At 70.2% G+C, this 220,088-nt stretch carries 214 protein-coding genes and 1 pseudogene (1 of these 215 running past the window's edge); 116 read left to right on the top strand and 99 right to left on the bottom strand.

The features are described 5' to 3' along the window. On the top strand, window positions 1-777 hold the 3' portion of the coding sequence (locus JMJ56_RS15540) for an ATP-grasp fold amidoligase family protein (RefSeq protein ID WP_202832658.1). Its footprint begins 168 nt before the window's first position; the window shows 777 of its 945 coding nt (coding positions 169-945); its start codon lies beyond the left edge, outside the window; its stop codon occupies window positions 775-777. Window positions 778-1,156: 379 nt separating this feature from the next. On the opposite strand, the gene JMJ56_RS15535 is transcribed toward JMJ56_RS15540, so the two are convergent. Genes JMJ56_RS15535 through JMJ56_RS15515 form a run of 5 tightly spaced genes read right to left on the bottom strand, consistent with a single transcriptional unit; the run spans window position 1,157 to window position 3,570 of the window. Continuing rightward, complete coding sequence (locus tag JMJ56_RS15535) at window positions 1,157-2,062, bottom strand: MBL fold metallo-hydrolase (RefSeq protein WP_202832657.1); 906 nt, start codon at window positions 2,060-2,062, stop codon at window positions 1,157-1,159. 52 nt (window positions 2,063-2,114) lie between these two features. After that, a complete protein-coding gene (locus tag JMJ56_RS15530; protein ID WP_202832656.1) occupies window positions 2,115-2,477 on the bottom strand; it encodes a DUF2155 domain-containing protein in 363 nt (120 codons plus the stop codon). Further along, window positions 2,474-2,692: a hypothetical protein gene (locus tag JMJ56_RS15525; protein ID WP_202832655.1), complete on the bottom strand. Its 219-nt coding sequence runs from the start codon at window positions 2,690-2,692 to the stop codon at window positions 2,474-2,476. The genes JMJ56_RS15530 and JMJ56_RS15525 overlap by 4 nt, the downstream gene beginning before the upstream one ends. Beyond that, a complete protein-coding gene (gene mlaD, locus JMJ56_RS15520; RefSeq protein ID WP_202832654.1) occupies window positions 2,689-3,210 on the bottom strand; it encodes an outer membrane lipid asymmetry maintenance protein MlaD in 522 nt (173 codons plus the stop codon). Before mlaD ends, JMJ56_RS15525 begins: the two co-directional genes overlap by 4 nt. A 3-nt stretch (window positions 3,211-3,213) precedes the next feature. Further along, window positions 3,214-3,570: an NADH:ubiquinone oxidoreductase subunit NDUFA12 gene (locus JMJ56_RS15515; protein WP_202832653.1), complete on the bottom strand. Its 357-nt coding sequence runs from the start codon at window positions 3,568-3,570 to the stop codon at window positions 3,214-3,216. Between the two features lie 194 nt (window positions 3,571-3,764). Here JMJ56_RS15515 and JMJ56_RS15510 point away from each other — a divergent pair, with 194 nt between their 5' ends. From JMJ56_RS15510 to JMJ56_RS15495, 4 genes are read left to right on the top strand one after another with little or no spacing between them, the layout of a single operon-like run. Next, on the top strand, window positions 3,765-5,321 hold the full coding sequence (locus JMJ56_RS15510; protein ID WP_202832652.1) for a TSCPD domain-containing protein: 1,557 nt from the start codon (window positions 3,765-3,767) through the stop codon (window positions 5,319-5,321). A gap of 10 nt (window positions 5,322-5,331) precedes the next feature. Continuing rightward, window positions 5,332-5,796, top strand: coding sequence for a RidA family protein (locus JMJ56_RS15505; protein ID WP_202832651.1), 465 nt, complete (start codon window positions 5,332-5,334; stop codon window positions 5,794-5,796). A 49-nt stretch (window positions 5,797-5,845) separates the two neighbouring features. Further along, a complete protein-coding gene (locus tag JMJ56_RS15500) occupies window positions 5,846-6,778 on the top strand; it encodes a dihydrodipicolinate synthase family protein (protein ID WP_202832650.1) in 933 nt (310 codons plus the stop codon). 37 nt (window positions 6,779-6,815) lie between these two features. After that, on the top strand, window positions 6,816-7,988 hold the full coding sequence (locus tag JMJ56_RS15495; RefSeq protein WP_236037795.1) for a GNAT family N-acetyltransferase: 1,173 nt from the start codon (window positions 6,816-6,818) through the stop codon (window positions 7,986-7,988). Here JMJ56_RS15495 and JMJ56_RS15490 read toward each other — a convergent pair whose 3' ends face one another. Continuing rightward, the gene (locus tag JMJ56_RS15490; protein WP_202832649.1) at window positions 7,989-9,593 is read right to left on the bottom strand and encodes an ABC transporter substrate-binding protein; all 1,605 of its coding nucleotides are present in this window, start codon (window positions 9,591-9,593) and stop codon (window positions 7,989-7,991) included. Between the two features lie 119 nt (window positions 9,594-9,712). Between JMJ56_RS15490 and JMJ56_RS15485 the strand changes: the two genes are divergently transcribed. The 6 genes from JMJ56_RS15485 to JMJ56_RS33875 are packed head-to-tail and all read left to right on the top strand — an operon-like array spanning window position 9,713 to window position 14,796. Further along, window positions 9,713-10,588 (top strand): DMT family transporter, encoded by an 876-nt coding sequence (locus tag JMJ56_RS15485; protein WP_328702396.1) that lies wholly within the window; start codon window positions 9,713-9,715, stop codon window positions 10,586-10,588. Continuing rightward, window positions 10,585-12,636: a DNA/RNA helicase domain-containing protein gene (locus tag JMJ56_RS15480; protein ID WP_202832648.1), complete on the top strand. Its 2,052-nt coding sequence runs from the start codon at window positions 10,585-10,587 to the stop codon at window positions 12,634-12,636. The genes JMJ56_RS15485 and JMJ56_RS15480 overlap by 4 nt, the downstream gene beginning before the upstream one ends. Before the next feature lie 28 nt (window positions 12,637-12,664). Further along, window positions 12,665-13,621, top strand: a complete 957-nt coding sequence (locus JMJ56_RS15475; protein ID WP_202832647.1) for an SPFH domain-containing protein — start codon at window positions 12,665-12,667, stop codon at window positions 13,619-13,621. Continuing rightward, the gene (locus tag JMJ56_RS15470; protein ID WP_202832646.1) at window positions 13,606-14,037 is read left to right on the top strand and encodes an NfeD family protein; all 432 of its coding nucleotides are present in this window, start codon (window positions 13,606-13,608) and stop codon (window positions 14,035-14,037) included. Before JMJ56_RS15475 ends, JMJ56_RS15470 begins: the two co-directional genes overlap by 16 nt. Before the next feature lie 45 nt (window positions 14,038-14,082). After that, the gene (locus JMJ56_RS15465; RefSeq protein WP_202832645.1) at window positions 14,083-14,427 is read left to right on the top strand and encodes a hypothetical protein; all 345 of its coding nucleotides are present in this window, start codon (window positions 14,083-14,085) and stop codon (window positions 14,425-14,427) included. 21 nt (window positions 14,428-14,448) lie between these two features. Next, window positions 14,449-14,796 carry a hypothetical protein gene (locus tag JMJ56_RS33875; RefSeq protein ID WP_236037793.1) on the top strand — a complete coding sequence of 116 codons (348 nt, stop codon included), beginning with the start codon at window positions 14,449-14,451 and terminating at the stop codon, window positions 14,794-14,796. A 7-nt stretch (window positions 14,797-14,803) separates the two neighbouring features. Here the strand turns inward: JMJ56_RS33875 and JMJ56_RS15455 are convergent, their stop codons facing one another. From JMJ56_RS15455 to JMJ56_RS15420, 8 genes are all read right to left on the bottom strand, one after another. Beyond that, window positions 14,804-15,838: an LLM class flavin-dependent oxidoreductase gene (locus tag JMJ56_RS15455; protein WP_202832644.1), complete on the bottom strand. Its 1,035-nt coding sequence runs from the start codon at window positions 15,836-15,838 to the stop codon at window positions 14,804-14,806. A 138-nt stretch (window positions 15,839-15,976) separates the two neighbouring features. Further along, complete coding sequence (locus tag JMJ56_RS15450) at window positions 15,977-17,167, bottom strand: DUF445 domain-containing protein (protein WP_202832643.1); 1,191 nt, start codon at window positions 17,165-17,167, stop codon at window positions 15,977-15,979. Window positions 17,168-17,268: 101 nt separating this feature from the next. Next, complete coding sequence (locus tag JMJ56_RS15445; protein WP_202832642.1) at window positions 17,269-17,988, bottom strand: PIG-L deacetylase family protein; 720 nt, start codon at window positions 17,986-17,988, stop codon at window positions 17,269-17,271. Continuing rightward, window positions 17,985-18,518 (bottom strand): inorganic diphosphatase, encoded by a 534-nt coding sequence (gene ppa, locus JMJ56_RS15440; protein WP_202832641.1) that lies wholly within the window; start codon window positions 18,516-18,518, stop codon window positions 17,985-17,987. The genes JMJ56_RS15445 and ppa overlap by 4 nt, the downstream gene beginning before the upstream one ends. 114 nt (window positions 18,519-18,632) lie before the next feature. Continuing rightward, window positions 18,633-20,966, bottom strand: coding sequence for a xanthine dehydrogenase family protein molybdopterin-binding subunit (locus tag JMJ56_RS15435; protein WP_202832640.1), 2,334 nt, complete (start codon window positions 20,964-20,966; stop codon window positions 18,633-18,635). A gap of 78 nt (window positions 20,967-21,044) precedes the next feature. After that, window positions 21,045-22,292 (bottom strand): glycosyltransferase, encoded by a 1,248-nt coding sequence (locus JMJ56_RS15430; RefSeq protein WP_202832639.1) that lies wholly within the window; start codon window positions 22,290-22,292, stop codon window positions 21,045-21,047. Further along, complete coding sequence (locus JMJ56_RS15425; protein ID WP_202832638.1) at window positions 22,289-25,483, bottom strand: efflux RND transporter permease subunit; 3,195 nt, start codon at window positions 25,481-25,483, stop codon at window positions 22,289-22,291. Before JMJ56_RS15425 ends, JMJ56_RS15430 begins: the two co-directional genes overlap by 4 nt. A gap of 6 nt (window positions 25,484-25,489) precedes the next feature. Further along, window positions 25,490-26,677 (bottom strand): efflux RND transporter periplasmic adaptor subunit, encoded by a 1,188-nt coding sequence (locus JMJ56_RS15420; protein WP_202832637.1) that lies wholly within the window; start codon window positions 26,675-26,677, stop codon window positions 25,490-25,492. A gap of 310 nt (window positions 26,678-26,987) precedes the next feature. Between JMJ56_RS15420 and JMJ56_RS15415 the strand changes: the two genes are divergently transcribed. Further along, entirely contained in the window at window positions 26,988-27,194 is a 207-nt protein-coding gene (locus JMJ56_RS15415; RefSeq protein ID WP_202832636.1) for a hypothetical protein, read from the top strand. 2 nt (window positions 27,195-27,196) lie between these two features. On the opposite strand, the gene JMJ56_RS15410 is transcribed toward JMJ56_RS15415, so the two are convergent. From JMJ56_RS15410 to JMJ56_RS15400, 3 genes are read right to left on the bottom strand one after another with little or no spacing between them, the layout of a single operon-like run. After that, window positions 27,197-28,378: an MFS transporter gene (locus JMJ56_RS15410; protein ID WP_202832635.1), complete on the bottom strand. Its 1,182-nt coding sequence runs from the start codon at window positions 28,376-28,378 to the stop codon at window positions 27,197-27,199. Window positions 28,379-28,403: 25 nt separating this feature from the next. Next, window positions 28,404-29,798, bottom strand: coding sequence for an FAD-binding oxidoreductase (locus JMJ56_RS15405; RefSeq protein WP_328702392.1), 1,395 nt, complete (start codon window positions 29,796-29,798; stop codon window positions 28,404-28,406). Continuing rightward, window positions 29,795-30,652: a dimethylarginine dimethylaminohydrolase family protein gene (locus JMJ56_RS15400; protein ID WP_202832634.1), complete on the bottom strand. Its 858-nt coding sequence runs from the start codon at window positions 30,650-30,652 to the stop codon at window positions 29,795-29,797. The genes JMJ56_RS15405 and JMJ56_RS15400 overlap by 4 nt, the downstream gene beginning before the upstream one ends. Before the next feature lie 162 nt (window positions 30,653-30,814). Here JMJ56_RS15400 and JMJ56_RS15395 point away from each other — a divergent pair, with 162 nt between their 5' ends. The 3 genes from JMJ56_RS15395 (at window position 30,815) to JMJ56_RS15385 (ending at window position 33,421) form a co-directional block, all read left to right on the top strand. Beyond that, entirely contained in the window at window positions 30,815-31,579 is a 765-nt protein-coding gene (locus JMJ56_RS15395) for an HpcH/HpaI aldolase family protein (protein WP_202832633.1), read from the top strand. Between the two features lie 85 nt (window positions 31,580-31,664). Further along, the gene (locus JMJ56_RS15390) at window positions 31,665-32,603 is read left to right on the top strand and encodes an ABC transporter permease (protein WP_202832632.1); all 939 of its coding nucleotides are present in this window, start codon (window positions 31,665-31,667) and stop codon (window positions 32,601-32,603) included. Next, a complete protein-coding gene (locus tag JMJ56_RS15385; RefSeq protein WP_328702391.1) occupies window positions 32,603-33,421 on the top strand; it encodes an ABC transporter permease in 819 nt (272 codons plus the stop codon). Before JMJ56_RS15390 ends, JMJ56_RS15385 begins: the two co-directional genes overlap by 1 nt. Window positions 33,422-33,447: 26 nt before the next feature. Here JMJ56_RS15385 and JMJ56_RS15380 read toward each other — a convergent pair whose 3' ends face one another. Continuing rightward, window positions 33,448-34,476: an EamA family transporter gene (locus JMJ56_RS15380; RefSeq protein WP_202832631.1), complete on the bottom strand. Its 1,029-nt coding sequence runs from the start codon at window positions 34,474-34,476 to the stop codon at window positions 33,448-33,450. Between the two features lie 164 nt (window positions 34,477-34,640). Here JMJ56_RS15380 and JMJ56_RS15375 point away from each other — a divergent pair, with 164 nt between their 5' ends. Beyond that, window positions 34,641-35,051, top strand: coding sequence for a hypothetical protein (locus JMJ56_RS15375; protein ID WP_202832630.1), 411 nt, complete (start codon window positions 34,641-34,643; stop codon window positions 35,049-35,051). Window positions 35,052-35,271: 220 nt separating this feature from the next. On the opposite strand, the gene JMJ56_RS15370 is transcribed toward JMJ56_RS15375, so the two are convergent. The 4 genes from JMJ56_RS15370 to phaR all read right to left on the bottom strand — a co-directional run bounded on the left by JMJ56_RS15370 (window position 35,272) and on the right by phaR (window position 38,094). After that, window positions 35,272-35,982 carry a ribonuclease activity regulator RraA gene (locus tag JMJ56_RS15370; RefSeq protein ID WP_202832629.1) on the bottom strand — a complete coding sequence of 237 codons (711 nt, stop codon included), beginning with the start codon at window positions 35,980-35,982 and terminating at the stop codon, window positions 35,272-35,274. 52 nt (window positions 35,983-36,034) lie between these two features. Next, window positions 36,035-36,793, bottom strand: a complete 759-nt coding sequence (locus tag JMJ56_RS15365) for a hypothetical protein (RefSeq protein WP_202832628.1) — start codon at window positions 36,791-36,793, stop codon at window positions 36,035-36,037. Between the two features lie 93 nt (window positions 36,794-36,886). Then, the gene (locus tag JMJ56_RS15360; protein ID WP_407927917.1) at window positions 36,887-37,348 is read right to left on the bottom strand and encodes a helix-turn-helix domain-containing protein; all 462 of its coding nucleotides are present in this window, start codon (window positions 37,346-37,348) and stop codon (window positions 36,887-36,889) included. A 110-nt stretch (window positions 37,349-37,458) separates the two neighbouring features. Continuing rightward, on the bottom strand, window positions 37,459-38,094 hold the full coding sequence (gene phaR / locus JMJ56_RS15355; protein ID WP_202832627.1) for a polyhydroxyalkanoate synthesis repressor PhaR: 636 nt from the start codon (window positions 38,092-38,094) through the stop codon (window positions 37,459-37,461). 252 nt (window positions 38,095-38,346) lie between these two features. On the opposite strand from phaR, the gene JMJ56_RS15350 reads away from it, so the two are divergent. Both JMJ56_RS15350 and JMJ56_RS15345 read left to right on the top strand, forming a co-directional pair. Then, window positions 38,347-39,552 carry an alpha/beta fold hydrolase gene (locus JMJ56_RS15350; RefSeq protein WP_328702390.1) on the top strand — a complete coding sequence of 402 codons (1,206 nt, stop codon included), beginning with the start codon at window positions 38,347-38,349 and terminating at the stop codon, window positions 39,550-39,552. 61 nt (window positions 39,553-39,613) lie between these two features. Further along, complete coding sequence (locus tag JMJ56_RS15345; RefSeq protein WP_043364651.1) at window positions 39,614-40,789, top strand: acetyl-CoA C-acetyltransferase; 1,176 nt, start codon at window positions 39,614-39,616, stop codon at window positions 40,787-40,789. Window positions 40,790-40,859: 70 nt separating this feature from the next. Here JMJ56_RS15345 and JMJ56_RS15340 read toward each other — a convergent pair whose 3' ends face one another. The 3 genes from JMJ56_RS15340 to JMJ56_RS15330 all read right to left on the bottom strand — a co-directional run bounded on the left by JMJ56_RS15340 (window position 40,860) and on the right by JMJ56_RS15330 (window position 44,435). Continuing rightward, window positions 40,860-41,945 (bottom strand): SMP-30/gluconolactonase/LRE family protein, encoded by a 1,086-nt coding sequence (locus JMJ56_RS15340; RefSeq protein ID WP_202832626.1) that lies wholly within the window; start codon window positions 41,943-41,945, stop codon window positions 40,860-40,862. Between the two features lie 84 nt (window positions 41,946-42,029). Beyond that, window positions 42,030-43,640, bottom strand: a complete 1,611-nt coding sequence (locus JMJ56_RS15335; protein ID WP_202832625.1) for an ABC transporter substrate-binding protein — start codon at window positions 43,638-43,640, stop codon at window positions 42,030-42,032. A 69-nt stretch (window positions 43,641-43,709) separates the two neighbouring features. Then, a complete protein-coding gene (locus tag JMJ56_RS15330) occupies window positions 43,710-44,435 on the bottom strand; it encodes a class I SAM-dependent methyltransferase (RefSeq protein ID WP_202832624.1) in 726 nt (241 codons plus the stop codon). Between the two features lie 62 nt (window positions 44,436-44,497). On the opposite strand from JMJ56_RS15330, the gene gloB reads away from it, so the two are divergent. Together gloB and JMJ56_RS15320 are read left to right on the top strand one after the other, a co-directional pair. After that, a complete protein-coding gene (gene gloB / locus JMJ56_RS15325; RefSeq protein WP_202832623.1) occupies window positions 44,498-45,226 on the top strand; it encodes a hydroxyacylglutathione hydrolase in 729 nt (242 codons plus the stop codon). 32 nt (window positions 45,227-45,258) lie between these two features. Then, window positions 45,259-45,663, top strand: a complete 405-nt coding sequence (locus JMJ56_RS15320) for a cupin domain-containing protein (protein ID WP_328702389.1) — start codon at window positions 45,259-45,261, stop codon at window positions 45,661-45,663. A 61-nt stretch (window positions 45,664-45,724) separates the two neighbouring features. Here JMJ56_RS15320 and JMJ56_RS15315 read toward each other — a convergent pair whose 3' ends face one another. After that, window positions 45,725-46,720 carry an ATP-grasp fold amidoligase family protein gene (locus JMJ56_RS15315; protein ID WP_202832622.1) on the bottom strand — a complete coding sequence of 332 codons (996 nt, stop codon included), beginning with the start codon at window positions 46,718-46,720 and terminating at the stop codon, window positions 45,725-45,727. A gap of 176 nt (window positions 46,721-46,896) precedes the next feature. On the opposite strand from JMJ56_RS15315, the gene JMJ56_RS15310 reads away from it, so the two are divergent. Then, window positions 46,897-48,123 carry an MFS transporter gene (locus tag JMJ56_RS15310; protein ID WP_202832621.1) on the top strand — a complete coding sequence of 409 codons (1,227 nt, stop codon included), beginning with the start codon at window positions 46,897-46,899 and terminating at the stop codon, window positions 48,121-48,123. Further along, window positions 48,120-49,217, top strand: coding sequence for a mandelate racemase/muconate lactonizing enzyme family protein (locus tag JMJ56_RS15305; RefSeq protein ID WP_202832620.1), 1,098 nt, complete (start codon window positions 48,120-48,122; stop codon window positions 49,215-49,217). Before JMJ56_RS15310 ends, JMJ56_RS15305 begins: the two co-directional genes overlap by 4 nt. Before the next feature lie 38 nt (window positions 49,218-49,255). On the opposite strand, the gene JMJ56_RS15300 is transcribed toward JMJ56_RS15305, so the two are convergent. The 5 genes from JMJ56_RS15300 to rpsU form a co-directional block, all read right to left on the bottom strand. Then, window positions 49,256-50,449 carry a pyridoxal-phosphate-dependent aminotransferase family protein gene (locus JMJ56_RS15300; RefSeq protein WP_202832619.1) on the bottom strand — a complete coding sequence of 398 codons (1,194 nt, stop codon included), beginning with the start codon at window positions 50,447-50,449 and terminating at the stop codon, window positions 49,256-49,258. A gap of 90 nt (window positions 50,450-50,539) precedes the next feature. After that, window positions 50,540-51,088 (bottom strand): carboxymuconolactone decarboxylase family protein, encoded by a 549-nt coding sequence (locus JMJ56_RS15295; RefSeq protein WP_202832618.1) that lies wholly within the window; start codon window positions 51,086-51,088, stop codon window positions 50,540-50,542. A gap of 4 nt (window positions 51,089-51,092) precedes the next feature. Next, entirely contained in the window at window positions 51,093-51,965 is an 873-nt protein-coding gene (locus tag JMJ56_RS15290; RefSeq protein WP_202832617.1) for an MBL fold metallo-hydrolase, read from the bottom strand. Between the two features lie 14 nt (window positions 51,966-51,979). Further along, window positions 51,980-52,609 (bottom strand): glutathione S-transferase family protein, encoded by a 630-nt coding sequence (locus JMJ56_RS15285; RefSeq protein WP_202832616.1) that lies wholly within the window; start codon window positions 52,607-52,609, stop codon window positions 51,980-51,982. Between the two features lie 79 nt (window positions 52,610-52,688). Continuing rightward, entirely contained in the window at window positions 52,689-52,892 is a 204-nt protein-coding gene (rpsU, locus tag JMJ56_RS15280; protein WP_007006360.1) for a 30S ribosomal protein S21, read from the bottom strand. A gap of 213 nt (window positions 52,893-53,105) precedes the next feature. On the opposite strand from rpsU, the gene def reads away from it, so the two are divergent. The 13 genes from def to JMJ56_RS15215 all read left to right on the top strand — a co-directional run bounded on the left by def (window position 53,106) and on the right by JMJ56_RS15215 (window position 62,609). Further along, window positions 53,106-53,609 (top strand): peptide deformylase, encoded by a 504-nt coding sequence (gene def / locus JMJ56_RS15275; RefSeq protein WP_202832615.1) that lies wholly within the window; start codon window positions 53,106-53,108, stop codon window positions 53,607-53,609. Beyond that, complete coding sequence (locus JMJ56_RS15270) at window positions 53,606-54,187, top strand: COQ9 family protein (RefSeq protein ID WP_202832614.1); 582 nt, start codon at window positions 53,606-53,608, stop codon at window positions 54,185-54,187. The genes def and JMJ56_RS15270 overlap by 4 nt, the downstream gene beginning before the upstream one ends. Window positions 54,188-54,245: 58 nt before the next feature. After that, the gene (locus tag JMJ56_RS15265) at window positions 54,246-55,037 is read left to right on the top strand and encodes an HpcH/HpaI aldolase family protein (protein WP_236037792.1); all 792 of its coding nucleotides are present in this window, start codon (window positions 54,246-54,248) and stop codon (window positions 55,035-55,037) included. Window positions 55,038-55,160: 123 nt separating this feature from the next. Continuing rightward, window positions 55,161-56,198: an extracellular solute-binding protein gene (locus JMJ56_RS15260; RefSeq protein WP_202832613.1), complete on the top strand. Its 1,038-nt coding sequence runs from the start codon at window positions 55,161-55,163 to the stop codon at window positions 56,196-56,198. Window positions 56,199-56,211: 13 nt separating this feature from the next. Beyond that, on the top strand, window positions 56,212-56,400 hold the full coding sequence (locus tag JMJ56_RS15255) for a (2Fe-2S)-binding protein (protein WP_202832612.1): 189 nt from the start codon (window positions 56,212-56,214) through the stop codon (window positions 56,398-56,400). A gap of 86 nt (window positions 56,401-56,486) precedes the next feature. After that, window positions 56,487-56,981 carry a bacterioferritin gene (bfr, locus tag JMJ56_RS15250; protein WP_043364636.1) on the top strand — a complete coding sequence of 165 codons (495 nt, stop codon included), beginning with the start codon at window positions 56,487-56,489 and terminating at the stop codon, window positions 56,979-56,981. A gap of 16 nt (window positions 56,982-56,997) precedes the next feature. Next, window positions 56,998-58,851, top strand: coding sequence for a DNA primase (gene dnaG / locus JMJ56_RS15245; RefSeq protein ID WP_202832611.1), 1,854 nt, complete (start codon window positions 56,998-57,000; stop codon window positions 58,849-58,851). 62 nt (window positions 58,852-58,913) lie between these two features. Beyond that, window positions 58,914-60,839 (top strand): RNA polymerase sigma factor RpoD, encoded by a 1,926-nt coding sequence (rpoD, locus tag JMJ56_RS15240; RefSeq protein ID WP_202832610.1) that lies wholly within the window; start codon window positions 58,914-58,916, stop codon window positions 60,837-60,839. Between the two features lie 53 nt (window positions 60,840-60,892). Then, window positions 60,893-61,465, top strand: coding sequence for a GNAT family N-acetyltransferase (locus JMJ56_RS15235; RefSeq protein WP_202832609.1), 573 nt, complete (start codon window positions 60,893-60,895; stop codon window positions 61,463-61,465). 175 nt (window positions 61,466-61,640) lie between these two features. Further along, window positions 61,641-61,847: a cold-shock protein gene (locus JMJ56_RS15230; RefSeq protein WP_043337870.1), complete on the top strand. Its 207-nt coding sequence runs from the start codon at window positions 61,641-61,643 to the stop codon at window positions 61,845-61,847. Window positions 61,848-61,903: 56 nt separating this feature from the next. Then, window positions 61,904-62,116, top strand: a complete 213-nt coding sequence (locus JMJ56_RS15225) for a hypothetical protein (RefSeq protein WP_043364632.1) — start codon at window positions 61,904-61,906, stop codon at window positions 62,114-62,116. A 73-nt stretch (window positions 62,117-62,189) separates the two neighbouring features. Continuing rightward, window positions 62,190-62,360, top strand: coding sequence for a hypothetical protein (locus JMJ56_RS15220; RefSeq protein ID WP_201445576.1), 171 nt, complete (start codon window positions 62,190-62,192; stop codon window positions 62,358-62,360). Between the two features lie 30 nt (window positions 62,361-62,390). Continuing rightward, window positions 62,391-62,609, top strand: a complete 219-nt coding sequence (locus tag JMJ56_RS15215) for a hypothetical protein (protein ID WP_202832608.1) — start codon at window positions 62,391-62,393, stop codon at window positions 62,607-62,609. Between the two features lie 43 nt (window positions 62,610-62,652). Here JMJ56_RS15215 and JMJ56_RS15210 read toward each other — a convergent pair whose 3' ends face one another. After that, window positions 62,653-64,770, bottom strand: a complete 2,118-nt coding sequence (locus JMJ56_RS15210; RefSeq protein ID WP_202832607.1) for a sodium-translocating pyrophosphatase — start codon at window positions 64,768-64,770, stop codon at window positions 62,653-62,655. A gap of 191 nt (window positions 64,771-64,961) precedes the next feature. Here JMJ56_RS15210 and JMJ56_RS15205 point away from each other — a divergent pair, with 191 nt between their 5' ends. Together JMJ56_RS15205 and JMJ56_RS15200 are read left to right on the top strand one after the other, a co-directional pair. After that, window positions 64,962-66,131, top strand: coding sequence for an E22 family MetX-like putative esterase (locus JMJ56_RS15205; protein WP_202832606.1), 1,170 nt, complete (start codon window positions 64,962-64,964; stop codon window positions 66,129-66,131). 119 nt (window positions 66,132-66,250) lie between these two features. Next, on the top strand, window positions 66,251-68,434 hold the full coding sequence (locus JMJ56_RS15200; RefSeq protein ID WP_328702388.1) for a methyl-accepting chemotaxis protein: 2,184 nt from the start codon (window positions 66,251-66,253) through the stop codon (window positions 68,432-68,434). On the opposite strand, the gene JMJ56_RS15195 is transcribed toward JMJ56_RS15200, so the two are convergent. The 4 genes from JMJ56_RS15195 to JMJ56_RS15180 all read right to left on the bottom strand — a co-directional run bounded on the left by JMJ56_RS15195 (window position 68,431) and on the right by JMJ56_RS15180 (window position 71,442). Then, complete coding sequence (locus tag JMJ56_RS15195; protein WP_202832604.1) at window positions 68,431-69,213, bottom strand: ABC transporter permease; 783 nt, start codon at window positions 69,211-69,213, stop codon at window positions 68,431-68,433. The genes JMJ56_RS15200 and JMJ56_RS15195 overlap by 4 nt on opposite strands. After that, on the bottom strand, window positions 69,210-69,980 hold the full coding sequence (locus JMJ56_RS15190) for an ABC transporter ATP-binding protein (protein WP_236037791.1): 771 nt from the start codon (window positions 69,978-69,980) through the stop codon (window positions 69,210-69,212). Before JMJ56_RS15190 ends, JMJ56_RS15195 begins: the two co-directional genes overlap by 4 nt. 80 nt (window positions 69,981-70,060) lie before the next feature. Continuing rightward, complete coding sequence (locus tag JMJ56_RS15185) at window positions 70,061-70,300, bottom strand: hypothetical protein (protein ID WP_202832603.1); 240 nt, start codon at window positions 70,298-70,300, stop codon at window positions 70,061-70,063. Window positions 70,301-70,413: 113 nt separating this feature from the next. Further along, entirely contained in the window at window positions 70,414-71,442 is a 1,029-nt protein-coding gene (locus JMJ56_RS15180; protein WP_202832602.1) for an ABC transporter substrate-binding protein, read from the bottom strand. Window positions 71,443-71,547: 105 nt separating this feature from the next. Between JMJ56_RS15180 and JMJ56_RS15175 the strand changes: the two genes are divergently transcribed. Further along, on the top strand, window positions 71,548-73,086 hold the full coding sequence (locus JMJ56_RS15175; protein ID WP_202832601.1) for an acetolactate synthase large subunit: 1,539 nt from the start codon (window positions 71,548-71,550) through the stop codon (window positions 73,084-73,086). Here the strand turns inward: JMJ56_RS15175 and JMJ56_RS15170 are convergent. Beyond that, window positions 73,083-74,279, bottom strand: a complete 1,197-nt coding sequence (locus JMJ56_RS15170; protein ID WP_202832600.1) for a Zn-dependent hydrolase — start codon at window positions 74,277-74,279, stop codon at window positions 73,083-73,085. The genes JMJ56_RS15175 and JMJ56_RS15170 overlap by 4 nt on opposite strands. 265 nt (window positions 74,280-74,544) lie before the next feature. Here JMJ56_RS15170 and JMJ56_RS15165 point away from each other — a divergent pair, with 265 nt between their 5' ends. The 4 genes from JMJ56_RS15165 to JMJ56_RS15150 all read left to right on the top strand — a co-directional run bounded on the left by JMJ56_RS15165 (window position 74,545) and on the right by JMJ56_RS15150 (window position 81,484). Further along, on the top strand, window positions 74,545-75,930 hold the full coding sequence (locus JMJ56_RS15165) for an efflux RND transporter periplasmic adaptor subunit (protein ID WP_202832599.1): 1,386 nt from the start codon (window positions 74,545-74,547) through the stop codon (window positions 75,928-75,930). Window positions 75,931-76,009: 79 nt separating this feature from the next. Beyond that, the gene (locus JMJ56_RS15160; RefSeq protein WP_202832598.1) at window positions 76,010-79,156 is read left to right on the top strand and encodes an efflux RND transporter permease subunit; all 3,147 of its coding nucleotides are present in this window, start codon (window positions 76,010-76,012) and stop codon (window positions 79,154-79,156) included. Continuing rightward, window positions 79,153-80,682: a TolC family protein gene (locus tag JMJ56_RS15155; protein WP_202832597.1), complete on the top strand. Its 1,530-nt coding sequence runs from the start codon at window positions 79,153-79,155 to the stop codon at window positions 80,680-80,682. Before JMJ56_RS15160 ends, JMJ56_RS15155 begins: the two co-directional genes overlap by 4 nt. A 28-nt stretch (window positions 80,683-80,710) precedes the next feature. After that, window positions 80,711-81,484, top strand: coding sequence for an SDR family oxidoreductase (locus tag JMJ56_RS15150; RefSeq protein ID WP_202832596.1), 774 nt, complete (start codon window positions 80,711-80,713; stop codon window positions 81,482-81,484). On the opposite strand, the gene JMJ56_RS15145 is transcribed toward JMJ56_RS15150, so the two are convergent. Together JMJ56_RS15145 and JMJ56_RS15140 are read right to left on the bottom strand one after the other, a co-directional pair. Next, window positions 81,474-82,232, bottom strand: coding sequence for a VOC family protein (locus JMJ56_RS15145; protein ID WP_328702387.1), 759 nt, complete (start codon window positions 82,230-82,232; stop codon window positions 81,474-81,476). The two genes, JMJ56_RS15150 and JMJ56_RS15145, sit on opposite strands and share 11 nt — an antisense overlap. After that, window positions 82,229-82,717 carry a CinA family protein gene (locus tag JMJ56_RS15140; RefSeq protein WP_202832595.1) on the bottom strand — a complete coding sequence of 163 codons (489 nt, stop codon included), beginning with the start codon at window positions 82,715-82,717 and terminating at the stop codon, window positions 82,229-82,231. Before JMJ56_RS15140 ends, JMJ56_RS15145 begins: the two co-directional genes overlap by 4 nt. A 107-nt stretch (window positions 82,718-82,824) precedes the next feature. Between JMJ56_RS15140 and JMJ56_RS15135 the strand changes: the two genes are divergently transcribed. The 7 genes from JMJ56_RS15135 (at window position 82,825) to glgX (ending at window position 92,343) form a co-directional block, all read left to right on the top strand. Then, window positions 82,825-83,529 carry an ABC transporter permease gene (locus JMJ56_RS15135; protein ID WP_328702386.1) on the top strand — a complete coding sequence of 235 codons (705 nt, stop codon included), beginning with the start codon at window positions 82,825-82,827 and terminating at the stop codon, window positions 83,527-83,529. After that, on the top strand, window positions 83,529-84,218 hold the full coding sequence (locus JMJ56_RS15130; RefSeq protein ID WP_202832594.1) for an ATP-binding cassette domain-containing protein: 690 nt from the start codon (window positions 83,529-83,531) through the stop codon (window positions 84,216-84,218). The genes JMJ56_RS15135 and JMJ56_RS15130 overlap by 1 nt, the downstream gene beginning before the upstream one ends. Beyond that, window positions 84,215-85,033: a substrate-binding domain-containing protein gene (locus JMJ56_RS15125; protein WP_202832593.1), complete on the top strand. Its 819-nt coding sequence runs from the start codon at window positions 84,215-84,217 to the stop codon at window positions 85,031-85,033. The genes JMJ56_RS15130 and JMJ56_RS15125 overlap by 4 nt, the downstream gene beginning before the upstream one ends. A gap of 94 nt (window positions 85,034-85,127) precedes the next feature. Further along, window positions 85,128-87,596: a glycogen/starch/alpha-glucan phosphorylase gene (locus tag JMJ56_RS15120; protein ID WP_456318792.1), complete on the top strand. Its 2,469-nt coding sequence runs from the start codon at window positions 85,128-85,130 to the stop codon at window positions 87,594-87,596. A 115-nt stretch (window positions 87,597-87,711) separates the two neighbouring features. Beyond that, the gene (gene glgC / locus JMJ56_RS15115) at window positions 87,712-88,995 is read left to right on the top strand and encodes a glucose-1-phosphate adenylyltransferase (RefSeq protein ID WP_202832591.1); all 1,284 of its coding nucleotides are present in this window, start codon (window positions 87,712-87,714) and stop codon (window positions 88,993-88,995) included. 2 nt (window positions 88,996-88,997) lie between these two features. Next, window positions 88,998-90,401 (top strand): glycogen synthase GlgA, encoded by a 1,404-nt coding sequence (glgA, locus tag JMJ56_RS15110; RefSeq protein ID WP_202832709.1) that lies wholly within the window; start codon window positions 88,998-89,000, stop codon window positions 90,399-90,401. Further along, window positions 90,394-92,343: a glycogen debranching protein GlgX gene (gene glgX / locus JMJ56_RS15105; protein ID WP_202832590.1), complete on the top strand. Its 1,950-nt coding sequence runs from the start codon at window positions 90,394-90,396 to the stop codon at window positions 92,341-92,343. Before glgA ends, glgX begins: the two co-directional genes overlap by 8 nt. Window positions 92,344-92,346: 3 nt before the next feature. Here the strand turns inward: glgX and JMJ56_RS15100 are convergent, their stop codons facing one another. From JMJ56_RS15100 to JMJ56_RS15070, 7 genes are all read right to left on the bottom strand, one after another. Beyond that, window positions 92,347-93,324 (bottom strand): branched-chain amino acid ABC transporter permease, encoded by a 978-nt coding sequence (locus JMJ56_RS15100; RefSeq protein WP_202832589.1) that lies wholly within the window; start codon window positions 93,322-93,324, stop codon window positions 92,347-92,349. Then, complete coding sequence (locus JMJ56_RS15095) at window positions 93,321-94,175, bottom strand: branched-chain amino acid ABC transporter permease (RefSeq protein ID WP_202832588.1); 855 nt, start codon at window positions 94,173-94,175, stop codon at window positions 93,321-93,323. The genes JMJ56_RS15100 and JMJ56_RS15095 overlap by 4 nt, the downstream gene beginning before the upstream one ends. Before the next feature lie 3 nt (window positions 94,176-94,178). After that, a complete protein-coding gene (locus JMJ56_RS15090; protein ID WP_202832587.1) occupies window positions 94,179-94,895 on the bottom strand; it encodes an ABC transporter ATP-binding protein in 717 nt (238 codons plus the stop codon). Next, window positions 94,892-95,641, bottom strand: a complete 750-nt coding sequence (locus JMJ56_RS15085) for an ABC transporter ATP-binding protein (RefSeq protein WP_236037790.1) — start codon at window positions 95,639-95,641, stop codon at window positions 94,892-94,894. The genes JMJ56_RS15090 and JMJ56_RS15085 overlap by 4 nt, the downstream gene beginning before the upstream one ends. Then, window positions 95,638-96,957 (bottom strand): ABC transporter substrate-binding protein, encoded by a 1,320-nt coding sequence (locus JMJ56_RS15080; RefSeq protein ID WP_202832586.1) that lies wholly within the window; start codon window positions 96,955-96,957, stop codon window positions 95,638-95,640. Before JMJ56_RS15080 ends, JMJ56_RS15085 begins: the two co-directional genes overlap by 4 nt. Before the next feature lie 89 nt (window positions 96,958-97,046). Next, window positions 97,047-98,012 (bottom strand): Bug family tripartite tricarboxylate transporter substrate binding protein, encoded by a 966-nt coding sequence (locus JMJ56_RS15075; protein WP_202832585.1) that lies wholly within the window; start codon window positions 98,010-98,012, stop codon window positions 97,047-97,049. 73 nt (window positions 98,013-98,085) lie between these two features. Continuing rightward, on the bottom strand, window positions 98,086-98,547 hold the full coding sequence (locus JMJ56_RS15070; protein WP_202832584.1) for an AraC family ligand binding domain-containing protein: 462 nt from the start codon (window positions 98,545-98,547) through the stop codon (window positions 98,086-98,088). A gap of 257 nt (window positions 98,548-98,804) precedes the next feature. Between JMJ56_RS15070 and JMJ56_RS15065 the strand changes: the two genes are divergently transcribed. From JMJ56_RS15065 to JMJ56_RS15040, 6 genes are all read left to right on the top strand, one after another. Then, window positions 98,805-99,689, top strand: coding sequence for an NAD(P)-dependent oxidoreductase (locus JMJ56_RS15065; protein ID WP_202832583.1), 885 nt, complete (start codon window positions 98,805-98,807; stop codon window positions 99,687-99,689). A gap of 203 nt (window positions 99,690-99,892) precedes the next feature. Then, on the top strand, window positions 99,893-100,165 hold the full coding sequence (locus JMJ56_RS15060) for an exodeoxyribonuclease VII small subunit (RefSeq protein WP_202832582.1): 273 nt from the start codon (window positions 99,893-99,895) through the stop codon (window positions 100,163-100,165). A gap of 1 nt (window position 100,166) precedes the next feature. Then, window positions 100,167-101,078, top strand: a complete 912-nt coding sequence (locus JMJ56_RS15055) for a polyprenyl synthetase family protein (protein ID WP_407927915.1) — start codon at window positions 100,167-100,169, stop codon at window positions 101,076-101,078. Continuing rightward, window positions 101,078-103,000: a 1-deoxy-D-xylulose-5-phosphate synthase gene (dxs, locus tag JMJ56_RS15050; protein ID WP_202832581.1), complete on the top strand. Its 1,923-nt coding sequence runs from the start codon at window positions 101,078-101,080 to the stop codon at window positions 102,998-103,000. Before JMJ56_RS15055 ends, dxs begins: the two co-directional genes overlap by 1 nt. 7 nt (window positions 103,001-103,007) lie before the next feature. After that, window positions 103,008-103,754, top strand: a complete 747-nt coding sequence (locus tag JMJ56_RS15045; protein ID WP_202832706.1) for a TlyA family RNA methyltransferase — start codon at window positions 103,008-103,010, stop codon at window positions 103,752-103,754. Continuing rightward, on the top strand, window positions 103,751-104,173 hold the full coding sequence (locus JMJ56_RS15040; protein WP_202832580.1) for a PaaI family thioesterase: 423 nt from the start codon (window positions 103,751-103,753) through the stop codon (window positions 104,171-104,173). The genes JMJ56_RS15045 and JMJ56_RS15040 overlap by 4 nt, the downstream gene beginning before the upstream one ends. 62 nt (window positions 104,174-104,235) lie before the next feature. Here the strand turns inward: JMJ56_RS15040 and JMJ56_RS15035 are convergent, their stop codons facing one another. Continuing rightward, complete coding sequence (locus JMJ56_RS15035) at window positions 104,236-104,376, bottom strand: peptide chain release factor 1 (RefSeq protein ID WP_090560519.1); 141 nt, start codon at window positions 104,374-104,376, stop codon at window positions 104,236-104,238. A 117-nt stretch (window positions 104,377-104,493) separates the two neighbouring features. After that, window positions 104,494-105,747 (bottom strand): hypothetical protein, encoded by a 1,254-nt coding sequence (locus JMJ56_RS15030; RefSeq protein WP_202832579.1) that lies wholly within the window; start codon window positions 105,745-105,747, stop codon window positions 104,494-104,496. Window positions 105,748-105,889: 142 nt separating this feature from the next. On the opposite strand from JMJ56_RS15030, the gene JMJ56_RS15025 reads away from it, so the two are divergent. Beyond that, window positions 105,890-107,614 carry a M10 family metallopeptidase C-terminal domain-containing protein gene (locus tag JMJ56_RS15025; RefSeq protein ID WP_202832578.1) on the top strand — a complete coding sequence of 575 codons (1,725 nt, stop codon included), beginning with the start codon at window positions 105,890-105,892 and terminating at the stop codon, window positions 107,612-107,614. A 54-nt stretch (window positions 107,615-107,668) separates the two neighbouring features. Here JMJ56_RS15025 and JMJ56_RS15020 read toward each other — a convergent pair whose 3' ends face one another. Beyond that, complete coding sequence (locus tag JMJ56_RS15020) at window positions 107,669-108,055, bottom strand: hypothetical protein (protein ID WP_202832577.1); 387 nt, start codon at window positions 108,053-108,055, stop codon at window positions 107,669-107,671. A 143-nt stretch (window positions 108,056-108,198) separates the two neighbouring features. Between JMJ56_RS15020 and JMJ56_RS15015 the strand changes: the two genes are divergently transcribed. Continuing rightward, the gene (locus tag JMJ56_RS15015) at window positions 108,199-108,996 is read left to right on the top strand and encodes an MmyB family transcriptional regulator (protein WP_236037788.1); all 798 of its coding nucleotides are present in this window, start codon (window positions 108,199-108,201) and stop codon (window positions 108,994-108,996) included. Here JMJ56_RS15015 and aroC read toward each other — a convergent pair. Both aroC and fabI read right to left on the bottom strand, forming a co-directional pair. Then, window positions 108,993-110,096 (bottom strand): chorismate synthase, encoded by a 1,104-nt coding sequence (aroC, locus tag JMJ56_RS15010; RefSeq protein WP_202832576.1) that lies wholly within the window; start codon window positions 110,094-110,096, stop codon window positions 108,993-108,995. The genes JMJ56_RS15015 and aroC overlap by 4 nt on opposite strands. Before the next feature lie 12 nt (window positions 110,097-110,108). Then, complete coding sequence (gene fabI / locus JMJ56_RS15005) at window positions 110,109-110,942, bottom strand: enoyl-ACP reductase FabI (protein ID WP_202832575.1); 834 nt, start codon at window positions 110,940-110,942, stop codon at window positions 110,109-110,111. Window positions 110,943-111,053: 111 nt separating this feature from the next. Between fabI and pdxH the strand changes: the two genes are divergently transcribed. From pdxH to JMJ56_RS14975, 6 genes are all read left to right on the top strand, one after another. Continuing rightward, the gene (gene pdxH, locus JMJ56_RS15000; RefSeq protein ID WP_202832574.1) at window positions 111,054-111,641 is read left to right on the top strand and encodes a pyridoxamine 5'-phosphate oxidase; all 588 of its coding nucleotides are present in this window, start codon (window positions 111,054-111,056) and stop codon (window positions 111,639-111,641) included. Beyond that, window positions 111,638-113,104 (top strand): bifunctional aminoglycoside phosphotransferase/ATP-binding protein, encoded by a 1,467-nt coding sequence (locus JMJ56_RS14995; protein WP_202832573.1) that lies wholly within the window; start codon window positions 111,638-111,640, stop codon window positions 113,102-113,104. The genes pdxH and JMJ56_RS14995 overlap by 4 nt, the downstream gene beginning before the upstream one ends. 34 nt (window positions 113,105-113,138) lie before the next feature. Then, window positions 113,139-114,017: a universal stress protein gene (locus JMJ56_RS14990; RefSeq protein ID WP_202832572.1), complete on the top strand. Its 879-nt coding sequence runs from the start codon at window positions 113,139-113,141 to the stop codon at window positions 114,015-114,017. A gap of 217 nt (window positions 114,018-114,234) precedes the next feature. Beyond that, on the top strand, window positions 114,235-115,218 hold the full coding sequence (locus tag JMJ56_RS14985) for a TAXI family TRAP transporter solute-binding subunit (protein WP_202832571.1): 984 nt from the start codon (window positions 114,235-114,237) through the stop codon (window positions 115,216-115,218). Between the two features lie 41 nt (window positions 115,219-115,259). Continuing rightward, entirely contained in the window at window positions 115,260-117,173 is a 1,914-nt protein-coding gene (locus JMJ56_RS14980) for a TRAP transporter permease (RefSeq protein ID WP_236037787.1), read from the top strand. 17 nt (window positions 117,174-117,190) lie between these two features. Next, a complete protein-coding gene (locus JMJ56_RS14975) occupies window positions 117,191-118,219 on the top strand; it encodes an amino acid ABC transporter substrate-binding protein (RefSeq protein ID WP_202832569.1) in 1,029 nt (342 codons plus the stop codon). A gap of 5 nt (window positions 118,220-118,224) precedes the next feature. Here JMJ56_RS14975 and serA read toward each other — a convergent pair whose 3' ends face one another. The 6 genes from serA to aroQ form a co-directional block, all read right to left on the bottom strand. Continuing rightward, window positions 118,225-119,472: a phosphoglycerate dehydrogenase gene (gene serA, locus JMJ56_RS14970; RefSeq protein ID WP_202832568.1), complete on the bottom strand. Its 1,248-nt coding sequence runs from the start codon at window positions 119,470-119,472 to the stop codon at window positions 118,225-118,227. 40 nt (window positions 119,473-119,512) lie between these two features. Next, entirely contained in the window at window positions 119,513-120,286 is a 774-nt protein-coding gene (locus JMJ56_RS14965; protein WP_202832567.1) for a TRM11 family methyltransferase, read from the bottom strand. Then, window positions 120,279-120,950, bottom strand: coding sequence for a leucyl/phenylalanyl-tRNA--protein transferase (aat, locus tag JMJ56_RS14960; protein WP_202832566.1), 672 nt, complete (start codon window positions 120,948-120,950; stop codon window positions 120,279-120,281). The genes JMJ56_RS14965 and aat overlap by 8 nt, the downstream gene beginning before the upstream one ends. Before the next feature lie 150 nt (window positions 120,951-121,100). Continuing rightward, a complete protein-coding gene (accC, locus tag JMJ56_RS14955; protein ID WP_202832565.1) occupies window positions 121,101-122,453 on the bottom strand; it encodes an acetyl-CoA carboxylase biotin carboxylase subunit in 1,353 nt (450 codons plus the stop codon). Window positions 122,454-122,455: 2 nt separating this feature from the next. After that, complete coding sequence (gene accB, locus JMJ56_RS14950) at window positions 122,456-122,944, bottom strand: acetyl-CoA carboxylase biotin carboxyl carrier protein (protein WP_202832564.1); 489 nt, start codon at window positions 122,942-122,944, stop codon at window positions 122,456-122,458. An 8-nt stretch (window positions 122,945-122,952) separates the two neighbouring features. Next, complete coding sequence (gene aroQ / locus JMJ56_RS14945; RefSeq protein ID WP_202832563.1) at window positions 122,953-123,417, bottom strand: type II 3-dehydroquinate dehydratase; 465 nt, start codon at window positions 123,415-123,417, stop codon at window positions 122,953-122,955. A 144-nt stretch (window positions 123,418-123,561) separates the two neighbouring features. Between aroQ and thiS the strand changes: the two genes are divergently transcribed. The 4 genes from thiS to JMJ56_RS14930 all read left to right on the top strand — a co-directional run bounded on the left by thiS (window position 123,562) and on the right by JMJ56_RS14930 (window position 126,645). Further along, a complete protein-coding gene (gene thiS, locus JMJ56_RS33870; protein WP_328702385.1) occupies window positions 123,562-123,750 on the top strand; it encodes a sulfur carrier protein ThiS in 189 nt (62 codons plus the stop codon). A 3-nt stretch (window positions 123,751-123,753) separates the two neighbouring features. Then, entirely contained in the window at window positions 123,754-124,560 is an 807-nt protein-coding gene (locus JMJ56_RS14940; protein ID WP_043364586.1) for a thiazole synthase, read from the top strand. Window positions 124,561-125,005: 445 nt separating this feature from the next. Further along, complete coding sequence (locus JMJ56_RS14935; RefSeq protein ID WP_202832562.1) at window positions 125,006-126,136, top strand: type III PLP-dependent enzyme; 1,131 nt, start codon at window positions 125,006-125,008, stop codon at window positions 126,134-126,136. 44 nt (window positions 126,137-126,180) lie between these two features. Further along, window positions 126,181-126,645 carry an Lrp/AsnC family transcriptional regulator gene (locus JMJ56_RS14930; RefSeq protein ID WP_043338641.1) on the top strand — a complete coding sequence of 155 codons (465 nt, stop codon included), beginning with the start codon at window positions 126,181-126,183 and terminating at the stop codon, window positions 126,643-126,645. A gap of 6 nt (window positions 126,646-126,651) precedes the next feature. On the opposite strand, the gene JMJ56_RS14925 is transcribed toward JMJ56_RS14930, so the two are convergent. Beyond that, entirely contained in the window at window positions 126,652-127,491 is an 840-nt protein-coding gene (locus JMJ56_RS14925) for a hypothetical protein (protein ID WP_202832561.1), read from the bottom strand. 5 nt (window positions 127,492-127,496) lie between these two features. Further along, window positions 127,497-129,080: an ABC transporter substrate-binding protein gene (locus JMJ56_RS14920; RefSeq protein WP_202832560.1), complete on the bottom strand. Its 1,584-nt coding sequence runs from the start codon at window positions 129,078-129,080 to the stop codon at window positions 127,497-127,499. Between the two features lie 279 nt (window positions 129,081-129,359). On the opposite strand from JMJ56_RS14920, the gene JMJ56_RS14915 reads away from it, so the two are divergent. The 5 genes from JMJ56_RS14915 to JMJ56_RS14895 are packed head-to-tail and all read left to right on the top strand — an operon-like array spanning window position 129,360 to window position 134,842. Then, complete coding sequence (locus JMJ56_RS14915) at window positions 129,360-130,949, top strand: ABC transporter substrate-binding protein (RefSeq protein ID WP_202832559.1); 1,590 nt, start codon at window positions 129,360-129,362, stop codon at window positions 130,947-130,949. Beyond that, window positions 130,946-131,920 carry an ABC transporter permease gene (locus tag JMJ56_RS14910; RefSeq protein ID WP_043338646.1) on the top strand — a complete coding sequence of 325 codons (975 nt, stop codon included), beginning with the start codon at window positions 130,946-130,948 and terminating at the stop codon, window positions 131,918-131,920. The genes JMJ56_RS14915 and JMJ56_RS14910 overlap by 4 nt, the downstream gene beginning before the upstream one ends. Next, a complete protein-coding gene (locus tag JMJ56_RS14905) occupies window positions 131,917-132,831 on the top strand; it encodes an ABC transporter permease (RefSeq protein WP_202832558.1) in 915 nt (304 codons plus the stop codon). Before JMJ56_RS14910 ends, JMJ56_RS14905 begins: the two co-directional genes overlap by 4 nt. After that, on the top strand, window positions 132,828-133,808 hold the full coding sequence (locus tag JMJ56_RS14900; protein WP_202832557.1) for an ABC transporter ATP-binding protein: 981 nt from the start codon (window positions 132,828-132,830) through the stop codon (window positions 133,806-133,808). Before JMJ56_RS14905 ends, JMJ56_RS14900 begins: the two co-directional genes overlap by 4 nt. Further along, window positions 133,805-134,842 (top strand): ABC transporter ATP-binding protein, encoded by a 1,038-nt coding sequence (locus JMJ56_RS14895; protein ID WP_202832556.1) that lies wholly within the window; start codon window positions 133,805-133,807, stop codon window positions 134,840-134,842. Before JMJ56_RS14900 ends, JMJ56_RS14895 begins: the two co-directional genes overlap by 4 nt. A 112-nt stretch (window positions 134,843-134,954) precedes the next feature. Here JMJ56_RS14895 and JMJ56_RS14890 read toward each other — a convergent pair whose 3' ends face one another. The 6 genes from JMJ56_RS14890 to JMJ56_RS14865 all read right to left on the bottom strand — a co-directional run bounded on the left by JMJ56_RS14890 (window position 134,955) and on the right by JMJ56_RS14865 (window position 139,504). Next, a complete protein-coding gene (locus tag JMJ56_RS14890) occupies window positions 134,955-136,133 on the bottom strand; it encodes an MFS transporter (RefSeq protein WP_202832555.1) in 1,179 nt (392 codons plus the stop codon). Window positions 136,134-136,155: 22 nt separating this feature from the next. Then, on the bottom strand, window positions 136,156-136,935 hold the full coding sequence (locus JMJ56_RS14885; RefSeq protein WP_202832704.1) for an NAD kinase: 780 nt from the start codon (window positions 136,933-136,935) through the stop codon (window positions 136,156-136,158). Between the two features lie 38 nt (window positions 136,936-136,973). After that, on the bottom strand, window positions 136,974-137,849 hold the full coding sequence (locus JMJ56_RS14880) for a carbon-nitrogen hydrolase family protein (RefSeq protein WP_202832554.1): 876 nt from the start codon (window positions 137,847-137,849) through the stop codon (window positions 136,974-136,976). A gap of 61 nt (window positions 137,850-137,910) precedes the next feature. Beyond that, a complete protein-coding gene (locus JMJ56_RS14875; RefSeq protein ID WP_202832553.1) occupies window positions 137,911-138,252 on the bottom strand; it encodes a hypothetical protein in 342 nt (113 codons plus the stop codon). A 6-nt stretch (window positions 138,253-138,258) separates the two neighbouring features. Continuing rightward, window positions 138,259-139,251, bottom strand: coding sequence for a GTP 3',8-cyclase MoaA (moaA, locus tag JMJ56_RS14870; protein ID WP_202832552.1), 993 nt, complete (start codon window positions 139,249-139,251; stop codon window positions 138,259-138,261). Between the two features lie 97 nt (window positions 139,252-139,348). Then, window positions 139,349-139,504 (bottom strand): DUF3553 domain-containing protein, encoded by a 156-nt coding sequence (locus JMJ56_RS14865; RefSeq protein WP_236037801.1) that lies wholly within the window; start codon window positions 139,502-139,504, stop codon window positions 139,349-139,351. Window positions 139,505-139,612: 108 nt separating this feature from the next. Here JMJ56_RS14865 and JMJ56_RS14860 point away from each other — a divergent pair, with 108 nt between their 5' ends. The 6 genes from JMJ56_RS14860 (at window position 139,613) to JMJ56_RS14835 (ending at window position 145,713) form a co-directional block, all read left to right on the top strand. Continuing rightward, window positions 139,613-140,233, top strand: coding sequence for a histidine phosphotransferase family protein (locus JMJ56_RS14860; protein ID WP_202832550.1), 621 nt, complete (start codon window positions 139,613-139,615; stop codon window positions 140,231-140,233). 67 nt (window positions 140,234-140,300) lie between these two features. Next, complete coding sequence (locus JMJ56_RS14855) at window positions 140,301-142,871, top strand: hybrid sensor histidine kinase/response regulator (protein WP_202832549.1); 2,571 nt, start codon at window positions 140,301-140,303, stop codon at window positions 142,869-142,871. A gap of 12 nt (window positions 142,872-142,883) precedes the next feature. Beyond that, entirely contained in the window at window positions 142,884-143,378 is a 495-nt protein-coding gene (locus JMJ56_RS14850; RefSeq protein ID WP_202832548.1) for a chemotaxis protein CheW, read from the top strand. Between the two features lie 30 nt (window positions 143,379-143,408). Beyond that, complete coding sequence (locus JMJ56_RS14845; RefSeq protein ID WP_202832547.1) at window positions 143,409-143,801, top strand: response regulator; 393 nt, start codon at window positions 143,409-143,411, stop codon at window positions 143,799-143,801. Next, window positions 143,798-144,895 carry a protein-glutamate methylesterase/protein-glutamine glutaminase gene (locus JMJ56_RS14840; protein ID WP_456318791.1) on the top strand — a complete coding sequence of 366 codons (1,098 nt, stop codon included), beginning with the start codon at window positions 143,798-143,800 and terminating at the stop codon, window positions 144,893-144,895. The genes JMJ56_RS14845 and JMJ56_RS14840 overlap by 4 nt, the downstream gene beginning before the upstream one ends. Next, entirely contained in the window at window positions 144,892-145,713 is an 822-nt protein-coding gene (locus JMJ56_RS14835; RefSeq protein WP_202832546.1) for a CheR family methyltransferase, read from the top strand. The genes JMJ56_RS14840 and JMJ56_RS14835 overlap by 4 nt, the downstream gene beginning before the upstream one ends. A gap of 64 nt (window positions 145,714-145,777) precedes the next feature. Here JMJ56_RS14835 and ctrA read toward each other — a convergent pair. After that, window positions 145,778-146,517 (bottom strand): annotated as a pseudogene (ctrA, locus tag JMJ56_RS14830) (response regulator transcription factor CtrA). A gap of 116 nt (window positions 146,518-146,633) precedes the next feature. Between ctrA and JMJ56_RS14825 the strand changes: the two are divergent. Both JMJ56_RS14825 and JMJ56_RS14820 read left to right on the top strand, forming a co-directional pair. Next, the gene (locus tag JMJ56_RS14825; RefSeq protein ID WP_236037786.1) at window positions 146,634-147,998 is read left to right on the top strand and encodes a FliI/YscN family ATPase; all 1,365 of its coding nucleotides are present in this window, start codon (window positions 146,634-146,636) and stop codon (window positions 147,996-147,998) included. Beyond that, on the top strand, window positions 147,988-148,389 hold the full coding sequence (locus JMJ56_RS14820; protein ID WP_202832545.1) for a hypothetical protein: 402 nt from the start codon (window positions 147,988-147,990) through the stop codon (window positions 148,387-148,389). Before JMJ56_RS14825 ends, JMJ56_RS14820 begins: the two co-directional genes overlap by 11 nt. Before the next feature lie 351 nt (window positions 148,390-148,740). On the opposite strand, the gene hppD is transcribed toward JMJ56_RS14820, so the two are convergent. Both hppD and phhA read right to left on the bottom strand, forming a co-directional pair. Then, on the bottom strand, window positions 148,741-149,844 hold the full coding sequence (gene hppD, locus JMJ56_RS14815) for a 4-hydroxyphenylpyruvate dioxygenase (protein WP_202832544.1): 1,104 nt from the start codon (window positions 149,842-149,844) through the stop codon (window positions 148,741-148,743). 11 nt (window positions 149,845-149,855) lie between these two features. Continuing rightward, entirely contained in the window at window positions 149,856-150,689 is an 834-nt protein-coding gene (gene phhA, locus JMJ56_RS14810; RefSeq protein ID WP_202832543.1) for a phenylalanine 4-monooxygenase, read from the bottom strand. A gap of 113 nt (window positions 150,690-150,802) precedes the next feature. Here phhA and JMJ56_RS14805 point away from each other — a divergent pair, with 113 nt between their 5' ends. Next, complete coding sequence (locus JMJ56_RS14805) at window positions 150,803-151,276, top strand: Lrp/AsnC family transcriptional regulator (RefSeq protein WP_202832542.1); 474 nt, start codon at window positions 150,803-150,805, stop codon at window positions 151,274-151,276. Here the strand turns inward: JMJ56_RS14805 and JMJ56_RS14800 are convergent. Both JMJ56_RS14800 and JMJ56_RS14795 read right to left on the bottom strand, forming a co-directional pair. Continuing rightward, window positions 151,248-152,504 (bottom strand): flavin-dependent oxidoreductase, encoded by a 1,257-nt coding sequence (locus tag JMJ56_RS14800; RefSeq protein ID WP_202832541.1) that lies wholly within the window; start codon window positions 152,502-152,504, stop codon window positions 151,248-151,250. The genes JMJ56_RS14805 and JMJ56_RS14800 overlap by 29 nt on opposite strands. Before the next feature lie 80 nt (window positions 152,505-152,584). Next, window positions 152,585-153,325, bottom strand: a complete 741-nt coding sequence (locus JMJ56_RS14795; RefSeq protein WP_202832540.1) for a class I SAM-dependent methyltransferase — start codon at window positions 153,323-153,325, stop codon at window positions 152,585-152,587. A 110-nt stretch (window positions 153,326-153,435) separates the two neighbouring features. Between JMJ56_RS14795 and JMJ56_RS14790 the strand changes: the two genes are divergently transcribed. The 5 genes from JMJ56_RS14790 (at window position 153,436) to JMJ56_RS14770 (ending at window position 158,135) form a co-directional block, all read left to right on the top strand. Continuing rightward, entirely contained in the window at window positions 153,436-153,828 is a 393-nt protein-coding gene (locus tag JMJ56_RS14790) for a hypothetical protein (RefSeq protein ID WP_202832539.1), read from the top strand. A gap of 54 nt (window positions 153,829-153,882) precedes the next feature. Beyond that, window positions 153,883-154,149 carry a hypothetical protein gene (locus tag JMJ56_RS14785; RefSeq protein WP_202832538.1) on the top strand — a complete coding sequence of 89 codons (267 nt, stop codon included), beginning with the start codon at window positions 153,883-153,885 and terminating at the stop codon, window positions 154,147-154,149. After that, on the top strand, window positions 154,146-155,480 hold the full coding sequence (gene gltX / locus JMJ56_RS14780) for a glutamate--tRNA ligase (RefSeq protein WP_202832537.1): 1,335 nt from the start codon (window positions 154,146-154,148) through the stop codon (window positions 155,478-155,480). Before JMJ56_RS14785 ends, gltX begins: the two co-directional genes overlap by 4 nt. Before the next feature lie 130 nt (window positions 155,481-155,610). Beyond that, complete coding sequence (cysS, locus tag JMJ56_RS14775) at window positions 155,611-157,038, top strand: cysteine--tRNA ligase (RefSeq protein ID WP_202832536.1); 1,428 nt, start codon at window positions 155,611-155,613, stop codon at window positions 157,036-157,038. Between the two features lie 332 nt (window positions 157,039-157,370). Continuing rightward, window positions 157,371-158,135, top strand: coding sequence for an RNA methyltransferase (locus JMJ56_RS14770; protein ID WP_236037800.1), 765 nt, complete (start codon window positions 157,371-157,373; stop codon window positions 158,133-158,135). Here the strand turns inward: JMJ56_RS14770 and JMJ56_RS14765 are convergent. Together JMJ56_RS14765 and JMJ56_RS14760 are read right to left on the bottom strand one after the other, a co-directional pair. Then, the gene (locus JMJ56_RS14765; protein ID WP_202832535.1) at window positions 158,132-158,680 is read right to left on the bottom strand and encodes an ester cyclase; all 549 of its coding nucleotides are present in this window, start codon (window positions 158,678-158,680) and stop codon (window positions 158,132-158,134) included. The genes JMJ56_RS14770 and JMJ56_RS14765 overlap by 4 nt on opposite strands. A 21-nt stretch (window positions 158,681-158,701) precedes the next feature. Next, entirely contained in the window at window positions 158,702-158,914 is a 213-nt protein-coding gene (locus JMJ56_RS14760; protein WP_043364560.1) for a hypothetical protein, read from the bottom strand. A 206-nt stretch (window positions 158,915-159,120) separates the two neighbouring features. On the opposite strand from JMJ56_RS14760, the gene rpsD reads away from it, so the two are divergent. Continuing rightward, a complete protein-coding gene (gene rpsD / locus JMJ56_RS14755; RefSeq protein WP_043364559.1) occupies window positions 159,121-159,738 on the top strand; it encodes a 30S ribosomal protein S4 in 618 nt (205 codons plus the stop codon). A gap of 181 nt (window positions 159,739-159,919) precedes the next feature. On the opposite strand, the gene JMJ56_RS14750 is transcribed toward rpsD, so the two are convergent. Then, window positions 159,920-160,840 carry a LysR family transcriptional regulator gene (locus JMJ56_RS14750; protein ID WP_236037785.1) on the bottom strand — a complete coding sequence of 307 codons (921 nt, stop codon included), beginning with the start codon at window positions 160,838-160,840 and terminating at the stop codon, window positions 159,920-159,922. 284 nt (window positions 160,841-161,124) lie between these two features. Between JMJ56_RS14750 and JMJ56_RS14745 the strand changes: the two genes are divergently transcribed. Both JMJ56_RS14745 and JMJ56_RS14740 read left to right on the top strand, forming a co-directional pair. Continuing rightward, entirely contained in the window at window positions 161,125-161,922 is a 798-nt protein-coding gene (locus JMJ56_RS14745; protein ID WP_202832534.1) for an enoyl-CoA hydratase-related protein, read from the top strand. A gap of 14 nt (window positions 161,923-161,936) precedes the next feature. Next, on the top strand, window positions 161,937-162,947 hold the full coding sequence (locus JMJ56_RS14740) for an NAD(P)H-dependent flavin oxidoreductase (protein WP_202832533.1): 1,011 nt from the start codon (window positions 161,937-161,939) through the stop codon (window positions 162,945-162,947). A gap of 19 nt (window positions 162,948-162,966) precedes the next feature. Here JMJ56_RS14740 and JMJ56_RS14735 read toward each other — a convergent pair whose 3' ends face one another. Genes JMJ56_RS14735 through JMJ56_RS14715 form a run of 5 tightly spaced genes read right to left on the bottom strand, consistent with a single transcriptional unit; the run spans window position 162,967 to window position 171,849 of the window. Further along, on the bottom strand, window positions 162,967-164,496 hold the full coding sequence (locus JMJ56_RS14735) for a DHA2 family efflux MFS transporter permease subunit (protein ID WP_202832532.1): 1,530 nt from the start codon (window positions 164,494-164,496) through the stop codon (window positions 162,967-162,969). A gap of 58 nt (window positions 164,497-164,554) precedes the next feature. Then, complete coding sequence (locus JMJ56_RS14730; RefSeq protein ID WP_202832531.1) at window positions 164,555-165,643, bottom strand: HlyD family secretion protein; 1,089 nt, start codon at window positions 165,641-165,643, stop codon at window positions 164,555-164,557. Between the two features lie 10 nt (window positions 165,644-165,653). After that, window positions 165,654-166,145, bottom strand: a complete 492-nt coding sequence (locus JMJ56_RS14725; protein WP_202832530.1) for a MarR family winged helix-turn-helix transcriptional regulator — start codon at window positions 166,143-166,145, stop codon at window positions 165,654-165,656. 35 nt (window positions 166,146-166,180) lie between these two features. Continuing rightward, on the bottom strand, window positions 166,181-169,978 hold the full coding sequence (locus JMJ56_RS14720; RefSeq protein ID WP_202832529.1) for a translocation/assembly module TamB domain-containing protein: 3,798 nt from the start codon (window positions 169,976-169,978) through the stop codon (window positions 166,181-166,183). A 2-nt stretch (window positions 169,979-169,980) separates the two neighbouring features. Next, entirely contained in the window at window positions 169,981-171,849 is a 1,869-nt protein-coding gene (locus tag JMJ56_RS14715) for an autotransporter assembly complex protein TamA (protein WP_202832528.1), read from the bottom strand. A gap of 64 nt (window positions 171,850-171,913) precedes the next feature. Here JMJ56_RS14715 and JMJ56_RS14710 point away from each other — a divergent pair, with 64 nt between their 5' ends. The 3 genes from JMJ56_RS14710 to JMJ56_RS14700 are packed head-to-tail and all read left to right on the top strand — an operon-like array spanning window position 171,914 to window position 174,487. Beyond that, window positions 171,914-173,080, top strand: coding sequence for an amidohydrolase (locus JMJ56_RS14710; RefSeq protein WP_202832527.1), 1,167 nt, complete (start codon window positions 171,914-171,916; stop codon window positions 173,078-173,080). 23 nt (window positions 173,081-173,103) lie between these two features. Then, entirely contained in the window at window positions 173,104-173,973 is an 870-nt protein-coding gene (locus JMJ56_RS14705; RefSeq protein ID WP_202832526.1) for an N-acetylmuramidase domain-containing protein, read from the top strand. Between the two features lie 4 nt (window positions 173,974-173,977). Then, the gene (locus JMJ56_RS14700; protein WP_236037784.1) at window positions 173,978-174,487 is read left to right on the top strand and encodes a hypothetical protein; all 510 of its coding nucleotides are present in this window, start codon (window positions 173,978-173,980) and stop codon (window positions 174,485-174,487) included. Here the strand turns inward: JMJ56_RS14700 and JMJ56_RS14695 are convergent. After that, entirely contained in the window at window positions 174,462-175,478 is a 1,017-nt protein-coding gene (locus JMJ56_RS14695) for a P1 family peptidase (RefSeq protein ID WP_202832524.1), read from the bottom strand. The genes JMJ56_RS14700 and JMJ56_RS14695 overlap by 26 nt on opposite strands. Before the next feature lie 60 nt (window positions 175,479-175,538). Here JMJ56_RS14695 and JMJ56_RS14690 point away from each other — a divergent pair, with 60 nt between their 5' ends. Beyond that, entirely contained in the window at window positions 175,539-175,985 is a 447-nt protein-coding gene (locus tag JMJ56_RS14690; RefSeq protein ID WP_236037783.1) for a GNAT family N-acetyltransferase, read from the top strand. Here JMJ56_RS14690 and JMJ56_RS14685 read toward each other — a convergent pair. Together JMJ56_RS14685 and JMJ56_RS14680 are read right to left on the bottom strand one after the other, a co-directional pair. Beyond that, the gene (locus JMJ56_RS14685) at window positions 175,963-176,244 is read right to left on the bottom strand and encodes a hypothetical protein (RefSeq protein ID WP_202832523.1); all 282 of its coding nucleotides are present in this window, start codon (window positions 176,242-176,244) and stop codon (window positions 175,963-175,965) included. The two genes, JMJ56_RS14690 and JMJ56_RS14685, sit on opposite strands and share 23 nt — an antisense overlap. A gap of 125 nt (window positions 176,245-176,369) precedes the next feature. Continuing rightward, entirely contained in the window at window positions 176,370-177,323 is a 954-nt protein-coding gene (locus tag JMJ56_RS14680) for an alpha/beta hydrolase (protein ID WP_236037782.1), read from the bottom strand. 74 nt (window positions 177,324-177,397) lie between these two features. On the opposite strand from JMJ56_RS14680, the gene JMJ56_RS14675 reads away from it, so the two are divergent. After that, window positions 177,398-180,019 (top strand): bifunctional acetate--CoA ligase family protein/GNAT family N-acetyltransferase, encoded by a 2,622-nt coding sequence (locus JMJ56_RS14675; protein WP_236037781.1) that lies wholly within the window; start codon window positions 177,398-177,400, stop codon window positions 180,017-180,019. Here the strand turns inward: JMJ56_RS14675 and JMJ56_RS14670 are convergent, their stop codons facing one another. From JMJ56_RS14670 to otnI, 3 genes are all read right to left on the bottom strand, one after another. Further along, the gene (locus JMJ56_RS14670) at window positions 180,020-180,898 is read right to left on the bottom strand and encodes a helix-turn-helix domain-containing protein (RefSeq protein ID WP_202832521.1); all 879 of its coding nucleotides are present in this window, start codon (window positions 180,896-180,898) and stop codon (window positions 180,020-180,022) included. A 234-nt stretch (window positions 180,899-181,132) separates the two neighbouring features. Then, window positions 181,133-182,020, bottom strand: coding sequence for a 2-hydroxy-3-oxopropionate reductase (locus tag JMJ56_RS14665; RefSeq protein WP_202832520.1), 888 nt, complete (start codon window positions 182,018-182,020; stop codon window positions 181,133-181,135). Window positions 182,021-182,043: 23 nt separating this feature from the next. Further along, a complete protein-coding gene (otnI, locus tag JMJ56_RS14660) occupies window positions 182,044-182,826 on the bottom strand; it encodes a 2-oxo-tetronate isomerase (protein WP_202832519.1) in 783 nt (260 codons plus the stop codon). Window positions 182,827-183,036: 210 nt separating this feature from the next. Between otnI and JMJ56_RS14655 the strand changes: the two genes are divergently transcribed. The 5 genes from JMJ56_RS14655 (at window position 183,037) to JMJ56_RS14635 (ending at window position 188,122) form a co-directional block, all read left to right on the top strand. After that, on the top strand, window positions 183,037-184,119 hold the full coding sequence (locus tag JMJ56_RS14655; protein WP_202832518.1) for an AI-2E family transporter: 1,083 nt from the start codon (window positions 183,037-183,039) through the stop codon (window positions 184,117-184,119). A 64-nt stretch (window positions 184,120-184,183) separates the two neighbouring features. After that, the gene (locus tag JMJ56_RS14650) at window positions 184,184-185,167 is read left to right on the top strand and encodes an ABC transporter permease (protein WP_202832517.1); all 984 of its coding nucleotides are present in this window, start codon (window positions 184,184-184,186) and stop codon (window positions 185,165-185,167) included. A gap of 3 nt (window positions 185,168-185,170) precedes the next feature. Further along, window positions 185,171-186,082: an ABC transporter permease gene (locus JMJ56_RS14645; protein WP_202832516.1), complete on the top strand. Its 912-nt coding sequence runs from the start codon at window positions 185,171-185,173 to the stop codon at window positions 186,080-186,082. After that, window positions 186,082-187,083, top strand: coding sequence for an ABC transporter ATP-binding protein (locus JMJ56_RS14640; RefSeq protein ID WP_202832515.1), 1,002 nt, complete (start codon window positions 186,082-186,084; stop codon window positions 187,081-187,083). The genes JMJ56_RS14645 and JMJ56_RS14640 overlap by 1 nt, the downstream gene beginning before the upstream one ends. Beyond that, on the top strand, window positions 187,076-188,122 hold the full coding sequence (locus tag JMJ56_RS14635; RefSeq protein ID WP_236037780.1) for an ABC transporter ATP-binding protein: 1,047 nt from the start codon (window positions 187,076-187,078) through the stop codon (window positions 188,120-188,122). The genes JMJ56_RS14640 and JMJ56_RS14635 overlap by 8 nt, the downstream gene beginning before the upstream one ends. Here the strand turns inward: JMJ56_RS14635 and JMJ56_RS14630 are convergent. After that, window positions 188,089-188,556: a CreA family protein gene (locus tag JMJ56_RS14630; protein WP_202832513.1), complete on the bottom strand. Its 468-nt coding sequence runs from the start codon at window positions 188,554-188,556 to the stop codon at window positions 188,089-188,091. The two genes, JMJ56_RS14635 and JMJ56_RS14630, sit on opposite strands and share 34 nt — an antisense overlap. Window positions 188,557-188,739: 183 nt before the next feature. On the opposite strand from JMJ56_RS14630, the gene JMJ56_RS14625 reads away from it, so the two are divergent. After that, window positions 188,740-189,870 (top strand): UDP-galactopyranose mutase, encoded by a 1,131-nt coding sequence (locus JMJ56_RS14625; protein WP_202832512.1) that lies wholly within the window; start codon window positions 188,740-188,742, stop codon window positions 189,868-189,870. On the opposite strand, the gene ggt (JMJ56_RS14620) is transcribed toward JMJ56_RS14625, so the two are convergent. The 4 genes from ggt (JMJ56_RS14620) to JMJ56_RS14605 are packed head-to-tail and all read right to left on the bottom strand — an operon-like array spanning window position 189,871 to window position 195,143. Then, on the bottom strand, window positions 189,871-191,541 hold the full coding sequence (ggt, locus tag JMJ56_RS14620) for a gamma-glutamyltransferase (RefSeq protein WP_202832511.1): 1,671 nt from the start codon (window positions 191,539-191,541) through the stop codon (window positions 189,871-189,873). A gap of 30 nt (window positions 191,542-191,571) precedes the next feature. After that, the gene (locus JMJ56_RS14615) at window positions 191,572-193,104 is read right to left on the bottom strand and encodes a YifB family Mg chelatase-like AAA ATPase (protein ID WP_202832510.1); all 1,533 of its coding nucleotides are present in this window, start codon (window positions 193,102-193,104) and stop codon (window positions 191,572-191,574) included. A 33-nt stretch (window positions 193,105-193,137) separates the two neighbouring features. After that, complete coding sequence (locus JMJ56_RS14610; RefSeq protein WP_202832509.1) at window positions 193,138-194,118, bottom strand: dipeptidase; 981 nt, start codon at window positions 194,116-194,118, stop codon at window positions 193,138-193,140. Then, entirely contained in the window at window positions 194,118-195,143 is a 1,026-nt protein-coding gene (locus tag JMJ56_RS14605; protein WP_202832508.1) for a histone deacetylase family protein, read from the bottom strand. The genes JMJ56_RS14610 and JMJ56_RS14605 overlap by 1 nt, the downstream gene beginning before the upstream one ends. Window positions 195,144-195,226: 83 nt before the next feature. On the opposite strand from JMJ56_RS14605, the gene JMJ56_RS14600 reads away from it, so the two are divergent. Genes JMJ56_RS14600 through JMJ56_RS14570 form a run of 7 tightly spaced genes read left to right on the top strand, consistent with a single transcriptional unit; the run spans window position 195,227 to window position 204,301 of the window. Next, on the top strand, window positions 195,227-196,816 hold the full coding sequence (locus JMJ56_RS14600; protein WP_236037779.1) for an ABC transporter substrate-binding protein: 1,590 nt from the start codon (window positions 195,227-195,229) through the stop codon (window positions 196,814-196,816). Beyond that, on the top strand, window positions 196,816-197,802 hold the full coding sequence (locus JMJ56_RS14595; protein WP_202832507.1) for an ABC transporter permease: 987 nt from the start codon (window positions 196,816-196,818) through the stop codon (window positions 197,800-197,802). Before JMJ56_RS14600 ends, JMJ56_RS14595 begins: the two co-directional genes overlap by 1 nt. After that, on the top strand, window positions 197,799-198,644 hold the full coding sequence (locus JMJ56_RS14590) for an ABC transporter permease (protein WP_202832506.1): 846 nt from the start codon (window positions 197,799-197,801) through the stop codon (window positions 198,642-198,644). The genes JMJ56_RS14595 and JMJ56_RS14590 overlap by 4 nt, the downstream gene beginning before the upstream one ends. After that, complete coding sequence (locus JMJ56_RS14585; protein ID WP_202832505.1) at window positions 198,641-200,239, top strand: ABC transporter ATP-binding protein; 1,599 nt, start codon at window positions 198,641-198,643, stop codon at window positions 200,237-200,239. Before JMJ56_RS14590 ends, JMJ56_RS14585 begins: the two co-directional genes overlap by 4 nt. Window positions 200,240-200,248: 9 nt before the next feature. Next, window positions 200,249-201,541 (top strand): ArgE/DapE family deacylase, encoded by a 1,293-nt coding sequence (locus JMJ56_RS14580; protein ID WP_202832504.1) that lies wholly within the window; start codon window positions 200,249-200,251, stop codon window positions 201,539-201,541. Window positions 201,542-201,545: 4 nt separating this feature from the next. Beyond that, window positions 201,546-202,802, top strand: coding sequence for a Zn-dependent hydrolase (locus tag JMJ56_RS14575; RefSeq protein WP_202832503.1), 1,257 nt, complete (start codon window positions 201,546-201,548; stop codon window positions 202,800-202,802). Between the two features lie 5 nt (window positions 202,803-202,807). Continuing rightward, on the top strand, window positions 202,808-204,301 hold the full coding sequence (locus tag JMJ56_RS14570; RefSeq protein ID WP_202832502.1) for a M81 family metallopeptidase: 1,494 nt from the start codon (window positions 202,808-202,810) through the stop codon (window positions 204,299-204,301). Here JMJ56_RS14570 and JMJ56_RS14565 read toward each other — a convergent pair whose 3' ends face one another. The 5 genes from JMJ56_RS14565 to JMJ56_RS14545 form a co-directional block, all read right to left on the bottom strand. Beyond that, complete coding sequence (locus JMJ56_RS14565; protein WP_202832501.1) at window positions 204,302-204,703, bottom strand: hypothetical protein; 402 nt, start codon at window positions 204,701-204,703, stop codon at window positions 204,302-204,304. Window positions 204,704-204,744: 41 nt separating this feature from the next. Continuing rightward, entirely contained in the window at window positions 204,745-205,674 is a 930-nt protein-coding gene (locus JMJ56_RS14560) for a sugar kinase (protein ID WP_236037778.1), read from the bottom strand. Then, window positions 205,674-206,303, bottom strand: coding sequence for a bifunctional 4-hydroxy-2-oxoglutarate aldolase/2-dehydro-3-deoxy-phosphogluconate aldolase (locus tag JMJ56_RS14555; protein WP_202832500.1), 630 nt, complete (start codon window positions 206,301-206,303; stop codon window positions 205,674-205,676). The genes JMJ56_RS14560 and JMJ56_RS14555 overlap by 1 nt, the downstream gene beginning before the upstream one ends. A 171-nt stretch (window positions 206,304-206,474) precedes the next feature. Continuing rightward, window positions 206,475-206,759, bottom strand: coding sequence for a hypothetical protein (locus JMJ56_RS14550; RefSeq protein WP_202832499.1), 285 nt, complete (start codon window positions 206,757-206,759; stop codon window positions 206,475-206,477). A gap of 61 nt (window positions 206,760-206,820) precedes the next feature. Further along, on the bottom strand, window positions 206,821-207,264 hold the full coding sequence (locus JMJ56_RS14545) for a DUF3429 domain-containing protein (RefSeq protein ID WP_202832498.1): 444 nt from the start codon (window positions 207,262-207,264) through the stop codon (window positions 206,821-206,823). Window positions 207,265-207,352: 88 nt separating this feature from the next. Here JMJ56_RS14545 and JMJ56_RS14540 point away from each other — a divergent pair, with 88 nt between their 5' ends. Further along, complete coding sequence (locus JMJ56_RS14540; RefSeq protein WP_202832497.1) at window positions 207,353-208,699, top strand: hemolysin family protein; 1,347 nt, start codon at window positions 207,353-207,355, stop codon at window positions 208,697-208,699. On the opposite strand, the gene gpt is transcribed toward JMJ56_RS14540, so the two are convergent. Further along, the gene (gene gpt / locus JMJ56_RS14535; RefSeq protein ID WP_202832496.1) at window positions 208,665-209,141 is read right to left on the bottom strand and encodes a xanthine phosphoribosyltransferase; all 477 of its coding nucleotides are present in this window, start codon (window positions 209,139-209,141) and stop codon (window positions 208,665-208,667) included. The two genes, JMJ56_RS14540 and gpt, sit on opposite strands and share 35 nt — an antisense overlap. A gap of 1 nt (window position 209,142) precedes the next feature. Beyond that, the gene (locus JMJ56_RS14530; RefSeq protein WP_202832495.1) at window positions 209,143-209,484 is read right to left on the bottom strand and encodes a tRNA-binding protein; all 342 of its coding nucleotides are present in this window, start codon (window positions 209,482-209,484) and stop codon (window positions 209,143-209,145) included. A gap of 119 nt (window positions 209,485-209,603) precedes the next feature. Here JMJ56_RS14530 and ggt (JMJ56_RS14525) point away from each other — a divergent pair, with 119 nt between their 5' ends. Genes ggt (JMJ56_RS14525) through JMJ56_RS14515 form a run of 3 tightly spaced genes read left to right on the top strand, consistent with a single transcriptional unit; the run spans window position 209,604 to window position 213,210 of the window. After that, window positions 209,604-211,217: a gamma-glutamyltransferase gene (gene ggt / locus JMJ56_RS14525; RefSeq protein WP_202832494.1), complete on the top strand. Its 1,614-nt coding sequence runs from the start codon at window positions 209,604-209,606 to the stop codon at window positions 211,215-211,217. A gap of 5 nt (window positions 211,218-211,222) precedes the next feature. After that, window positions 211,223-211,717, top strand: coding sequence for an O-acetyl-ADP-ribose deacetylase (locus tag JMJ56_RS14520; protein ID WP_202832695.1), 495 nt, complete (start codon window positions 211,223-211,225; stop codon window positions 211,715-211,717). Then, entirely contained in the window at window positions 211,714-213,210 is a 1,497-nt protein-coding gene (locus JMJ56_RS14515; RefSeq protein ID WP_202832493.1) for an amidase, read from the top strand. Before JMJ56_RS14520 ends, JMJ56_RS14515 begins: the two co-directional genes overlap by 4 nt. A 3-nt stretch (window positions 213,211-213,213) precedes the next feature. On the opposite strand, the gene JMJ56_RS14510 is transcribed toward JMJ56_RS14515, so the two are convergent. Next, window positions 213,214-213,480 (bottom strand): hypothetical protein, encoded by a 267-nt coding sequence (locus JMJ56_RS14510; RefSeq protein ID WP_202832492.1) that lies wholly within the window; start codon window positions 213,478-213,480, stop codon window positions 213,214-213,216. Between the two features lie 58 nt (window positions 213,481-213,538). Then, the gene (locus JMJ56_RS14505; RefSeq protein WP_202832491.1) at window positions 213,539-213,793 is read right to left on the bottom strand and encodes an Lrp/AsnC ligand binding domain-containing protein; all 255 of its coding nucleotides are present in this window, start codon (window positions 213,791-213,793) and stop codon (window positions 213,539-213,541) included. A 276-nt stretch (window positions 213,794-214,069) separates the two neighbouring features. On the opposite strand from JMJ56_RS14505, the gene JMJ56_RS14500 reads away from it, so the two are divergent. From JMJ56_RS14500 to JMJ56_RS14490, 3 genes are all read left to right on the top strand, one after another. Beyond that, the gene (locus tag JMJ56_RS14500) at window positions 214,070-215,374 is read left to right on the top strand and encodes a UDP-glucose dehydrogenase family protein (RefSeq protein WP_202832694.1); all 1,305 of its coding nucleotides are present in this window, start codon (window positions 214,070-214,072) and stop codon (window positions 215,372-215,374) included. A 62-nt stretch (window positions 215,375-215,436) separates the two neighbouring features. Beyond that, entirely contained in the window at window positions 215,437-216,531 is a 1,095-nt protein-coding gene (locus tag JMJ56_RS14495) for an ABC transporter ATP-binding protein (RefSeq protein ID WP_328702384.1), read from the top strand. Then, entirely contained in the window at window positions 216,528-217,535 is a 1,008-nt protein-coding gene (locus JMJ56_RS14490) for an ABC transporter ATP-binding protein (protein WP_236037777.1), read from the top strand. Before JMJ56_RS14495 ends, JMJ56_RS14490 begins: the two co-directional genes overlap by 4 nt. A 3-nt stretch (window positions 217,536-217,538) precedes the next feature. On the opposite strand, the gene JMJ56_RS14485 is transcribed toward JMJ56_RS14490, so the two are convergent. After that, on the bottom strand, window positions 217,539-217,751 hold the full coding sequence (locus JMJ56_RS14485) for a DUF1127 domain-containing protein (RefSeq protein WP_202832490.1): 213 nt from the start codon (window positions 217,749-217,751) through the stop codon (window positions 217,539-217,541). A 97-nt stretch (window positions 217,752-217,848) separates the two neighbouring features. On the opposite strand from JMJ56_RS14485, the gene JMJ56_RS14480 reads away from it, so the two are divergent. Together JMJ56_RS14480 and JMJ56_RS14475 are read left to right on the top strand one after the other, a co-directional pair. Continuing rightward, on the top strand, window positions 217,849-218,736 hold the full coding sequence (locus tag JMJ56_RS14480) for a LysR substrate-binding domain-containing protein (protein ID WP_202832489.1): 888 nt from the start codon (window positions 217,849-217,851) through the stop codon (window positions 218,734-218,736). A gap of 57 nt (window positions 218,737-218,793) precedes the next feature. Then, window positions 218,794-219,762, top strand: coding sequence for a tripartite tricarboxylate transporter substrate binding protein (locus tag JMJ56_RS14475; protein ID WP_202832488.1), 969 nt, complete (start codon window positions 218,794-218,796; stop codon window positions 219,760-219,762). The last annotated feature ends 326 nt before the right edge of the window (window positions 219,763-220,088 follow it).

The raw sequence follows: 220,088 nt of genomic DNA, 5'->3' as shown, positions 1-220,088 counted from the left end.
ACTTTCAACGAAAAGCTTGGTTGGCGGATACTCCACGATAGGAATCCGCTGCTGGCGCTGACGACGGACAAGATCAATGCCCGCGGCTACGTCGCGGATCGCGTCGGAAATGACGTGCTCGTGCCACTGCTCGGCATCTGGAGCCGCGCAGAGGACATCGAGTGGGAGAAATTGCCCAACCGTTTCGTGCTCAAGGGCAGCCACGGCTGGAACATGAACCTGCTCGTCCATGACCGCACGGTGCTCGACATCCCCACCGCCGTCTCCCAAGCGAATGGCTGGCTGCGTCGCAATCATTATGAGACCGCCGGGGAATGGGCCTACCGTGATCTCACGCCGCGCCTCCTCGCTGAGGAGATGTTGCTGGACGCGGATGGCGGCATCCCAGCCGACCTGAAATTTTACGTCTTCCATGGGCGCGTCAGGCTGTTGCGTGTCCATATCGGGCGACATGGCCATCATCGGGCCAACAGCTATAACGAACGGCTCGAGCCGTGGTCGGTCCGGCAGGCGCACGAACCCGATCCCAGCTATGTACTCCCCCCGGAAACACAAGACGCCCTGCGTCTGGCGGAGCGGATCGGCGAGGAGTTCGACTTTGCGCGCGTCGATCTGTACTGCGTGGGTGGCCGGGTGTTTTTCGGCGAGATCACCCATTATGACGGCAACGCGTGTTCGCCCTTCAGCCCCGCCGGCTTAGACCGGGTGATAGGCGACTACTGGACCCTGCCATCCAGCCATCGCAGCGCCTCCTCAACGGCCATCGTCCCACGCTGAACTACGATCTGGCTGATAAACCTGGGCGGGTTCTTCCGACGGAAATCCCGCCCTCACGGGCGCCCGCGAGATACGGTCCCCAACCATCCCAAGCTTGCGCAGAGGTTCATCGCTGGCACCTGCCGAAGCGAGACACAGTTCGTCAAACCCCGCTACAACGGTAGAGGCGGCGAGCGGACGGCGGTCACCATGAACACCGATGCCCGCTTGGCCTTGGCGACGATCAATCAGGCCATCGCTGTCTTCGTCCTTGCCGCCGCTACCGTCCCGCGCCCGGCCGCCCAACGAAGCGAGTGCGCCCGCCGAAGTTGGGACCTGGCAGGGATGTCCAGCAGTCGAACCGGCCCACCAGCGCCTCCTCGTAGGGCAGGCGGAAAGGCTACGGGCGGACTTCGGGCAGGTCGAGGCTGCCGCCGAAGGGCAGGGTGCCGAACTCCTCCGCCGCCACCCCCGCCGCCGCGCGGGCCTCGGCGAGCCAGGCCTCCGGCCCTTCGATCGCCTCGTCGGTCAGCCCGGCGAAGGTGCCGAAATGCATCCCCAGGCTTCGCCGCGCCCTGAGCGCCCGATGCGCCCGCACCGCCTCGCCCGGGTCCATGTGCTGGGTGCGCATGAAAAAACGCGGCTCATAGGCCCCGATCGGGATGAGGGCGAGGTCGATGCGCGGGAAGCGTGCCGCGATCTCCGCGAAATGCGGGCACCACCCGCTATCCCCGGCGAAGTAGACGGTCGCCCCTTCGGCCTCGAGGATGAAGCCTCCCCACAGGCTGATATTGCGGTCGAACAGCGTGCGGGCGGAGAAATGCTGCGCCGGCACATAGGTGACGCGCAGCCCCGCCACCTCTGTAGACTGCCACCAGTCCAGCTCCGTCGCCCCGCGGATGCCGGCCTTCGCCAGGTGCCGCGCATTGGCGAGGCCGGTGACCGCCGGCGGCGCCCAATGTCGGCGCACCTGCCGCAGCGTCGGCAGGTCGAGATGGTCGTAGTGGTTATGGCTGACCAGCAGCAGGTCGCAGCCTGGCAGTGCCTCCAGCGCCTGCCCCGGCGCCCGCACGCGCTTCGGCCCGGCGAAGGCAAGGGGGCTCGACCGCTCCGACCAGACCGGGTCGACCAGCACGCAGCGCCCGCCGAGCTGGACGAGGAAGGAGGCATGGCCGATGAAGGTCGCGCCGATCCGCCCCTCCGGCAGCCGCGGCGGCGGGGGCTGCGGCGCATCCTCGATCCGACGAGGCCAGGGCACCGGTGTGCTCTCGCGCCGCCAGCGGAGGACGTCGCGGAAACTCTTCACGTCCGGTCATGGACGTTGTGGAAGCGCTGACCGTCCCAATGGTCGGACGGGGCTATTTGCAATCGAGGACCCGGAGGTCATAGACCGGGTGCTCCAGCATGCTGACGCCCGGCGCATTGGCGAACATCCAGCCGCGGAACACCTCCTGGAAGCCGGCCGCCCGGCGGCTGTCGCTCACCTCGAGGAAGGCGGCGGCATCCGGCACCTCGTCGGGCGGGCGGGCATTGCAGGCGGCGACCTTGACGGTGAGCGTCCCGAACTGCGTCGCCTGCCCCACCGGCGCGCGGAGGACGGAGACGCGGGCCGTTACCTTGTCGAGGAGCTGGAGTTCGGCCTGCCCCTTCGGCAGCCAGTCCTGCGACTGCGCCATGGCGGCCATGGGCAGCAACAGGGCGAGGGCGGCGAGCCGCATCATGGCTTCCGCTTCGGACTCGGGAGTGCCGCGACCATGTCGCTCAGCATCCGCCGCAGTGCCGCCTCGTCGACGCCCATCAGCACGGCATCCTCGAAGGCGTCGCGCATGACCTGGGCGAGTTCCTCATGGTTCTCGGCGAGGACCTTCAGCTTCTCCCGGCAGGAGATCGGGCTGCCATCGGCGCCCGGCCAGGTCTCTGGCGGGGCGAGGCTCACCGCGTGGGAGCGGTGGTCCCGCCCTGGGGCTGGCCGCCTTCCTGGCTCTGCTGGTTCTGGCTGTTCATCTGCGTCACCGAGAAAATGAAGCGCCCAAGCAGGGATTCCAGGCTGACCGAGCCCTGCGTCTCGGTGATGCGCGACCCATCGGCGAGCAGCTTGTCGCTGCCTCCCGGCACCAGCGAGACATACTTGCCGCCGAGCAGCCCCTCCGAAGTGATCTCGGCCGAGGTATCATCCGGCAGGCGGAGGCTGCGGTCCACGCGCATGGTCAGCACCGCGCTGAAGCTCTGCGGGTCGATCCGGCTGTCGGTCACGCTCCCCACCTTGACGCCGGCGATGCGGACATCGGCGCCGTTCGAGAGGCCATCGATCTTGTCGAAACGTGCAGTCAGCGACATGCCATCGGCACTGGCGCTGCCCCGGCCGCTATGCAGCACCGCATAGGCCAGGAAGACGGCGGCGATCAGGAGCACGATGCCGCCGGTGGCGACCTCGGCGAGGCTGCGTCCCTTCATGCCTTACGAACCCGGCGTCCAGGCTTCGTAGTCGCCGGTTGTGACCGGGCGCGCACCGCCGACATAGTCGTGCCCGGCAGGACGGTAGGAATGCGCCGTGCCGGTGAGGTTCGGCAGATGCTCCTTCTGCCAGGGGTAGCGCTTCGCTTCGGGCAGCGGGGCCTCGGTGGTGTGGTGCAGCCAGGCATGCCATTCCGGCGGCACCACGGTCGGGTCGCCGCCCTTGGCGAAGATCGCCCAACGCCGGGTGCGATTGTAGATGGGCTGCTTCGACTTGCTCTCGAAATACACATTGCCGAAGCGATCGGTCCCGACCTTGCGGCCGAAGAGAGCGGAATGGAGGCGCAGCAGGACAGGCATGGGGCCGGGAAAGCTCCTGGGGGATGGCCACCCAGCACATGGGGGCGGGATCGCGGGCGGACAATCGCACAAGCCCTGCTGCGGCGCAAAGGCAGGCGGGCAGGCGCAGCTATCCACAGGATGTTGCGTCACCGGGGCCCCTTCAGCACCAGATACGGCTTCCCGCCCGGCGCGAGGCGCCCTAGCATCACGCCATGGCACTGATCACCGGAACCCTGTGGGAAGAGGTCGCCCTGCGCCGGGCCCGCGCCGCGGCCGACCCCGATGCGCCGCCGCGCGCCGTCGCCCTGCCGCTCGGCTGGGATGCGGAAGCCGCCGCGGCGCTTGCCGCCCTTGCCCCAGGGCAGGGGCCGGTCGCCCTGCCGCGCCTCGCCGAAGGCTGGATCGCCCGCGTCACCCGCACCGGGCAGAAATCCGGCATCGTCGACGCCGCCGGCGCCGCCCGCCTCGCCGAGGAACTGCGCGGCCTCCTGCTGGCACGGCGCGGCGCGCCCGGCGCCGAGGTCTGGCGCGGCGAGGGGAGCAAGGCGGATCCGCGCTTCGTGCTCAACCTGCCGGCTTTCCTTGAGCCTGGAGGCGGCTTCGACCTCGAGGGCTATGCCGAGGCCTGCGCGCTCGGTGTCCGGGCGCTGGACGCGCTCGGCGGAGCGAAGGCCAGCCGGCTGCGACTCGGCTTCGCCGACCTCGCCGGGCTGCTGGCGGCGCTCGGCCTCGCCTATGACAGCAAGGAGGCCCGCGCTACCGCCGGCGCCATCGCGGCCCTCACCCGCGGCGCTGCGGAAGCCGAGTCGGGCCGCATTGCCGCCCGGCTCGGGGCGCGGGAGCCGGTCGCCCTGCTCTGGCCGGCGCCGCCTGCCGAGACTCCGGTGCCCGGCCTCGCCGCCGCGGCCCGCGCCGCGCTCGATGCTGCAGCCACCTCGCCTGGGCTCCGGCACCAGGGGCTGCTGGCGCTCGCCCTGCCCGATGCGGTGGAGGCGCTGCTCGGAGCCGAGACGGGCGGCATCGCTCCCGCCGCCGGCTCCACCCGCGCCGTGCTGACCGAAGGCGGCGAGTTGGCGGAGGTGCCGACCCGCGCCGCCCTCCTCATCGCCCGCGACCACGCCGCCCGCGCCGGCGCCCTGCTTGCCTCGGTGCCCGAGCGGGCCCGCGCGGCGATGCGGGAGGCGGTGGCGCCGTTCCTTCACGCCGTCCCGCCGGCCCCCGTCGCGCTGCCCGCCCCCGCCCAAGCGGTGCCGAAGCCGCAGCCCATGCTCCGCCGCCATGCCGGGACGACGCTGCATGTCACCGTCGGCGGCCACAGGGTGGCGCTGCGGACGGCGGAGGATGCCGCCGGCAAGCTGCTGGAGATTGCCTTCACCCTGTCCAAGGAGGGCGCAGCCTATCGCAGCCTGATGGACGGCTTCGCCCAGTCCGTCTCGCTCGGGCTGCAGAATGGCGTGCCGCTGGCCGACTATGTGGAGGCCTTCGCCTATACCCGTTTCGGCCCGGCCGGGCTCGTGGAGGGCGACCCGGCCATTCCGCGCGCGACCTCGGTGCTCGACTGGGCCTTCCGCCGGCTGGCACTCGACTATCTCGGCCGGCGCGACCTGCCGCAGCCCTCCGAGGAGGATTGCCTGCCGGACTCGCCCGGCACCGCCGCGCAGCAGGCGCCGCTGCTGCCGCTCGACCTGCCGCCGCAGCCGGCGCCGGGGCGTGAGGCCGCCGCTGCAAGCCCGCGGGGGCGGCGGCGCACGCTCAGGCTCGTTGGATAAGGAGACCATCATGGCCGGACGCATCGAGGCCCGCCTCGCCGAACTCGGCATCGCCCTGCCGACCCCGGCGGCGCCCATCGCCAATTACGTGCCCTTCAGCGTCAGCGGGAAGCTCGTCGTCGTCTCCGGCCAGATCCCGCTGAGGGAGGGCAAGATCGCCTTCACCGGCAAGGTCGGCACGGCCGTCTCGATGGAGGATGGCGTGGCCGCGGCCAAGCTCTGCTTCGTCAACCTGCTGGCGCAGCTGAAGGCGGCGGCGGGCGACCTCGACCGCGTCGCGCGGGTGCTCCGGCTCGGCGGCTTCATCGCCGCCGGTCCGGACTTCACCCAGCATGCGGTGGTGATGAACGGCGCCTCCGACCTTGCCGTCGAGGTCTTCGGCGATGCCGGACGGCATGCGCGCACGACCATCGGCGTGCCCTCCCTGCCGGGCGATGCCGCCGTCGAGGTCGAGGGGATTTTCGAGCTGGCTTGACGCGAGGACCCGTGCGTCGCCTCCTTCCCGGCAAAGGCAGGAGACGCGCATGAGCCAGACCACGCCGACGCCCCGCTACCGTGGCGTCTTCCCCGTCGTCCCGACCATCTTCGACGAGCGCGGCGCTCTCGACATCGAGGGGCAGAAGCGCTGCATCGACTTCATGATCGAGGCCGGATCCGAGGGCCTCGCCATCCTCGCCAATTTCTCCGAACAATTCCTCCTCGCTGATGAGGAGCGGGAGCGGCTGACGCCCCTCATGATCGAGCATATCGCCGGCCGCGTACCGGTGATCGTGACGACGACGCATACCTCGCCACGCATCTGCGCCGAGCGCTCCCGCCGCTCGCAGGAGGCGGGGGCGGCGATGGTGATGGTGATGCCGCCCTACCACGGCGCCAGCATCCGCTTCCCCGAGGCGGCGATCCACGCCTTCTACCAGACCGTCTCGGATGCGATCGGCATTCCGATCATGATCCAAGACGCGCCCGTCGCCGGCACGCCGCTCTCGGCGCCCTTCCTCGCCCGCATGGCGCGGGAGATCGAGCATGTCGCCTATTTCAAGATCGAGGTGCCCTTCGCCGCTGCCAAGCTGCGCGAGCTGATCGCCCTCGGCGGGGCGGCGATCGAGGGGCCGTGGGACGGCGAGGAGGCGATCACCCTGATGGCCGACCTGGAGGCGGGCGCGACCGGCTCCATGACCGGCGGCGGCTATCCGGACGGCATCCGCCAGGTCACCGATGCCTGGTTCGCCGGCAAACGGGAGGAGGCGGCGGCCGCCTACCAACGCTGGCTGCCGCTCATCAATTACGAGAACCGGCAATGCGGCCTGCTGGCCGCCAAGGCGCTGATGAAGGAGGGCGGCATCATTGCCTGCGACGCCCCCCGCGCGCCGCTGGCGCCGCTGCATCCGGCAACGCGGGCCGGGCTCGTCGAACTCGCCCGGCGCTGCGACGCGATGGCGCTGCGCTGGGGCAAGTAGTGGCCTGGGGCCTTGCCCTCGCGCTGCGGCGCAGCACATGCTCCCGGCAATGGCCCCCACCAACCTGACCCTCAGCCTCCACCGCGCCATCGCCGAAGTGCCGGCCGCGGACTGGGATGCCTGCGCCGGCGGGGGCAACCCCTTCGTCAGCCATGCCTTCCTCGCCGCGCTGGAGGAGAGCGGCAGCGCCACCGCCCGCACGGGCTGGCTGCCGCAGCATGCGGTGCTGCGCGACCCGGGCGGGCGCCTGCTGGCTTGCGCGCCCTGCTACGCGAAGAGCCACAGCCAGGGCGAATACGTCTTCGACTATGGCTGGGCGGATGCCTTCGAGCGGGCCGGGGGGCAGTACTACCCGAAGCTCCAGGTCTGCGCGCCCTTCAGCCCCGTGCCCGGCCCGCGGCTGCTCGCGCATCCTGAGGCCAGGCTCGGCCCCGCCGCCATGGCGCAGGGCCTGGCCCAGGCCTGCGAGGACCTCGGCCTCTCCTCCGCCCATGTCACCTTCTGCGAGGATGCGGAGTGGGAGGCACTCGGCGAGGCCGGCTGGCTGCAACGGCTGGGGACGCAATTCCATTGGCACAACAAGGGCTATGCCAGCTTCGAGGACTTCCTCGGCGCCCTGTCCTCGCGCAAGCGGAAGGCGATCCGGCGCGAGCGGCGCGACGCGGCGGCCTCCGGCTTCGTGCTGAAGACGCTGCGCGGTCATGAGATCACGCCGAAGCACTGGCGCGCCTTCCACCGTTTCTACCGCAGCACCACCGACAAGAAATGGGGCCGCAGCGCCTATCTCACCCAGCGCTTCTGGCCGCTGATGGGGGAGGCGCTCGGCGATGCCGTGGTGCTGATGGTGGCCGAGCAGGATGGCGAGCCGGTCGCCGGCGCGCTGAACCTGCTGGGGCGGGAGGCGCTCTATGGCCGCAACTGGGGCAGCCTAGTGGATGCGCCCTTCCTGCATTTCGAGCTCTGCTACTACCGGGCGATCGACTTCGCCATCGAGCACGGCCTGCCGCGCGTCGAGGCCGGCGCCCAGGGCGAGCACAAGATCCAGCGCGGCTACCTGCCGACGCCGACCTACAGCGCGCACTGGATCGCCCATGCCGGGCTTCGCCGCGCCATCGGCGACTTCCTTGAGCGCGAGCGCCCGGCCATGCTGCAGGAGATGGAGGCCCTCGCCACCCTTTCCCCCTTCAGGAAGGATGACGAGGAGGGCTGATCAGGCCCGCTTCACGCCCCAGAAGGAGATGATCTCCGAGATCGGCTCGGTGATCGTCTTCCGCCAGGCGGTCGAGGCGAAATACTGGCCGAGCGGGAGGTAGGGCGCCTCGTCGAGCACCACCTGCTGGATTTCGGCGGCGATCTTCTGCTGCGCGGCGAGGTCGGGCGCGTCGAACCAGGAGAGGCGCAGCGCCTCCAGCTTCGGCACGTCCGGCCAGCCGAACCAGGCACTCTGCCCGTTCGCCCGAAGATAGGTCATGACGCCGGGGTTGATGCCGTCGATGCCGTTCCAGGTGGTGTGGAACATGCTCCACCCGCCCTTCTCGGGCGGCTCCTTGCTGGAACGGCGCTGCACCAGCGTGCCCCAGTCGGAGACCCGGAAATCCACCTTCATGCCGAGGCGCTTCAGCAGGTCCTGCCCGACCTCGCCGAGCGCGGTCAGCGTCGGCTGGTCGCTCGGGCTCATCACCACCACCGTCTCGCCGTTGTAGCCGGCCTCGCGCAGCTCGCGGCGGGACCGCTCGATGTCGCGCGGCCCGGTGATCGCCTCCAGCGCCGCCTCGTTCGCCAGCGGCGTGCCGGGGGTGAAGACCCCGATGCCGGCCTTCCAAAGCGAGGGGTCGGCCCCCGCCGTCGCGGTCATGTAGTCGGCCTGCGACATGGCGCGGAGGATGGCGCGGCGCACCGCCGGCTTGTCGAAGGGCGGGTGCAGCGTGTTGAAGATGCCGGTGCCGAAGGTGCCGAGCGGGTTGCTCCTCTTCATCATCACGTCGCGGGAGCGGCGAAGCAACGGCAGCAGGTCGTTCGGCGGGTTCTCCCACCAATCCACCTCGCCGTTCTGCAGGGCGGCGGCCGCCGTCGCCGGGTCCGGCATCACCGCCCATTCGACGCGGTCGAAGAACACCTGCTTCGGCCCGGCGCCCCAGTCCGTCGTGCCGCCCTCACGCGGCTTGTAGTCCGGGTTGCGCTCATAGACGACGCGCGCGCCGACGATCCGCTCATCCGCCTTGAAGCGGAAGGGCCCGGAGCCGATGGTCTCGCGGATCTGCGTGTTGGCATCAACGCTTGCGATGCGCTCCGGCATGACGAAGAGGGCGGAGGGTCCGACCTTCGCCAGCGTCTCCAGCATCGGACCGAAGCGCTTGTTGAGGCGGATGGTGAAGACCCGGTCCTCCGGCGCCGCCATCTCGGCGACGCGCGCCATCAGCGCCTGGCCGAGCGCATCCCGCTGCGCCCAGCGCCTGATGGAGGCGATGCAGTCCCGCCCGCGCACCGGCTCGCCGTCATGGAAGCGCAGGCCCTCGCGCAGGGTGAAGCGCCAGGACAGCCCGTCCTGCTCCACCACATGGCCCTCGACCATCTGCGGCTGCGGCCGCAGCTTGCTGTCGAGGCCGTAGAGCTGGTCGTAGATCATCATCGCGTGGTAGCGCGTGATGTAGGCGGTGGTGAAAACCGGATCGAGCACGGTCAGGTCGGATTGCGGCACGAAGCGCAGCACGCGCGCGGCGCTGGGCTGCGCCAGCGCGGGGCCGGCCAGCGCGGGGCCGGCCAGCCCGGCGGCGGCGGTGGCGGCGGCCCCTGTGAGCAGGGTGCGTCTCAGCATAGGCGGTCTCTCCCGGCGGCAATGGAGGGGACCGGCGTCTCCGGCGCGGAGGCAAGCACCCCCCGATGCGGTGCGCAAGCACCATGCTATGAGCCGGAAGGGAAGGGGGATTGCCGCCGGTGCTGCTTGCCTATGCCCAACTGGCCGGCGCGATGGCGCTGGTCGGCGCCAATGTCGGCGTCGCCAAGCTGCTGGCCGCGGCGCTGCCCATCCCGATGATCGCCTGCCTGCGCTGTCTCCTCGCCTGCGCCGTGCTCTGGCCGCTGGCGAGGATCATGGAAGGGCGCGTCCGGCCCGGCGCGTCGGCGCTGCGAAACCTCGCCTTGCAGGCGCTCTTCGGCACCGCGCTCTACAATGCGGGGCTGCTGGCCGGCCTGCGGCTGACGACGGCGCTGGAGGGCGGACTGGTGTTGGCGACACTGCCGGCGGTGGTGGCGCTCGGCAGCGCGCTCTGGCTGCGGGAGCGGCTGTCGCCCCGGCAATGGGCCGCGGCGGGGCTGGCGGCGGGCGGCATGGCGGCGATCACCCTGGCCCGGCTCGGCGACGGGGCGGAGGGGCACTGGCTCGGCAACCTGCTGGTCTTCGGCGGGGTGCTGGGCGAGGCGGCCTATGTGCTGCTCGCCAAGCGCATCGCCGGCTCCGTTCCGGTGGTGACGGCGAGCCTCTGGATGCAGGCCTTCAGCGCCGCGATGCTGCTGCCGCTCTCCCTGCCGGGGATCGGCGCCCTGGCGGCGCTGGCCGATCCGCGCCTCGCCGGGCTGCTCGTCTTCCACAGCCTGACGGCGAGCGTGCTTTGCCTGCTGCTCTGGTATGCCGGGTTGAGGCGCGTGCCGGCCGGAGTGGCGGGTACCTTCACCGCCTTCCTGCCTGCCACCTCATTGCTGGTGGCGGTCGCGGTACTGGGCGAGGCGTTCACCGCGGTGCATGGGGTCGGATTCGTGCTGATGGCGGCGAGCCTGCTGCTGGCGACCTGGCCGAGACGGAGACAGTCATGAAGGCCTGGTTCGCCTGCACCGGCGCCGAACTCCTGGCGATGACGCCGGACCGGGTCGCCGCCGAACTCGCGGCGGCCCAGATGCGTCGGCGACTGTCGAGCGAGCCGACGCAACTCTCCGCGTGGCGCGAGCAGGCGGTGATCCTGGCCGATGCGGCCGATCGATGCGACGGGCAGGATTGGACGATCGCCTTTGAATACGATCTCCTGCGCCTCGAAAAGCGGATCGATGCCGTCCTGCTAACCGACCGGGCGATCCTGGTCCTGGAGTTCAAGACAGGCGCGACGTCCGTGAGTGCCGCCGACCGCGCCCAGGCCGAGGACTACGCCCAGGATCTCTTCGATTTTCACGCGGCCAGTCGCGGCCATCCCATTCTGCCTGTCATCGTCGCCACCCGAATGGCCAAGCCGGCGCCCTTTCAACCGCCCCTCCCGATCCCCGGCCTATCACCCGCAACCGAGGCGAGCGCCTCTAGCCTGTCTGGTCTGATTGCGGCATCGGCGTACAGCCTGCCCCAGCCGACCGCGCCGCTCAGCGGCCCAGCCTGGCTCGCGGCGCCGTATCGGCCGGTGCCGACGATCATCGAAGCGGCGGCGACCCTCTTCGCCCGCAACAGCGTCGCCGACATCGCCGCGGCGCGGGCCGATGCGCCCAATCTCGCCCGCACGACGCAGGCGATCCAGAAGGCGCTCGACATCGCCCGTGCCGCTGGGGAGCGCGTGGTGATCTTCGTGACGGGCATCCCTGGGGCCGGAAAGACCCTTTGCGGTCTCAACACCGTCTTCGGGGAGGTGCGGCGCGAGGGCTCCGCCTTTCTGACCGGCAATGCTCCGCTGGTCGCCGTGCTGCGCGAAGCCCTCGCCTGCAACCGCGCCGGCATCGACCTGGCACTCGGCCCGAGCAACGATCCGGAACGCCGGAAGCGGTCAGGGCGGCTGCGGCAAGCGCGGCACGAAGCCGCCGCCGCGCTGCAGAACGTGCATCGCTTCCTGGCGGACAACGCCCATCGGGATCACCCGCCCGCCGAGCGCGTCATCGTCTTCGACGAGGCGCAGCGCGCCTGGGACGCGCACCAGGCCGGCCGCGACACCCAGCGAAGGGTAAGCACCCTGACCATGAGCGAGCCCGCCCATGCCCTCGCTATCATGGGCCGCCACCAGGGATTTGCCGCGATCGTAGCCTTGATCGGGGGCGGCCAGGAAATCAACACCGGCGAAGCGGGGTTGCGGGAATGGGGTCGCGTGATCCGCTCCACGCCGGGCTGGCGCGCTGTCGCGGCCGGCACCGTCCTGACCGCGACCGAGGCCTCGCAGCGCCTGGCCGACGCCGAGGAGCCCTGGCTGCTGACCGATGCGGACCTGCATCTCGACATCTCGATGCGCAGCATCCGCGATGACGCCGCGGCCCGTTGGGTCGATGCCGTCCTGCGCGGAGAACGTGGCGAGGCGGCAGCCATCGCCCGCGCCTCGGCTTCGCTCCCGTTTCTCGTGACCCGGTCACTCGATGCCGCGCGTCAGGGCTTGCGTGCGGGCACGCCAGGATTGCGGCGGTGCGGCTTCGTCCGGTCCTCCGGCGCGAAGCGGCTACGGGCGGAGGGTTTCGATGCCCAGCTGATCGGGACGGATGAGCCGGTTGCCTGGTTCCTCGAGCGCTGGCCGGATGTCCGGGCCTCCGATGCGCTGGAAACCGCGGCAACCGAATACGCGTGCCAGGGATTGGAACTCGATACGGTCGGCCTGGCCTGGGGCGGGGACTTCCGGCGAGGCCATGCGGGCTGGGAGGCTTGGCGCTTCGCCGGAACCGCGTGGCAGCAGGTGCGAGGCGCGAGCGAGACCGAGTTCATCCGCAACACCTACCGCGTGCTCCTCACCCGCGCCCGCTATGAGACCGTCATCTGGGTCCCACCCGGCTCTCGCGCCAGCGACCCCTTCCACGACCGCACCCGTCCCGCCGTCGAGATGGACGCCATCGCCGACTACCTCCTGGCCTGCGGCGCCCGCCCGCTGCCGCCCCCGGCTCCGCCCCGGCCGGCGCCATCGCTGCTATGATGGCCGCGACCCCCTTCGGAGCCCCCGGATGACCGGCACCACGATCGTCCTCATTGCCCTCCTGCTGCTCGCCATCGTCACCGCCGCTCGCGGCATCCGCACCGTCCCCCAGGGCCAGGTCTGGACGGTCGAGCGCTTCGGCGCCTTCACCCGCCTGCTGCAGCCGGGGTTGAACTTCCTCATCCCCTTCATCGACGCCGTTGGCCACAAGCTGAACGTGCAGGAGGTGGTGCTCGACATCCCTGAGCAGTCGGTCATCACCAAGGACAATGCGACGGTGGTGGTGGACGGCATCGTCTATTACCGGGTGATGGACCCGGCCAAGGCGGCCTATCAGGTGCAGAACCTGCAGCAGGCGCTGAACGCGCTGGCGATGACCAACATCCGCGCCGTCATCGGTGAGATGGACCTCGACGCCACCCTCTCCTCGCGCGAGCGCATCAACTCCTCCCTGCTCGCCATCCTTGACGGTGCGACCGACCCCTGGGGCGTGAAGGTCAGCCGCGTCGAGCTGCGCAAGGTCGAGCCGCCGGAGAACCTCGTCCGCGCCATGAACCTGCAGATGACCGCCGAGCGCGAGCGCCGCGCCACGGTCATGAAGGCCGAGGGCGACCGGGCGGCGGCCATCCAGCGCGCCGAGGGCGAGAAGCAGGCCCTTGTCCTCCAGGCCGAGGGGCGGCAGCAGGCGGCGCTGCGGGATGCCGAGGCGCGGGAGCGGCTGGCGGAAGCCGAGGCCCGCGCGACCGAGATGGTCGCCGCGGCCGCCGCCGGGGCAGGCGGCGATGCGCTGCGCTACTTCATCGCCGACAAGTACGTGAAAGCCTTCGAGGCGCTGGCCGCCAACCCTGCCAGCAAGCTCGTCGTGGTGCCGATGGAGGCCTCCGCCATGGCCGGCGGCATCACCCAGGCGATGGAGTTGCTGCGGCAGGGCCCGCCGGCCGCCGGGCCGGCGCCGGTGGGGAGCGGCCCGTGGAACCGGGGCTGATCTGGATCCTCGCAGGGCTGCTGCTGCTTCTGGCGGAACTGGCGATCCCCGGCGTCTTCCTGGTCTGGATCGGCCTTGCCGCGCTCGGCACCGGCGCCTTGCAGCTGCTGGCCGTGCTCTCCTTCGGGATGGTGGTGACGGTCTTCCTGGTGCTGCTCGGGGCCGGCATCTGGCTCTCGCTACGGCTCCGCCGCGCCGCCCCGCCGGCGGCCTTGAACACGCCCGGCTCCGGCCTGGTCGGGCGGAGCGGCATGCTCCTGCCGCTTGGTGAGGCGGAAGGGCCGGGGCTTCGCGTCCGCATCGGCGATTCGGAATGGCAGGCGCGGCTGCCGCTTGAGATCCGCGCGCCGGAGCGGCCGCTGCGCGTCCGGGTCGAGGCGGTGGAGGGCACCACGTTGATCGTGCGGCCGGAATAGCGAGGCGGGCTTGAACCGGGCCGGGGTTGCGGCAACATCTCCCCCATGGACGCTTTTCGGCGCCCCGGCCCGCCTGGCCGGGACCCATCCCCGCCCGTGCTCGACATGACGCCCGAGGGAGAATTCCGGGACCCGCTCCCGCCGCGCCGAACTTGGCTGGACCGGGCGCTGGGCCGTGTCGGCGGGCTCGCCCTGCTGGTGACGCTCGCCACCGGCGGTTTGCTGCTGGTGGCGCTGGCCGTGGTCTTCGTCGGGCTGTTGCTGCCGGTGGTGATCGGCGCGGGGCTGGTCGCCTTCGTCTCGCTCTGGTGGCGGGTGCGACGCGCGCGCCGGGCCGGCGGGCCGGGGGGCGGATCGGGGCCCGTGCGCTTCGTCGTCATCCGGCGCTGAGCCACTTCCGTCTCCGCATCGATGGCGGACGAGCGGCTTCCCTTCCGCATCGACCCCGCACGCCTCTATGAGGTAGGGCGCGACGGCACCGCCCGCACCGATAGGGGCGAGGCGCCGGAATGGCTTGGCCCGCGGCACCGGCTGATCCTGGGTTGGGTGATGCTGACCGGCTTCGCCGTGGGCGGGCTGGCCGGGCTTTCGGCGCTTTGCTTCGTGCTCGGGGCGAGGCTCTGGGCGGCCGGCTTCGCCCTGGCCATGCTGGCGACGACACCGCTGCTGGCAATCGGGCCGGGGCTCGACTGGTGGCGCCACCGCCGGCCGCATCGCCGCCGGCACCGCAGCCGCAGCGCGGATTTCCCGCCCGGTTGAGCCGGGCCTATTCGGCGGCGAGCGGGGCCGCGGCGGGCTTAAGCCCGAAGGCCTCGGCAAGCAGCCGGTAGCTCCGCTGCCGCGCCGCTGGATCGTGGCACGGGCTGAGCACCGCCACCTCCTGCGCGCCATGCGCCGCAGCCAGCGCCTCCAGCTTCGCCTTCACCTGCTCCGGCGCCCCGACGATCGCCTTGGCGCGGATGCGGTCGAGATGCGCTCGCTCCGCCTCGCTGTACGGATAGGCCTCCGCCTCCTCGACGCTGGGCAGCGGCGGGAAGCGCCCGGTATCGCGGAACAGCCGCCAGAGCTCGCGCGACTTATAAAGCCGCCAGGCCTCCGCCTCGGTGTCGGCGGTCAGCGCGAAGACGCCGAGCGCGCAATGCGGTGCACCGAGCCGCTCCGGCTGCGGCCGGAAGCCCTCGCGGTAGAGCGCCGTCACCTGTTCCGACCCGCGATCCGAAATGAAATGCGCGAAGCAGTAGGGCAGCCCCAGATAGGCCGCGAGCTGCGCCCCATAGTCGCTGGAGCCAAGGATCCACACCTCGGGCCGCGTCGGCACCTGCGGGTTGGCCGCGACGGCGCGGAAGGGGTGACCCTCCGGCAGGCCATCGCCGAGCCAGCCGAGCAGGTCCACCACCTGGTTCGGGAAGCGGTCGGCGGCCTCGTTGGCATTCGGATTCAGGGCGAAGGCGGTGCGCCCGTCGCTGCCCGGTGCCCGGCCGAGGCCGAGATCGATCCGCCCTGGCGCGATCGCCTCCGCCACCTTGAACTGCTCGGCGACCTTCAGCGCCGAGTAGTGCGGCAGCATCACCCCCGCCGTGCCGACCCGGATGCGCTGCGTGGTGCCGGCGATGGCGGCGACCAGCATCTCCGGTGCTGAGCCGGCATGGGATGGGCTGTTGTGGTGCTCGGCCAGCCAGTAGCGGCCATAGCCCCAGTCATCGGCAAGCCGGGCGAGGGCCAGCGTCTCGCGGATCGCCGCATCGGCACCGCGGCCGGAGGCGATTGTCGATTGGTCGAGGATGCCGAGGCGAAGGGTCATGCGGGAAATCTGGCCCCCATTGCCCGCCGGCGGAAGGGGTTCAGACCGGCAGGCCGCAAGGCTCGGCGAGTGCGGCGACATCCCGGTCGCGGTGCAGCAGCGGCACCGCATGGCGATGCGCCGGCCGGCATGGGCGAATCAGAAGGTTATCCGACCGAATGCCGCCGTCAGCAGGGCGAAGAGCGCGCCACCGACCAGGAAGCCCACCAGCGTCCCGTTCATCCGCACATATTGCAGGTCGCGCCCGACCCGCAGCTCGATCTTCTCCGTCACCTGCGCCGTGTCCCAGCCAGCGACGACCTGGGCGATGAAGCCCGCGAGCTGCGTCCGAGCGGAAGGCAGGATGGTGGCGATCAGCCCTTCCGCCGCGCGGTTCAGCCGGTCGCGCGCCGCCGGGTCCTGCTCCAGCAGGCTGCCGGCATTGACGAAGGCCCCCTCCAGCAGCGCGACCGTCCGCCCCTGCGGATTGCCCGCATCGGCGATCAGCGCCGCCTTCAGCCGGTCCCAGATATCGCCGATCCAGGCGGCGACGGTCGGGTGGGCGACGGCCTGGCGCAGCGCCCGGCCGACGGCGGCCGCCCGCTCCGGGTCGCTCTCCAGCTTGTCGATCTCGCCGCGCAGCCAGACCTCGAAGGCGCCGCGCAAGTCGCTGTCGGAGGGCTCGACCCGCGCCAGCTCGGCATTGACGGTGGTGAGGATGCGCCGCGCGACGGCCGCCCCGGCCAGCCAGCCGACCAGCGCGCCCCCCTCGGCCCGCACCCGCTGCTCGATCGCGCCGCGCAGCTGGTCCTCCTTGCTGGCGAGGATGATGCGGAGCTGGCCGATGGCGAGGTCGAAGACCTCGTTGTGCCGCCCCCCGGCCATCAGCGTCCGCAGCGCCCGGGCGAGGATGCGCGCCCCGCCCGGCCCGCCTGCCATGCGCGGCAGCAGCCGCCCGAGCAGCCGGCGGGCGCGGCCATCCTCGATGCTGGCCAGCAGCTTCGGCAGGCTGGCGGCGATCGCCTCGGCAGTGGGGCGGGCAGCGGCCGGGTCTGCCATCACCCCGCGCAGGATGCCGGCTAGGTCGAGCCGGCCGATCACGCGGCGCACCTCGGCCTCGGTGAAGACATGGTTGGCGACGAAGCGCCCGAGCCCCTGGCCCAGCCTTTCCTTCTGACGGGGGATGATCGCCGTATGCGGAATCGGCAGGCCGAGCGGCCGGCGGAACAGCGCGGTGACGGCGAACCAGTCGGCGATGCCGCCGACGACGCCGGCCTTGGCCGAGGCCTGGAGCATGTCCGTCCAGTAGCCGGGCGGCAGCCAGTAGGCGAACACCAGCAGCCCGGCCATGCCGACCAGCAGGCCGGTGGCGATGGCGCGATGGCGGGCGAGCGCGCGGCGGAGCGGCGCCTCGGGGTCGGCGCCAGTCGGCGGGGAAGCAGGCGGCAGGGTCAGGCCAGGCTCTCCACCACATGCGGGAAGACGGACTGGTAGCCCTCCCCATAGGTCACGGCACGCTCGGAATTCCGCGCCGCCTGGGCGCCGCGCTGGAGCGCGACGCGAGTGTAGTAGTCCCAGAGATGCTCCTGCCCCGCCATGCAGCGGATGGCGGCGAGCTTCCGCTCCCAGACCGGCGTGATGTCGAGCAGCATGTCGGGCGCCCAGGCGCACTGCTCCGGCTGATGCGGCTCGAACAGGTAGACCGGCGGCGCGCCGATCACCGGCACGCCCGGCTCATGCCCATGTGCCTGGGCGATGATGCGGGCATGCTGGGCGAAGTCGGTCGTCGCCGGATGGTCGTGGTTGTAGGGGTCTGCCTTGCTGTGCGTCAGCACGAAACGGGGGCGGAGGGCCCGGTAGAGACCGGCGAGGCGAAAGAGGCTCTCCTGCGTGAGCGTCAGCGGATAGTCGCCGAGATCCCAGATTTGCAGGTCGTGCACGCCGAGTGCCGCGGCGGCGCGCTCCGCCTCGCCCCGGCGCTCCGCCTTGACGCGCTCCATCGTCATGTCGGGCTGGCGCCAGAGCTTGGCGCTCTCGCCCCGTTCGCCGAAGGAGAGGCAGACGACCGTCACCTGCCAGCCCCGTTCCGCATGGAGGGCGATGGCACCGCCCGCGCGCCAGACGAAATCCGCCGAATGGGCGCTGACGACGAGAGCGGTGCCGGCGCTCACTTCGCCGCCTTGGCGCGCTCGATGGCCTCCTGGATCAACTGCTTCGCCTCGGTGGCGTCACCCCAGCCGGTGATCTTGACCCACTTGCCGGGCTCGAGATCCTTGTAGTGCTCAAAGAAATGCTTGATCTGGTCGAGCGTGATCTGCGGCAGGTCGGCATAGCTGACGACCTTCTCGTAGCGCCGCGTCAGCTTGGTGGAGGGAACGGCGATGATCTTCTCGTCGACGCCGCCATCATCCTCCATCTTGAGGACGCCGACCGGACGCACGTTGATGACGGCGCCCGGCACGATCGGGCGGGTATTGGCGATCAGCACGTCGATCGGGTCGCCGTCGTCGCTCAGCGTATGCGGGACGAAGCCATAATTCCCCGGATACCGCATCGGCGTGTAGAGGAAGCGGTCCACGACCAGCGTGCCGGCCTCCTTGTCCATCTCGTATTTGATCGGCTCGCCGCCGATGGCGACCTCCACCACCACGTTGATGTCCTCGGGTGGGTTCTTGCCGATGGCGATGGCGTCGAGACGCATGGACCGTGATTCTCCAGAAAGGGGCCCCATACTAGGCCAGGCCCCTTTCCTTAGCATTGACGCCCCATGATGGGCGACTCCCCGGCGGAACCGTGCCCGCCGGGAAGGGGAAGCCTAGGCGGCTTTCGCCAGGTGGATCGCCTTCCACACGCTCTCCGGCGTCGCCGGCATGTCGACATGGGTGACGCCCATGGTCGAGAGCGCGTCGACCAGCGCATTCATCAACGCCGGCGGCGAGCCGACCGCCCCCGCCTCGCCGGCGCCCTTGACGCCGAGCGGGTTGGTCTCGCAAGGCACCGAGAGGAACTCCACCTCGATATCCGGCAGGTCCTCCGCCCGCGGCAGGGCGTAGTCCATGAAGGAGGCCGAGAGCAGCTGGCCGCTCTCCGGGTCGTAGGCCGTGCGCTCATGCACCGCCTGGCCGATGCCCTGCGCCACGCCGCCATGCACCTGGCCGCGCACGATCATCGGGTTGATGGCATGCCCGACATCGTCGACCACCACATAGCGCGGCACCTCGATCAGCCCCGTATCCGGATCGACCTCCACCTCGGCGATGTGGCAGCCATTGGGGAAGGTGTGAGACTTGATCTCGGCTACCTCCGCCGCGTCGAGCAGCGTCGCGGACTCGCCCCGCGCCGCCCGCTCCCGCTGGATGTTGGCAAGCGAGAGGATATCGACGCCGCGATCCGTGCCGACCACCGAGAAGCGGCCGCCGGTCGTGGTGAACTCGATATCCGCCACCGAGGCTTCCAGATGCTCGGAAGCCGCCTGCTTGCCCTTCTCGATCACCGTCGCGGCGGTGAGCAGGATGGCCTGGCCCTCGGAATAGAGGCTGCGCGCGCCGCCGGTGCCGCCACCCGTCGGGATCTCATCCGAATCGCCCTGGACGATGCGGATCTTCTCCATCGGGATGCCGAGTTCATGGCTCGTCAGCATGGCATAGGCCGTCTCGTGCCCCTGGCCGGTGCTCTGCGTGCCGACCAGCACATCCACCATGCCGTCGGCGGCAAAGCGCACCTCGGCCCGCTCCGTCGGCCCGCCGCCCGTCGCCTCAAGATAGTAGGCGACGCCGATGCCGCGCCGCCGGCCCTTCGCCTCGGAAGCCTTGCGGCGCGCGGCGAAGCCGGCCCAGTCGGCATTCCTCAGCGCCGCATCCAGCACCGCACCGAATTCGCCGCTGTCGTAGCGCTGGCCGACGGCCGTGACATAGGGCATGGCGCTCGCCGGCACCATGTTGCGCTTCCGCAACTCGATGCGGTCGATGCCCATCTCGCGCGCCGCGGCATCGATCAGCCGCTCGACGACGTAATTGCTCTCTGGCCGCCCGGCGCCGCGATAGGCATCGACCGGGACGGTGTTCGTCAGCACGCCGATGACATGGGCGTGGATCGCCTGGAAATTATAGACGCTGGCCAGCACCTTGGTGCCCGCGCCGGTCGGGATCATCGGCGCGAAGGTCGAGAGGTAGGCGCCCATCCCCGCGTAGTTGGTGGTGCGCAGCGCGAGGAACTTGCCGTCCTTGTCGAGCGCCAGCTCCGCCTCGGTGATGTTGTCGCGGCCCTGCGTGTCGGACTGGAAGGCCTCCGTCCGCTCGCTGGTCCACTTCACCGGCCGGCCGAGGCGGCGCGCCGCCATGCAGACCAGCGCATACTCGCCGTACAGGTAGAGCTTCATGCCGAAGCCGCCGCCGACATCGGGCGTCACCACGCGGAACTTCTCCGGCGGCAGGTGGAAGACGCTTTCGGCCAGCAGGTTCTTCACCAGCCAGCTGCCCTGGGTGCCGCAGAACAGGGTGAACTTCTCATTGGCCGCGTCGTATTCGGCGGTCGCGGCGCGGACCTCAAGGCTGTTGACGATGACGCGGTTGTTGACGACCGTCAGCTTCGTCACATGCGCCGCCTGCGCGACGAGCGCCTCGGCCTTCGCCTTGTCGCCCGTCTCCCAGTCGAAGACGGTGTTGTTCGGCACCTCGTCCCAAACCAGGGGGGCGCCGGGCTTGTAGGCGGAGGCGAGTTCGGTCGCGGCCGGCAGTAGGTCGTAGTCGACCATGATCGCCTCGGCCCCGTCCCGCGCCGCCTCATGCGTCTCGGCGACGACGAAGGCGACCGCATCGCCGACATGCCGCACCCGGTCCGTCGCCAGCGCCCCGCGCGGGGTGTTGAGGCGCTCGCTCCCGTCGCGGTTCTTCAGCGGGATGACGCAGGGAATCTCGCCGAGGCCCTCCTCCTCCCAGTCCTTGCCGGTGATGACGGCCAGCACGCCCGGCACGGCGAGCGCTGCGGAGGTGTCGATCGACAGGATCTTCGCCGCCGCATGCGGGCTGCGCAGCACCATGCCATGAGCGACGCCCGGCATGGCGATGTCGTCGGTATAGCGGCCGCCGCCGACCAGCAGGCGCGGATCCTCGATGCGTCGCACCGGCTGGCTCAGACCGAATTTGGCCATGGGGATACCCCTCCCGTTCGATTTCTCCCCCATCATCTGCGGAGGAAGGGGGGAACGGGAAGGGGGGTCGGCGTGAAATCACCGCGCGCGGAGCGCGGCCTCCACCCGGTCGCAGGCGGCACCGACCCCGTCCTCCGCCCGGACCGTCCGGCCGATGGACCCGGCGCGGGCCTCCACCTCCGGGTCCTCCAGCAGCGGGGAGAGCGCACGGGCCGCGCCGTCCGCCGTGTAGCGCCCGGCCGGCAGGCTGGCGGCAATGCCAAGCCGCGCCAGCCGCGCCGCATTGTCCGGCTGGTCATGGCTGAAGGGCACCACCAGCATCGGCCGCCCGGCCCGCATCGCCTGCGCCGCGGTGCCGATGCCGCCCTGGTGGATGATGGCCGAGGCCGCCGGGAAGAGCGCCGCATGCGGCAGGTAGTCCATTGCCAGCACCCCAGGGGGGAGGGGGCCGAGCGCCGCGCGATTCGCCTCCGTCCCGGTCAGCAGCACTGCCCGCTGGCCCAGGCGCCGCGCCGCCTCCAGGCTTTCGGCGAAGAAGCGGCCGGGCGTGTAGATCGCCGCCGAGCCGAGGGTGAAGACCAGCGGCGGCGGCCCGGCGGCCAGGAAGCGGGCCAGCTCCCGCGGCATCGCCGCCGGCTCGTCCCAGAAGGGAAAGCCGGTCGGCTCCGGCTCGGCCCGCATCAGCAGCGGCGAGAAAAGGGCGAGGGCGAGGGCCGGCGCCTGCGCCGCGTTGAGGATCGGGTCTGCCGCCCGTGCCAGTCCGAGCTCCGCTCGGAAGGCCGCGACCTCGCGCGACCAGCGCCGGACCGTCCATCGGGCAACGGCGCGGATCGCCGGCCCTGCCAGACGCCGCAGCCACTCCGCACGCCAGAGCCAGTCGTAGCCGCCCGGGATGCCGGGGTCGCTTGTGGAGAACAGGGTGAAAGGCTGCAGATAGGCCGGCGCCCAAGGAATGCCCCGCCGCTCCGCCACCATCGGCGCCGCAGCGGCGACCGGGCTGGCGAGGATGAGGTCCGCCCCCTCCGAAGCCGTCATCAGGTCGGCATAAGCCTCGCGGATCGGCTCGACGACGAGGCTCCGCCAGACGAATTCCGGCCCGGTCCGCGGGTCCATCGCCCGGGCGAAGGCCTCGAGGTCCGGCGCGCCCTCCGGCATGCTCGGGCGCATCGGAGCGAAGCCGAGGCCAGCCGCCTCGACCCGCCCGCGATACCCCTCGGCCGTGGCGAGGGTGACCTGATGGCCCCGCCGCTCCAGCCCCGCCGCCACCGCCAGATAGGGAAAGAGGTCCCCGAGCGAGCCGGTGGTGGCGAGGAGGATGCGGCTCAACGGCGGGTGCTGTCCGTCTTGTCCGGCGCCGGCTGCGGCGACTGGCCCGGCCCGACCGAGGCCGGCTCCACCGGGCGGACGCCCATCCAGCCCTTCACCCGCTCCCGCGTCGCCTGGAAGACGACATAGAGCATCGGGATCATGAAGATCCCGACGATGGAGGCCGCCAGCATTCCGCCGAAGACCGGCGTGCCGACCGCGCGGCGGGAGAGCATGGCCGCGCCCGAGGCCGTCACCAGCGGCACGAGGCCGAGGACGAAGGCGATCGAGGTCATCATCACCGCGCGGAACCGGAGGCGGGAGCCCTCGATCGCCGCATCGCGGATCGACATGCCGCGCTCCCGCGCATCCTTGGCGAATTCGATGATGAGGATGCCGTTCTTCGCCGCCAGCGCGATCAGCACGACGAGGCCGATCTGCGCATAGACGTCGAGGCTGAGCCCGGCAATCTGGATGGCGAGGAAGGAGCCGAGGCCGCCCACCGCGACCGACAGCAGCACCGGCACGGGGATGGTCCAACTCTCGTAGAGCGCGACGAGGAACAGATAGGCGAAGAGGATGGCCAGCGCGACCACGTAGATGGTCTGCCCCGCCGCCAGCCGCTCCTGATAGGCCGTGCCGGTCCATTCATAGCCGTAGCCCGCCGGCAGCACCCGCCGCGACAGCTCCTCCATCGCGTTCAGCGCATCGCCCGAGGAGATGCCGGGCTTCGGCGCGCCGTTCACCAGCACCGCGCGGTAGTTGTTGTAGCGGCTGATGGTCTGCGGCCCGACCACGATCCGCACATCGGCGAAGGCGCGCAGCGGCACCATGTCGCCGCGCGTGTTGCGCACCCGGATGCGCCAGATATCGTCGATGTCGTCGCGGTCCTGCGCCTCGGCCTGGATGTTCACCTGCCAGGTGCGGCCGAACAGGTTGAAGTCGTTGACGTAGAACCCGCCGAGCGAGGCCTGCAGTGCCGAGAAGATGTTGGAGATCGGGATGCCGAGCGCCTGCGCCTTGTCCCGGTCCACGTCGAGGAAGAGCGAGGGCGTGGCCGCCGAGAAGGTCGAGAAGACCTGTTGCAGCCGCGGGTCCTGGTTCGCCGCGATGACGAGGCCGAGCATGGCGCTGCCGAGCTCCGCCGGGTCGCGCCCCTGGAGGTCCTGCAGCTGGTACTCGAAGCCGCCGCCGGTGCCGAGGCCGATGATCGGCGGCAGGTTGAAGGCGACGACCGTCGCCGTCCGCACATTGGCCCCGGCGCCGAAGACGCGCCCGATGGAGGCGAAGACGGAGTCCGCCGGATCGGTCCGCTGGTCGAAGGGCTTCAGCCGCGCCACGATGAAGGCGGAGTTGGACTGTGCGCCCTGGTCGATCAGCGAGAAGCCGACGATCGCCAGCACGTTCTCGACCGCCGGGATGCCCTTCAGGATGCCCTCGACCTGCTCCACGGTGGCCCGGGTGCGGGAGAGGGATGCCGCCTGCGGCAGCGAGACCTGCACGAAGAAGGTCCCCTGGTCCTCCTGCGGCAGGAAGCCCTGCGGCGTCTTCGAGCCGATGGTGAAGATGCCGAAGGCGATGGCCGCCGTCAGCACCAGCGAGACGACCGAGAGCCGGACGATCCGCCTGACGATGGCGGCGTAGCCGTCGCGGACCTTGTCGATCCCCCGCAGCACATACTTGATCGGCCCTCGCTTCGGCCCGGTATGGCGCAGGAAGAGCACGCAGAGCGCCGGCGAGAGGGTGAGGGCATTGATCGCCGAGATCACCATCGCCGCCGAGATCGTCACCGCGAACTGCCGGAACAGCACGCCCGAGAGGCCGGGGATGAAGGCGATGGGCACGAAGACCGAAAGCAGCACCAGGGTGATGGCGATGATCGGCGCGGTGATCTCGGCCATGGCCTGCTTCACCGCCCGGTTGGGCGTCCAGTCCGGGTGCTCCTCCATCACCCGCTCGACGTTCTCGACGACGACGATCGCGTCGTCGACGACGATGCCGATGGCCAGCACCATGGCAAGCAGGGAGACGGTATTGGCGCTGTAGCCGATGGCGAGCAGGATGGCGAAGGCGCCGATCAGGCTCACCGGCACCGCGATGGTCGGGATGATCGTTGCCCGGAACGAGCCGAGGAAGAGGTAGACCACGATGACGACGAGGACGAAGGCCTCGATCAGTGTGTGGATCACCTCCTCGATCGTGTCCACGACGAAGGTGGAGCTGTCGTAGAGCACCTGCTGCCGCATCCCCTCGGGGAAGCGGGTCGACATCTCCTCCAGCGTGCGCTTCATGGCGTTGGAGACGGTCACGGCATTGGCGCCGGGCGAGAGGTAGACGCCGACGGTGACGGCGGGCTGGGCGTTCAGCCGGCTCACCGTGTCCATGCTCTGCGCGCCGAGTTCGACACGCGCCACGTCGCGGACCCGCAGCACCGAGCCGTCCGGATTGGCACGGATGATGATGTCGCTGAACTGCTCCGGCGTGATCAGCCGCCCGAGCGTCTGGATGTTCATCTGGAATTGCTGCGTGTCGGGGATCGGCTGGGCGCCGATACGGCCGACCGCGGCCTGGATGTTCTGGCTCTGGATCGCCGCGATCAGGTCCTGCGGCGTCAGGTTAAGGCTGGTCAGCCGGTCGATCTCGAACCAGACGCGCATGGAATAGTTCTGCGCACCGAAGATGTTCACCTGGCCGACGCCCGGCACGCGGGACATGCGGTCGACCATGTTGATGGTGAGGTAGTTCGAGAGGAAGAGCGGCGTGTGCTCCGGGTTGGCCGAGGTCAGCGCGACGAACTGCAGCACCGAGGAGGACTGCTTGCGCACGATGAGCCCGGCCCGCTGCACCTCCTGCGGCAATCGGGCGATGTTCGCCTGGATGCGGTTGTTGACGTTGACGGTGTTGATGTCCGGGTTGGACCCGAGCGCGAAGCTGACCGAAAGCTGGTAGGTGCCGTCATTGGCGCTGTTCGAGCGCATGTAGATCATGTTCTCGACGCCGTTGACGGCGCTTTCGACGATCTGCGCGACGGTCGACTCGATGACGGCGGCCGAGGCGCCCGGATAGGTCGCGTTCACCGAGACCTGGGGCGGGACGATGTCCGGGAACTGCGCCACGGGAATCCGCAGCAGGGCCAGCAGGCCGGCGAGGGTGATGACGATGGCGATGACGATCGCCAGCCGGGGGCGGTCGACGAAGACGCTGGAGATCATGACGCGTCAGCCCGGCCGGCCGCCAGCGGCAGGCGCACCGGGCGGCCGGGCCCCGGGTGGTGGCGCGCCCGCCGGGCCCGCATTCACCTCCTGGCCCGGCCGCACCCGCTGCAGCCCGTCGCTGATGACCTGCTCGCCGCCCTGGAGCCCGTCCTCGATCACCACCTGGTCGCGGATGGTGCGTCCGAGGCGGACCGGGCGGCGCTGCGCCTTCTTCTCGTTGTCGACGACGAGGACATAGTTGCCGCCCTGGTCCTGCAGCACGGCGGCGCGCGGCAGGACGATGGCCTGCACCGGCTCGACACCCTCGACCGCGACGGTGACGAACTGCCCGTCGATCAGCTCCCGGTCGCCGGGGCTGCCGGCCTGGACGCCGGCACGGCGGGGGTTCGGGATCAGTGCGCGGATCAGCAGGCTGTCCGTGTTGCGGTCGACCTGGGTATCGATGAACTCGATGCGCCCAGCCTGCGGATAGGGCCGCCCGTCGCTCAGCCGGACGCGGACCACGACGGCATTGACCCCGCCGCGGCTCTCGTAGCGCGCCTGGAGCTCGCCCGCCGTGCGGGAGCTCACGGTAAAGACCACGCGCATCGGGTCCTGGCTGACGACGACGGCCAGCGGGTCGGTCAGGGTCGGCGTGACGACGTTGCCGGGCGTCAGGCTGGCACGGCCGATCTTGCCGTCGATCGGCGAGAGGATGTCGGTATAGCCGAGGCTGATGTCGGCGACGCGCACCGCCGCCTGGGCGCCAAGCAACTGGGCATTCGCCGTCCGCTCCTGCGCCTGGGCATTGTCGAGCGCGACGCGGGTGCCGGCGCCGGTCTGCTGCAGCTCCCGCGCACGGGCCAGCGCCACGCGGGCATTCTCGAGCGTCGCCTGGGCCGAGGCGACATTGGCCCGCGCCTGCTCCAGCTGCGCCTCGAAGGGCGGCTTCTCGATGCGGAACAGCACTTCGCCGGCCTTCACCTCCTGGCCCTCGGTGAAGGCACGCTCTTGGAGGAAGCCGGTGACGCGGGCGCGGATCTCGACGCGGTTCACCGCCTCGATGCGGCCGGTGAACTCGGTGCTCTCAGTCACCGGCTGGCGGTTCGCCGGCATCACGCCGACGGCCGGCGGGCCCTGTGGCCCGAACTGGGCCGCAGCGGGCAGGGCGAGCATGGTGAGCAGGAGAGCGGCGGGGAGGCGACGCATCATGCAGGTCATCCGGATCGGAGCGGCTGGCGATACCAGGGCATCCCCCCCGGGACCAGATGGATTCCTCAAATAGCGGTCATCCGCGCGGGAGCAAGCTGTCCGAACTGTAACGGCAATCCGTCCCCCGATCCGGCAAGGCCGCCGCGCCTTTCGCCCTGGCCGGCATCATCGGTGGCGAGGCGAGCCGCTTGTGACGGAATGTGATGATCTGCAACCTGATGCGGAATCATCACGGATGCGGGAGGGGTGGCCTCCATGCTGCGCGAGCACGGGGCAGGGCGCCCCGCGCCAGCCGCCACCGGGTGGCGGAATGGTGCAGCCGGGTGCGCGGGCTGGCCGTCCCCGGGGCGTCGATGGCCAGCATCCGGGGCTGCAGCCGCGCTGCCTCGGCCAGGAGCGGCTCGGCTGGATGATGGCTGGCAAGGCCATGGCGGCGGTGCAAGCCGGCACCTTCGGCGGCAAGCGCCCCCGGCGTGTCGTCGAGGGCGAGGGAAGGCCCATGGGGATGGGGCCCTGAAACTAGGTTTTCCGGCGCAGCAGGAGGAAGCCGCTCGTGCAGAGGATCAGCGCGACGGCGAAGCTGGCCAGCGCCGCGCCCACCCCGGCCCAGGCGGCGGCGAGGCCGGAGACCGCCTGCATCACCGCCGCCCCGCCGAAGAAGGCGATGTTCACCGCCGAGAGCGCCCGCCCCGCCCGCTCCGGCGGCACCGCGGCGCGGACCTGCCCGAAGACCACCGACTGCACCGAGATCACCGCGCCGATCAGCGCGAAGATCGCCGCGTCCCAGGCCGTCGGCAGGCCGCGCCCGGCCAGCAGCGCGAGGATGAGCCCGGCCACGGCGTAGTGGCTGGCCGCCAGCATCAGCACCGGCCGGCCGATCCGCCGCTCCGCCCAACCGCAAATGGCCGGGGCGATGGTGAGGGCCAGGGCGAAGAGCGAGAGAACGTGCCCGGCCTCCACGCGGGTGAGGCCCTTCACCTCCATCAGCCAGGGCCCGCCCCAGAGGCCGCGCAGCCCGAGCACCACGGCCAGGCTGGCGAAAGCGAAGACCATCAACGGCCGGAGCACGGGCGAGGCGGCGATGGCGACGACCTCGCCGGCATCCTGCAGCAGCGAGCGGCGCCCGCCGCGCTCCGGGGGCGGGTGGTGCACGGTCAGTGCCACGGCGAGCATCGCCAGCGCCGCAAGCCCGGCCGTGGCGAGGAAGCCGGCCCGCCAGCCATGCGCATCCACCAGCCAGGCGAGCGGACTGCCGGAGAGCAGCATCCCCGTATTGCCGACGGTGAGGATGATGCCGGACCAGAGGGCGAAGCGCGCCGGCGGCACGCCGCGGGCGGCGAAGGTCATCGGCCCCATCAGCATCCCCGAGCAGCCGATGCCGAGGACGATCTGAGCGAAGAGCATCCCACCCGCCGTCGTCGCCATGGCGGCGAGCAGCGCCCCGGCGCCGGCGATCGCCAGCACGGTGAGCGCGGTGCGGCGGACGCCGAAGCGGTCGAGCCCCACCCCGACCGGCACCATGCACAGGGCAAAGGTCAGCGCGAAGGCTCCGGTGACGGCGGCGAGGCCGTCGGGCGAGAGGCCGAGGTCGCGTTGCAGCACGTCGGCGGCCAGCGCCGGCAGCGTGCGCACGGCGTTGGAGAAGACATGGCCGAGCGTCAGCGCCAGGATCGGCACTGCGGGGCCGCGGATTGGCGGCACGTTTCCTTCCCCTTGGATTCGAAGCCTAGTTCCGGAACATCTTGCCCGGGTTGAGGATGCCCTTGGGGTCGAAGCCCGTCTTGATGCCGCGCATCAGCGCCAGCGCCTCCGGCCCATGCTCCTGCTCGAGGAATTCGCGCTTGCCGAGGCCCACGCCATGCTCGCCGGAGCAGGTGCCGCCGAGCGCCAGGCCGCGCGCCACGATCCTGCGGTCGATCTCCCAGGCCTTCTCATGGCCCTGCGGGTCGTTCGGGTCGTAGAGGATGACCTGGTGGAAATTGCCGTCGCCGACATGGCCGACGATGCAGGTGGTGGCCCCCGCCGCCACCGCATCCGCCTTGGCGCCGAGGATCGCCTCGGCGAGGCGCGAGATGGGCACGCAGACATCGGTGGTGATGGCGCGGTAGCCGGGGATCAGCGCGACGGCCGCCCAATAGGCGTCGTGCCGCGCCTTCCACAGCCGGTTGCGCGCTTCGGCATCGGTCGCCCAGGCGAAGCCTTCGCCGCCCATCTCGGTGGCGATGGCCTCCACCGTCTCCGCCTGCTCCTGCACCGCCGCCGGGCTGCCGTGGAATTCGAGGAAGAGGGTCGGCGTGGCGCGGTAGCCCTCGAGCTTCGAATAGGCGATGCAGGCCTGCATCTGGTCGGCGTCGAGCAGCTCGATCCGGGCGACAGGGATGCCGGCCTGCATGGTGGCGATGGTCGTCTCGACCGCCGATTTCAGGTCGGGGAACTGGCAGACCGCGGCCGACATCGCCTCCGGGATGCCGTGCAGGCGAAGCCTGATCCTCGTGATGACGCCGAGCGTCCCTTCCGAGCCGATGAATAGCCGGGTCAGGTCGTAGCCGTTCGCCGCCTTGCGGGCGCGGCCGCCGGTCTGGATGACCCGGCCATCGGCCAGCACCACTTCGAGGCCGAGCACGTTCTCGCGGATGGTGCCGTAGCGCACGGCGGCGGTGCCGCTGGCCCGCGTCGCGCACATGCCGCCGATGGTGCAGTGGCTGCCCGGATCGACCGGGAAGAACATGCCCTGGTCGCGCAGGAAGTCGTTGAGCTGATGGCGGGTGACGCCGGGCTCGATCAGGCAATCCATGTCCTCGGCATTCACCTCGAGGATGTTGGTCATGCGTGACAGGTCGAGCGAGATGCCGCGCCGCACCGGGTTGACATGCCCCTCGAGGCTGGTGCCGGCGCCGAAGGCGACGAGCGGCACGCCATGCTGGTTGCAGAGCGCCAGGATGCGGCTGACCTCCTCCGTCGTCTCCACATAGGCGACGGCATCCGGCAGGGTCGGCGGCGTCTGGTCTTCGCCGCGGCTGTGCTGCTCGCGGATCGCCTGGGCGGTGGAGAGGCGGTCCCCGATCAGGGCGCGGATGCCGGCGATGACGGCATCCACGGGGCGGGAAGCGATGGTGTTCACTGGGTTTCCTCCTCCCGCGCGAGCGGGCAGGTCAAGCAATGCGGGCCGCCGCCCCCGGCAGTGAAGAGCGAGAGGGCGGGATCGAGAACGGTCAGCCCCTCCGCCCGGAGCGCGGCATTGAGGTCCTGGCTTTCGGCCGCGGATATCACGCGGCCCTCGCCGAGGGAAAGGATGTTGCAGCCGAGCCGCATCGCGGCGCGATAGGGGACGGGCAGGCAGGCGATGCCGTACTCCACCAGCCATGCAACGAAATCCTCCGGCAGCACGTCGAGGCAGGCGACGGCGAGGCCGGGTGCGGCCAGGCAGAACAGCACGTCGAGATGCAGGAAATGCTCGTCGAAGGGCTGGATGCGGACCTCACAGCCCTCGGCGCGAAGCCAGCCGGCAAGCTGTTCCGCCCCGTCGAGGTCGGTGCGGCCGCCGCTGGCGCCGATCAGGGCGAGGCCGGGGCGGAGGATGTGGACATCGCCCCCCTCCAGCGTCCCGGCCGAGGATTTCCGCCAGAAGCGCCCGCCATGCCAGTCGATCAGCCCGGCATACTCGCCGCGGCGCTGCGGCCGCTCCAGCTGGCAGAGGACGGGGCCGCGATGCGTCACCACCACGCTGTCGCGGGTGTAGGCCATGTAGGGCAGGTGCGGCTCGGGCGGCAGGTGATGGACGGTGGCGCCGCCCTGCTCCAGCGCCGCGACCAGTTCGCGGTGCTGGGATTGCAGGCCCTGGAGGTCGGCCTCGCCGCCGCCGGCCAGCGTCCGGCGGGCGATGCTGTTGGTCGGCAGCCAGCGATAGTAGTCCGGCGCGCAGACAAGCACATCGGTCAGGCGGCCGGTTTCGGAAGCGACGATCCATTCCTGCATGCGGCCCAGGGTGCAGCCGCGGGCGGACGGCGTCCAGGGCCGGGGTGCCAGCGGCAGGCCGTGCCTCCTCGGGGTGCATCCGGCGACGGCCTCGCGTTGACGGCCCCCGGCCCTGCGCCTAGCGTCGCCCTCCCGATTATGGACTCCCAAGGGGGAAAGCGAATGCCCAACAAGGTCAAGGCAGCATGGCAGGCCGGCAAGGCCGTGGTGAATGGCTGGCTCGCCATTCCCAACGCCTTCAGCGCCGAGATGTACAGCCAGGCCGGCTGGGACAGCGTGACCGTCGACATGCAGCACGGCGTGCAGGACTACCTCTCCTGCGTCGCCTGCTTCCAGGGAATGCAGCCCTCGGGCGTCACGCCGATGGTGCGGGTGCCGTGGAACGAGCCGGGCATCATCGGCAAGGTGCTGGATGCCGGCGCCTACGGCGTCATCTGCCCGATGGTGAACACCGAGGCCGAGGCGCGCCAGCTCGTCCAGTACTCCAAGTACCCGCCGAAGGGGACGCGCAGCAACGGCCCGATCCGCGCCGGCGTCTACGGCGAGGCGGGCGGCTACCAGAAGACCGCCAATGACGAGATCCTCGTCATCCCGATGATCGAGACGCAGACGGCGCTCGACAACCTCGAGGCCATCCTCGACGTGCCGGGGATCGACGCGATCTATGTCGGCCCCTCCGATCTCGGCCTGTCGCTCGGCATGCCGGCGATCCTCGACCGCGAGGAGCCGGAGATCCTGAAGATCTACGAGCGCCTCATCAAGGAGACCTCGAAGCGCGGCATCGCGGCGGGGCTGCACAATTCCTCGCCGAAATACGCGAAGAAGATGATCGACATGGGCTTCAAGCTCGTCACCGTCGGCGGCAACGAGGTCGGCCTGATGGTCAATGCGGCGAAGGCCGCGATCAAGGAAACCCGCGGCGGGTAATTCCCGGGAGCCGCCCCGCCTTCCGCGGCAAGGCCGCAGGAGGGCACGCGGCAGGGCCATTGCACCAGGCTGACAAGGGGTTGGCATGCTGCGCCTCATCGCCGGCAGGCTGGTGCAGATCGGGGTTGTGCTTGCCATCCTCTCGGCGCTGGTCTGGCTGGCGATGGGGCTGATGCCGGGCGACCCGCTCGACCTTGCCATGGCGGCCGACCCGCGCCTCACGGCCGCTGACGCGGCGCGGCTGCGCGCGCTGCACGGGCTCGACCGCCCGCTCGCCGAACGCTACCTCGCCTGGGCGGGCGCGGTGTTGCGGGGCGAGTTCGGCTTCTCCCGCCTCTATGCGCTGCCGGCGACGGCGGTCCTCTGGCCGGCGCTGCGCTCCACCCTGGTGCTGCTCGGCTGGGCGCTGCTGCTCTCGGCCGGGCTCGGCATCGGGCTCGGCGCGCTGGGTGCGGCACGGCCTGGCCTTGGCTGGCTGGCCGACGGGCTGGCGCTGCTGGCGCAATCCATCCCCGGCTTCTGGCTCGGCATCCTGCTCGTCATCCTCTTTGCGGTCGAACTCGGCTGGCTGCCGGCGGGGGGCATGGGGGAGGGCGGCAGCCTCGCCGAGGCGGCGCGCTTCCTCCTGCTGCCGGTGGCGACCCTCGCCTTCGTCAACATCGCCGCCTATGCGCGCCACAGCTTCGCGGCCATGCGGCAGGAGATGGCGCAGCCCTATATCCGCACGGCACGGATGAAGGGGCTGCCCGAGCGGCAGGTGGTCTGGGGCCATGCCTTCCCCAATGCCGCGATCCCGGTGGTGACGGTCGCCGCCCTCGATGCCGGCAGCCTCGTCTCCGGCGCGCTGGTGACGGAGACGATCTTCGCCCGCCCCGGCATGGGCAAGCTGATCTATGACAGCATCATGGGCAACGACTACAACCTGGCGCTGCTCGCCCTGCTGCTGGCGGCGCTGGTGACGATGCTCGCGACGCTCGCGGCCGACATCGTCCAGCGCCTCATCGACCCGCGGCTGGCCGGCTGATGCGGCTGGCGTTGGGGCTGGCGCTGCTCGTCCTGCTCGGGCTCGGGGCGGCGGGAGCGGGCTGGATGCAGTCCTGGCTCGGCGCCGATCCCTTCGCGCCCGACCTGCTCGCCCGCTACGGCGAGGCCTCCGCCGCGCATCCCCTCGGCACCGACGAGCTGGGCCGCGACCTGCTGCTTCGCCTGCTGCACGGCGCCCGCGTCTCGCTCAGCGTCGGCCTCGCGGTGGCGATCGGCGCGACGGGGCTCGGCACCGCCGTCGGGCTGCTCGCCGCTTGGTGCGGCGGCTGGGCCGATGCCGTGCTGATGCGGCTGGCGGACGGGCTGCTGGCCCTGCCGGCGCTGCCGCTGCTCGTCGTGCTGGCCGCCGTCGATACCGGGCGCTTCGGCCTGCCGCGAGGCGAGGCCACCTCCGACATCCTCCGCATCGTGCTGATCCTGGTCGCCTTCGGCTGGGTCGGCACGGCGCGGCTGGCGCGGGCGGCGGCCTTGACCCAGCTCTCGCTCGACTATGTGGCGGCCGCCCGCGTCTCGGGCGCCAGCGAGGCGCGGGTGCTGGTCCGCCACGTGCTGCCCAACATCGCCGGCCCCATCGGCGTCGCGGCCGCCCTGGCCGTCGCCGGGGCGATCCTCGCCGAGAGCACGCTGAGCTTCCTGGGCCTCGGCATCCAGCCGCCGGCGCCCTCCTGGGGCAACATGCTGTCCAACGCGCAGGAGATGGTCTTCTCGGCGCCGATGCAGGCGGTCTGGCCCGGCCTCTGCATCCTGCTCGCGGTGGCCGGCGCGACGCTGGTGGCGGACGGGCTGCGCCGGGGCTGAGCGCAGCGGCCACGGCCCGGCTTCGGTCATCCGCCTCGGCCGGTCGGGGCCGGCGCCTGGCCTTCCGCGGACGGAGGCGTGCTGACGATGAAGCGACGATGGCCATGGCCCGAAGTCATCGGGTGCCGCGTCGTCGTCTGCGTCTCCGATTTCGAGGAGACGATCAGGCAGACGCCGACGACGACGATGGCCGTGGCCAGCATCGCCTGCCAGGTAAGGGGTTCGGCGAAGAGCAGCCAGCCGAGCCCCAGGGCCACCACCGGGTTCACATAGGAGAAGGTCGTCGCCACCGAGGGCGTCACATTGGCGGCGAGAAAGCCGAAGGCCGTGAAGCCGACCACGGCGGTGAGGATCAGCCAGCCGAGGCCGAGCCAGGATTGCGTCGAGACGGCGTGCCAGTCGAGCCCGGTGACATCCCCCATCAGGCCGGCGGCCGCCAGAAGGACGGCGCCGCCACAGAGCAGCTCCATCCCGGCCGCCAGGCGCGGGTCGTCCGGTAGGCCGGCGCGCGGCGCCAGCACCGCGCCGAGCGCCCAGGCGCACTGGCTGGCGACCAGCAGCGAGACGCCGAAGAGATCGAGATCGGCCCCGGGCCGGAGCAGCAGCCCGAGGCCCGCGACGCCGATCACCAGGCCGATCAGGGCACGGCGGGCCGGGCGCTCGCGGAAGAGCAGGTAGCCGAGGCAGGCGGCGACGATCGGCAGCAGGGCGGACATCACCCCGGCAATGCCGGAGGGCACGGTCTTCTGGCCGAAGGTGCCGCCCCCGGCGCCGAAGGCAAGGATCAGCAGGCCAATCCCGAGCGCGGCCAGCCAGTGGCGGCGGGTGGCGCGGGGGGCGCCGGAGGCACGCGACCAGAGGAACAGCACCGCACCCGCCACAAACCCGCGAATGCCGACCAGGAGCAGCGGCGGCAGCGTGTCGAGCGCAGCCCGCGCCCCGGCCGGGCCGGAGCCGAAGCTCGCATAGGTGGCGGCGAGGGCGAGGGGGATGCGCCAGTCCATGGCGCGGGGGAGCAGGCGGGCGAGGGAGGCCGGGAAGCTCGCGCCGCTCAAGGCGTGCCGGCTCGGTCAGGGCCCCGCCGGGTTGGAGTGTGGAACCTACAGGCCATTGGTGCCTCCGGCAGTCAGCGCAGGCAAGGGCGAACACGGAAGGCTCGGGAAAGTTCGGGCCGTGGGCGCCACGAGGCGTCACCTGCAGGCCCGCCGGTTCATCGTCAATGTCAGATCGAAAAGAGATACTCGTCATCGCCGTGGCTGCCCAGGGTTCGAACTCCCGCGCCACCATTGGGCCAGCAGGCTGCGGCGCCTCCTTCGTGGCTGGGCCGGATGACCTGCCGGTGGTCGCAGGCGGCGGCGGCTACCTTGGCGGCGGTGGGGGTGGTGGTGGCTACGACGGCGGCGGTGGCTCGGCGGTCGATGATGTCGGCGGCAGCGGCGGTGCCGGCGGCTCCTTCGTCAGCAGCAACGCCCTGAGTTCCAGCTTCGATACCGCATCCGCCCGCGGCCGTGGTTCAGTGGTACTCACGCTCCTGGACAACGGGCTGGAAGGGCCTTCGGTCACCGACTGGAATGCCCTCGCCGCGCGGGTGACGGCGAATTTCGAAGCGACCGGCCAATGGTACCTGTAGCACCTCCGCACCATCCACTTGCCCACCCTGCATGACGTACCGGCCCGGCCAACTCCGGGCCGGCACGGTGCTTGGCCGGAGGCATCCGCCAGGTTCGGGGCCAAGGCCTTGCGGAGCACTGCGCGACAGGACCGGCCCATCGCGCGGCATCTTCAGCGGAGGGAGGAGCGAGGCTTTCCCGTCCACTGGAGATTGGGTGTCCGGTCAGGCCAGGACGGTTCTAACGCCCCCGCTTCTTCCGCCAGGCAGCGAAGAGCTCCCGGTTCTTCGGGTCGGTCATCGGGTAGAGGCCGCGGATGGTGTGGCCTGCGGCGACGCGCTCCTGCACGAAGTCCTCGCCGACCGTCTGCTCATGGGCCTCGTCGGCCACCTGGTCGGCCAGATGCGCGGGGATGCAGACCACGCCCTCGCCATCGCCCACCATGATGTCGCCGGGATAGACCGGCACCTCGCCGCAGGCGATCGGCAGGTTGAGGTCGACGGCGTGGTGGCGGATCAGGTTGGTCGGGGCGCTTGGCGCGGCGTGGTAGACCGGCCAGGGCATCTCCGCGATCTCCGGCGTGTCGCGGAAGCCGCCATCGGTGACGGCACCGGCGACGCCGCGCGTCATCAGCCGGGTGAGCAGGATGCCGCCGGCACTGGCCGCCCTCGGATCGCCGCGGCTGTCGATGACGAAGACGCTGCCGGGCGGGCATTCCTCGACACCCTTGCGCTGCGGGTGGCCGGGGTCGAGGAAGGCGTCGAGCGTGTCGAGATCCTCCCGTGCCGGGATGTAGCGCAGCGTGTAGGCGGGGCCGACGAGGCGCGGCGCCGCCGGATTCACCAGCCGCGGCCCTTGCAGGAACAGGTTCCGGAAGCCGTGCTTGAACAGCACGGTGGTGAGGGTCGCGGTGCTGACCTCGGTGAGCTTGCGGCGGGTGTCGGGGTTCATGGCTGTCCTGGCGCGATGGTCGGGGCGGCTCGGCGTCCGGCAGGATGGGCCGCTACCGGTCGGGTAGCCAGATCTCCAGCGTCCCGGTGCTCGGCGCCGGCTCGAAATTGCGGAAATCCTGGATCGCCCAGCCGCGCCCGAGGCGGCCGGCGAGGCGGGCGGCGGCCGGGGCATCCTCGCCATGGAAGTAGCGGACGACGCGCTGCGAGGGGGTGGCGGTGACGACGCGCGGCTCCCCGAGGTCGAAACCGGCCTCGCGGAGCTGCGGTGCCAGCTCGGACGCGGCACTGGCGGCGGCCACCGAGCCGGCGCGGAGATGGATATAGACGCGCGGCTGGCCGGGCGCGGCGGCCGCCGTCTCCGGCAGGCGGAGTGGCCGGGGTGGTGGGGCGAGCGGCTGGGGCGTGGGCGGCTGGTTGGCCGCCAGCTCGCGCCTGCCAGCGGCGAGGTCGCGGCGGAGCGTGGCAAGTTCCGCCTCGGCGGCGGTGCGGGCCTGACGCAGGGTCGCCAGCTCGGCCTCGGCCGATGCGCGACTCTGACGCAGCGTTGCCAGCTCCGCTTCGGCCGAGGCGCGGGCCTGGCGCAGGCTGTCGAGCCTGGCCTGCTCGGCGGCGACCCCGGCCCGGAGGGCGGCGGCATCGGCTGCCGAGGCAGGGGCTGGGGCTGGAGCCGCCGGGGCAGGGACTGGCTGGGGAGCCGGCGCGAGGCTCGCCACGGGTGCGGCGGGGTGCGGCGGCGCCCGCAGGCCGAGGCCAAGCGTGACGCCGCCCGCCAGCCCGGCCAGGGCCAGCACCAAGCCAGCCGGGGCCATCCAGGTATTGCGCTTCTGCGGACGCAGGAGCGGGGGGGCAGGCGGACGCCTCGACACGATCAGCAAGCTACCTCAAGCCGGAGAGAAGGCGCCTCAGTGGCGCTCCTCCGGCTCAACGGCCAACTCGCGCTCCGGGTTCTCGGCCAAACTCTGGGCAGCCAGGGCCCGGGCCATCTGGCTCAGCGCCTCCTGGTGCTTCTCATTGTCGATCAACGCGAAATTACGGGCCAATTCCAGGCACATGCGCTGACGCGGGGAGATCTCGCTCGGCTCGCTCTCATCGGCCAGCCCCTCGAAGAACCAGGAGACGGCAACGTTCAGCACCTGGGCGATCTCAAACAGGCGGCCGGCGGAGATGCGGTTCAGGCCGCGCTCATACTTGTGAGCTTGCTGGTAGGTAACCCCGATCATCCGGGCGAGTTGCTGCTGGGAGAGGCCCATCATCACCCGCCTCTCCCGGATCCGGGCGCCGACATGGCGATCCGCCGCATTGGCCCGCTGACCCATCTTGGCGGCGGCGGGGCGCGGCGTATCGGTCTCGGTGCTGGCTGGCATATTGTATCCCTCGGAGCCCGTGGTTGTCTCACCTTGGGCAATGCCGTGGGATGGTCCCCGTTCCACCGCAGCGCGTGACGAACGCGTGATGGAGGCAGAACGGTCCCGATTCACCCGGAGCGCGAGGAGTCCGTCTTGCCGCGTTGCAGTTCAGCCAGTTGATGGCGCAGGGATTCGATCTCGGCCGTCAAGGATTCAATGGTTTGACCGGCGGGAGCGTGCCCCGAGGGCTGGCCGGTGCCGTGCGGCGCATCGGTCGGGCGGAAGGGCGCGAAAAGGCTCATCGCCCGCTCCATCATCGCCATGTTCTGCTTGCTGACTTCCTCAATGCTGGGGAAGGGCATGAAGCCGCCCATCGCCTGCTCCATGGAGCGGCGCATCTGCGACTGCTGGCGGGCGAAGCCGTTCATCGCCACGTCGAGGTAGCGGGGCAGCACGGTCTGCAGGCTGTCGCCGTAAAAGCCGATCAGGTGACGGAGGAAGCCCTCGGGCAGCAGGTTCCGGCCCTTGGACTCCTCCTCGACGATGATCTGGGTAAGGACGGAGCGGGTGATCTCCTCGCCCGATTTGGCGTCGTAGACCACGAAGTCGCGGCCCTGACGGACCATTCCGGCGAGGTCTTCCAGGGTGACGTAGCTTGAGGACTCCGTGTTGTAGAGGCGGCGGTTGGCATATTTCTTCACCACTACCGGAGGGGCGGCGGGAAGCTCGGGCGCTGGTTCGGCGCGGGCGGTGCTGTCGGCCATGACGTTTCCGATGCGGCTCTTGCGTGAAAGGCCGGCCACCGTAGCACGGCGCAACGGCCCGCGCGGAAGCGGGTTTTTGCGTCGCACACAATCGCGCGTGGGGGTGCGGCATGGCGAAAGAGGGCGGGCTCGACCGGCTGGCGGAGGAGTGGATTGGACTTTGGCAGGAGGAGGTCACGGCGCTCGCCGCGGATGCCGACATGGTGGCGGCGTGGCGACTGATGCTGGGCGGATGGCCTGGGGGGGCAGCGCGTGAGACGGGGGCCGCGACCGCTGCCGCTGCATCTCGGCCTGCTCGGGATGCGGCGGTGGCTGGCGATGACGGCGCTGCCGCTGGCCTCCTTGCCCGGATCGCCGAGCTTGAAGCCAGGGTGGCCGCGCTCGAGGCCGGGGCTGGAGAGCCTCGCCGGCCGGCTCGCCGCCGGCGGCCACCCGCCTGAGGCCTTCGCCCGCGCCGTCTGGCAGGCCCTCGACCGCGAGGATGCGGCGTTGCTCGCCGGCATCCGCGCCTATCGCCGGCATCCATGGCGGCGGGAGGCGTCGGCGCTGCCGGTGCCCTGGGCCGAGGGTGGCAGCCGGCTGCTCGACTATGGCGGCGAGGGGCCGACGGTCCTCGTCGTGCCCTCGCTGGTGAACCGGGCGGATATCCTCGACCTCATGCCGGAGGCCTCCATGCTCCGCTTCCTGGCGGGACAGGGGCTCAGGGTGCTGCTGCTTGACTGGGGCGAGCCCGGCCCCATCGAGCGGCCCTTCGGCCTCACCGACTACGTCGCCGGGCGGCTGGAGCGGGCGCTGGCCTCGGCCGGGGGGCCGGTGGTGCTGATCGGCTACTGCATGGGCGGGCTGCTGGCGATGGCCGCAGCCCAGCGCCAGCCGGAGCGGGTGCGGGCGCTCGGCCTGCTGGCGACGCCGTGGGATTTCTGGGCGGAGGATGCGGGCCGGGCACGCTCGCTCGGCGCGCTGCTGCCAGGGCTGGAGCCATTGCTGGCGGCGACGGGCGCCCTGCCGGTCGATGCGCTCCAGGCGCTCTTCGCCGCGCTGGACCCCTTCGCCGTTGCCGGGAAGTACCGCGGCTTCGCGGCGCTCGACCCGGAGAGCCCGCGAGCCCGGCGTTTCGTCGCGCTGGAAGACTGGCTGAACGACGGCATCGCGCTGGCCGCGCCGGTGGCGCGGGAGGTGCTTGGCCAATGGTACGGCGCGAATGCGCCGGCGCGGGGCGAATGGCGCATCGCCGGCGAGGCGGTGGAGCCGCGACGGCTCGCCATGCCCAGCTTCCTCGCCATTCCGTCGCGCGACCGGATCGTGCCGCCGGCCTCGGCCATGGCGCTGGCCGGGGCGCTGCCGGGGGCCCTGGTGCATGGGGCGGCGGCCGGCCATATCGGCATGGTGGCCGGGCAGGGGGCCGAGGAGGCGCTGTGGCAGCCGCTGCGGCGCTGGCTCTCGGGGCTCGGCTTGTAGCCAGGGCCGGTGTGGGTTCAGACTGCGCCGGATTGCACAAAACGGGTTAGGGAAGCCAGATATGACCGATATCGTCATTGCCGCCGCGGCGCGCACGCCGGTCGGCAGTTTCTCCGGGGCCTTCGCCAGCCTGCCGGCGCATGCGCTTGGCACCATCGCCCTGAAGGCGGCGATGGAGCGGGCCGGCGTGCGGCCGGAGGAGGTGGACGAGGTCATCCTCGGCCAGATCCTGACCGCGGGCGCGGGCCAGAACCCGGCGCGGCAGGCCGCCGTCGCCGCCGGCATCCCGGTCGAGCGGACGGCCTTCGGCATCAACCAGCTCTGCGGCTCCGGCCTCCGTGCCGTGGCGCTCGCCGCCCAGCAGATCGCGACGGGCGATGCCAGCATCGTCGTCGCCGGCGGGCAGGAGAGCATGACCCAGGCGCCGCATGCCCAGCAGCTCCGCGCCGGGCAGAAGATGGGCGACCTGCAGCTCGTCGACACCATGATCAAGGACGGGCTGTGGGATGCCTTCCACGGTTACCACATGGGCACGACGGCCGAGAACGTCGCGCAGAAGTACCAGATCACCCGCGAGCAGCAGGACGAGTTCGCCGCCGCCTCGCAGCGCAAGGCGGGCGAGGCGATGAAGGCCGGGCGCTTCCGCGACGAGATCGCCCCGGTGACGGTGAAGACCCGCAAGGGCGAGGTGACGATCTCCGACGACGAGTACCCGAAGCCGGAGACCACGCTTGAGGTGCTGCAGAAGCTGCGCCCGGCCTTCAGCAAGGACGGCACGGTGACGGCGGGCAACGCCAGCGGCATCAACGACGGCGCCGCGGCGCTGGTGGTGATGTCGGCCGAGGAGGCCCGCAAGCGCGGGATCACGCCGCTGGCGCGCATCGCCTCCTGGGCGACGGCGGGCGTCGATCCCTCGATCATGGGCACCGGCCCGATCCCGTCGAGCCGCAAGGCGCTGCAGAAGGCGGGCTGGGACATCTCGACGCTCGACCTGATCGAGGCGAACGAGGCCTTCGCGGCGCAGGCCTGCGCGGTGAACAAGGATCTCGGCTGGGACACCTCGAAGGTGAACGTCAACGGCGGCGCCATCGCCCTCGGCCATCCGATCGGCGCATCGGGCGCGCGCGTGCTGAACACGCTGCTCTTCGAGATGCAGCGGCGCGAGGCGAAGCGCGGCCTGGCGACGCTCTGCATCGGCGGCGGCATGGGCGTTGCGATGTGCCTGGAGCGCGTCTGAACCAATGGCGGGGTCTGGGGGGAAAGCTTCCCCCCCGGCGGGGTGCAGGGGCAGGGCCCCTGCAAGCTTTTCAGCAGAAATGCGCCCCGCGCGTCTCGACCGGCACCATGTAGAGCGACTGGCTCGCCGTCATATACAGGTGGTTCCGGCGCGCGCCGCCGAAGCAGAGGTTGGCGCAGATCTCCGGCAGCCTGATCTGCCCGATCCGCTGGCCGTCGGGGGCGAAGACATGCACCCCGTCATAGCCGTCGCCGACCCAGCCGGCGCCGACCCAGACATTGCCCTGCTCGTCGCAGCGTAGGCCGTCGCCGAAGCCCGACTTGCCGTTCAATTCCATGTCGCAGAAGGTGCGCGGGTTGGTCAGGCGCGGCCCGTCCACGTCGAACATCCAGATGATGTTCTTCGCCGCCTCGTAATGCGACTGGCCGCTGTCGGCGACGTAGAGGCGGCGGTAGTCCGGCGAAAAGCAGAGGCCGTTCGGCTTGAAGGGCTGGTCGGCCACCTTCGCCACCTGGCCGGTCTGTGCATCGATGCGGTAGATGGCCTCCTTGATGAAGGGACGGGGGCTGTTGGCGGATTCGGGGACGCGCTGTCCCTCGTAGTTCATCAGCGCGCCATAGCCCGGGTCGGTGAACCAGATCGCGCCATCCTCCGGGTGGACCACGCCATCGTTCGGCGCGTTGAAGGCGCCATCCGGGCCGCGCGCCGCGAGCACCGTCGTCGAGCCGTCCGCCTCGTAGCGCAGCACGTCGCGGTGGAAGTGGCGGAAGGCGATCTGCCGCCCCTCGCGGTCGAAGGTGTTGCCGTTGGAGAAGCCCGACGGGCTGCGGAAGCGGCGATGGACGGAGTGGTCCTCCTCGACGAGGCGGAGGCATTCGTCGTTCGGGATGTCGGACCAGATGAGGAAGCGGCCGGTGGCGTGCCAGGCGGGGCCTTCGGCCCAGGAATAGCCGGTGCCCAGGCGGCGGATGGTGGTGTTGCCGAGCTTCGCCGTGAAGCGCTTCGGGTCGATGGCGACGATATCGGCATCAGGGTAGCGGGCGGGGGCGGCGCCGCGGTCATAGCCGCGCTGGGCCTGGGCCGGGATGGCGGCGCCGGCCGCGAGCGCGCCGGCGAGCGCGCCGAGCGAGCGACGCCCGATGATGGGATCTGCCATGCATTTCTCTCCCTCGCCGCTTCGGGTGCGGCGAGGGATCAGGCTGGCATGGCCGCTGCCGCTCCGGGCTTCGCGATGGCGTGGTTACGCCAGCGTGGTGAGGTCCTGGAACCAGTGCTGCGCCTGGGTGTAGCCACGCACCTTGTTCGAGGCGGCATGCGGGTTGGTGTCGTGCACGACGAAGACGAGCAGCGCCTCATCGACAGCCTTCTCATGGACCTTCGCCATCAGCCGGTCGACCTCGGCGGGGTCGAAGGTCTGCATCGCGGTGTCGATCAGGAGGTCCATCTCGGCATCGCGGTAATGGCTCCAGTTCACCCCCGTGGGGGCGATCTGCTTCGAGTGGAAGAAGCGGATCAGCGCATAGAGCGGGTCGCTCGTCACATAGGCGACGTTGTTGGCGGTGACGTTCCGCGCCAGCTCGCCGGCAGCGCCCTGGCGCCAGCAGGTGTAGAGCACCTCGAGCTCGACGGGCTCGAACTCCACCTCGATGCCGACCTCGCGCCAGCTCTGCTGGACGTATTCGTTCATCGGCATCGACAGCATCTGGCCGCTGCCGCCGGTCGCCACGATGAAGCGCGTCCTCAGCGGGTTGCGCGGCGAGAAGCCGGCCTCCGCCAGCAGCCGCCGCGCCTCGGCGGGATCGTGCCTGATCCTGAAGCCCGGGTTGCCGAACCAGGGCGAGCTTGGGTCCACCACCCCGACCGCGGGCTTGGCCAGCCCGTTCATCAACGCCACCACCCCGTCGCGGTCGATGGCGAGGTTGGCCGCCTTGCGGAGGCGGATGTCGCGCCAGGGCGAGTTCTCCAACAGGCTCAGATGGTAGTTCCAGACATGCGGCGTGACGTTCTCGATGATCCGCGCGCCGGACTGCCGGAGGCGCGGGACGAGGTCGGGCGCCGGCGTCTCGATGAAGTCCACCTGCCCGGTGAGGAGGGCGTTGCTGCGCGTCACCGCATCGGGCGCGCAGACGAGGATGATGCGGTCCGCCTTCGGGATGCGCTTCGGGTCCCAGTAACCCGTGTTGCGCACCAGCTCCGCGCTCGCCCGCGGCGTCAGCTTCGCCAGGCGGAAGGGGCCGGTGCCGGAGGGCTCGGAGGCGAACCGCTCCCAGCTCCGGCCAAGCTTCTCGTACTGCGCCGGCGAGGAGATGAGGAACCAGAGCATCTGGTAGGGGAAGATGCTGTCGACCGCCTTGGTGGTGACCTCGACCGTCATCGCGTCCAGCTTGCGCCAGGAGGCGACGGAGGGGAGCCGCGGCCTGACCTGCGCCGCCTGCCGGTTGTCGAAATGCGGCGCCTGGGGGTTCAGGACCTTCTCGAAATTCCAGACGACGGCATCGGCGTCGAAGGCCGAGCCGTCGTGGAACCGCACGCCCTCGCGCAGCCGGAAGACCCATTTCCTGCGGTCGGCCGGGTCGGCCTCCCATTTCGTGGCGAGGCCGGGCACCAGCTTCCCCGGCCGATCGGCAACGTCCATCTCCCAGGCGACCAGCGGGTCGTAGATGGTGTGCCCGGTGAACTGGTAGGCGCCGGCGCCGCGATCCGGCTGGCCAGTCGTTTGCGGGATGTCGGCCATGGAGATGCCGTAACGGATCACGCGCTCGGCCTGGGCGGCGGCCGGTGCGGCTGCCCAATCATTGGGCGCGAGGGCGAGGCCGGAAGCGCCGAGAAGGGCGCGGCGGGTGAGGGACATGCGGGAACCCCGGGCTTGCGTATCGCCCGGTCACTGCAAATCGCGTGCCGACCGGCCCGTGGCTGGCTGCTACGCCGTCTCCGCCACCACCACGCGCCGCCGCCGCGCCGCCGCCGGCACCGCCCCGGCCGGGATCAGCTCCGAGAAATCCTTGGTCGCTTCCATCAGCGTGACCCCGCCGAAGCCAGGGCAGAGCCTGCTGCCGAGCCGGTCCCAGGCACCCGCGCCGCGCAGCAGCAGGCGGGTGCGGAAGGGCGGGACGAAAAGCGCCGAATCGCGCCGCGTCACCGCGAAGAGCTGGCGGCGCAGCAGGCGCTCCAGCTGCCCCGTCGAATAGGGCTCGCCATGGCCGAAGGGCGTGCGCTCGAGATGCGCCCAGAGGCCAAGGCGGTTCGGTGCCACGATCAGCAGCCGGCCGTCATCCCTCAGCACACGCCAGGCCTCGCGCAGCAGACGGCGGGCATTCTCGGCATGTTCCAGCCCATGCACCAGCAGGATGCGGTCGAAGCACAGGTCGGGGAAGGGCAGGGCCTCGCCCTCGCCGATGGCGGTGCGGCTGCGGGCGCTGCGCGGCCAGCGCCATTCCGGCAGATGCGGCGGCAGCAGGCTGACGCAGCGCGCCCCGCCCCGGTGCCAGATCCGCAGGAAGGGGCTGGCATAGCCGAGGCCGAGCAGCGCCGCCCCACGCGGCAGCTCCGGCCAGGCCAGGCGCAGCCGCTCGCGCAGCAGGCGCGCGGCGACAAGCCCCGCCGGGGTGGCATAGAAATCCCGCAGGCCGTGGACCTCGTGGCGCATGGGGAGGATATAGGACGAATCGGCCCCGGAGTTCACGGGGCAGCGTGAAGGAGGTCCCCGCCATGCCGGTCTCGGCCACTGCGATTCCCTGCCTCTCCGACAATTACGCCTGGCTTCTCCGCGACGCGGCGACCGGGACCGTCGCCGTCTGCGACCCGGGCGAGGCAGGGCCGGCGATCGCCGCGCTGGAGGCGGCAGGGGGGCGCTGCGACCTCATCCTTCTGACCCACCATCATGGCGATCACATCGACGGCGTCGAGGAGGTCCGCGCCCGCTTCGGCGCCAAGGTCGTGGGCGCCGCCGCCGATGCCCACCGCCTGCCGCCCCTCGACCTCGCCCTCAAGCCCGGGGAGACGGTGGCGGTCGGCGCGACGAAGGGCGTGGTGATCGACACGCCCGGCCACACCGTCGGCCATATCGCCTTCCATTTCGCCGAGGGCGACGTGCTGCTCTGCGGCGACACGCTCTTCTCCCTCGGCTGCGGCCGGCTTCTGGAGGGGACGGCGGCGCAGATGTTCTACTCCCTCGAAGCCCTCGCCGCCCTGCCGGAGGCGACGCTCGTCTGCTGCGGCCATGAATACACCGAGAGCAACGCCCGCTTCGCCCTCACCGTCGAGCCCGACAACGCCGCCCTCCAGGCCCGCGCCGCCGAGGTGAAGGCCGAGCGTGCCGCCGGCCGCGCCACCGTGCCGACGACCATCGGCGAGGAGAAGGCCGCCAACCCCTTCCTCCGCGCCGGCGACGTGGCTCGCCTCGCCGCCATCCGCACCGGCAAGGATAATTTCCGCTGAACCTCCGCGACCCGGGGCTGGAGGCTGCGGCGGTGATCGCCGCGCTTGGCCTCCGCCCGCATCCCGAGGGCGGGCATTACCGCGAGACCTGGCGCGATGCGCCCGGGGATGGCGCGCGCGGTGCGGGAACCTCGATCCTCTACCTTCTCGCGGCCGGGGAGCGAAGCCACTGGCACCGGGTCGATGCCGCCGAGGGCTGGCACTGGCATGCCGGCGCGGCCCTGGCGCTCGGCCTCTCGACGGACGGCAGGACCATTGAGGAGATCGGCCTGGGGCCGGATCTCGGCGCCGGGGAGCGGCCCTTCGCCCTGGTGCCGGCAGGCTGGTGGCAAGCGGCGCGAAGCCTCGGCGCCTGGACGCTGGTCGGCTGCACCGTCAGCCCGGCCTTCCGCTTCGAGGGGTTCGAGATGGCGCCGCCCGGATGGGCGCCGGGCTGAACGGCCCGGCTGCCGGTGGCGGAGGCCCTCCAGGCCGCGCCCGGTATGATCCGGCCGAGCGTCAGCCCGGCGCGGGATACTCGGTGGGCGCGCGTAATCGGCCACCAGAGACGGCCCTGGTCCTGTCGCGCTGGCGCAGTCCCTCTTCCCACATCTCGCCTACCCTGAGGTCCTTCTCGTAGGAGCCCAGCGAGAGCGAGGCGGCGCCCGTATAGTGCGTCAGCTCCCCGAAATAGGGGCGCCCGTCGATCAGGTAGAAATCGACGCGGACGGCATCGAAGGGCGCGGCGAGCCGCGCGGCAAGGTCGCAGAGCCCGCGCGCTTCGGGCGGCGGAGGCGGGTCGTCGGGGAAATTGGCCGGATGGAAGGAGCCGAGGTCGAGCGGCTCCAGCGTCTGCGGGTCGTAGTAGAAATGCCGGTCGGCGGGGGTGAACCGGCCGTGGATCACCTTCAGCAGCCGCGGCTGGCCGCCGAAGCAGAAGAGCTTGTAATCCTCCGGCACGCCGCCGTCGCGGCCGCGCAGGAATTCCTCGACCAGGATGCGGCGCGGAATGTCGCGGTAGCCCCATTCCCGGGCGCGCTCATAGTAATTCTCGGCCATCCAGCCATCGAGGGTGCGGATCGCCTCGGCGCGGTCCTGCTTCGCCTTGTCGGGCACGATCAGGTTGTAGGCGCTGCCGTGGTTGGTCTTGGCAACGAAGCTGCCGGGCAGGTCGTCCCAGGGAATGTCCCGCGCCCGCTCCCAGATGCCGAGCAGCGGCACGAGGTAGTCGGCGTTGATCCGCTCCGCCACCCAGTCGCGCACCCTCACCTTGTCGAGGGTCAGCGGGATCAGCGGATTGCGGTCGTTCAGGATCTTGTGGGCGATGCGCTCGTTGAAGGTCCGTGGATGGCGGAAATCGGGTTCGTAGCCGAGCGAGGCCCGCAGCGTGTTGCGCAGGCGTCGCTCGACGCGCAGGCGATCGAGCCAGGGAATCCGGTCGGCGGCAAAATGAAGGGCGGGGCGCAAGGAATGCGCCAGCCAGCCATGAATGCGGCTGGGCTTGTCGACGTGCAAAGCTCTCTCCCAAATCAGGGTGCCCGGCCCCGCGCTCGCCGGGCCTGCGCCGCATCAACGGCCTGGGCTCCTCCCTGTTCCCTGACGGCCGGATTACGTCGTTGCAGCCATGGCGTCTGGCCAGCACGCCGCGGCCGCGCCACCATGCGGGAAAGCGCCGGGAGGAATCGATCCGCGTGACCGCATCCGCGGCAGGAGAGCCGCAGCTCTTCGCCATGCCGGACTTCCGGCGACTCTGGTTCGTCGGGCTCGTCATCTTCCTGGTTCGCTGGCTGGAGACGCTGGCCGTCGCGCTCTTCGCCTGGCAGGCCACCGGCTCCGCCTTCCTCGTCTCGATGCTCGGGATGTTGCGCGTCCTGCCGATGGGGCTCTTCGGCGCCGTGCTCGGCGCGGTGGCGGAACGGGTGGAGGCCTGGACGGCGCTGCTCGGCATCGTCCTCGTCAGCCTGGTGACCTCGCTGGTCCTCGCCCTGCTGGCCCTGGCCGGGATGCTGGAGGTCTGGCACCTCGCCGTGGCCAGCTTCATCAACGGCCTCTCCTGGGCCGCCGACAACCCGGTACGGCGCGTGATGGTCGGCGAGGTGGCGGGCGCCGCGCGGATGGGTGCCGCCATGTCGGCCGATGTCGGCAGCAACAACGCCAGCCGCATGCTGGGGCCTACGCTCTCCGGGCTGATCTTCGCCGCGGTCGGCATCAGCGGGACCTTCATCGTCTCGGTCGGGCTGTATGGGCTGGCGGTGGTGGCGATGCTGCGGCTCCGCTACCGCAGCGGCGTCCGGGCCGCGGACGGCACCGGCGTCGGCGCCCGCATCCGCGAGGGGCTGGCGGCGGTGCGGGCCGACCCGCGGCTGTCCGGCACGCTGCTCGTCACCATCATCTTCAACATCTTCGGCTGGCCCTTCACCAGCCTGATCCCGGTGGTGGCGGCCGATCGCCTGCAACTCGGGCCGGAGGCGGTCGGCGTGCTCGCCAGCATGGACGGCGTCGGCGCCTTCCTCGGCGCGCTCGCCGTCGCCGCCTGGGTGCGGCCGCCGGTCTACGGGCGCTGCTATCTCGGCGGCATCACGATGTTCTTCCTGATGCAGATGCTCTTCGCGCTGGCGCCGCACCCCTGGGCGGCGGGGGCGGCGCTGCTGCTGACCGGCTTCGGCCAGGCGGGGTTCAGCATCATGCAGGCGACGCTGGTCTACCGGCTGGCGCCGATCGCGCTGCGCAGCCGCGTGCTCGGCCTGCTCTCGGTCTGCATCGGGATCGGGCCGGTCGGCTTCGTCCATATCGGCCTGCTGGCCGACTGGCTGGGCGCGCCCATGGCGGCGGCGATCAGCGGGGCGGAGGGGTTGCTGGCGCTGCTGCTGACGCGCAGGCTCTGGCGGCACATCCCGAACGGGGAGGAACGACCGTGAACGACCTGACCATCCGCGCCCTGCGGACGACCCTGCTGCGCCTGCCCTGGCCGGAGGATCCCTGGCTGGCCGGGCATCCGCTCGGGCCGATGCGGGATCTCGTGGTGGTCGAGGTCGAGACCGCATCCGGCATCACCGGGATGGGCTACCTGCACCTGCTGACGCTGCCCCTGCAACGCACCATCGGCCTCTGCATCGAGGAGGCGATGGCACCCCGCGTGATCGGCCGCAGCGCGACGGAGGTGGAGGGCATCTGGCAGGATCTCTGGCGGATGAGCGTCACCGGCGGCCGTGGCGGCGTGACGATGATGGCGCAATCGGCCATCGACATCGCGCTCTGGGACATCCTCGGCAAGTCGGCGGGCCTGCCGCTGCATCGGCTCTGGGGTCACGTGCGGAGCACCATTCCCGTCTATGGCAGCGGCTGCTTCCGCGGCTCGCTCGGCGAGGGGATGGCGGCCAAGGCGCGGCATTTCGTCGAGGGCGGCTACAAGGCCATCAAGATGCAGGCGGCGCATATCGGCGACTGGCGGCAGGATGTCCGCAATCTCCGCATGGTGCGCGATGCGGTCGGGCCGGATGTCGAGATCATGATCGACATCAACATGGGCTGGACGGCGGACCAGGCCATCATCGCCGGCCGCGCCTTCGAGGAGTACGACCCCTACTGGATCGAGGAGCCGGTGCTGCCGGACGATTTCTCGGGCTATCTCCGCTGCGCCGAGGCGCTGACGACGCGGGTGGTCGGCGGCGAGACGCATTTCGGCCGGGCCGACCTCAAGCCCGTGCTGGAGAACCCAAGGCTGCCGATCCTGCAACCCGATCCGATGCGCGGCGGGCTGACCGAGCTGCGCAAGATCGCAACCGTCGCCGACACCTGGGGGATGACGATCGCGCCGCACCTCTTCCCGGAGCTGAACGTCCACCTGCTGGCCAGCATCCCGAACGCCGCCTGGGCGGAGCAGATGGGGCTGCTCGACGATCTCTGGGTCGAGCATCCGCGGATCGAAGCGGGGATGATCCATGCGCAGGAGACGCCGGGGCACGGCCTTGCCTTCCGGCCGGAGGTGATGCGGGACTTCGTGCTGAAGTAGGGGAGGATGGTCCGGGCAGCCCGGCCATCCTCATGGCTTCAGTCGGCCAGCGCCGCGATCGCCGCGTCCACGCCACCCGGCGCATGCGGCACGCCGGCCACCCGCATCGCCAGCTCCACGGTCGAGAGCGTGCCGAGGATCATCGGCTCGTTCAGGTCGCCGAGATGGCCGATGCGGAAGACCTTGCCGCCGAGCGGCCCGAGCCCGCCGCCGAGCGAGACGTTGAAGCGCTTCAACGCCACCGCGCGCAGGTCGTCGGCATTGAAGCCCTCCGGCATCAGGATCGCCGTCACGCTGTCGGAGTAGCGGGCGGGGTTCAGGCAGAAGAGCTGCGGGCCGTTGTTGCCGGACCAGTGCTGCACCGCCGCCCGCACCGCCTGCGCCAGCCGGTGATGCCGGGCGAAGACGTTCTCCAGCCCCTCCTCCTGCTCGATCAGGCGGAGGCTCTCCTGCAGGGCGTAGAAGAAGCTGACGGGCACCGTGCCGACGAAGCTTTTGTGCGGCCGCGCCAGCATGTTGGTCCAGTTGAAGTAGTGCTTCGGCAGGCGCGAGGTCTTGTGCGCCTCCATCGCCTTGGCGGAGACGCCGTTGAAGCTCATCCCCGTATGCAGCATCAGCCCCTTCTGGCTGCCGCCGACCGAGGCATCGACGCCCCACTCGTCCATGCGGAAGTCGAGCGAGCCGAGGGAGGAGATGGTGTCGGCCAGCAGCAGCGCCGGGTGGCCGGCGGCGTCGATGGCGGCGCGGATCTCCTGCACCGGCAGCGTCATGCCCGTCGCCGTCTCGTTGTGGACGACGCAGACGGCCTTGATGGCATGGGTGCGGTCGGCCGCCAGCGCCGCCTGCACCGCGGCCGGGTCGGCGCCGCGGCGCCAGTCGGCGGCGACCGTCTGCACCTCGAGGCCGAGGTCCTTCGCCATCTTCGCCCAGGATTCGGAGAAGTAGCCGCTCTCGACGATCAGCACCGCATCACCTGGTGAGAGCAGGTTGACGAGGCAGGCTTCCCAGGCGGCATGGCCGGAGCCGGTATAGAGGAAGATGTTCTGCGTGGTCTTGAGGACGCGCTTCAGCCCGTCGATGCAGGCGGTATAGACCTCGACGAAATTCGGGTCGTTGAAGTCGACGGTCTGGCGAGCGCCGGCCAGCAGCACGGAGTCCGGGATATTGGTCGGTCCCGGATTGGCGAAGAACTGGCGGCCGCGGGGCTTCCGGGCAGGCTGCGTGGCGCTCATGGCGTCCTGATCCCCCAAGATGATATTATCCCCTGGTCATCCCATGGCGGGGGACGGTTGCCCAGTGGGAAGATTGGGGCGCGCCCTCCCTCAGCCCGCCGGAAGCGGGAAGGCCTCCAGGTGGCGCCGGTAGCTCTCCTCCACATCGATCTCGAAGCTGGCCAGCAGCCGCACCACGGCGCAGTAGAAGCTCGCGGTCACCACCAGGTCGGTGAGGCTCGCGGGGTCGAGCTGCGCCGCGAGTTCGGTGAAGGTGGCGGGACCGATGGCGCCCTCGTACAGCTCCCGCGCCGCCCGCAGGCAGAGCCGGGCCAGCGGCTCGAGCGTCGAGTCCCCGCCGCGGCTCTCGGCGATCAGCCCGGCGATGTCGTCGTCGGTGACGCCGAAATCGTAACCGATCTTGATATGATGCGACCACTCATAGGGTGAGCGTGCCTGCCAGCCGATCTGCAGGATGACCAGCTCGCGCAGCCGGGCGTCGAGCGTCGTGCCATGCCGCAGATACTGCCCGAGCGTGCCGAAGGCCCGCGCCGCCGCCGGGTTGTGGGCCAGGATCTTGTGCAGGTTGATGTCGCGGGCGAGCAGTGTCTGGTCCCCGGGCGCGAGGTCGGCCTTCTCCAGATAGGGCAGGCGGGCCATGTGCTCACTCCTCGAGGAAATTGTAGTGGAAGCCATCCGCTGCGGCCGCCACGCGCCCGGCGGTCCGCCCGGGGAAGTGGATGGGCAGCACCACGGTCGGCGTATCCGCCACCTCGGCAAGGAAGCGCCGGCGGGAGGCGATGCCCTGCTCCGCGTTCCAGTCGAAGATGGTGGACCAGGCAGGCTCCCGGATTTGCAGGGCGTGATGCATCAGGTCCCCGGTGACGACGGCCCGCTGGCCGCCGGAGGTGATGTTCACGCAGCAATGGCAGGGCGAGTGGCCCGGCGAGGGCGAAAGATGGATGCAGTCGTCGAGGGCGAAGTCGTCATCGACCAGCAGCGCCTGCCCGGCCGCGACCACCGGCTCGCAATTCATCCGCCAGACCTGGCCGGGCGGGGTGGCGCCGCGCTGCGTGGCTTCCTCCCAGGCGGCGTACTCGCCCTTGTGGAACACGTATTTCGCACGCGGGAAGGTCGGCACCCAGCGGCCGTTCACCAGGCGGGTGTTCCAGCCGCAATGGTCGATGTGGAGATGGGTGCAGAAGACGTAGTCGATATCCTCGAAGCGCAGCCCCTCGGCGCGGAAGCCCTCTAGCCACGGCGCCTTCGGGAAGTCCATCGGCGGAGGAAAGCCCTTGTCCTCGCCGGTGCAGGTGTCGACGAGGATGGTGTGCTTCGGGGTGCGGACCACGAATGTCTGGTAGGTGATGACCATGCGGCCGCTCACCGGGTCGAAGACGACCGGGTCCATCTCCGCGAGGAACTGCCGGCCGCGCACCGGATCGTAGGCCGGGAACATGTCCTCCGGCCGGCGCCAGGGCCCGTCGCGCTCGATGATGCTGGTGATGGTGACGTCGCCGATCGTGAGGCTCTGCATGGCCGCGCTCCCCCTCAGGCGTCGATATGGGCGGTGGCCTGGACGGCTGGCCGGGCGCTGAAGGCCGCGTGCCAGGAGGCCAGCCGCGGGCTCGGGCTGCGCCAGTCGAATTCCGGCCAGCGGAAGTCGAGATAGGAGAGGCTGCAGCCGATCGCGACATGGCCGATGTCGTAGGGCGTCGCTTCCAGCTGCGGCACCAGCGCCTCGAGCGCCGGGATCACCGCGGCGCGCTTGACCTCGAAATTCTCGATGATGACGGCGGAGGGTTGCTCCCGCAGCGACTCGCCCCGCCAGAGCAGCAGCATCTCCATGAAGCCGGTGCCGAGGGCATGGCGCTGCATGGCATCGATCCGCGCCGGGCCAGGCGCGGGAAAGAGCCGTGGCGCCTCGCCGAGGCCGTCGAGGTACTCGCAGATGACGATGGAATCGAAGAGCACCCCGCCATCAGGCATCACCAGGGTCGGAATGCGGCCGAGCGGGTTGCGAGGCAGGAGGCTCCGCTCCGTCCGCGTCAGGGCGACGACGGCCGGGATGCGCTCGATCCGGTCCGCGAGCCCGCGCTCATGCGCGCAGACCATCACCTTCCTGACGAAAGGCGACCGGCTGGACCAGTAAAGCTGCAAGCTGGGCGGCGGTGGCGCCATGGAACTCTCCCCCCGTTCGTTGAGGGGAGTGTGCCCTGACGCGCCGCGGATGCAAGCCGGGGAAGCGGCTTGCGGAGGCTTAGAAGCCCTCGCGCTCCAGGCGCTTGCGCTCGACCTTGCGGGCGCGGCGGACGGCCTCGGCGGCCTCGCGGGCGCGGCGCTCGGACGGCTTTTCGTAATGGCGGCGCAGCTTCATCTCGCGGAACACACCCTCGCGCTGAAGCTTCTTCTTGAGCGCCTTCAGCGCCTGGTCGATGTTGTTGTCACGAACGACGACTTGCACGCGGCCTTGCCTCCATGGGCTTGACGAAGAAACAGGAATCGCCGCTCAGGGGGCGCGGTTGCAGGCGGCTCGGTCGAAGCCGGCCACCCTCGCCATCCCCACCCTGATGCGGAGGGGTAATTCCCTAGCATGGGAAGGGCCGGTGCGGGAAGCCCCCTCCCACTCCGGCCCGCATATCCCCAAATCGGGCGGGACAGCCGGAGGAGGGCAGCCGTGGCCATATTGAAGATCGCTCGCATGGGCCACCCGGTGTTGCTGCGCGAGGCGGAGCCGGTGGACGACCCGACCCATCCCGAGATCCGCCGGCTGATCGCCGACATGGCCGAGACGATGCTGGATGCTTCGGGCATCGGCCTCGCCGCGCCGCAGGTCCATGTGCCGCTCCGGCTGTTCGTCTGGCGCGGGCCGACCGGTGTCGCCGTCCTGGTCAATCCGGAGCTGGAGCCGCTCGGCGAGGAGGCGGACCTGGCCTGGGAGGGCTGCCTCTCCATCCCCGGCCTCCGCGGCGCGGTGGAGCGGCCGCGCCGAATCCGCTATCGCGGCCTCGATGCCGAGGGAAATCCGGTGGAAGGCGAGGCGGAGGCGATGACGGCGCGGGTCATGCAGCACGAGACGGACCACTTGGACGGCATCCTCTATCCGATGCGGATGACCGACCATTCGCTCTTCGGTTTCACCGAGGAGCTGGCCCGCGCCGCGGGGAGTCCCTCACGATGACCGAGCGCAGCGACATCCGCGATGCGGCGGTGCGGGCCATGCTGCCCCTCGCCGCCGATGAGGGCTGGAATTGGGGCACGCTGCGGGCCGGCCTCGCCGCCATCGGTGAGGACCCGGCGCTGGCGGAGAGCCATTTCCCCTCGGGGCCCGTAAGCGCCGTTGCCCACTGGATCGACCTCGCCAACCGCGAGATGGAAGCGGCCGCCGCCGCGGAGGACATCGCCGCCCTCCGAGTCCCGGCACGCATCCGCCGGGTGGTGGAGCTGCGGCTGCGCGCCACGGCGCCGCACAAGCGGGCGCTCCGGCGGGCGCTCAGCCTGCTTGCGCTGCCCTGGAACACGCCCACAGCGCTCCGCACCACGGCGCAGACGGTGGATGCCATGTGGCATGCGGCGGGCGACGCCTCGGCCGATTTCTCCTGGTACACGCGGCGGGCGACGCTGGCCGGCGTCTATGGTGCGACGCTCGCCTATTGGATGCGGGACGACGACCCGGAGGTAGGGGACGCCCTCGACTTCCTCGACCGGCGGCTCGCCGACGTGGCACGCCTGGGCAAGCGGCGGCGGCGCGCCGCCTGATTGACCGCCGGCACGGGGCATGGTGCGCTTCTCCGCAGGACGGACGGAGGAACGCGCCATGGCCATCGTGCCGAACCATGCCCGGCAGCGGATGCAGGGGGGCGAGGTCTCGCTCGGCTTCGGGGTTCACCACCTGCGCGGCAGCGCGGTCGGCATGATCGCGGCGGCGACCGGCTATGACTGGCTCTTCATCGACATGGAGCACGGCGCCGCCTCGGTCCATGAGGCGACGCAGATCGCCATCGCCGCACTCGGCCAGGGCATCACCCCCATCGTCCGCTGCTGCAAGGATGCGCTTTTCGAGGGCACGCGCGCGCTCGACAACGGCGCCATGGGCGTCGTCGTGCCGCATGTGGACACGCCGGAGGAGGCGAGGGCGGTTGCCGCCGCCTTCCGCTTCCCGCCCCTCGGCACCCGTTCCTGGGGCGGGCCGCCCTTCGCCTACAACTTCCAGCCGCCCCCGGTTGCCGAGGCGCAGGCCGAGCTGAACCGCGAGATTCTCGTCTCCTGCATGATCGAGACGCCGGAGGCGGTCGAGAATGCGGACGTGATCGCCGCCGTCCCCGGCATCGACGTGCTGATGATCGGCACCTCGGACCTCACCGCCTCCATGGGCATCCCCGGCCAGATCGGCCATGAGCGGGTGCAGGCGGCCTATGCCAAGGTGGCGGCGGCCTGCGCGGCGGCGGGCAAGGTGCTCGGCATGGGCGGCGTCTACGACGAGACCTGGGCCGCGGCCTACATCAAGCTCGGCGCCCGCTTCATCCTCGCCGGCTCCGACCACACCCTGCTGATGGCGGCGGCCGGCGGGCGGAGCCGCTTCCTACGCGGGCTGCGCGCGGCGGGTTGAGCCGGATCAATGCGGGGTGGCGGGCAGTCGGGCATGTTCCGCCTGCGCGCTGCGGAAGTTACTTGCGAATGGTTCTCACTGCCATTATCAAGCCCGCAGCGCCAGTCCGGAGAAGACGTCAGCATGCCTGCCCGCCCGACGCGACGCCTGCTTGCCCTCGCCGCCGCCGCCTGCCTCGCCGCCTGGTCCGGCCAGGCCGCCGCCGAGGAGGTCAACCTCTATTCCTCGCGGCATTACGACAGCGACCGGGCGCTCTATGAGGAGTTCACCCGCGAGACCGGCATCCGCATCCGCCTCATCGAGGGCGATGCCGACCAGCTGATCGAGCGCATCCGCAACGAGGGCGCGAACAGCCCGGCCGATGTCTTCATCACCGTCGATGCGGCGCGGCTGGCACGCGCCGCCTCGGCCGGCATCCTGGCGCCGCTGCGCTCGCCGGTGATCGAGCAGCGCGTCCCGGCCGGGCTGCGCGACCGCGACGGCCAGTGGTTCGCCGTCTCCACCCGGGCGCGCGTCATCATGTACGACAAGGAGCGCGGCGTCGCTGAGGGGCTCGTGCGCTACGAGGACCTGGCCGACCCGCGCTTCCGCGGGCAGATCTGCGCCCGCGCCTCCAGCCATCCCTACAACACCAGCCTCGGCGCCTCGGTCCTCGCCGCCAACGGGCCGGAGCGGACGGAGGAATGGGCCAAGGGCTTCGCCGCCAACCTCGCGCGCCCGCCCCAGGGCGGCGACCGCGACCAGTTCCGCGCCATCCCGGCCGGGCAGTGCGGGCTCGCCATCGCCAATACCTACTACCTCGCGGCGATCGGTGCTTCCGAGCGCGCCGAGGACAAGGCGCTGTTCGCCCGCATCGGCGTCATCTTCCCGAACCAGGCGGCGGGAGACCGCGGCGCGCATGTGAACATCTCCGGCGCCGGTCTGGTGAAGACCGCGCCGAACCGCGCCGCCGCCGTGCGCTTCCTCGAATACCTGACGAGCGGCCCGGCGCAGGAGCGCTTTGCCCTCGGCAACATGGAATACCCGGCCGTCGCCGACGCGCCGCTGCACCCCGCGTTGCGCGCCATGGGCAGCTTCCGGCCCGAGCCGGTCGATGCCGAGCGCACCAATGTGAATGCCACGCAGGCGCTGCAGATCATGCAGCGCGCCGGCTGGCGCTGAGGGAGAGGCGGCGATGATCCTCTGCCTCTGCAACGCGCTCTCCGACAAGCAGGTCACCGAGGCGGTCGAGAAGGGCGCGAGCAAGCCGCGCGACGTCTATGCCCATTGCGCCTGCAAGGCGCAATGCGGGACGTGTACGCGAATGATACTCAATATGATCCGTGACTTAGCCGCGCCCGTGGTGCAAACTCCGGCTTCCTGACGCCGCGTTCTGCTATACAAGTCGGCTCATCCTCAGCGCGCGCCAGGGGCCCATGGCTCCTGGCGCCCTTTCGTGCCGGAGCCGCCATGAAGGCCGACCCCAAGGTCATCGAGCATCTGAACACCCAGCTCACCAACGAGCTGACGGCGATCAACCAGTACTTCCTGCACGCCCGCATCCTGCGGCACTGGGGCGTGACCAAGCTCGGCGCGCACGAGTACAAGGAATCGATCGAGGAGATGCGCCACGCCGACTGGCTCATCGAGCGCATCCTCTTCCTCGGCGGCCTGCCCAACCTGCAGCGGCTGAACCAGGTGCTGGTTGGCCAGACCGTGGAGGAGATCCTCCGCGCCGACCTCGCCATCGAGGAGAAGGCGACCGGCGACCTGCGCGAGGGCATCGCCTATGCCGAGAGCGTCCGCGACTTCGTCTCGCGCGACCTGCTGCTGAAGATCCTCGCGAACGAGGAGGAGCATGTCGACTTCCTCGACCGCCAGTTCGACCTCATCAAGCTGATCGGCATCGAGCGCTACATCCTGCTCAACAGCGCCGCCGCCCCGGACCAGCACGAGGCGGACTGACAGCCGCGCCCGGCCGATGGCCCTCCCGCCCGCCTTCCTCGAGGAGCTGCGGGCCCGGACGCCGCTGCCGGGCCTGATCGGCCGCAAGACCCGCCTCGCGCGGAACGGGCGGCAGTGGAAGGGGTGCTGCCCCTTCCACAACGAGAAGACGCCGTCCTTCTACGTCTATGACGACCACTTCCACTGCTTCGGCTGCGGCGCGCATGGGGATGCGATCACCTTCCTCATGCGCGCCGAGGGCGCCAGCTTCCCCGAGGCCGTCGAACGCCTCGCCGGCGAGGCGGGGATGCAGGTGCCGAAGGCGACGCCCCAGGCCGCCGAGCGCGAGCGCCGTGCGAAGGACCTCTACGGCGTCTGCGCCGCGGCCGAGGCCGCCTTCCGCCGCCGTCTGATGCTGCCCGAGGGCCGCGCCGCGCTCGACTACCTCCGCCGCCGCGGCCTGACGGAGGCGACCATCGCCCGCTTCGGTCTCGGCTGGTCGGGCGAGGGCAGGGGGGCCTTGGCCGCCGACCTCAAGGGCGAGGGCATCACGCCCGAGCAGCTCGTCGCCGCCGGGCTGATGAAGCCGCGCGACCCGGACCGGCCGGAGGCAGGGCTGGTCGACATGTTCTTCAACCGCGTGATCTTCCCGATCCGCGACCGGCGCGGGCGGACGATCAGCTTCGGCGGCCGCATCCTCGGCGACGGCCAGCCGAAATACGTCAACGGCCCGGAGACGGAACTCTTCTCCAAGCGCCGCAGCCTCTACGGCCTCGACCTGGCGCGGGAAGGCGCCTTCCGCGGCGCCACGGTCGTCGTCGTCGAGGGCTATATGGATGTCATCGCCCTGCACCAGGCCGGCTTCGGCGGCGCGGTCGCCCCGCTCGGGACCGCGCTGACGGCCGAGCAGATGGACGCACTTTGGCAGGTCTCGCCGGAGCCCGTGCTCTGCTTCGACGGCGACGCCGCCGGCGCCAAGGCCGCCTTCCGCTCCGCCGAGCTGGCCCTGCCGCTGCTCGCGCCGGACCGCAGCCTGCGCCTGGCGGTGCTCACCGGCGGCGAAGACCCCGACACGCTGGTGGCGAAAGGCGGCCCGCCTGCCTTCGAGGCGGTACTTGCCGGGGCGAAGCCGCTCTCCATCGCGCTCTACGACCTGCTGGCCGGGACGAGCCCGCCGGCGACGCCGGAGCAGCGTGCCGCCTTCCGCCACCGACTGGACGCGGCGGCGAAGAGTATCCCCGACAAGACCCTCTCCAGCGAGTACCGCCGGGCCTGGCTCGACCGCTTCTTTGCCGAGGGTCGCGGCGCCCGCCCGGCTTCGGCCCCGCGCCCGGCCTGGACGCCGCGCGGAAAGCCGGGCGAGCTGGCTTCCATCCGCGGCCTGCTGCGCCCTGCTATCGACCACGACGCGATACGTCTGGAGCGTGCGCGCAACCTTTTGGCGATCCTTCTCCACCATCCCCCCCTGCTGCCCGAGGTGGATGAGGCCCTGGCCTCGCTCGACCTGCCACAGGGAGATTGCTCACAGCTCAGGGAGGCGCTTCTCACATGGCTTCCCGACGCCGATCACCTTGACTCGACGAGGCTGATGGACCACCTCCGACAAGCGGGATGCGAGTCTGTCGCGTCCTGGGCGAGCAGGAAGCAGGGGCTTTGCCAGGCCGCCGATCCCGAGGCGCAGCCGAAGGAGGCGCTGGAGGCCTGGTGGCATTTTTTCAGCCTGCTGCGGGGCAAGGCGGAGTTGGACCACGATCTGGCCGAGGCTCGGAGAATGCTGGAAGAAACCAACGATCCGCAAGCCCAGCATCGTTACGTGCTGCTGCTCGAAGCGCAGCGCGCCCTGCTGAGCGGCGAGGCCGGGGATCAGGCCCAGCCGGATACTATATTATAGAGAGATCGTCGCACGGGCGCCCACCCCCTTCGGGCCGCCCGTCGCAGGCATGGAGCGCAGGCATGGCGAGCAAGGCCGCAGGTGGTACGGATACGGTCGAGACGCGTGACGAGGTTGTGGAGGGTGTCCTCCTCGACACGATGACGGCGGCCGTCAAGAAGCTGATCGCCCGCGGCAAGGAGCGGGGCTATGTCACCTATGATGAGCTGAACGCGGCGCTGCCCTCCGACCAGGTCTCCTCCGAGATGATCGAGGACACCATGGCGATGCTGAGCGAGATCGGCATCAACGTGGTCGAGTCCGAGGAGAGCGAGGACGGCGAGGGCACCGCCGTCGCCAAGCCCGCTACCGAGGACAAGGAAGAGAAGGACGAGGAGGAAGGCGGCGGCAACGTCGACGAGGAGAGCCTCGGCCGCACCGATGACCCCGTCCGCATGTATCTCCGCGAGATGGGCAGCGTCGAGCTGCTCTCCCGCGAGGGCGAGATCGCGATCGCCAAGCGCATCGAGGCCGGCCGCGACATGATGATCGGCGGGCTCTGCGAGAGCCCGCAGACCTTCAAGGCCATCATCGCCTGGCATGAGGCCGTCCGCGCGGGCAAGATGCTGCTGCGCGACGTCATCGACCTCGAGGCGACCGCCGCCGCCGACAGCCCCGAGGGCGCCGCTCCGCCCGACCCGGACGAGGAGTTTGAGGAAGGCGAGGAAGGCGAGGGGCTGGGCCTCTCGCTCTCCGCCCTTGAGGAGAAGCTGAAGCCCGAGGCGCTGGCCGCCTTCGAGGCCATCGAGCAGGGCTACGCCCGCCTGCACAAGCTGCAGTCGAAGCGCATGGAGGCCTATTCCGCCGGCGAGGACCTGCAGGGCCGCTCCGAGAAGACCTACGAGAAGACGCGCCAGGAGCTGGTCGCGCTGGTGCAGAAGGTCCACCTGCACAACAACCGCATCGAGGAACTGGTCGAGCAGTTGAAGGCCCTCAACCGCAAGCTCACCAGCCTCGAAGGCCAGGTGCTGCGGTTGGCCGAGGGGGCCAAGGTGAAGCGGGAGGAATTCCTCCAGCACTGGCGCGGCAGCGAGCTGGACCCCGCCTGGTTCGACCGGCTGACCAAGCTGACCGGCAAGCCCTGGAAGGCCTTCATCGCCCGCTCGCGCGACGATGTGGAGGCGGTGCGCGCCCAGATGGGCGCCATCGCCAACGACACCAACCTGCCGATCGCGGAGTTCCGCCGGGTCTACGCCACCGTCTCGCGCGGCGAGCGGGACATGACCCAGGCGAAGAAGGAAATGATCGAGGCCAACCTCCGCCTCGTCATCTCGATCGCCAAGAAATACACCAATCGCGGCCTGCAATTCCTCGACCTGATCCAGGAGGGGAATATCGGCCTGATGAAGGCCGTCGATAAGTTCGAGTACCGCCGCGGCTACAAGTTCAGCACCTACGCCACCTGGTGGATCCGGCAGGCGATCACCCGCTCGATCGCCGACCAGGCGCGGACCATCCGCATCCCGGTCCACATGATCGAGACGATCAACAAGCTGGTCCGCACCTCGCGGCAGATGCTGCACGAGATCGGCCGCGAGCCGACGCCGGAGGAACTGGCGGAGAAGCTCGGCATGCCGCTCGAGAAGGTCCGCAAGGTCCTGAAGATCGCCAAGGAGCCGATCAGCCTCGAGACGCCGATCGGCGACGAGGAGGACAGCCATCTCGGCGACTTCATCGAGGACAAGGCGGCGATCATCCCGCTGGATGCCGCCATCCAGTCCAACCTGCGCGAGGCGACGACGCGGGTCCTGAGCAGCCTGACGCCCCGCGAGGAGCGCGTGCTGCGCATGCGGTTCGGCATCGGCATGAACACCGACCACACCCTGGAGGAGGTCGGCCAGCAGTTCAACGTGACGCGCGAGCGCATCCGGCAGATCGAGGCCAAGGCACTGCGCAAGCTGAAGCATCCGAGCCGCTCGCGGAAGCTCCGCAGCTTCCTCGACAACTAGGATGAACATCGCGGCGGAGCGCGTGGGATGAACATCGCGGCGGAGCGCGTGGGATGAGCGTCGCGGCGGAGCGGACGGCAGCGGTCGCCGTCGATGTCACCTTCCTGCGGATGGATCGGCGCCCCGCCGATCCGCCGCCGCCGCTGCCGCCCGGCGCCCGCGTCACCGAGGCGACGCGATGCTCCATCAGCTTCTACCGCTACCTCTACGACACCGTCGGGCACGACTATGTCTGGTGGCTGCGGCGGACGCTGACGCAGGCGGAGCTTGGCCGGGTCCTGGCCGATCCGGGCGTCAGCATCCATGTGCTCTATAAGGATGGCGAGCCGGCGGGCTTCTACGAGCTGGACCGGCGCAACCGCCCGCTGGTCAACCTCTCCTATTTCGGGCTGATGCCGCATGCGGTCGGCACCGGGCTGGGGCGGGCCTTCCTGCTCCATGCGGTAGAGGAGGGGTGGGCGCAGGGCACGCGGGCCCTCACCGTCAATACTTGCACGGCGGACCATCCACGCGCCCTGCCCAACTACCTCGCCGCGGGGTTCGGCCGGCTGCGGACGGTGCGCGAGGTGTGGAACGTGCCGCTGCATCTCGGCCTGCCCATCCCGTCGCGCCTGCGGATCGGCTGACGCACCCCATTGCAATGCCGGCGGGATAGGCCCATATCTTAGGCGTCAACCCGTCTGGTTCGGCCCGTTTCGTTTGCTCCCCTGGGAGCCCGAGCCTGGTTTCCGTCCCTCAAAGGCAGATTGGCCCGCCCCGCGATGGCGTGGGACGGCACCCTTGCATGATGGGATTCCCCGCATGTCTACCGGCACTGTTAAGTGGTTCAACGCGACCAAGGGCTACGGCTTCATCCAGCCCGAGGACGGCACCGCTGACGTTTTCGTCCACATCTCCGATGTCCAGCGCTCCGGCCTCCAGGGCCTGCAGGACGGCCAGCGCCTCAGCTTCGATGTGCAGCGCGGCCAGCAGGGCAAGCTCTCCGCTTGCAACCTGAAGCTCGACTGAGCGACTGGGGCGGGCTTCGGCCCGCCTCTTTTTTGCGGTGGCAAGAGGAGGCCAGCATGGCAACGCATCTCTACACCGTCGGCCAGAATGTCGAATTCATCGCCGGCCGCTTCGACGGCAATGTGCCGCGCGGCCTTTATACCGTGGTACGGCAGCTCCCTGGTCCGGCGAATGTCCGTGAGTACCGGGTGAAGCACCAACAGGACGGGCATGAGCGCGTGGTGCCGGAGAACCAACTCCGTGGCGGACCGCCTGCCGTCTTCAGCTGAGCCGACCACAGACGCTCATCGAAGCCGCTGCGGCATGATGCCGTCAGCCTAGAATCACGTCCGGGAGCAGCCGATGGCGCGCAGACCGAATTACGGCCAGCAGCGGGCCGAGGTGAATCGCGGCAAGCAGGCGAAGCAGGAAGCGAAGCAGCGCGAGCGCGAGGAGGCCGTCGCCCGCCGCAAGGCCGAGCGCGAGGCCCAGGGCCTGCCGCCCGAGGAAGAGCCCGCGGAGCAGGAACGATAACCACCGCTGCGGCGGCATGAGGATAGTATCATGGCCAAGCGCCGCGATGACGGAAAATACGTGCTTTTCGATGTCGCCTATGCGGATGGCAGCCGTGCCTCCAACCGCAAGGTGCCGACCGAGCTGCTGGGTGGACTTGATGGCGACGAGCCGGCACGGGGCGAAATCGAGGCGCAGGACCGGCGAATCGCCGAAGCCTCCGGCAAGCCCCAGCGGGCGATACTGACGCTGGCCCGGACGGGCCGGTAGGTAGGAGAGGGGCCGGCGGAGCGATCCGCCGGCCCTTTCCGTTTCAGCTGTGGGCGAGGATCGCCAGCAGCAGCAATGCCACGATGTTGGTGATCTTGATCATCGGGTTCACGGCGGGGCCCGCGGTGTCCTTGTAGGGGTCGCCGACGGTGTCGCCCGTCACCGCGGCCTTGTGGGCCTCGGAGCCCTTGCCCCCGTGGTGGCCCTCCTCGATGTACTTCTTCGCATTGTCCCAGGCGCCGCCGCCCGTGGTCATGGAGACGGCGACGAAGAAGCCGGTGACGATGACGCCGAGCAGCATCGCCCCCAGCGCCTCGAAGCCCGCCGCCTTCCCGGCGATTGCCTGCACGCCGAAGTAGCAGACCAGCGGCGAGAGCACCGGCAGCAGCGAGGGGATGATCATCTCCTTGATCGCCGCCTTGGTGAGGATGTCGACGGCGCGGCCGTAATCCGGCCGGTCCGTGCCCTGCATGATGCCGGGCTTCTCGCGGAACTGCTTCCGCACCTCCTCCACCACCGCCATGGCGGCGCGGCCGACCGCCGTCATCGCCATGCCACCGAAGAGGAAGGGCAGCGCCCCGCCGAACAGCAGCCCCATCACCACATAGGGGCTGGTCAGGCTGAAGGTGAGCGCGCCGATCCCGGCGAAGTAGGGGAAGGTCGCCGCATTCGCCGAGAAATAGGCAAGGTCCTGCGTATAGGCGGCGAAGAGCACCAGCGCGCCGAGTCCCGCCGAACCGATCGCATAGCCCTTGGTGACGGCCTTCGTCGTGTTGCCGACCGCGTCCAGCGCATCGGTCGTCACGCGGATCTCCTTCGGCAGCCCGGCCATCTCGGCGATGCCGCCGGCATTGTCCGTCACCGGCCCGAAGGCGTCGAGCGCCACCACCATGCCGGCCAGCGCCAGCATCGTCGTCACCGCGATGGCGATGCCGTAGAGCCCCGCCAGGTTGAAGCTGAACAGCACGCCCGCGATGATGATGAGCGCCGGGATCGCCGTGCTCTCCATGCTGACGGCGATGCCGCGGATGACGTTGGTGCCATGGCCCGTCACGGAACTCTCGGCGATGGCCTTCACCGGGCGGTAGTCGGTGCCGGTGTAGTACTCCGTCACCACGATGATGAGGCCGGTGACGATGAGGCCCACGAGGCCGCAGAGGAAGAGCGAGAAGGCGGTGAAGTCGGCGCCCGCCGCGCTCAGCGTGCCGCTGCCGAATACAAGGTAGCTCAGCGGCAGCAGCATGACGAGCGAGAGGATGCCGGTGACGATGAAGCCCCGGTACATAGCCCCCATGATGGAGTTGTTGGCCGGCAGCTTGACGAAATAGGTTCCTGCAATGGAGGTGACGACGCAGACCGCGCCGATCGCCAGCGGGAAGAGCATGCCCTGCGCCAGCATGTCGGCCGGGAAGGCGATGGCGGCCAGCACCATCGTCGCCACCATGGTCACGGCATAGGTCTCGAACAGGTCGGCCGCCATGCCGGCGCAGTCGCCCACGTTGTCGCCCACGTTGTCGGCGATGGTGGCCGGGTTGCGGGGATCGTCCTCGGGGATGCCGGCCTCGACCTTGCCGACCATGTCGCCACCGACATCGGCGCCCTTGGTGAAGATGCCGCCGCCCAGGCGGGCGAAGATCGAGATCAGCGAGGCGCCGAAGCCGAGCGCCACGAGGGCGTCGATCACGGGGCGGCTGTTCGGCGCATGCCCGACGAGCACGACCAGGATGAAGAAGTAGATGGCGACGCCGAGCAGGGCGAGGCCGGCCACCAGCATCCCGGTGATGGCCCCCGACTTGAAGGCGACATCGAGCCCCGCGGCGAGCGAGCTGGTGGAGGCCTGCGCGGTGCGGACATTGGCGCGCACCGAGACGTTCATGCCGATGAAGCCCGCGAGGCCCGAGAGCACTGCGCCGATCACGAAGCCGATCGCGACGCCGATGCCGAGCCAGAGCACGATCAGCACGAACAGCACGATGCCGACGAGGCCGATGGTCATGTACTGGCGCTTCAGATAGGCCTGCGCGCCCTCCTGGATCGCCTGGGCGATCTCCTGCATGCGGGCGGTGCCCGGATCGAGCGCCATCACCTGCCGGGCGGTCACCACCCCATAGGCGAGGGACAACGCCCCCAGCAGGATCACGAGCAGCAGCGACACTGTCATCAAGACGGAAGCCCCCCTGTGGTTCGCCGCGCCCTTCGAGGGGCGCTGGTGACGCGAGGCTAGGCGGGCAGCGGTAGCGGCGCAACGGTATCCCTGTTGCATTCCACTGGCATATCAGCGGTTGCGAGGCTTGCCGGCCGCCGCCGGCCCCGCCACCATGCGGCCCGGGCGAACCCTTGGGGGAAACACGGATGATGCGGCGTGCTCTGCCGGCGCTGGCTTTGGCGCTCGGCCTGATGATGGGGCCGGCGATGGCGCAGGACGTGGTCGAGAAGCGGGTCTTCGAGGGCGGCGCCTACCAGACCCGCGGCGGCGCGACCATCGCCAATCTTCGCATCGGTTACCAGACCATGGGCCGGCTGAACGCGGAGGGCACCAACGCCATCCTCATCTGCCACTTCTTCAGCGGCAACAGCCATGCCTTCGGCCGGCTCGCGGCCGGCGGCCCGGCCGGCTACTGGGACGCGATCATCGGCCCCGGCAAGCCGATCGACACCGACCGCTACTTCGTCGTCTCGGCGGATACGCTGGTCAACGTCAACGTGCCCGACGCGAACACGGTGACGACCGGCCCGGCCAGCATCAACCCGGATACCGGGCGGCCCTACGCCATGACCTTCCCCGTCGTTTCCATGCGCGACTTCGTCGAGACGCAGAAGCGGCTGCTCGACAGCCTCGGGGTGAAGCGCCTCGCCCTCGTCGCCGGCCCCTCCAACGGGGGCTTGCAGAGCATCGAATGGGCCGCCGCCTATCCCGGCTTCGTCGAGCGGGTGATGCCGGTGATCTCCGCCGATATCGATGCCTGGATGCAGGGCTGGCTCGACATCTGGGAGGCGCCGATCCGGCTCGACCCGAATTGGGCCGAGGGCAACTACTACGCCCAGGGCCGCGAGCCGCCGCTGCGCGGCCTGGCCGAGGCCTGGAAGATCGTGACGCTCCATGCCCGCGATCGGCTCTGGGCGAAGCAGTATGACCGCCAGCTGCCGGAGGGGCAGGACCCCGCCCGCCGCATCGGCGACCGCTTCGCCATCGAGCGCTGGCTCGACGATGCGGCGATGGCGCGGGCCCGTACCTCGGACGCCAACGCCTTCATCTACATGGTGCGGGCCAACCAGCTCTTCCTCAACGAATACCCAAGCTTCGGCGCGGCCCTCTCGGGCGGCCCGGCGCGCTGGCTGGTGGTGTCCGCCCCGACCGACCGCGTCTTCCTCGCCGATGGCGTGCGCGACTTCGTCGAGGCGCTGCGCGGCGCCGGCAAGCAGGTGGAGACGGCCGAGCTGGCCGGGCCGCTCGGGCACCTCAATGGCGTGGTCGGGATGGCGCCGGCCGGCGACCGGCTTCGCGCCTTCCTGGCGCGATGAGCCGGCGGCTCCGTCCCGGCGGCCCCGGGAGATAAGCCGAATCGTAATGTTTGGCCCGCAGACTCCACCGCAGAGGCTTGGCGCAATCCGGCGCCGGCTGCCCAGCGTGGATGCAAGCAGTGCCGACACTCCAGTTCCGTTCCGTCCGCACCAGGATCGCCGCCCTCTCCGGCGCCTGCCTCCTCGCCACCGGGATGATCCTGACCGGCTGGAACCTCTTCACCGCCTTCCGCACCGCGGAGGTGGTCGAGTCCCGGACGGAGGCCCTGCTCGACCAGGGTGCCATCGACTATCTCGGCAGCGTCGCCGCGGTGCAGGCCAACCGCATCCGCCTCGAATTCCGCACCGCCCTCGATGCCGCCCGCGCCCTGGCCTCCACCTTGGGGGTCCTCGGTGGGACCGATTCCGGTCTGGAGCCGGAGCTGCGGCGCACCCAGATCAACCGCATCCTCGCCGCCGTCCTCAGCCACGAGCCCAACCTCAACGGCACCTACACCGCGTGGGAGCCGGATGCGCTCGACGGCGCCGACGCCTTCTACCGCGGCCAGCGCACGACGGGGACGGACGGCACCGGCCGATTCGTCCCCTACTGGAACCGCGACGCCACGGGCCGCATCGGCCTGCAGCCGCTCGTCGAGTATGAAAGCCGCGACCTCCACCCGAACGGCGTGATGAAGGGCGGCTGGTATCTCGGCCCGCGCGAGCATGGCCGCGAAAGCGTGCTCGACCCGCTGCCCTATGTGGTGCAGGGGCGCAACCTGCTGCTGGCGACCCTCTCGGTGCCGATCAAGCGGGAGGGTCGCTTCCTCGGCGTCGCCGGCGCCGATTTTAACCTCGCCTTCGTGCAGAAGCTGGCGACCGATGTGGCCGCCCAGCTCTATGGCGGCCGCGCCGCCGTCACCATCGTCAGCAATATGGGCCTCGTCGTCGCCAGCTCGAACCACCCGGCGCAGATCGGCCAGACCTTCGCGCCGCTGAGCCCCGACTGGCAGGCGGATCTCCGCACCGTGCAGGAAGGCCGCGCCGTCGCCGCCCTCGATCGCTCGACCGACTCGCTGCGCGCCTTCTCGCCCATCATCCTCGGCAATACCGGCAAGCCGTGGAGCGTGCTGGTCGAGGTGCCGCGCACCGTGGCGCTCGCCGCCGCCACCCAGCTCGGCACCGAGCTCGCGGCCCGCAACCGGACGGATGCGCTGCTGCAGCTGGCAGCCGGCATCGCGGTCGCGGCATTCGGCATCGGCGCCATGGTGCTCGCCGCCGGCGGCATCGTCCGCCCGGTCCGCGACTGCGTCGCCTTCGCCGAGGGCATCGCGAGCGGCCACCTCGACCAGCGCCTTGCCGTCGCCGGCCGGGACGAGATCGCCAGCTTGGCCGCCGCGCTCACCCGCATGCAGACCGACCTGGTCGAGGCCCGCATCCAGCGCGAGCGCGACCAGGAAGCCACCGAGGCCGCGCGCCGCGCCGCCATGCTTTCCGCCGCCGAGGAGATCGAGGCCTCGGTGCAGCGCACCGCGCAGGGGGTGCTGCAGATCGCCCACCGCATGGGCGAGAGCGCCCTGGCGATGTCGGAGGCGACGGGCCGCACCGCTGGCCAGTCCGCGGCTGCCGGCCAGGCCGCCGACCGCGCCAACGGCAACGTCCAGACCGTGGCCGCCGCCGCCGAGGAGCTGGCCTGCTCCGTCGCCGAGGTCGGCCGGCAGATGGACCGATCGACCGAGATCGCGGCCGAGGCCGTGCGCCTTGCCCAGGAGGCGGACCGCCAGGTGATCGGCACCACCGCCAGCTCGGAGCGCATCGGCGGCGTGGTCCAGCTCATCCAGGACATCGCCGGGCAGACCAACCTGCTGGCGCTGAACGCGACCATCGAGGCGGCGCGCGCCGGTGAGGCCGGCAAGGGCTTCGCCGTCGTCGCCTCCGAGGTCAAGAACCTTGCCGCCCAGACCGCGAAGGCGACCGAGGAGATCGCCGCCCAGGTGACGGACATGCAGCGCGCCGCCCAGGACACGGCGACGATGATCCGCCGCGTGGCCGAGGTGATCGGGCAGATGGACCAGGTGGCGACCGCCATCGCCGCCGCCATCGAGCAGCAGGGCGCGACAACGCAGGAAATCGCCCGCAGCGTCCAGAACGCCGCCGGCGACACCCGCTCCGTCACCGCGAATATCGGTGAGGTCAACGGGGCTGTCCTCGGCGTCGGCCGCAGCGCCGGCGAACTGCGGGAGATCGCCGATCAGCTCTCCCGGGACGCGACGGCGCTCGGCGGGGTCATCGACACCGTCCTGCGCCGCCTCCGTGCGGCCTAGCCCTCCGGCCGCATCGCGCTCTCGTGCCAGCGCCCGAGCAGCAGGTGCTGGACGAGCCCGAGCACCGCGAAGATGGCGATGCCGAGCGCCGAGATCAGCGCAAGGGCCGCGAACATGCGGGGGATCTTCAGCTGGTACCCCGCCTCCAGGATACGGAAGGCGAGGCCGGAGCCCGTCCCGCCCGCGCCCGCCACGAACTCCGCGACCACCGCCCCGATCAGCGCCAGCCCCCCCGCCACGCGCAACCCCGCAAGGAAGAAGGGCAGCGCCCCCGGCAGCCGCAGCAGCCGGAGCGTCTGCCACCGCGTCGCGCCGTAGAGGCGGAACAGCTCCACATGGTTGCGGTCGGCGCTGTTCAGCCCGAGCACGGTATTCGACAGGATCGGGAAGAAGGCGACGATCCAGGCGCAGATCAGCAGGCTGAGGGTGACGTCGTCCACCCAGATCAGGATCAGCGGCGCGATGGCGACCACCGGCGTCACCTGCAGCACCACCGCATAGGGGAAGAAGGCCCGCTCCACCCAGCGCGACTGCGCGAAGAGCACGGCCAGCAGCCCGCCGAGCGTCACCGCCAGCAGCAGCGCCAGCAGCGCGATCCTGAGCGTCACCAGCATGGAGGAGCGGAAGAGCGGCCAGTCCTCCACCAGGGCGCGGGCGATGGCGACCGGCCCCGGCACCTGGTAGGCCGGCACCTCCAGCAGCCTGACCGCCGCCTCCCACCCTCCGACCACGAGCAGCCCGACCAGGGCCGGCGCCAGCCAGTCCGCCCATCGCCTCATGCCCGCATCGCCCCCTCCAGCGTCTCCGTCGTCCGCCGGCACAGCGCTGCATAGCCCGCCGAGGTGCGGAACCCTGCTGGCCTCGGCGCCGGCTCCTCCACAAGCAGTTCCGCCGCGATGCGCCCCGGCCGCGCCGCCATGACGAGGATGCGCGAGGAGAGGTAGACGCTCTCGAAGACCGAATGGGTGACGAAGACCACCGTCACGCCGCTCCCCGCCCACAAGGCAAGCAGGTCGTCATTCAGCCGGTGCCGCGTCAGCTCGTCGAGGGCGGCGAAGGGCTCGTCCATCAGCAGCAGGCTCGGCCGCGTCACCAGCGCCCGGGCGATGGAGACGCGCATCCGCATCCCCCCCGACAGCTCCCGCGGATAGGCCCGCTCGAAGCCGCCGAGCCCGACCTGCGCCAGCGCCTCCGCCGCCCGCGCCTCCTGCTCGGCGCGCGCCACGCCCGCCAGCCGCAGCGGCAGCCGCACATTGGTGAGGGCATCCGACCAGGGCAGCAGCGTCGCCTCCTGAAAGACGAAGCCGACCTGGCGTGAGGCCGCCCGGGTGATCCGCCCGCTGCTCGGCTCCGCCAGCCCTGCGATCAGCCGCAGCAGGGTCGATTTCCCGCAGCCCGAAGGGCCAAGCAGGGAGAGGAATTCTCCCCGCTCGATCCGCAGATCGACCCCCCGCAGCGCCTCCGTCCCGCTGGCGAAGCGCTTGCCGACGCCATCGAGGGCGACGAGCGTCACGCGAGGGGGGAGGGCAGGGGCATCATCGGGCAAGGATGAAGGGATGACTATGCAGGCGGCAAGGGCCGGATACCCCTTGCCTCCGGCTCCCCACCTGCGCTATAGGAATATAGTCAATTTCCCGCCTTGCGCCGCCGCCCCTCGATCACCCGCATCGCCTCCCACAGCACCTCCTTGGTGATCCCTTGGGGCGCGAATTGGTTTTCCACCCAGTCGGGGGAGGACGCGATGACCGGCCTCACCATCAGCACGCCGTTCTCCATCCTCACCTCTGCCTGCCTGGTCTGGCCGAAGCGGGCGCGGAGCGCCGTGGGGATGGTGATTTGCCATTGCGGCGAGACCCTGACGAGCATGCGACCCTCCATCCCGGCCCCATGCCGAGACTGGGATAAAGGACTAAAATCCTAAAATTGTCAAGTCAAAACGAAGTGCTGCAAGGGCTTGCCCGGGCCCGGCCCTCAAACCTTCAAGCCTTTCCGATGCCCTTGTTTACCAGCCCGAGGTCGAAGGCCCGCCGCCATTCCATCCCCCGCGGCACCACGCCCACCTGCGTCGCCGCCTCGTGGAGTGCCGCCCAGCGCGCCTCCGTCATCGCCCCGATGCCGAGCGCAAGCGCATCGCCCGACCGCACGATGCCCTCCTCGTTCATCATCCGGGTGCCGTAGGCGATGAGCTCCTCGCCCATCTCCGGATTCTGCTGCCGGATCAGGCGGTTCGCGGCCTCGGTGTCGAAGCCGCCGGCCTTGCCCTTCAGGTACTGGTCCCAGCCGGCCAGGCTGGCCTCGACGAAGCGCCCGATCACCTCGCGCCGCTCGGCCAGCGTCTTCGCCCCGACATTGATCGTGGTGCCGTAGTCCTGGAAGCCGCTGTCATGCACCAGCAGCACCACCGGCTCCACGCCCTGCTGCCGGATCGAGAAGGGCTCGCTCCCCAGGTAGCCCTGCTGCACCACCCGCTTGTCGGCCAGGAAGGGCGCCAGGCTGAATGTATAGGGCCGCACCTGCTCGTCGCTCAGCCCGTATCTCTGCCGCACATAGGGCCACCAGGTGACGCGCGGCTCGGCGCTGATCAGCACCGGCCGTCCCTTCAGCGAGGAGAAATCCGTGATGCCCTGGCCCGGATGCCCGATCAGCACCACCGGGTCCTTCTGGAAGATGGCGGCGACGCAGAGGAACGGAATCCCCTCCCGCACGAAGCCCAGCGCCCCGAGCCCGTTGCCCATCGCCATGTCGACGCGCCCGCCGATCAGCAGCTGCGCCGGGTTGATCTGCGGCCCGCCCGAGCGCAACTCCACCTCCAGCCCCGCCGCGCGGTAGAGCCCCGCCGCCTGCGCCTGGTAGAAGCCGCCATGCTCCGCCTGGGCCCGCCAGTTGGTGACGAAGCTCACCCGGTCGAGCCGCGGCTGCGCCCGCACCGGCCCGGCCGCCACCAGCAGCGGCCCCGTGGCGAGCCCCAGCGCCACCCGGCGCGGGACGATGAAGCGTTCTGCGGCCATGGCCTCCTCCCCTTCGGTCGCGCAACAGCCTGCCATGGGCCGCCCCATCTTGCCCACTGCCGCAAGCCCCTGCACCCTGCGCCCATCAACCGAGAGGACCGCGCCGTGAACGGAGCCGAAAGCCTGGTGAACACCCTCCTCGGGGGAGGGGTCGATGTCTGCTTCTCCAACCCTGGCACCAGCGAGATGCATTTCGTGGCCGCGCTCGACCGCATCCCCGGCATGCGCTGCGTCCTCGGCCTGCAGGAGAACATCGTCACCGGCGCGGCGGACGGTTACTGGCGCATCGCCGGCAAGCCGGCCTCGACCCTGCTGCATTGCGGCCCGGGCCTCGCCAACGGCCTCGCCGGCCTGCACGACGCGCGCCGCGCCCGCTCCGGCATCGTCAACATCGTGGGCGACCAGGCGGTCTACCACCGGCCCTTCGACGCACCGCTGACCGCCGATACCGAGGGCTGGGCAAGGGGCGTCTCGGCCTGGACCCGCACCACGACCCGCTCGGAGGATGTCGGCGCCGATGCCGCGACGGCCATCCAGGCCGCCCGCACCTCGCCCGGCCAGATCGCCACGCTGATCCTCCCCTCCGATTCGTCCTGGAACGAGGGCGGCGTCGTCGCCCAGCCGCTGCCCGTCCCCGCCGCCCCCGTCGCCGACCCGCATGCGGTGAAGCAGGTGGCCCGCATCCTTCGCGAGCAACGCGGCGTGATGCTCCTGCTCGGCGGCCTCGCCTTGATGGAGGGGGCGCAGAAGCAGGCCCATCGCATCGCCGCCGCCACCGGCTGCAGGCTGCTGGCCGAGGGCTCGAACGCCCGCACCCAGCGCGGCCAGGGCCGCCTGCCGCTCGACCGCGTGCCTTATGTGGTGGACCAGGCTCTCGCCGCGCTCGCCGACGTCCAGCACCTCGTGCTGGTCAATGCCAAGGAGCCGATCGGCTTCTTCGGCTATCCCGGCAAGCCGAGCCGCCTCTACCCGGCCGATGCCGCCGTCCACCTGCTGACCCGCTACGAGCAGGACGCCGAAGCCGCCCTCGCGGCCCTCGCCGACGAGCTGGGCGTGCCCGCTGCCGCCATCCCCTCCGCCGGCCCGCGGCCCGAGGCGCCGCGCGGCGCCCTCTCGCCCGAGGGCCTCGCCCGCGCCGTCGCCGCGCTGATGCCGGAGGGCTCCATCGTCGTCGATGAATCCGTCACCTATGGCCGCGGCTTCTTCCCCGAGACGGTGGCGGCGCCGGCGCATGACTGGCTGCAGAATTGCGGCGGCGCCATCGGCTACGGCATCCCCGTCGCGGTCGGTGCGGCAATCGCCGGCGGCGGCCGCCGCGTCATCGGCCTGCAGGCGGATGGCAGCGCCATGTACACGGTGCAGGGCCTTTGGACCCAGGCGCGCGAGCGGTTGCCGGTGACGACGGTGCTGCTCTCCAACCGCAAGTACCAGATCCTGCTCGGCGAATACCGCAATGTCGGCGCCAATCCGGGGCGGACGGCGATGGACATGCTCGACCTCGGCAACCCCGATATCGGCTGGGTCCAGCTCGCCAATTCGATGGGCGTCGAGGCGGCGCAGGCGACGACGCTCGAGGCGCTCGGCGACCTGATGTCGCAGAGCTTCTCCCGCCCCGGCCCCTTCCTGATCGAGCTGATGATCTAGCTCGCAAGGAACCGCCTCGCGCCTTCGGCCAGCACCTTGAGGCCGAGGGCCAGGTCCTCCCGCTTCGTGTCCTCCGTCCAATGGTGGCTGATGCCGCCGATGGAGGGTACGAAGAGCATCGCCACCGGCATGACGCGGGCGAGGATCTGGCTGTCATGGATCGCCCCGCTCGGCATCTCCGTCCAGGCGCGGGGGCAGAGCTGCTCGGCGGCCTCGCGCAGCGCCGCCCGCATCGTCGGGTCGCAGGGGGAGGGGGCGGTATGGCCGATCGGCTCCAGCACCGCCGGGCAGCGCTCGCGCCGGTTGCTCTCCTGCACGGTGCGGCGGAGGCAGTCCTCCATCCGGTCCATGACCTCGAGCGAGAGGTCGCGGAAGGAGAAGGTGATCTCCGCCCGGCCGGGGATGATCTGCGGCGCGTTGGGCTCCAGCACGATGCGCCCGGTGGTCCAGACGCTGCGCGGGCCGGCCGCCATCGGCATCGCCTGGTCGAGCGCCGCCAGCAGCCGAACCGCCGTCAGCCCGGCATCGCGCCGCTCCGCCATGGTGGTGCCGCCGGTATGGTCCTGCTGACCGGTGACGGTGATCCTCCACTGCCGGATGCCGACGATGCCGGTGACGACGCCGATACGCATCCCGGCCCGCTCCAGCTGCGTTCCCTGTTCGATGTGCAGTTCGAAGGCCCCCTTGTACCGGCCGGGCTCCAGCCGCAGCCGCTCGCGCCCGGCGAGCCCCGCCTCCCTCAGCGCCTCGCGCAGCGGGCGGCCGTCATGACGGTTGCGTGCCGCGTCCAGCTCCGCCTCGTCCACCGCGCCGATGAGGCTGCGGCTGCCGAGGAAGTCGCCCCAATGCCCCTCCTCATCCGCATAGGCGCAGACATCGACCGGCAGTCCGGCGCGGGCAAGGGCGAGGGCGGCGACGACGCCGAGCACGCCGTCCAGCCAGCCGGCCTGGTTCTGCGTCTCGATATGGCTGCCTGCCAGCAGATGCGGCCCCGGCCCGCGGTGGCGGCCGAGGACGTTGCCGATGCCGTCGATACGTGCCTCCAGCCCCGCCGCTTCCATGGCCGCGGCGAGCCAGTGTCGGCTCTCCATGTCCTCGGCGCCGAAGGTCGGTCGATGCACGCCGGTGCGGTAGGCGCCGGTCTGTCGCAGCCGGTCCAGGTCTGCGAGGAATTGAGCAGTATCGAGAGACAAGGGCGCGTTCCTTCATGGCAAGGGACGCAGCCATGGTATTCGATGCACGGCGTCTTGCCGCAAGCCGTGTTTTTTAAGAGATTTTTCGCTACCATAACGGCTAAGAGATGGCTTAGGTTTCAGGTTTCCCCCTAGGTGGGTGTAATTCCAGACAGCGCATGATGCATCGTGACGGAGCCGGACCAGGCCGGCCGCCAGGCGATGCCCAAGGGGTGTGCCAGGGGTCAAGACGGTCGACGACGCTTCCGCAGGGTCCGGGAAAACCATGAACGCCACTCACCTGCCGCCGCCGAAAGGGATCGATGGTTTCGCATCGACGGTGGACGTCCTGAGCCTGCAGGCGGCCGCGACCCAGAAGCCGTTGCCCGGGGCCAGCGCCGCCGCCGCCCCGCCCCCCCAGCCGGCCCAGGATCCCGGCGAGGCGCCGCGCGGCCGCGGGAGGCTTTGGCTGGCGCTTGGCCTCGTCTTCGCTGGCCTGGCCGGCGGCTATTACTGGTACGACCAGTCCCGCAAGGCCGCCGAGGCGGTCCCGACCTCGCCTGCCGCCACCCAGACCGAGCCGCTCACCCAGGGCGAGTTCCGCCTCTCCGATACCGAGATGCGGGCGCTGCGGATCGAGGAGATGCACTCCCGCGCCTTCCGCGCCGAGCGCGTGGCCGAGGGGCGCATCGCCTATGACGAGGACCGCTCCACCCCCGTCTTCTCGCCCTATAATGGCCGTGTGGTCCGCGTGCTGGTCCGGATGGGCGACGAGGTGAAGGCGGGCGATACCCTGCTCGAAATCGAGACCACCGACCTCGCCGGCGCCGCCAACGACCTTCTCTCGGCCTCCGATGCCGCCAACAAGGCGCGCGCCACGCTCGACCAGGCGCGGCGCGAGGAGGCGCGTCAGAACAGCCTGTTCGGCGCCCGTGCCGCCTCGCAGCGGGATGTCGAACAGGCCCGCACCGGCGCTATGACGGCCATGGCCGACCTCCGCAGCGCCGAGGCGGCGCTTTCAGCCGCCCGCGACAAGCTGCGCGTCCTCGGCCGCAGCATGGACGAGATCGCCCGGATCGAGCAGACCCGCATGGTCAACGCCGTGGTGCCGGTGACGGCGCCGATCGGCGGCACCGTGGTGCAGCGCCGCGTCGGCCCCGGCCAATGGCTTTCGACCGGCGCCTCCGACCCGGTCTTCACCATCGCCGACCTCTCCACCATGTGGCTCGTCGCCGCGGTGCGGGAGCTGGATGCGCCGATGATCAGGACCGGCCAGCCGGTCGATGTCAGCGTCGGCGCCCTGCCGGGCCACCGCTTCGAGGCGCGCATCGCCACCGTCGGCGCCGGGCTCGACCCGACCACGCGGCGCCTTACCGTCCGCGCCGAGGTCAAGGACCCGGAGCACCTGCTGAAACCCGAGATGTTCGCCACCTTCCGCATCTCGGTCGGCGAGGGCGAACAGAATGTCGGCGTCCCGGTGAACGCCATCATCTACCGCGGCGCCGAGGCCAGCGTCTGGTTGGCCCTCGACGACAACCGCTTCATCCTCCGCCGCATCAGGCCCGGCATCCGCGCCGGCGACATGGTGGAGGTGACCGACGGGCTGAATCCGGGCGACCGGGTGGTCACCGGCGGCGCCCTCTTCATCGACCGCGCCGCCCGGATCGACTGAGCGGCAAGCTTCTGGCGACGGGCACGGGTTCCGGGGCAAAATAGCGTGCCGGCGATCCCGGCCAGTCGGGAAGGCCAGCATGCGCCAGATCGTCGCCTTTTCTCTCCAGCGCAGGCCGCTGGTCATCCTCCTGTTCTTCACCTTCATCGTCGTCGGCCTGGCTGCCTTCACCCGGCTGAACATCGAGGCCTATCCGGACCCGGTGCCGCCGCAGGTGGTGATCATCACCCAGAATCAGGGACAGAGCGCGGAAGAGATCGAGCGCTACGTCTCGATCCCCGTCGAGGTGGCGATGGCGGGGCTGCCGAACCTCACCTCGGTCCGCTCGACCAGCCTGTTCGGCCTCTCCGACGTGCGGGTGCAGTTCAACTTCAACTACACCTATGATCAGGCCTTGCAGCAGGTGCTGAACCGTCTCGGCCAGCTCAACGGGCTGCCGGAGGGCGTGCAGCCGCAGATCAGCCCGCTCTCGCCGATCGGCGAGATCATGCGCTATCGGCTGATCGGCCCGCCCGGCTATTCGCTGGCCGACCTCAAGACCCTGCAGGAATGGGTGCTCGACCGGCGCTTCAAGCGCGTCCCCGGCGTGGTCGACGTCACCTCCTTCGGCGGCCTTTCCAAGAGCTACAACGTGGTGGTCGACCTCCGGCGGATCGCGGCGCTCGGCCTTGCCCTGCCGCAGGTGATCCAAGCGGTGCGGGCCGGCAATGCGACGGTCGGGGCGGGCACCATCCGCATCGGGCCGCAGGCGGCGGTGGTGCAGGGGATCGGGCTGATCCGCGGGCTGGACGACATCCGCAACGTGGTGGTCTCGGCCGAGGGCGGCGTGCCGGTGCTGCTCGGCGACGTGGCGACGGTCGAGATCGGCAACCTGCCGCGCCTCGGCATCGCCGGCCAGGAAAACGACGACGACGTGGTGCTGGCCACCGTGCTGATGCGGCGCGGCGAACAGACCCTGCCGACCATCCGCGGCGTGCAGCAGGAGGTGGCGCGGATCAACGCCGGTGGCGTGCTCCCGCCGGGGGTGAAGATCGTCCCGCTCTACGACCGCGAGGACCTGGTGAAGATCACCACCCGCACGGTGGTCCACAACATCATCGAGGGCGTCGCCCTCATCCTCATCATCCAGTGGCTCTTCCTCGGCGACTTCCGCGGCGCCCTGGTGGTGGCGGCGACCGTCCCCTTCGCCTTCCTCTTCGCCATCCTGCTGATGATGGCGCGCGGCGAGAGCGCCAACCTGCTCAGCCTCGGCGCGCTCGATTTCGGCCTGCTGGTCGATGCCACGGTCATCATGGTCGAGAACATCTACCGGCATCTGGGGCTCAGCCGGAACCCGGCGCACCGCTACATCGCGCCCACCGGCTCGAAGGAGCTGTCCGGCCTCTCGCTCACCGTCCTCCGGGCGGCGGGCGAGGTGGACAAGGCGATCTTCTTCTCGGCGCTCATCATCATCGCCGCCTTCATCCCGCTTTTCACGCTCGGCGGCATCGAGGGGCGCATCTTCGGCCCGATGTCGAAGACCTATGCCTATGCGATCATCGGCGCGCTGCTGGCGACCTTCACCATCACCCCGGCGCTGGCCGCCGCTCTCCTGCGCGAGGACAGCAAGGAGCGCGACACGCTGCTGGTGCGTGCGCTCCGCTGGGTCCATAGCCGGCTCTATGCCGCGGCGATGCGGGCGCGCGCCGTTTGCCTGCTGCTGGCGGCCGCGCTCTTCGCCGGCTCGCTCCTGCTGATGTCGCAGCTCGGCGCCGAATTCCTGCCGACGCTGGAGGAGGGCAACCTCTGGGTCCGCGCCTCCATGCCGGGGACGATCAGCCTCGAGGAGGGCAACGACACGGTGAACCGCATCCGGCGGACGCTGATGGAATTCCCCGAGGTCATCACCGCCACTTCGCAGCAGGGAAGGCCGGATGACGGGACGGACAGCGCCGGCTTCTTCAATGCCGAGTTCTTCCTCCCCCTGAAGCCGCCGCAGCAATGGACCACGGCGCCGCACCGCGACGGGCTGGTGCGGGCCATGCAGGAGCGGCTGGCGGGCCGGTTCGTCGGCGTGGAGTTCAGCTATTCCCAGGCGATCAGCGACAATGTCCAGGAGGCGGCCTCCGGCGTGAAAGGCGCCAATGCGGTGAAGGTCTACGGGCCGGAGCTCGACATCATCGCCCGCAAGGCGGAGGAGATTCGCCAGGTGATGGCCGGCGTCGAGGGCGTGGCCGACCTCGCCGTGTTCCGTTCGCTCGGCCAGCCGACCGTCGCAGTGCAGATCGACCGGGGGCGGGCGGCGCGCTACGGGCTGGCGGTCGACGACGTGAACGAGGTGGTGCAGGCGGCGATCGGCGGGCGCGAGGCGGGGCGGCTCTACGAGCCGGGCGGTGACCGCAATTTCCCGATCGTCGTGCGGCTGGACGCGCCCTACCGGGATAGCCTGGAGGCGATCGGGCGCATCCCGGTCGGCGGGCCGCGCGGGGCGACGCTCTCCGACGTGGCGGAGATCAGGCTGATCTCCGGCGTCTCCTACATCTATCGCGAGGATGCCTCGCGCTACGTGCCGATCCGCTTCAGCGTGCGCGGCCGGGACCCGGCGAGCACCGTCGCCGAGGCGCAGGCGCTGGTGGCCGCCCGGGTGGAGCTGCCGCCAGGCTACAGGCTCGACTGGGTGGGTGAGTTCCGCAACCTGCAGGAGGCTATCGGGCGGCTGCTGGTGGTGGTGCCGGCGGCGCTCGCCTTGATCCTCGTTCTGTTGTACGTGCAGTTCAATACGCTGCGCGAGACGCTGCTCGTTTTTGGCATCGTTCCGATGTCGATCACCGGCGGTATCGCGGCACTGGCCGTGGCGGGGCTCAACTTCAGCGTGCCGGCGGCCATCGGTTTCCTCGCGCTGTTCGGCATCACCGTGATGGAAGGCATCATCATGCTCTCCCATTTCAACCATCTGCGGCTGGAGGGGATGCCCTGGCGCCCGGCCCTCGACCAGGCCGGGCGGGACCGGATGCGGCCGGTCTTCATGACCTGCTTCGCCAGCTTCACGGGCCTGCTGCCGATGGCATTGGCGACGGGCATCGGTGCCGATGTGCAGAAGCCGCTGGCGCTCGTCGTCGTCGGGGGGATTGGGCTGGTGCCGCTTTTCATCCTGGTGGTCTTCCCGGCCATGATCGATCTCTTCGGCAAGCCGCGGCATATCCGCCGGGCCGAGGCGGCGACGCATGGCGCGGCGGTACGGGCATGAGGCTGTCCTTCCGCGCGGCCCTGCTCGGCTGCGCCCTGCTTGCCGACCTGCCGGCTTGGGCCCAGACGCAGCCCACCCCGCCAGCCTCCCCACCGCCGGGGATGGCGCCGCTGCCGATCGGGCCGGGCGCCCGGCCGCTCTCCCTCGAGGATGCGGAGGCGGCGCTGGTCGAGCGCAACCTCGCCGTCATCGCCGCGCGGCGGGGGGTGGATGCGGCGCGGGCGCAGCGGCTGGTGGCCTCCTCGCGGCCCGCGCCCGCCGTTTCGGTCGGCAATACCTTTGCCCAGTTCGGCGAGACGCGGAACGGCGCAGTGCGCGGGGCGCGTTACCTGAGCCCGGCCAAGAACATCAGCGTCGGGCTGACGGTGCTGGTGGAGCGCGGCGGCAAACGGACGCTCCGCACCCGCTTCGCGGAGCGGCAGGTCGAGGGCGCGGAGGCGCAGGTGCTGGATGCGCTGCGCACCCAGATCTTCCAACTGCGCCAGGCTTTCCTCGGCGCGTTGCTGGCACGGGCCAACCTCGAGGTCGCGCTCGGCAACCGCGCCAGCCTCGACCGGACGGAGCAGCTGCTGCGCCGGCAGCTGCGCGACGGCGCCATCCCCGAGGGCGACCTGTTGCGCTTCCAGGCGAGCCGGCTGCAGTTCGAGGGCGACGTGACGAGCAACGCCCAGGCCTATGCGGCGGGCGTCGCGGCGGTGGCGGCGCTGCTCTCGGCCGATCCGGCGGCCTTCCAGCCGGGGGCGGGGACGCTCTCCTCGCTCGGGATCAACCCGGCGGTGAGGGGTGCGCTGGCGCCGCCTCCGGGGCAGCAGGGGCGGACGGGGACGCCGGCGGGGCCGGCCAGCGCGCCGACCGCGGTGCGGACCATCCTCTCGCCCGTGGCCTTCGATGTGCGCGGGCGGTTCGATGCCATCCCCGATCTCGGCATCGGCCGGGAGGAGCTGGCCCGGGGCGTCGCCAGCCGGCCGGATGTGGTGGCGGCGGAGCGCCAGGCGGCGGCGGCGGCGGCCAACCGGCAGCTCGTCGAGGCGGGCCGCTCGCGTGACGTGACGGTGGATGCGGGCTGGAGCCGCTCGGCGCTCTCGCAGGACCTGCCGGATTCGCGCGACCGGCTGAGCGCGCTCAACAGCTTCGGCGTTCAGCTTTCGGTGCCGATCTTCACCTCGCGCATCGTCGAGGGGAATGTCGCGGCGGCGACCGCGCAGCAGGGCCAGGCGGATGCCGTGGCGCGGGCGACGATGCTGCAGGCGCGGGCGGAGTTCGCCGCGTCCTGGGCCGGGGTGGAGCAGTCGCGTGCCCTGCTGAACCTCTATGCCGGCGGCGCGCTCGGCCGCGCGGAGGAGGCCTATCGCAGCACCGAGCAGGCCTATGTCGCCGGCGGACGGACGCTGCTCGACGTTCTGGATGCGCTCCGCGTGTTGAACGTGACGCGCGTCCAGGCCAACCAGGCGCGCTATGCCTATCTGCTGGCGCTCTCCCAGCTGGAGCAGGCGAGCGGGGTGTCGGGCGTCGCGCCACGGCTGTAGGCTTCCCCCTGAACGGGAGGACGACGCCATGGAGATGGGAATCGCCGGCAAGCGGGTGTTGATCACCGGCGGATCGAAGGGGATCGGCCTCGCCTGCGCCGGGGCCTTCGCCGCCGAGGGGTGCGACCTGGTGCTCGCCTCGCGCGACGGGGCGGCGCTGGAGCGGGCGGCGGAGGGCATCCGGGCGCGGCACAATGTCAGCATCGCGACACATGCCGGCGATCTCGGCGATGCCGGGGCGCGGGAGGAGCTGGCCGCGACCCATCCCAAGATCGACGTGCTGGTGAACAATGCGGGCGCCATCCCGGGCGGGACGCTGGCCGATATCGACCTCGCCCGCTGGCAGGAGGCCTGGGCGCTGAAGGTCTTCGGCTACATCCATCTCTCGCGGCTTTATCTGCCCCAGATGGAGGCGCGGGGCGATGGCGCCATCGTCAACATCATCGGCATGGCCGGGCGGGCGCCGCGGGCGGACTACATCTGTGGCGCCTCGGGCAATGCGGCGCTGATCGCCTTCACCGCGGCGCTCGGCGGCAAGTCGACGGACAGGAATGTCCGGGTGGTCGGCATCGCGCCGGGGGCGACGATGACGGACCGGATCATCACCCTCTCCAGGTCGCGGGCGAAAACGAAATTCGGCGACGAGAACCGCTGGGAGGAGATGCTGGCCGGGCTGCCGCTCGGCCGGGCCGGAAAGCCGGAGGAGATTGCCGACCTCGCGGTGTTCTGCGCCAGCCCGCGCGGCGGCTACCTCTCCGGCACCACCATTGACGTGGATGGCGGGGCGCAGTTCAGGGGGTAGCCCGCGTCCCGAGCAGGGCGAAGAGGGCGCCCTGCGGGTCGATGCCCTGGAGGACGAAGGCCTCGCCGGGAACCTCCATCGGCCCGTTGACGATCTGGCCGCCGGCCTCGCGCACCCGGCCGGCGGCGGCGTCGATGTCGCCGACGGCGATGTAGAAGCACCAGAAGGGGCGGGGGATGGCATCCGACTTGTTGAACATGCCGCCCATCGCCGGGCCGCCGAGGCCGAAGGTCTGGTAGGTGCCGAGCGGGCCGATATCCACCGCCTCTGCCCGCTGCCAGCCGAAGAGCGCGGCGTAGAAGTCGAAGGCGGCGAGCCAGTCGGCCGCCGCCAGCTCGTTCCAGCCGACATGGCCTGCCGTGCCGATGGGCTGCGGCTCGGGCACGGCACCGGCGAAGATGGCGAAGACGGCGCCCTGCGGGTCGCCGAGGACGGCGAAGCGGCCGATCTCGATGCCGCGGGGCGGGACGTGGACCACGCCGCCCAGCGCCGTGGCGCGGGCGACGGCCGCGTCCACGTCATCGACCAGGATATGGCCGATCCAGCCGGGGAGGGCGCCCTTGGCCATATCCGTCGGCTGCAGCGGCAGCAGGCCGGCGGCGGGACGGTCGCCGGCGGTCAGCAGGGTGTAGGGCTGGTCCGGCGTCGAGGCGTCGCGCGAGCCCCAGCCGGTGACGGCGCCGTAGAAGCGGGCGGCGGCCTCGGGGTCGGGCACCATCAGCTCGTGCCAGGCGAAGTATCCGGTCACGGCGCGGCCTCCAGCGCCTCGACCAACAGACCGAGCAGGCGGGCGCCGAATTCGCGCATGTTGACGACGCGGTCGCCATGGCCGGTCTCGACCGTGAGCGTCCGCGGCACGGGGCCGGCGACGGCGAGGCAGGCATGGCCGGCCGGGTAGCCGTAGCGGTTGCCGCTCGGGCCCGTCGCTCCGGTTTCGCCGAGGGCCCAGACCGTGCCGAGGCGTTGGCGCATCCCTTCGGCCATCATCGCCGCATAGGCCTCGGTGGAGGGGGGCACGCCGTCCAGCCGCTCGGGCGGGATGGCCAGCAGCGCCTCGCGCGCCGCACGGGTGTAGACCACGGTGCCGCCGAGGAAATAGGCCGAGGCGCCGGGCACCGCGAGCAGCGCGGCCGAAACCAGTCCGCCGGCCGAGGATTCGGCGATGGCGATGGTCTCGCCGCGGGCCTTCAGCAGGGCGCCGGCGCGGGTGGCGATGGGCAGCAGGCTTTCCATGGCGGTCCTCCTCCCCGGCAGGAGAACCGCCGGGGCGGTGGGCGGCAAGTGAAGATTGACCACTGGGCCCGGCGCCATCACCTTCCCGCCGCTTCCGGGGGGCTTTCGTGCAGGATCTGGGCTCCGCCTTCATGGCCGCCATCGCGCTGGTCCGCGACGGGGATGCAGGGATGCTCGCCATCCTCGGCCTGTCGCTGCGGGTGAGCCTGGCGGCGCTCGGCATCGCGGCGGTGGTCGGGCTGCCGCTCGGGGCGCTGCTGGCCGTCGCGCGCTTCCCCGGGCGGCGGGCGGTGGTCGTGGCGCTGAATGCGCTGATGGGGCTGCCGCCAGTGGTCGCCGGGCTGCTGATCTACCTGCTGCTCTCGCGCTCCGGGCCGCTCGGGCATTGGGGGCTGCTGTTCACGCCGGGGGCGATGGTGATTGCCCAGGCGGTGCTGATCACGCCGATCCTCGCCGCCCTGTCGTGCGGGGTGCTGGAGGCGCTGTGGGAGGAATATGCCGAGGCGCTGCGCTCCTTCGGCGCAGGGCCCTGGCGGGCGGTGCCGACCTTGCTCTGGGATGGGCGCTTCGCCTTGCTCACCGTGCTGCTGGCCGGCTTCGGGCGGGCGAGCGCGGAGGTGGGGGCGGTGATTTTGGTCGGCGGGAATATCGAGGGCTTCACGCGGACGATGACGACGGCGATCGCGCTCGAGACCAGCAAGGGCGACCTGCCGCTGGCCCTCGCCCTCGGTCTGGTACTGATGGTGATCGTGCTCGGGGTGAATGCGCTGGCGCAGGGGCTGCGCGATGTCGCGCTGCGCCGGGCCGGCTGATGCTGCCAATCCGGGCGGAGGCGGTCTCCTATGCCGCGGGCGGCGCGGCGATCCTTGACGAGGTGTCGCTCACCATCGCGCCGGGTGCGCCGATGCTGATCCTCGGGCCGAATGGCGCGGGGAAGTCGGTGCTGCTGCGGCTGCTGCACGGGCTGCTGCGGCCGGAGGCGGGGCGGATCACGCCGGCGGCCGCGATTCGCGGGGCGATGGTGTTCCAGCGGCCGGTGCTGCTGCGGCGCTCGGTGCTGGCCAATCTCCGCTACCCGATGGCGCTCGCGGGGGTGTCGAGGGCGGAGCGCCTGCGGCGAGCGGAGGTGGCACTGGCGGAGGTCGGGCTTTCGGCGCTGGCCGGGCGGCCGGCGCGGCGGCTCTCGGGCGGCGAGCAGCAGCGGCTGGCGCTCGCCCGGGCGGCGGCGCTGGAGCCGGAGGTGCTGTTCCTCGACGAGCCCTGCGCCAGCCTCGACCCGGCGGCGACGCGGGCGGTGGAGGAGATCATCGCCCGCATCGCCACGCGGGGAACCAAGATCGTGATGACCACCCATGACCTCGGCCAGGCGCGGCGGCTGGCGGGGGAGGTGGTGTTCCTGCATCGCGGTCGGGTGGTGGAAAGCGCGCTCGCCGAACGCTTCTTCGCCGGCCCCGCCAGTGCTGAGGGGGCGGCCTTCCTTCAGGGTGAGTTGCTGTGGTGAGACGCCATCTGGTTCTTGGCCTGCTGCTGACCGGCCTCGCCTTGCCGGCAGCGGCACAGGAGCGGTTCATTACCCTCGCCTCGACGACCAGCACGGAGCAGTCGGGGCTGTTCGGCCATATCCTGCCGGTCTTCATCCGTGCCAGTGGCATCGGCGTGCGGGTGGTGGCGCTCGGGACGGGGCAGGCGCTGGATGTCGGCCGGCGCGGCGATGCGGATGCGCTGCTCGTGCATGACCGGGCGGCGGAGGAGCGCTTCGTCGCCGAGGGGTATGGCGGGCCGCGGCGGCGGGTCATGTACAACGACTTCGTGCTGATCGGCCCGGCCTCCGACCCGGCCCGGATCGCCGGCACGCGCGACGTGGCGGAGGCGCTGCGGCGCGTTGCGGCCAGGCAGGCGCCCTTCGTCTCGCGCGGCGACCGCAGCGGCACCCATGCAGCGGAATTGCGGCTCTGGCAGGAGGCAGGCATCGACCCGGTGCAGGGGCGCGGGCAGTGGTATCGCGAGATCGGGCAGGGGATGGGGCCGGCGCTCAACACGGCGGCCGCGCAGGAGGCCTATCTGCTGTCGGATCGAGGAACCTGGCTCGCCTTCCGCAACCGGCAGGCGCTCAAGGTCTTGGTGGAGGGGGATGAGCGGCTGCTGAACCAGTATGGCGTGCTGGCCGTCAGCCCACAGCGCCATCCGGGCGTGAAGGTGAAGGAAGCGCAGGCCTTCATCGACTGGATCACCGGTGCGGCGGGGCAGGCGGCGATCGCCGGCTACCGGATCAACGGAGAGCAGTTGTTCTTTCCCAATGCCGCCCCACCGAACTGAACGCGAAGTCGGTTCAGTTTCGTGCAAGGGTCTGGCACTATTCCGTGAGGACTGCGGCGGTGCCGCCATGGTCTCTGTAAAGGTAGGTCGCCCCGTGGACACGCTGGCCAATTCATACGTTCCCCTGCCGGCCGAGGCGCTCGATGCCGAGTCCCTGCGGGCGGCGATCGTGCGGAAGCTCACCTACGACCTCGGCAAGAGCCAGGCCGGGGCACGGGACCGCGACTGGTTCATGGCGACCGCGCTGGCGGTGCGGGACCGCATCATCGACCGCTGGCTGAGCGTGACGCGGGCTGCCTATGAGGGCGGGCAGAAGCAGGTCTACTACCTCTCCCTCGAATTCCTCATCGGCCGGCTATTGCGGGACGGGGTGACGAATCTCGGCCTCGATCATCTGGTGGCTGAGGCGCTGGCGCCGCTCGGCGTCGATTTCGAGAAGGTGCGCCAGGCGGAACCGGATGCAGCGCTCGGCAATGGCGGGCTCGGGCGGCTCGCGGCCTGCTTCATGGAGAGCATGGCGAGCCTCTCCATCCCCGCCTTCGGCTACGGCATCCGCTATGAGCACGGGCTGTTCCGGCAGATAATCCGTGACGGGTGGCAACAGGAATACCCGGAGGACTGGCTGAATTTCGGCAACCCCTGGGAGTATGCCCGGCCGGAGATCGCCTACGACATCGGCTTCGGCGGCAGCGTCGAGGCGGTGATCGTCTCCGAAGCGCGGATGCGCCATGTCTGGCATCCGGCCGAGACGGTGCAGGCCGTCGCCTATGACACGCCTGTGGTCGGCTGGCGCGGCGAGCATGTGAACACGCTGCGGCTGTGGTCGGCGCGTGCAGCCGATCCGCTGAAGCTCGACGCCTTCAATTTCGGCGACCATGTCGGCGCGTTGGCCGACCGGGTGCGGCAGGAGAGCATCTGCAAGGTGCTCTACCCCTCCGACGAGAGCCCGGCGGGGCAGGAGCTGCGGCTGAAGCAGGAGTATTTCTTCGCCTCGGCCGCGCTGCAGGACCTCGTGCGGCGCCACCTGCGGGTCTATGGCGACCTGAAGTCGCTGCCGGACAAGGTCTCGATCCAGCTTAACGACACGCATCCGGCCATCGCCATCGCCGAGCTGATGCGCATCTGCGTCGACCTGCACGGCATTGCCTGGGATGAGGCCTGGGAGATCACCCAGGGCACGGTCAGCTACACCAATCACACACTGCTGCCGGAGGCGCTGGAGAGCTGGGCGGTGCCGCTGATGGAGCGGCTCCTGCCGCGCCACATGCAGATCATCTACCTGATCAACGCCTTCCACCTCGACCGTATCCGGGCGAAGCATCCGGGCGACACGCGCCTGCTCTCCTCCGTCTCGCTGATCGAGGAAGACCATGGGCGCCGGGTTCGGATGGGGCATCTCGCCTTCGTCGGCTCGCACAAGGTGAACGGCGTCTCCGCGCTGCACAGCGACCTGCTGAAGAAGACCGTGTTCAAGGATTTCCACGCGCTCGAGCCGGGGAAGGTGGTCAACAAGACCAATGGCATCACCTTCCGGCGCTGGCTGCAGCAGTGCAATCCGGGCCTGACCGGGCTGCTGACCGAGGCGATCGGGCCGCGCTTCCTCGACGAGCCGGAGGCGCTGAAGGCGCTGGTGCCGCTGGCAGGCGATGCCGGCTTCCAGGCGAAGTTCCTCGACGTGAAGCGGCAGAACAAGGAGGCGCTGGCGGCGCTGATCCGCAGCCAGCTCGACATCCGCGTCGATCCGCATGCGATGTTCGACGTACAGATCAAGCGCATCCACGAATACAAGCGCCAGCTGCTGAACGTGCTGGAGACGATCGCGCTCTATGACGCGATCCGTTCGCAGCCGACGCGGGACTGGGTGCCGCGCGTCAAGATCTTTGCCGGCAAGGCGGCGGCGAGCTACCACCGTGCGAAGCAGATCATCAAGCTGGCGCATGACGTGGCGCGGGTCATCAACAGCGACCCCACGGTGCGGAACCTGCTGAAGGTCGCCTTCCTGCCCAACTACAACGTCTCGCTCGCCGAGATGATCGTGCCGGCGGCCGACCTCTCCGAGCAGATCTCGACGGCGGGGATGGAGGCCTCGGGCACCGGCAACATGAAGCTCGGGCTGAACGGGGCGCTCACCATCGGCACGCTGGACGGCGCCAATGTGGAGATGCTGGAGCATGTCGGGGCGGAGAACATTTTCATCTTCGGCATGACGACAGAAGAGGTGGAGCAGCGGCGGCGCGACGGCATCCAAGGTTTGGCGGCGGTCGAGGCCTCGCCGCGGCTTGCGGAGGTGCTGGAGGCGGTGCGCTCGGGCGTCTTCTCGCCGGATGACCGCAACCGTTACACGGACCTGGTGGATGCGCTTTGCGGCAGCGACTACTTCATGGTCTCGGCCGATTTCGACGCCTATTTCGAGGCGCAGCGCGACGTGGCGGGGCGCTGGGCGGAGGGGGCGGCCTGGCATCGCTCGGCCATCCTGAACACCGCCAATATGGGCTGGTTCTCCTCCGACCGGACGATCCGGGAGTATGCCGAGGAGATCTGGCAGCTGCCGGTCCGGAAATAGGCGCGGCACATTCCGCGCCGGCGACGCGGGCGTGATCGCCGCGAAGTCGATTCGCAACTGTCGCGCGGATCGATTTCCCGGCAATCTCTGCCCGCCGCCACCGGGGGAGACAGGCATGCCGAACAGCCGTGAGTATGGGCCGGAACGCGCTCATGGGCCGCTGGCCCGCACGGCCATGGCCTTCGTCCTGGCCGGCGGGCGCGGCAGCCGGCTGATGGAGTTGACGGACCGCCGGGCCAAGCCGGCGGTCTATTTCGGCGGCAAGTCGCGCATCATCGACTTCGCCCTTTCCAACGCCATCAATTCCGGCATCCGGCGCGTCGCGGTCGCCACGCAATACAAGGCGCACAGCCTGATCCGCCACCTGCAGCGGGGCTGGACCTTCCTCAGGCCGGAGCGGAACGAGAGCTTCGACATCCTCCCCGCCAGCCAGCGTGTCTCGGAGCAGAACTGGTATCTCGGCACGGCGGATGCGGTGTTCCAGAACAGCGACATCATCGCCGACATGGCGCCGCGGCACATCGTGCTGCTGGCCGGCGACCACATCTACAAGATGGACTACGAGAAGATGCTGGCGCAGCACGTCGAGAGCGGCGCCGACGTCACCGTCTCCTGCATGGCGGTGCCGCGGCTGGAGGCGCGCGGCTTCGGGGTGATGAAAGTCGACCAGACGGCGCGCATTGTCGAGTTCCTCGAGAAGCCGGCCGACCCGCCGGGCATTCCGGACCGGCCGGACCTCGCGCTCGCCAGCATGGGCGTCTACGTCTTCGAGACGCGCTTCCTGCTCGACCTGCTCAGGCGGGATGCGGAGGACCCGAATTCGGAGCACGACTTCGGCAAGGACATCATCCCCTGGCTGATGCGGAACGGGACGGCCGTCGCGCATCGCTTCGAACGGTCCTGCGTGCGCTCCTCCTCCGAATTCCAGCCTTATTGGCGCGACGTAGGGACGGTCGATGCCTATTGGGAAGCCAATATCGACCTGACGGACATCGTCCCGCCGCTCGACCTCTTCGACCGCGACTGGCCGATCTGGACCTATGCCGAGATCACGCCGCCGGCGAAATTCGTCCATGACGTCGCGGGGCGGCGAGGGGAAGCGATCTCTTCGCTCGTCTCGGGCGGGTGCATCATCTCGGGTGCCTCGGCGCGCCGCTCGCTGCTCTTCACCGGGACGCGTCTGCATAGCTGGTCGAAGGTCGAGGGGGCGGTGCTTCTGCCGCAGGTGGATGTCGGGCAGCATGCGCGGCTGACCAATGTGGTGGTGGACCGGGGCGTGAGGATTCCGCCCGGCCTCGTCGTCGGCGAGGACCCGGTGGAGGATGCGCGGCGCTTCCGGCGGACGGAGAAGGGCATCTGCCTTGTCACCCAGGCGATGCTGGACAAGCTGGCGGGATGAGCCTGCGTGTATTGGCGGTTGCCTCGGAATGCTTCCCGCTGGTGAAGACAGGGGGGCTCGCGGATGTGGTAGGTGCCCTGCCCGGGGCGTTGGCGGCGGAGGGCATCGGCGTCACGACGCTGCTCCCCGGCTACCCGGCGGTGCTGTCGGCGCTCGAGGGCGGCGAGGCGGTTCGCGAATGGCCGGAGTTGTTCGGCGGGCCGGCGCGGCTGCTACGCGGTGCGACGGCGGGGCTCGACCTGATCGTGCTGGAGGCGGCGCATCTCTATGGCCGGCCGGGCAACCCCTATCTCGGACCGGACGGGCAGGATTGGGCGGACAATCCGATCCGCTTCGCCGCGCTCGGCCGGGCGGCGGCGGAGGCGGCGGAAGGCTTCGGTATCGTCCATGCGCATGACTGGCAGGCGGGGCTCGCGGGTGCCTATCTGCGCGGGGCGCGGCCGCTGGTCTTCACCATCCACAACCTGGCCTTCCAGGGGCGGTATCCGGCGGAGCTCTTCCCGCGACTCGGCCTGCCGGCGGAGGCCTTCGCCGTCGAGGGGTTGGAGTATTTCGGGGGCGTCGGCTTCCTCAAGGCAGGACTCCACTATGCCGACCGGATCACGACCGTCTCGCCCACCTATGCGGCGGAAATCCGCACGCCGGAGGGTGGGATGGGACTCGACGGGCTGCTGCGGCATCGCGCGGCGGCGGTGAGCGGCATCCTCAACGGGCTGGATACGGCGGAGTGGAACCCGGCGACGGACCAGCATCTGGCAGCGCGCTTCTCGCTGGCGGAGCCCGAGGCGCGGGCGGCGAACCGGGCGGTGCTGCAGGCGCGGTTCGGGCTCGGGGAGGGTGGGCCGCTCTTCCTCTTCGTCGGGCGGCTGGCCTGGCAGAAGGGTATCGACCTGGTGCTGGACGCGCTGCCGGCGCTGCTGGCGGAGGGCGGGCTGCTCGCCATCCTCGGTACCGGTGACCGTGCGCTGGAGGCGCGGTGCCGGGAGGCGGCAGCGGTGAATCCCGGGCGGGTCGGGGCGGTGATCGGCTTCGACGAGGGGCTGGCACGGCTCGGCTATGGCGGGGCGGACGCGGTGCTGGTGCCCTCGCGCTTCGAGCCATGCGGCCTCGCGCAGCTCTGCGCGCTCCGCTACGGGGCGCCGCCGGTGGTGACGCGGGTCGGCGGGCTCGCCGATACGGTGATCGACGCCAACGAGGCGGCGCTGGCGGCCGGGGCGGCGACGGGGGTTCAGTTCGCCCCGCCTTCCGCCGAGGCGCTGGCGGGGGCGCTGCGGCGGACCGCAGCGCTCTGGCGCGATTCGCCGGCCTGGGCGGCGATGCGGCGGAACGCGCTGGCGGCCGATGTTTCCTGGGCGCGGTCGGCCGGGCGCTATGCGGACTTGTTCAAGGATTTGGTGAATGGCTGAGCCGCAGCCGGGCGTCGTCGCCGATGGCGATGGGGTGCGTGTCGGCATCGTCGCGCCGGATGCGACGGGCGTGGAGTTCTGCCTTTTCAAAGGCGAGCGGGAGGTGGCGCGACACCGCCTGACGGCGCGCACGGGGGCCTTGTGGCATGGATACGTGCCGGGCATCGGCGTCGGGGCGCGCTACGGATTCCGTGCGGAGGGACCATGGGCGCCCGAGGAGGGGCACCGGTTCAACCCGGCGAAGCTCCTGGTCGACCCCTGGGCGGTGGCGCTGGACCGGGGCTTCCGGCTGCATCCGGCGCTCCTCGACACGGGCGAGTGGCCGGACGGGACGGACAGCGCACCCTACCTGCCGAAGGGGATCGTCGCCGGGACAGCGGCAGTGCCGGCGCAGATGGCGCTGTTGCCGGCAGGGCCGCGGGTGGTCTACGAGGCGCATGTCCGCGGCTTCACCATGCGCCACCCGGCCATCCCGGAGGCGATCCGCGGCACCTTCGCCGCGCTCGCCCATCCGGCGGCGATCGCCCATCTGCACAGGCTCGGGGTGACGCATGTCGAAGTGCTGCCGGTGGCGGCGGGGATCGACGAGCGGCACCTGCCGCCGCTCGGGCTGACCAATTACTGGAACTACAACCCGGTCGCCTTCCTCGTACCCTGTCCGCGCCTGGCGCCGGGCGGAATGGCGGAGGTACGGGCCGCGGTCGCGTCGCTGCGGGCGGCGGGCATCGGCACCATCCTCGATGTCGTCTTCAACCATAGCGGCGAGGGGGATGCGGAGGGGCCGACGCTCTCGCTGCGCGGGCTCGGCAACCGCGCCTTCTACCGGACGCGCGGAGCCGGCTACGCGAACGATGCGGGGACGGGGAACACGCTCGCCCTCGACCGGCCATGGCCGCTGCGGCTGGTGATGGATGCACTGCGGCACTGGGCCGTGCAGGCGGGCGTCGCCGGCTTCCGGCTCGACCTGGCGGCGACGCTCGGGCGGCGGGAAGGCGGGTTCGACGCGCAGGCGCCGCTGCTTTCGGCCATGCGGCAGGACCCCGTGCTGCGCGAGTTGCTCATCATCGCCGAGCCTTGGGATATCGGCACCTATGAGCTTGGCCGCTTCCCCGCCGGCTGGGGCGAATGGAACGACCGCTTCCGCGATACCACCCGCCGCTTCTGGCGCGGGGATGGCGGGTTGCTCGGGGAATTGGCGACGTGCTTCGCCGGTTCGGCAGATGTTTTCGGCGCCGCCCGCCCGGCTGAGGACAGCGTCAACTTCATCACTGCGCATGACGGCTTCACCATGGCCGATCTCACCGCCTACACGGCGCGGCGCAACTGGGCGAACGGCGAGGAGAACCGCGACGGCACGGGGGAGAATTTCTCCTGGAACCACGGCGTCGAGGGGCCGACGGATGACCCTGGCGTGCTCGCCAGCCGGGGCGGTGACGTGCGCGCGCTGCTCGCCCTGCTGCTGACCGCGCGGGGGACGCCGATGCTCTCGATGGGCGACGAGGCGGGGCGCAGCCAGGGCGGCAACAACAACGCCTACGCGCAGGACAACCCCATCTCCTGGTTCGATTGGGAGGAGATGGACGAGTGGCTGGTCGAATTCACCGCGGCGCTCGTGCGGGCGCGGCTCACCCATCCGGCGCTGCATGACGGGCGCAGGCTGACCGGCGCCGCCACCGATGCGAGCGGCATCCCCGATGTGGAGTGGCTGCGGCCGGAGGGCGGGGCGGCGGATTGGAGCGACGGCCGTGCGCTGGCGGTCGCGCTGTATGCCGAGGGGGACCGGGTTCTGGTGGCGCTGAATGGCGGCGAGGCGCCGGTGCCGCTGGTGCCGCCGGCGCCGCGGGAAGGCTTTGCCTGGCGCTGCCTCGCCGACAGCGCCGGGGCGGAGGGCGACCTCGCCCCGCGCAGCATCCGCTTGCTGGCGGAGGCCGCGCCCGGCTGAGGCCTATTTCGCGCCGACCGGCAGGCCGAGCGGCGCGGCCGCGCTGCGCCGCTTGCGCTCCACGATGCCGACGATGCCGCGCGGCAGGTAGATCATGAAGAGCACCAGCAGGATGCCGTAGATCAGCGGCGCGCCGCCGGTGAACTCCGTGCCGAAGGCGATGCGCAGCACCTCCTCGAGGCCGATGGTGATGATGGCGCCGACGGTCGGGCCGAGCGGGGCATACATGCCCCCCGCGATCGCACCGAAGACGATCTGCAGCGAGATGCCGAGGCCGGCGAGCGATTCGGGGTTCAGGTACATCCGGTACTGCGCCATCAGCGTGCCGGCCAGCGCGGCGAGGGCGGTCGAAATCAGGGTGACGCGCAGTTTCTCCCGCGTGACCCGGATGCCGATGGAGGCGGCGGCCTCCTCGTCCTCGGAGATGGCGGCCAGCGCCTTCGAGGCCATGGAGCGGTCGAGCAGCCACCAGGCGAGCAGCCCGATGGCCCAGGCGAGCAGAGCCAGCCACCAGAAGCCGGATTTGTCGAACTGCATCGCCAGCAAACCCTGGTCGGGCGGAACGCGGTCCGGCGTCATGCCGAGCGAACCGCCGGTATGGTCACGGAGCGCGACAATGAGGATGCGGACGATCTCGCCGGCGGCGAGCGTCACCAGCGCGAAGTAGTGGCCGACGACCTTCAGCCGGAAGCAGGGGTAGCCGAGCAGGACGCCGGCCAGGGCCGCCAGGATCACGGCGATGGGGATGCCGACCCAGGGCGTGAGCCCGGCCATGTTCCAGAGCAGCGCCATGGTATAGGCACCGATGCCGAGAAAGGCGCCATGGCCGAAGGAGACGAGGCCGTAGCGCCCCATCATCGCCCAGCCCGTGCCGGCGACGGCCGTCAGCAGCACGGTGACGCCGAGATGGAGGAAGTAGTCGGGCGGCGAGAGCAGCGGGATGCAGGCCAGCGCCAGCAGCAGGGGGATGACGTATCTCATCGTGCGAAGAGCCCCCGCGGCCGGGCGAAGATGGTGACGATGAAAAAGCCGAAGGCGACGACATAGGAGAATTCGGTCGTGCCCCAGAAGCCGCCGACCGAGACGATGATCCCCATGATGAAGGCGGCGAGGAAGCCGCCCAGCATGTTCCCGAGCCCGCCCATGACGCAGATCATGAAGGTGATCGGCCCGAAGGAGAGGCCGACGAAGGGGTGGACGTCGAGCTGCACCACCAGCAGGCAGGCAGCGAGCCCGGCCAGCGCCCCGCCGACCGCCGAGGCGATGAGGTAGATGCGCTGCGGATCGACGCCCATCAGCGGCATCACCTCCCGGTCGCGGGCGATGGCGCGGATGGCGGTGCCGACATAGGTGAATTTCAGGAAGGCCCAGAGCAGCGCCGCACCCACCAGCGCGGCGCAGAAGGCCGCGAGCTTGGTGCCGCTGACGAAGATCTCGCCCACCTCCATCGGCGGCATGTCGACACCGAGGCTGCGGAAGTCGGTGCGGAAGATCAGCGTCATCGCGCCCTGCAGCAGGAAGAGCACGCCGCCCGTCGCCAGGACCTGGTTGATCGGCGGCGCCGCAAGCAGCGGCCGCACCACCAGCAGGTGCAGCAACAGGCCGAGCACCGAGACCACCGGCAGGCAGGCGGCGAAGGCCACCCAGAGCGGCCATCCCGCCTGGGTATAGAGGAACCAGACGGCATACATGCCGACCATCACCAGCTCCGCATAACAGAGCCAGACCACGTCCACGACGCCGAAGACGAGGTTGAGGCCGAGCGCCGGCAGGGCGAACACACCGCCGAGGAGGATGCCGTTGACGAGCGCTTCCAGCAGGAAGGAGTCCATGGCTTAGTGCCCTCCGAGATAGCTGCGGCGGATGGCCGGGTCCGCGACGAGATCGGCCGAGCGGCCCTCGGCGGCGACGCGACCGGTCTCCAGCACATAGGCGCGGTCGACGACGCGCAGCACCTGCGCCACGTTCTGCTCGACGATCAGCACCGTCAGCCCTTCCTCGCGGATGCGGCGGACGAGGTCGAACACCTGCTTCACGACGATCGGGGCGAGACCGGCCGAGGGCTCGTCGAGCAGCAGGATGCGGGGCGCGCACATCAGGGCGCGGCCGATGGCGCACATCTGCTGCTCGCCGCCCGACATGGTGCCGGCGAGCTGGTGCCGGCGCTGCTTCATGCGGGGGAAGAGGTCATAGACGCGGTCGCGCCGCTCGGCGAAATGCGCGCGGGCAGCGGGCGAGAAGGCGCCGACCTTCAGGTTCTCCTCGACGGTGAGATGCGGGAAGAGGCGGCGATTCTCCGGCACATGGGCGATGCCGAGCGAGGGCAGCAGATGCGCGGGCGTCGTCGCCAGATCCTGCTCGCCGAAGCGGAGGCTTCCCGCGGTCGGGCGGATCAGGCCGGAGATGACGCGGAGCAGGGTGGTCTTGCCGGCGCCGTTCGGCCCGACGACGCCGACCGCCTCGCCCGGCTCCACGCGGAGGCCGATGCCGAAGAGCGCCTGGAAATCGCCGTAGCCGGCATGGATGCCAGACAGTTCCAAGGTCGCGCTCATGCGGCGCGGCTTTCGGGCGGGCCGAGATAGACCTCGGCGACGCGCTCATCCGCTTGCGCCGCCTCGGGCGTGCCCTGGAAGATGACGGCGCCGTGGTCGAGCACCACGACGCGATCGACGACCGAGAGCAGCACGCCCATGATATGCTCGACCCAGACGATGGTGATGCCGCGCTCGTCACGGATGCGCTTCAGCATGGCAGCGGCCTGATGCATCTCGGCGGTGTCGAGGCCGCCGAGGCTCTCATCCGCCAGCAGTAGGCGGGGCTGGGTGGCGAGCGCCCGGGCCAGTTCCAGCTTCTTCAGCCCCGCCGCGCCGAGGCCGTGCGCCGTCGCGTGCGGGTCGTCGGGGAGCTGGGCTAGGCGGAGGGCGTCGCGGGCGCGGGTCTCCGCCTCCTCGCGGGCGATGTGGCCGCCGGCGCCGTAATGCGCGGCGAGGGTTGCATTCTCCAGCAGCGAGAGGCCACGGAAGGGGCGGGGAATCTGGAATGTGCGGCCGATCCCCCGCCGGCAGGTCTCGTCCGCCGTCAGCCCGCCGATCTCCTCGCCGGCGAGCCGCACCGAGCCGGAGGTCGGGCGGAGCATTCCCGCGACGCAGTTGAAGGTCGTGCTCTTGCCGGAGCCGTTCGGGCCGAGCAGGCCGAGGATCTCGCCCTTGCCGACCGCAAAGGAGACGTTGTCGACCGCGGTGAAGCCGCCGAAGCGCTTGGTGAGCCCGGCGACCTCCAGCAGCGGGGCCGTACTCATCGGGCGGCGTAGGCGTTGCCGGCGGGCAGCGGCATGACGATCGGCTGGCCGAGCGAGGTCGGCCAGACCACCTTCGACTTGCCGTTCTCGAACTGCATGACGACCGCGATGCTGCGCTCGTTCTGCCCGGCCATGGGGTTGCCGGGAGGCACGAATTTCACGCCATAGCCCTGGATGGTGCCGCCGGTCGGCACGTCCACCTGGAGCGCCGCCTCGCGCAGGGCATCGGCGGTCATTCCCCCGGTCTTGCGGACGGCGGGCCTGAGGACGTGCTCGAGGAAGATCCAGGTGTTGTTGAAGCCCATGGAGGCATGGGTCGGCGGGTCGCTCAGCTTATGCTTCGCCTGGAAGCGGTCCATGAAGGTCTTCGCCAGGTCGCCGACGCCCGGCTGCAGCTTGCTCCAATCGAGCATCTGCGTCGCCGCCGGGTCCACGTTGCACATGAAGTTCACGTCCTGGCCGAAGGTCTCCGTCAGCCGGTCGATCTGCGACCAGCCGGCACCGTGGCCGATCAGCATCTTGAAGCGGAGGCCGCCCGACTTCGCCTGGCGCAGGAAGAGCGTGATGTCCGGGTTGTAGCCGACCTGGAGGACGATGTCGGGCCGCTCGCGCCGCAGCTTCGTCACCAGCGTCGAGAGGTCGGGCGCGGTCGAGGAGTAGGCTTCCTTGAGGACGATCGGCATGTTGCGGCTCTTGGCATTCGCCTCGATCGCCGAGGCGACGCCGGTGCCATAGGGCCCGTCCTCGTAGATGACGCCGAGCTTCACCTTGTCGGGCGCCAGGCCGAGCTTCGCCTGGGCATTGTCGGCGATGGCGGAGATCGAGCCCTCGCCATACTGGTCGGAATGCACGGTGGGGCGGAAGACGTAGCGGAAGTTCTTGTCCTTCAGCACCGCCGTCGCGATGGCTGAAGTGATCCACATCATCTTCCTCGACTGCTCGAAGCGGCCCGAGAGCGGCACGGCATGGGCGGAGGAGTAGATGCCCGTCACCACCTCCAGCCGCTCCTGGCCGAGCAGGCGCTCCATCTCGTTGATGGCGACGTCGGCCTTGCTCTGGCTGTCGGCGGTGACGGCCTGGACGGGGCGGCCATCGACGCCGCCGCGCTCGTTGAACAGCTCGATCGCCACCTCGGCGCCCCAGAACAGCGGCTGGCTGCCGGCGCCGGCGAAGGGGCCGGAGAGATCGGTCATCACCCCGACGCGGAGCGGGTCGCCGCCGCGGGCCGGCCCTTGGGCGCGTGCGACGCTGGCGGGGATGGTAAGGGCGGCGCCAGCCCCCAAAAGGCCGCGCCGGGTGGTCCCGAATGCCGTCATCTGGCGTCTCTCCCTGGTGCCGCTGCCCTCTTCCGGGGCGCGTGCCATATCAGCCAAGCCGTCTTGCGGCATGCCGTCAAGCGGAAGCGCTATTCGGACGGAATGCCGGCCTGACGGATGATGTCGCGCCAGAGCGGCACCTCGCGGGCGATGCGCTCGGCGAGCGCGGCCGGGCCGCGCGGCTCGACGCCGAAGCCCGCGGCGCGAAGCCTGGCGCGGGTCGCCGGCTCGGCGAGGGTGGCGAAGCTGTCGCCCGCCAGGCGGTCGATGATGGCGGGCGGCGTGCCGGCGGGGGCGAGGAGGGCCTGGAAGGTCTCCGAGACGAAGCCCGGATAGCCAAGCTCCTGCATGGTCGGCACGTCCGGCAGGTCCGGCCATCGCTCGGCGCTGGTGATGGCGAGCGCGCGGACCGCGCCGGAGAGGATGTGCGGCTGGGCCGGCGGCAGCGCCGCGACGCCGGCCGGGGTGACGCCGCCGAGCACCGACTGCACCGCGAGCGCCGCGCTGGCATGAGTGATCTGCACGAACTCGATCCCCGCGCGCAGGCGCAGCAGTTCCGCCGTGAGGTGAGGCGTGGAGCCGGTGCCGGGATTGGCCATGTCGAGCCCGCCCGGCCGCGCCTTGGCGGCGGCGATGAGGTCGGCGAGCGAGCGGATGCCCGATTGCGCGCCGGCAATGATGAGATTGGGCGAGGCGCCGAGCTCCGTTACCGGGGCGAAATCCCGAACCGGGTCATATCCCGGGCTGCGGAAGAGGCTCGGATTGACTACGAAGCCGGTGGAGACGACCAGCAGCGTGGTGCCGTCCGGCGCGCTGCGGGCCACATGGGCGGCGCCGATATTGCCGCCGCCTCCGCCCCGGTTCTCGACGACGACCGGCTGGCCGAGGGCGGCCGTGAGCCCGGCCGAGAGCACCCGGGCCATCACATCGGTCGGGCCACCGGGCGCGAAGGGGACGACGATGCGGACGGGGCGGTCGGGGTAGCGGCCCGGTTGGGCGCGGGCCGCGAAAGGCGCGGCGGCGAGCCCGAGGGCCAGGCGGCGCGTGGCCCGCATGGCGGCGTTTCCTTCCCTTGGGGCCGGTCGGCGCCGGCCTCAAGGAAAGCTTGCGAAGCGGCGCCGCGCCGCGTCAAGGCGCCGCGTGGGTATCGTCCGGCCGCTGTGGCGGCAGCTTGATGGCGATCGCCCGGAACCGGCCGGTGGTGGCGCGGGAGCCGGCATGGATGGTGCCCTTGGGGATGACGATGAGGTCGCCCGCCTTGATCTGCACCTCGCGGTCGCCGAGCCAGAAGGAGCCGGCGCCATCCAGGATCAGCTGGATCTCGTTCGCATCGGCATGGAAGTGGCGGAACACGTTGCCGCTCTGGACCGCCACCGTGCCGTCGGGCGTGGCGACGAGGGTGCGGCTGCGCAGGTCGGTATCGCGGATGAGTGGCCCGATTTCCTCATCCGTCATGGTCATGACGTTGACGATCCGCGGCTCCAGCGGCGGCGGAGAGGATTGCGCCTCGGCCGAGGGCATGAGGCGGGCGGCGAGCAGGCCAGCCACGAAGGCACCCGCGAAGCCGGCATGGAGGAGGGGACGGCGCATCGTTCTGCCTTTCTTGTCGGACGCAGGACGATCATCGGCAGGCGGCCAGGGCGATGCAAGCAGCGCCTACTTCCGGTTCCGCGCCCAGACGGTCACCATCATCACCACGACGAGAATGACCATGCCCATCCGGTGCTGGCTGATCCACTCGAGCGCCTGTTCTATCGGCATGTTGGTCCCCCAAGGCGGCGGAGAGTGGCCTGCGTTGCGCCGCCGGCCAAGAGCGGGCGAGAGTGCCCGGAAGGGGAGGGACAATCATGGAACAGGTCGTCGGCGTGATCGGCCTCGGCATCATGGGGGGCGCCATGGCGCGCAACCTGCGGGAGGCGGGCTGGCAGGTCTCGGGCTTCGACACCAACCCGTCCCGCCGGGCGGAACTGGCCGCGGCGGGCATCGCCATCGCCGAGGATGCGGCGGCGCTGGCGCGGGAGGTGCCGCTGCTGCTCACCAGCCTGCCGCGACCCGGGTCGCTGCACGACACGGTAGCCGCACTGGCCGCGGCCGGGCTGCCGCCGCGGCTGGTGGTCGAGACCAGCACCTTCGCGCTGGCGGACAAGCAGGCCGCCGCCGGGATTCTCGCCGGGGCGGGGCACCGCATGCTCGACTGCCCGCTCTCCGGCACCGGGGCGCAGGCGGTGCATCGCGACCTGGTGGTCTATGCCAGCGGGGACGGTGGGGCGATCGCCGGGCTGGCGCCCTTCTTCGCCGGCTTCGCCAGGGCGGCGCATGACCTCGGCGAATTCGGCAACGGCACGCGGATGAAATTCGTGGCCAACCTGCTGGTCGCCATCCACAACCTCGCCTCGGCCGAGGCCATGGTGCTGGCGCGGAAGGCGGGGCTCGATCCGGCCCAGGTGGCCGAGGTGGTGCGGGGCGGCGCCGGCAATTCCCGCGTCTTCGAGCTGCGTGCGCCGATGATGGCGGCGGGCAGCTACGCTCCGCCCAGCATGCGCCTCGCGATGTGGCAGAAGGACATGGCAGTGATCGGCGACTTCGCGGCCTCGCTCGGTTGCCCGGTGCCGCTCTTCAACGCGACCCAGCCCTATTATGCGGCGGCCATGGCGCAGGGCCTCGCCGGGGAGGATACGGCGGCGGTCTGCGCCGTGCTTGAGCGGATGGCCGGCATCGGGCGCGACGGGTGACGGGGGCACCGGCCCGGGACTGGCGCGGGCCCCGGCAGTGAGGGCCGCGGGGAATGCGGGGAAAGCCATTGAAATCCTGTGATTTCCAAGGGTTGGCAGACGTCGGTGTGCCAAAATTGGAACGGACGGCGGGCGATGCAAAGCAGCCGGTGTTACCAAACGGGTAAGGGCTGTATGCTGGGGGTTCGAACCAGGAGCACCGAATGGGAGAGGCGCAAGGCCAGACGGCCCCTGCGCGGCGGCCATCCCCGCCGGAGGATATCGCCGCGCTGTCCTTCGAGGACGCGCTGGCGGAGCTGGAAGACATCGTGAAGTCGCTGGAAGGCGGCCGGGGCACGCTCGCCCAGGCCATCGCCGATTACGAGCGCGGCGCCGCGCTCCGCCGGCATTGCGAGCAGAAGCTGGCGGAAGCGGAAGCGAAGGTCCAGGCGATCGTCGACGCCCCTGGTGGCCCCACCCTCCGCGACGTGGAATGAGATGAGCATGACCACCCAGACCTTGGACCTCCGCCGTGCCATGGCGCTGGCGGCGGAGGAGATCGATCAGGCCCTCGACATCCTGCTGCCGCCGGAGGAAGGGCCCGAGGCGCGGCTCTATGCGGCCATGCGCTATGCGGCAGTCGGCGGCGGCAAGCGTCTGCGCGGCTTCCTGGTGCTGGAAGGAGCCCGGCAGTTCGGCGTCTCCCGCCATGCGGCGCTGCGCGTCGCGGGCGCGCTCGAGATGCTGCATGCCTACAGCCTCGTCCATGACGACCTGCCGGCGATGGACGATGACGACCTGCGCCGGGGCAAGCCGACCGTGCACAAGGCCTTCGACGAGGCGACCGCCATCCTCGCCGGCGACGCCTTGCAGACCCAGGCCTTCGCCGCGCTGGCGCATGAGGACACGCATCCCGATCCTTCCGTCCGGGTGGAGCTGGTGCGATGCCTTGCCCAGGCCGCCGGCGCGCGCGGCATGTGCGGCGGGCAGATGCTCGACATGCTGGCCGAGGAGAGCGGGGCGGCGCTCGACGAGGCCGCTATCGGCCGCTTGCAGACGCTGAAGACCGGCAAGCTGATCGAATTCTCGGCCGAGGCGGGGGCGGTGCTCGGCAAGGCCGCGGCCTCCCAGCGGCATGCGCTGCTCGGCTACGGCCGCGACCTCGGCGCCGCCTTCCAGATCGCAGACGACCTGCTGGACGCCACCGTCACCGCCGAGGAGGCGGGCAAGCGCACCGGCAAGGATGCCGAGGCCGGCAAGGCGACGCTCGTCTCCCTGCTCGGGCTCGATCGGGCCCGGCTGCAGGCCGAGCGGCTGGTGGACCAGGCCAAATCCCATCTTGACGTCTTCGAAGAGAGGGCAGACCTCTTGCGCATGCTCGCAGATTTCGTGATCGAGCGGAGGAGCTGATGTCCGTTCCTTCCGCCACCCCGCTCCTCGACCGTGTCAAGATCCCGGCCGATATGCGCAACCTCTCGGGCGAGCAGCTCAAGCAGCTCGCCTCGGAGCTCAGGGCCGAGACCATTCATGCGGTCAGCCAGACCGGCGGCCATCTCGGCGCTTCGCTCGGCGTCGTCGAGCTGACGGTCGCCATCCACGCCGTCTTCGAGACGCCGCGGGATCGGCTGATCTGGGATGTTGGCCACCAGGCCTATCCCCACAAGATCCTGACCGGGCGGCGCGACCGCATCCGCACGCTGCGCCAGGGCGGCGGCCTCTCCGGCTTCACCCGCCGCAGCGAGAGCGAGTACGACCCCTTCGGGGCAGCGCATTCCTCGACCTCCATCTCCGCCGGCCTCGGCATGGCGGTGGCGAGCGAGCTGCGGGGCGACCCGCGCAATGTCGTCGCCGTGATCGGCGACGGCGCGATGAGCGCCGGCATGGCCTATGAGGCGATGAACAATGCGGGCGCCGAGCGCTCGCGCCTGATCGTCATCCTCAACGACAACGACATGTCGATCGCGCCGCCGGTCGGCGCTATGAGCGCCTATCTCTCGAAGGTCGTCTCCTCGCGGCCCTTCCTGTCCATTCGCGACATGATGGCGAAGCTGGCGCGGCGCTTCCCGGCGCCGATCGAGCGCGCCGCCAAGCGGGCGGACGAGTATGCGCGTGGGCTGCTCACCGGCGGCACGCTCTTCGAGGAACTCGGCTTCTACTATGTCGGGCCGATCGACGGGCACGACCTCGACCACCTGCTGCCGATCCTGCGGAATCTGCGCGACACCGAGCTCGGCGAGCCGGTGCTGCTGCATGTGGTGACGCAGAAGGGCAAGGGCTATGCGCCCGCCGAGGCGAGCGCCGACAAGTATCACGGCGTCGTCAAGTTCAACGTCGTCACAGGTGAGCAGCAGAAGCCGCCGCCGGGGCCGCCGAGCTACACCAAGGTCTTCTCCAATGCGCTGATCGCGGAAGCGGAGGCGGATGAGCGCATCGTCGCCGTCAACGCGGCGATGCCGGCGGGAACGGGGCTCGATGCCTTTGCGAGGAAATTCCCCAAGCGCAGCTTCGACGTCGGCATTGCCGAGCAGCATGCCGTCACCTTCGCCGCCGGCATGGCGACGGAGGGGATGAAGCCTTTCTGTGCCATCTATTCGACCTTCCTGCAGCGCGGCTATGACCAGGTCGTGCACGACGTGGTGCTGCAATCGCTGCCCGTCCGCTTCGCCATGGACCGGGCAGGTCTGGTCGGTGCCGATGGGGCAACCCATGCGGGCAGTTTCGACATCGCCTATCTGGGCTGCTTGCCAGGCATCGTGCTGATGGCGGCGGCGGACGAGATGGAGCTGATGCACATGGTCGCGACGGCGGCCGCCATCGACGACCGGCCGAGCGCCTTCCGCTACCCGCGTGGCGAGGGTCTGGGGCTTGAGTTGCCGAAGCGGGGCACGCCGCTCGAAATCGGCAAGGGACGCGTGCTGCGCGAAGGGACGAGCGTCGCCATCCTTTCCTACGGCGCCCGGCTGCAGGAATGCCTGAAGGCGGCGGACGAACTCGGGGCGCGTGGACTTTCCACCACCGTCGCCGATGCGCGCTTCGCCAAGCCGCTCGATACCGACCTGGTCGAGCGTCTGGCACGCGAGCATGAGGTGCTGATCACCATTGAGGAGGGCTCGGTGGGCGGCTTCGGCAGCTTCGTGCTCCAGCACCTGGCGCTGCGCGGGATGCTGGATCATGGGCTGAAGGTGCGGCCGATGTGCCTGCCGGACCGCTTCATCGACCATGAGGCGCCGAAGAAGCAGTATGACGAAGCGGGGCTGAATGCCGCGCAGATCGTCGCCATGGCGGTCGCGGCACTCGGTGCTGGGGCTGCGGCGCAGCCGGCGCGGGCCTGAGGCGACCATCGCCAAGGAGCGCGCCGACCAGGCGCTGGTGGACCGGGGGCTGGCCGAGAGCCGCACCCGGGCCCAGGCCCTGATCCTCGCCGGCAAGGTCTTCTCCGCGGAGCGGCGGATCGAGAAGGCAGGGCAGATGTTGGCCCCGGGTACGCCGCTCGAGGTGCGGGGGCAGGACCATCCCTGGGTCTCGCGCGGCGGCGTCAAGCTTGACCACGCCATCCGGCATTTCGGGCTGTCGCCGGAGGGGAAGGTCGCCATCGATGTGGGTGCCTCCACGGGCGGCTTCACCCATGTTCTGCTGCATCACGGGGCGGCGCGGGTCTTCGCGGTCGATGTGGGGCATGGACAGCTCGCATGGAATCTCAGGAACGACCCGCGCATCATCGTCATGGAGCGAGTGAATGCGCGTTACCTTGAGGCCGCGCAGCTCGACGCGGCGCCTGAGGTGCTGGTCTGCGATGCGAGCTTCATCGGATTGCAAGTGGTGCTGCCGCAGCCACTCTCGCTCTGTGCGAAGGGGGCCTGGGCGGTCGCGCTGATCAAGCCGCAATTCGAGGTCGGGCCAGCCATTGCCAAAGGCGGCGTGGTGCGGGATGCCGCCGTGCATCGCAGCGTCTGCCGCAGGATCGAGGACTGGTGGAGCGCGTTGCCCGGCTGGCGCGTCCTCGGCGTGGAGCCGAGCCCGTTGCTCGGCCCCGAGGGCAACCGGGAGTTCCTGATTGCTGCGGTGCGGGATAAGCTCCCGGCATGAGCGATGCACCGACCCTTTTCGATCCTGCCGCCGCCGGCTGGAAGCCCCTGCGGCCGGAAGGCTACCCCGCCCTGATCGGGCCGTTCTGGTTCAGGCGAGAGGAGGGCGGCTTCCGCTACGGCTTCCCAGCCGAGCCGCGCCATCTCAACAATGGCGGCGTCGTCCATGGCGGCATGCTGATGAGCTTTGCCGACGATGTGCTCGGCATGACGGTTTGGGAAGCGGCAGGGCGAAAGCCCTGCACCACGGTGCAACTGAGCACCCAGTTCATCTCGCCGGCGCGGGTCGGGGATTTCGTCGAGGGGCGTGCGGAAATCCTGCGCGCCACGCGCTCTGTGGTGTTCGTCCGGGGGCTGGTGATGGTCGGCAGCCGCACGGTGGTGCACGCAGACGGGATCTGGAAGATCCTCGGCGCCTGATATTGCCTCCCTCTAAGGCCCGCGCGCCCATGAGCGGCGGGCCATGGCGCCTGACGCGGGGCTCATTCCGCCGCGATCTGAGCCTCAGCGGCACTGATCTCCGCCAGCAGGGTCCAGACCCGATGCGGGTCCATCCGCACATCGGGGTCGTTCAGCAACTGGTCCAGCTCGTCGAGCTTGGCCTGGAATTCGCGGTCATTCATGCGGCTCGATTCCCTTCTACCCTGCCAGCCTTGCCGGCAGAGGCAGCGTCGGTCAGTGCCGCAGGGAAACGTGGCAGATTGAAGACGGTTTCCTTGCGGTCGCCGATCAAGAAGCCGCTACATGGAGGAAAGGATGGCTGGCGCCAGCGCCTGGATCCGCGCCGCGGGATGGGAGGGGTTGCGGAAACGGAGAGCCGGTTCAAGCGCCGCATCGGGCGGGGCGGCACCGAACATCTCGAAGCGCGAGGCGCAGGTGACCGCGACCACGTGCCGCGCCGGCGGCGTCGTCAGGAAGCGTCGGACGGCGCCCTCCAGCTCCAGCTGTTCACGCAGGCCGCGCCATTCGGTCCGGTCCACATCTTCGAGGAAGACAGCGGCGATGCCGGGCCTGCGGCCGGACAGCCGCGCCTCCGCCATCAATCCAAGGCGGCGGGCGACGGCGCCGGCGATCTCGTTCTCCCGTCCCGCGCGGGCGGCGAGGACGAAGACGCTGCCGCTCGTGGCGTCGGAGGTGATGGCGAGATGGGCCTCCGGTCCGAACTGGGCGCGAAGCCGGGCGGAGAGGCCGTTGACGCCTTGTTGCGGGCCGGTGAGCACCAATGGATCGAGCTTCAGCACTGCCTCGCTGCTGGCATCCTGCCGCTTGCCGGCGGACAGCATGGCGGAGATGCGGGTGCGCAGCTCGTCCAGCTGCTCGGAACCGGAGATGCCCTTCGGCAGGGTCATCTTCAGCAGGTAGCGGCCGGGATGGTCGGCGAGCCAGGACTGCAGCTCAGGATTGAGACGGTCGACCAGGGCATACCAGTCGCCACGATGGACGGGGCGGCCTTCCTCGGCGGAGACTGTCTCGCAGATCACTTCTGCGCTGGCACCGTCCCGGTCCGCTACCAGGTCATGCGGCGTGCCCTCCGCCAGGCCGGTGAAGCGGACGGAGAAGCCGCTCTCGCGCAGCAGGGCCGCGGTGCGCAGCAGGTGAAACAGTGGGATGAGCGTCGCCTCGCCGGTGAGGCCGGCGATGATCTGGTCGCGCATCCGGGCGCGTGGTCCATCAGGTAGGCTGTCGGCGAGGCGGACGGCTTCCTCGGCGAAGGTGGAGACCAGGCGCTCGGCGCTGCTGGCGCGGGTCAGGGCGCGGCGGCCGGAGAGGCGGGCGAGAGCCAACTCCAACGCATGGCGCTGCTGGGCCGCACGGCCGGTGAGGGAGTTCACCTGGGCGCGGTTGCCGATATCGGCGAGGCGTGCGGCCCAGGTAGCCTCGCCGCAGAGTGCGACGAAGGCGTCGAGGCCGGGATTGGCGGCGGTGAGGCTGGGAGAGGCGGGAAAGCTGCTCCCCCTCGTCAGCTGCGCTGGCTGCGGATCGGCGAAGGTCATGGCTTCGTCTCACCCTTCTCGTTACCTGTGGTAAGCGCCTTCATAAGTAGATCGTCAAGGGGGCTGCGCCAGCGGCTGAAACCCCGTCCGGGTCTGCCGCGCTTCCCGCTCTGCTCGCGTTTCCGTTTACAGCAGGGATTTCATGGCCGATTTTGATCCGCTTCTCGCTTATCTGGACAACCTGCCGACGGCACGATGGAACCACCCCGACGCGATCGGCACGCCCGCCGCGGTGACCTACAGCTTCATGCAGGCCGTACCCGCCTATGATGAACAGGCGGAGCATCCCGGCTTCGCCCCGCTCGATGGATCGATGCAAGCGGCGGCGCGGGCGGCGCTCGGGGCCTGGGCGGCGGTCGCCAACCTGACCTTCACCGAAGTCCCGGATGCTGGCCGGGGCGGCGAGATCCGCATCGGCAGCTTCGACACCATGCGGCTTGGCGCGGATTCGCCGCTGCATGGGGCGGGCGGCTACTCCTATTATCCGACCTTCGTCGACGGGAAGCCGGTCGATCTCGGCGGCGATGTCTATCTTGGGCGCTACGCCGAGAATGTGCAGACCGCGCCGGGGCAGTACGGGCTCGAGACCCTGACCCACGAGATCGGCCATGCGATCGGGCTGAAGCATCCCTTCGACGGCAACCTGACGCTGCCGGCCGCGGAGCAGGATCTCAGCCATTCGATCATGAATTATTCTCTTCCTGGGAATGCTACCGTGGTGAGCGTCACGGGCACGGCGGAGGACTACAGCTATGTGTCGATGCCGCTCTATCCGAGCGGGCCGATGCTCGACGACATCGCGGCCGTGCAGGCGCTCTACGGCGCCAACATGGCGCATGCGGCAGGCAATGACACCTATGCCTGGGCTGCGAACGCGCGCTTCTTCCAGACCATCTGGGATGCCGGCGGGGCCGATACCATCGATACCTCCGACCAGGTGCTGGACTCGGTCATCGACCTGCGGGCGGGCTATTTCTCGAGCATTGCCATGCGCGGCACCGTGGCGGAGAAGCGCCTGGAAATCCCGGCCTTCGCCACCGAGGCGCCGACCCCGACCTATGACGGGCACCACAACTTGGCGATCGCCTACGGCGCGGTCATCGAGAATGCCAAGGGCGGGGCGGGGGATGACAGCATCACCGGCAATGCGGCGGCGAACACCCTCGATGGCGGCGCGGGGAAGGACAGGCTCGATGGCGGGGATGGGGGCGATACGCTGCAAGGGCGGGCAGGCGACGATTCGCTGGCCGGCGGCGGCGACGCCGCGCTGGATCGGTTGCTGGGCGGCGACGGCAACGACACACTGAACGGAGCCTTCGGCCGCGGCGAGGCGGATTGGCTGACGGGCGGCGCCGGCAACGACGCCTATGTGGTCGACACCGCGCAGGATGTGGTGACCGAGGCGGCGGGGCAGGGGACCGACATGGTGCGCGCCCGCATTGCGGGCGGGACCTATGCAATGCCGGCCCAGGTCGAGAACCTGGTGCTTGAGGGCTCGACCCGCACCGGCCAGGGCAACGCGCTCGACAACCTCATCACCGGCAATGCCGGGGCAAACTGGCTGACGGGTGGGGCGGGGGCGGATACGCTCGACGGTGGCCGCGGCAACGACGTGCTGGTCGGCGGGACGGGCGCGGATAGCTTCGTCATCGCCAATGGCACGGGCGCAGACCGGATCAGCGACTTCGTGCATGGCGCCGACCATGTCCGGTTGGTGGGGTTCGGCGGGCTGCGTGCCGGCAACATCCTCGACCGGGTCACCGACCAGGACGGCGGCGCGGTCGTCGCCCTCGATGCCGGTGACAGCATCGTCCTGACCGGCATTGCGAAATCGGCGCTTTCGGCGAGCGACTTCGTCTTCGCCTGACGCGGGCTCCGGTCAGGTGGAACCACCTGACCGGAACGGCCGCGCAGCGCGGTCTCACGCCGGGACGGCAGGCGAGGCGGCATCCGCCTCCAGCTTGGCCAGCAGCGCCACGAAGCCCGCCTGACCCAGCAGGAATACCCAGCCCAGCGCGTTGGGCGAAACCATCCCCATGACCGGCAGCAGCAGGCTGACGGCGGCCCAGAGGACATTGCCGATGACGACCACCGTCACGGCCCAGCGCGGCACGGCCGACCCGCGTGCCAGCACCGCCATGAAGGCGGCAATGGGCAGCAGCATGAGCCCCGCAACGGTCAACAGGGCTGGCGGCAAGGCCATCCAGCCGCCGAGCGCCGAGGGCGCCGCAAGCAGCATGGCGCCCATTGCGGCGCAGCTCAGCGCATCGACGAGAAGCAGGGTCCGCAGGGACAGGAAGTGTTTCACGATAGGCTCCTTTCGCAGTCTCCGGCGCCGCGGAAGGCAAGGCCGGTGACAGCAGGCTGAGCCAAGCCGGGTGGGCGCGTCGATGACCTCGGAGGTCATTGCCCGGCGGCGACGGCGCCGCCTAGGCTCGGCGCATGATGACCATGGAACAACCCACCGCCGGCGCCCTGCTGCGTCGCTGGCGGCAGCAGCGGCGGCTGAGCCAGCTGGCCCTGTCCCTGGAGGCCGAGGTGTCGCAGCGCCACCTGAGCTGCATCGAGGCCGGCCGCGCCATGCCGAGCCGGGCCATGGTGCTGCACCTCGCGGAACAACTGCGCGTGCCCCTGCGCGAGCGCAATGCCATCCTCGCCGCCGCTGGTTTCAGCGCCTCCTTCCCCGAACGCCCGCTGAGGGCGCCCGAGATGTCGGCCGCTCGGCAGGCCATGGAGCGCATCCTGCACGGGCACGCCCCGCATCCCGCCCTGGCCGTGGACCGGCATTGGACGCTCCTCCTGGCGAACGATGCCGTCTTCGCGTTGCTGGACGGGTTGTCGGGCCCTCTGATGCAGCCGCCGGTGAACGTGCTCCGCCTCAGCCTGCACCCCGACGGGCTGGCGCCACGCATCCTGAACTTTCCCGAATGGCGCGCTCACCTCCTGGCGCGGCTGGCGCATGACGCGGAGGCGAGCGCCGATGCCGTGCTCGTGGATCTCCTGGCGGAGTTGCGGGCGCTTCCCGTACCCTCGCGTATCCGGGGCGCCTGCACGCCGGCGCCGGATCACAGGGGGATCGCGGTGCCGCTGCAACTCGCAGGCGCGGGCGGGCCGCTCAGCTTCCTGAGCACGACGACGGTGTTCGGCACGGCGGTGGACGTGACGCTGGCCGAAGTCACCATCGAGGCGTTCTTCCCCGCGGATGAGGCGACGGCCGCAGCGATGAGGGCACGGGCGGCCAGCGCCTAGTTGCGCGGCAGGCGGGCCTCGCTTGGCGCGTCCGGGTTCTGGGCGCGTTGGCGGAGGAGGTGGTCGGCCAGCACCAGGGCCAGCATCGCCTCGCCCACTGGCACGGCGCGGATGCCAACGCAGGGGTCGTGCCGGCCCCGGGTCGTCACCTCGACCTCCTGGCCGAAGCGGTCCACGGACAGCCGGGGTGTGAGGATGGAGGAGGTTGGCTTCACCACGAAGCGGGCGACGATCGGCTGGCCGGTGGAGATGCCGCCGAGGATGCCGCCGGCATGGTTGTCGCCGAAGAGCACGCGGCCATCGGGGCCCATGCGCATCTCATCGGCATTGGCCTCGCCGGTCAGCGCCGCGGCGGCGAAGCCCTCGCCGATCTCGACACCTTTCACCGCATTGATGCCCATCAGCGCCGCGGCGATGTCGGCATCGAGCTTGCCGTAGATCGGCGCGCCGAGGCCGGGGGGCATGCCCTCCGCCACCAGCTCGATGACGGCGCCGAGCGAGGAGCCGGACTTGCGGGCCTCCAGCAGCCGCTGCTCCCAGCGGAGGGCGGCGCCGCGGTCGGGGCACCAGAACTCGTTCTCCTCCGTCGCGGCCCAGTCCCAGGCGGCGCGGTCGATGCGGTCATCGCCCATCTGCACCAGGGCGCCGCGGATGGTAACGCCTTCCAGCACGCGGCGGGCAACGGCGCCGGCGGCCACGCGCATCGCCGTCTCGCGTGCGGAGGAGCGGCCGCCGCCGCGGTAGTCGCGGATGCCGTATTTCAGCTCGTAGGCGATATCGGCATGGCCGGGGCGGAAGCGGTCCTTGATCTCGCCGTAATCCTTGCTGCGCTGGTCCTGGTTCTCGATCAGCAGCGAGATGGGCGTGCCGGTGGTCAGCCCCTCGAAGGTGCCGGAGAGGATGCGGACCTGGTCCGGCTCCTGCCGCTGGGTGACGAAGCGGGAGGCGCCGGGGCGGCGGCGGTCGAGGAAGGGCTGGATGTCGGCTTCGGTCAGCGCCAGGCGGGGCGGGCAGCCATCGACGACGCAGCCGATGGCGGCGCCATGGCTCTCGCCCCAGGTGGTGACGCGGAAGAGGTGGCCGAAGCTGTTGTGGGACATCGCGCGCGGCGGTCAGACCGTGCTGATATCGGGCGCGTCCACCGCCTTCATCCCGACGACGTGGAAACCGCTGTCCACATGGTGCACTTCGCCGGTCACCCCGGCCGAGAGGTCGCTCAGCAGGTAGAGGCCTGCGCCGCCGACCTCCTCGATGGTGACGTTGCGCTTCAGCGGCGCGTTGTATTGGTTCCACTTCAGGATGTAGCGGAAGTCGCCGATGCCGCTGGCCGCCAGCGTCCTGATCGGCCCGGCCGAGATGGCGTTGACCCGGATGCCGATGCCGCCGAGATCGACCGCGAGGTAGCGGACGCTCGCCTCCAGCGCCGCCTTGGCCACGCCCATGACGTTGTAGTGCGGTGTGACGCGCTCGGCGCCGAGATAGCTCATCGTCAGCAGCGAGCCGCCCGGCTTCATCAGCGGCACGGCGCGCTGGCTGACCGAGACGAAGGAGTAGGCGGAGATGTCGAGCGCCTGGAGGAAGACGTCGCGCGGCGTGTCGAGGTAGCGGCCGCGGAGGTAGTCCTTGTTGGCGAAGCCGATGGCATGGACCAGGAAGTCGAGCCCGCCCCAGGCCTCCTTAAGGGTGGCGAAGGTGGCGTCGACGCTCGCATCGTCGGTCACATCGCAGGGCAGGACGAGCTTGCTGCCGATGCTCTCCGCCAGCGGGCGGACGCGGCGTTCCAGCGCCTCGCCCTGGTAGGTGAAGGCGACCTCGGCGCCCTGGGCGGCGACGGCACGGGCAATGCCCCAGGCGATCGAGCGGTCATTGGCGACCCCCATGACAAGGCCGCGCTTGCCCGCCATGAGCGTGCCGGTGGGGGCGTCTGCGAGGGGCGCGTCGGACATGGTGCGTGGGGACCGGCTCTGGCAGTGTTGTGGTGGCCCTGGCGTGGTGGCACACCCCCGGCCAGCGGGCAAGCCTTCCGGCCCGCACCCCTCGTTACCCAGGATTTCCGCATGGACAGCAGCGCCATCGATCCCTTTGCCCATTTCGAGGAGTGGATGGCGGAGGCGGCCAAATCCGAGCCGAACGACCCGAACGCGGTCTGCCTGGCGACGAGCACGCCGGACGGCCGGCCCTCGGCGCGGATGGTGCTGCTGAAGGGCATCGACCCACGGGGCTTCGTTTTCTACACCAATCTCGAAAGCCGGAAGGGCGGGGAGCTGGCGGCCAACCCGGAGGCGGCGCTCTGCTTCCACTGGAAGACGCTGCAGCGGAGCGTACGCGTCGAGGGGCGGGTGGAGGCTGTCTCGGCGGAGGAGGCGGATGCCTACTACGCCTCGCGTGCCCGGGGCAGCCGGATCGGCGCCTGGGCGAGCCGGCAGTCGCGGCCGCTGGAAGGCCGCTTTGCGCTGGAGAAGGCGGTGGCCGAGTACACGCTGAAATTCGGCATCGGCGAGATTCCGCGCCCGGAATTCTGGTCCGGCTTCCGAGTGCTGCCGCGGCGGATCGAGTTCTGGCGCGACATGCCCTTCCGCCTCCATGACCGTCAGGTTTTCCACCGCGAGGGCGAGGGTTGGAGGGTGGAGTCGCTCTACCCGTGAGCCTGCCCGCTGCCCAGGCCGAGGCGGGTGCGCTGCTCGCGCGCCTCACCGGCGCGGCGGCTGTGGAAACCCATATCTCGGCGGTCTATGTCGGGCCCGAGGATGCCTGGAAGCTGAAGAAGGCGGTGGCGCTCGGCTTCCTCGACTTTACCCGTGTGGCCGATCGCGAGCGGCTGCTGCGGCGGGAGCTGGCGTTGAACGCGCCCTTCGCGCCGGGGCTGTACCGGGAGGTCATGCCGGTCACCCGTGAAGCGGATGGCGCTCTCAGGCTTGGCGGAGCGGGTGAGGCGGTGGAGTGGGTGCTCCGCATGGCGCCGCTGCCGCCCGGAGATTTCCTCGATGTGCGGGCGCCGGCGGGCTTCGAGGCCGCGCGGCTGGACGCGATGGCCGATGCGGTCTTCGCCATGCATGCCGCCTTGCCGCCTCGGCCGGCGCCCGGCTTCCGCGCCGTGATCGAAGGCAACGGGCGGGCGGCGCTCGGGGCCGGACTGCCGGAGGGGCGGGTCAGGGCCTGGGTGGAGGCAGCGCTCGGTTGGCTGGGCCGGCTCGGGCCCCTGCTCGCCGCGCGGGCGGGGGAGGGGCGGGTGCGGCGCTGCCATGGCGATCTGCATCTCGGCAATTTGTGCCTCTGGCAGGGACGGGTGACGCCCTTCGACGCGCTCGAATTCGACGAGGCGCTGGCGACCATCGACACCGGCTACGACCTCGCCTTCCTGTTGATGGATTGCGAGCACCGCCTCGGCCGTTCCGCCGCCAACCGGGTGCTGAACCGTTATGTCGCGCGCTCAGGCGATGCCGGGCTGGTCGGGGCGCTGCCGCTCTGGCTCTCGCTCAGGGCGGTGATCCGAGCGCATGCCGAGGCGAAGCGCGGCGGCGACGGCCTGGCCTATCTCGACCGGGCGGAGGCGCTGCTGCATCCGGCGCCGCCGCGGCTGGTGGCAATCGGCGGATTGCAGGGGACGGGGAAGACGCGGTTGGCGCGGGCGCTGGCGCCGATGCTTGGCCCGGCGCCAGGGGCTCTGGTGCTGCGCTCGGATGAGATCCGCAAGCGCCTGGCAGGGGTGCCGCCGGAGCGGCGCCTGCCGCCATCGGTCTATACCCCGGAGGCGGGCGCCGCGGTCTTCGCCGAACTCGCGGCTCTTGCGAAGGCGGCGTTGCGCGCCGGGCATGCCGTGGTCGCCGATGCCGTCTTCCTCAGGCCGGAGGAGCGGGCGGCGATCGAGGCGGCAGCGCGGGCGGCAGCGGTGCGCTTCGACGGCATTTGGCTCACCGCTCCGCATGCGGTGCTGGAGGCACGGATCGCCGCCCGTACCGGCGACGCCTCGGATGCCGATGCGGCGGTGCTGGCGGCGGCGGCGGCGCGGGATGCCGGGCCGATGGCCTGGGGGGTGCTCGACGCGGCCGGGGATCCGCTGCCGGCCGCCTGCGAAGCCCTGGGCTGCAACGGTGCCGATCCGTGCTAGAACCGGGGCTTCCGCGCCGTTTGGGAGACGCGCCATGGCCTATCGTCGTCTGCTCCTGCCCCTCACCGGCACCGCCGCCGGGGAGGCCGCGCTCGCCACCGCCCTGATGGTGGCGCGCATCTGGAATGCGCATGTCCATTGCCTGCATGTCCGGGTCGATGCCCGGGATGTCGCGCCGCTGGCGGGCGAGGGCCTGTCCGGCGCGATGATCGAGGAGATGATGGCGGCGACGGAGCGCGAGAGCGGCGACCGCGCCGGCCGCGTCCGCGCCCTGTTCGACCGCTTCGCCGGTACCTCGGGCGGCGTCTCCATCGCCGACAGCGCCGAGACCGCACTCAAGACCGATGGGCCGACCCTGTCCTTCGAGAGCATCGCCGGGCGCGAGGAGGATGTGGTCGCGCAGCAGTCGCGCCTCTACGACATGGCGGTGGTGCCGCATCCGGAGGCGGATGAGGATGTCTCTTCCTCCGACGCGCTGCATGCCGTGCTCTTCGATTCGGGCCGGCCGGTGCTGATCGCGCCGCGCCAGGTGCCCCGGGCTATCGGCACCCGGGTCTGCTGCGCCTGGAACGGCTCGGCCGAGAGCGCCGCCGCCATTGCCGCGGCGCTGCCCTGGCTGCACCGGGCCGAGGCCGTCCGCCTGCTTTATGCCGACGAGTACCAGCGCCGCGGGCCGAAGGTGGAGGGCATCCGCAGCTATCTCCGCTGGCACGAGATCGAGGCGGAGCCGGTGATGTTCAAGCCGATGACCAAGGATGTGGGCGCCGGGCTGCTGGGCGCGGCACGGGACTTCCAGGCCGACCTGCTCTGCATGGGCGCCTACAGCCATTCTCGGCTGCGCCAGCTCATCCTCGGCGGCGTCACCCGGCATATCCTCGAGAACAGCGACATGCCGGTGCTGATGTGCCGCTGAGCGCGATCGCCGAAGGGCGCCACCGCCCGGAGGCGTGAATCGCGTGACCAGCACCTGAGCGCGATCGCCGAAGGGTGCCACCGCCCGGAGGCGTGAAGCGTGCGACTAGGGCCATGGCGGGCCGCGACCGGCGATCGCTGGTCACGGCCCAAGGCCAGTTGCGGCCGCGTGCTCACGGCCGCATGATCCCGCCCCGGTTCCGGCTGGGAGAATGACGATGAGCCTGATCTGGACGCGGCGCAGCCTGGTCGGCGGCGCCCTGGCCTTGCCTTTCATCCGCACGGCGCGGGCGCAGCAGACGTTGGAATGGGTGGCGGGCTCGCTCGGCGGCGGCTGGTACACCATGGCCGCCGGCCTCTCCGCCCTCATCAAGGACGAGAACCCGGACGTGCAGATCCGCGTCGTCCCGGGCGGGGGCCTGGCCAATTCGACACGGGTGAACCGCGGCCAGTCGCCGATGGGCTGGGGCATCGATACCTTCGCCGCCGCCGCCCGGGCAGGGACGGAGCCCTATTCGGAGAAGCATGAGGCGCTGCGTTGCCTCGGCTCCGGCTACTCACCGACCGAATTCCACTTCCTCCGCCGCACCGATGGCGGACCGGAGGACATGCGCTCCATCCTGACGCAGAAGGGGTTGCGCATCGCCTGCCCGCAACGCTCCTCGACCGACGAGATGACGCTGCAGCGCATCCTGAAATTCCTCGGCACCAGCCCCGACAAGATCAGGTCGGACGGCGGGCGCTACCTGAACGGCAGCTATGCCGATATCGGCTCGGCCTATTCGGACGGGCAGGTGGATTACCTCTTCGTCGCGCTGGCCAAGCCGGCGGCGATCTTCACCGAGATCGCGCAGGGGCGGCGGGCCGGCAAGCTGGTGGAGTTTCCCGCGGATATCCGCCGCCACCTGATCGACCAGTACAACTATGCCGAAGGGGTGCTGCCGGCCGCGACCTATCCCTCGCTGCAATCGGGCGACGTGCCGGTGACGATGATGGACAGCGTGCTCATGCTGCATGAGAGCGTGCCCGAGGAGGTCGCCTACAAGGTCGTCCGCACGCTGATACGCAGCAAGGGCCAGCGCCTTGTCTCCATCCATGCCAGCATGGGCGCCTGGGACCCGGCGGCCGCGGTGAAGTATCAGGGCCTGCCGCTGCATCCGGGCGGGATCAAGGCCTTCAAGGAGGCTGGCATCCTCTCCTGACACGCCGGACCGGCAAGGTCCTTGCATAGTTTGAGGCCATGATGCGCGACCTTGCCGGCCCCCTGAAGCTGATCGTCACCCTCTGGCTGGCTGCGGCCTCCGCCATCCATCTCTATTGGGGCGGGTTCGGCTTCCCTGAGCCGATTACGCTCCGCGCCTTCCACCTGCTGGTCTTCGTTCCGCCACTCTTCCTGCTTTTTCCGGCGCGGCCCGGCCGGTCGCCGGCGCGGCGGCCGAGCCTCATCGATTGGCTCTGGGTGCTCGCCGCGGCGGCGCCGCATGGCTGGGTGATGTGGCATTGGGCCGCGGTCTCGGACCGGATGGAATATGTCGATCCCTTCGGCACCGAGATGGCGGTGCTCGCCATCCTCGCCATCGTCACGCTGCTGGAGGCGACGCGCCGCGCGGTGGAGGTGGGGCTCGCCTGGATGATCCTCATCTCGATCGCCTACATGGCCTTCGGCCATCATATCCCGGGCATCCTGAACAGCCGGCCCTTCTCGGTGGCGGAGATCCTGGAGGCCTCTTGGCTGGTGCCGACGGCGGGCGGCGTCTATGGGCCGCTCACCGGGATCGTGGCGACGACCATCGCCGTCTTCATCGTCTTCGGCGCCTTCATGCAGGGCAGCGGGACGGGGCGGCTGTTCAGCAATCTCGGTGCGGCGGCGGCGGGGCGCTTCTCCGGCGGACCGGCCAAGGTCGCCGTAGTCACCTCCGGCCTGTTCGGCACGATGAGCGGCAGCAGCGTCTCCAACGTCATCACCACCGGCGCCATGACCATCCCGCTGATGATCCGCATCGGCTACAAGCCGACGGTCGCCGCCGGGATCGAGAGCGCGGCCTCGGTCGGCGGGGCGCTGATGCCGCCGGTGATGGGGGCGGCGGCCTTCGTCCTCGCCGAGATCACCGGCATCGCCTATGGCGAGATCGTCGTCGCCGCCACCATAGGCGCCATCCTCTACTACTTCGCCATCCTCGCCGCGGTGCATTTCGAGGCGAAGAAGGCCGGCATGGCGCCGATGGCCCTGCGCGACATCCCCGCTTGGCGCGAGGTGGCGCAGGATGCGCATCTCGTCATCCCGATCGCCGTGCTGGTCTGGATGATGACGGACCGCTGGAGCGGCAATTACGCCGCCTTCGTCGCCACCCTCGCCATGGTGGGCATCGCCGCGCTCCGCCGCCGCAGCCGCATGGGCTGGCGGCAGGTGCTGGAGAGCCTGACCAATGCCGGCCTCACCATGGCGCCGCTCGCCGTCTCCATCGCCGGCGCCGGGATCGTCGTCTCTGCGCTGACGGCGACGGGGCTGGTCGTGGCGCTGGGCGGCATCATCAAGGACCTGGCGGCGGGGAATTTCGCGCTGCTGCTCATCCTGCTGGCGGTCACCGTCCTCATCCTCGGCATGGGCATCCCGACCACGCCGAGCTACATCATCGCCGCTGCCATCGGCGTGCCGCAGATCCTCGAACTCGGGAGCAAGGCGCTCGGCGTCCCGCCGGGGGACCTGCTGCTGCCGGCGCATCTCTTCGTCTTCTATTTCGCGGTGCTGGCCGATGCCTCGCCGCCCGTGGCGGCAGCGGCCTTCGCCGCCGCGGCCATCGCCAAGGCGTCGCCGCTGATCTCCAGCAACCATGCGACGCGGCTCGGCATCGCCGGCTTCACCGTGGGCTTCGCCTTCCTCTACGACCCGGGGATCATGCTGCGCGGCTCGCTTGCCGACATCGTCACTGCGACGGCGATCCAGGTGGGAGCGCTGACGGCGATCTGCGCGGCCTATGCCGGCTTCCTGCTGCGGCCGATGGGTTGGGCCTCGCGGTTGCTGCTGGGCGGGGCGGGGCTCTTCGCTGCCTTCTACCATGGCGTGCCGGACCTCGTGCGGCTGGCGGTGGCGCTCGGCGTTCCGGGGCTGATCGGTGCGGTGCAACTTGTGCGCCTGCCACGGCCGGTGCAGCCCTGACCCTGCGGAGAGTATCGATGTTGAGACATGCCTTTTTCACCCTGGCGCTGCTGGCGCCGGGGATCGCCGCCGCGCAGCAGGCATCGAGCCCGGGGCCGACGCTGACCGCCGTGCGGGCCCGTGGCGCGCTCTCCTGCGGCATCTCGACCGGCGACCCGGCCTGGAGCCAGCCGGACAGCCGCGGCGTCTGGCAGGGGATGGATACCGATCTCTGCCGTGCCATCGCCGCCGCCGTCCTCGGCAGCCCGGACCGCCTGGTCTGGCAGCACCTCACCGGGCAGAACCGCTTCCCGGCCCTCGGCTCGGGCCAGGTCGACGTGCTGACGCGGACGACGACCTGGACCTTTGCGCGGGATTCGATGCTGGGGCTTAATTTCACCGCGCCCAATTTCTATGACGGCCAGGGCTTCCTTGTGCATGCCGAGAGCGGCATTACCAGCGCCCGCCAGCTCGACGGCGCCGCCATCTGCTTCGTCTCCGCCAGCACGCATGAGCTGAACCTGCAGGACTGGTCGCGCACCCAGGGAATCCGCTTCACCCCGGTGATCTTCGCCGACAAGGACGAGGCGCGCCGGGCCTATGAGAGCAATCGCTGCGACAGCTACACCGGCGATGCCAGCCAGCTCGCCTCCGTGCGCAGCGCCTTCCCCGAACCGGCGCGGCATGTGCTGCTGCCGGAGCGGATCAGCAAGGAGCCTTATTCTCCCTCCGTCCGGCAGGGCGACGACCAGTGGTTCGACATCGTCCGGTATGTCGTCTTCGGGCTGGTGGAAGCGGAGGAGCTCGGCGTCACCCGCGGCAATGCGGAGCGGATGCTGGCGGAAAGCCCGAGCCCGGCTGTGCAGCGGCTGCTGGGGAAGACCGGCGAGCTGGGGCCGACGCTCGGGCTCGACCGGGCCTGGCTGCTGAACGCGATCAGGGCCGTGGGGAATTACGGCGAGATCTACGACCGGCATCTCGGCAAGGACAGCCCTGTCGGCCTGCCGCGGGGCCTCAACGACCTCTGGACCCGCGGCGGGCTGATGGTGGCGCCGCCGATGCGGTAGGAGGCCTACTCCCGCTCGTAGATCAGCCTTGCCCGCACCGTGCCGGGCAGGGCACGCAGCTCGGCGAGGATCGCCTCCGCCTGATCCCGCGCCTCGACGCTCTCGACCACGACGTAACCCAGCTCGGCCTGGGTCTGGTAGTACTGCGCGGCGATGTTGAGGCCGCGCCGGCCGAAGGCCTCGTTGATGCGGGAGAGCACGCCCGGTGCGTCACGGTGGACATGGATCCAGCGCGCGCCGGTCGCCCTGGCCGGCAGCTGGACCTGCGGGAAATTCACCGCCCCCATGGTGGCGCCGGTGTCGCTGAAGTCGATCAGCGTCCGCGCCACCTCCTGGCCGATGCGGGACTGCGCTTCCTGCGTGCTGCCGCCGATATGCGGGGTCAGGATGACGTTGGGCAGGCCCTGCACCGGGCTCTTGAACGGCTCGCCGTTGCGGGCCGGCTCCACCGGGAAGACATCGGCGGCGAAGCCGAGCAGGTGGCGGTCGCGCAGGGCCTGGGCAACGGCTTCGAGATCGACCAGGGAGCCGCGGGCATTGTTGATGAGGATGGAGCCGGTCTTCATCCGGGCGACCTGGGCCGGGCCGATCATGCCGACCGTCTCCGGCGTCTCCGGCACATGCAGGGTGACGATGTCGGCCTCGGCCAGCAGGTCGCCGAGGCTGGCGCAGGGCCGGGCATTGCCATGCGGCAGCTTGGTGGTGTGGTCGAAATAGATCACCCGCATGCCGAAGGCCTCGGCGAGGACCGAGAGCTGGCTGCCGATATTGCCGTAGCCGACGATGCCGAGGGTGCGGCCGCGCACCTCGTAGCTGCCCTCGGCCGACTTGTCCCAGCCGCCTTGATGCGCGGAGCGGGAGCGGTCCGGGATGCCGCGGAGCAGCATCACCACCTCGCCCATGACCAGTTCGGCGACCGAGCGGGTGTTGGAGAATGGGGCGTTGAAGACGGGGATGGCACGGAGCGCCGCCGTTGCGAGATCGACCTGGTTGGTGCCGATGCAGAAGCATCCGACCGCGATCAGCCGGTCCGCCGCCTCCAGCGCCGCCGCCGTCAGCTGCGTGCGCGAGCGAATGCCGAGGAGGTGGATGCCGTGCAGCGCCTTGATGAGGTCGGGCCCGTCCAGCGCCTTCGGCATGCGGGTGACGTTCTCGTAGCCGGCGGCTGCCAGCAGCTCCACCGCGCTGTCGGAAATGCCTTCCAGCAGGAGGACGCGGATGCGGTCCTTGGGGAGGGAGAGGCGGTCGGACATCGAGGGCTCCCAGGGGGAAACGGGGGCGCTTCTTGCGCCCTTACGCGCCCGTCGCCAAGCCCGGCGCGCGGAGGATCAGGGCCCGGGTCCGGTAGCGGGCGACGGACTGGCCGGGCGGGACCTTCTGGAAGACCAGGAAATAGCTGTGGTTCTTCCGCGCATGCACCTGGCGGAGCAGGCGCGCCACCCCCGGCCGGTTGGGCCGGACCAGCACGAAGAGGTCGCGAGCATAGAAGCCGAGCTCGGCAAGGCCGGTGACGATCTGCACATGGGTCAGCTCCTGCCGGTTGGCGCTGACCTCGTCCTGGCATTTGACGATGAGGATGCCGTGGTCGCGGAGCACCCGCCGCGCCTCGGCGGCGGCGGCGAGGTAGAGGTCGAGCACCGCCTGATGCCAACGTCCGCCGCCCGGCGCCGCACCCTCGCCGCCGGCGGCGTAATAGGTGCGAAGTCCGGCATGGCTGCCGAGCCCGCCGCGCGTAGCGGATTTCGGTCGGAGCAGCCCTTCCATATAGGGCGGGTCGAGCACCAGGGCGTCGAGGCTGCCATCGGCATAGGGGAGGGCGCGGCAATCCGTCCCGGTGGCGAGGTCGGAGGGCAGGACCCGGTAGAGCCCCTCCGGCACCTGCTGCCAGAAGACGCCCTGGCCATAGGTGACATCGGCAATGAGCGCGCCGGGCGGGACGTGCAGCGCCAGGATGCGCGGGAAGAGCGCGGCATTCCCTCCGGCATGGGCAGAGAGCACCACATCCGCCGTCGCGCTGCCGCCCTGGACCCGCCTAGCGCGCGGCGGGGCCTCCGTCGCCTCATCCATGTGGGGCGGGGCGGAGGGCGCGGATCTCGGCGTCCAGTAGGCCGGAATCGGGGGCGATGTACCATTCGGCGCGCATTGTCACCGCTTGGGCGAGGCGGCGCTTGTAGTCGGGGCGGGGAATCTCATGGGCGCCGAACTGGGCCAGGTGCTCGGTCAGGAACTGGCTGTCGAGAAGGATGAAGCCGCCCAGGCGGAGGCGCGCGACCAGATGCACCAGCGCCACCTTCGAGGCATCCCGCGCCCGGCTGAACATGCTCTCGCCGAAGAAGGCGGCGCCGAGGACGACACCGTACAGCCCGCCGACCAGCCGCCCCTCCTGCCAGACCTCGATGGAATGCGCGTGTCCCTGCTTGTGGAGCGCGAGGAAGAGATGCTCGATCTCCGGGTTGATCCAGGTGTCCTCCCGCCCCGGCGCCGCGGCGGCGCAGCCGGCAATGGCGGCGGCGAAGTCACGGTCGGCGGTGACCTCGTAGGGACCGGAGAGGACGGTGCGCAGCAGCCGCCGCGGCAGGTGGAAGCCCTCATCGAGCGGGATGACCCCGCGCCGCTCCGGGTCCAGCCAGTAAAGCCGGTCGCCGCCGCGGCTCTCCGCCATGGGGAAGAGCCCCGCGCGATAGGCGCGGAGCATCAGCTCCGGCGTGATGTCGATATGGCGGCGGCTCATGCGGGGGCGGCCGACCGGGGCGAGGCGCCATCGCGCGTGAGGCCACCCTGGCCGGTTCGATGGGGGAAGCGCTCCTTCGCCTCGGCGATGCTGTGGCGCGGCATGGGGGCAGCATAGCCAGCCGCCTCACCCGTCGCCACCGTTTCCCTGTCAGCCCTGCGCGAGGCGGCGGGCGACGAAGCGCTCGAGCCAATGGATGGTGTAGTCGCCGGCCCGGAATTCCGGATCCTCCATGATGGCGAGGTGCAGCGGCAGGGTGGTCTTGATGCCGTCCACCACCATCTCGGCGAGGGATCGCCGCAGACGGGCAATGGCTTCTGCCCGCGTCGCGCCATGGACGACCAGCTTGGCGATCAGGCTGTCGTAATGCGGCGGCACCGCGTAGCCGGAGTAGAGGGCGCTGTCGACGCGCACCCCGAGCCCGCCCGGCGCGTGATAGGTGTGCACCCGGCCGGGGGAGGGGGCGAAGGTGTCGGGGTCCTCGGCGGTGATCCGGCATTCGATGGCATGGCCGTGGAAGCGGATTTCCGACTGTTCGTAACCCAGCGCCTCGCCGGCGGCGACACGGAGCTGCTCCTTCACCAGGTCGATGCCGCAGACCATCTCCGTCACCGGATGCTCGACCTGCAGGCGGGTGTTCATCTCGATGAAGGCGAACTGCCCGTCCTGCCAGAGGAACTCGAGCGTGCCGGCGTTGCGGTATCCGAGCTCGCGCAGCGCCCGCGTCACCTGCGCGCCCAGCGCGTCGCGCTCGGCGGCGTTCAGCACGGGGGAGCCGGCCTCCTCCACCAGCTTCTGGTGGCGGCGCTGGAGCGAGCAGTCGCGCTCGCCGAAATGCACGACATTGCCGTAGGTGTCCGCCAGGACCTGCAGCTCGATATGGCGCGGCCGGTCGAGGTATTTCTCGAGATAGACCTCGTCATTGCCAAAGGCGGCCTTGGCCTCGGTGCGGGCGACGCGCCAGGCTTCCTCCAGCTCGTCCTCCGAGCGGGCGACCTTCATGCCGCGCCCGCCGCCGCCGGCGGCCGCCTTGATGAGGACGGGGTACTTCACCTCCGCCGCCACCTGCCGCGCCTCCTCGATGGAGGCCAGCGCCCCGAGGCTGCCGGGGACGAGCGGCACGCCGAGCCGGCGCATCGCGTCCTTCGCCTGGATCTTGTCGCCCATCATGCGGATATGGGCGGGCGAGGGGCCGATGAAGGCGAGGCCATGGGCCTCCACCATCTCGGCGAAGGAGGCGTTCTCCGAGAGGAAGCCGTAGCCGGGGTGCACCGCATCCGCGCCGGTGATGGCGGCGGCCGAGAGGATGGCGGGGACGTTCAGGTAGCTGTCGCGCGCCGCGGGCGGGCCGATGCAGACGCTCTCATCGGCGAGGCGCACATGCATGGCGGAGGCATCGGCCGTCGAATGCACGGCGACGGTGCGGATGCCCATCTCCTGACAGGCGCGGTGGACCCGCAGCGCGATCTCGCCGCGATTGGCGATCAGGACCTTGCCGAACATGGCTATTCGACGATCAGCAGCGGCTCGCCATATTCGACCGGCGTGCCGGTTTCGACGAGGATGCGGGTGACGGTGCCGGCGCGGGGCGCGCGGATCTGGTTGAAGGTCTTCATGGCTTCGATCAGCAGCAGGGTCTGACCCTGCGCCACCTTGGCGCCGACGGTGACGAAATTCGGCTGGCCCGGCTCCGGCGAAAGATAGGCGACGCCGACCATTGGCGAGGCGACGAGGCCCGGGTGCTTGGCATCCGGCACCTCGGCCTCGACGGTGACGGGGGACAGGACCGGTGCGGCGGCTGGCGGGGCTGCTTGCGGCAGCAGGCCGGCAGGCCAGGCCATGGGCGCCGCAGCCTGCTGCGGGGCAGGGGGCTTCCGGGCCACCCGGATGCGGCTGTCCTTCTCGACCAGCTCGATCTCGGTCAGGTCGGTGTCTCGCAGGATCTGGGCGAGGGCGCGAATCGCCTCCGGGTCGAATTGGATGCCGTTGCTCATGCCTGTTCCTAAGCCTCGCCGTCTGGATCGTCGGCGCCGACCAGCCCGGCCATCGCCTCGAGCGCCAGGGCATAGCCCTGCACGCCGAGCCCTGCGATCACCCCGGTGGCGGCCTTGGAGACGAAGCTGTGGTGCCGGAATTCCTCCCGGCGGTGGATGTTGGTGATGTGGACCTCGATGACCGGCAGGTCGACCGCCAGCAGTGCGTCCATCAGCGCGATGGAGGTGGTGGTGTAGCCGGCGGGATTGATGACGATGCCCGCCGCCCGGCCGCGGCATTCCTGTACCCAGGTGATCAGCTCGCCCTCACCATTGGTCTGGCGGAAGTCGATAGCGAGGCCGAGCCCCTCCGCCACCTCGGCGCAGAGCGCCTCGACATCGTCGAGGGTGGCGGTGCCGTATTTCTCCGGCTCCCGCATGCCCAGCAGGTTGAGGTTCGGGCCATTCAGGACGACGACCAGCGGGGGCGACATGGATGGGTTCCAGCGGGCGGTTCGGGGCGGTTGCGCTAGCACGGAGGGGTTTCGGGGGGCAAGCAGATGAGGGCTGGGGCCCGCCTTGTCCTCCGCCCCCGGCTTCGCCACATTCGTCTCATGGAGGACCGGATCCAGATTACCGTGAACGGCGAGCCCCGGCAGGAGTCGGCGCCCGTCACCCTGGCCGAGCTGCTGGAGCGGATCGGGCTCGACACGCGCAAGGTCGCGGTCGAGCGCAACCTCGAGATCGTCCCCCGCTCCACCTATGCCGCGACGCGGCTCGCCGCCGGCGATCGGCTGGAGATCGTGCATTTCATCGGCGGAGGCTGAACCATGGACGGATTGCCACAGCCGGCTCTCGAGGAGAGCTGGGAGGTTGCCGGGCTGCGCTTCCGCTCGCGCCTGATCGTCGGTACCGGGCGCTACAAGGACCTTGAGGAGACCGGGCGGGCGATCGATGCCTCCGGCGCCGAGATCGTCACCGTCGCCGTGCGCCGGGTCAATCTCGGCGACCCGAAGGCGCCGATGCTGCAGGACTACGTCGACCCCCGGCGCTACACCTACCTGCCGAACACCGCCGGCTGCTTCACAGCCGAGGATGCCGTCCGCACCCTGCGCCTCGCCCGCGAGGCGGGGGGGTGGAACCTGGTGAAGCTCGAGGTGCTGGGGCCGCCGCCCTTCCTCTACCCGGACATGCGAGCGACCTTCGAGGCGCTGGAGGCGCTGCTGAAGGACGGCTTCCAAGTCATGGTCTACTGCTCGGACGACCCGGTCGCGGCGCGGCGGCTGGAGGAGATGGGCGCGGTCGCCATCATGCCGCTCGGGGCGCCGATCGGCTCCGGCCTCGGCATCCAGAACCCGGTGATGATCCGGGCGATCATCGAGCAGGCGAAGGTGCCGGTGCTTGTCGACGCGGGAGTCGGCACCGCCTCCGACGCGGCCTTCGCCATGGAACTTGGCTGCGACGCGGTGCTGATGAACAGCGCCATCGCCCATGCGCAGGATCCGGTGCGGATGGCCCGCGCGATGAAGGCGGCGGTGGAGGCAGGACGGCAGGCCTTCCTCGCCGGGCGGATGCCGCGGCAGCACGCTGCCGACCCGTCGAGCCCGCTGGCCAAGGGAATTATCGGGCGGAATTAGGGCTACGGAGGCGCCCTGGCGAACCATTGCCGATTCGTCGGCGGCAATTTTCCCTGCCCTTTCGCTTCCCGGCAGGGCGATCAGCGGCCGGTGCGCAAAGCTTCCGACGGAGTTTCCGGCCACCCACGAAGGTGGCTGGAAAAAAATCTGGGCCGGCCTGCATTTTCCGCTTTCCACCCCTTGGGGTGGGGCCTATATGCCGGCCTAGACGCAGTACGCACGTGCCTCTGGCCCCAGGCCCACGGAACCCGGCGCCCCTCCACAACGGCGCAGACTAGGGACGGTCACCGCGGCGCAAGGTTTACGCAACGACGTCAAGCGTTCTGGCAACCCCGTGCGGCGCAGGCCGTGCGGTCCGTTTGGTCGCTGGTTCGTTCGACCGTTTCGTCAATCTGGGGCCGCCGCCCGATCCGGGGCGGTCCTACTGTTAGTAGGGAATAGTGCGATGACCCCCAAGGTCTCCCGCTTCCTGCGCGACCACGCGCCGGCCACGCCTTGCCTGGTCCTCGATGTCGACCGGGTCGAAGAGAACTACCGGCGCCTGATGGCCGCCCTCCCGCTCGCCCGCATCTACTACGCCGTGAAGGCCAATCCGGCCGCGCCGGTGCTGGAGCGCCTGGTCGGCCTCGGCTCCTCCTTCGACGCCGCAAGCTGGGAGGAGATCGAAGCCTGCCTCGCCGCCGGCTCGCGCCCCGAAGGCATCAGCTTCGGCAACACGGTGAAGAAGGAGAGCGCGATCCGCGCCGCCTATGCCGCCGGCGTCCGCATGTTCGCCTTCGACAGCGAAGCGGAGCTTCGCAAGCTCGCCCGCTCTGCCCCCGGCGCCCGCGTCTACTGCCGCATCCTGGTCGGCAACGTGGGTGCCGAGTGGCCGCTGTCGAAGAAGTTCGGCTGCGAGCTGGAGATGGCGCGGGAGCTGATGATCCTGGCCGGCGAGCTCGGCCTCGACCCCTTCGGCCTGTCCTTCCATGTCGGCAGCCAGCAAACCCGGACCGACGCCTACGAGGCGGCGATCGCCAAGGTCGCCATGCTCTTCACCGACCTCCGCGACGCGGGCGTGAAGGTGCGGATGGTCAACCTCGGCGGCGGCTACCCGGTGCGCTATCGCTCCGAGGTGCCGGAGATCGACGATTTCGGCGCGGCCATCATGGGCGCGATGACCGAGCATTTCGGCAATGCGCTGCCGGAGATCGTCATCGAGCCCGGCCGCTTCATGGTCGGCGATGCCGGCGTGGTCAGCGCCGAGGTGGTGCTGGTGTCGCGCAAGGCGAAGGACGATCCCGTGCGCTGGGTCTATCTCGATATCGGCCGTTTTGGCGGGCTTGCCGAGACCGAGGGCGAGGCGATCAAGTACGCCTTCCGCACGCCGCATGACGGTGAAGTTGACGGCCCCGTCACCATCGCCGGCCCCACCTGCGACAGCACGGACACGCTCTACGAGAAGGCCAACTACCGCCTGCCGCTCTCGCTCGACTGCGGCGACCGGGTGGAGCTGCTGGCCACGGGCGCCTACGTGACCACCTATGCCAGCCAGGCCTTCAACGGCTTCCGGCCGCTGGCCGAGCATTACGTCTGATTCTTTCCGTTTCCAAGGCGGCATCGGGCGCATAGTCTTGCGTCATGGATGAAATCGACCGGAACATCACCGTCGCGCTGCAGCTCGATGGCAGCGCGGGGCTGGCGGAGCTGGCGAAGGTGGCGGGGCTTTCCGTCTCGGCCACCGCGGAACGGGTCAAGCGGCTGGAGGAGCGCGGCGTCATCCGCGGCTGGCGGGCCGATCTCGACCCGGTCGCCGCCGGCTGCCCGCTGCTGGTGCATATCCTCGTCACCGTGGCGCCTGGGCGGGACGAGGCCGCCTTCCGCAAGGCCATGCGGCGGCAGGAGGCGGTTCTGGAATGCCATGCCATTACCGGTGACTGGACCTACCTGCTGAAGGTGCGGCTGGCCGACCTGCCGGCGCTCGACGCCTTCCTCAATGACGAGTTGCGCGCCCAGTCGGGCGTGCAGCGGGTGGAGACGCTGCTCGCCATCGCCACGGTGAAGGAGACCTCCATCCTGCCGGTGGCGCCGGCGACGGAGGAATAGGCGGCCTCACATGGCCGGCTCGAAGCCGGCCTCGGCCGAACGCTCGGCGAGATCGAGGCTTTCTGCGAAATTGTCGCGCCGGACAAGGTTCGTGGCGGCCAGCCGCCGCAACTCCGCCTGAGGCCCGACTGCCTCGGTGACGGGCGCGCGGCGTTGCTGCAGCACGGTGAATGCGCCGAGCTGGCCATAGCCCCAGGCCCGCAGCCCGCCATCGACAAGGCCGAAGCCGCCGGTCGCCGGACGCAGCGACACCTCGGTCCCTGCCGACACCCGCCCGACCTCAGGTGCCCTGAGATCCGGCCGCAGCCGCAGGGCGACCGGGGCGGAGGCGACGGCCCTGACCGGTGCGTCGCGCGCGGCCCGTTCGGCCAGCAGGGCGGCGGCGGTGCCGGGCGCGGCGCGCTCAACCGCGGCTTCGAGGCGGGCGCTGCGCTCGCTCAGGCGTTGGCGAAGCTGCTGCGCGCGCCGGAGATCGGCGCGCAACCGCCCCGACGCTGCGGCGAGCCGGACCGAGGCTTCGGCCCTGGGGACGACATTGCTGGCGGCATCGGCGCGGATCACCCGCACTTCGGTCCAGCGGCAGTAGAGCAGGGCATCGAAGGCGATCTGGAGGCGATCGATCGCGGCATTTTCCCGCGCCAGCTCGCCGGCCAGTTCCTCGGCGTCCGGCGGTCCCTGGCGCCGCGGCGGCTCGCCGAGGAGGTCGCCCGCCGAGACGAAGACAACCACTTGCGGGCCGCAGGAATCGGCCGGATCGGCCGCCGCCAGCCCGGGCGGCGGCTGGCGCGGCACGCAGCCCGAGGCCAGCGCCAGGGCGAGGCCGACTCCGAGTGTGCGGAACCGCATCGCCCTTACCGCGCCGCTCGCACGGCCATCGCCGTGGTCCGCTCGTCCATCCGCGCATCGTAGGTGAGGCCCTTGCGCAGCGCCCAGCTGTTGACGAGCTGGAAGAGCGGGATGATGGCGACGTCGTCCGTTGCCATCTTCACCGCCTCGCGCAGCAGCTGCTCGCGTTGCCGGTCGTCGATGGTCGCGGCGGCGCGGGCCGTGGCGGCGTCGAGCTCCGGGTTGGAATAGCGGCCGCTGTTGCTGGCGCCGGTCCGCCGCTCGCGGTCATAGGTGCCGAGGATGTTGACCAGCGCGTAGCTCGCCTCGCCGGTCACGCTTCCCCAGCCCGAGAGGCGGATGGCGTATTCCTGCCGGTTGGAGCGCTGCGAGAAGCTGGCCCAGGGCACCGCCTCCACCTCCGTGCGGATGCCGATGCGGGTGAACATCTGTGCCACGCCCTGCGCCGTCTTGGCGTCGTTCGGGTAGCGGTCGTTCGGGCTGTGGAGGGTCATGCGAAAGCCCTGCGGGTAGCCGGCCTCGGCCAGCAGCCGCTTCGCCCCGTCCGCATCGAAGGCTAGTGGGCGGACATCCGGGTTGTAGCCGAAGGTGCCTTCGGGCAGCCATTGCCCGGTCGGCTGGGCGGTGCCCTCCATCACCCGCTCCGCCAGCGCCTGGCGGTTAATCGAGAGCGAGAGGGCGCGGCGCACCCGCACATCGTTGAAGGGGTTGGCGGCGAGCGGCTTGCCGTCATTGTCGCTGGTGAAGGGCACGTCCCGCTGCCGCGAATGGTCCATCACCAGGTAGATGAGGCGAAGGCCCTGGATTTCGGAGATCGTTACCTTCTGGTCCCGCCGCATCCGCACCAGATCGGTCGACGGCACCTGGTCGATCAAGTCCACGTCGCCCGCCAGCAGTGCCGCAGTGCGCGCGCCGTCATTGCTGATGAAGCGGTAATTCACCCGGGCCCAGGGCTCCGGTCCGCGGAAATAGGCCTCATTGCGGGCCAGCTCGGTGCGGTCGCCGGAGCGGTAGGCGACCATGCGGTAGGGGCCGGTGCCGATCGCCGCGCGGCCGCTGTTGAAGTCCTCAGTGCTCGCGCCCTCGGCCGCATGGCGGGCGATGACGGCGACGGAGGCGAGTTCGGTCGGCAGCAGCGGATGCGGCTGCGCGGTATGGAAGCGGACGGTCAGCGGGTCGATCACCTCCACGCGCTCGATGGCACGGACGAAGCCCCCGAAGCCGCCCGGGCTGCCGGGGACGTTCGGCGCGCGCTGGATGGTGAAGGCGACATCCTCGGCGGTGAAGTCGCGCCCGTCATGCCACTTCACGCCGGGGCGGAGCTTGAACTCCCAGACCGTCTCACCGATCACCCGCCAGCTTTCGGCGAGGCCCGGATAGGGCTGGGCCCGCGCATCCCGCTCCACCAGCCGGTCGAAGACGTGCATCGCCAGGCTGTTGTTGGGCGAGGCGTTGTAGAAATGCGGGTCGACCGAGGTGACGGACCCGCCGATGCCGATATTCAGCGTGGCCTCGCCAGTCTGTGCGACGGCGGGGGCAGCGAGGAGCAGGGCGGCAAGGCCGAAGCCGGTGGCGTTGGGTCGTGTCATGAATGTCTCCGGGATGGCGGAGAGACTACCGGCCGTTCCGCCCTGCGCCAACCGCTTGGCACCAGCCTTGCGAACAGGCAGGGACGAGCCGCGATACGGTCCTGGCCTGGCGCCCGGGTGCCCGTTCTCGCGTCAAGACGGCGGAGCCCTGCCACGCTCCTGGGCAGGCCGCCTCCGCACCATGCAGTGATGACGCCCGGATGTGGCGCCCCGAGGGAAGCTGGCGAGAGGATGACCGGAATGCTAACTTTCGCGCCGCTGGGGCTTCCGAGGGACACAATGACAGGATTTCGTCACGCGGCCGGTTTGGCCGCCGGCCTGGCAATTGCCGGCCCGGCCCTGGGACCGGCGACGGCGCAGACCCTCACTATGGGCGTCGGCGCGCCCGTCACCTCGATCGACCCGCACTACCACCAGCTTTCGCCGAATACGGCGGTGGCGGAGATGATCTTCAGCGCGCTGACCGAAACGGATTCGCGTGCCCGCATCACGCCAGACCTGGCGGAGAGCTGGCGCCCGGTGTCCGACACGGTCTGGGAGTTCAAGCTCCGTCAGGGCGTCACCTTCCACAACGGCTCACCCTTCACCGCGGAGGATGTGGCCTTCACCTTCGAGCGGGTGCCGAAGGTGCCGAACTCACCCTCCTCCTATGCCATCTACACCCGGCCGATCACCCGGGTGGAGATCGTGGACAGCTACACGCTCCGGCTGCACACCGCCTCGCCCTATCCGCTGATGCCGACCGATCTCGCCAGCGTGATGATCCTCGACCGCGAGACGCATGCGAATGCGACGACCGAGGGGTTCAACGCCGGGCCGATGGCCGTAGGCACCGGGCCTTTCCGCATGGTCAGCCATCGCAACGGCGACCGGATCGAGTTCGAGCGCAACGACAACTACTTCGGCCCGCGCCCGGCCTGGAGCCGCGTCACCTATCGCATGATCACCAACGATGCGGCGCGCACCGCGGCGCTGCTCGCCGGCGATGTGGACGTAATCGACCAGGTGCCGACCAGCGACCTCGCCAAGCTCCGTGGCGACCAGCGGCTGACGCTGGCCGAGACCACAGGCCTGCGGGTCATCTTCCTCAGCTTCGACCACATGCGGGACGATGCCTCGCCCTTCGTCACCGACAATGACGGCAAGCCCATCCTGCGCAACCCGCTGCGAGACCCGCGGGTGCGGCGGGCGCTCTCCACGGCGATCGACCGCAACGCCATCACCGAGCGGGTGATGGAGAGTGCCGCCATCCCGGCCGGGCAATTCCTGCCGGAGGGGAGCTTCGGCTATGTCCCCGGCCTCAACCCGCCGCGCTTCGACACGGAGGCGGCCAAGCGGCTGCTGGCCGAGGCGGGCTTCCCGGGGGGCTTCCGCATCACCCTGCACGGGCCGAACGACCGCTATCCGAACGATGCGCGCATTATTCAGGCCATCGGCCAGATGTGGACGCGGGCCGGCGTGCGCACGGCGGTCGAGGCGCAGCCCTGGACCACTTTCGTCGGTCGCGCAGCGCGGCAGGAGCTCTCGGCCTTCCTGATCGGCTGGGGTACTTCCTCCGGCGAGGCATCCAACCCGCTGCGCAACCTGACCGCCACCTTCGACCGCGAGAAGGGCTATGGCGCGTCCAACCGCGGCCGCTACTCCAACCCCGAGGCGGACCGTATCCTGGAGCAGGCCATGCGCGAATTGGACGATGCGAAGCGCGAGGCGCTGTTGCAGCAGGCGACGCGCCTCGCCATGGAGGATGTCGGCATCGTGCCACTGCACATCCAGAAGAATGCCTGGGCCATGCGCCGCGGCTTCGCCATGGAGGCACGGGCGGATGAGCTGACGCGGGCGCAGGACGTCCGCCCGGCGGCCGCGCGATGACCGCCTTCCTGCTCCGCCGCCTGATCCAGGCGGCCGCCGTCGTCCTCGTCATGTCCCTGCTGGTCTTCCTCGGCGTCTTCGCCGTCGGCGACCCGATCGAGATCCTCATCAGCCCCGAGGCCGATCAGTTCGAGCGGGAGCGTGCCGTCAAGGCGCTCGGCCTCGATTTGCCGCTCTGGCAGCAATACCTCGTCTTCCTCGGCAACGCGCTGCGGGGCGACCTCGGCCGCTCCTTCGTCTTCAACGAGCCGGCGCTGAAGCTGATCCTCGAGCGCATGCCTGCGACGCTGGAGCTCGCCATCGGCGCCACCGTCGCGGCGCTCATCATCGGCCTGCCGCTCGGCCTCTATGCCGGGCTGAAGCCGAACAGCCCGGTCAGCAAGGGCATCATGGCGACGAGCATCCTCGGCTTCTCGTTGCCGACCTTCTGGGTCGGGCTGATGCTCATCATGGTCTTCGCCGTGCAGCTCGGCTGGTTGCCGAGCACGGGGCGGGGCGAGACGGTGACCATCCTCGGCATGCGCTGGTCCTTCCTGACGAGCGACGGCATCGCCCACCTCATCATGCCGGCGTTGAACCTGGCGTTGTTCAAGATCAGCCTCGTCATCCGCCTGACCCGCGCGGGGGTTCGGGAGACGATGCTGATGGATTACGTGAAATTCGCCCGCGCCAAGGGGCTCAGCCCCGCCCGGGTGACCTTCGTGCACGTCTTCAAGAACATCCTGATCCCCGTCGTCACCGTGGTCGGGCTGGAGTTCGGCGGGACCATCGCCTTCTCGGTGGTGACGGAGAGCGTCTTCGCCTGGCCGGGCATGGGCAAGCTCATCATCGACAGCATCAACGTGCTCGACCGGCCGGTGATGGTCGCCTATCTGATGATGATCGTGCTGCTCTTCATCACCATCAACCTCGTCGTCGACATCACCTATTCCCTGCTCGATCCCCGCGTCCGGCTGGAAGGCAAACAATGAGCAGCACCACGGCAACGAGGGTTCCCGCGGCGCCGCGGGTCGAGACGCCGTTCCAGCGCTTCGTCTCGGAATTCGCCGCCTCACGCATCGCGCTCCTCGGGCTGATCCTCTTCCTCGCCATCGTCGCAATTGCGGTGTTGGCGCCCTGGATCGCACCGCAGAATCCCTACGACCTCGCCCAGCTCGACATCATGGACGGGCGGATGGAGCCCGGCACGGTTGGCGGCGCCGGCTTCACCTATTGGCTCGGCACCGATGACCAGGGGCGCGACATGCTCTCGGGCATCATGTACGGGCTACGCATCTCGCTGATCGTCGGCGCGGGCTCCGCCATCATTGCCTGCTTGGTCGGAGCCTCGCTGGGGATGCTGGCCGCCTATGCCGGCGGGCGGACGGACAGCCTCATCATGCGGCTGGTCGACCTCCAGCTTTCCTTCCCGGCGATACTCGCGGCGCTGATGATCCTCGCCTTCCTCGGCAAGGGCATCCTCAACGTCGTCTTCGCGCTGGTGATCGTGGAGTGGGCCTATTACGCCCGGACGGTCCGCGGCTCGGCGCTGGTCGAGCGGCGGCGGGAGTATATCGAGGCGGCGCAGTGCCTCGCCCTGCCGACGCGGCGCATCATCTTCCGCCATCTGCTGCCGAACTGCCTGCCGCCGCTCATCGTCGTCGGCACCATGCAGGTAGCACGCGCCATCGCGCTGGAGGCGACGCTCTCCTTCCTCGGCCTCGGCGTGCCGATCACCGAGCCCTCGCTCGGCCTCCTCATCTCCAACGGCTATGAGTACATGTTGAGCGGGAAGTACTGGATCAGCTTCTATCCCGGCATCGCCCTGCTGGTGACCATCGTCTCGATCAACCTGGTCGGCGACCAGTTGCGCGACGTGCTGAACCCGAGGCTGAAGCGATGAGCGCGCCGACCCTCGAGGTCCGCAACCTCCGGACGCACTTCTTCACGCGCGGCGGCGTGGTGAAGGCGGTGGACGACGTCTCCTTCACCGTCGAGGCCGGCAAGGTGATGGGCCTCGTCGGCGAGAGCGGCTCGGGCAAGACCGTCACCGGCTTCTCCATCCTCGGCCTGGTCGATGCCCCCGGCCGCATCGCCGGTGGGCAGATCTTGTTCAAGGGACGCGACCTGGCGACGCTGCCGGAAGCCGAGATGCGGGGCCTGCGCGGCAACCGCATCGCGATGATCTTCCAGGACCCGATGATGACCCTCAATCCGGTCCTGCGCATCGACACGCAGATGATCGAAACGGTCCTCGCCCATGCCAAGGTCAGCCGCGAGGAGGCCCGCCAACGGTCCCGGGACGCCCTGGGGCAGGTCGGCATCCCTAGCCCCGACGAGCGGCTCAAGGCCTACCCGCACCAATTCTCGGGTGGCATGCGCCAGCGCGTCGCCATCGCCATCGCCCTGCTGCACAAGCCGGACGTGATCGTGGCGGACGAGCCGACCACGGCGCTCGACGTCACCATCCAGGGCCAGATCCTCGCCGAGGCGCAGAAGCTCTGCGCGCAGTTCGGGACCGCGCTCGTCTGGATCACGCATGACCTCTCGGTCGTCGCCGGCCTCGCCGACGACATCGCCGTGATGTATGCCGGCAAGGTGGTGGAGAGCGGGCCGGTCACGCAGGTGCTCGATGCGCCGCTGCACCCCTATACGCTCGGCCTGATCGGCAGCGTGCCGAGCCGCAACCGCCGTGGCGAGCCGCTGCGGCAGATTCCCGGCATGACGCCCTCCCTGCTCAACCTGCCGGCAGGCTGCGCCTTCCGATCCCGCTGCCCGCGCGCCGAGCCGGGCTGCGCCGAGCCGCCGCCCATGGCCGAGTACCGTCCGGGCCAGCATGCCCGCTGCATCCACCCGCATCAGGAGGCCGTGGCGGCATGAGCGAGACCCTGACCGCGCTCCCCGCGACGGAGACACTCGCCGACCCGATCATCGAGTTGCGCGGCGTCTCCAAGCGCTTCTCGAAGACCCTCGACTTCGCCGGACGCATTGCCAAGCGCCTCGGCGCCAACCTGCGCGAGGAGGTGGTGCATGCGGTGGACGGCCTCGACCTCACCATCCGCAAGGGCGAGGTGGTGGGCCTTGTCGGCGAGTCCGGGTGCGGCAAGTCGACCCTCGGCCGCATGGTCGCCGGCATCATGCCGGCGAGCGAGGGCAGCATCCTCTGGCGCGGCCGCGACATGAAGAGCCTCAACGCGGCCGAGACGCGCGAGGCGAAGCTGCGGACGCAGATGATCTTCCAGGACCCCTACGCATCGCTCAATCCCCGGCTCAAGGTGCAGGAGATTGTCGGCGAGGCACCGCAATTCCACGGCATGGCGAAGCGCGGCGAGATCGGATCCTATGTCGACGAGCAGCTTCGCCGCGCCGGCCTCGACCCCGCGCTGAAGGCGCGCTACCCGCACCAGTTCTCGGGCGGCCAGCGCCAGCGCATCGGCATCGCGCGCGCGCTCGCGGTGCAACCGGAATTCCTGGTCTGCGACGAGGCGGTGGCGGCGCTCGACGTCTCCATCCAGGCGCAGATCCTGAACCTCTTCATGAAGCTGCGGCGGGAACTCGACCTCACCTACCTCTTCATCAGCCACGATCTCGGCGTGGTGGAGCATCTCTCCGACCGGGTCGTCATCATGTATCTCGGCCGCGTCGTCGAGGAGGCGCCTGCGGAGGAGGTCTTCCGGCGCCCGAACCACCCGTACACGAAGGCGCTGCTCGCCGAGGTGCCGCGGATCGAAGCGCGGAAGCGTGCCTTCGCCGGGGTGAAGGGCGAGATTCCCTCGCCATTGGACCCGCCTTCCGGCTGCCACTTCCATCCGCGATGCCCATTCGCTTTCGACCGCTGCCGGGTCGAACGGCCGGCGCTGCGGCCGGTCGGCCCGGCGCATCGCAGCGCCTGCCACCTGAACGACGCGGCATGAGGGGCCTGATGCTGCTCACCCTGCTGCTGCTGCTGGCCGCCTGTCAGCAACAGCAGGGCGGTGCGAGCGGGCCCTATGTCGGCGGCTCGGTCGGCACCAATCTGCGCGGGGATCAGCGGCTGCGCTGAGCCGCCGCCATGGCGAAGCAGCCGGCGCCGAGCGCTCCGAGCCCGGCCAGAAGCCAGGGCACCGGCCCGTAGCCGCCGGCACCTTCGGACATCAGCGCGATCAGCACCGGCGCGAGCGTTCGCGGCAGCACCGTCACCGCGGTCAGCGCGCCGGTGATGGCGCCATAGCCCTCCCGGCCGAGGATCTCGGCGACGCCTGCGGCGCGGACGATGGTCATCAGTCCATCCGCCATTGCCCAGCAGAGGACGTAAAGCAGCAGCCAGGCGAATTCAGGCGGCGCCAGCCCGAGCGCCAGCATGGCGACGGGTACGAGCGAGGAGGCCAGCCTGCCGACGCCCCGCATCGTTACCCGCCGCCCGAGGGTGAAGAGCGCCAGCCGAGCCGCCACCTGAAAAGGTCCATGCAGCGAGACGAGGACGATGATTGAGGCCTCCGGCAACCCTCGCTCGCGTAGCAGCGGGATGGCATGGGCGCCGAGCCCGACGCCGATGAAGGCATGTGCCGCCAGGGCGCCGGCCAGACCGAGGAAGGCCGGCCTTCGCATCGCCCGGCCGAGATCGAAGCCGCTGCCGCTGCGCACCTCCGTCCGCGGCCGGTCCGGCGGCAGCAGCCAGAGCGCCAGCAGTCCGGGAATCGCCTGCAGCCCCGCCAATACCAGCAGCGCATCGCGCCAGCCGAGGCGCTCGATCAGCAGCGCGGTCAGCGGGATGAAGACCGTCGCGGTGAAGCCGGTGATGAAGGTGATGCCGGTGATGGCGCGCACCGGGTCCCGCGCCTGCGCCACCACCACCGCCATGGCCGGGCTCCAGAGCGCCGTCGCCTGGGCGAGGCCCATCGCCCCCCAGATCGCCCAGTAGGCGGGAAGGGTGGAGACCTGCGACCAGGCCACCAGCAGCGCCGCCCCACCCCAGGCGCCGAGTGCCAGCAGCCATCGTCCGCCCCGCCGGTCCACCCATCGGCCGGCTGGCACGGCGGCGAGGCCCGAGATGAGCAACGCGAGGGTCAGCCCGGCATTGAACTCGGTGCGCGTCCAGCCAAGCTCCGCCTCGATCGGCGCGCCGAAGAGCGGGAAGGCGGCAAAGAGCGTGCCCCAGCCGATCAGCTGGCCCATGGCGATGCAGAGGATGAGGCGACGATCCGAAGCGGGCGGGCTGCCTTCCATGCGCCGGGACGAGCCGATGCCCTCAGACCGTGAACTGTTCGGCGATGATCCGCTCGCTCAGCCCGTGGTCCGGGTCGAAGAGCAGGGTGAGGGCAAGGCCGCGATCCTCCCGCACCTCGACCCGGCGGACGTCGCGCACCTCGGTATAGTCGGCGACGGCGGCCACTGGGCGCTTCGGGCCTTCCAGGATCTCGAAGACGACCTCCGCATCGCCCGGCAGCAGCGCACCGCGCCAGCGCCGCGGACGGAAGGCGGAGATCGGCGTCAGCGGCATGAGGTTGGCGCCGAGCGGCACGATTGGCCCATGCGCCGAAAGGTTGTAGGCGGTGCTGCCGGCCGGCGTCGCCACCAGGACACCATCGCAGATCAGCTCCGGCAGCCGCTCCTTGCCGTCGACCAGGATGCGGATCTTGGCGGCCTGACGGGTCTCGCGCAGCAGTGAGACCTCGTTGATCGCCGGGGCCTCGCGCACCGTGCCATCGGCCGAGGTGGCGCGCATGCGCAGCGGGTGCAGCATCGCCGCCTGGGATTCGGCCAGGCGCTCCGGCAGCGCATCCTCGCGGTAGTCGTTCATCAGGAAGCCGACGCTGCCGCAGTTCATCCCGTAGACAGGGAGGTTGCGGCCGAGCAGGCGGTGCTGCGTCTCAAGCATGCAGCCATCGCCGCCGAGCGAGACGATGGCGCGGGCGCGCTCCAGCGGCGCGTCGCCATAGCGGGCGACCAGCCGGGCCTTGGCGGCCGCGGCGACTTCGGTGGCGGCGGCGAAGAAGGCGATGCGCCCAACGAAATCCGCGGCGTCCAGGCGGACGGGTTGGGGAAAGGGCGCCGGCGGAAGCTCGCTCACGCGCCGCGGGCCGCGGCGTCGAGGTCGATGCGCCGCGCGGTTCGGTGCTCCATCACCGGCATGTCGCGGCGGACGCGGGCGGTGAGGGCGGGGTCGATCCTGGCCGTCGCCCAGCCGGTGCCGTCGGAGGCGCGGGCGACGACATGCCCCCAGGGGTCAGCCACCAGCGAATGCCCGTAGACGGAGCGCGGCTGCCCACGCTCCAGATACTGGCCGGTCGAGGCGGCAGCGATGATCCAGCACTGGGTTTCGATGGCGCGCGCCTTCAACAGCGGCTCCCAATGGTCCTTGCCGGTCTGGAGGGTGAAATTGGAGGGCACCAGGATCACCTCCGCCCCCATCCGCCGCAGCGCGACGTAATGCTCGCCGAAGCGCAGATCGTAGCAGATGGTGCAGCCGAAGGTGATGCCTCCGGCCTCGAAGGTCACCAGTCGGTCGCCGGCGCCGTAGAGGGCGCTCTCACGGTAGCCGGTGCCGTCGGGGGCCACGATGTCGAACATGTGGATCTTGCGGTAGCGGGCAATCTCGTGCCCCTCCGTGTCGAAGACGACGGTGGTGTTGTAGAGCTTCTCCGGGTCGTCCCCCGGCCCCGGCGCCTCGATCATGGAGCCGCCATGGAGGTGGATGCCGTGCTCCCGGGCAAGGCCGCGCATCAGCTCATAGGCCGGGCCACCGGAGTCGCCCGGGGCCGGTAGGACCTCGGCCGCCGCCTGCCGGCTCTCCCGGCCGCCGCCGAGGTTGGTCCAGGTCTCGGGCAGGGAGACGAGGCCCGGCCGGTCTGCCGCAACCGCGGCCTCGATCAGCCGCCGCGCCTGGTCGAAATTGGCCTGCTTCTCGCTGCCCTGGTTCATCTGGATGACGCTGACGCGCATCGCCCCACTCCGCCGGATGGGCGCATCAAGCCCCGGCAGGGGGCGGAGGGCAAGCCTCGGGTCAGTCGATCCGTGGCTCTGCCCGGCCGCGGCGCGAGGCCTCGGACCAGGAAGGCTGGCGCCTCGGCTCCGGCTGGGCCGGCGGCAGGTCCATCCAATCCTCGGAGACAGTGCTGCGGCGCGGCGCATCGGCCAGCCGCATGGCGATCAGACGCAGCTCGCCCTGGATCTCGTCGAGTTGGGCCTCGACCGTGTCGAGCCGTCCCTTCAGGCCGAAGACGCTGAAGGGCATCAGCAGATAGGCGAGGCCGACCAGCAGTAGGATCAGCAGCGCGAGCAGCCCGGTCCAGTCCGGCAGGCCAGGGATGGCGAGGCGGGATGCCAGATCCTGCAACAGGGCCATGGGGGGTCAGCCTCCGGTCACGCTCATATGCCGGGCGACGGCCGGCCTGGCCTCGCGCCGCTCGATGACGAAGTCATGGCCCTTCGGCTTCCGCAGCATCGCCGCCTCGATCGCCGCGCGGAGCCCCTCATCGCCGGCCCCCGGGTCTCGCAGCACCTGCCGCAGATCGGCCGCATCCTCCTGGCCGAGGCACATGTACAGGGTGCCGGTGCAGGTCAGGCGGACGCGGTTGCAGCTTTCGCAGAAATTATGCGTCATCGGGGTTATGAAGCCGATCCGCCTTCCGGTTTCCTTAACCGTGAAGTAGCGGGCCGGGCCGCCGGTGCGATAATCGGTCGGCTCCAGAGTCCAATGCTCGCGCAGGCGGTCGCGCACGACGGAGAGGGGTAGGTACTGGTCCATGCGGTCGCCGGTGATCTCGCCGAGCGGCATGGTCTCGATCAGGGTGAGGTCGAAGCCGTGCTCGCCGCACCAGGCGAGCATGCGGTCGTACTCGCCCTCATTCACGCCTTTCAGTGCAACGGCATTGATCTTGACCGCAAGCCCGGCCGTCTTGGCGGCAAAGATGCCATCCAGCGTCTGGCCGATTTCGCCCCAGCGCGTCACTGCCTTGAACATCGCCGGGTCGAGCGTATCGAGCGAGACGTTGATGCGGCGGACACCGGCCGCGTAGAGGTCATCCGCCATCTTCGGCAGTTGGGTGCCGTTGGTGGTGATGGTGAGCTCCTTCAGCCCGCCGGCCCCGATCCTTTGGCCCAGATTGCGGATGAGGCCGATCACCCCGCGTCGCACCAGCGGCTCGCCCCCGGTGAGCCGGATCTTCTCGACGCCAAGGCCGATGAAGGCGCCGCAAAGCCGGTCCAACTCCTCGAGCGTCAGCACCTCCCGCTTCGGCAGGAAGGTCATGTCCTCCGCCATGCAGTAGACGCAGCGGAGGTCGCAACGGTCCGTGACGGAGACGCGGAGATAGGAGATCCGTCGGCCGAACGGATCGATCATGGACAGGCTTCCCTCAGGACGAATGAACTATGCAAGTCCATTTGGGCCGCAACCCCCGTCACCCGCAACCCCCCGGCCCCTGCGGCACAGCCCCGCGTCAAGGCCATGGCTCGGCGACCGGCTCCAACGTCACTACGGAGGCGTTGATTAGGACCTTGCCGGCATGCTCGAAATTGACCGTCACCCGGTCGCCGATAACCGACTGAATTTGGCCGATCCCCCAATCGGGCTGGCCGGGATGGCGCACTCGCATGCCTGGTTCGAGTAGGCTCGGCACCTCGCTCCCCTTGCAGGACAGGCCGTGCAACGCTTCGCTAACGCCGACAGGGTAGCCCATGGGGCGGCCTACAGGAAACCGCCCATGACCCTTCCACTCGATACCAGCCTCGCGCGGACGCTCTGTGCCCGGCTCTGCCACGACCTAGGCGGCGCTATCGGCAGCCTCGCCGGGGCGCTCGACCTGCTTCCCAAGGCGGGAGACGAGTTGCTGGAAGTGGCGCAGGAGAGCGCGATCGCGCTTCGCCGGCGCCTCCGTCTCTATGGCGCCGCCTGGGGTGGGCCGACCGAGGCGATGGAGCCAGCGGCGATGGAGGTGCTGCTGGGTGGTGCGCCGGCCGCGCCGCGGGTGCGGTTCGACCTGTCCGGCATGGAGCGGGCGGTGGCGCTGCCGGCGCCGCTCGTCTCCATCGCGCTCAACGCGGCCCTGCTGGCGGCTGAGGCGCTGCCGCGTGGCGGCACGGTGCGGCTCTCCGGCTCCGCGCTGGATGGGCTGATGGTGCTGCCCGGTGCCGATCTCGGCGCCCCGCCAGCGGCATGGCCAGCCGGCTTCCTCGCACTGATGGCCGGCCAGGCACAACCGCTGCCCGGGCCGCGGGAGGTGCTCGGGCCGCTGCTCCACGCCCTTGTGGCGGAGGCCGGCTGGAGCGCGAGCCTCGCCCTGGGCGGTACCCAGGCGGCGGCGCTGCTGCTGACGCCGCGGTGAGCGCCTTTACCGAATCTTCGCCCATCGCGGCGCAGTCTGCCCTTCGCAGACCGCCTCGAGGATCGCCATGGATGACCTGCTCGCCGACTTCTTGACCGAAACAAACGAAGGCCTTGGGGCACTCGATGCCGCTCTGGTGCGGCTCGAACGGGCGCCCGAGGACATGGCGACCCTCTCCGAAGTCTTCCGCATCGTCCATACCATCAAGGGAACCTGCGGCTTCCTCGGCCTCACCCGCATGGAGGGAGTGGCCCATGCAGCGGAGAACGTCCTTGGCCGCTACCGGGACGGAGCGCTGCGCGTCACCCAATCCGGCATCTCAGCCATCCTGGGCGCGATCGACTGTATTCGTGGGATCGTCGCGGCGCTGGAAGGCACGGGAGCGGAGCCCGCCGGCAACGATTCCGCCCTGATCGCCTCCCTGGACGCCATTGCCTCCGGCGAGGCTGCGCCGGCGCCGGCGCCGGCCGCGCCCGTCGCCGTCACGCCTGCCCCCGTGGCGCCGCCCGCCCCCATGGCGCCCCCGGTGGCTGTCGCCCCGCCGCCTGCCACGCCGGCGGCCTCGGCCGAGCCCGAGCCCGGCGGTGTCAACGCTCCGCCGCAGACCATCCGCGTCACCGTCGATGTGCTGGAAGGGCTGATGATGCTCGTCTCCGAGCTCGTCCTGACCCGCAACCAGCTCCTGCAGCTTTCCCGCAACGGCACCGACAGCGCCTTCGCCGTGCCGCTGCAGCGCCTCTCCCACATCACCTCCGACTTGCAGGAAGGCGTTATGAAGACGCGCATGCAACCGATCGGCAATGCCTGGGCCAAGCTGCCGCGGCTGGTGCGCGACCTCGGAGTCGAACTAGGCAAAAAGATCGAACTCGAGATGCGCGGCGCCGAGACCGAGCTCGACCGGCAGGTGCTGGAGCTCATCAAGGACCCGCTGACCCACATGGTCCGCAATTCGGCGGATCATGGCCTCGAGACGCCGGAGCAGCGCATCGCCGCCGGCAAGCCCGAGGCCGGGCGGATCATGCTCAATGCCTCGCATGAAGGTGGCCACATCATCATTGAGATCGCCGATGACGGGCGTGGCCTCAATGCGGAGCGCATCCGGCAGAAAGTGCTGGCTCAGGGCCTCGCCACGGAAGCCGAGTTGGCGACGATGCCGGAGCGCGAGATCCAGCGCTTCATCTTCCGTGCCGGCTTCTCTACCGCGGCCGCGGTCACCGCCGTCTCCGGCCGCGGTGTCGGCATGGATGTCGTCAAGACCAATATGGAGCGGATCGGCGGCACTATCGAGGTCCGCTCGAAGGAAGGCCGCGGCACCGCCTTCGTCGTGAAGATTCCGCTGACGCTCGCCATCGTCTCCGCCCTGATTGTCGAGGCGGGCGGCGAGCGCTTCGCCATCCCGCAGATCGGCGTGGTGGAACTGGTCCGTGTGGGGGGCGAGGGCGCGCCGCAGCTGGAGCGCATCAAGGACAGCGCCGTGTTGCGCCTGCGCGACCGGCTGCTGCCGCTCGTCAACCTGTCCGGCCTGCTGCACTTGGAGAGCCCGGCCACGGAGGAGAGCGCCTTCGTCGTCGTTACCCAGGTCGGCCCGCATGTCTTCGGCATCATCGTGGACCGGGTCTTCGACACGGAGGAAATCGTGGTGAAGCCGGTGGCGCCCATCTTGCGCCATGTGACGATGTTCTCCGGCAACACCATCCTGGGCGACGGCAGCGTCATCATGATCCTCGACCCCAACGGCATTGCCCGCGCCACGGGCGTCGGCGCCGAGAGCGGAGAGGGGGAGGCGGAGCGGGACGGCAAGCGCCAGGCCGCCGCCCAGCGCTCGGACCAGCGCACCGCGCTGCTGCTCTTCCGCGCCGGCGACGCGACGCCGAAGGCGGTGCCCCTCGGCCTCATCGCCCGGCTCGAGGATGTCGAGCGCGAGCGGATCGAGAATGCCGGCGGCAGGCCGCTCGTCCAGTACCGTGGCAAGCTCATGCCGCTGGTGCCGCTCAGTGGCCACTGGGACCAGTCGACGGCGCCGGAACGCCAGCCGGTCCTCGTCTTCTCCGATGGCGACCGCACCATGGGACTGATGGTCGACGAAATCCTCGACGTGGTCGAGGAGCATATGGCGATCGACGGCGCGGGCGAGCGTCCGGGCTTCCTCGGCACCACCGTGATCGGCGGCAAGGTGACGGAGATGCTGGATACAGCCTGGTGGCTGCGGCAGGCGGGGGAGGACTGGTTCGGCCACGATGCCGAGCATCAGGCGGGCGGTGGCCGACGCATCCTGCTGGTCGAGGACAGTGCCTTTTTCCGTAACCTAGTTATCCCGGCCATCGGCGCCGCGGGTTATGACGTGACGGCCGTCGCCAATGCTGAAGAGGCGCTCCGGCTACGCGAGGCGGGCCTGGGCTTCGATGCGATCATCTCCGACATCGCCATGCCGGGGATGGATGGCATCGCCCTCGCCCGGGCGCTGCGTGAGGGCGGCGCCTGGCGAGACCTGCCGCTGATCGCGCTGACCGGCCGCGCCGAGCCGGCCGATATCGAGCGTGGCCGCGCCGCCGGCTTCACCGATTATGTGGCGAAATTCGACCGTGCCGCCCTGCTGGAAAGCCTCCGGCAGTGCCTGAGCGCACCGGTCGTCGGCTGAGGAGGATCCCCCATGCAGACCCAGACCACTACGGGCCCGGCGCCCGGCCTGCCGATGCGCGGCGGCCTGCAGGCGGACGCTGCGGAGGACATCTACCTGACGCTGACCGTCGCCGACCAGCTCTGCGGCGTCCCCGTCCTCGCCATCCGCGACGTGCTCGGCGTGCAGGCTATCACTCGCATCCCGCTGGCGCCGGCCGAGGTGGCCGGCAGCCTCAACCTGCGCGGCCGCATCGTCACGGCGATCGACCTGCGCTGCCGGCTTGGCCTGCCGCCAAGGGCGGAGGGGCATCGGGGCGCGATGAGCGTCGTCGTCGAGCGTGACGGAGAGCTCTACAGCCTGCTGGCGGACCAAGTGGGAGAAGTGCTGCCGCTGCCGCGTGCCGAGCGCGCACCCAATCCGGTTACGCTCGATGCCGTCTGGCGCGACGTCTCGAACGGCGTCCATCGGATCGGCGAGCGGCTGCTGATCGTGATCAATGTCGAACGCATCCTGGCGATCGGCTGAGCTTCGCCTCCGGGCAAGGAGAACCACAGAATGACCGGAAGCCCTGCCACCTGCCTGGTGGTGGATGACAGTCGCACCGTCCGCAAGGCCGCGCGGCGCATCCTGGAGAAGCTTGGCTTCACAATCGCCGAGGCAGGCGACGGGGTGGAGGCGTTGGCTGCCTGCCGCGCCGCCATGCCGCAGGTAATCCTGCTCGACTGGAACATGCCGGTGATGGACGGGATTACCTTCCTTCGTCATGCCCGCGCTGAATTCGGGCCGGACCGACCGGCGATCGTGCTCTGTACCACCGAGGCTGCGATGGACCGCATCGTCGAGGCACTCGGCGCCGGCGCGCAGGAATACATCATGAAGCCTTTCGACGAGGAGTTGCTGCGGGACAAGTTCCAGCAGGCCGGGTTGCTGCAGGACCAGGCGGCGTGACCGCCGCTCCCGTCCGGGTCATGCTCTGCGACGACAGCGCAACCGTACGCGCCGCCCTGGCGCGGGTGCTGGAAGCCGACCCCGGCATCAAGGTCGTCTCCCGCGTGGGCGATGGGAAGCAGGCCGTCGACGCCTTCGCTGCCCTTCCGCTCACCGGCCGACCGCAGGTGGTGCTGCTCGATCTGGAAATGCCGGTGATGGATGGCATGACCGCCTTGCCGCTTCTGCTCCAGCAGGAGCCGCGGCCGGCGGTCATCGTCGCCAGCGCGCTGACCCAGAAGGGTGCAACCGTCACCATGGCCGCCTTGCGCGCCGGGGCCGCGGATTACATCCCGAAGCCCGGTGCCGCCGGCGGGGGCCTTGCCGATCCCGGCTTTCGCGCGGAACTGCTCGCCAAGGTAAAGGGCTGGGCGCGGGTCGGCCCGTCGCGGCCGGCGGCCAAGGCCGTGGCTCCCGTGCGGGCCCCGGCGCTTGCCACGGGGCGTGCCTTGCGGGCGATCGCCATCGGCTGCTCCACGGGAGGCCCGCAAGCACTGACCGCCTTGCTGCGCGGCCTCAACCGGCCTCTGCCGGTGCCCATTGTCGCCGTGCAGCACATGCCGGCCGGCTTCACCGCGATGCTGGCCGACCACTTGGACCGGCTCGGTGGCCCCGGCTGTGCCGAAGCGCGCGACGGCGAGCTGTTGCAGCCCGGGCGGTTCTACCTCGCGCCCGGCGACCGGCATCTGCTGGTCGAGGGCAAGGCTGATGGCGGTCTCCTCGTCCGGCTGTCCGATGCGCCGCCCGAGAATTTCTGTCGCCCTGCCGTCGATCCGATGTTGCGCAGCCTCGGCGCAGCCTGTGGCGGCGCGGTGCTGGCCGTGATCCTCACCGGAATGGGGCAGGATGGGTTGCTCGGCTGCCGTGCCGTCGCCGCCGCGGGCGGCACGGTGCTGGCTCAGGATGAGGCGAGTTCGGTGGTCTGGGGCATGCCGGGCGCCGTGGCACGGGCCGGCCTGGCCCAAGCCCTTTTGCCGCCCGAGGGGTTGGCGGATCAGATAGTGGCGGCGGCCGAAGCCCGGTTCCGGTCGGTCCGGCAAGGAGTGATGGCATGAGTCCCGACAGCTTCGCCTTTATCGCCGGGCTGGTGAAGTCCCGCTCCGGCCTCGTGCTAACGTCGGACAAGGGCTACATGCTGGAGACCCGGCTTGGCCCGCTGCTGAAGCGCGACGGCCTCGCCAGCCTGGATGCGCTGGCCCTCAAGCTGCGCGATCCGCGGGCCGGGGCGCTGGCCGAGGCGGTGACGGAGGCGCTCACCACCAACGAGAGCAGCTTCTTCCGTGACGGCAAGCCTTTCGACCATTTGCGGAAGGTCCTGCCTGTGCTGATCCGCGCGCGGCCAGCGGGTGCGACGCTTCGCATCTGGTCGGCGGCCTGCTCGACCGGCCAGGAAGCCTATTCGATCGCCATGCTTCTAGGAGAGGTTCCGCTGGAAGGCCGGCGGGTGGAGATCATCGGCACGGATATCGCCGATGGGGTCGTCGCCCGGGCGCGGGAGGGGTACTTCACCCAATTCGAGGTACAGCGCGGCCTGCCGGCCCGGCTGCTGGTGAAGCACTTCCGGCAGGAGGAAGGGCGTTGGCGGGTCTCGCCCGAGCTGCGCAACATGGTGCGGTTCGAGCGCGGCAACCTCCTCGGAGAGCTGCGCGGCTTCGGGCGGTTCGACGTGATCTTCTGCCGCAATGTGCTGATCTATTTCGATGCCCCGACCAAGGCGCGTGTGCTGAACGCCCTTGCGGCGCAGCTGCAGCCCGATGGCGTGCTATATCTGGGTGGGGCGGAGACGGTGCTCGGGCTGACGGACCGGTTGGTGCCGGTGCCCGGCGAGCGTGGCGCCTATGAACGGCCAAGGGAAGCAGCCCTGGCGGGCTGAATGCTTCAGTAGTGCTTGGGGTTCGGAAGGCCCGGTGATTCGACGTCACCGGGCCTTTCGCAGGTCACGCGACCTGACGGTCGGCGGGGATGGCGGCTGGGCGGGGCGCCGCGAAGCCGGAGGCAAGGCGGGTGTCAGGTTCGCGCAGGACATAGCCGCGGCCCCAGACGGTGCCGATCAGGTTGTCGGCCCCGGCCTGGGCCAGCTTCTTGCGCAGCTTGCAGATGAAGACATCAATGATCTTCACTTCAGGCTCGTCCATGCCGCCGTACAGGTGGTTGAGGAAAGCCTCCTTGGTGAGGACCATGCCCTTGCGCAGCGTCAGCAGCTCGAGGATCGCATATTCCTTGCCGGTGAGGTGAACCTGCTGGCCGCCCACCGTCACCTCGCGCGAGCCGAGATTCAGCGTCAGGCCGCCCACCGAAAGGCTCGGCTGCGCGAAGCCCTTCGCACGGCGAACCACGGCCTGGATGCGGGCCAGCAGCTCCTGCCCGTCGAAGGGCTTGGTGATGAAATCGTCGGCGCCGACGCCAAAGCCCTTCACCTTGGCCTGCGGCCGGGCAAGGCCGGAGAGGATCAGAACCGGCGTTTCCACCCGGCTCGCGCGCAGCCGACGACGACTTCGTAGCCTTCCATATCAGGAAGGACGAGGTCGAAGATGACGATGTCATAGTCGTAGAGGCGCACCAGCTCCAGTGCTTCCTCGCCGCTATCCACCGCATCCACCACCATGGCGGAAGCCTTCAGCATGGCCGTGATGCCACGGGCTGCCGTCAGATCATCCTCAACCAAAAGCACACGCATACTACGGTCCTCCACACGTTTTACGTGTGTAGAGATATCACTTTCACGCGCATTTGGAAGAACCTATTCATCTTTGAGACGTATAAAGATCAGAGACGGAGTTTCAAAAACTCAAAATGAGGCCAATTCTCATGCGAATGCAGCTGAATCCGTCTCTGAAAGGCCTTCAATCCGCCTTGCGGCGCGCCGAGAGGCTGCGTTTGCACGGCAGGGTTGTGGGGGCAGAGGGCCTCCAGCTCAATGTGGAGGGACTCGCCTCTTGGTTGAAAGTCGGGGCCCGACTTCATCTGCAGCCGCCTGACCGGGCGCTTGTCCCGGCCGAGGTCGTGGGGTTCCAGGGCGGCCAGGCCCGTGCCCTCGCCTTCGCACCGCTGGAGGGCATCGCACCAGGGACGCCAGCCGTGCTGGCGCCGCAGGCTTGTCTGTCCGTCGACGAGAGCTGGCTTGGCCGGGTGGTCGATCCGCTCGGGCGGGCGATCGACGGCAAGGGGCCGCTTCGCCCTGGCCCGCTGCCGCTGCCGGTCCGCGCCGCGCCGCCGGAGGCGGGGACTCGGGCGCGGCTGGGACCACGTCTCGATCTCGGGGTGCGGGCGCTTGATGCCTTCGCCACCTGCCGGCGTGGCCAGCGGCTCGGCCTCTTCGCGGCCTCGGGCGTCGGCAAGTCCACCCTGCTCTCCATGCTGGCGGCCGGGGCGGATTGCGATGTCGCCGTGCTGGCCCTGGTCGGGGAACGCGGGAGGGAGTTGCGGGAATTCCTCGAGGATGACCTCGGCCCGGCCGGCCTCGCCCGCAGCGTCGTCGTCTGCGCCACGTCGGACAGCCCGCCGCTGATGCGGCGCGAGGCCGCGCTCGCCGCCATGGCCATCGCTGAGCATTTCGCCGATGCCGGCCGCCAGGTGCTGCTGATGATGGACAGCGTCACCCGCTTCGCCCTCGCCCTGCGGGAGATCGGCCTCGCGGCGGGCGAGCCGCCAACGACACGTGGCTACACGCCAGGCGTCTTTGCCGAGTTGCCGCGCCTGCTGGAGCGCGCCGGGCCGCGGGCGGAGGGATGCGCCGGCGCCATCACCGGCCTCTTCACCGTGCTGGTCGAGGGCGATGACCATGACGAGCCGGTAGCCGATGCGGTGCGCGGCATCCTCGACGGGCATGTGGTGCTCGACCGCGCCATCGGCGAGCGCGGGCGCTATCCGGCGATCGATATCCTGCGCAGCCTCTCGCGCACCGTGCCCGGCTGCCTGCAGCCTGAGGAAGCGGCGCTGATGCGGCGGGCGCGTGCCATCCTCGCCCTGCATGCGGAGATGGCGGATCTGGTCCGGCTCGGTGCCTATCGCGCCGGGGCCGACCCGGCGGTGGATGAGGCGGTGCGCCTCGCGCCGCGGATCGAAGCCATGCTGGCCCAAGGCAAGGGCGAGCGGGACAGCGTCGCGGGGGCTTTCGCTGCGCTGGCCGAGGCGCTGGGCGATGCCGATGCGGCGTGATCCGCTTGCCGCGCTGGCCCGGTTGCGGCGGCTGGAGAGCGACGAGGCGCGGCGCGTGCTCGGCGAGGCCAATGCCCGGCTGATGGCGGCCGAGGCCCGTGCGGTGGCGGCCGGGGCGGCGCTCCGCCTGGAGGGTCAACCGGGCAGGGAGGAGGAGTACGGGAGATGGCTCGCCCGCGGACTGGCCGAGCGGGATCGCGCCATCCGCGCCGCCGGATTTGCCGACGAAAGCGCCACCATTGCCCGTCAAGGCTTGGTTGAGTGCCGTGCCGCGGAGCGGGCGCTCGAGCATTTGCGCGGGGCCCGGGCGGAGGCAGCACGGCGTCAGGCCGCGCGCCGGTCACAATCGCTGCTCGACGACGCCGCGGCGCGCCTTGCCCTGCGCGGATGACAGGTGCCGGCGATGACCGGGAAAAACTGATCGGTGCAGACTGCGTCGCTGCAGGGAAAGGCTCCGGGGCGCTGCATGACCTTCGGCAATGGCAGGCTTTGCTGGCCGTGACCTGTCTGGCCATGCCCTCGCCCAATCCGCCGAGAGGCCGCAGCCCATCGGCCCGGAATGGGATTGGAAGAAGCACCAGCCCAACCCGGCGGAGATTGACGCCCGTACCAAGGCACGCGGCCGGAAGCGCAAGCAGGGCCGGCCTCTACGGCAGACCGACCTGCTCCACCGCGCCTCACCGGCCAGGACCCCGATGCGGCCCGCCGCGACGATAGCCGCGCGAGAGGCCGCCGCTGAGGCTCACTCCGCCGCCAGCACCCCACGCCGAATCTGGTCCAGCTCTATGCTCTCGAAGAGAGCGCGGAAATTCCCTTCGCCGAAGCCCTGGTCGCCCTTGCGCTGGATCAGCTCGAAGAAGATCGGGCCGATGACCGTGCCGGTAAAGATCTGCAGCAGCCGACCGCCTTCCGGCGTCGGCGCACCATCGGTGAGGATGCGGTTGCGCGCCAGTCGCCCGATTTCCTCAACCGTCAGGTCCGGCATCCGCTTCGGCAACAGCTCGTAATAGGTGTCCGGGCTATCCATGAACTCGATGCCGCCGGTCCGCATACCCTCGACGCTGGCGAAGATGTCGTTGGTGCCGAGGGCGATGTGCTGGATGCCCTCGCCATTGTAGGCGCGGAGGTATTCTTCGATCTGCGACTTGTCGTCACTGCTCTCGTTGATTGGGATGCGGATCTGGCCGCAAGGCGAGGTGAGCGCGCGAGACTTCAGTCCGGTCAGCTTGCCCTCGATGTCGAAATAGCGAATCTCACGGAAATTGAAGAGTTTCTCGTAGAAGCTCCACCACACATCCATCCGCCCGCGATGCACATTGTGCGTCAGGTGGTCGATGACGGTAAGTCCCTGGCCGGCCGGCCGCGGATTGGCGCCCTCGATCCAGCGGAAGTCGACGTCGTAGATGCTGCCCTTCGCGCCATAGCGGTCCACGAAATAGAGCAGGCTCCCGCCGATGCCCTCGATGGCCGGAATGTTCAGCTCCATCGGCCCGACCTTGCCGGTGACGGGCTTGGCGCCAAGGGCGATCGCCCGCTCATAGGCGCGGGCCGCGTCCGCGACGCGGAAAGCCATGGCGCAGGCCGACGGCCCATGCACCTTCTGGAAGGCCTGCGCGAAGCTCTCTGGCTCCGCATTCAGGATGAAGTTGATGTCGCCCTGCCGCCAGAGCGAGACCTGCTTGCTGCGATGCACGGCGACGCGGGTGAAGCCGAGCCGTTCGAACAGCGCCTCCAGCCCCGGCATGTCGGGGCCGGTGAACTCGACGAATTCGAAGCCGTCCGTGCCCATCGGGTTCTGATCGGAGATGGTGCCGGCAAAGCCAGTGCGATCGGGGGGGATGTCCATGCTCGGTCTCCTCAAACGGGTTGGTCACCGGGGGCCGCGGCGCCTGGCGCGATCGGCGCGGCATCGCGGGCTTCTGCCAGCAAACGCGGCAGGTCCTGCATCGCCGCGAAAAGCTCGGCATAGCCCTCGATGACGAAATAGGTCGGCTGCAGGTCGTCGATGAAATACTCACTTCGCAGCACGCGGCGCGGGTCGAAGCGGAGGCGCCGCGGGCGGTCGCTCTCGGTCGCATGCACCGTCTCGGCGGAGGAGGAGAGGATGCCGGCCCCGTAGGCTCGGAGCCCGCCATTCTCCCGGATCAGGCCGAATTCGACCATGTGCCAGTACAGCCGGGCAAGCGGCTTCAGCGCGCCGATCCGTGCCGCCTGCTCGCCGAGGCGGCCATAGGCGGCGAGGAACTCAGCGAAGTCCGGTTGGGTCAGCAGCGGCACATGGCCGAAAGCGTCATGGAAGATGTCGGGCTCGACGATGTAGTCCAGCTCCTCCGGCCGGCGGATCCAGCAGGTAACGGGGAAGCGCCGTGCCGCGAGATGGCCGAAGAAGGCGCCGTCCGGAATGAGCCCAGGCACAGCGACCAGGCTCCAGCCGGTGGCCGCGCGCAGCCGGGCGGAGCAGGCGGCGAAGTCCGGCACCCCCTCGGCGAAGGGGAGCGCGGCGAGGCCGGTGCGGGAGGCGGCGGCGGCATGGCGCGGCAGCAGCGCTGCCTGGCGCTGGTAGAGCGTCCGCCAAGTGGCGTGATCGGTCGGCGCATAGCGCGCCATATCCTGCAACAAGGTGAAATCGGCTTCGGCGGCGGCATAATCGCCCCGCAACCCGGCCGGCAGTCCTTCGATCAGCCCATCCATGACGGACCTCCCATGATTGCCAGTAGATTAGCGCGGGACACGGAGGGATTTCCGGCAAACTTTACACAGATACTGAATAGGGTGAGCGAAATTCGCTATCGAAAGGCCCCGCCATGGCGAAAGCCACCATTGACATCGATGCGCTCGACCGTCGCATCCTGCGTGCCCTGCAACGCGATGGCCGTCTGCCCGTGGTGGCGCTGGCCGAGCAGGTCGGCCTCTCGCCGACCCCCTGCCAGCGTCGCCTCAGGCGGCTGGAAGACGCAGGCATCATCACACGCTATGGCGCGGTGCTCGATCCGGCGCGGCTCGGCCTGCCTCTTCAGGCCTTCGTCATGGTCGCGCTGGAGAGCCATGCGGAGGAGGTGGTGGACCGCTTCCACAAGGCCCTGGCCGAGCGGCCGGAGGTGCTCGCCGCTTATGCGATGAGCGGCGAGATGGACTACCTGCTCCACGTCCTCGCCGCGGATTTCGAGGCCTATGCCGAATTCGCGCTGAAGGCCCTGCTGCGCATGCCGGGGGTGAAGGAGACGCGCAGCAGCTTCGTCCTTACCGCGCTTAAGCCGCCGGGCGAGGTTCCGGTGTGACGCTCCAGCTCTCGCGGGCGTTCAGCGTCGCCGGGTCGAAGCCCGCGATGCGCTTGTAGCCGTTGATCGTCGCCTCCAGCTCGGCATGGGGCACGACATCCTCCAGCCGCTCGAATCCGTCTGGCGCGCGGGTATGGACCAGGTCCAGCACCCGGTCAGGCCCGTCGCCGCGATTGGCTTCGACGACCGCGGCCGTTGCCGGCCGGCGCACCGCCTCATAGGCTTCGAGCCCGGCCTCCACCGCGCCATGCTTCGCCAGCTGCAAGGCAAGGAAGCGGGCATCCAGTATGGCTTGGGAGGCACCGTTGGAGCCGATGGGGTACATCGGATGGGCGGCATCGCCGAGCAGGGTCACCCGGCCCTGGCGCCAGCGCGGCAGCGGGTCCCGATCCACCATGGGGAATTCGTAGACCGCCTCGGCCGCACGGATCAGCCCCGGTACGTCGAGCCAGGCGAAGCGCCACTCGGCAAAGATCGGCAGGAAGTCCTCGATGCGTGCCAGACGGTTCCAGTCCTCCCGTGCCCAAGGCGTCGTGGCCGGGAAGCGCTGCTCAGCGATCCAGTTGACCAGCATCCGCCCGCCGGGGGCCTCGCCGATCGGGTAGCAGACGAATTTCGTGTCCCGGTGTCCCGCCTGTACCATGGTGGCGCCGCTGAGGAAGGGCCGGGCCGGGCTCACCGCGCGCCAGAGGATGGCGCCGTTCCAGCGCGGCGCGCCCTCGCCGGGGACGAGCAGGGCGCGCACGGCGGAATGGATGCCATCGGCGCCGACCAGCGCATCGCCGCGGGCCGCGCTGCCATCCTCGAACTGCGCAGTGACGCCCGCCTCGTCCTGGCTGAAGCCGGCGAGGCGCCGGCCGAGATGCAGCCGCCCGGGCCCGAGCCGGGCCAGCGCCGCATCCCAGAGCAACATCTGCAATCGCCCACGATGGATCGAATATTGCGGCCAGCGATAGCCGGCGGCGAGGCCGCGCAGCTCTGTCCAGATGGTCTGGCCAAAGCGGTTGGCATAGCGGAATTCCTGAGTGGCAACGCCGGTCTGCGCCAGGGCCTCGCCGAGGCCGAGTTCTGTCAGCTCCCGCACCGCATGAGGTTGCAGGTTGATGCCGACGCCGAGCGGGCGGATTTCCGCCGCTGCCTCATGCACCTCAACCTCGATGCCGGCGGCATGCAGGGCGAGCGCGGTTGCCAGCCCGCCGATACCGGCGCCGATCACCAGGACGCGCATCCCCGTCCTCCCTGTTGTTTTCATTTCAATATCGTGTACTGACGGCCCGGTCCATGCCCGTAACCAATCGGTGAAAATTTTTACGCCCTTGGCTTCTCCAGCACGCAATAGGACTGGCCCAGGGCCCGCTGCCCGGCCGGCACCGCCTCGGTCGCCGTCTCCGCGGTGATGGCGATGCTTGCCTTGTCGCCCCGCTCCATGGCGATGACGGTGAAGCCGAGGCGCCTGGCCCAGAGCCGCAAGTCGTCCGCATGCATGAAGACGTTGATATGGCCGAGATAGGAGCGCTTGCGCACCCAATCGACATTGCCCTCGAAGACGCTCCACTGAGCTTCGACGGCGAATTCGAAGAAGGAGAAGATCACCCGCCCGCCCGGCGCCAGCACCCGGGCGCATTCCTGCAGGTAGACGTAGGATTCCTCATGCAGGAGATGGGTGAAGACAGAGAAGAAGGTGACGAGATCCGCCTCGCCATCGGCCAGCGGGATGCGGTTGCCCTGGCTCAGCTCCAGCCGGAAGTCGGGCCGGGCCATCTTCCGCCGGCAATAGTCGAGCAGTTCCGGCACCACATCGAGGCCGAGATAGCGCAGCGGCGGATAGCGCCGGAGCTGCGCCGCCAGCCGGCCGGCGCCGCAGCCGACATCGACGACGCGGCTGTCCTCCCTCAGGCCGTATTGCCGGAGCAGGCTGTGCTCCAGCACGCCGAACAGCTCGAGATTGCCGCCGACCGAGCGGGCGACCGCCTCATCCTCCGGGAAAGCCGCGAGGTAGGCACGGACCATGGCCGCGTAGCTTTGGACATAGTTCAACTGGAGGCTCATGCGTGCTCCGCTCGGCGTGATCGGCCACGGCGAGCTATCATGCGGCACGGCGGCCGGTCCAGCATGGCGGCCGCGTTGACCCTGGCCGGCCCCGTCCCTAGCTTCCGGCCATGAGCGACGACCCCATCTTCCGCCCGAACCCATTCCTCCAGACCGGGCTTTCGGTGCGGATCATGGACCTCTCGGGTGCCAACGGCTCCGAACCGGTCGAGACCGTCACCGGCTTCCGCACCCTGGAGCATGCCAATGCCTTCGCCCGCCGCTACGTGCGAGACAGCCTGGAGCGCTCCCGCGCCGCCGGGATGACGCCGGACGAGGTGATCGCCAGTTGGTTCGCCTTCGGCGAGGATGCCGAGGTGCAGGGTGCCGGCGAGCAGGCCTGGACCAGCGCCACGGAACTTGCCGACTTCGCCGCCCAGCCGGTGCGCGATGCCGAGGACCGGAATTGGCGTGCCCTCGACCCCCGCCGGGACGAGGATGAGACGGACGAGGAGGAAGGGTGAGCCTTCACGCCATTCGCTGCGGGGATTATGGCGAACCGGACAAGGAACGGCCGAATGGGGGGGTGGACGGTCGAGGGCGTCGCCGGAGCGGAGGCCGCCGCGGAGTATGCCCGCCGCTTCATCCGCGCCCAGATCGAGGATTTGCGGGCCGAGACCGGCTCCGCCGAGGAATTGAGAGAGATGTATCGCAGCTTCGGCGAATATGCCCGCACCCCCGGCTTCAACCATGAGGCCTGGGCGGCGCATGGCATCGCCACCCCCGCCTGCCGCAAGGCGGAGACCGACTACCTGATACTCGAGCCGCGGGGCCACCGGGCATGAAGCTCCGCTTCGCCCCCTCGCCGACCGGACTGCTGCATGTCGGCAATGCCCGCGCCGCGCTGGTGAACTGGCTCTTCGCCCGGCAGCGCGGCGGCACGGTGCTGCTGCGGCTCGACGATACGGACCTGGAGCGCTCCAAGGCGGAGTATGCCGAGGCCTTGCAGGAGGACCTCCGCTGGCTCGGCCTCGACTGGGACGAGAGCTTCCGCCAGTCCGACCGCCTGCCGCTCTATGCCGCGGCGGCCGAGCGGCTGAAGGCATCCGGCCATCTCTACCCCTGCTTCGAGAGCGAGGAAGAGCTGCGCTACAAGCGGGAGCTTCGCCTTAAGCAGGGCCGGCCGCCGCTCTATGACCGCGGCGCCCTCAAAATGACGCAGGAGCAGTACGAGCGGGCGCTGGCCAATGGCAAGCGGCCCTATTGGCGCTTCAAGCTGAGCGGCCTCCAGCGCGAGTGGGAGGATGGCGTGCTCGGGCGGCGCGCGGTGAAGCTCTCCAGCCTCTCCGACCCCGTGCTGATCCGCGCCGATGGCTCGCCGCTCTATACCTTCACCTCGGTGGTGGACGACCTCGACAGCCGGGTGACGCATATCATCCGCGGCGAGGACCATGTGACCAATACGGGCGTGCAGCTCGATATCTGGGAGGCACTCGGCGGCCGGCCGCAGGCGCTTTCCTTCGCCCATCTGCCGCTGCTGACCGATGCGGATGGCGGGCCGCTTTCCAAGCGCCTCGGCAGCCTGTCCCTCCGCCAGCTCCGCCGCGACGGGGTGGAGCCTGCGGCGCTGGCCGGCTACCTCGCCGCCCTCGGCACCTCGACCGACCCGGCGCCCGGGATGCCGGCGGAGCTGGTGCCGGGCTTCGCGCTGACCGCCATCTCCCGCTCCGCCGCGCGGTTCGACGTGCAGCAGCTGCTCGCCCTGAACCGGAAGCACCTGCATGAGCTGCCCTTCGAGGCGGTAAGGGCGCAGCTTCCTGCGGGCGCCGACGAGGACTTCTGGCTTGCGGTGCGCGGCAACCTCGACCTGCTCGGCGAGGCCAAGCCCTGGTTCGAGGTGGTGCGCGGCAGCATCGTCCCGCCGGTCCAGCCGGGGGAGGGGGAGTTCCTCCGAGCCGCCCTCGCTGCCCTGCCGCCGGAGCCCTGGGACGCCGCGACCTGGGGCGTCTGGACCGAGGCGCTGAAGCAGTCCACCGGTCGCAAGGGCAAGGCGCTGTTCCTGCCGCTCCGCCTGGCGCTGACCGGCGAGGATCATGGGCCCGACCTCAAGGTCCTGCTGCCGCTGATCGGGCGGGAGCGGGCGGCTTTGCGGTTGAAGCTCGGCGCGGAGGGTTGAGCTTCCGGCTGCGGCCGGCCTAGAATGTCAGCGATGTCCAAGGCCTGTCGCTGCCGCTGCTGAATCTCCCCGCCCGCGGGCCCGACCCGCGGCCTCGGCTGCGTGCCCCCTTGCGACGACGGACCCCTCGATGACCCAGTTCCACTTGCACAACAGCCTGACACGCACGAAAGAGGAATTCGTGCCGATCGATCCCGGCCATGTGCGGCTCTACGTCTGCGGCCCAACCGTCTACGACCTGGCGCATCTCGGGAATGCGCGGCCGGTGGTGGTCTTCGACACGCTCGCCCGGCTGCTGCGGCGGCTCTATCCGCGCCTCACCTATGTCCGCAACGTCACCGACGTGGACGACAAGATCAACGCGCGCGCGGCCGAGAGCGGCGAGCCGATCGGCGCCATCACCGCCCGCACCACGACCGACTTCCACACCGACATGGCGGCGCTTGGTGCCCTGCCGCCGGATGAGGAGCCGCGCGCGACGCAATCCATCGCGCCGATGATTGCGCTTATCGAGCGCCTGATCGCCCGTGGCCATGCCTATGCCGCCGAGGGCCATGTGCTGTTCAGCGTGCCCTCTTTCCCGGAATACGGCACGCTCTCCGGCCGCAGCCCGGATGAGCTGGTGGCGGGCGCACGGGTCGATGTCGCGCCCTACAAGCGGGACCCGGGCGACTTCGTGCTGTGGAAACCCTCGGACGAGGCAACGCCCGGATGGGACAGCCCCTGGGGCCGCGGCCGGCCCGGCTGGCATATTGAGTGCTCGGCCATGTCCTGGCAGGCGCTGGGCGAGGTCTTCGACATTCATGGCGGCGGCCATGACCTGATCTTCCCGCACCATGAGAACGAGCTGGCGCAGAGCCGCTGCGCCTTCGGCACGCCGCGGATGGCGAATGTCTGGCTGCACAACGGCATGCTGCGCGTCGACGGCGAGAAGATGTCGAAGTCGCTCGGCAACTTCCTCACCGTGCGCGACATCCTGGCCCGCGGAGCCTGGGCTGGAGAGGCTTTCCGTCTGCTGCTGCTGCGCACCCATTACCGCGCCGACCTCGACTTCACCTTCGCCGGGCTGGATGAGGCGAAGGCGGAGCTGGACGACGGCTATGCCATGCTCGCCCGCGCCGTGGCGCCAGCCGATGGGCACAAGATGACGCGCGATGCCATGGTGGACTGGGCGTTGGAGCCGCTGCTCGATGACCTCAACACGCCGCTGGCACTCGCCCGGCTGCGCGACCTGCGTACCCTGGAAAACGTCGCCAGCGTCGGCGGGAGCGCGACTTCGGTGCTGCACCGCATCGGCAAGCCCTGGCCTGTCGTCGCCGGCCTTGCCGCGGAGGCCTTCCGCGAGGCCGCCGCGCTGATCGGCCTGCACCCCTCCGACCCCGAGGCCTGGCTGCGCGGCGGCGAAGATACGGGGTGGGTGGAGCAGGCCATCGCCGACCGCCTTGCCGCCCGCAAGGCGCGGGACTTCGCCGAGGCGGACCGCATCCGCGACGCGCTGAAGGCCAAGGGTGTCCTGCTGGAGGATGGCCCGCAGGGCACCACCTGGCGGCGGGCGTGAGCCACTCCGCCGAGGACTGGATGGATGCGCTGAAGCGCATCGCCCTGACCGACCCGAAGCGCGCCTGGTTCCGCGCCCATCTCGACGCGCCGGGCTGCACCGCGACCGAGGCGGCCCTCGCAGCGGCGGCGGGGCAGCCCATCGCCGAGTACCGGGCGCTCGCCGCCGAACTGGCCGCGGCGCTCGAGGCCGACATGCCGGAGGAGCCGCTCGCCCTGGTCGCCGAGCGGGCAGGGGAGGGGTGGCGGCTGCATGCGCCGCTCGCCTTCGCCCTCGGCATCCACCGCGTGGTGCCCGATGCCTGGACCCGCGGCGGCAAGCCGGCGGCGAAGCTGCAACCGGCGCCGGGCGAGAGCCCCGTCGTCGTCCTCGTCCGCCCGCAACTCGCCGAGAATATCGGCACCACCGCCCGTGCCATGGCGAATGGCGGGCTCTTCCACCTCCGCCTGGTCGCGCCGCGCGATGGCTGGCCGCAGGACCGCGCCTGGCGCACCGCCTCCGGCGCCGATGCCATCCTCGATGCCGTGCAGGTCTTCCCGGACGTGCCGAGCGCCATCGCCGATTGCCACCGCGTGTTCGCCACCTGCCCGCGCCCGCGCCACATGATCAAGCCGCTGCGCACCGCCCGCGCCGCGGCCGAGGATGTGCGGGAGGTCAACGAGCGTGGCCTGCGCTGCGCCGTGCTCTTCGGCCCGGAGCGCGCCGGCCTCGAGGCCGACGACATGGCCCATGCCGACACGCTGGTCCGCTACCCGCTGAACCCGGCGCATATGTCGCTGAACCTCGCCCAGGCGGTGATGATCTTCGCCTATGAGTGGTGGACGGCCCGCGAGACGACGCCCTCCCGCCGCCTCGTCACCAACGGCACGACGGTCGCCAGCAAGGGATTGCTCGAGGCCTTCCTCGACCGGCTGATCGGCGAGCTGGACGCCTCAGGCTTTCTCGAGCCGGAGAAGAAGCGGGCGAACATGGTCCGCAACCTCCGCCACTGGTTCGAGCGCGGTGAGGTGACGGAGCAGGAACTCCGCACCCTTCATGGCGTGGTGACGGAGTTGTCCCAAGGGCGGATGCGGCGGGGGCGGCCGGACCTAGACTAGATCGGCCTGCTCTCGCTCCGTGCCCAGTCCTGGCCCATCAGCGCATTGCTCGGCTGGGTCTTGTCGACGACCTTGCGCGCGGCCTCGGCGCCGGCGATTGGCAGGCCCTTCGGGTCGAGCAGCCCGACCTGCACCAGCACCGAAGCCTGGTCCCAGTAGATGTGCTCGTGCACCAGCTTGTCGCCTGCGAATTGCACGATGGCGACGAGCGCCACCTCCACCCGCCGCCCAGTCGGCGGCACGCCTGGCAGCATCCAGTCGATGCCGGAGGTATGGGTGGAGCGGAAGATCATCTCGTCGACGATGCTGCTCTCGCCGACGGTGCGGCTGATCGGCACCAGCTCGGTATCCGGCGGATTGGCGCCGATGAAATGATATTTATAGAAGCGCTTGAGCTGGTCATGCCCAACGCCCCCGGTCATGGTCGGGACGTGATTCACGTAGGGCTCGGGCACCATGGACGCCATGGTTGCCTCCACGTCGCGGGTCTCGAACTCGTAGCGGCAATGCGCTTCCCAAAGCGCGACGAGGTCATGGCCGGGCATCGTCTGGCCTCCCGATTGCGGTCATTGCGGCTTCGGCAGCCGATTCGCCAGCTTCCGGGCCAGGGCATAGCCGAGGAGGCCTGCCACCGGTGCCGCGGGCAGCACCAGCAGCCAGCCCATATGCACGTTCTGCACAACGAGGCCGAGGCCGATGCCGAGCATAAGCCCGCCGACGAGGCTGCCGACCACGCCGGCGGTCAGGCCGAGGATGAGGACTTCCGCACGTGTCACCATGGGATGGGCATTAGGCCCCGAAGCGAGGGTTTGACAAGCTACCCCCTCCGCTTCTATAGGCCCGCCTCTTCCTGGGAACGTGGACGCAGCCCAAGGGAACTTGGATCGCTGCGCGCCCGCCCTTGCCCGTACCGGGCCTGGGCCTACCGGGACAACATCGCTAGCGGAAGGCCGCATCCGGAAACCGGGGCGGAACGCATGAGCCTATGACCAAGCGCCTCGAATCCAAGTACAAGATCAACCGCCGCCTTGGGGTCAATCTCTGGGGCCGGGCCAAGAGCCCGATCAACAAGCGCGAGACCATCCCTGGCCAGCATGGCGCCCGCCGCAAGCAGAAGCCGACGGACTTCGGCGTCCAGCTTATGGCGAAGCAGAAGCTGAAGGGTTATTACGGTAATATCGGCGAGAAGCAATTCCGCAAGTATTACGAGGAGGCGGTGCGCCGCAAGGGCGACACCTCCGAGAACCTCATCGCCCTGCTCGAGCGCCGGCTCGACTGCGTGGTCTACCGCATGAAGCTGGCCGTCACGCCCTTCGCGGCGCGGCAGTTCGTGAACCATGGCCATGTGCTGGTGAACGGCAAGCGCCTCAACATCTCTTCCTACCAGGTCAAGGACAACGACCTGATCGAGGTGAAGGAGAAGTCGAAGCAGATGACCGTCGTGCTCGACGCCGTGCAGAACGGCGAGCGCGACGTGCCAGAGTACATCGAGATCGACCACCGCGCCATGCGTGGCCGCTTCGTCCGGGCTCCGAAGCTCTCCGACGTGCCCTATCCGGTGCAGATGGAGCCCAACCTGGTCGTCGAGTTCTACTCGCGGTAAGGATGCGCTGGAAGCAGCGGAAGCTTCCATGCTTTGAAGGTGTTGTAAGGGGGAAGGCAAAGCCTTTCCCCTTTCTTTTTCACCTCTCCCAGATTGCGCGACGTTGCCAACCGCCTGCCGAGCGAAGACCAGCGCCACGCCGCACTCCGCCAAGGCCGCCGGGATCTCGGTCAGGCGGTCTTCAGTTGAGCAGCCTGTTCGCGCGCAACCGCGTCACCGCCAGGTCGACAAACGTCCTCACCTTCGCCGGCGCCTGACGTCCCTCGGGATACAAGACGTGGATGGGCAGCGGCGGCTCCTCGTAGTCGGCGAGTACGACCTGCAAGCGGCCTTCGAGCAGGGCAGGGCCGATCTGGTATTGAAGGACCCGCGTCAGCCCCCAGCCAGCCAGGGCAGCGGCGATGCCGGCCTCGTTCGTATTGCTTTGCAGCACGGGATGGACCGTCACGCGCTGATCCTGCGAGAACCTCCATTCCGGCGACGCCCAGGCGCCCGTCGACATGGCGATGCGGTGGTGCTTCAGGTCCTGCGGAGTCGCCGGGATGCCATGCCTCCCAAAGTAGGCGGGCGAGCCGCAGATGACGCGTCGGACCGTGCCGACCCTGGCGGCCGTGAACCCGGAATCCGAGAGATGCCCGATGCGGACCGCGACATCGATGCCTTCCTCGACGATGCTGACAGGACGGTCGACGAAAAGCGTCCGCGCCGACATGGTCGGATAGCTGTCGAGGTAGTCGGTCAGGATGGGCAGCACATGCATCTGGCCGAAAAGGACGGATGCCGTCACGGTGAGGGTGCCGGACGGCGTCGCGTAGGAGCCGGCAGCCGCGGCCTCCGCCTCGACGATATCGGCAAGGATGCGTCGGCAGTCTTCATGGTAGCGGCTGCCCGCCTCCGTGAGCTTTACGGACCGGGTGGTGCGGACCAGCAGCCGGGCGCCGATGGCTCCTTCGAGGGCAGCCACCGCGCGGGTCACGGCCGGGGCGCTCATGTGCAACAGACGGGCGGTCTCCGCGAAACTCGCCGTTTCGGCGACCTTCGCAAAGATCCGCATGGCCTGCCAACGGTCCATGACCTCTTTCCCCCGCCTCAGGCTGTCCAACCTTCGAGGGTAACGACTGCACCAGCTTATGTGAACGTGCCGCTGGGCGGTGGCGTGCGTGTCGGAGCTGCGCTTCCGACCGCGGACGTCGTCCCGGCCTGCTTCCCAACAGGGGCGAGCGGATCACGATCCGCGCCATTCGTGAAGAGTAGATTTAGCAACTATCGAAACCCGTAGCCTTCTCCCAAAAGCATCTTAGGCACCCCCGCTGAGGGTCCGGGCGGTTGGGGCCTTTTGTGCAACGACGAGGGATGTGCTTGGGTACCAATGGGAGGTACGAAGCCATGCCGAACGCCGACGCCAAACCTTTAAAAACGCAGCATTCAGGCGCCGCAGTTGAGAACATCGAAGTCTCGGTTGCCGATGGGGTCTGCACCGTGGTGATCGCGCGGCCGGAGAAGAAGAATTCGCTGACGCGGACCATGTATGCCGGTCTTGCATCGGCGATCGAGGAGAGTGCTGCTAACCCCGCCGTGCGCTGCTTGTTGCTGACCGGCGCGGGCGAGGTCTTCTGCGCCGGGAACGACATCGGCGAGTTCCAGAACCGCACGCCTGAGGACCCCAACGCCCCGCCGCCGAGCAAGCGCTTCTATTACGGCCTGGCGAATTACGAGAAGCCGATCGTCGCCGCGGTACCTGGCCTCGCCATCGGCATCGGCTGCACCATGCTGATGCATTGCGACATCGTCTATGCGGCGCCGGAGGCGCGGTTCCGCATGCCCTTCGTCGATCTCGGGCTGGTGCCGGAGCTTGGCTCCTCGATGATCGTACCCTGGATGGTGGGGCGGCAGAAGGCGGCGGAGCTGATGCTGCTCGGCGAGTTCTTCGGCGCCGAGGCGGCGCGGGAGATGGGCTTCGTCAACCGCATCATGGACCGCGCAGAGCTGCTGCCGAATGCGCGGGCGACGGCCGCTGTTCTGGCGGCGAAGCCGCCCGAGGCGATGCGGCTGACCCGGCGGCTGCTGCGGCAGCACCATGCCATCCTGCTCGAGCGGATGGAGGAGGAGAGGACTATCCTCGCCGCGCAGCTCCAGACCGCCGAGACCCAGGCCATCATGGCCAATGTGCTGAAGAAGCGCTGAAGGAGGAGCCCCGCATGTCGCTCGTCGAATTCCTGAAGGGCCGGCTCTCGCTGCCGCTCATCGGCTCGCCGCTCTTCATCATCTCCGTCCCCGACCTCGTCGTCGCACAATGCATGGCGGGGATCATCGGCGCCATGCCGTCGCTCAATGCACGGCCGGCAGAGCAGTTCGAAGAATGGGTGATCGAGATCAAGGAAAGGCTTGCGACGCATGATGCGCGGCATCCGGACCGGCCGGCGGCGCCATTCGCCATCAATCTCATCGTGCACAAGTCGAACGACAGGCTGGAACATGACCTTGCCATTTGCGTGAAGCACAAGGTGCCGCTGATCATCACCTCGCTCGGCGCGCGGCCGGAGGTGAACCAGGCGGTGCATTCCTATGGCGGCTACGTGCTGCACGACGTGATCAACCAGCGCTTCGCCCATAGCGCGGTCGACAAGGGCGCCGACGGGCTGGTGCTGGTCTGCGCCGGCGCGGGCGGGCATGCGGGGGCGCTCTCGCCCTTCGGCTTCGTGCAGGAGACGCGGGCCTGGTTCGACGGGCCAATCGCGCTGTCGGGTGCCATCGCCAACGGGCGGAGCGTGCTGGCGGCGGAGGCGCTCGGCGCCGACTTCGCCTATGCGGGCAGCGCATTCATCGCCACGCAGGAGGCGCGGGCGCAGACGGACTATCAGCAGATGATGCTGGAGTGCGGGGCGGAGGACATCATCTACACCAACCTCATCACCGGCGTGCACGGCAACTACATGAAGCCGAGCCTGAGGCGGGCCGGCCTCGACCCCGACAACCTGCCGCAAAGCGACCCGAGCAAGATGGACTTCAGCTCCGACCGGAAGAAGCGCTGGAAGGACATTTGGGGCGCCGGGCAGGGGATCGGCGCGGTGAAGGCGGTGGAGCCGGCGGGCGATGTGGTAGCGCGGTGGCGGCGGGAGTACCACGCGGCGCGGGCGCGGCTCGGGGCCGGGTGCCCGCTGGTAAACCCGGCCTGGGAGAAGGTGATGGAGGCGGCGGCGGCCGAGTAGGGCCGCCGCCCATGCTGCGTCAGTCCATCGCCGCATGCGCCGGGTCGGGCGCGGCGGCCTTGGGCGGGCGCTTCATCAGCGGCAGCAGGACGAGCATCGCCAGCGCCAGGATCATCAGCAGCCAGTAGTCGTCGGCATAGGCGATGATGCTGGCCTGGCGCGTGATCTCCTGGTTCAGCAGCGCGGCGCCGGGGATGGTGGAGGGGTCCCACCACCGGTGAATCGCCGGCATGTCGAAGACCCGGTTCAGCGGCGAGACATGCATCGCCAGGTCGGAGTGCACGATCTGCGTGTTGCGCGTCAGCATGGCCGACATCGCCGAGATGCCGATGGCGCTGCCGAGGTTGCGCAGCAGGCTGATGAGCGAGGTGCCGTCGGTGCGCATCACCGGGTCGAGGGTCGCGAAGGCGACGAGGTTCAGCGGGATGAAAACGAAGCCGAGGCCCACGCCCTGGAGGATGGTCGCGGTGACCAGCGTCCGCATCGAGACATCGGGCGTCCAGCCGGTCATCTCCCAGAGCGTCCAGGCAAGGATCAGCACACCAATCGCCATGACCTTGCGCGGGTCGAAGCGGCTGGCGAGCCGGCCGGCGACGAACATCGCGGCCATGGTGCCCAAGCCCCGGGGCGCCATCGCCAGGCCGGCGGTGAAGACCGGGTAGTTGCCGAGCGTCTGCAGGTAGGGCGCGAGCAGGGCCGAGGTGGCGAAGAGGATGGCGCCGACCGCGAACATGATGCCGAGCCCAGCGGCGAAGTTTCGGTCGCGGAAGATGCGCGGCGGGATGAAGGGACGCTCCGCCGTCGTCATGTGGACAAGGAAGAGGTAGAGGCCGAGCCCGGCGAGCACGGCTTCCACAATGATCTCGGTGGAGCCGAACCAGTTCAGCAGCTCGCCGCGGTCGAGCATGATCTGCAGGGCGCCGACGCCGAGCGCCAGGACGCCGAAGCCGAACCAGTCGAAGCGGCGGCCGGATCGCGACTCACCTTTTGGCAGGAAGAACATCAGCCCGAGCAGCGCCAGGATGCCGAAGGGCAGGTTCACGTAGAAGACCCAGCGCCAGTTCAGATTCTCTGTCAGGTAGCCGCCGAGGGTCGGGCCCAGGATCGGGCCGACCATCACGCCCATGCCCCAGATCGCCATGGCAGAGCCGCGCTGCTCTGCCGGGTAGATGTCCAGCATGGTCGATTGGCTGAGCGGCACCAGCGCGGCGCCGAAGGCACCCTGCAACAGGCGGAAGACCACCATCTGCTCGAGCGACTGCGCCGCGCCGCAGGCGACGGAGGCGAGGGTGAAGCCGCCGACGGAGGCGAGGAAGACCGCGCGCCTGCCGAAGCGAGTGACGAGGAAGCCGACCGGCGCGGTCAGGATGGCGGCCGCGGTGATATAGCTGGTCAGCACCCAGGTGATCTGGTCAGAGGTCGCGGCCAGGCCGCCCTGCATGTAGGGCAGGGCGACATTGGCGATGGTGCCGTCCAGCGCCTGCATCAGCGTCGCCACCATGGCGCAGACGGTGATGATGCCGCGATGCGGCACCGCTTGCTCGCTCATTGGAATGTCTGACCTGGTGGGGCTCCCGGGACGTCGCGCAGCGGTGTCGTGGGGAGAACTAGAAGATGTCGGACAGATGCCGCTCGTGGCCGGTGTCGATGGAGACGACGGCACTCATCCCGGCGCGTAGCGGCGGCGCGCCGTCTTGCGGCTCGACGCGGATGCGGACGGGGATGCGCTGTACCACCTTCACCCAGTTGCCCGAGGCGTTCTGTGCCGGCAGCACGCTGAAGGTGGAGCCCGAGGCAGGGCTTATGCTCTCGACCACGGCCTTCCACGTGATGCCGGGATAGGTATCAATGGTGACGGTCGCGGTGTCGCCCGGCTTCACATGGGTGAGGTCGGTCTCCTTCGGCAGCGCGTCCACCCAGATGCGATCGGAGGAGACAAGGGCGAAGGCGGGTGAGGCGGCCGCGAGGTACTGGCCAGGCTGTAGCGTCGAGACCTGCGTCACGGTGCCGGCGAAGGGCGCGCGAAGCGTGGTGTGGTCGAGCTGGCGCTGCGCCTCGGCGAGACGGGCGGCGGCTTCGAGGTAGTCCGGGTGTTGCTCGACCGGTTGGTCCGGTTTGCCGCCGAGCCTGGCCAGCTGGACCCTGGCCTGGGCGCGGAGCGATTCGAGCTGCTGCTGCGACTGCTGCAGGCCGTAGCGTGCCTGGTCATAGGCGGAGCGGGTGACGGCACCGCTGTTCACGATCTGAGCGGCGCGGTCGAAGGTGGCCTGGGCTAGGGTGACGGCAGCTTCCTGCGCCGCGGCGTCGCGCAGCATGCGCTGGTAGTCGGCCTGCATGGCGGCGAGGCTGAGCGAGGTTTGCTGGAGCTGCGCCCGGGCTTGGTCGAGGGCGTGGTGGAAGGGGGCGGAGTCGAGCTGAACCAGGACCTGGCCTTCCGTCACCCGGTCGCCCTCATGCACGGCGATGCGCTGGACGATGCCAGAGACGTCGGTTGCCAGCATCAGCCGGTCGGCCTGGACATAGGCGTCGTCGGTACCGGCATAACGGCCGCCGTTCAGCCAAAACAGGCCGGAGCCGGCGACGACGGCGAGGACGCCGCCGAGCATCAGTGCCAGGCGCAGCCAGCGGCGGCGCTTCGGCGGGGCGGGGCCGGCTTCCGTCTCGGGCTTCTCGATGCGGAGCGAACCTTCGGGCATGGGGCTACTCTCAGGCAGCGAAGTCGGCGTCTGTCTCGCCGGCCAGCAGGTTGGACTTCATCAGCAGCAGGGCATCACGCACCGCGGCGCGCTGGGCCTCGGGCAGGTTGCGGGTGGTGGTCGCGTCGAAGGCGGCCTTGGCCTCGTCGATCTCGGCCAGCACCGGCGCCGCCTCGGGCCGCAGGTGCAGGCGCCACACGCGGCGGTCGCTCAGGTCGGCGCGGCGCTCGATCAGGTTGCGTGCGGCCAAGCGGTCGACCAGGCGGCCGACGGTGATGGGCTCAACCTCCAGCAGCTCGGCCAGCTCGCGCTGGGTCAGGCCGTCATGCCGCCGCAGCCGGACCAGGATCACCCATTGGGCGCGGGTCATGCCATGCGCGCGGGCGACACGGTCCGCCATGGTGCGGATGAGCCGCGCCACATCGGTCAACAGGAGGAGGAGGTCATCATTCGGGGCGGTAGTCACGCCGGTGAATATAAGCCGCGTTACTATCGGCTGCATCAGGACGGTTAATCACGTCGCTGCGACTCAGAGCGTCAATATTCCAGCTCGTAGGAGAGGCCGATGCGGTCGCCGGCGGGGCCTGTCGCGGTCTGCCCCTCGACCTTGATGCGGGGGGTGATCTCTACTTGGACCCCGACGCCGGTCTGGCCGCCATTCGTCCCCTGGCGGACGCCAAGGAAGACGCCGGGCGCGACGTAGCGGCCGGCCTCGACCGTGGCGCCGGCGGTATTGCCCTGGGCGCCGCTGACGCCGAGGCGGTCGAGGCCGAGGGCGCTGCGGACGCGGTCGAGCGGGCCGCCGCCGGAGCCGCCGATGCCGGTGAGCTGGGCGACGGCGGCAGCGATCTGGGCGATCTCGAAGGGCGAGAGGTTGCTGGTGGCGCGGCCGAAGAGCAGGCGCGCGAGCACCTCGTCCTGTGGCAGCTCGGGGGTGGAGGTGAAGCCGATCTGAGGGGCATTGGCCGGGCCGGTCACGTTGACGGTGATGGTCGTGGCGCTGGCCGTCGCTTCCGCCGCCATGTCGAGCTGCGGGACGACGGTGCCGGCGTTGAAGCCGATGGTGCCGCGCCTGAAGGTCAGCGTGCGGGTCAGGATGTTGAGCGTGCCGCGGACCAGGTTGAGGCTGCCGGACGGGACCGGGGCGGCGACGGTGCCGCCGACGTTGATGGCGCCGCCCATCTCCACCTCGAGGCCGCGGCCGCGGATGAAGACGCGGCGAGCGCTGACCTTCACCGCGAGGTTCAGTGGCGGCGCGGCGGCGGCGGGCGGGCCGGACTTGGTCGTGGGCTGCGGCGCCGGGGGGATGACGCCGGGCGGCAGGCGGCCGCGCTGGCGGACATTGGCGAGGGTCGGGACGTTGGCGGGCAGCTTCTCGGGCACGCGGAGTTCGGCCTGCTCGATCCGCACCTCGCCGGCGACGGTGCCGCCGCCGGTGATGGGGCCCTTCACCGTGATGTCGGCGCCGATGGTCGCCGTGCCGAGGTCGGAAGCGACGGGGCGGGCGTTGCGGGCGGTTAGCACGAGGTCGGCGGGCAGGCCGGGGGCGCCGGCATCGATGTTGCCGCGGAGGCCGATGGTGCCGCCGCCCAGGGTCTTGCCCTCCAGCCGCTCGATGACGAGGCGGGTGCCCTCGCCGGTGATGATGCCGCCGATCTCGGAGAGGCGGACGCCGGTGGTCGGGTTGCGGTAGTCGCCGCCGGTGAGGGTGGCGCGGCCACCGAGGCGTGGGGTGCCGAGGCTGCCCTCGACCCTGAGCGCGAGGGCGAGACGGCCGGCAACGCGGTCGGCGCCGGCGGCCAGGAAGGGGCCGGCGAGCGGGGCGAGATTGAGCGACCCGTCGAGGCTGGCGACAAGGGGGGAGTCCAGGTCGAAGCCGCGCGGCAGGCGGGCGGTGGCGATAACGGTTCCGGCAGGGCCGGCGGCGATCTCGGCGCGGGCCTCGGTGGCGGTGCCCACCATGCTGCCCTCGGCGCGGAGCGTGACGGTCGGCAGGCCCCGGGCCCAGTCGGCGCCAAGGCCGATGCCGGTGCCGTTCAGCCGGGCGCGAATCTCGGGCCTTGCGACCGGGCCGGTGGCGCGGACCTCCCCGGTGATCATGCCCTGCGGCTTGAGGTCGGGGGCGAAGCGCTGGGCCAGCGCCAGGGGGAGCGCGGCAATGGTAACGCCGAGGTCGGTCCGCTCCGGCCCCCATCGGCCGGCGGCCTGGACACGGCCGCCATTTCCGATGGCGAGTGCCAGGTTGGAGATGTCGATGCCGCCATCGGCGCCATAGGTGATGCGGGCGGGGGTGCTGAGGCGGAGGGTCTCGCCCTGGGCCTCGGCCTGGAGGGCGGCGAGGTCGAGGCGGTAGGCGCCCGCCGCGGCGGCAAGGCGGCCGCGGCCCGAGAGTTCGCCCTGGGTCGTCTTGCCGCGAACCGTCCAATCGAGGGCGGCAGGAGTGCCGGCGACGGTGGCGGCGAGGTTGCCCTGCTGCCCGGCATAGGCGAGGCGGGGGACGTCGAGCTTGAGGTCGAAGCCCTGCACGCCGTCGCGTGGATCCAGCGTTGCATCAAGGGCGAGGCGGCCGGCAAGGCCCGCGAGCCCGGCGAGGCGGCCGAAGGGGGCGAGGTCGGCCGCTTCCAGCCGGGCGGTGCCGGCGAAGAGCTTCGCTGTGGTGTCGAGGCGCCCGGTGGCGGTGAACCGGGCGGGGCCGAGGCGTGCCTCGGCAGCCTCAATTTCCACCGCCTGACCGTCCGGGCGGCCGCGGAAGTCGAGGGCAACGGGCAGCCCGTCCAGCGTCGCGCGGAGCTGGGCGGTGCCGCGCGGAGCGGAGGCGGGGGTAGCGACCTGGGCGTCGAGGGCAAGGCCCTCCAGCACTCGCCCGGCGGCGGCGATCCGGCCGGAATGGGCCGAGATGGTGAGGTCGGGGTCGCCAAGCTTACCGGTGGCGCGGACGGTCGCCTCCAGCGCGCCCTCGGAGCCGGCACCGAGCACCTCCAGCCGGGGGAGGGAAAGGGTGGCGTCGAGGGCGATCGGCTCGGCGACCGTGCCCTTGGCTGCGAGGCGACCATTGGCGGCGTCGAGCGTCGCGTCGAAGGCCGGGCCGGGCAGAGCGGCATTAAGGGCGAGGCGCGGTGCCGGGCCGAGCACGGCATCGGCCTGGGGCACGCCGGTCGCCAGGGCCTCGGACGTCGCAGTCAGGGCGAAGGCGGGCTTCACCATAGTGCCGGTGACATGCGCCTCCGCAGTGAGGCCCTGCCAGGCGAGGCCGGCGGGGAGCAGGGGGCCGAAGCGGGTGCTCGCCGCCAGGGCGAGGTCGAGGCGGAGGTCGAGGGCCTCGGTGCCGAGATCGGCGGTGCCGCTGGCAGCGACGCGGCCGGCGGGAAGGGTCAGCTCCAGCTTTCGCAGTGCCAAGCGCTGATCGGGCGGCAGGTCGGCATCGAGGGCGAAGGCGAGGGGGATGGCAAGCGGGCGGATCGTCTCCGGCAGGAGGGGGCCGGCGCGGGCCTCGCCCTGGAGGGTGGCGCCGTAGCGACCATCGGGCGTTGCGCGGACGGTGCCGCTGCTGCTCAGCGCCACCTGCTGGCCGAGGCTGGCCTTGAGGTCGAGGGCGGCGCCGGAGGCGGGTCCGTCCAAGTTCAGGGTGACCTGAAGGGGGGCGTTGTCCCAGCCGCCTTCGGAGGGCGGGATGAAGTCGGCGATGAGGCCGCCCGGGGCTTCATCGAGCGTCAGGCGGGCCGCGAGGCGGTCGGCGCCGGGGGTGAGGGCGAGGGTCAGCGCCGCCGTCAGCGGGGCGTCGAGGCGCTTGAGATCGAGTTTCGCGGTGAGGTCACCGGCGGCGAGGCGGGCCTCGCCGTCGAGCGCGAAGGCGGCGGCCTGGCCGAGGACGGGCTGCGCCAGCTCAATGCGCTGGATGGCGAGGCGGTTCAGTTCCACCGCGACCGGGAGTTGCGGGAGGTGGGGAAGCACGGTGTCGGACGGAGGCTGCGGTTCGGCGGGCGCCGTCTCTCCGCCGGCGGGGAGGCGGGCGAGAGCGACGCGCGCCGCCTCGACGCGCTCGACGCGGAGGGTGCGGGAGAGCAGCGCCTTCAGGTCGAGATTGATGCGCCCGTCTTCCAAGACGACCCATTCGCCCGCGGCATCGGCATAGGCGAGGCGGGTGAAGCCGAGATGGCCGGGCAACGGGCCGTGCAGGCCCTCAATGTGAAGGCCCGGGACGAAGCCTTCCGCCTGGCGGGCGAGGAAGGCGCTGCCGCTCTCGGTGTTGATCCAGGCGAGGGCACCGATGACGGCGAGCACCGGCAGGAGGATCAGCAGCGCCAGGGCGCCGAGGAGCCATTTCAGCCAGCGCATGGTCAGAAGGCCTGGCCGATGCCGACATAAAGCCCATAGCCGGAGGAGCGCGGCTCCCGCACCACCGGCAGTGCGACATCGGCGCGGATCGGCCCGATGGGGGTGTAGTAGCGAAGGCCGAGGCCGGCGCCGACCCGCAGGTTCGAGGTATCGGGCAGCGAGCCGGTGCCGACCGTGCCGGTATCGACGAAGGCGACGGCGCCAATGTCGCCCCAGACCTTCTGCCGCCACTCCACGCTGGTCTCGAGCAGGCTGGCGCCGCCGGTCAGGCGGCCCTGCTCGTCGCGCGGGCCGATCGACTGGTAGTCGAAGCCGCGGACCGAGCCGCCGCCGCCGGCATAGTAGCGGATGTGGCGTGGCACGCTGTCCCGGTCGGCGCCGAGCAGCGAGCCGATGGTGCCGCGCACCGCAAGGATGCTGCGGCGGTCGGCGAAGACATCCCAGTAGGTGCTGGCCGTCACCCGGGTCGGCGCAAAGGGCTGGGCGTCGCGGATGCTGTAGGAGGGGCTGATGCTGCCCTCCAGCCGGTAGCCCTTCGATGGATCGAGCAGGCTGTCGGTACCGTCGTAGCGGCCGCCGAAGAGGACGCCGACGATCTGATAGGGGCTCAGCTTGCCGTCGGGCGGGCCGGAGGAGCCGAGATCGACGGTTGGGCCGGCGCGGACCGTGTACCGTTCGGAAAGGCGTCGCTCGAAGAGCAGCGATGCCGTGATGGCATCGCGGTCATACGCCTCCAACCGCTCGCGCAACGCGCCGATGCTGGCGATGAGGTTGAGGTCGCGGCCGAAGACGCCGGGGCTCGTATAGGTGACGCCGGTCCGGTAGGTCATCTCACTGAGCGCCCCGCCGGTGCCGATGCGGGCCACCTCGCCCTCGACGCGGAGCCGCTCCGCCCCCCCGAAGAGGTTGCGGTGCTCCCAGTAGACGCGGACGGAGGGACCGTAATTGGTCTCGTAAGCAGCGGTGATGCCGAGCGCGTGGCGGGCGCGCTCGGCGACGGTGAAGGTGGTGGGCAGACGGCCCTCGGCATCCAGCCGCTCGGCGGCGCGGACGCGGACGGAGCCGAAGGGGCCGAGCGCCATCAGCTCGCGTCGGGCCCGCTCCAGCCGGTCGGGGCTGTAGGCCTCGCCGGTGATGCGACCGGCCTGGCGGCGGAGGAAATCGGCATCGACGCGGACTGCGCCCTCGACCTGGGGCGGGGCGAAGCGGGCGACGGGGCCGGGGGCGAAGCGCCAGGCGATCTCCATCGTCTTCGCGCCATGATCCACCACCGTCTCCCGCCCGGCCATGGTGGCGAGAGGATGGCCGGCGGTGAGCAGGCGGTCGAGCAGGGTGCGCTCGGCGGCCAGCACCGGCTCGGCGCGGGCGACATCGCCCGGGGCAAGACCGAAGGGCCGGGCTGCCGCGGCGTCGAGGGCGGGCTGATCCCGCGGTTCCGTCGCGCGGATGGCGATGGTGCGGATGCGGTAGGGCTCGCCCTTCTCGACCGTGATGCGGATGGGGACGGGCTTCTCCGCCGGGGCTTCGAGCCGGGCGGGCAGGTTGGGGTCGGCGAGGGGCAGGCCGGCGATGCTGACCTGCGTGCTGCCGCCCCAATAGCCCTCGGATTGCAGCGCCTGCTGGAGCCGCTCGCGGTCGCCCTGGGCGCGGCCGATCACCCCGCCGGCGCTGGTCGGCGCCGACCCCCGAAGTGCCACGAGCTGGGAGACCGCGGCAAGAGAGGCGTCCAGGCTGGAATCGCCGCTCGGCGCAATCTCCACCGTGTAGGGGAGGACGGCCGGGTCCGGCTCCTGCGCCTGCGACCAAGGGACGAGCATGGGCGCAAGCAGCAGGGCAAGAATGATCGGGATGCGGCGCAATCGATACAGCACGGGGGCGAAAGCAACTTCCGGGCTCAGGGTTCCCTCTGGAGATAGGGGGGATTAGGCTTCTCGCATGGACCAGACGCTTGCTGAAACGCTCGCCGGGTGGCGCCGCCACCTGCATGCCCATCCGGGCCTTACCCTGCATGAGGGGGAAACGGCCGCCTTCGTCGCGGCGAGGCTGCGGGAGATGGGGATCGAGGTCACCGAGGGGGTCGGCGGGCATGGGCTGGTCGCCACCTTGCGGCGGGGCCCGGGGGCGCAAGGCGGGGGATCGAACCGCTCGGTCGGGCTGCGGGCCGACATGGATGCGCTGCCGATCCAGGAGCTGAACGAGGCACTGCCCTACCGCTCCACCCTCCCAGGCGTGATGCATGCCTGCGGCCATGACGGGCATACGGCCGCGCTGCTCGGCACCGCCGCGCTGCTCCAGCAGGACCAGGGTTGGACGGGGACCGTGCAGCTTGTCTTCCAGCCGGCCGAGGAGGGGGGCGGCGGGGCGCGGGCGATGATCGCCGACGGGCTGTTCCAGCGCTTCCCGATGGAGCGCATCTTCGGCTGGCACAACTGGCCGGGGCTGGAGGCGGGGACCGTCGCCGTGCATGAGGGGCCGGTGATGGCCGCCGGTGCGCGCTTCGAGATCGTGCTGACCGGCCATGCGGGCCATGCCGCCCTGCCGCACCTGACGCGCGATCCGATGGTCGGCGCCGGGCATTGCATCATCGCCCTGCAATCCATTGTCGCCCGCAACATCGACCCGATGCAGGCGGCGGTGGTCAGCGTGACCGTCGCCGAGGCGGGCGAGGCACAGAACCAGGTGGCGCGCCAGGCCGTGCTGAAGGGCACGGCGCGCTGGCTGACGCCGGAGACGGGCGAGGCGATCGAGGCCGCCATGCGGCGAATCGCGGCCGGCATCGCCGCGACCTTCGGGCTGGAGGCGGAGGTGGAGTTCAAGGTCGGCGTCGAGCCCACGGTGAACCACCCGGCCGAGCGGGAGCTGGCGGCCGTCGCCGCCGGCGCGGTGACCAAGGTGCGGCGGGACCTGCCGCCGGCGATGACGGGGGAGGATTTCTCCTTTTTCCTGAAGGAGGTGCCGGGCGCCTTCGTCTGGATCGGCAACGGACCGGGCGAGGGCGGACGGGAACTGCATAACCCGGCCTACGACTTTAACGACGCCATCCTGCCGGTGGCGAGCGGCTACCTTGCCGAAGTGGCGAAGCGGGCTCTCGCCGGGGCATAATCCCCGGTGGAGGGTACCAGACCATGGTGGGGGTGATCTCGAAAGGTGTCGGCCGCGGGCGGATGAATGATCCAACCGATGTGCTGGTGGTGGAGCAGTTGCTCGTCCGGCACGGGCGCTGGACCTTTCCTCAGGGCCTCCCGGTGGCGAACGGCACCGCGGATGCGGCGACCTTCGCCGCCATCGAAGCCTTCCAGCGCAACGCCATGGGGCTGCTGAAGCCGGACGGGACGGTCGATCCCGGCGGGCTGACCATCCGCTTTCTCGACCGGCCGATCATTCCCGGGCCGCGGCACAAGGTCTTCCGCGAGATCTGCTGGGTGCGGCCGGAGACCTCCTCCATCACCCCCGCCCTGGTCGAAGCGGCGGCGAAGACGCTCGGCTGCGAGGTGGCGGCGGTCAGGGCGGTGGCGCAGGTAGAAACCAAGCGCTCGCCCTGGGACGAGGAGGGGCGGCCGACCATCCTCTTCGAGCGGCACAAATTCCGGACGCATACCGGCGGCGGCTATAACCGCTCGCATCCCGACCTGTCCGGGCCGCAGGGCGCCTACGGCAAGTTCAGCGCACAGTATCCGAAGCTCCGACGTGCCGCCCTGCTGGACGAGGCGGCGGCGCTGAAGTCTGCTTCCTGGGGCACCTTCCAGATCCTCGGCGAGAACCATGACGCGGCCGGCTACAAGACGGTCGAGGCTTTCGTCGATGCGATGATGGAGAATGATGCCCGGCATCTCGAGGCCTTCGTCGCCTTCGTCAACGCCAACAAGGGGATGCGGAAGGCGCTGCAGGACAGGAACTGGGCCGGCTTCGCCTCGCGCTACAACGGGCCGGACTACAAGAAGAACGACTACGACACCCAGATGAAGGCGGCTTATGAGCGTCTCAGCAAGTCCTAGCCTGTTGCTGCTGGCTGCACTGGTCGCAGCGGCGCCGGCGAGGGCGGGCGGGCCCGATCTCGCAGCCGAGGCGCGGGCCGGGCTGCCGGTCGCGGGCGGGTTCGAGGCGGCGGCGCCGCGGCGCTGGTCGCCGGCGCGCGGCGTCACCCTGACCCTGTTGCCGGTGCGCTTCGCGCCACGGGTGCCGGGCTTCCCCAACCAGCAGCGCTGGTGCGGGCTGGCGATCGGCGGGGCGGGGGCAACGGAGAGTCTCGTCACGGTCGGCACCGACTGGACCGAGGCGGTGAGCTGCGACGGGCTGCGCGAGGCGGGGGAGGTGCCGGCAGCGGCAGGCGTGCCGCGCTTTGCCCTAATCTATGCGGCAAGTTCGCCCAATGCGGCGGCGCGGGTGCCGGTGATCCTGCGCTGGGAGGCGGGGCGGGCAGTGCTGGATGCCGAGGCCTCGCAGCGGGTGGACGAGGCGGGCCAGGGCGGCAGCCTGGAGCGGATCAGGGCGGCGCTCCGTCAGCGTTGAGGTCGCGCCAGGCGGGGCGGTCGCCAAGTGCGGTCGCGTGGAAGACGCCGCGTGCCACCGCCCGCGCCAGGGTCGAGGCCGCCAGATGGCCGAGGCGGGCGAGCATGCCGGGGCCGGTCAGCGGCAGGTGGCCCGTCGCCAGGACGAAGACGCTGTCGCCGTCGAAGGGCGTGTGGATTGGGCGGATGGCCTGGGCGAGGCCGTCGGCGGCCATGATGGCCAAGCGCTGCAGGTCGCCCTTGTCGAGCCGGGCGTTGACGGCGACGACGGCGATGGTGGTGTTGGCCATCGGGTTGACCGCGGAGCCGAGGGGCAGGGGCATTTCCGGCTCCGGCCGCCAGCCGGCAGGGGGCGGGCCGAGGCCGCCGAACTCGTCGTCCATCTCATGCGGCCAGGCCCAGAAATGCCGGCTGCCGGGCATGACCGCGCTGCCGAAGCTGTTGACGGCGGCGAGTGCGCCGATCTGCACCCCGTCGGCGGTGACGGTGCTGGCGCTGCCGAGGCCGCCCTTCACCCGGCCGGAGCGGGCGCCGAGTCCGGCCCCGGCATTGCCGAGGGCGAAGTCCTGGCCGATTGCGGCCAGCGCGGTGCGGCCGAGCGTGGCATAGGGCGGCGCCTCACCCCATGCCTTGTCGCCGCCATTCATCAGGTCGAATAGGATGGCGCCGGGCACCACGGGCACCGTCGTTCCGCCGAAGGCGGCGCCGCGGCCGCGGGCGCCGAGCGTGGCGACCACGGCGCCGGCCGCGTCCAGCCCGTACATGGAGCCGCCGGAGAGGGTGACGGCATCGACCGTGTTGCCGATGCTCGCAGGATCGAGGGACTGGATGTTGAGCGTGCCCGGCGCGCCGCCCCGAATCTCGGCGGCGGCGGGGCAGCGCTCCACCGGGTAGATCACGGTGGTGCCGGTGCGGATACCGTGGTCCTCGGCCTGGCCGACGAGGATGCCATCGACATCGGTGATGAGGTTGCGCGGGCCGGGGCGGATCATGTGATGAAGCCTCGCATGGCGGGCGACGCCACGCTATCCGGGGGCATGGAATGGCGAAGGATGACCGAAGCGGACTTGCCGAGGGTGGTGGCGCTGGCTGCGGCGGCGCATCCGCAGCATCCCGAGAAACCGGCGGTCTTTGCCGAGCGGCTGGCGCTGGCGCCCGGCTTCTGCTGGGTTCTGGGCGAGGGTCGGGGCTATGCGCTGGCGCACCCCTGGGCGGGGCCGGTGCCGCCGCTCGACTCGCTGCTCGGCGCGCTGCCCGCCGCGGCGGAGGTGCTGCATCTGCATGACATCGTGCTGGCGCCGGAAGCCCGCGGCGCGGGAGAGGCCGCGGCGATGGTGGCGCGACTGGCGGCGTCGGGAGCGGCCAGCGGGCTCGGGCGGATGACGCTGGTCGCGGTGGCGGGGAAGGCCGGGTACTGGCAGCGGCTCGGCTTCACGCCGCTGGCGGAGGTGGCTGGCTACGGGGCGGGTGCCTCGCTCATGGCGCGTCCGTTGCGCTGAGGCGGCGGGAGTCGGCTGCTGCCTGGGCCGCCTTCGGGTCGTCAAAGAGGCAGGTGCGGCTGGCCTCGAGGCGTTGCCATTCGCGGCCGCGCAGCAGGTGATGGAGGCACTCGCGCCGGCGGTCGGCGAGGAACTTCGCCTCGACCCAGGCCTCGGCCGGCATGCCGGGCGGCAGCAGGACCTGGAGCCGGGCCATGACGCAGCCGGCGGGCAGGGCGAGCCCCTGCGTGAGGAAAAGGCCGGGTGCGCGGCTCGGCATGCTCCGGCCGGTATTGCGGCGGTGGGGTGACATGCTCGATGAGGAAGTCCCGCATGCGCAGCCTCCTCTCCCCTCGGTGCTCGTGGGCCGGGGGGAGATATGCCATCCGGTGAGCGCCGTCTGCGTCAGCCTTCGCCGAACCGGGCGCGGAGCCAGGCGCCGGCGGCCACGACGGAGCGGTCGGCCGCGCCGACATGGCCGAGGGCGCGGAGGAAACCATGCACCGTGCCGGGGAAGAGTTGCGCCTCGAGCGCAACGCCGGCGGCCCGCAGGGCTTCGGCCATGGCATGGTTCTCATCGGCGAGGATGTCGAGCTCGGCGATGTGGAGCAGGCAGGGAGGGAGGCCCGCAAGCTTGGCGCGGAGCGGGGCGGCCAAGGGGTTCAGCCGGTCGGCGGGGCGGGGGGCATAGGCGTTCCAGTAGAAGCCCATGCGCTCCTCCGTCAGGCCGTAGCCGGTGGCGAATGCGTGGTAGCTCGGGCGGTCGAGGCGGCTGTCGAAGACGCCGTAGTTCAGCAGCAGCCCGCGAAGCGGAACCGGGACGCCGCCGTCGCGGAGCGACAGGGCAACGCCCATGGCCAGGTTGGCGCCGGCGGAATCGCCGCCCACAACGATGCGGGCGGCATCGAGCCCCCAGGCGGCGCCCTCGGCGGCGACCCAGCGCAGCACGCCCTCGCATTCCTCGAGCGCCTGGGGGAAGACGGCTTCGGGGCTCAGCGCATAGTCCGGGCCGATGACGGCGCAGCAGGCGGCGGCGGCGTATTCGCGCATCAGCCGGTCATGCGTGTCGATGCTGTTCCAGACCCAGCCGCCGCCATGCAAGTAGAGCAGCACGGGATGCGGGCCGGGTCCGGCCGGCAGGTGGACGCGGCACTGGATGCGCCGCCCGCGGACGGGAAGCCATCGGTCCTCGCCCACGGCGAGGGCGGGGCCGCCGGCGGAAAGCGGGGCGTTCAGCGCCTCCGTCAGGGCGCGCGGTCGGTCGAAGGGGAGTTCGAGGCGGATCGGCGGCAGGGCGGTGGCACGTTCCTCCATCATCCGATTGAAGGCCAGCATTTCCGGGTCGAGGCGGGGGTCCATCGGGCGTCTCCTGCGGTGCCGACTCATGGTTGCCGCTCCGCGCGGTCAGGTCCATGTTGCGGTGCATCATGTCGATGATGACCCCCCGCAGCACTGCCCCCGGCTACCACGCGCACTGCCTGTTCAGGCCACGCAGCCTGGTGCTGGTGGCCGATCCCGGGCAGCCGGAGGCGGCGGTGCTGGCTGCCAACATCGCCGCAGGCGGCTTCGAGGGCCGGGCCTATGCGGTGGGGATGCCGGTGCCCGGGCTGCTGCCGTCCGAATCGGTCGAGGCACTGCCGGAGGCACCAGACCTCGCCGTGCTCTGCCTGCCGCCGGCTGTGCTGGAGCCAGCCATGGCCGCGCTGGCGGGACGGGGCTGTTTCGCCGCCATCGTGCCGGGGCCGGGGCCGGACCTCGCCGGCATCTCGGCCCGGACGGGGGTGCGGGCGTTGGGGCAGGGGAGTTTCGGCCTCTGCATCCCGGCGATCGGGCTGAATGCCTCGCTATCGCATATCCAGCCCGCGGCGGGGCGGCTGGCGCTGGTGACGCAATCGGCGGCGCTGGCGCGGGCGGTGATCGACTGGGCGGCGGCGGAGAAACTCGGCTTCAGCCATGTGGTCGGCATCGGCGGCAATGCGACGCTCGGCTTCGCCGCCTCGCTCGACTGGCTGGCACGGGATGCGGGGACGGGCGCGGTACTGCTCGACCTGCGGCGGGTCAGGAACCGGCGGGCCTTCGTCTCGGCTGCAAGGGCGACGGCCAGGACCCGGCCGGTGATGGCGATCCGCGCCGGGGGGCGGAGCGGTGACGCCTCAGGCCTCGCCGATGCAGTGATGGAGGCGGCACTGCGCCGCGCCGGCGTGCTGCGCGTCTCGGGGCTTGAGGATCTGCTCTCGGCGGCGGAGACGCTGGCGCGGGTGCGGTTGCGGCCGGGGGTGCGGGAAGCGCGGGTCGCCATTGTCACCAATGGGATCGGGCTCGGGCACCTGGCGGCGGATGCGCTGGTCGCCGGGGGTGGGTGCCTGGCCGAGCTGCGGCCGGAATCGCTTGCGGCCTTCAGGCTGCTGCTGCCGCCGGGGTGGGTGGCAGGCAACCCGCTCTCGCTCGGCCCGGCGGCGGGGCCGCGGCTGGCCGAGGCGGCGGCGATGCTGGCCGGGCTGCCGGAGGTGGATGCGGTCCTTGCCCTGCATGCCCCGGCGCCGGGCGAGGCCCCGCCCGAGGCGGCCGATGCGGCGGCGGAGGCAATGATCGCGGCGGCCCGGACCGGCCCTGGACGGGCCGCGCCGATCCTCGTCGGCTGGGCCGGGCAGGCGACGGCCGGGCGGCAGCGGCGGCGGATGGCTGAGGCGGGCCTCGCCGTCTTCGCCACGCCGGAGGCGGCGGCACGGGGCGCGCTGCACCTCGCCGCGGATCGCCGGAACCGCGCCGCAGCCGCTGAGCTGCCCTCGCGCGAGGTTCTGGAGCTGGCGCCGGACCGGGCGGCGGTGCGGCGCATCCTTGCCGAGGCGCGGGCGGCGCGGCGGCTGACGCTGACGGCGGCGGAGGCGCTCGGCGTGCTCGCCGCCTATGGCATCCCGACCGTGCCGGGCCGGCATGCGGCGGGGCCGGCGGAGGCGGCGGATGCGGCGGCGATGCTCGGCTTCCCGGTTGTGCTGAAGGTCCTCAGCCCGGACATCCCGCACAAGAGCGATGTCGGGGGCGTGGTGACCAACCTCGTCAGCCCGGGCGCGGTGCGTACGGCGGCGGAGGCGATGCTGGCGCGCATCCGCGTGGCGCGGCCCGGGACGCAGATCGAAGGGCTGCTGGTGCAGCGGCAAGCCGCGCGGGCACTCGAATTGCGGCTACGGCTCGGTGAAGATGCGATGTTCGGGCCCTGGATCGGCTTCGGCCAGGGGGGGACGGCAGCGGATATCGCGGCCGACGAGGCGCATGACCTGCCGCCGCTGAACCTGGCGCTGGCCGACCAGCTCATCGGCCGGTCGCGAACAGCGCGGCTGCTGAGTGGCTTCCGCGACCACCGCCCGGCCGACCGAGCGGCGGTGGCGGAGGCGCTGGTGCGGCTCTCCCAGATCGCGGTGGATTTCCCGGAGGTGGCGGGGCTGACCGTCAATCCGCTCTTTGCCGATGCCCAGGGGGTGCTGGCTGTCGATGCCAAGCTGGCGCTGCGGCCGATCGGCGAGGCGGGGGAACTGGCGATCCCCCCCTATCCGGCGGAGCTCGAGCGGCCCTTCCGCACCCGGTCGGGGGACGCACTGACGATCCGTCCGATCCGGCCGGAGGATGCGGCGGCGCTCGGCGAGGCCTTTCGCCGGCTGGACCCGGAGGATGTCCGGCGGCGCTTCTTCTCCCCGCTGCGGGAGCTGTCGCCGGCGCTGACGGCGCGGCTGACGCAGATCGACTACGACCGGGAGATGGCCTTCATTGGCTGCGACGAGACGGGGGCGATCCGCGGCGTGGCGAGGCTGATCCGCGACCCGGTGGGGCCGGCGGCGGAATTCGCCGTGATCGTCGAGCCGGCGATGAAGGGTCAGGGGCTCGGGCTGCACCTGATGGAGCGGCTGTTCGCATGGGGCCGCGCCACAGGCGTGACGGAGGTGGCCGGTCAGGTCCTGGCCGACAATCGGCCGATGCTGGCCTTCGTCCGCAGCCTCGGCTTCAGCCTCCAGCGGTCGCCGGAGGAGGAGGATGTGATGGAGGCGCGGCTGCCGCTCTGATCAATCCGCCCGGGTGGCGGCGATGAGCTCGCGCACCCGGGCGGCGGCCGTGGCACCCTTCAGCGCATCGCGCCAGGCGGCCTCGGCGACGCGCTGGTGGACGGAGATCGCCTCATCCGCCGCGGTGATCATGGCGACGCCGAGCCCGGCGGTGGGCGGCGCGTCGGGCGGAAAGGGGCTGCCGACGACATGGGCGCGGTCGCGGCCGCGCAGCACGATGAAGGCGCCCGAGGGGTCCGGCCCGGCGGTTAGGCCGAGCTGGAGGCCGATGGGAACGCTCTCCATCATGGTGGCGATGCTCTCCGCCTCGGCGACTGCGGCGGCGCGGCAGCGCGCGCGGCTGCGCTCCGACAGCGGGATGCCGGCAGCGACGCCGTCCTGCAGGAAGCGGCGCAGCGCCGCCTCGGACAGGATGCCGATGATGTTGGGGCGGCGCTGTTGATGCAGCTTCTTGCGGGCGGCGAGCAGGCCAAGCGCCTGGTCGGCCATGGAGCGGGCGGGAACGCGGTCCGGCGCCGCATCGGCCGCCTCGGTCCATGCCTCGGCGAGCGCGCCCTCGAAGGCATCGGTTGAGACCTGGTAGCAGAGCGCGCCGCCGACCATGAGGATCTGGTCGGCCTGCTCCTCGACCTGGCGCAGCCGCTCCTGGAAGGCGACGGGGCGGGAGAAATATTCGACTCCGATCCCGAGCAGGGAGAGGGGCGAAATCTTCAGCAGCTCGGCAAGGCGTCGGATCGTGTCCAGCTTGATGACCTCGCCCTTCTCATAACGATAGAGCGCGGCGCGTGAGACGCCGAGGCGGGCCGCAATTTCCTCCGCCCTGAGGCCCGACTCGAGGCGATAGGCCCGCAATTGCTGCCCGATATCCGCAAACCGCATCCTAGCCTCCGGCTCCCCAGGCCTTGCCATCCTGGCGATGTGACTCGACCATGGAATGGTTAGGTTTTTGAGAAGATATCTCGCGCCCGCATGGGACTCGCAAAAAACCTTGCCTCGCTCGCCTTGCGAAATCAAGACATGGGAACTTCTGCGACATGTTCATACATGTCGGCAACCCCGCAGGATGTGAAGTAGGGTGGCCGCACACGCATGGCGCGTGCGGCCAGCGGCGACTCAGCCGGCTTCGGGAGCGACTGGGTGGGCGGCCATGACTTCCAGAGCCTTCACCAGCCCGGAATGGTCGAGCTGTCCGCCGCCGGCAGCGATGCAGGCGGAGAAGAGCTGCTGGGTGGCGGCGGTGTTGGGCAGCGCCACGCCGAGTTCCTTCGCCGAGGTCAGCGCCAGGTTCAGATCCTTCTGGTGCAGGACGATGCGGAAGCCGGGGTTGAAGGTCCGCTTGATCATCCGCTCACCGTGGAGTTCCAGGATGCGGGAGGTGGCGAGGCCGCCCATCAATGCCTGGCGCACCTTGGCAGGATCGGCGCCGGCCTTGCTGGCAAAGACCAGGGCCTCGCCCACCGCCTCGATGGTGAGCGCGACGATGATCTGGTTGGCGACCTTCGTCGTCTGCCCGGCGCCGTTCGGACCGACCAGGGTGATGTTCTTGCCCATTGCTTCGAACAAGGGCTTCGCGCGGGCAAAGGCTCCCTCCTCGCCGCCGACCATGATGGTGAGGCTGGCCTGCTTGGCGCCTACCTCGCCGCCCGAGACGGGGGCGTCAAGGTAGTCGGCACCAAGGGCGTTCACCTTCTCGGCGAAGGTCTTGGTGGCGGTCGGGCTGATCGAGGACATGTCGATCACCAGCTTGCCCTGCGACAGGCCGGCAGCGACGCCGCCGGGGCCGAAGAGGGCGGCTTCCACGTCGGGGGTGTCGGGCACCATCAGGATGATGATCTCGGCGGCCTTCGCCACCGCCGTCGCATCGGCGACAACGGTGAAGGAAGAGCGCGACTCGGCGTCTAGGCTCCGGCGATCCGGCACGATGACCTCGTGGCCGGCGGTCTTGAGGTGGCCGGCCATGGGCTTGCCCATGATGCCGAGGCCGATGAAGCCGATCTTCATGTGCGGCTGATCCTTCTTGCTGTTCAGGACTTGTAGGGGGCAAACCAGCCGAGGCCGGCCTCGGTCTCGCCCGCGGGGCGGTACTCGCAGCCGATCCAGCCGCCGAAGCCGAGCGCATCGATCGCCTGGAAGACGAAGGGCCAGTTGACCTCGCCGGTGCCAGGCTCATGGCGCCCCGGGTTGTCGGCGACCTGCATGTGCGCGATCAGCGGCATTTGGCGCTCGGCGGTCTTCACCAGGTCGCCCTCGGTGATCTGGCAATGGTAGAGGTCGAACTGCAGGCCGAGCCGCGCCGGCCCGCCCACCGCCTGGATGATGGCGGCCGCCTCGTCGGTGGTGTTGAGGAAGAAGCCGGGGATGTCGCGGTGGTTGATCGGCTCGATCACCGGCAGCACGCCGGCCTTGCTGCATTCCTCGGCGGCCCAGGCGAGGTTGGCGGCATAGACGGAGAGCAGCGTGTCGCGCGGGACGCCGGCGGGCGTCAGGCCGGCCATCAGGTGGAGGCGGGGGCAGGCCAGCGCCGCGGCGTAGTCGAGGGCACGCTTCACCCCCTCGCGGAACTCGGCCTGGCGGCCGGGCAGGGCGGCTTGGCCGCGCTCGCCCGCGGCCCAGTCGCCCGGCGGGGCGTTGAACAGCACCTGGGAGAGGCCGCTGTCCCTCAGCCGCGTGGCGATCTCGGCAGCGGGGAAGTCGTAGGGGAAGAGGAATTCCACCGCCTCGAAGCCGGCCGCCCGGGCGCGGGCGAAGCGGTCGAGGAAGGGCACCTCGTTGAACATCATCGACAGGTTGGCGGCGAAGCGCGGCATGGTCCCTCCCTTGAGCATGATCGCCGAAGGCTGAAACGGCCGCAGGCGTGATTCATGCAATCAGACAACCGGCTGGACCAGGATCGCGGATCATGGTCCAGGTTTGAGACTGCTATAGCAGCCGCGGCGCAAGCTACCCAGGGCGGGCGGGTATGGCTACAGGGCCGGCAGGAAGATGCGCCCGGCGCCGCGGGATGATACGGAGCGACGATGACCCAGCCGCGAGTTCAGACCGAGCGCTTCACCCCGGCCGCCCTGCTCGGCCTCCTGGCGGCGCTGGCGCTGGCAGTGGGCTGCCTGCTGGTGCTACGGCCCTTCCTTTCCTCGCTGCTCTGGGCGGCGATCCTCGTTTTCTCCACCTGGCCGGCTTTCCGGATGCTGCGGGAACGGACGGGGATGTCGCCCGGCTGGGCCGCTGGCGTCATGGTGCTGGTGGAGTTCCTGCTGATCGGCCTGCCGCTGGTCTTCGCCACCCCGACGAAGCGCGAGGATGTGGAGGGGCTGCGGCATGCGGTCGAGACCTTCCTGACCCAGGGCATGCCCGGGCTCGGCACCTGGCTCGGCAACATGCCGATGATCGGCGGCTTCCTCGCCGAGCACCTGGAAGGGGTAGATTTCGGCCTGTCGGGACTTGCCGAATTGCTTGGCCCCTATGCCGGGACGCTGGCGCAGAATGCGCTGGCGGTGCTGCTGGCGGTGCTTTCCGGCATCGCCGAGCTCCTGGTGGCGATCTTCCTCGCCTTCTTCCTCTACCGGGACGGGCCTTCCATCGCCCGGCGGAGCGAGGCGGCGCTGGAGCGGTTGGCCGGGGACCGAACGCGGCGCCTGGTGGCGCTGACCGGGGACGTGACCCGGGGGGTGGTCTATGGCCTGCTCGGCACCGCCCTGGTGCAGGGGTTGATGACGGCCTTCGGTCTTTGGATAGCCGGCGTGCCGCGGCCGGTGCTGCTGGGCGTGGTGGCGGGCGTCATCTCCATTATGCCGGTCGGGGCGCCGCTTATCTGGATTCCGGCGACGCTCTGGCTGTTCAGCCAGGGCTCGACGGGGTGGGCGATCTTCCTCGGGCTCTACGGGGCCTTCGGCATCAGCAGCGCGGACAATGTGATCCGGCCCTGGCTGATCTCGAGGGGGGCCGATCTGCCGTTGTTGCTGACCTTGCTGGGCGCGCTGGGTGGGGTGTTCGCCTTCGGCTTCCTCGGCCTGTTCCTCGGGCCGGTGCTGCTCGCCGTCGGTTTCACCTTGTTGAAGGATTGGGCGACCGAAGGGGCAGAAGGGAGCGGAAGGACCGGCTGACACCCTTTCGTCACACAAGGCCGCGGCCTATAGGGGCTGAAAAGCCCGCAGGGACGGCCCCCGAATGCTTGCCTTCATCATCTCGCGCATCCTCCAGGCCTTGCCGGTCATGGCGGTGGTGGCGCTGATCAGCTTCGCCATGTTCGCCTATGTCGGCGATCCGGTGGCGATCATGCTCGGCCAGGACTTCACCGAACAGCAGCGCCAGGCGCTGGTGGCGAGCCTCGGGCTCGACCAGCCCTTCTTCGTTCAATTCGCCAAATTCATCTGGAATGCGCTGCAAGGCGAGTTCGGGCTATCCTATCGCCTGTCCCGACCGGTGGCGGAGCTGATCCAGGAGCGGGCGCCGGCGACGCTGGAGCTGGCCTTCTGCGCCGCGCTGGTCTCGCTCTCCATCGGCGTCCCGATGGGCGTCTATACCGGACTCTACCGGAATTCCTGGCTGAGCCGCTTCTTCCTCACCTTCAGCCTGATCGGCGTCTCGCTGCCGACCTTCCTTATCGGCATCCTGCTGATCCTCGTCTTCTCCGTCTGGCTTGGGTGGCTGCCGAGCTTCGGACGCGGCGACACGGTGCAGATCGGCTGGTGGAGCACGGGGCTGCTCACCGTCTCGGGCCTCAAGGCACTGGTGCTGCCCTCGGTCACGCTCGGAATGTTCCAGCTGACGCTCATCATGCGGCTGGTGCGGGCGGAGATGCTGGAGGTGCTGCGGACGGACTACATCAAATTCGCCCGCGCCCGGGGCCTCGCCAACCGTGCCATCAATTTCGGCCATGCGCTGAAGAACACGCTGGTGCCGGTGATCACCGTCGCCGGGTTGCAGCTCGGCGGCATCATCGCCTTCGCCATCGTGACGGAGACGGTGTTCCAGTGGCCGGGCATGGGGCTGCTCTTCATCCAGTCGGTGAATTCCGCCGATATTCCGGTGATGGCGGCCTACCTGATGCTGATCGCCCTGGTCTTCGTCACCATCAACCTCGTCGTCGACCTGCTCTACTACGCCGTGGACCCGAGGCTCCGGGTCGGCGGCGCGAAGCGGGGGCACTGAGCGATGGCCGCGATTGCACGCATGCTGGACAGCGACCTGTTCTGGTCTTTCCGGCGCTCGCCCGTCACCGTCATCTCGGCCGTGGTGGCGCTCATCTGCGTCCTTGGCGCGGTGCTGGCGCCGCTGTTGGCGCCGCATGATCCCTTCGACGTGGCGACGCTCAACCTGATCGACGCCTTCAAGCCGCCGGCCTGGGCGGCGGAAGGCGACCGCGCCTATCCGCTCGGGTCGGACGACCAGGGGCGGGACGTGCTCTCGGCCATCATGTACGGCGCGCGGGTCTCGCTGCTGGTCGGCTTCTGCGCGGTGCTGTTCTCGATGGTGGTCGGGGTCTCGGTCGGGCTGCTGGCCGGCTATGCGGGCGGGGCGGTGGACGGGGTGCTGATGCGCATCGCCGATATCCAGCTCACCTTCCCCAATATCCTGATCGCGCTGCTGGTGGACGGCATCGCCCGCGCCGCCCTGCCATCGGACGTGCATGACCGGGTGGCGCTCTTCGTCGTCATCTTCGCCATCGGCATCAGCGCCTGGCCGCAGTTCGCCCGCACCGTGCGCGGCTCGACGCTGGTTGAGCGGAACAAGGAATATGTGCTGGCGGCGCGGGTGATCGGCATTTCGCAGCTGCGGATCATGCTGACCCATGTGCTGCCGAATGTGCTCGGGCCGGTGCTAGTGATCGCGACCCTCGGGCTCTCCAACGCCATCATCTCCGAGGCGACGCTCTCCTATCTCGGTGCGGGCGTGCCGCAGACCCAACCCTCGCTCGGGACGCTCATCCGTATCGGCAACGACTTCCTGTTCTCCGGGGAATGGTGGATCGCCATCTTCCCCGGCTTGGCGCTGATTGCCATGGTGCTGTCGGTCAACCTACTCGGCGACTGGCTGCGCGATGCGCTGAACCCGAGGCTCCGCTGATGGCCCCCTTGCTCGAAGTCCGTGACCTGCGCGTCGAATTCCCGACGCGGCGGGGCGTGCTCACCGCCCTCGACGGTGTTTCCTTCTCCATCATGCCGGGCGAGGTGCTGGGCGTGGTCGGCGAGTCGGGCGCCGGCAAGTCGATGACGGGGGCCGCCATCATCGGTTTGCTGGAGCCGCCGGGGCGGATTGCCGGCGGGCAGATCCTGTTGAACGGCGAGCGCATCGACAACCTCCGCTACGACCAGATGCGGCGCATCCGCGGGCGGGAAATCGGCGCCATCTTCCAGGACCCGCTGACCACGCTCAACCCGCTCTACACGGTGGGCGACCAACTGGTGGAGACGATCCAGACGCATCTCGGCCTCGACGGGGCGGAGGCGCGGCGGCGGGCGGTCGGCTGGTTGGAGATGGTCGGCATCCCGGCCGCGGCGCAGCGCATCGACAGCTACCCGCACGAATTCTCCGGCGGGATGCGGCAGCGTGTGGTGATCGCGCTCGCGCTCTGCGCCGAACCGAAGCTCATCGTCGCGGATGAGCCGACGACGGCGCTCGATGTCTCGATTCAGGCGCAGGTGATCGCGCTGCTGAAGGGGCTGGCGCGGGACAAGGGCACCTCGATGATGCTCGTCACCCACGACATGGGCGTGATCGCCGAGGCGGCGGACCGCGTCGCAGTGATGTATGCCGGCCGCATCGCCGAGATCGGGCCGGTGCGGGAGGTGGTGAAGCATCCGAAGCACCCCTATTCGGCGGGTCTGATGGCCTCCATCCCGCCGCTCGACCGCCGCGTGGAGCATCTGGCGCAGATCGACGGGGCGATGCCGCGGCTCTCGGCCATCCCGCGCGGCTGCGCCTTCAACCCGCGGTGCCCGGAGGTCTTCGCCCGCTGCCTGGTGGAGCGGCCGGCGCTGTTGGCGACGGGCGCGACGGAGGCGGCTTGCTGGCTCTACGACCCGGCTTCGGAGAAACATGCGCCGGAGGCGATGCCCCATGGCTGAGACGCCGATCCTCGAGGTCGAGGACCTCGCCCGCTACTTCGATGTGTCGCGGCCCTGGCTGCAGCGCGTGCTGGCCGGCGAGGGCAAGCGGACGCTGCGGGCGGTCGACGGCATCTCCTTCGCCATTCCGCGCGGGACGACGCTGTCGCTCGTCGGTGAGAGCGGCTGCGGCAAGTCGACGGTGGCGCGGCTGGTGGTCGGCCTCTACCCGCCGAGCAAGGGCCGCGTGGTCTTCGAGGGGATGGATTTGGAGCGAGCGCGCGCGATCGCCGAGCAGCGGCGGCGCATGCAGATGATCTTCCAGGACCCTTACGCCTCGCTCAACCCGCGCTGGCGGGTAAAGGACATCGTCGCCGAGCCGATCCGCGCCTTCGGCATGACGCCGAGTGCGGCGGCGCAGCAGGAGAAGGTGGCGGAGCTTCTCACCCAGGTTGGGCTTTCGCCGCTGGACGGGGAGAAATTCCCGCATGAGTTCAGCGGCGGGCAGCGGCAGCGCATCTCGATCGCGCGGGCGCTGTCGTCGAACCCGGATTTCCTGGTCTGCGACGAGCCGACCTCCGCGCTCGATGTCTCCGTGCAGGCGCAGATCCTCAACCTGATGAAGGATCTGCAGGCGCGGCTCGGCCTCACCTATCTCTTCATCAGCCACAACCTAGCCGTGGTGCGGCAGGTCAGCGACAGGATTGGAGTGATGTATCTGGGCCGGCTGGTGGAGTTGGCACCGGCGGAGACACTCTTCACCACTCCGCGTCATCCCTATACGCGGGCGCTGATGGAGGCGATCCCCGACCTCGAGATGACCGGGCGGCAGCGCATCCCGGTTGGCGGTGAGGTGCCGAGCCCGATCAGCCCGCCCTCCGGCTGCCCCTTCCACCCGCGCTGCCCGCTGGCCAATGACCGCTGCAAGGCGGAGCGGCCGGGGCTGGTCGCAGCGCGGGCGACGGAGCAGAGCCTCACCGCCTGCCATGCGGTGGAGGAGGGAAGGGACGGGGGCTTGCCCGCGGCTCAGCGGATCGGCACGACCGCGACAGCGTTGTAGGGCGAGCCGTCCACCAGCTTGGTCGACCAGGCCATGTAGACCACGACGCCGCGCTCCTCGTCGACAAAGCGGTGGACGCGCGTTTCCTTGAAGAAGAGGCTGGTGTTGCTCTCGTAGACATTCTCGCCGCGCTGGCCTCGGCGGGCGCCTTCCGTCACGCGCACGGTGCCGGTGGTCACGCAGGAAAGGGCGAAGCGCGCCGGGTCCTCGGCGAGGCCGACCATGCCGGAGACGCCGCCGGTGCGGGCCTGGCTGATGTAGCAGGAGACGCCTTGCACATCGGGGTCGTCGAAGCGCTCCACCACCACGCGGTGGCTCCGGGTCAGGCCGAGATTGGTGATGGCCGTATTCACATGGCCGATCTCCTTGGTCTCCTCCGCCGCTGCCGCCGGCAGCGAGACGAGCAGGGCGAGGAGCAGAGCGGGAACGCGCATCGGGGGCCTCTCGGGTTCGTATCTGCCGGTGAACGAAGGCCGGCGGCGAAGGTTGCGCGGGCGCGCCGGGTTCCCGTGCCCGCGCAAACGTGGCTGTGAGCGGGTGCAACATATGCGGGCGCAGGCTGTTTGCGCTGGCGTCGGCCCCGATCGGGGCCGGAAGCCTGCGAAAGGAGCCCTGAGTTGCAGTCCATCCTTATCGTCGGTGCGGGGTTCGCCGGCGCCGTGCATGCGCGGCAACTCGCCGAGGCCGGCTATCGCTGCCAGGTCATCGACCGCAGGCCGCATGTCGCGGGGAATGCCTTCGACGAGGTCGGGGCCGACGGCATCCGCATCCACCGCTACGGGCCGCATCTGTTCCATACCAACAACAAAGCGGTGGTGGACTGGCTGAGCCGCTTCACCGAATTCGTGCCCTATGAGCACAAGGTGGAGGCGCTGCTGTCGGACAGGCGCTGCGTGCCGATGCCGATCAACCGGCGGACGCTGGAAGGGCTGTTCAAGGTCGAGTTGCCGGATGCCGAAGCCGCGCAGGCTTTCCTTCGTACGCTGGCGGTGCCGATGGAGGCGCCGGCCAATGCGGCAGAGCACCTGCTCTCGCAGATCGGGCCGGATCTGACCGACCTTTTCTTCCGGCCCTACACGAAGAAGATGTGGGAACTGGACCTTGAGGAGCTGGATGCCTCGGTGGTGAAGCGCATCCCCCTCCGCTTCGACGACGAGGACCGGTATTTCCCGAACGACCAGTATCAGTTCATGTTCCGTGGCGGCTACACGAAGGCCTTCGAGCGTATCCTCGACCATCCCTCGATTAGGGTGGAGACGGGTCGGGAATTCGACAAGGCGATGCTGCGCGAGTTCGACCACTGCTTCAACAGCATGCCGATCGACGAGTATTTCGGCTACGAATACGGGCCGCTGCCCTATCGCTCCATCCGTTTCCATCACCGGGAGGTGCCAGCGAATCACGGGGTCGGCTATGCGACGACTATCAACTTCACCGATGCCGGGCCGCTGACGCGAGAAACGGACTGGTCGCGCATCCCCGACCATGTGGTGCGGGAGACGGGGCGGAAGACGCTGACCGCGGAGGAACCTTGCGACTACCGCGACAACGCCATGGAGCGCTACTACCCCGTGAAGACCAGCGACGGGCGCTACCAGGCGGTCTACGAGCAGTACAAGGCGCTGGCGGAAAAGGTCGGCGAGTGCAGCTTCATCGGGCGCTGCGGCACCTACCAGTATCTCGACATGCACCAGGTCATCAATCAGTCGCTGGCGCATGTCGACAAGTGGATCGAGGCGCGGAAGTAGCTACTCCGCTGCGGCGAGGCCGTCCCTCCGCGGGTCGGCGCCGCCGAGGAGCCGCAGGCCATCCGCGTCGCGCAGGATGCGGATGGCGGTGAGGCCGGAATTCATCACGCGTACGTCGACAGGGAAGCCGCGTGCTTCGAGCGCCGGGGCGAGGGCGGCGGCACTGGTGCCGGCCTCCAGCTCGAGCGTCGCGTTCAGCGCGCCGATGCGGGGCAGGGCGACGGCGGCCTGGGGCTCCATCCCCCAATCCAGCATCGCCACCAATGTCTGCGCGACATGGCCGATGATGCGCGAGCCGCCGGCCGAGCCGAGCACCGCGACGGGCTGGCCTTCGGCGTTGAAGACGATGCTCGGCGACATGGAGGAGCGGGGACGCTTGGCCGGCCCGACGCGGTTGGCCACGGGGCGGCCGTCGATCTCGGGCAGGAAGGAGAAGTCGGTCAGCTCGTTGTTGAGCAGGAAGCCGCGGACCATCATCCGGGCGCCGAAGACGTCCTCGATGGTGGTGGTGAGCGAGACGGCATTGCCGGCCGCATCGACGACGGAGAGGTGGCTGGTGCCGTGCTCGGGCTGCGGCGGCTGCGAGGCGAGCGGCGCGCCGCCCTGCCAGGGCGGGTTGCCGGGGCGTGGCGCTGCGAGAGCATGGTCGCGGTCGATGAGTTGGGCGCGGATGGCGAGGTAGGTCGGGTCGAGCAGACCGCGCAGCGGGACGGGGACGTGGTCGGCATCGGCGAGGTAGCGGTTGCGGTCGGCGAAGGCGATGCGGCCGGCCTCGCCGAGGAGATGTGCGGCGTCGAGGCTGCGCGGGTCGAGCTGCATCTCCTGGTGCGACAGCAGGGCGAGGATCTGCAGCACGGCGACACCGCCCGAGCTCGGCGGCGGCATGGAGCAGACCGTGTGGCCGCGATAGGGGCCACAGAGGGGCTGGCGCTCCACGGGCGCGTAGCCGGCGAGGTCGTCGGTGGTGAGCAGGCCCGGATTGGCATGGCCGCGGACGGCGGCGGCGATCTCGCCGGCGATGGGGCCGCGGTGCAGGGCATCGGCGCCTTGTTCCGCGATGGCGCGGAGGGTGGCGGCGAGTGCCGGGTTGCGCAGGCGGGTGCCCTCGGCAAGCGGCTTGTCGCCGGGCAGGAAATAGGCGCGGGCCTGTGGGTCACGGCGCAGGCGCTCTGCATCGGCGGCGATTTGGGCGGCGAGGCGGGGGGTGACGATGAAGCCGGCCTCGGCGGCGGCGATGGCGGGGGCGAAGAGTTGGGCCCAGGGCAGCTTGCCCTGGCGCCTGTGGACGGCCTCCAGCATGCGGAGGGCGCCAGGGACGCCCACGGCGCGGCCGCCGACCGCGGCTTCATGGAAGCCCATCGGCTGGCCGTCGCGTAGGAAGAGCGTGGGCGGCGCGGCGGCGGGGGCGGTCTCGCGGCCGTCCCAGGCAGCGAGGCGGCGGGCGGCGGCGTCCCAGTGCAGCATGAGCGCCCCGCCGCCAAGGCCGGAGGCCTGGGGTTCGACCAGGGCGAGCATGGCTTGGGCGGCCACCGCGGCATCCACCGCAGTGCCGCCGGCGCGGAGCATGGCAAGGCCGGCCACGGCCGCCATCGGGTGGGCGGCGACGACCATCTGGCGTTGGGCCTGGGCGGGAAGGGCGAGGCAAAGAAGCAGGAGGACGAGGCGGGCCATGACGCTCCTGCGGAGGGTTGCCGCGGTGTTCTAACCTCCAACGGCAGCGGCGGGAACCGGGACGCGGTGGCGGAAGGCCAGGGCCTCGGCGAGATGGGCGCGCAGGACCGGCTCGCTCGCTGCGAGGTCGGCGATGGTGCGGGCAACGCGGAGCATGCGGGTATAGCCGCGGGCGGAGAGGCGGAGGCGGTCGGCTGCCTGTTCGGCGAGCTGGCGGGCGGCGGGTTCGGCCTGAAGGCTGCGTTCCAGTACCGCGCCCTCGGCGGCGGCGTTGCAGCGGGGGCCGGCCTCACCGTAGCGGTCGCGCTGCCGCTGGCGGGCGACGGCGATGCGGGCGGCGACCACGGTGCTGGCCTCGCCGGGCGGGGCATGGACGAGCTCGCTGGCGGGGACGGGCAGCACTTCGATGGCGAGGTCCATGCGGTCGAGCAGCGGGCCAGAGAGGCGCATGCGGTAGTCGTCGCCGCAGCGGGGGGCGCGTCCGCATTCGCGCGGCGCATCGCCGAGATAGCCGCAGCGGCAGGGATTCATCGCCGCGATGCATTGGAAGCGGGCGGGATAAGTCACATGGGCGTTGGCGCGGCTGATGGTGGTGCGGCCGGTCTCCATCGGCTGGCGGAGGGCTTCCAGCGCAGCGCGGGGGAATTCGGGCCACTCGTCGAGGAAAAGGACGCCGTGATGGGCGAGGCTGATCTCGCCCGGCTTGGCCTTGCCGCCGCCGCCGATCAGGGCGGCGGGGCTGGCGGAGTGGTGCGGTTCGCGGAAGGGCGGGCGGATGACGAGCTGGCCGCCGCGCAGCAGGCCGGCGATGGAGTGGACGAGGCTGACCTCCAGCGCCTCGGCGGGCGACAGGTCGGGCAGCAAACCCGGGAGGCGGGCAGCGAGCATCGACTTGCCGGCGCCGGGAGGGCCGATCATCCAGAGGTTGTGGCCGCCGGCGGCGGCGATCTCGAGGGCGCGCTTGGCGCTCTCCTGGCCCTTCACGTCGGAAAGGCAGGGGCCGCGCTCCGCCGCGGGCTGGACGGGCGGCGGCTGCGGCGGCGGCAGGTGCTCCGTGCCACGGAAGTGGTTCATCAGGGACAGAAGATCCGGCGCGGCCAGGACCTCGATGCGGCCGGCCCAGGCGGCCTCGCCGCCCTGGCTCTCCGGGCAAATCAGGCCGAGGTCTCGGGCGGAGGCGCCGAGGGCCGCCGGCAGGACGCCGTTGACCGGGCGGATGGCGCCATCCAGCGAAAGTTCTCCGAGGGCAGCGTAGCGGGCCATGCGGTCACGCGGCAGCACATTCATCGCCGCCAGCACGCCGAGCGCGATCGGCAGGTCGAAATGCGAGCCCTCCTTCACGATATCGGCCGGCGCCAAGTTCACCAGCACCCGCTTCGGCGGCAGGGCAAGGCCGAGGCCGATCAGGGTGGCGCGGACCCGCTCCCGGCTCTCGGCCACGGCCTTGTCGGGCAGGCCGACGACCAGGAAGGCGGGGATGCCGGGGGCGAGCTGCACCTCGACCTCGACCGGGACGGCTTCGATCCCGGAGAAGGCGAAGGTGGCAATGCGGGCGATGGTCATGCGCCCGCCAGCCTATACTATTTCGTCATCAAATCAATCGGCAACGGCCAGGGCCTGCCGCCAGAGGCGCAGGAAATTGCCGGACCAGAGCAGGCCGAGCTCCCGCTCGCCATAGCCGCGCTTCGCCAGCGCCGCGGTGAGGCCGGGCGTCTCGGCAGCATTCTGCCAGCCATCCACCCCACCGCCGCCGTCGAAGTCGGAGGAGACGCCGACATGCTCGATGCCGATGCGGCGGACGGCGTGGTCGACATGGTCCGCCATGTCCTCGACGCTGCCGGGGTTCCGCCCGCCCTCGGGCGTCGGGCGGAGGAAGGCGGGGACGGCGGTGATCTGGGCGAGGCCGCCGACCGCCTTCAGCGCGTCGAGCTGCTCGTCGTCGATGCCGCGGGGATGGTCGTGCAGGGCGCGGCAGGCGGTGTGGGTCGCGACGATGGGGGAGTGGGAGAGCTCGGCGGCCTGGAGCATGCCGGTCTTCGCCACATGCGAGACGTCGACCATGAGGCCGGCCTCGTTCAACGCGGCGATGGCCTGGCGGCCGAGCGGGGAAAGGCCGCCATGCTCGGCGGGCGCGTCGCCCAGGCGCTTCTGCGGGCGGGCGCTGTCGGCGAGGTCGTTGTGACCATCATGGGTGAGCGTCAGGTAGCAGGCGCCGAGGGCGCGCCAGCGGGCGGGGGCCCCGAGGTCGCGGCCCATCGCATAGCCGTTCTCGACCGCCGAGAGCACGCCGAGGGCACCCGCAGCGTGGCAGGCTTCCAGTTCGTCCGGCGTTGTGCAGAAGCGGTGGGCCTCGCCATCGGCGCGGTCGCGGATGTGGCGGAGCATCGCCTCGGCGCGCTCGGCGGCGGCGGCGTGGGCGGATTCGTCACGCTTTCCCTGGCCGACATAGGCGATGAAGATGACGGCATTCAGCTCCCCGCGCTGCATCTTCGGGAAGTCGACGCGCATCGGGCCTTCCGCCAGCGGATCCGGCGGGTCGGGCCAGCGGATGTCGACATGGGTGTCGAGGGTGAGCATCAGGCGGCGCCCCAGCCGGTGAGGAAGCGTTCGAGCAGGCTGCCCATGACCTCCACGTTGTAGCCGCCCTCCTGGATGATGGCGGTGGGCAGGCGGAGGCCGGCGATGTCGGCGCCGGCCCGGGCGAAGCCGTCGGCCGTGACCTTCAGCAGGCCGAGCGGCTCGTGCTCGCTCGGGTCGAAGCCGAGGGATACGACCAGCGCCTCGGCGCCGAAACCGCGCGCCGCCTCAATGCCGGTTGCGATGGCCTCGAGCCAGGCGGCGTCGCCGGTGCCGGCGGGAAGGGGGAGGTTGCGGTTGGTGTTGGCGGGGCCGGTCTCCTCCGCATAGCCGGTGAAGAAGGGATAGTAGTTCGACGGGTCGCCATGGACGGAGACGGTGAGCACGCTGGCATCCTCCCAGAAGATGCCCTGGGTGCCATTGCCGTGGTGGCTGTCGATGTCGAGCACGGCAACGCGCGCGGCGCCTGCCTGCCGGAGCGCGGCGACAGCGATGGCAGCGTTGTTCAGGTAGCAATGGCCGCCGGCGCGGGCGCGGTAGGCATGGTGGCCGGGCGGGCGGCAGAGGCCATAGGCTTGGCGGCCGGCGGCAGCCTCCGCGGCGGCGGCGAGGGCGACACCGGCGGCGGCGTGGATTGCCTCCCAGGAGCCGGCGCCGATCGGACAGGAGGTGTCGGCGGTATACCAGCCGGCTTGGCCGATGATGCCACCCGGGCGGCGGCCACCATTGGCGAGCGCATCGCCCGTTGCATGGGTGTTGCCGACCACCTCGTCGCCTGGACTCGGCAGCTTCTGCCAGGCGACGTAGGCGCCTTCCAGGAAGTCGAGATAGTCGGGCGCGTGGACGGCTTCGAGCGCCCCGCGGGCGGGCAGGGCGGCCGTCTCCGGCGTCAGGCCGAGCCGGCCAAGCGCGGCGAGCAGCGCCTCGGCCCGGGCCGGCACCTCGAAATTCGAGCGAAGCTGGCCGCGTTGGAGGAAGAAGCGCGGCCTGTGCCGCAGCTGATCGGGATGGGAGAAAGCGCGCATGCCGGGAGGCTAGCAGCGGATACGCCCTTGTCCATGCGCCGAACGGGCCGTTAGCATGTGCACAATTCACCTGGGAGACCATAATGACCGTATCGCGCCGTGGCCTGCTGGCCGCGACCGCCGCTGCGCCTGCGCTCATGCGGGTGCAGGACGCCCTGGCCCAGGGCATCGCGCCGCGCCGTGGCGGGACGCTGACCACGATCCTCTCGCCGGAGCCGCCGGTGTTGCAGATCGGCGTCAACAACCAGGGGCCGACGCTGGTCGCAGCGGGCAAGATCTTCCAGGGATTGCTAACCTTCAGCCCGACGCTGGAGCCGATCCCCGTGCTGGCGAAGAGCTGGACGATCAGCCCGGACGGGAAGGAATACGTCTTCAAGCTGCAGGAGGGCGTGAAATTCCACGACGGCCATCCGATGACGGCCGAGGACGTCATTTTCTCCATCATGAAGTTCCACATGGAGGTGGCGCCGCGGGCGCGGGCCATCTTCGCGCTGATTGACAAGGCGGAGGCGCCGGACCCGCTGACGGTGCGGCTCACCCTCAAGCAGCCCTTTCAGCCCTTCCTGCTAATGTTCGACAACAGCGCCTGCGCTATCGTGCCGAAGCACCTGTTTGACGGGCAGGACTATCGCACGGCGCCCGCCGTGCAGAAGCCGGTGGGTACCGGGCCCTTCCGCTTCGCCGAATGGCAGCGGGGCAACTTCATCCGCCTCGAGCGCTTCGCCGATTACTGGAAGCCGGGGCAGCCCTATCTGGATGCGATCATCTACCGCATCGTCCCCGACAGCCAGAGCCGGCGGCTTGCGATCGAGACTGGACAGGTGCTGCTGACCCAGGGCAGCGACATCGAGCCCTTCGACGTGCCGGCGCTGCGGTCGCGGCCGAATCTCGAGGTCTCGACCAAGGGCTGGGAGTATTTCTCGCCGCTCGCCTGGATCGAGCTCAATCACCGGGTGAAGCCGCTCGACGACGTGCGGGTGCGGCAGGCGATCAGCATGGCGATCGACCGCAACTTCATCACCCAGCGGCTGTGGTTCGGCGTCGGCAAACCGGCGACCAACCCGATCGCCTCGACCACGCGCTTCCACGATGCGAGCGCGAAGATCGCAGGCCACGACGTGAAGGCGGCGGTGGCGCTGCTGGATGCGGCGGGGCTGAAGCCAAATGCGCAGGGGGTGCGCTTCACCCTGAAACACCTGACCCTTCCTTATGGTGAAGTCTGGTCGCGGCTGGCCGAGTACCTGAAGCAGTCACTGCGCCAGGTCGGCATCGCGCTGGAACTGGAGAGCACGGATGCGGGCAGCTGGGCGCGGCGCGTCGGCGCCTGGGAGTACGATACGACGATCAACTTCGTCTACCAGTTCGGCGACCCGACGCTCGGGGTGGAGCGGACCTATGTCTCCACCAACATCCAGAAGGTGACCTTCACCAATACCGGTGGCTATTCCAACCCGAAGGTGGACGAGTTGTTTGCCACGGCGCGTAACGCGGCCGACCCGAAGGACCGGCAGGCGGCCTTCAGCGCGGTGCAGAAGATTCTCTGCGAGGAGGTGCCGCAGATCTGGCTGATGGAGATGGCCTTCCCGACCATCCACGACAAGAAGCTGCGTAACGCCATCTCCACCGGCCTCGGCGTTCATGCCAGCTTCGACGACGTCTTCCTGACCGCCTGATGGAGGCCTCGAAGCTGCCGGGCTTCCTGCTGCGGCGGGCGGTGAAGGCGGCGCTCGTCGTGCTGGCGATCGTCGTCTGCAATTTTCTGCTGGTGCATGCGGCACCGGGCGACCCGGCGAGCGTCATCGCCGGGCAGTCGGGCGCGGCGGATGCCGTCTTCCTCGAGCAGTTGCGCAAGCAGTTCGGGCTGGATCAGCCGCTTTATGTGCAGCTCTGGATCTACCTGAAGAGCGTGCTGTCGCTCGATCTCGGCTTCTCGCATCGGCAGCAGGCGTCGGTGGCGCAGCTGGTGCTGGAGCGGCTGCCGGCGACGCTGCTGCTGACCGGGGCGGCCTTCGCCTTCGCCCTGGCCGGAGGCGTCACGCTAGGCGCGTTGGCGGCGCAGCGGGTCGGGCGATGGGCGGACAGCATCATCACCGTCATCGCACTCACCTTCTATGCGACGCCGCTCTTCTGGGTGGGGCTGATGCTGGTTTTGGTCTTCTCGGTCTGGCTGGAATGGCTGCCGAGCTTCGGTATGTCGAGCGTGGGCGTCGAGATGCATGGGTTGGAGGTGGTCTGGGACGTGGCGCAGCACCTGCTGTTGCCGGCGCTGACCCTCGGGCTGTTCTACCTCGCGGTCTATGCACGGCTGACACGGGCGACGATGCTGGAAGTCGCCGACCAGGATTTCGTCAAGACGGCGCGGGCCAAGGGCGTGCCGGAGGGGCGCATCCTGCGGGCGCATGTGCTGCGCAATGCGCTGCTGCCGGTGATCACCTTCGCCGGCATCCAGGCGGGGCAGCTGCTCGGCGGCTCGATCCTGGTGGAGACGGTCTTCGCCTGGCCGGGCATCGGGCGGCTGGCCTTCGAGGCGCTGCTGGCGCGGGACTACCCGGTGCTGCTCGGCGTCTTCTTCTGCACCAGCGTCATGGTCGTGCTGTTCAATCTGCTGACCGACATGCTGTACGCCATCATCGATCCTCGGGTGGAGGTTGCGGGTTGAGGGATTTCTGGCGCCGCTTCCGGCGCAACAAGGGCGCGGTGGTCGGGCTCGTCATCCTGCTGCTCGTCGTGCTGGTCGCGGCGACGGCGCCCTGGCTCTACCCCGGCAGCCCCTGGGACATGGCGGGGGCGCCCTTCTCGCCGCCGGGCGAGATGGGGATGCTGCTAGGGACGGACAGCCTCGGGCGCGACGTGGCGGCGGGCATCGCGCATGGGGCGCGCATCTCGTTGCTGGTCGGCGCGGTCTCGACCGTGGCGGCGCTGCTGGTCGGCGTGACGCTCGGGGCCGTGGCCGGCTATCTCGGCGGCTTCGCGGATGATGCGGTGATGCGCTTCACCGAGTTCTTCCAGACCATCCCGAGCTTCGTCCTCGCCATCCTGCTTGTGGCGATCTTTACGCCTTCCATCGGGTCGGTGGTCTTCGCCATCGCCATCGTCTCCTGGCCGCCGGTGGCGCGGGTGGTGCGGGCCGAGTTCCTGTCGCTGCGCGGGCGGGAATTCGTGCAGGCGGCGGAGGTGCTGGGCAAGTCGCGGCTGTCTATCGTGCTGACGGATATCCTGCCCAATGCGCTCTCGCCCATCGTCGTGCTCTCCTCGCTGATGGTGGCGTCTGCGATCCTGCTGGAGAGCGCGCTGAGCTTCCTCGGCCTCGGCGACCCGAACCTGATGACCTGGGGCTTCCTCATCGGCTCGGGGCGCAGCGTCATCCGCCTGGCCTGGTGGATGAGCGTGTTTCCGGGCATCGCCATCTTCCTCACCGTGCTGGCGCTGAACCTGGTGGGGGAGGGGCTGTCAGACGCGCTCAACCCCCGCCTCGCCCGACAGCGGGGAGGGGCGGCATGAGCCTCCTTCGGGTCGAGGGGCTGACCGTCGCCCTGCCGCCGGGCGGCGACCGGCCGCATGCGGTGGAGGACGTCTCTTTCCATGTCGATGCGGGGGAGATCCTCTGCGTCGTCGGCGAGAGCGGGTCGGGCAAATCGATCAGCGCCAATGCGGTGATGGGCCTGCTGCCGAAGGGGCTGCCGGTGCGGCGGGGGAGCATCACCTTCGAGGGACGCAACCTGCTATCGCTTGCGCCCGAGGCGATGCGCAAGCTGCGGGGCGAGCGGCTCGCCATGATCTTCCAGGAGCCGATGACGGCGCTCAATCCGCTGATGCGCGTCGGCGACCAGATCGCGGAAGTGCTCCGCGTGCATGGCAGCGGTGCGGATGCGGCGCGGCGGGTGCCGGAACTGCTGGCGGCCGTCAACCTGCCTGATCCTGCGGCCATCGCCCGCAGCCATCCGTTCCGGCTATCGGGCGGGCAGCGGCAGCGGGTGATGATCGCCATGGCGCTGGCGCTGGAGCCGGCGCTGCTCATCGCCGACGAGCCGACCACGGCACTCGACGTCACGACGCAGATGCAGATCCTGCGGCTGATCCGCGAGATTCAGTCGCGGCGCGGCATGGGCGTGCTGTTCATCACCCATGATTTCGGCGTCGTCGCCGAAATCGCGGACCGGGTCGCGGTGATGCAGCGCGGGCGGATCGTCGAGCAAGGGCCGGCCGAGGAGCTGCTGAACCGGCCGCAGCATCCCTATACGCGGGCGCTGATCGCGGCCGTGCCGCACGGGGCGGCAGAGGCGCGGGCGGTGATCGCCACGGCGCCGGTGCTGGAGTTGCGCGGGGTGGAGAAGACCTATCGCCGCGGCGGGTTCTTCGGCGCGCGGGCGGTGGTACGGGCGGTCCACGACGCCGACTTCACCCTGCGGCGGGGGGAGACGCTGGGGCTGGTCGGCGAGAGCGGCAGCGGCAAGTCCACGCTGGCACGTTGCGTGGTGAAGCTGGTGGAGCCGGAGCAGGGGACGATCGCCTATCACGGGACCGATCTACGGCCGCTCTCCCGCGCGGCCTGGAAGCCCTATCGCCAGCGCATCCAGATGGTCTTTCAGGACCCCTACGCCTCGCTCAACCCGCGCCGGACCGTGGGCGACACCATCGCCGAAGGGCCAGTCACCCATGGGGAGCCGCGCGGCAAGGCGCTGGAGCGGGCGCGGGAGCTGCTGCGGCTGGTTCAACTCGACCCCGGGGCGATGGACCGCTATCCGCACGAGTTCAGCGGCGGGCAGCGGCAGCGGATCGGCATCGCGCGGGCGCTTGCCATGGAGCCGGAGCTGCTGATCGCCGATGAGCCGGTTTCGGCGCTCGATGTTTCCGTGCAGGCGCAGGTGCTGGCGCTGCTGGCGGAAATCCGGGCGCGGCTGGGGCTGACCATGCTCTTCATCACCCATGACCTGCGTGTGGCGGCGCAGATCTGCGACCGGGTGGCGGTGATGCAGCGCGGGGCGATCGTCGAGCAGGGGCCGACATCGGAGGTCTTTGCGGCGCCGCAACATCCCTATACGCGGCAGCTACTGGACAGCATCCCGGGAAGGGGCTGGACTCCGCCCGCTTTGTAGGGAAATGCCATGAACGGAAGCCTCGATCCTGGTGCGCGCCGGGCGATCCTCGATGCCGTGGATGCGCTGCGGGAGGATAGCATCGAGACGCTGAAGCGGCTGGTGCGCTGCCCCTCGACCCTCGGCAACGAGCAGTCGGCGCTGAACGAGATGGCGCGGATCTATGAGGGGCTCGGCCTCGCGCCGCGGCGGGTGCCGACCGTGCCGGCGGAGTTGGCCTCGCATCCGGGCTTCTCGCCGCCGCTCATTTCCTATGAGGGGCGGGACAATGTGGTGGCGGTGCATCACCCGCGGGAGCGGCGGGGGCGGAGCCTCACCCTGCAGGGGCATGTCGATGTGGTGCCGGAGGGGGCGGCCGATATGTGGGCGACGCCGCCCTATGAGCCGGATATCCGCGACGGGCGGATGTACGGGCGCGGCGCGGGGGACATGAAGGCGGGCATCGTCTCCTACGTGACCGCCTTCAAGGCGATGCGGCTGGCGGGCCTGCAGCCGGCGGCCGAGGTGCAGATGCAGTCGGTGATCGAGGAGGAGTGCAGCGGCAACGGCGCGCTCGCCGCCATGCTGGCGATGCAGAAGACCGATGCGGTCATCATCCCGGAGCCAGGGCCGGGGCTCGATGCGCTCTACACCGCCGAGGTCGGCGTGGTCTGGGCCTGGGTGACGGTCTCCGGCCGGCCGGCGCATGTGCGGGACATGCAGGCGGGGGTGAACGCCATCGAGGCGGCGACCATCATCGCCGGTGCCTTCAAGGAGTACGAACGGGAGATGAACGATGGGTCGCGCATCCATCCGGCCTTCCGCGGCGTGAACCATCCAGTCAACGTCAACCTTGGCACCATCGAGGGGGGCGAGTGGAATTCATCGGTCGCCACGCGCTGCCGCATCGGGCTGCGCGTCGGGGTGATGATGGGCTACACGGCGGCGCAGACGCGGGCGGATATCGAGCGGCTGGTGGAGCAGGCGAAGCAGCATGAGCGGCTACGCGGCGCCGTTGTGAAGTTGGAGTTCAAAGGCTTCATGGCCGATCCCTGCGTCTTCGACACCGATGCGGAGATCGTGCGTCTCGCCCGCCGCTCCTATGCCGAGGTCACGGGCGGAAGCCTGCGCGACTACCCGGCGACGGGGCTGACCGACGGGCGCTTCTTCACGCTGTACCAGGATACGCCGGTTGCCTGCTTCGGCCCCGATGCGGTCGACATCCACGGCATCGACGAGAATGTCGGGCTGGAGAGCATGCACGGCATCACTCGCACCATCGCGCTGGCCATGGCCGAGTGGTGCGGCATCGAGAAGGCCTAAGACCATGTCGGCATCCAACCTTCCGCTCTCCGGCACCCGGCTCTGGGAAAGCCTGATGGAGATGGCGAAGATCGGCGGCACGACGAAGGGCGGCTGCAACCGGCAGACGCTGACCGACCTAGATGCTGAGGGGCGGGCGCTGTTCCAGCGCTGGGGCCAGGCCTGCGGGCTGACGCTCAGCGTCGACCGGCTGGGCAACATGGTGTTCCGGCGAGAGGGAAGGGACCCCAGGCGCGCGCCGGTCGCCATCGGTAGCCATCTCGATACCCAGCCGACGGGGGGCAAGTTCGACGGCGTGCTCGGCGTGCTGGCGGGGCTTGAGATCATGCGGGCGCTGCACGAGGCTGGGGCCGAGACCGAGGCGCCGTTGCTGCTGATCAACTGGACCAATGAGGAGGGCGCTCGCTTCTCCCCGCCCATGATGGGCAGCGGCGCGGCCATGGGCATCTTCACCGAAGAGGAGGTGCTGGCCAAGCGTGCGGCGGATGGCGCCGTCTTCGGCGAGGAGCTGAAGCGCATCGGTTGGCAGGGCGAGGCGGACCCGGCCGAGCTGCAGAAGGTCGCCGCCTATCTCGAGCTGCATATCGAGCAGGGCAAGCTGCTGGAGGATGCCGGGCTCGATGTCGGCATCGTCACCCATGCGCTGGCGCAGAGCTGGTTCGAGGTGACGGTGGAGGGCGAGGATGCGCATGGCGGCTCGCCCATGGCCGGGCGGCGGGATGCGATGATGGCGGCGGCGCCGCTGATCTCGGCAGTCGAGGAGATCGCGCTCGGGACGCTGGCCCCCGATGGCGAGCCGGGGCGCGGGACGGTCGGCGTGGTCGAGGTCTACCCGGCCTCGCGCAACGTGGCGCCGAGCCGCGTCTTCTTCAGCGTCGATTTCCGCCACAGCGACCCAGATGCGCTCGCCCGCATGGGCGAGGCGCTGGCGGCGCGCGGGGCGGAGATCGCGGCGGCGCGCGGGATCAAGGTGACGGTCGCGCCCTTTTGGCATTCGCCGCTGACGCCCTTCGACGCGAGGCTCGTTGCCCATGCCCGGTCTGGGGCAGAGGCGCGCGGGTTGAAGTATCGGGAGTTGCCGACAGCCATCGGCCATGATGCGGTCTACATGGCACGCCGCGTGCCGACGGTGATGGTCTTCACGCCCTGCCATGGCGGGCTCTCGCACAATGAGGCGGAAAGCATCACCCCCGAATGGGCGACGGCCGGGTTGCAGGTGCTGGCGGATGCCGCCATCGCCGCGGCCAATGCGAAGGAGTGAGGGGCATGCGCATCGCCATCGGCGGCTTCCAGCATGAAAGCCATTCCTTCGCCCCGTTGCCAACCGGGTGGCAGGAATTCATCCGTCCCGGCGGCTTCCCCGGCCTGCAAGGCCCGTCAACGTTGATCGAGACGCTGCGGCATACCTCCGTTCCCTGCGCCGGCGCCATCGAGGTGGCGGAGGCCGAGGGGGTGACGCTGGCGCCGCTGACCTGGTGCTTCGCCAATCCGGCGGGGCCGGTCACCGCCGAAGCCTTCGAGCGTATTTCGGCGCTGATGGTCGGGGCGCTCTCCGATGCGCTGGAGGCGGGCCCGCTCGACGGCGTCTATCTGGAGCTGCACGGCGCCATGGTCGCAGTCGGCTTCGACGATGCTGAAGGGGAGTTGCTGCGTCGCGTCCGCGCCGTGGTCGGGCCGGAGATGCCGCTGACGGTCAGCCTCGACCCGCATGCCAACATGACGCGCGCCATGACGGAGATGGCGGATGCGCTGGTGCCCTACCGCACCTATCCGCATGTGGACATGAAGCCGGCCGGCGCGCGAGCGATGCGGCTGCTGCTGGAGCGCATCAGCCGCGGGCGGCCTTGGGCGAAATCCTTCGCCGAGGTCGACTTCCTCATCCCGCTTACCATGCAGTGCACGCTGGTGCCGCCGATGTCGGCGGTGCTGGAGGAACGGGAGCGGCTGGCGGCCGAGCATGGCGCGGCCGAGCTGGCCTTCTGCTTCGGCTTCCCCTATGCGGACTTTCCGGGCTGCGGCGTCGCCATTGCCGGCTATGCCGAGAGCCAGGCGGCGGCGGAGGCGGCGGTCGCCGGTCTGAAGGCCTATATGGATGCGCATGAGCCGGAATTCGCCGGCGGCGTCGCCTCGGCGCCGGAGGGCGTGGCGCAGGCCATCGCCATCGCAGGCAGCGCGGCGAAGCCCGTCATCATGGCTGATACGCAGGACAATCCGGGCGGCGGCGGGCATGGCGACACCACCGGGCTGCTCGCCGAGTTGATCCGGCAGGATGCGCAAGAGGCGGTGCTTGGCCTTATCAACGATGCCGAAAGCGCGGCGGCCTGCCATGCGGCGGGGGTCGGCGCCACGCTGCCGCTCTCGCTCGGCGGCAAGAGCGACGGGGCGCCCCTCGCTGTCACCGCGACCGTTGAGTCGCTGACCGATGGACGCTTCATCTGCACCGGGCCGATGGGCAAGGGTAATCCGGCCGATCTCGGGCCGACGGCGCTGATTCGCGTCTCCCCGGGTGTCCGGGTGATCGTGGTGACGCGGAAGATGCAGGCGCTGGACCAGGCGCTCTTCACCCATATCGGCGTGGATCCGCGCGAGCAGAAGATCCTCGCGTTGAAGTCGAGCGTGCATTTCCGCGCCGATTTCCAGCCGATCGCCGAGCAGGTGCTGGTCGTCGCCGCACCCGGGCCGGTGGTGGCCGATCCGGCGACGCTGCCCTTCACCAATCTCCGCCCGACGCTGCGGCTGCGGCCGGGGGCCAATCGCTGATCAGCGACGGACGGCGCGGGCGACTTCCGCCTGTTGCAGCAGCGCGGCACCGGCCGGGCTGCTGAGCAGGGCGTTCATCCGTTCCACCTCGGGGCGCTGGCCAGTGCACCAGCGGTCGCGCTCCGGCTGGCGGACGCCGAAATCGGGCGGGGCCATGCTGCGGAGGATGTCGTCGCGTGCCGCGGTGCCGCCGCCCTGCTCAAGCGCCACGGCCTCGATCCGGGCGGCCCGGTCGAGCGTGGTGACGGAAAGCATCAGGTTGCAGGCCTGCCCGGCGCGGACAAGGCGGCCAATGGCCTGAGAGCGTGCGGCAACATCGGGCGAATCGAGGCTTGGTGGGGCGGCTTCCGGCGGGGCGGCGCAGCCGAGGAGGAGCAGGAGCGGAAGCAGGCCGACGCGCATGCGCCGCGGTATCGTGCCGCGGGCGCTGAAGTAAACCGGCGTCATCCTTCCGCGGCCAGGAAGGCCTCTACCTCCGCCCGATGCGGGATCGGCGCCACGGCGCCGTAGCCGGTGGTGGAGAGGGCGGCAGCCGCATTGGCGTAGCGGGCGGCCACCAGCGGGTCGTCGCCCGCCACGGTCCTGGCGAGGAAGGCGCCGGCGAAGGTGTCCCCGGCGCCCGTGGCGTCCAATGCGGCAACCTTGCGGCCGGGCACCAACACGCGACCCTCCGGCCACACCACCATCACGCCCTCGGCGCCGAGCTTCAGCAGGACGAGCGGGCAGCCGAGGCGGAGGTAGACATCGGCGATGGCGTCGGGGGCATCGAGCCCGGTCAACGCCCGCGCATCCTCGAGGGAGGGCAGGGCGATGTCGGCCTGGGCAATCGCCGCATGGATGACGGCGGCGGCTCGCGCCGCGGGCCAGAGGCGGAGACGGAGATTGGTGTCGTAGGAGACGCGCACCCCGGCCGCCTTCGCCACGGCGATGGCGTGGAAGGCGGCATCGCAGGCGCTGATGGAGATGGCCTGGCTGATGCCGGAGAGGTGGAGGAGCTTCGCGCCACGGATCGCCGCATCCGGCACATCCTCCGGTCGGTAGCGGCTGGCGGCGCTGCCGCTGCGGTAGAAGGTGAAGTCATGGCCGCGCTCGTCATGGGTGACGATGTACATCCCGGTTTGCGCCTCGGGGTGGCGCAGCACCGTCTCGGCCGAGACGCCCTCGCGCTGCCAGAGCGCCATGAAGCCGTCGCCTGGCCGGTCGCGGCCGATGGCGGTGATGTAGCCCACGCTCGCCCCGTTGCGGGCGGCGGCGATGGCCGCGTTGCTGGTGTCGCCGCCCTGGCCCTCCAGGTAGAGCACGCGGCCATCGGGGCCGGGCGGCTGCTGGTTCAGCTCCAGCATCGGCTCGCCCATGCAGAGGATGTCGGGCATCAGGCTTGCTCGATCCCCATCACCTCATGCGCCGCGCGGAGGATGGCGGGCTTGTCGCCGGCGGCAATGCGCGCCTCGTCCACCAGCTTGCCGCCGATGCCGACGAAGGCGGCGCCGGCGGCCAGATAGGCGGGCGCATTGCCGGCATCGATGCCGCCGGTCGGGCAGAAGGCGATGCCGGGGAAGACGGCGCGCACCGCCTTCACATGCGCCGGCCCGCCGGCGGAATTGGCGGGGAAGAGCTTCACCACATCGGCGCCGGCGGCCAATGCGGCGCGAATCTCGGTCGGGGTCATGGCGCCCGGCATGGCGGCGGCACCGGCGGCACGGGCAAGGGCGATGACGGCCGGATCGACCCAAGGCGTCACCAGGAAGCGCGCCCCGGCGACGAGGCAGGCCTCGGCCGCGCGCTCATCTGGCACGGTGCCGGCACCGATGAGCAGGCCCGGCTCTCCGGCAAGCTCCTTGATGAGGGCGATGGCATCCGGCGTGGTGAGGGTAATCTCCAGCACCGGCATCCCCGCCTCGCGCAGCCAGGAGCAGGCGGTGACCGCATGGGCGGCCGTCGAGGTGCGGATCACAGGCACAACGCGGGCCCGGCGCAGCACCGGCAAAAGGGGATGGCTCATGATTCCGGCGCTCCGCTCCCTTGGCGCCGTCAGCTCCAGCGCCCGCTGCTCGACCGCGCTGTGCGATCGAGGGATCGCGCGGCCCGGTCCGGCCCATACCTTATCGCGTGTTTCACACCTGCGGCGATCACGCTCTATGGGGAGCGCGTTTCGGCGTCGGCCGCAAGGGGGTCAGCCCTGGCAGGCGACCAGCATGGCATCCGCCGTTGCATCGAGGCGCCGGGCCTCGGCATGGGCGCCGAGCACGGCCTCCTGCGTGTCGGCGAGACTGTGGGAATAGGCCTGCAAGGAGGTACCGAGGCCTGCGACCGCGCCGGACAGGGCGCCGAGTTCCCGCCGCAGCCCGGCGACGGCGGCGCGCTGCTCGTCAAGTGCCGCGTTTAGGGTTCTCAACGCCCGGCGCAGGCGGTCCTCCGGCTTCTCCGGGAAGGGGAGGATGTCGGCGATCAAGGTCATGACGAGCACCTCTTGAATGTCTAATAAAATGTAAATTGTCTCGCCAGAAAGGTAAAGGTCTTTAAACGCTGTTAAAGGCTGCCGCCGCCCCCGCCAGCAGGCAAAGCGCCGCGCCGAGGCTTAGCACCCAGCGCAGGCGGAGATAGCCAAGTGGCATGAGGCCATGGCGGGCGGCGAGGCTTTCCACCGCCGCCGTCGCCAGGATGGCCGTGGCGAGCAGGGCAAGCCCCGGCACCGGCGGCAGCAGCAGCGCCGCCCAGGCGACGAGCGCCGGCAGCACCCCGAGGCCGAGCCGCGGGGCGGCGTAGCGCGCTTCGCTGGCCGGGGCACCGAGGGCTAAGCCCCAATGCACCGCGCCGAGGAAGCTCAGGATCACCATGCCGTAGGCGGCGAGGGCGAAGAGGGCGAAGCCCCGCGTTTCCGGCGGCAGCAGCCAGGAGAGCAGGGTGGTGGCGATGAAGGGCAGAAGGCCGGCGGCGCCGAGCCAGATGGCGGGAATAGGCATGGGGCTCATTCTGCGCAGATCGGTCCCCGGCCGGCGAGGGCAAGGCCGGGGCCTACCGCCCGGGCGCCGCGCGACCTAGAAGACGCGTATGGCGACATTCATCGAAGTGGCGATCCTTTTCCTGCTGGTGGTGCTGAACGGGGTCTTCGCCATGAGCGAGCTGGCCATCGTCTCGGCCCGCCGCGGCAGGCTGCTCGCCATGCAGCGGCGCGGCAGCGTGGGGGCGGAGGCGGCGCTGGCGCTTGCCGAGGATCCGCAGCGCTTCTTGCCGACGGTGCAGATCGGCATCAGCCTTGTCGGCATCCTGGCGGGCGTCTTCGGCGGCGCGCGGCTGGCCGGCCCTTTGGGCGAGGCGCTGTCCGCGATCCCGGGCTTCGCACCCTTCGCCACCGAGGTGGCCTTCACCCTCGTCGTGCTGCTGATCGCCTATGCCAACCTCATCATTGGCGAGCTGGTGCCGAAGCAGCTCGCGCTACGCGACCCGGAGCGGGTGGCCGTCGCCGTTGCCCGGCCGATGACGGTGCTGGCACGGGTGACAGGGCCGATCGTCTGGATGCTGAGCCTGTCCTCCAACCTCGTCCTCCGCCTCTTCGGCCCCGCCCCGGTGTCGGACCAGGCGGTGACCGAGGAGGAGGTGAAGGCGGTCGTCGCCGAGGGGGCGGAGGCCGGCGTACTCGAGCACGAGGAGCGGCACATGATCGAACGGGTACTGCGCCTTGCCGACAAGCCGGTCCGGGCGCTGATGACGCCGCGCAACGACGTCTCCTGGCTCGATCGCAACGCCTCGCCGGGGGACATTGCTGCGGCGCTCAGGGCGCAGGACGTGACGCGGTTCATCGTCGCCGACAGGCGGATCGACAACGTGGTCGGCGTGGTCGTCGCTAAGGATCTGCTGGACCAGGCGCTGGAGGGGGCGCCGCTCTCGCTCGCCCGCGTGCTGCGCCAGCCGCTGGTGCTGCCGGACAACCTCAATGCCCTCGATGCGCTGGACCGGATGCGGCACGACACCATCGGCATCGCGGTGGTGCTCGACGAGTATGGCAGCTTCGAGGGGGTGGTGACGGCCTTCGACCTACTGGAAGCGATCATCGGCGAACTCGGTTCGGGGGAGACCCCGCAGGCATCGGGCGACCCGGTGACGCGCAGCGATGGCAGCCTGCTGCTCGAAGGAAGCATGCCGAGCGACGAGCTGCGGGCGCGGCTCGACCTGCCGGAGCTGCCCTACCAGGGCAGCTACCACACGGTGGCCGGGCTGATGCTGGCGCTGCTGCGGAGGGTACCGAAGGAGGGCGACCGGATCGTCTGGGCCGGCTGGCGCTTCGAGATCGTCGATATGGACGGGCGGCGGGTGGACAAGGTGCTGGCGATGCGGGAGGAGGTGGCGGGGGCCGTGGCGCCGGCTACCGCCCCGCCGTCCGCGCGATCGGCGGGATGAACTGCGCCTCGGTGTCCCAGGGGAAGAGAATCCAGGTATCCTGGCTCACCTCGGTGATGAAGGTGTCGACCAGCGGCTTGCCGGCCGGCTTGGCATAGACTGTCGCCAGATGCGCCCGCGGCAGCAGGCCGCGCACCACCCGGGCCGTCGTGCCGGTATCCACCAGGTCGTCGATGACGAGCCAGCCCTCGCCGTCGCCTGCCGCCAGCGGCGGCTTCACCACCTGCGGCTCTCCCATCGCTTCCTCATGATAGGTGACGACGGAGATGGTCTCCAACAGGCGGCATTCCAGCTCGCGCGCGACGATGGTCGCGGGGATCATGCCGCCGCGGGTGATGGCGACAACTCCCTTGAAAGGTCCGTGCTCCATCAGCCGCCAAGCCAGCGCTTTGCTGTCGCGGTGCAGTTGCTCCCAGCCGACGGTGAAGTATTTCTGGGCCATCTCAGAACATCCGCCCGCCCTTGGGGACGCCCAGGTCGGGCTTCAGTAGCACGACGGCGCCGTTCTCGTCCGGCACGCCGAGGACCAGCACTTCGCTCATGATGGGGCCAATCTGGCGGGGCGGGAAGTTCACCACCGCCACCACCTGCCTGCCAATCAGCCGGTCCGGAGAATAGTGAACGGTGAGCTGGGCTGAGGAACGCTTCACCCCGATTTCGCCGCCGAAGTCGATCCAGAGCTTGATCGCCGGCTTGCGCGCCTCGGGGAAGGGCTGGGCATCGGTGATGGTGCCGACGCGGATGTCGACACGCTCGAAATCCGCGTAGCTGATGGGCTCGCTCATGCGTTTGGAATAGCCTGGGCGGGAGTGCGGGAGCAAGGCGGCTTGCCGAAGCCCGCGGCTGCCGCCAAAACGACAGTCGACGGAAACGCCCCGAGACGGCCAGAGGACGGACGAGCACCATGAAGCGCGATTTCCACGCCCCCGGCCGCAGCGCCGTCTACGGCACCCGTGGCATGGCGGCGACCTCGATGCCGATCGCCACCTTCACCGCCCTCGAAATGCTCCAGCGCGGTGGCAATGCGCTCGATGCGGCGATCGCCGCCGTCGCCGTGCTGGGCGTGGTGGAGCCGCAGAGCACCGGCATCGGCGGCGACTGCTTCTGCCTCTATGCTCCGGCCGGCACCGGGCGCGTGATCGCCATGAACGGCTCCGGCCGGGCGCCGGCGGCCTCGACGCCGGAGGCGCTGCGCTCCCGCCAGGTCGGTACGCTCGAGCCGACCTCGGCGCATGTCGTCACCATCCCGACCGCCGTCTCGGGCTGGGAGTTGCTGAACAAGACCTATGGCCGGAAGGAGCTGGACGAGTTGCTGCGCCCGGCCATTCGCTGCGCCGAGGAGGGATGGCCCGTCCATGCCCGGGTCGCCGCCGACTGGGCGACAGCCGCCGGCAAGCTCCGCGGCAACGAAGCCTCGGCGCGCCGCTTCCTGGTCGATGGCGAGGCGCCGCGCATCGGCCACCGCTTCGTCCAGCCGGAGCTGGGCCGGACCTTGCGTGCCATCGGCACGAAGGGTGCGCGGGGCTTCTACGAGGGCGAGGTTGCGGCCGACATGGTGGCGACGCTCCGGGCGCTCGGTGGCCTGCATACCGAGGAGGATTTCGCCCGCAGCCTGCGCGGGGCGGAATTCGTCGAGCCGATCAAGACCGCCTGGCGTGGCATGGAGGTCTACCAGTGCCCGCCCAATGGATCGGGCCTGCATGTGCTCCAGTTGCTCGGCATCCTCGAGGGCTTCGAGACGCCGGAGGCGGGGCCGATCAGTGCCGAGCGCTACCATCGCCATATCGAGGCAGCGCGGCTGGCCTATCGCGACCGCGACGCCTTCCTCGCCGACCCAGCGCAGGTGGACGTGCCGGTCGAGGCGCTGACCGACCCGGCCTATCTCGCCGCACTGCGCGGCCTCATCAGTGACGAGCGGGCGATGAAGCTCCTGCCCCCGGCCGGGGGCAGCGACCTCGCGAAGCACAAGGACACGGTCTATCTCTGCGTCGTCGATGAGGAGGGCAATGCATGCTCCTTCATCAACAGCCTCTTCGAGAGCTTCGGCAGCGGGATCCTGGCCGAGAAGTCCGGCGTGATGCTGCACAACCGCGGGTACGGCTTTCGGCTGCAGGAAGGACACCCGAACTGCATCGCCCCGGACAAGCGGCCGATGCACACCATCATCCCGGGGATGGTGATGAAGGACGGGGAGGCGATCATGCCCTATGGCGTAATGGGCGGGCATTTCCAGCCCATGGGGCAGACGCTCTTCCTCACCAACCATTTCGAGTTCGGCCTCGACGTGCAGGAGGCGATCGACTGCCCGCGCCTTTTCCCCTCGCCGGCCAAGGGCGTGGTCGAGGTAGAGCGCAACATTCCCTCGACCGTGCTCGACCGGCTGAGCCGGCTCGGCCATGAGGTGGCGCTGATCGACAAGCCGCATGGCGGCGGCCAAGCGATTTTCATCGACCGCAAGGCGGGGCTGCTGGTCGGCGGCAGCGACCCGCGGAAGGATGGCTGCGCTCTGGGCTTCTAGCCGTGATGCGGGCGCTGCGGGCCGACATCACCACGCTCGACGTCGATGCAGTGGTGACGGCGGCGAATGAGGGGCTACTTGGCGGCGGGGGCGTCGATGGCGCCGTCCATCGCGCAGCCGGGCCCGAATTGCTGGCAGCCTGCCGCAAGCTCGGCGGCTGCCCGACGGGGGAGGCGCGTATCACCCCCGGCTTTCGCCTTCGGGCGCGCTTCGTCATCCATGCGGTCGGGCCGGTCTGGCGCGGCGGGACGGCGGGCGAGCCGGGGCTGCTGGCCTCGGCCTACCGGTCTAGCCTCGCACTGCTGCGGGCGGCGGGCGGGGCCTCCATCGCCTTCCCGGCCATTTCCACCGGCATCTATGGATATCCGTCCGAGCAGGCCGTCCGCATCGCCGTGGTGACGCTGCGGGAGGATCTGGTCGCGCATGGGCCGATCGAGGTGGTCTTCGCCTGCTTCGACGACCATACCCTCGCCCTCTACGAGAAGGAACTTGCCGGATGACCGAACCCTGCGACCTGAGCGCCGTCGGGGCGCGGCGGCTGATCGGCCGCAAGGCGCTCTCGCCGGTCGAGCTCCTGGAGAGCTGCCTCAAGCGGATCGAAGAGGTGAACCCGGCGGTGAATGCCATCGTCGCCCGCGACGACGAGGCGGCACGCGGCGAGGCCCGCGCGGCGGAGGCGGCGGTCATGAAAGGCGAGCATCTGGGCGCGCTGCACGGCCTGCCGGTCGGGATCAAGGACCTCGAGGAGACCCGGGGGCTGCTGACCACTTATGGCAGCCCGATCTTCGCCGATTTCGTCCCGAAGGAGGATTGCGGGATGGTGGCGCGCATCCGCGCCGCCGGCGGCATCGTCATCGGCAAGACCAACACGCCGGAATTCGGCCTCGGCGCCAATACCCGCAACCGGGTGCATGGCGCGACGGGGAATGCCTTCGACAACACCCGCTCGGCAGCCGGCTCCTCCGGCGGCTCGGCCGTGGCGCTGGCGACGGGCATGGCGCCGCTCTGCTCCGGCTCCGACACCGGCGGCTCGCTGCGCAACCCTGCGTCCTTCAATGGCATCCTCGGCTATCGGCCGAGCCCGGGCCTCGTCTGCTCGGAGAAGCGCGCCCATGGCTGGACGCCGCTCTCGGTGCTGGGGCCGATGGCGCGGGATGTGGGAGATGCCTGCCTGCTGCTCTCCGCCATCGCCTCCGACGATGCGCGGGACCCGCTGGCCTATACGCTACACGCCCGTACCGTCCGCGGCGAGGCGGCGCTGTTCAGCCCGCCGCGCAGCCTCGACCTCTCGACGCTGAAGCTCGCCTTCTCCGAGGATCTCGGCCAGGCCCCGACCGAGGGGGTGGTGCGCGAGGCGTTCCGCGCGCGCGTCGGCGCCATCGCCCCGCTCTTCGCCCGGGCCGAGGCGGCACATCCGGATTGCTCCGGCGGCGACGAGGCCTTCGAGGTGCTGCGGGCGCAGGGCGTGCTGACCGCCCATGCCGAGAAGGTCCGTACCCGGCCGCAGGATTGCGGGCCGAACGTCATCGCCAATGTCGAGGAGGGGCTGCGCTACAGCCTGGCCGACGGGGCGCGGGCGGCGCAGCTGCAGACGCGCATCTACCGCGACTTCCAGCGTTTCTTTGCCGAGCATGACGTCCTGGTGACGCCGGCCATCACCATCAGCCCGCGCAACTGGCGGGAGCTTTATCCGAAGGAGATCGACGGCCAGCCGACCCGGACCTACTTCCACTGGCTGGCGCTGGCCTATTATGTGACGCTCACCGGCCATCCGGCGGTCAGCCTGCCGATGGGGCTCGATGCGCGCGGCATGCCCTTCGGCCTGCAGATCGTCGGGCCGCGTGGCGGCGATGCCTTCGTGCTCGGCGTTGCCGCGGCGATCGAGGCGGCCTCCTGCGGCGATGCGATGCTGGCCCGGCCGGTGCCGGACCTGGCGGCCCTCCGCCAAGCTCCGCCGATCAGCGGGATGGCGGAGTTCCGGACCTTCGACTGAGGGCTACCAGCCCCGGTAGGGGCGGCCATAGCCATGGCTGCCGCCGTAGCCGCCGCCATAGCCGTAGCGTGGCGCCCGGTGATAACCCCGGTTGCCGTAATAGGGCCGGGGATTGTCGGTCGCGGCGCCGGCCGCCAGGGCTGCTGCGACGCCGACGCCGGCACCGAGCAGCGCGGTGTTGCCCCAGTTGGTGGAGCCGTCAGGGTTCTGGCACCCGGCCAGCAGCAGGCTGGACGAAAGCAGGGCGGCAGCGGCGAAACGATTGATCATGGCCTTCTCCTTACCGCCATGGGAGCGCAGCTTCACGGCGAGAGCGTGGCAGGGCTGTTCAATCTCGCGTGGCTGAGAAGGCGTTGAATGTCTGCAAGGTGTAGGTGTCCTTTACCCCCTGCACGGTCTGCAGCGTCTCGACCACGAAGAGGCCGATATCCTGGTCCGGCTCCAGGTAGAATTTCCCCATGAGGTCATACTGACCTGAGATCGAATGCATCTCGGAGAGTTCCGGGATTGTATCCGCCATGGTGCGGGCGACGCGGTAGGCTTGACCCATCTCGCATTTGATCTGGACAAAAATGGCGCGCATCGGCCTCTCCTTCTCCGGGTTCGGCGGTCTTGTAGCGCGCTTCAGGCGGTATCCCGAGTCCTCCGCTGCCTCGCCAGGGCGGGGACTGTAACCCGGCCCTTTGGCGGGCCCACGCATGCCGGGGGAAGCCGAGTCACACGCGCCATCGGTGCAAGCCCGGTCACCACAGCCTGGCGCCGCCTGTCGTGACCGGCGCGCTGGGCTGGTTTCGTTGCATGCCATGCGGCGGCGAGCTAGGCACCCCGCTCACGGACGCCCCCAGACGGAGTAGGAATGATGCGCATTGCGGTCCTTGGAGCCGGCTATGTCGGTCTGGTCTCTGGCGCATGCTTTGCCGAGTTCGGCATTCAGGTCTGCATCGTCGACACCGACCCGGCGAAGGTGGAGGCGCTGCAGCGCGGGGTGATCCCGATCTACGAGCCTGGGCTCGACAAGCTGGTGGTCGAGAACCAGGCGGATGGCCGGCTCAGCTTCACGACCAGGCTCGAGGAGGCGATGGAGGGGGCGGACTGCGTCTTCCTGGCCGTCGGCACGCCGTCGCGCCGCGGCGACGGCCATGCCGACCTGCAATATGTCTTCGCCGCCGCCGAGGGCGTGGCGCGGGCGGCGAAGAAGGACCTCGTCCTCGTCACCAAGTCGACCGTCCCGGTCGGCACGGGCAAGAAGATCAAGGAGATCGTGCAGCGGGTGCGCCCCGACCTGACGATCCATGTCGCCAGCAACCCCGAGTTCCTGCGCGAGGGCAACGCGATCGGCGACTTCATGCGGCCCGACCGGGTGGTGCTCGGCGCCGAGAGCGAGGCGGCCTTCGCCACGCTGCGCCGGCTCTACCGGCCGCTCTACCTGATCGAGACGCCGATCGTCGCCACCAGCCTCGAGACGGCGGAGCTGATCAAGTACGCGGCGAACGCCTTCCTCGCCACCAAGATCACCTTCATCAACGAGATGGCGGATCTCTGCGAGAAGGTGGGCGCCGACGTGCATGACGTGGCGCGCGGCATGGGCCTCGACGGGCGGATCGGGCGGAAGTTCCTGCATGCCGGGCCGGGCTACGGCGGCAGCTGCTTCCCGAAGGACACGCTGGCGCTGGCGATGACGGCGCGCGATGCCGGCTCGCCGGTGCGGCTGGTCGAGACGACAATCGCGGTGAACGACGCACGCAAGGAGGCAATGGCGGACCGGATCATCGCGGCGCTGGGCGGCGAGGTGGCGGGCAAGTCGATCGGCATCCTCGGCGTGACCTTCAAGCCCGAGACGGACGACATGCGCGATGCGCCGAGCCTCGTCATCCTGCCGAAGCTGGTGGCGGCCGGGGCCAAGGTGGTGGTGCACGACCCGCAGCCGCACCAGGCGCGTCAGTCGCTGCCCGGCGCGGTGACCTTCGTGGCGACGCCGCTGGAGGCGGTGACGGGGGCGGATGCGGTGGCGCTGCTGACGGAGTGGAACGAGTACCGCTCGATGGCGCCGGAGCGGCTGCGCGGGGCGATGCGCGGCAAGGTCGTGCTCGACCTGCGCAACGCCTGGGACCCCGAGGCCATGCGCGAGGCAGGCCTCGACTACTCCGGCATCGGACGCCCGTAAGCACGGCTGACCGGTGCCGCTCTGCTCAAGGAACGGGCAGGACGGTCGCCAGGGACAGGGACATGGCTGGCACGGCCCTTGCTCCAGCCTGGGGTATGAGCGCATCCCCCGGTACCTCACCTGCCCTGGATCGCGGCGGCCCCGCCCAGCCGCTGCTGCTGCTCTCCGGGCTGAAGAAGCACTTCCCCATCCGCAGCGGACTGTTCGGCGCAACCGTGGCGACGGTGCGGGCGGTGGACGGCGTCTCCTTTGCCGTGCGCAAGGGAGAGACGCTCGGCATCGTCGGCGAGAGCGGCTGCGGCAAATCCACCACGGCGCGGCTGTTGATGCGGCTGATGGAGCCGGATGCCGGCAGCATGGTCTTCGACGGCGAGGGGGTCGGGCAGAACGCCCAGACCGGCGGCATCACGCTGAAGGAATACCGCCGCCAAGTGCAGATGGTGTTCCAGGACAGCTATGCCTCGCTGAACCCGCGATTGCCCATCGAGGAGAGCATCGCCTTCGCGCCCAAGGTGCATGGCGTCAGCGCCAGCGAGGCGCGGGGGCGGGCGCATGAGATCCTGGCGGCGGTCGGGCTCGCACCGGCCAGCTTCGCGCGGCGCTATCCGCATGAGCTCTCGGGCGGGCAGCGGCAGCGGGTGAACATCGCCCGCGCGCTGGCGCTGCAGCCGCGGCTCATCCTGCTCGACGAACCGGTCTCGGCGCTCGACAAGTCGGTCGAGGCGCAGGTGCTCAACCTGCTGGTGGACCTCAAGGCCAAGTTCGGCCTCACCTATGTCTTTATCAGCCACGACCTGAACGTGGTGCAGTACATCTCCGACCGGGTGCTGGTGATGTATCTCGGTCAGGTGGTCGAACAGGGGCCGGTAGAGGCGATCTACGACCGCCCGGCGCATCCCTACACTCGGGCACTGCTGGCAAGTCGGCCCTCGATGGACCCGGGCATGCGGCGCACCGAGCCGCCGCTGACCGGTGACCCGCCCAACCCAATCAACCCACCCTCCGGATGCCGCTTCCGCACCCGTTGTCCCTTCGCCGAGGGCATTTGCGCGGAGCGGGAGCCGGTGCATTCGGCGCTTGGCGGCGGGCATGAGGCGGCCTGCCACATGGCGGAGCCGGGCAGCGGCCATTCGCAGGCTGGGAGGCTGGCAGCATGAGCGAAGTGATGGAGCGGCCGATGACGGCCACCGCAAACGCGACCCCCCTGGTGACACTGCGCGACCTCTCGGTCCGCTTTGTCTCGCGCGATGCCACCATGCATGCGGTGAACGGCGTCGATCTCGACCTCGCGGCGGGGGAGGTGCTCTGCATCCTCGGCGAGTCGGGCTCGGGCAAGTCGGTCACGCTCAGGGCGCTGATGAAGCTGCTGCCGAAGACCGCTCGCGTCACTGGCCGGATCGAAGTGGCCGGGCGCGACGTGCAGGCGATGAGCGAGCGCCAGCTGCAGGATTTCCGCGGCAGCGACGTCGCCATGATCTTCCAGGAGCCGATGACGGCGCTCGACCCCGTCTTCACCATCGGCCAGCAGATCGCCGAGACGGTGGTGCGGCACGAGGGCGTCAGCCGTGCCGCCGGCATGGCGCGGGCTCTGGAGCTGCTGGAGCTGGTGCAGATCCCCTCCGCGAAGCGGCGGCTGGCGGCCTTTCCGCACGAACTCTCGGGCGGGCTCCGGCAGCGGGCGATGATCGCCGTGGCCCTCGCCTGCAAGCCGAAGCTGCTGCTGGCCGACGAGCCGACCACGGCGCTCGACGCCACGGTGCAGATCCAGGTTCTTCTCCTGTTGCGGAAGCTGCAGGAGCAGCTTGGCATGGGGGTGATCTTCGTCACTCACGACCTCGGCGTGGCCGGCGAGATCGCCGACCGGGTGGCGGTGATGTATGCCGGGCGGGTGGTCGAGGAGGGACCGGTCGCCGCGATGATGCGTGGGCCGCTGCACCCCTATCCGCGGGGGCTGCTCGGCGCGACGGTGCATGGCGGCATGCGCGGGCAGCGGTTGACCACCATTCCCGGCGCGCCGCCGAGCCTCGAGATGCTGCCGACCGCCTGCTCCTTCGCGCCGCGCTGCGCCGAGGCGGAGCTGGCCTGCCTCGCCGGCGTGCCGGCGCCGCGCTCGCCCGTGCCGGGGCGGAGCGCGCGCTGCATCAAGGTCGCCGCGGGCTGAGCGTCAGCCGCGGCGGCCGAGATCCCAGGGCAGGCGCTCGGCCTCGCGTAGGGCGTCAACCCTGCTGATACCGATATCCTTCAGCATGCGGTCGTCCATCTCCATCAGGTAGCGGCGAGTGATGGCAGCGCGCATTATGGCGCGGAGGCTCGGCAGCACCGGCAGGCTCGGCCGGAACCAGGGCAGGGGGCGGGTACGGGCATTCAGGATGGCCATGACGGGTTCTCCTCACCCGGTTAAGCTGATCTTCCCAGGCAGATAAGAAAAACGAATTGCATTGACGATCTCCATCAGGATTGCTGATGCTTAGGTCATGCTGACGATCCCGCCCGGCCTCGACCCCGATCTGCTACGCAGCTTCGTCCTGATCGCCGAGGGCGGCAGCTTCACCCGCGCCGCCCAGGCGGTGGGGCGAACGCAGTCGGCCGTTTCCATGCAGATCCGGCGGTTGGAAGACATCCTTGGCCAGCCGCTGCTGCTGCGCGGCACGCGAGGGGTGGAGCCGACGCAGCATGGGCACTGGCTCCTGGAGCGGGCGCGCCGGTTGCTCGCCCTGCATGACGAAATCCACGCCACCTTCCGCCAGCCGGCGGTGGCCGGTTCGGTACGGCTTGGCTCGCCGGACGACTATGCCATCCGCTGGCTTCCCGCGATCCTGGCCCGCTTCGCCGCCAGCCATCCGGCGGTGCAGGTGGAGGTGACCTGTGCTCCTTCGAACGAGTTGGTGGAGCGGTTGGAGGATGGCGAACTCGACCTTACCCTGATCTCGGAAGGCAACGAGCCGCTCGGGGCGCGGCCGCGCTGGCTTTGGCGCGGGCCGCTTTTCTGGGTTGGGACGGAGGAGGTGGCGCGTCGCCGGCCGCTGCCGATCGCGCTGGCCAATGGCGGATGCTCCTGGCGGAAGGCGGCAGTCGCGGCGCTCGATGCGGCCGATCTGCCCTGGCGGATGGCCTATACGGCAGCGTCACTTTCCGGCTCGCTGGCGGTGGCGCTGGCGGGGCTTGCGGTGACCGTCGCCATGCCGGCGCCCCTGCCCGAGGGGCTGCGGGTTCTTGGGGCAGCGGAGGGGCTGCCGGTCCTGCCGGAATTCGGCATCGGCCTGCTGCGGGGGCCGGGGACGCCGGTCTCCGAGGCGCTATCGCGGCATATCGAGGAAGGCTTCGCGCTGGAAGCGGGGTTCGAGGCGCGGCTACGGGCTTGAGCCGGGCCGGGAAGCGGGCCAGAACGGCAGGGGTGAAATAAATCCGGGGAACCTCCCATGAACCGTCGTTCAATGCTGGCCCTGGCGGCCACGGGCCTTGCCGCGCCGCGCCTCCTGCGTGCGCAGGAGGCCTGGCCGGACCGGCCGATCCGGCTGATCGTGCCCTGGCCGCCTGGCGGCTCGACCGACACCATCGCCCGGTTGTTCCAGCCAAAGCTCGCGGAGATCCTTGGCAAGCCCGTCATCATCGACAACCGGGGCGGCGCCTCGGGCTCCATCGGCGCCATTGAGGCGTCACGGGCAGCACCCGATGGCTACACCTGGATGTTCGCTTACGACAATGAGGCGACCAACCAGACGTTGCTGCGGCTGCCTTACAGAACGCTGGAGGCCTTCGTGCCGGTCAGCCTGGTGGCGACCGGGCCGCTGGCGCTTGTAGCCCATAGCAGTACGCCCTATCGCACCTTCCAAGATGTGGTCGCCGCCGCGAGGAAGGCGCCGGATACGATCAGCTTCGCCAGCTCGGGCGTCGGCGGCCTCGCCCATGTCTCGACGACGCTGCTGCAGCAGCAGGGTGGGTTCAACCTTGTGCATGTGCCCTACCGGGGCGGTGGGCCGGCTGTGCAGGACGCAGTAGCGGGGCAGGTGCCGCTCTTCATGTCGAACGTGGTCATCATCAGCCAGCATATCCGGGCCGGGACATTGCGCCCGCTCGGGGTGACGACGCTCAAGGCAAGCCGCCATGTACCGGGGACCGCGCCCTTCGCGGAACAAGGTTTCCCCGATTTCGATGCGCCGACTTGGTGGGCCTTCCTCGGCCGCGCAGGGACGCCGGAGCCGATCCGGCGGCGCATGCAGGATGCGCTGGTGCAGGCCCTGGCTGATGCCGATGTCCGCACCCGGATCGAGGAGCAAGGCTGCGATGTCCGCGCCACCGGGCCGGAGGAATGCAGCCGGTTCCTTGGCCGAGAAATCGAGCGTTGGGGGCAGGTGATCCGCGACAACAAGATCAGTGCGGATAGCTGACGAGCGAAGCGGGCGGAAAAGTTTCGGTTTCCGCCCGCGGAAAGGTGGAATCGGCTGTTGACCGGCCTGCGGGCCAGGCGTAGAAGCCTCTCACCGCGACGATGTCGGGGCTTGACGAGAACGGGCGGAGACGCCAATATCGCTGCCCCGCTGAAGAAGTGGTACACATCGCCAACCAGCCGCTCCGGCTTCCCAAACGGGAAGGTTTTGCGGTTGTGAGGCGGTTCGCTGTCGGGTCGTTCTGGCGGCTTTGTTCTTTTACATCTGCATCTGGTTTTGGAAGCGCGTATTAGATGATGTGTGCTTACGGTTATTCCCTTGGGTTT

Origin of the sequence: Belnapia arida, from assembly GCF_016773205.1 — a bacterium.
Classification (GTDB): Bacteria; Pseudomonadota; Alphaproteobacteria; order Acetobacterales; family Acetobacteraceae; genus Belnapia; species Belnapia arida.
Note: the sequence above shows the minus strand (reverse complement) of the source record. Positions and strands in the feature narration are given on the sequence as shown.

What these genes read in the sequence shown, in the direction of transcription:
- JMJ56_RS15530 (WP_202832656.1), bottom strand. Translation starts at nt 2,477, where the DNA reads ATGATGCGGCTCGCCGCCCTCGCCCTGTTGCTGCCCATGGCCGCCATG.
- mlaD (WP_202832654.1), bottom strand. Translation starts at nt 3,210, where the DNA reads ATGAAGGGACGCAGCCTCGCCGAGGTCGCCACCGGCGGCATCGTGCTC.
- JMJ56_RS15515 (WP_202832653.1), bottom strand. Translation starts at nt 3,570, where the DNA reads ATGCCTGTCCTGCTGCGCCTCCATTCCGCTCTCTTCGGCCGCAAGGTC.
- JMJ56_RS15510 (WP_202832652.1), top strand. Translation starts at nt 3,765, where the DNA reads ATGGCACTGATCACCGGAACCCTGTGGGAAGAGGTCGCCCTGCGCCGG.
- JMJ56_RS15505 (WP_202832651.1), top strand. Translation starts at nt 5,332, where the DNA reads ATGGCCGGACGCATCGAGGCCCGCCTCGCCGAACTCGGCATCGCCCTG.
- JMJ56_RS15500 (WP_202832650.1), top strand. Translation starts at nt 5,846, where the DNA reads ATGAGCCAGACCACGCCGACGCCCCGCTACCGTGGCGTCTTCCCCGTC.
- JMJ56_RS15495 (WP_236037795.1), top strand. Translation starts at nt 6,816, where the DNA reads ATGCTCCCGGCAATGGCCCCCACCAACCTGACCCTCAGCCTCCACCGC.
- JMJ56_RS15490 (WP_202832649.1), bottom strand. Translation starts at nt 9,593, where the DNA reads ATGCTGAGACGCACCCTGCTCACAGGGGCCGCCGCCACCGCCGCCGCC.
- JMJ56_RS15480 (WP_202832648.1), top strand. Translation starts at nt 10,585, where the DNA reads ATGAAGGCCTGGTTCGCCTGCACCGGCGCCGAACTCCTGGCGATGACG.
- JMJ56_RS15475 (WP_202832647.1), top strand. Translation starts at nt 12,665, where the DNA reads ATGACCGGCACCACGATCGTCCTCATTGCCCTCCTGCTGCTCGCCATC.
- JMJ56_RS15465 (WP_202832645.1), top strand. Translation starts at nt 14,083, where the DNA reads ATGGACGCTTTTCGGCGCCCCGGCCCGCCTGGCCGGGACCCATCCCCG.
- JMJ56_RS33875 (WP_236037793.1), top strand. Translation starts at nt 14,449, where the DNA reads ATGGCGGACGAGCGGCTTCCCTTCCGCATCGACCCCGCACGCCTCTAT.
- JMJ56_RS15455 (WP_202832644.1), bottom strand. Translation starts at nt 15,838, where the DNA reads ATGACCCTTCGCCTCGGCATCCTCGACCAATCGACAATCGCCTCCGGC.
- JMJ56_RS15450 (WP_202832643.1), bottom strand. Translation starts at nt 17,167, where the DNA reads ATGGCCGGGCTGCTGGTGTTCGCCTACTGGCTGCCGCCCGGCTACTGG.
- ppa (WP_202832641.1), bottom strand. Translation starts at nt 18,518, where the DNA reads ATGCGTCTCGACGCCATCGCCATCGGCAAGAACCCACCCGAGGACATC.
- JMJ56_RS15435 (WP_202832640.1), bottom strand. Translation starts at nt 20,966, where the DNA reads ATGGCCAAATTCGGTCTGAGCCAGCCGGTGCGACGCATCGAGGATCCG.
- JMJ56_RS15425 (WP_202832638.1), bottom strand. Translation starts at nt 25,483, where the DNA reads ATGATCTCCAGCGTCTTCGTCGACCGCCCCCGGCTGGCGATCGTCATC.
- JMJ56_RS15420 (WP_202832637.1), bottom strand. Translation starts at nt 26,677, where the DNA reads ATGATGCGTCGCCTCCCCGCCGCTCTCCTGCTCACCATGCTCGCCCTG.
- JMJ56_RS15415 (WP_202832636.1), top strand. Translation starts at nt 26,988, where the DNA reads ATGGTGCAGCCGGGTGCGCGGGCTGGCCGTCCCCGGGGCGTCGATGGC.
- JMJ56_RS15400 (WP_202832634.1), bottom strand. Translation starts at nt 30,652, where the DNA reads ATGCAGGAATGGATCGTCGCTTCCGAAACCGGCCGCCTGACCGATGTG.
- JMJ56_RS15395 (WP_202832633.1), top strand. Translation starts at nt 30,815, where the DNA reads ATGCCCAACAAGGTCAAGGCAGCATGGCAGGCCGGCAAGGCCGTGGTG.
- JMJ56_RS15390 (WP_202832632.1), top strand. Translation starts at nt 31,665, where the DNA reads ATGCTGCGCCTCATCGCCGGCAGGCTGGTGCAGATCGGGGTTGTGCTT.
- JMJ56_RS15385 (WP_328702391.1), top strand. Translation starts at nt 32,603, where the DNA reads ATGCGGCTGGCGTTGGGGCTGGCGCTGCTCGTCCTGCTCGGGCTCGGG.
- JMJ56_RS15375 (WP_202832630.1), top strand. Translation starts at nt 34,641, where the DNA reads ATGTCAGATCGAAAAGAGATACTCGTCATCGCCGTGGCTGCCCAGGGT.
- JMJ56_RS15370 (WP_202832629.1), bottom strand. Translation starts at nt 35,982, where the DNA reads ATGAACCCCGACACCCGCCGCAAGCTCACCGAGGTCAGCACCGCGACC.
- JMJ56_RS15365 (WP_202832628.1), bottom strand. Translation starts at nt 36,793, where the DNA reads ATGGCCCCGGCTGGCTTGGTGCTGGCCCTGGCCGGGCTGGCGGGCGGC.
- JMJ56_RS15360 (WP_407927917.1), bottom strand. Translation starts at nt 37,348, where the DNA reads ATGCCAGCCAGCACCGAGACCGATACGCCGCGCCCCGCCGCCGCCAAG.
- phaR (WP_202832627.1), bottom strand. Translation starts at nt 38,094, where the DNA reads ATGGCCGACAGCACCGCCCGCGCCGAACCAGCGCCCGAGCTTCCCGCC.
- JMJ56_RS15345 (WP_043364651.1), top strand. Translation starts at nt 39,614, where the DNA reads ATGACCGATATCGTCATTGCCGCCGCGGCGCGCACGCCGGTCGGCAGT.
- JMJ56_RS15340 (WP_202832626.1), bottom strand. Translation starts at nt 41,945, where the DNA reads ATGGCAGATCCCATCATCGGGCGTCGCTCGCTCGGCGCGCTCGCCGGC.
- JMJ56_RS15335 (WP_202832625.1), bottom strand. Translation starts at nt 43,640, where the DNA reads ATGTCCCTCACCCGCCGCGCCCTTCTCGGCGCTTCCGGCCTCGCCCTC.
- JMJ56_RS15330 (WP_202832624.1), bottom strand. Translation starts at nt 44,435, where the DNA reads ATGCGCCACGAGGTCCACGGCCTGCGGGATTTCTATGCCACCCCGGCG.
- gloB (WP_202832623.1), top strand. Translation starts at nt 44,498, where the DNA reads ATGCCGGTCTCGGCCACTGCGATTCCCTGCCTCTCCGACAATTACGCC.
- JMJ56_RS15300 (WP_202832619.1), bottom strand. Translation starts at nt 50,449, where the DNA reads ATGAGCGCCACGCAGCCTGCCCGGAAGCCCCGCGGCCGCCAGTTCTTC.
- JMJ56_RS15295 (WP_202832618.1), bottom strand. Translation starts at nt 51,088, where the DNA reads ATGGCCCGCCTGCCCTATCTGGAGAAGGCCGACCTCGCGCCCGGGGAC.
- JMJ56_RS15290 (WP_202832617.1), bottom strand. Translation starts at nt 51,965, where the DNA reads ATGCAGAGCCTCACGATCGGCGACGTCACCATCACCAGCATCATCGAG.
- JMJ56_RS15285 (WP_202832616.1), bottom strand. Translation starts at nt 52,609, where the DNA reads ATGGCGCCACCGCCGCCCAGCTTGCAGCTTTACTGGTCCAGCCGGTCG.
- JMJ56_RS15270 (WP_202832614.1), top strand. Translation starts at nt 53,606, where the DNA reads ATGACCGAGCGCAGCGACATCCGCGATGCGGCGGTGCGGGCCATGCTG.
- JMJ56_RS15265 (WP_236037792.1), top strand. Translation starts at nt 54,246, where the DNA reads ATGGCCATCGTGCCGAACCATGCCCGGCAGCGGATGCAGGGGGGCGAG.
- JMJ56_RS15260 (WP_202832613.1), top strand. Translation starts at nt 55,161, where the DNA reads ATGCCTGCCCGCCCGACGCGACGCCTGCTTGCCCTCGCCGCCGCCGCC.
- JMJ56_RS15255 (WP_202832612.1), top strand. Translation starts at nt 56,212, where the DNA reads ATGATCCTCTGCCTCTGCAACGCGCTCTCCGACAAGCAGGTCACCGAG.
- bfr (WP_043364636.1), top strand. Translation starts at nt 56,487, where the DNA reads ATGAAGGCCGACCCCAAGGTCATCGAGCATCTGAACACCCAGCTCACC.
- dnaG (WP_202832611.1), top strand. Translation starts at nt 56,998, where the DNA reads ATGGCCCTCCCGCCCGCCTTCCTCGAGGAGCTGCGGGCCCGGACGCCG.
- rpoD (WP_202832610.1), top strand. Translation starts at nt 58,914, where the DNA reads ATGGCGAGCAAGGCCGCAGGTGGTACGGATACGGTCGAGACGCGTGAC.
- JMJ56_RS15235 (WP_202832609.1), top strand. Translation starts at nt 60,893, where the DNA reads ATGAGCGTCGCGGCGGAGCGGACGGCAGCGGTCGCCGTCGATGTCACC.
- JMJ56_RS15230 (WP_043337870.1), top strand. Translation starts at nt 61,641, where the DNA reads ATGTCTACCGGCACTGTTAAGTGGTTCAACGCGACCAAGGGCTACGGC.
- JMJ56_RS15225 (WP_043364632.1), top strand. Translation starts at nt 61,904, where the DNA reads ATGGCAACGCATCTCTACACCGTCGGCCAGAATGTCGAATTCATCGCC.
- JMJ56_RS15220 (WP_201445576.1), top strand. Translation starts at nt 62,190, where the DNA reads ATGGCGCGCAGACCGAATTACGGCCAGCAGCGGGCCGAGGTGAATCGC.
- JMJ56_RS15215 (WP_202832608.1), top strand. Translation starts at nt 62,391, where the DNA reads ATGGCCAAGCGCCGCGATGACGGAAAATACGTGCTTTTCGATGTCGCC.
- JMJ56_RS15210 (WP_202832607.1), bottom strand. Translation starts at nt 64,770, where the DNA reads ATGACAGTGTCGCTGCTGCTCGTGATCCTGCTGGGGGCGTTGTCCCTC.
- JMJ56_RS15205 (WP_202832606.1), top strand. Translation starts at nt 64,962, where the DNA reads ATGATGCGGCGTGCTCTGCCGGCGCTGGCTTTGGCGCTCGGCCTGATG.
- JMJ56_RS15195 (WP_202832604.1), bottom strand. Translation starts at nt 69,213, where the DNA reads ATGAGGCGATGGGCGGACTGGCTGGCGCCGGCCCTGGTCGGGCTGCTC.
- JMJ56_RS15185 (WP_202832603.1), bottom strand. Translation starts at nt 70,300, where the DNA reads ATGCTCGTCAGGGTCTCGCCGCAATGGCAAATCACCATCCCCACGGCG.
- JMJ56_RS15180 (WP_202832602.1), bottom strand. Translation starts at nt 71,442, where the DNA reads ATGGCCGCAGAACGCTTCATCGTCCCGCGCCGGGTGGCGCTGGGGCTC.
- JMJ56_RS15165 (WP_202832599.1), top strand. Translation starts at nt 74,545, where the DNA reads ATGAACGCCACTCACCTGCCGCCGCCGAAAGGGATCGATGGTTTCGCA.
- JMJ56_RS15160 (WP_202832598.1), top strand. Translation starts at nt 76,010, where the DNA reads ATGCGCCAGATCGTCGCCTTTTCTCTCCAGCGCAGGCCGCTGGTCATC.
- JMJ56_RS15155 (WP_202832597.1), top strand. Translation starts at nt 79,153, where the DNA reads ATGAGGCTGTCCTTCCGCGCGGCCCTGCTCGGCTGCGCCCTGCTTGCC.
- JMJ56_RS15150 (WP_202832596.1), top strand. Translation starts at nt 80,711, where the DNA reads ATGGAGATGGGAATCGCCGGCAAGCGGGTGTTGATCACCGGCGGATCG.
- JMJ56_RS15140 (WP_202832595.1), bottom strand. Translation starts at nt 82,717, where the DNA reads ATGGAAAGCCTGCTGCCCATCGCCACCCGCGCCGGCGCCCTGCTGAAG.
- JMJ56_RS15130 (WP_202832594.1), top strand. Translation starts at nt 83,529, where the DNA reads ATGCTGCCAATCCGGGCGGAGGCGGTCTCCTATGCCGCGGGCGGCGCG.
- glgC (WP_202832591.1), top strand. Translation starts at nt 87,712, where the DNA reads ATGCCGAACAGCCGTGAGTATGGGCCGGAACGCGCTCATGGGCCGCTG.
- glgX (WP_202832590.1), top strand. Translation starts at nt 90,394, where the DNA reads ATGGCTGAGCCGCAGCCGGGCGTCGTCGCCGATGGCGATGGGGTGCGT.
- JMJ56_RS15100 (WP_202832589.1), bottom strand. Translation starts at nt 93,324, where the DNA reads ATGAGATACGTCATCCCCCTGCTGCTGGCGCTGGCCTGCATCCCGCTG.
- JMJ56_RS15095 (WP_202832588.1), bottom strand. Translation starts at nt 94,175, where the DNA reads ATGGACTCCTTCCTGCTGGAAGCGCTCGTCAACGGCATCCTCCTCGGC.
- JMJ56_RS15090 (WP_202832587.1), bottom strand. Translation starts at nt 94,895, where the DNA reads ATGAGCGCGACCTTGGAACTGTCTGGCATCCATGCCGGCTACGGCGAT.
- JMJ56_RS15085 (WP_236037790.1), bottom strand. Translation starts at nt 95,641, where the DNA reads ATGAGTACGGCCCCGCTGCTGGAGGTCGCCGGGCTCACCAAGCGCTTC.
- JMJ56_RS15080 (WP_202832586.1), bottom strand. Translation starts at nt 96,957, where the DNA reads ATGACGGCATTCGGGACCACCCGGCGCGGCCTTTTGGGGGCTGGCGCC.
- JMJ56_RS15075 (WP_202832585.1), bottom strand. Translation starts at nt 98,012, where the DNA reads ATGCGGGCCACGCGCCGCCTGGCCCTCGGGCTCGCCGCCGCGCCTTTC.
- JMJ56_RS15070 (WP_202832584.1), bottom strand. Translation starts at nt 98,547, where the DNA reads ATGCGCCGTCCCCTCCTCCATGCCGGCTTCGCGGGTGCCTTCGTGGCT.
- JMJ56_RS15065 (WP_202832583.1), top strand. Translation starts at nt 98,805, where the DNA reads ATGGAACAGGTCGTCGGCGTGATCGGCCTCGGCATCATGGGGGGCGCC.
- JMJ56_RS15060 (WP_202832582.1), top strand. Translation starts at nt 99,893, where the DNA reads ATGGGAGAGGCGCAAGGCCAGACGGCCCCTGCGCGGCGGCCATCCCCG.
- JMJ56_RS15055 (WP_407927915.1), top strand. Translation starts at nt 100,167, where the DNA reads ATGAGCATGACCACCCAGACCTTGGACCTCCGCCGTGCCATGGCGCTG.
- dxs (WP_202832581.1), top strand. Translation starts at nt 101,078, where the DNA reads ATGTCCGTTCCTTCCGCCACCCCGCTCCTCGACCGTGTCAAGATCCCG.
- JMJ56_RS15040 (WP_202832580.1), top strand. Translation starts at nt 103,751, where the DNA reads ATGAGCGATGCACCGACCCTTTTCGATCCTGCCGCCGCCGGCTGGAAG.
- JMJ56_RS15035 (WP_090560519.1), bottom strand. Translation starts at nt 104,376, where the DNA reads ATGAATGACCGCGAATTCCAGGCCAAGCTCGACGAGCTGGACCAGTTG.
- JMJ56_RS15030 (WP_202832579.1), bottom strand. Translation starts at nt 105,747, where the DNA reads ATGACCTTCGCCGATCCGCAGCCAGCGCAGCTGACGAGGGGGAGCAGC.
- JMJ56_RS15025 (WP_202832578.1), top strand. Translation starts at nt 105,890, where the DNA reads ATGGCCGATTTTGATCCGCTTCTCGCTTATCTGGACAACCTGCCGACG.
- JMJ56_RS15015 (WP_236037788.1), top strand. Translation starts at nt 108,199, where the DNA reads ATGGAACAACCCACCGCCGGCGCCCTGCTGCGTCGCTGGCGGCAGCAG.
- aroC (WP_202832576.1), bottom strand. Translation starts at nt 110,096, where the DNA reads ATGTCCCACAACAGCTTCGGCCACCTCTTCCGCGTCACCACCTGGGGC.
- fabI (WP_202832575.1), bottom strand. Translation starts at nt 110,942, where the DNA reads ATGTCCGACGCGCCCCTCGCAGACGCCCCCACCGGCACGCTCATGGCG.
- pdxH (WP_202832574.1), top strand. Translation starts at nt 111,054, where the DNA reads ATGGACAGCAGCGCCATCGATCCCTTTGCCCATTTCGAGGAGTGGATG.
- JMJ56_RS14990 (WP_202832572.1), top strand. Translation starts at nt 113,139, where the DNA reads ATGGCCTATCGTCGTCTGCTCCTGCCCCTCACCGGCACCGCCGCCGGG.
- JMJ56_RS14985 (WP_202832571.1), top strand. Translation starts at nt 114,235, where the DNA reads ATGAGCCTGATCTGGACGCGGCGCAGCCTGGTCGGCGGCGCCCTGGCC.
- JMJ56_RS14980 (WP_236037787.1), top strand. Translation starts at nt 115,260, where the DNA reads ATGCGCGACCTTGCCGGCCCCCTGAAGCTGATCGTCACCCTCTGGCTG.
- JMJ56_RS14975 (WP_202832569.1), top strand. Translation starts at nt 117,191, where the DNA reads ATGTTGAGACATGCCTTTTTCACCCTGGCGCTGCTGGCGCCGGGGATC.
- serA (WP_202832568.1), bottom strand. Translation starts at nt 119,472, where the DNA reads ATGTCCGACCGCCTCTCCCTCCCCAAGGACCGCATCCGCGTCCTCCTG.
- JMJ56_RS14965 (WP_202832567.1), bottom strand. Translation starts at nt 120,286, where the DNA reads ATGGATGAGGCGACGGAGGCCCCGCCGCGCGCTAGGCGGGTCCAGGGC.
- aat (WP_202832566.1), bottom strand. Translation starts at nt 120,950, where the DNA reads ATGAGCCGCCGCCATATCGACATCACGCCGGAGCTGATGCTCCGCGCC.
- accC (WP_202832565.1), bottom strand. Translation starts at nt 122,453, where the DNA reads ATGTTCGGCAAGGTCCTGATCGCCAATCGCGGCGAGATCGCGCTGCGG.
- accB (WP_202832564.1), bottom strand. Translation starts at nt 122,944, where the DNA reads ATGAGCAACGGCATCCAATTCGACCCGGAGGCGATTCGCGCCCTCGCC.
- aroQ (WP_202832563.1), bottom strand. Translation starts at nt 123,417, where the DNA reads ATGTCGCCCCCGCTGGTCGTCGTCCTGAATGGCCCGAACCTCAACCTG.
- JMJ56_RS14940 (WP_043364586.1), top strand. Translation starts at nt 123,754, where the DNA reads ATGGACGGATTGCCACAGCCGGCTCTCGAGGAGAGCTGGGAGGTTGCC.
- JMJ56_RS14935 (WP_202832562.1), top strand. Translation starts at nt 125,006, where the DNA reads ATGACCCCCAAGGTCTCCCGCTTCCTGCGCGACCACGCGCCGGCCACG.
- JMJ56_RS14930 (WP_043338641.1), top strand. Translation starts at nt 126,181, where the DNA reads ATGGATGAAATCGACCGGAACATCACCGTCGCGCTGCAGCTCGATGGC.
- JMJ56_RS14925 (WP_202832561.1), bottom strand. Translation starts at nt 127,491, where the DNA reads ATGCGGTTCCGCACACTCGGAGTCGGCCTCGCCCTGGCGCTGGCCTCG.
- JMJ56_RS14920 (WP_202832560.1), bottom strand. Translation starts at nt 129,080, where the DNA reads ATGACACGACCCAACGCCACCGGCTTCGGCCTTGCCGCCCTGCTCCTC.
- JMJ56_RS14915 (WP_202832559.1), top strand. Translation starts at nt 129,360, where the DNA reads ATGACAGGATTTCGTCACGCGGCCGGTTTGGCCGCCGGCCTGGCAATT.
- JMJ56_RS14910 (WP_043338646.1), top strand. Translation starts at nt 130,946, where the DNA reads ATGACCGCCTTCCTGCTCCGCCGCCTGATCCAGGCGGCCGCCGTCGTC.
- JMJ56_RS14905 (WP_202832558.1), top strand. Translation starts at nt 131,917, where the DNA reads ATGAGCAGCACCACGGCAACGAGGGTTCCCGCGGCGCCGCGGGTCGAG.
- JMJ56_RS14900 (WP_202832557.1), top strand. Translation starts at nt 132,828, where the DNA reads ATGAGCGCGCCGACCCTCGAGGTCCGCAACCTCCGGACGCACTTCTTC.
- JMJ56_RS14895 (WP_202832556.1), top strand. Translation starts at nt 133,805, where the DNA reads ATGAGCGAGACCCTGACCGCGCTCCCCGCGACGGAGACACTCGCCGAC.
- JMJ56_RS14890 (WP_202832555.1), bottom strand. Translation starts at nt 136,133, where the DNA reads ATGGAAGGCAGCCCGCCCGCTTCGGATCGTCGCCTCATCCTCTGCATC.
- JMJ56_RS14880 (WP_202832554.1), bottom strand. Translation starts at nt 137,849, where the DNA reads ATGCGCGTCAGCGTCATCCAGATGAACCAGGGCAGCGAGAAGCAGGCC.
- JMJ56_RS14875 (WP_202832553.1), bottom strand. Translation starts at nt 138,252, where the DNA reads ATGGCCCTGTTGCAGGATCTGGCATCCCGCCTCGCCATCCCTGGCCTG.
- moaA (WP_202832552.1), bottom strand. Translation starts at nt 139,251, where the DNA reads ATGATCGATCCGTTCGGCCGACGGATCTCCTATCTCCGCGTCTCCGTC.
- JMJ56_RS14865 (WP_236037801.1), bottom strand. Translation starts at nt 139,504, where the DNA reads ATGCGAGTGCGCCATCCCGGCCAGCCCGATTGGGGGATCGGCCAAATT.
- JMJ56_RS14860 (WP_202832550.1), top strand. Translation starts at nt 139,613, where the DNA reads ATGACCCTTCCACTCGATACCAGCCTCGCGCGGACGCTCTGTGCCCGG.
- JMJ56_RS14855 (WP_202832549.1), top strand. Translation starts at nt 140,301, where the DNA reads ATGGATGACCTGCTCGCCGACTTCTTGACCGAAACAAACGAAGGCCTT.
- JMJ56_RS14850 (WP_202832548.1), top strand. Translation starts at nt 142,884, where the DNA reads ATGCAGACCCAGACCACTACGGGCCCGGCGCCCGGCCTGCCGATGCGC.
- JMJ56_RS14845 (WP_202832547.1), top strand. Translation starts at nt 143,409, where the DNA reads ATGACCGGAAGCCCTGCCACCTGCCTGGTGGTGGATGACAGTCGCACC.
- JMJ56_RS14835 (WP_202832546.1), top strand. Translation starts at nt 144,892, where the DNA reads ATGAGTCCCGACAGCTTCGCCTTTATCGCCGGGCTGGTGAAGTCCCGC.
- JMJ56_RS14825 (WP_236037786.1), top strand. Translation starts at nt 146,634, where the DNA reads ATGAGGCCAATTCTCATGCGAATGCAGCTGAATCCGTCTCTGAAAGGC.
- JMJ56_RS14820 (WP_202832545.1), top strand. Translation starts at nt 147,988, where the DNA reads ATGCGGCGTGATCCGCTTGCCGCGCTGGCCCGGTTGCGGCGGCTGGAG.
- hppD (WP_202832544.1), bottom strand. Translation starts at nt 149,844, where the DNA reads ATGGACATCCCCCCCGATCGCACTGGCTTTGCCGGCACCATCTCCGAT.
- phhA (WP_202832543.1), bottom strand. Translation starts at nt 150,689, where the DNA reads ATGGATGGGCTGATCGAAGGACTGCCGGCCGGGTTGCGGGGCGATTAT.
- JMJ56_RS14805 (WP_202832542.1), top strand. Translation starts at nt 150,803, where the DNA reads ATGGCGAAAGCCACCATTGACATCGATGCGCTCGACCGTCGCATCCTG.
- JMJ56_RS14800 (WP_202832541.1), bottom strand. Translation starts at nt 152,504, where the DNA reads ATGCGCGTCCTGGTGATCGGCGCCGGTATCGGCGGGCTGGCAACCGCG.
- JMJ56_RS14795 (WP_202832540.1), bottom strand. Translation starts at nt 153,325, where the DNA reads ATGAGCCTCCAGTTGAACTATGTCCAAAGCTACGCGGCCATGGTCCGT.
- JMJ56_RS14790 (WP_202832539.1), top strand. Translation starts at nt 153,436, where the DNA reads ATGAGCGACGACCCCATCTTCCGCCCGAACCCATTCCTCCAGACCGGG.
- JMJ56_RS14785 (WP_202832538.1), top strand. Translation starts at nt 153,883, where the DNA reads ATGGGGGGGTGGACGGTCGAGGGCGTCGCCGGAGCGGAGGCCGCCGCG.
- gltX (WP_202832537.1), top strand. Translation starts at nt 154,146, where the DNA reads ATGAAGCTCCGCTTCGCCCCCTCGCCGACCGGACTGCTGCATGTCGGC.
- cysS (WP_202832536.1), top strand. Translation starts at nt 155,611, where the DNA reads ATGACCCAGTTCCACTTGCACAACAGCCTGACACGCACGAAAGAGGAA.
- JMJ56_RS14765 (WP_202832535.1), bottom strand. Translation starts at nt 158,680, where the DNA reads ATGCCCGGCCATGACCTCGTCGCGCTTTGGGAAGCGCATTGCCGCTAC.
- JMJ56_RS14760 (WP_043364560.1), bottom strand. Translation starts at nt 158,914, where the DNA reads ATGGTGACACGTGCGGAAGTCCTCATCCTCGGCCTGACCGCCGGCGTG.
- rpsD (WP_043364559.1), top strand. Translation starts at nt 159,121, where the DNA reads ATGACCAAGCGCCTCGAATCCAAGTACAAGATCAACCGCCGCCTTGGG.
- JMJ56_RS14745 (WP_202832534.1), top strand. Translation starts at nt 161,125, where the DNA reads ATGCCGAACGCCGACGCCAAACCTTTAAAAACGCAGCATTCAGGCGCC.
- JMJ56_RS14740 (WP_202832533.1), top strand. Translation starts at nt 161,937, where the DNA reads ATGTCGCTCGTCGAATTCCTGAAGGGCCGGCTCTCGCTGCCGCTCATC.
- JMJ56_RS14735 (WP_202832532.1), bottom strand. Translation starts at nt 164,496, where the DNA reads ATGAGCGAGCAAGCGGTGCCGCATCGCGGCATCATCACCGTCTGCGCC.
- JMJ56_RS14730 (WP_202832531.1), bottom strand. Translation starts at nt 165,643, where the DNA reads ATGCCCGAAGGTTCGCTCCGCATCGAGAAGCCCGAGACGGAAGCCGGC.
- JMJ56_RS14725 (WP_202832530.1), bottom strand. Translation starts at nt 166,145, where the DNA reads ATGCAGCCGATAGTAACGCGGCTTATATTCACCGGCGTGACTACCGCC.
- JMJ56_RS14720 (WP_202832529.1), bottom strand. Translation starts at nt 169,978, where the DNA reads ATGCGCTGGCTGAAATGGCTCCTCGGCGCCCTGGCGCTGCTGATCCTC.
- JMJ56_RS14710 (WP_202832527.1), top strand. Translation starts at nt 171,914, where the DNA reads ATGGACCAGACGCTTGCTGAAACGCTCGCCGGGTGGCGCCGCCACCTG.
- JMJ56_RS14705 (WP_202832526.1), top strand. Translation starts at nt 173,104, where the DNA reads ATGGTGGGGGTGATCTCGAAAGGTGTCGGCCGCGGGCGGATGAATGAT.
- JMJ56_RS14695 (WP_202832524.1), bottom strand. Translation starts at nt 175,478, where the DNA reads ATGATCCGCCCCGGCCCGCGCAACCTCATCACCGATGTCGATGGCATC.
- JMJ56_RS14690 (WP_236037783.1), top strand. Translation starts at nt 175,539, where the DNA reads ATGACCGAAGCGGACTTGCCGAGGGTGGTGGCGCTGGCTGCGGCGGCG.
- JMJ56_RS14685 (WP_202832523.1), bottom strand. Translation starts at nt 176,244, where the DNA reads ATGCCGAGCCGCGCACCCGGCCTTTTCCTCACGCAGGGGCTCGCCCTG.
- JMJ56_RS14680 (WP_236037782.1), bottom strand. Translation starts at nt 177,323, where the DNA reads ATGGACCCCCGCCTCGACCCGGAAATGCTGGCCTTCAATCGGATGATG.
- JMJ56_RS14675 (WP_236037781.1), top strand. Translation starts at nt 177,398, where the DNA reads ATGATGACCCCCCGCAGCACTGCCCCCGGCTACCACGCGCACTGCCTG.
- JMJ56_RS14670 (WP_202832521.1), bottom strand. Translation starts at nt 180,898, where the DNA reads ATGCGGTTTGCGGATATCGGGCAGCAATTGCGGGCCTATCGCCTCGAG.
- JMJ56_RS14665 (WP_202832520.1), bottom strand. Translation starts at nt 182,020, where the DNA reads ATGAAGATCGGCTTCATCGGCCTCGGCATCATGGGCAAGCCCATGGCC.
- otnI (WP_202832519.1), bottom strand. Translation starts at nt 182,826, where the DNA reads ATGCCGCGCTTCGCCGCCAACCTGTCGATGATGTTCAACGAGGTGCCC.
- JMJ56_RS14655 (WP_202832518.1), top strand. Translation starts at nt 183,037, where the DNA reads ATGACCCAGCCGCGAGTTCAGACCGAGCGCTTCACCCCGGCCGCCCTG.
- JMJ56_RS14650 (WP_202832517.1), top strand. Translation starts at nt 184,184, where the DNA reads ATGCTTGCCTTCATCATCTCGCGCATCCTCCAGGCCTTGCCGGTCATG.
- JMJ56_RS14645 (WP_202832516.1), top strand. Translation starts at nt 185,171, where the DNA reads ATGGCCGCGATTGCACGCATGCTGGACAGCGACCTGTTCTGGTCTTTC.
- JMJ56_RS14640 (WP_202832515.1), top strand. Translation starts at nt 186,082, where the DNA reads ATGGCCCCCTTGCTCGAAGTCCGTGACCTGCGCGTCGAATTCCCGACG.
- JMJ56_RS14635 (WP_236037780.1), top strand. Translation starts at nt 187,076, where the DNA reads ATGGCTGAGACGCCGATCCTCGAGGTCGAGGACCTCGCCCGCTACTTC.
- JMJ56_RS14630 (WP_202832513.1), bottom strand. Translation starts at nt 188,556, where the DNA reads ATGCGCGTTCCCGCTCTGCTCCTCGCCCTGCTCGTCTCGCTGCCGGCG.
- ggt (WP_202832511.1), bottom strand. Translation starts at nt 191,541, where the DNA reads ATGGCCCGCCTCGTCCTCCTGCTTCTTTGCCTCGCCCTTCCCGCCCAG.
- JMJ56_RS14615 (WP_202832510.1), bottom strand. Translation starts at nt 193,104, where the DNA reads ATGACCATCGCCCGCATTGCCACCTTCGCCTTCTCCGGGATCGAAGCC.
- JMJ56_RS14610 (WP_202832509.1), bottom strand. Translation starts at nt 194,118, where the DNA reads ATGCTCACCCTCGACACCCATGTCGACATCCGCTGGCCCGACCCGCCG.
- JMJ56_RS14605 (WP_202832508.1), bottom strand. Translation starts at nt 195,143, where the DNA reads ATGCGCGCTTTCTCCCATCCCGATCAGCTGCGGCACAGGCCGCGCTTC.
- JMJ56_RS14600 (WP_236037779.1), top strand. Translation starts at nt 195,227, where the DNA reads ATGACCGTATCGCGCCGTGGCCTGCTGGCCGCGACCGCCGCTGCGCCT.
- JMJ56_RS14595 (WP_202832507.1), top strand. Translation starts at nt 196,816, where the DNA reads ATGGAGGCCTCGAAGCTGCCGGGCTTCCTGCTGCGGCGGGCGGTGAAG.
- JMJ56_RS14585 (WP_202832505.1), top strand. Translation starts at nt 198,641, where the DNA reads ATGAGCCTCCTTCGGGTCGAGGGGCTGACCGTCGCCCTGCCGCCGGGC.
- JMJ56_RS14580 (WP_202832504.1), top strand. Translation starts at nt 200,249, where the DNA reads ATGAACGGAAGCCTCGATCCTGGTGCGCGCCGGGCGATCCTCGATGCC.
- JMJ56_RS14575 (WP_202832503.1), top strand. Translation starts at nt 201,546, where the DNA reads ATGTCGGCATCCAACCTTCCGCTCTCCGGCACCCGGCTCTGGGAAAGC.
- JMJ56_RS14570 (WP_202832502.1), top strand. Translation starts at nt 202,808, where the DNA reads ATGCGCATCGCCATCGGCGGCTTCCAGCATGAAAGCCATTCCTTCGCC.
- JMJ56_RS14565 (WP_202832501.1), bottom strand. Translation starts at nt 204,703, where the DNA reads ATGCGCGTCGGCCTGCTTCCGCTCCTGCTCCTCCTCGGCTGCGCCGCC.
- JMJ56_RS14560 (WP_236037778.1), bottom strand. Translation starts at nt 205,674, where the DNA reads ATGCCCGACATCCTCTGCATGGGCGAGCCGATGCTGGAGCTGAACCAG.
- JMJ56_RS14555 (WP_202832500.1), bottom strand. Translation starts at nt 206,303, where the DNA reads ATGAGCCATCCCCTTTTGCCGGTGCTGCGCCGGGCCCGCGTTGTGCCT.
- JMJ56_RS14550 (WP_202832499.1), bottom strand. Translation starts at nt 206,759, where the DNA reads ATGACCTTGATCGCCGACATCCTCCCCTTCCCGGAGAAGCCGGAGGAC.
- JMJ56_RS14545 (WP_202832498.1), bottom strand. Translation starts at nt 207,264, where the DNA reads ATGCCTATTCCCGCCATCTGGCTCGGCGCCGCCGGCCTTCTGCCCTTC.
- JMJ56_RS14540 (WP_202832497.1), top strand. Translation starts at nt 207,353, where the DNA reads ATGGCGACATTCATCGAAGTGGCGATCCTTTTCCTGCTGGTGGTGCTG.
- gpt (WP_202832496.1), bottom strand. Translation starts at nt 209,141, where the DNA reads ATGGCCCAGAAATACTTCACCGTCGGCTGGGAGCAACTGCACCGCGAC.
- JMJ56_RS14530 (WP_202832495.1), bottom strand. Translation starts at nt 209,484, where the DNA reads ATGAGCGAGCCCATCAGCTACGCGGATTTCGAGCGTGTCGACATCCGC.
- ggt (WP_202832494.1), top strand. Translation starts at nt 209,604, where the DNA reads ATGAAGCGCGATTTCCACGCCCCCGGCCGCAGCGCCGTCTACGGCACC.
- JMJ56_RS14520 (WP_202832695.1), top strand. Translation starts at nt 211,223, where the DNA reads ATGCGGGCGCTGCGGGCCGACATCACCACGCTCGACGTCGATGCAGTG.
- JMJ56_RS14515 (WP_202832493.1), top strand. Translation starts at nt 211,714, where the DNA reads ATGACCGAACCCTGCGACCTGAGCGCCGTCGGGGCGCGGCGGCTGATC.
- JMJ56_RS14510 (WP_202832492.1), bottom strand. Translation starts at nt 213,480, where the DNA reads ATGATCAATCGTTTCGCCGCTGCCGCCCTGCTTTCGTCCAGCCTGCTG.
- JMJ56_RS14505 (WP_202832491.1), bottom strand. Translation starts at nt 213,793, where the DNA reads ATGCGCGCCATTTTTGTCCAGATCAAATGCGAGATGGGTCAAGCCTAC.
- JMJ56_RS14500 (WP_202832694.1), top strand. Translation starts at nt 214,070, where the DNA reads ATGCGCATTGCGGTCCTTGGAGCCGGCTATGTCGGTCTGGTCTCTGGC.
- JMJ56_RS14495 (WP_328702384.1), top strand. Translation starts at nt 215,437, where the DNA reads ATGGCTGGCACGGCCCTTGCTCCAGCCTGGGGTATGAGCGCATCCCCC.
- JMJ56_RS14490 (WP_236037777.1), top strand. Translation starts at nt 216,528, where the DNA reads ATGAGCGAAGTGATGGAGCGGCCGATGACGGCCACCGCAAACGCGACC.
- JMJ56_RS14485 (WP_202832490.1), bottom strand. Translation starts at nt 217,751, where the DNA reads ATGGCCATCCTGAATGCCCGTACCCGCCCCCTGCCCTGGTTCCGGCCG.
- JMJ56_RS14480 (WP_202832489.1), top strand. Translation starts at nt 217,849, where the DNA reads ATGCTGACGATCCCGCCCGGCCTCGACCCCGATCTGCTACGCAGCTTC.
- JMJ56_RS14475 (WP_202832488.1), top strand. Translation starts at nt 218,794, where the DNA reads ATGAACCGTCGTTCAATGCTGGCCCTGGCGGCCACGGGCCTTGCCGCG.